This is a genomic window from Polaromonas sp. Polasp52 (assembly GCF_059491565.1).
In genome coordinates, this window is record NZ_CP168513.1 from 167492 (window position 1) to 390548 (window position 223057).

At 65.0% G+C, this 223057-nt stretch carries 212 protein-coding genes, 2 tRNA genes, 1 pseudogene and 1 riboswitch (2 of these 216 cut by a window edge); of the genes and pseudogenes, 92 read left to right on the top strand and 123 right to left on the bottom strand.

The window, feature by feature from the left end:
* Positions 1 to 61: the end of a DUF302 domain-containing protein gene (locus tag ACEN9P_RS00835; RefSeq protein WP_477662013.1), read on the top strand. 1340 nt of this gene lie to the left of the window's left edge; 61 of the gene's 1401 nt are visible here — the last part of the coding sequence; the start codon falls outside the window, past its left edge; its stop codon occupies positions 59 to 61.
* Positions 62 to 65: 4 nt separating this feature from the next.
* Here ACEN9P_RS00835 and ACEN9P_RS00840 read toward each other — a convergent pair whose 3' ends face one another.
* Complete coding sequence (locus ACEN9P_RS00840; protein WP_477662012.1) at positions 66 to 1076, bottom strand: Bug family tripartite tricarboxylate transporter substrate binding protein; 1011 nt, start codon at positions 1074 to 1076, stop codon at positions 66 to 68.
* A gap of 37 nt (positions 1077 to 1113) precedes the next feature.
* Complete coding sequence (locus ACEN9P_RS00845) at positions 1114 to 2523, bottom strand: M20 family metallopeptidase (RefSeq protein ID WP_477662011.1); 1410 nt, start codon at positions 2521 to 2523, stop codon at positions 1114 to 1116.
* 167 nt (positions 2524 to 2690) lie between these two features.
* On the opposite strand from ACEN9P_RS00845, the gene ACEN9P_RS00850 reads away from it, so the two are divergent.
* Positions 2691 to 3641 carry a LysR family transcriptional regulator gene (locus ACEN9P_RS00850; protein ID WP_495620833.1) on the top strand — a complete coding sequence of 317 codons (951 nt, stop codon included), beginning with the start codon at positions 2691 to 2693 and terminating at the stop codon, positions 3639 to 3641.
* 30 nt (positions 3642 to 3671) lie between these two features.
* Here the strand turns inward: ACEN9P_RS00850 and ACEN9P_RS00855 are convergent, their stop codons facing one another.
* Positions 3672 to 5327, bottom strand: coding sequence for an alkaline phosphatase family protein (locus ACEN9P_RS00855; RefSeq protein WP_495620834.1), 1656 nt, complete (start codon positions 5325 to 5327; stop codon positions 3672 to 3674).
* A gap of 235 nt (positions 5328 to 5562) precedes the next feature.
* On the opposite strand from ACEN9P_RS00855, the gene ACEN9P_RS00860 reads away from it, so the two are divergent.
* Positions 5563 to 6582 (top strand): BLUF domain-containing protein, encoded by a 1020-nt coding sequence (locus ACEN9P_RS00860; RefSeq protein ID WP_477662008.1) that lies wholly within the window; start codon positions 5563 to 5565, stop codon positions 6580 to 6582.
* A gap of 37 nt (positions 6583 to 6619) precedes the next feature.
* Complete coding sequence (gene nth / locus ACEN9P_RS00865; RefSeq protein ID WP_477662007.1) at positions 6620 to 7264, top strand: endonuclease III; 645 nt, start codon at positions 6620 to 6622, stop codon at positions 7262 to 7264.
* A gap of 4 nt (positions 7265 to 7268) precedes the next feature.
* Here the strand turns inward: nth and ACEN9P_RS00870 are convergent, their stop codons facing one another.
* From ACEN9P_RS00870 to ACEN9P_RS00880, 3 genes are all read right to left on the bottom strand, one after another.
* Complete coding sequence (locus ACEN9P_RS00870) at positions 7269 to 8390, bottom strand: ABC transporter substrate-binding protein (protein ID WP_495620835.1); 1122 nt, start codon at positions 8388 to 8390, stop codon at positions 7269 to 7271.
* Positions 8391 to 8481: 91 nt separating this feature from the next.
* Positions 8482 to 9459, bottom strand: a complete 978-nt coding sequence (locus ACEN9P_RS00875) for a Bug family tripartite tricarboxylate transporter substrate binding protein (RefSeq protein WP_495620836.1) — start codon at positions 9457 to 9459, stop codon at positions 8482 to 8484.
* 69 nt (positions 9460 to 9528) lie between these two features.
* Positions 9529 to 10749: a pyridoxal-phosphate-dependent aminotransferase family protein gene (locus ACEN9P_RS00880; protein ID WP_477662004.1), complete on the bottom strand. Its 1221-nt coding sequence runs from the start codon at positions 10747 to 10749 to the stop codon at positions 9529 to 9531.
* A 115-nt stretch (positions 10750 to 10864) separates the two neighbouring features.
* On the opposite strand from ACEN9P_RS00880, the gene ACEN9P_RS00885 reads away from it, so the two are divergent.
* The 4 genes from ACEN9P_RS00885 to ACEN9P_RS00900 all read left to right on the top strand — a co-directional run bounded on the left by ACEN9P_RS00885 (position 10865) and on the right by ACEN9P_RS00900 (position 16562).
* A complete protein-coding gene (locus tag ACEN9P_RS00885; protein ID WP_477662003.1) occupies positions 10865 to 11563 on the top strand; it encodes a GntR family transcriptional regulator in 699 nt (232 codons plus the stop codon).
* 52 nt (positions 11564 to 11615) lie between these two features.
* Complete coding sequence (locus ACEN9P_RS00890; protein ID WP_495620837.1) at positions 11616 to 14732, top strand: FAD-binding and (Fe-S)-binding domain-containing protein; 3117 nt, start codon at positions 11616 to 11618, stop codon at positions 14730 to 14732.
* Between the two features lie 104 nt (positions 14733 to 14836).
* A complete protein-coding gene (locus ACEN9P_RS00895) occupies positions 14837 to 15823 on the top strand; it encodes a DUF2167 domain-containing protein (RefSeq protein ID WP_495620838.1) in 987 nt (328 codons plus the stop codon).
* Positions 15824 to 15836: 13 nt separating this feature from the next.
* Positions 15837 to 16562, top strand: a complete 726-nt coding sequence (locus tag ACEN9P_RS00900; protein ID WP_477713342.1) for a site-2 protease family protein — start codon at positions 15837 to 15839, stop codon at positions 16560 to 16562.
* Positions 16563 to 16580: 18 nt separating this feature from the next.
* On the opposite strand, the gene ACEN9P_RS00905 is transcribed toward ACEN9P_RS00900, so the two are convergent.
* Positions 16581 to 16835 carry a hypothetical protein gene (locus ACEN9P_RS00905; RefSeq protein WP_477661999.1) on the bottom strand — a complete coding sequence of 85 codons (255 nt, stop codon included), beginning with the start codon at positions 16833 to 16835 and terminating at the stop codon, positions 16581 to 16583.
* 106 nt (positions 16836 to 16941) lie between these two features.
* Between ACEN9P_RS00905 and ACEN9P_RS00910 the strand changes: the two genes are divergently transcribed.
* Together ACEN9P_RS00910 and ACEN9P_RS00915 are read left to right on the top strand one after the other, a co-directional pair.
* The gene (locus tag ACEN9P_RS00910; RefSeq protein WP_074574896.1) at positions 16942 to 17538 is read left to right on the top strand and encodes a 3'-5' exonuclease; all 597 of its coding nucleotides are present in this window, start codon (positions 16942 to 16944) and stop codon (positions 17536 to 17538) included.
* A 36-nt stretch (positions 17539 to 17574) separates the two neighbouring features.
* Positions 17575 to 17808, top strand: coding sequence for a hypothetical protein (locus tag ACEN9P_RS00915; RefSeq protein ID WP_477661998.1), 234 nt, complete (start codon positions 17575 to 17577; stop codon positions 17806 to 17808).
* Positions 17809 to 17845: 37 nt separating this feature from the next.
* On the opposite strand, the gene ACEN9P_RS00920 is transcribed toward ACEN9P_RS00915, so the two are convergent.
* The 3 genes from ACEN9P_RS00920 to ACEN9P_RS00930 all read right to left on the bottom strand — a co-directional run bounded on the left by ACEN9P_RS00920 (position 17846) and on the right by ACEN9P_RS00930 (position 20540).
* Positions 17846 to 19117 carry an aKG-HExxH-type peptide beta-hydroxylase gene (locus ACEN9P_RS00920; RefSeq protein WP_495620839.1) on the bottom strand — a complete coding sequence of 424 codons (1272 nt, stop codon included), beginning with the start codon at positions 19115 to 19117 and terminating at the stop codon, positions 17846 to 17848.
* Positions 19071 to 20264, bottom strand: a complete 1194-nt coding sequence (locus ACEN9P_RS00925) for a radical SAM protein (RefSeq protein WP_495620840.1) — start codon at positions 20262 to 20264, stop codon at positions 19071 to 19073. Before ACEN9P_RS00925 ends, ACEN9P_RS00920 begins: the two co-directional genes overlap by 47 nt.
* Before the next feature lie 81 nt (positions 20265 to 20345).
* Complete coding sequence (locus tag ACEN9P_RS00930; RefSeq protein ID WP_007871063.1) at positions 20346 to 20540, bottom strand: hypothetical protein; 195 nt, start codon at positions 20538 to 20540, stop codon at positions 20346 to 20348.
* Positions 20541 to 20958: 418 nt separating this feature from the next.
* Between ACEN9P_RS00930 and ACEN9P_RS00935 the strand changes: the two genes are divergently transcribed.
* Positions 20959 to 21288 (top strand): hypothetical protein, encoded by a 330-nt coding sequence (locus ACEN9P_RS00935; RefSeq protein ID WP_477701200.1) that lies wholly within the window; start codon positions 20959 to 20961, stop codon positions 21286 to 21288.
* Between the two features lie 16 nt (positions 21289 to 21304).
* Here ACEN9P_RS00935 and dnaB read toward each other — a convergent pair whose 3' ends face one another.
* From dnaB to ppsA, 10 genes are all read right to left on the bottom strand, one after another.
* A complete protein-coding gene (gene dnaB / locus ACEN9P_RS00940; protein WP_074574908.1) occupies positions 21305 to 22717 on the bottom strand; it encodes a replicative DNA helicase in 1413 nt (470 codons plus the stop codon).
* 181 nt (positions 22718 to 22898) lie between these two features.
* A complete protein-coding gene (gene rplI, locus ACEN9P_RS00945; RefSeq protein ID WP_007871075.1) occupies positions 22899 to 23351 on the bottom strand; it encodes a 50S ribosomal protein L9 in 453 nt (150 codons plus the stop codon).
* Positions 23352 to 23362: 11 nt separating this feature from the next.
* A complete protein-coding gene (rpsR, locus tag ACEN9P_RS00950; protein ID WP_007871078.1) occupies positions 23363 to 23647 on the bottom strand; it encodes a 30S ribosomal protein S18 in 285 nt (94 codons plus the stop codon).
* A 10-nt stretch (positions 23648 to 23657) separates the two neighbouring features.
* On the bottom strand, positions 23658 to 23966 hold the full coding sequence (gene priB / locus ACEN9P_RS00955) for a primosomal replication protein N (RefSeq protein ID WP_477661994.1): 309 nt from the start codon (positions 23964 to 23966) through the stop codon (positions 23658 to 23660).
* A gap of 60 nt (positions 23967 to 24026) precedes the next feature.
* On the bottom strand, positions 24027 to 24392 hold the full coding sequence (gene rpsF, locus ACEN9P_RS00960; RefSeq protein ID WP_007871089.1) for a 30S ribosomal protein S6: 366 nt from the start codon (positions 24390 to 24392) through the stop codon (positions 24027 to 24029).
* Between the two features lie 262 nt (positions 24393 to 24654).
* Positions 24655 to 26763 (bottom strand): sodium:solute symporter family protein, encoded by a 2109-nt coding sequence (locus ACEN9P_RS00965; RefSeq protein ID WP_477661993.1) that lies wholly within the window; start codon positions 26761 to 26763, stop codon positions 24655 to 24657.
* Positions 26764 to 27021 (bottom strand): DUF4212 domain-containing protein, encoded by a 258-nt coding sequence (locus tag ACEN9P_RS00970; RefSeq protein ID WP_477661992.1) that lies wholly within the window; start codon positions 27019 to 27021, stop codon positions 26764 to 26766.
* Entirely contained in the window at positions 27008 to 27631 is a 624-nt protein-coding gene (locus ACEN9P_RS00975) for a tetratricopeptide repeat protein (RefSeq protein ID WP_477661991.1), read from the bottom strand. Before ACEN9P_RS00975 ends, ACEN9P_RS00970 begins: the two co-directional genes overlap by 14 nt.
* A complete protein-coding gene (locus tag ACEN9P_RS00980) occupies positions 27628 to 27924 on the bottom strand; it encodes a hypothetical protein (RefSeq protein ID WP_477661990.1) in 297 nt (98 codons plus the stop codon). The genes ACEN9P_RS00975 and ACEN9P_RS00980 overlap by 4 nt, the downstream gene beginning before the upstream one ends.
* A gap of 118 nt (positions 27925 to 28042) precedes the next feature.
* Positions 28043 to 30442: a phosphoenolpyruvate synthase gene (gene ppsA, locus ACEN9P_RS00985; RefSeq protein ID WP_477701199.1), complete on the bottom strand. Its 2400-nt coding sequence runs from the start codon at positions 30440 to 30442 to the stop codon at positions 28043 to 28045.
* A gap of 187 nt (positions 30443 to 30629) precedes the next feature.
* On the opposite strand from ppsA, the gene ppsR reads away from it, so the two are divergent.
* A complete protein-coding gene (gene ppsR / locus ACEN9P_RS00990; RefSeq protein WP_074574924.1) occupies positions 30630 to 31451 on the top strand; it encodes a posphoenolpyruvate synthetase regulatory kinase/phosphorylase PpsR in 822 nt (273 codons plus the stop codon).
* Here ppsR and ACEN9P_RS00995 read toward each other — a convergent pair.
* From ACEN9P_RS00995 to ACEN9P_RS01005, 3 genes are all read right to left on the bottom strand, one after another.
* Positions 31448 to 32542: a PepSY-associated TM helix domain-containing protein gene (locus ACEN9P_RS00995; RefSeq protein ID WP_495620841.1), complete on the bottom strand. Its 1095-nt coding sequence runs from the start codon at positions 32540 to 32542 to the stop codon at positions 31448 to 31450. The two genes, ppsR and ACEN9P_RS00995, sit on opposite strands and share 4 nt — an antisense overlap.
* Positions 32542 to 34668: a TonB-dependent siderophore receptor gene (locus ACEN9P_RS01000; RefSeq protein ID WP_477661987.1), complete on the bottom strand. Its 2127-nt coding sequence runs from the start codon at positions 34666 to 34668 to the stop codon at positions 32542 to 32544. The genes ACEN9P_RS00995 and ACEN9P_RS01000 overlap by 1 nt, the downstream gene beginning before the upstream one ends.
* Before the next feature lie 78 nt (positions 34669 to 34746).
* On the bottom strand, positions 34747 to 35748 hold the full coding sequence (locus ACEN9P_RS01005; protein WP_477661986.1) for a GlxA family transcriptional regulator: 1002 nt from the start codon (positions 35746 to 35748) through the stop codon (positions 34747 to 34749).
* A gap of 93 nt (positions 35749 to 35841) precedes the next feature.
* Here ACEN9P_RS01005 and ACEN9P_RS01010 point away from each other — a divergent pair, with 93 nt between their 5' ends.
* Positions 35842 to 36690: a dienelactone hydrolase family protein gene (locus ACEN9P_RS01010; RefSeq protein WP_477661985.1), complete on the top strand. Its 849-nt coding sequence runs from the start codon at positions 35842 to 35844 to the stop codon at positions 36688 to 36690.
* On the opposite strand, the gene modC is transcribed toward ACEN9P_RS01010, so the two are convergent.
* From modC to modA, 3 genes are read right to left on the bottom strand one after another with little or no spacing between them, the layout of a single operon-like run.
* Positions 36687 to 37784 (bottom strand): molybdenum ABC transporter ATP-binding protein, encoded by a 1098-nt coding sequence (modC, locus tag ACEN9P_RS01015; protein ID WP_477661984.1) that lies wholly within the window; start codon positions 37782 to 37784, stop codon positions 36687 to 36689. The two genes, ACEN9P_RS01010 and modC, sit on opposite strands and share 4 nt — an antisense overlap.
* Positions 37781 to 38473, bottom strand: a complete 693-nt coding sequence (modB, locus tag ACEN9P_RS01020; RefSeq protein WP_477661983.1) for a molybdate ABC transporter permease subunit — start codon at positions 38471 to 38473, stop codon at positions 37781 to 37783. The genes modC and modB overlap by 4 nt, the downstream gene beginning before the upstream one ends.
* Positions 38474 to 38486: 13 nt before the next feature.
* Positions 38487 to 39242, bottom strand: coding sequence for a molybdate ABC transporter substrate-binding protein (modA, locus tag ACEN9P_RS01025; protein WP_495620842.1), 756 nt, complete (start codon positions 39240 to 39242; stop codon positions 38487 to 38489).
* Between the two features lie 116 nt (positions 39243 to 39358).
* Here modA and ACEN9P_RS01030 point away from each other — a divergent pair, with 116 nt between their 5' ends.
* On the top strand, positions 39359 to 40144 hold the full coding sequence (locus tag ACEN9P_RS01030) for a TOBE domain-containing protein (protein ID WP_477661981.1): 786 nt from the start codon (positions 39359 to 39361) through the stop codon (positions 40142 to 40144).
* 3 nt (positions 40145 to 40147) lie between these two features.
* Here the strand turns inward: ACEN9P_RS01030 and ACEN9P_RS01035 are convergent, their stop codons facing one another.
* Genes ACEN9P_RS01035 through ACEN9P_RS01065 form a run of 7 tightly spaced genes read right to left on the bottom strand, consistent with a single transcriptional unit; the run spans position 40148 to position 47216 of the window.
* Entirely contained in the window at positions 40148 to 40987 is an 840-nt protein-coding gene (locus tag ACEN9P_RS01035; protein WP_495620843.1) for a heme ABC transporter ATP-binding protein, read from the bottom strand.
* Positions 40988 to 40990: 3 nt separating this feature from the next.
* Entirely contained in the window at positions 40991 to 42049 is a 1059-nt protein-coding gene (locus ACEN9P_RS01040) for a FecCD family ABC transporter permease (protein WP_495620844.1), read from the bottom strand.
* Positions 42046 to 42429, bottom strand: a complete 384-nt coding sequence (locus ACEN9P_RS01045) for a VOC family protein (RefSeq protein WP_495620845.1) — start codon at positions 42427 to 42429, stop codon at positions 42046 to 42048. Before ACEN9P_RS01045 ends, ACEN9P_RS01040 begins: the two co-directional genes overlap by 4 nt.
* 23 nt (positions 42430 to 42452) lie before the next feature.
* Positions 42453 to 43385 (bottom strand): heme/hemin ABC transporter substrate-binding protein, encoded by a 933-nt coding sequence (locus ACEN9P_RS01050; protein ID WP_477661977.1) that lies wholly within the window; start codon positions 43383 to 43385, stop codon positions 42453 to 42455.
* A 50-nt stretch (positions 43386 to 43435) separates the two neighbouring features.
* The gene (locus ACEN9P_RS01055; protein WP_495620846.1) at positions 43436 to 44575 is read right to left on the bottom strand and encodes a hemin-degrading factor; all 1140 of its coding nucleotides are present in this window, start codon (positions 44573 to 44575) and stop codon (positions 43436 to 43438) included.
* Positions 44572 to 44931, bottom strand: a complete 360-nt coding sequence (locus ACEN9P_RS01060) for a hypothetical protein (RefSeq protein WP_477661975.1) — start codon at positions 44929 to 44931, stop codon at positions 44572 to 44574. Before ACEN9P_RS01060 ends, ACEN9P_RS01055 begins: the two co-directional genes overlap by 4 nt.
* Positions 44932 to 44969: 38 nt before the next feature.
* The gene (locus ACEN9P_RS01065) at positions 44970 to 47216 is read right to left on the bottom strand and encodes a TonB-dependent hemoglobin/transferrin/lactoferrin family receptor (protein WP_495620847.1); all 2247 of its coding nucleotides are present in this window, start codon (positions 47214 to 47216) and stop codon (positions 44970 to 44972) included.
* Positions 47217 to 47566: 350 nt separating this feature from the next.
* On the opposite strand from ACEN9P_RS01065, the gene ahpC reads away from it, so the two are divergent.
* The 14 genes and pseudogenes from ahpC to ACEN9P_RS01135 all read left to right on the top strand — a co-directional run bounded on the left by ahpC (position 47567) and on the right by ACEN9P_RS01135 (position 61557).
* A complete protein-coding gene (gene ahpC / locus ACEN9P_RS01070; protein WP_495620848.1) occupies positions 47567 to 48130 on the top strand; it encodes an alkyl hydroperoxide reductase subunit C in 564 nt (187 codons plus the stop codon).
* A gap of 107 nt (positions 48131 to 48237) precedes the next feature.
* Positions 48238 to 49809: an alkyl hydroperoxide reductase subunit F gene (gene ahpF, locus ACEN9P_RS01075; RefSeq protein WP_477661973.1), complete on the top strand. Its 1572-nt coding sequence runs from the start codon at positions 48238 to 48240 to the stop codon at positions 49807 to 49809.
* 319 nt (positions 49810 to 50128) lie between these two features.
* Positions 50129 to 52225, top strand: coding sequence for a TonB-dependent siderophore receptor (locus ACEN9P_RS01080; RefSeq protein ID WP_495622115.1), 2097 nt, complete (start codon positions 50129 to 50131; stop codon positions 52223 to 52225).
* A gap of 18 nt (positions 52226 to 52243) precedes the next feature.
* Positions 52244 to 53410 (top strand): PepSY-associated TM helix domain-containing protein, encoded by a 1167-nt coding sequence (locus ACEN9P_RS01085; RefSeq protein WP_495622116.1) that lies wholly within the window; start codon positions 52244 to 52246, stop codon positions 53408 to 53410.
* A complete protein-coding gene (locus tag ACEN9P_RS01090; protein WP_477661970.1) occupies positions 53407 to 53601 on the top strand; it encodes a hypothetical protein in 195 nt (64 codons plus the stop codon). The genes ACEN9P_RS01085 and ACEN9P_RS01090 overlap by 4 nt, the downstream gene beginning before the upstream one ends.
* Before the next feature lie 185 nt (positions 53602 to 53786).
* Positions 53787 to 54560, top strand: coding sequence for a ferredoxin--NADP reductase (locus tag ACEN9P_RS01095; RefSeq protein WP_477661969.1), 774 nt, complete (start codon positions 53787 to 53789; stop codon positions 54558 to 54560).
* A 134-nt stretch (positions 54561 to 54694) separates the two neighbouring features.
* The gene (bfr, locus tag ACEN9P_RS01100) at positions 54695 to 55171 is read left to right on the top strand and encodes a bacterioferritin (protein WP_477661968.1); all 477 of its coding nucleotides are present in this window, start codon (positions 54695 to 54697) and stop codon (positions 55169 to 55171) included.
* Between the two features lie 350 nt (positions 55172 to 55521).
* Complete coding sequence (locus ACEN9P_RS01105) at positions 55522 to 57840, top strand: TonB-dependent receptor (RefSeq protein WP_495620849.1); 2319 nt, start codon at positions 55522 to 55524, stop codon at positions 57838 to 57840.
* A 93-nt stretch (positions 57841 to 57933) separates the two neighbouring features.
* Complete coding sequence (locus ACEN9P_RS01110; RefSeq protein WP_477661966.1) at positions 57934 to 58641, top strand: Fe2+-dependent dioxygenase; 708 nt, start codon at positions 57934 to 57936, stop codon at positions 58639 to 58641.
* Positions 58642 to 58906: 265 nt separating this feature from the next.
* Positions 58907 to 59152 (top strand): (2Fe-2S)-binding protein, encoded by a 246-nt coding sequence (locus tag ACEN9P_RS01115; RefSeq protein WP_495620850.1) that lies wholly within the window; start codon positions 58907 to 58909, stop codon positions 59150 to 59152.
* 134 nt (positions 59153 to 59286) lie between these two features.
* Positions 59287 to 59972: pseudogene (locus ACEN9P_RS01120) on the top strand (energy transducer TonB).
* A gap of 33 nt (positions 59973 to 60005) precedes the next feature.
* Positions 60006 to 60719, top strand: coding sequence for a MotA/TolQ/ExbB proton channel family protein (locus ACEN9P_RS01125; RefSeq protein ID WP_007874172.1), 714 nt, complete (start codon positions 60006 to 60008; stop codon positions 60717 to 60719).
* Between the two features lie 65 nt (positions 60720 to 60784).
* The gene (locus ACEN9P_RS01130) at positions 60785 to 61195 is read left to right on the top strand and encodes an ExbD/TolR family protein (RefSeq protein WP_007874171.1); all 411 of its coding nucleotides are present in this window, start codon (positions 60785 to 60787) and stop codon (positions 61193 to 61195) included.
* A 149-nt stretch (positions 61196 to 61344) separates the two neighbouring features.
* Positions 61345 to 61557: a hemin uptake protein HemP gene (locus tag ACEN9P_RS01135; RefSeq protein ID WP_413328263.1), complete on the top strand. Its 213-nt coding sequence runs from the start codon at positions 61345 to 61347 to the stop codon at positions 61555 to 61557.
* A gap of 212 nt (positions 61558 to 61769) precedes the next feature.
* Here ACEN9P_RS01135 and ACEN9P_RS01140 read toward each other — a convergent pair whose 3' ends face one another.
* Positions 61770 to 62177 carry a GlcG/HbpS family heme-binding protein gene (locus tag ACEN9P_RS01140; protein ID WP_477661963.1) on the bottom strand — a complete coding sequence of 136 codons (408 nt, stop codon included), beginning with the start codon at positions 62175 to 62177 and terminating at the stop codon, positions 61770 to 61772.
* A gap of 189 nt (positions 62178 to 62366) precedes the next feature.
* On the opposite strand from ACEN9P_RS01140, the gene ACEN9P_RS01145 reads away from it, so the two are divergent.
* Positions 62367 to 63056, top strand: a complete 690-nt coding sequence (locus tag ACEN9P_RS01145) for a Bax inhibitor-1/YccA family protein (RefSeq protein WP_413328260.1) — start codon at positions 62367 to 62369, stop codon at positions 63054 to 63056.
* 42 nt (positions 63057 to 63098) lie between these two features.
* Here the strand turns inward: ACEN9P_RS01145 and rlmD are convergent, their stop codons facing one another.
* On the bottom strand, positions 63099 to 64559 hold the full coding sequence (gene rlmD / locus ACEN9P_RS01150) for a 23S rRNA (uracil(1939)-C(5))-methyltransferase RlmD (protein WP_495620851.1): 1461 nt from the start codon (positions 64557 to 64559) through the stop codon (positions 63099 to 63101).
* Positions 64560 to 64615: 56 nt separating this feature from the next.
* Here rlmD and ACEN9P_RS01155 point away from each other — a divergent pair, with 56 nt between their 5' ends.
* Complete coding sequence (locus tag ACEN9P_RS01155) at positions 64616 to 65026, top strand: VOC family protein (protein WP_495620852.1); 411 nt, start codon at positions 64616 to 64618, stop codon at positions 65024 to 65026.
* Between the two features lie 72 nt (positions 65027 to 65098).
* Here the strand turns inward: ACEN9P_RS01155 and ACEN9P_RS01160 are convergent, their stop codons facing one another.
* From ACEN9P_RS01160 to surE, 3 genes are all read right to left on the bottom strand, one after another.
* The gene (locus tag ACEN9P_RS01160) at positions 65099 to 65953 is read right to left on the bottom strand and encodes a peptidoglycan DD-metalloendopeptidase family protein (RefSeq protein ID WP_495620853.1); all 855 of its coding nucleotides are present in this window, start codon (positions 65951 to 65953) and stop codon (positions 65099 to 65101) included.
* Between the two features lie 173 nt (positions 65954 to 66126).
* The gene (locus ACEN9P_RS01165; RefSeq protein WP_495620854.1) at positions 66127 to 67008 is read right to left on the bottom strand and encodes a protein-L-isoaspartate(D-aspartate) O-methyltransferase; all 882 of its coding nucleotides are present in this window, start codon (positions 67006 to 67008) and stop codon (positions 66127 to 66129) included.
* An 11-nt stretch (positions 67009 to 67019) separates the two neighbouring features.
* Positions 67020 to 67805, bottom strand: coding sequence for a 5'/3'-nucleotidase SurE (gene surE / locus ACEN9P_RS01170; RefSeq protein ID WP_495620855.1), 786 nt, complete (start codon positions 67803 to 67805; stop codon positions 67020 to 67022).
* A gap of 156 nt (positions 67806 to 67961) precedes the next feature.
* Here surE and ACEN9P_RS01175 point away from each other — a divergent pair, with 156 nt between their 5' ends.
* Entirely contained in the window at positions 67962 to 68936 is a 975-nt protein-coding gene (locus tag ACEN9P_RS01175; protein ID WP_074574981.1) for an NADPH:quinone oxidoreductase family protein, read from the top strand.
* Positions 68937 to 68978: 42 nt separating this feature from the next.
* Here the strand turns inward: ACEN9P_RS01175 and ACEN9P_RS01180 are convergent, their stop codons facing one another.
* From ACEN9P_RS01180 to ACEN9P_RS01215, 8 genes are all read right to left on the bottom strand, one after another.
* Entirely contained in the window at positions 68979 to 69416 is a 438-nt protein-coding gene (locus tag ACEN9P_RS01180; protein ID WP_495620856.1) for a surface-adhesin E family protein, read from the bottom strand.
* A gap of 255 nt (positions 69417 to 69671) precedes the next feature.
* Positions 69672 to 69747: transfer RNA gene (locus ACEN9P_RS01185), tRNA-His, on the bottom strand.
* Between the two features lie 37 nt (positions 69748 to 69784).
* A complete protein-coding gene (locus ACEN9P_RS01190; RefSeq protein ID WP_477701196.1) occupies positions 69785 to 71710 on the bottom strand; it encodes a SurA N-terminal domain-containing protein in 1926 nt (641 codons plus the stop codon).
* An 84-nt stretch (positions 71711 to 71794) separates the two neighbouring features.
* A tRNA-Val gene (locus tag ACEN9P_RS01195) sits at positions 71795 to 71870 on the bottom strand.
* 17 nt (positions 71871 to 71887) lie between these two features.
* Positions 71888 to 72160, bottom strand: coding sequence for an HU family DNA-binding protein (locus ACEN9P_RS01200; RefSeq protein ID WP_007874140.1), 273 nt, complete (start codon positions 72158 to 72160; stop codon positions 71888 to 71890).
* Between the two features lie 266 nt (positions 72161 to 72426).
* Positions 72427 to 73533 (bottom strand): tartrate dehydrogenase, encoded by a 1107-nt coding sequence (locus tag ACEN9P_RS01205; protein WP_495620857.1) that lies wholly within the window; start codon positions 73531 to 73533, stop codon positions 72427 to 72429.
* A gap of 17 nt (positions 73534 to 73550) precedes the next feature.
* Positions 73551 to 74429, bottom strand: coding sequence for an alpha/beta fold hydrolase (locus ACEN9P_RS01210; RefSeq protein WP_495620858.1), 879 nt, complete (start codon positions 74427 to 74429; stop codon positions 73551 to 73553).
* Positions 74429 to 75424 carry a Bug family tripartite tricarboxylate transporter substrate binding protein gene (locus tag ACEN9P_RS01215; protein ID WP_495620859.1) on the bottom strand — a complete coding sequence of 332 codons (996 nt, stop codon included), beginning with the start codon at positions 75422 to 75424 and terminating at the stop codon, positions 74429 to 74431. The genes ACEN9P_RS01210 and ACEN9P_RS01215 overlap by 1 nt, the downstream gene beginning before the upstream one ends.
* Before the next feature lie 95 nt (positions 75425 to 75519).
* On the opposite strand from ACEN9P_RS01215, the gene ACEN9P_RS01220 reads away from it, so the two are divergent.
* A complete protein-coding gene (locus ACEN9P_RS01220; protein WP_477701195.1) occupies positions 75520 to 76500 on the top strand; it encodes a LysR family transcriptional regulator in 981 nt (326 codons plus the stop codon).
* Here the strand turns inward: ACEN9P_RS01220 and ACEN9P_RS01225 are convergent.
* The 3 genes from ACEN9P_RS01225 to uvrC all read right to left on the bottom strand — a co-directional run bounded on the left by ACEN9P_RS01225 (position 76442) and on the right by uvrC (position 80036).
* Entirely contained in the window at positions 76442 to 77323 is an 882-nt protein-coding gene (locus ACEN9P_RS01225) for a DMT family transporter (RefSeq protein ID WP_495622117.1), read from the bottom strand. The two genes, ACEN9P_RS01220 and ACEN9P_RS01225, sit on opposite strands and share 59 nt — an antisense overlap.
* Before the next feature lie 70 nt (positions 77324 to 77393).
* Complete coding sequence (gene pgsA, locus ACEN9P_RS01230) at positions 77394 to 77960, bottom strand: CDP-diacylglycerol--glycerol-3-phosphate 3-phosphatidyltransferase (RefSeq protein WP_477701193.1); 567 nt, start codon at positions 77958 to 77960, stop codon at positions 77394 to 77396.
* Between the two features lie 105 nt (positions 77961 to 78065).
* Positions 78066 to 80036, bottom strand: coding sequence for an excinuclease ABC subunit UvrC (gene uvrC, locus ACEN9P_RS01235; protein WP_495620860.1), 1971 nt, complete (start codon positions 80034 to 80036; stop codon positions 78066 to 78068).
* A 64-nt stretch (positions 80037 to 80100) separates the two neighbouring features.
* Here uvrC and earP point away from each other — a divergent pair, with 64 nt between their 5' ends.
* The 3 genes from earP to ACEN9P_RS01250 all read left to right on the top strand — a co-directional run bounded on the left by earP (position 80101) and on the right by ACEN9P_RS01250 (position 82880).
* Positions 80101 to 81234, top strand: coding sequence for an elongation factor P maturation arginine rhamnosyltransferase EarP (gene earP, locus ACEN9P_RS01240; RefSeq protein WP_477661945.1), 1134 nt, complete (start codon positions 80101 to 80103; stop codon positions 81232 to 81234).
* A gap of 117 nt (positions 81235 to 81351) precedes the next feature.
* Positions 81352 to 81906: an elongation factor P gene (gene efp, locus ACEN9P_RS01245; RefSeq protein WP_007868500.1), complete on the top strand. Its 555-nt coding sequence runs from the start codon at positions 81352 to 81354 to the stop codon at positions 81904 to 81906.
* A gap of 110 nt (positions 81907 to 82016) precedes the next feature.
* Positions 82017 to 82880, top strand: a complete 864-nt coding sequence (locus tag ACEN9P_RS01250) for an LOG family protein (RefSeq protein ID WP_495620861.1) — start codon at positions 82017 to 82019, stop codon at positions 82878 to 82880.
* On the opposite strand, the gene ACEN9P_RS01255 is transcribed toward ACEN9P_RS01250, so the two are convergent.
* The 13 genes from ACEN9P_RS01255 to ACEN9P_RS01315 all read right to left on the bottom strand — a co-directional run bounded on the left by ACEN9P_RS01255 (position 82858) and on the right by ACEN9P_RS01315 (position 95965).
* The gene (locus ACEN9P_RS01255) at positions 82858 to 84069 is read right to left on the bottom strand and encodes an MFS transporter (RefSeq protein ID WP_477661943.1); all 1212 of its coding nucleotides are present in this window, start codon (positions 84067 to 84069) and stop codon (positions 82858 to 82860) included. The two genes, ACEN9P_RS01250 and ACEN9P_RS01255, sit on opposite strands and share 23 nt — an antisense overlap.
* A 24-nt stretch (positions 84070 to 84093) precedes the next feature.
* Positions 84094 to 85446: a DNA recombination protein RmuC gene (locus ACEN9P_RS01260; RefSeq protein ID WP_495622118.1), complete on the bottom strand. Its 1353-nt coding sequence runs from the start codon at positions 85444 to 85446 to the stop codon at positions 84094 to 84096.
* 7 nt (positions 85447 to 85453) lie between these two features.
* Entirely contained in the window at positions 85454 to 86446 is a 993-nt protein-coding gene (locus tag ACEN9P_RS01265; RefSeq protein ID WP_495620862.1) for a 2-hydroxyacid dehydrogenase, read from the bottom strand.
* Between the two features lie 6 nt (positions 86447 to 86452).
* Positions 86453 to 87745 carry a citrate transporter gene (locus ACEN9P_RS01270; protein ID WP_495620863.1) on the bottom strand — a complete coding sequence of 431 codons (1293 nt, stop codon included), beginning with the start codon at positions 87743 to 87745 and terminating at the stop codon, positions 86453 to 86455.
* A gap of 36 nt (positions 87746 to 87781) precedes the next feature.
* On the bottom strand, positions 87782 to 88978 hold the full coding sequence (pncB, locus tag ACEN9P_RS01275) for a nicotinate phosphoribosyltransferase (protein ID WP_477713393.1): 1197 nt from the start codon (positions 88976 to 88978) through the stop codon (positions 87782 to 87784).
* 99 nt (positions 88979 to 89077) lie between these two features.
* Positions 89078 to 89434: an FKBP-type peptidyl-prolyl cis-trans isomerase gene (locus ACEN9P_RS01280; protein ID WP_007868513.1), complete on the bottom strand. Its 357-nt coding sequence runs from the start codon at positions 89432 to 89434 to the stop codon at positions 89078 to 89080.
* Positions 89435 to 89509: 75 nt separating this feature from the next.
* Complete coding sequence (locus ACEN9P_RS01285) at positions 89510 to 90166, bottom strand: ABC transporter ATP-binding protein (protein ID WP_495620864.1); 657 nt, start codon at positions 90164 to 90166, stop codon at positions 89510 to 89512.
* Positions 90159 to 90917, bottom strand: coding sequence for an ABC transporter ATP-binding protein (locus ACEN9P_RS01290; RefSeq protein ID WP_477701191.1), 759 nt, complete (start codon positions 90915 to 90917; stop codon positions 90159 to 90161). The genes ACEN9P_RS01285 and ACEN9P_RS01290 overlap by 8 nt, the downstream gene beginning before the upstream one ends.
* Positions 90917 to 92800 (bottom strand): ABC transporter permease, encoded by a 1884-nt coding sequence (locus tag ACEN9P_RS01295; protein WP_495620865.1) that lies wholly within the window; start codon positions 92798 to 92800, stop codon positions 90917 to 90919. Before ACEN9P_RS01295 ends, ACEN9P_RS01290 begins: the two co-directional genes overlap by 1 nt.
* A gap of 4 nt (positions 92801 to 92804) precedes the next feature.
* Positions 92805 to 93551: a nitroreductase gene (locus ACEN9P_RS01300; RefSeq protein ID WP_495620866.1), complete on the bottom strand. Its 747-nt coding sequence runs from the start codon at positions 93549 to 93551 to the stop codon at positions 92805 to 92807.
* Positions 93548 to 93991, bottom strand: coding sequence for an acyl-CoA thioesterase (locus tag ACEN9P_RS01305; RefSeq protein ID WP_495620867.1), 444 nt, complete (start codon positions 93989 to 93991; stop codon positions 93548 to 93550). The genes ACEN9P_RS01300 and ACEN9P_RS01305 overlap by 4 nt, the downstream gene beginning before the upstream one ends.
* A 6-nt stretch (positions 93992 to 93997) precedes the next feature.
* Positions 93998 to 94957 carry an NAD(P)H-binding protein gene (locus tag ACEN9P_RS01310; RefSeq protein ID WP_495620868.1) on the bottom strand — a complete coding sequence of 320 codons (960 nt, stop codon included), beginning with the start codon at positions 94955 to 94957 and terminating at the stop codon, positions 93998 to 94000.
* A 60-nt stretch (positions 94958 to 95017) separates the two neighbouring features.
* A complete protein-coding gene (locus ACEN9P_RS01315; RefSeq protein WP_477661933.1) occupies positions 95018 to 95965 on the bottom strand; it encodes a histone deacetylase family protein in 948 nt (315 codons plus the stop codon).
* A 279-nt stretch (positions 95966 to 96244) separates the two neighbouring features.
* Here ACEN9P_RS01315 and ACEN9P_RS01320 point away from each other — a divergent pair, with 279 nt between their 5' ends.
* Complete coding sequence (locus ACEN9P_RS01320; protein WP_074575166.1) at positions 96245 to 96793, top strand: phasin family protein; 549 nt, start codon at positions 96245 to 96247, stop codon at positions 96791 to 96793.
* A 167-nt stretch (positions 96794 to 96960) separates the two neighbouring features.
* On the opposite strand, the gene ACEN9P_RS01325 is transcribed toward ACEN9P_RS01320, so the two are convergent.
* Positions 96961 to 97845: a patatin-like phospholipase family protein gene (locus tag ACEN9P_RS01325; RefSeq protein WP_477661932.1), complete on the bottom strand. Its 885-nt coding sequence runs from the start codon at positions 97843 to 97845 to the stop codon at positions 96961 to 96963.
* A gap of 126 nt (positions 97846 to 97971) precedes the next feature.
* Between ACEN9P_RS01325 and ACEN9P_RS01330 the strand changes: the two genes are divergently transcribed.
* On the top strand, positions 97972 to 99015 hold the full coding sequence (locus tag ACEN9P_RS01330; protein ID WP_477661931.1) for an extracellular solute-binding protein: 1044 nt from the start codon (positions 97972 to 97974) through the stop codon (positions 99013 to 99015).
* Positions 99016 to 99188: 173 nt separating this feature from the next.
* The gene (locus ACEN9P_RS01335) at positions 99189 to 99956 is read left to right on the top strand and encodes a 3-hydroxyacyl-CoA dehydrogenase (RefSeq protein WP_477661930.1); all 768 of its coding nucleotides are present in this window, start codon (positions 99189 to 99191) and stop codon (positions 99954 to 99956) included.
* Between the two features lie 6 nt (positions 99957 to 99962).
* On the opposite strand, the gene ACEN9P_RS01340 is transcribed toward ACEN9P_RS01335, so the two are convergent.
* A complete protein-coding gene (locus ACEN9P_RS01340) occupies positions 99963 to 100895 on the bottom strand; it encodes a LysR family transcriptional regulator (protein WP_477661929.1) in 933 nt (310 codons plus the stop codon).
* Positions 100896 to 101003: 108 nt separating this feature from the next.
* Here ACEN9P_RS01340 and ggt point away from each other — a divergent pair, with 108 nt between their 5' ends.
* Entirely contained in the window at positions 101004 to 102872 is a 1869-nt protein-coding gene (gene ggt / locus ACEN9P_RS01345; RefSeq protein ID WP_495620869.1) for a gamma-glutamyltransferase, read from the top strand.
* Positions 102873 to 102940: 68 nt separating this feature from the next.
* Positions 102941 to 104938, top strand: coding sequence for a DNA primase (gene dnaG / locus ACEN9P_RS01350; RefSeq protein WP_495620870.1), 1998 nt, complete (start codon positions 102941 to 102943; stop codon positions 104936 to 104938).
* A gap of 139 nt (positions 104939 to 105077) precedes the next feature.
* On the opposite strand, the gene ACEN9P_RS01355 is transcribed toward dnaG, so the two are convergent.
* A complete protein-coding gene (locus ACEN9P_RS01355; protein ID WP_495620871.1) occupies positions 105078 to 105650 on the bottom strand; it encodes a hypothetical protein in 573 nt (190 codons plus the stop codon).
* On the opposite strand from ACEN9P_RS01355, the gene rpoD reads away from it, so the two are divergent.
* The gene (gene rpoD, locus ACEN9P_RS01360) at positions 105622 to 107793 is read left to right on the top strand and encodes an RNA polymerase sigma factor RpoD (RefSeq protein ID WP_477663971.1); all 2172 of its coding nucleotides are present in this window, start codon (positions 105622 to 105624) and stop codon (positions 107791 to 107793) included. The two genes, ACEN9P_RS01355 and rpoD, sit on opposite strands and share 29 nt — an antisense overlap.
* Before the next feature lie 61 nt (positions 107794 to 107854).
* Here the strand turns inward: rpoD and ACEN9P_RS01365 are convergent, their stop codons facing one another.
* The 14 genes from ACEN9P_RS01365 to ACEN9P_RS01430 form a co-directional block, all read right to left on the bottom strand.
* On the bottom strand, positions 107855 to 108754 hold the full coding sequence (locus ACEN9P_RS01365) for a dienelactone hydrolase family protein (RefSeq protein ID WP_495620872.1): 900 nt from the start codon (positions 108752 to 108754) through the stop codon (positions 107855 to 107857).
* Between the two features lie 47 nt (positions 108755 to 108801).
* Positions 108802 to 109875: an aldose epimerase family protein gene (locus ACEN9P_RS01370; RefSeq protein ID WP_495620873.1), complete on the bottom strand. Its 1074-nt coding sequence runs from the start codon at positions 109873 to 109875 to the stop codon at positions 108802 to 108804.
* A 20-nt stretch (positions 109876 to 109895) separates the two neighbouring features.
* A complete protein-coding gene (locus ACEN9P_RS01375) occupies positions 109896 to 110864 on the bottom strand; it encodes a TRAP transporter substrate-binding protein (RefSeq protein WP_477663974.1) in 969 nt (322 codons plus the stop codon).
* 152 nt (positions 110865 to 111016) lie between these two features.
* On the bottom strand, positions 111017 to 111994 hold the full coding sequence (locus ACEN9P_RS01380) for a Bug family tripartite tricarboxylate transporter substrate binding protein (protein WP_477663975.1): 978 nt from the start codon (positions 111992 to 111994) through the stop codon (positions 111017 to 111019).
* Between the two features lie 88 nt (positions 111995 to 112082).
* Positions 112083 to 112973, bottom strand: a complete 891-nt coding sequence (glxR, locus tag ACEN9P_RS01385) for a 2-hydroxy-3-oxopropionate reductase (RefSeq protein WP_477663976.1) — start codon at positions 112971 to 112973, stop codon at positions 112083 to 112085.
* A gap of 45 nt (positions 112974 to 113018) precedes the next feature.
* Entirely contained in the window at positions 113019 to 113801 is a 783-nt protein-coding gene (gene garL, locus ACEN9P_RS01390; protein ID WP_495620874.1) for a 2-dehydro-3-deoxyglucarate aldolase, read from the bottom strand.
* Positions 113802 to 113852: 51 nt separating this feature from the next.
* On the bottom strand, positions 113853 to 114845 hold the full coding sequence (locus ACEN9P_RS01395; protein ID WP_495622119.1) for a Bug family tripartite tricarboxylate transporter substrate binding protein: 993 nt from the start codon (positions 114843 to 114845) through the stop codon (positions 113853 to 113855).
* Positions 114846 to 114897: 52 nt separating this feature from the next.
* Positions 114898 to 116001 (bottom strand): lactonase family protein, encoded by a 1104-nt coding sequence (locus tag ACEN9P_RS01400; RefSeq protein ID WP_477663978.1) that lies wholly within the window; start codon positions 115999 to 116001, stop codon positions 114898 to 114900.
* A 41-nt stretch (positions 116002 to 116042) separates the two neighbouring features.
* A complete protein-coding gene (gene garD, locus ACEN9P_RS01405) occupies positions 116043 to 117617 on the bottom strand; it encodes a galactarate dehydratase (protein WP_495620875.1) in 1575 nt (524 codons plus the stop codon).
* Between the two features lie 14 nt (positions 117618 to 117631).
* Positions 117632 to 118930, bottom strand: a complete 1299-nt coding sequence (locus tag ACEN9P_RS01410; protein ID WP_477663980.1) for a TRAP transporter large permease — start codon at positions 118928 to 118930, stop codon at positions 117632 to 117634.
* A gap of 7 nt (positions 118931 to 118937) precedes the next feature.
* Complete coding sequence (locus ACEN9P_RS01415) at positions 118938 to 119426, bottom strand: TRAP transporter small permease (RefSeq protein WP_477664013.1); 489 nt, start codon at positions 119424 to 119426, stop codon at positions 118938 to 118940.
* A gap of 102 nt (positions 119427 to 119528) precedes the next feature.
* Complete coding sequence (locus ACEN9P_RS01420) at positions 119529 to 120500, bottom strand: TRAP transporter substrate-binding protein (RefSeq protein WP_477663981.1); 972 nt, start codon at positions 120498 to 120500, stop codon at positions 119529 to 119531.
* A 54-nt stretch (positions 120501 to 120554) separates the two neighbouring features.
* Entirely contained in the window at positions 120555 to 121448 is an 894-nt protein-coding gene (locus ACEN9P_RS01425; protein ID WP_477663982.1) for an SMP-30/gluconolactonase/LRE family protein, read from the bottom strand.
* 14 nt (positions 121449 to 121462) lie between these two features.
* On the bottom strand, positions 121463 to 122272 hold the full coding sequence (locus tag ACEN9P_RS01430; protein ID WP_495620876.1) for an NAD-dependent epimerase/dehydratase family protein: 810 nt from the start codon (positions 122270 to 122272) through the stop codon (positions 121463 to 121465).
* A gap of 154 nt (positions 122273 to 122426) precedes the next feature.
* On the opposite strand from ACEN9P_RS01430, the gene ACEN9P_RS01435 reads away from it, so the two are divergent.
* The 6 genes from ACEN9P_RS01435 (at position 122427) to ACEN9P_RS01460 (ending at position 128398) form a co-directional block, all read left to right on the top strand.
* Complete coding sequence (locus tag ACEN9P_RS01435; RefSeq protein WP_477663984.1) at positions 122427 to 123272, top strand: FadR/GntR family transcriptional regulator; 846 nt, start codon at positions 122427 to 122429, stop codon at positions 123270 to 123272.
* A gap of 64 nt (positions 123273 to 123336) precedes the next feature.
* Positions 123337 to 124713 carry a glucarate dehydratase gene (gudD, locus tag ACEN9P_RS01440; protein ID WP_477663985.1) on the top strand — a complete coding sequence of 459 codons (1377 nt, stop codon included), beginning with the start codon at positions 123337 to 123339 and terminating at the stop codon, positions 124711 to 124713.
* Positions 124714 to 124874: 161 nt separating this feature from the next.
* Entirely contained in the window at positions 124875 to 125864 is a 990-nt protein-coding gene (locus tag ACEN9P_RS01445; protein ID WP_007868596.1) for a sialic acid TRAP transporter substrate-binding protein SiaP, read from the top strand.
* Positions 125865 to 125880: 16 nt separating this feature from the next.
* On the top strand, positions 125881 to 126849 hold the full coding sequence (locus ACEN9P_RS01450) for a Bug family tripartite tricarboxylate transporter substrate binding protein (protein ID WP_495620877.1): 969 nt from the start codon (positions 125881 to 125883) through the stop codon (positions 126847 to 126849).
* Between the two features lie 26 nt (positions 126850 to 126875).
* Entirely contained in the window at positions 126876 to 127937 is a 1062-nt protein-coding gene (locus tag ACEN9P_RS01455; protein ID WP_495620878.1) for a Gfo/Idh/MocA family protein, read from the top strand.
* Between the two features lie 146 nt (positions 127938 to 128083).
* Positions 128084 to 128398 (top strand): winged helix-turn-helix transcriptional regulator, encoded by a 315-nt coding sequence (locus ACEN9P_RS01460; protein WP_477663988.1) that lies wholly within the window; start codon positions 128084 to 128086, stop codon positions 128396 to 128398.
* 66 nt (positions 128399 to 128464) lie between these two features.
* On the opposite strand, the gene ACEN9P_RS01465 is transcribed toward ACEN9P_RS01460, so the two are convergent.
* The gene (locus ACEN9P_RS01465; protein ID WP_477663989.1) at positions 128465 to 129499 is read right to left on the bottom strand and encodes a Bug family tripartite tricarboxylate transporter substrate binding protein; all 1035 of its coding nucleotides are present in this window, start codon (positions 129497 to 129499) and stop codon (positions 128465 to 128467) included.
* Positions 129500 to 129655: 156 nt separating this feature from the next.
* Between ACEN9P_RS01465 and ACEN9P_RS01470 the strand changes: the two genes are divergently transcribed.
* Complete coding sequence (locus ACEN9P_RS01470) at positions 129656 to 130357, top strand: GntR family transcriptional regulator (protein ID WP_495620879.1); 702 nt, start codon at positions 129656 to 129658, stop codon at positions 130355 to 130357.
* Between the two features lies 1 nt (position 130358).
* Here the strand turns inward: ACEN9P_RS01470 and ACEN9P_RS01475 are convergent, their stop codons facing one another.
* Entirely contained in the window at positions 130359 to 130949 is a 591-nt protein-coding gene (locus tag ACEN9P_RS01475) for a carboxymuconolactone decarboxylase family protein (protein WP_477663991.1), read from the bottom strand.
* A 137-nt stretch (positions 130950 to 131086) separates the two neighbouring features.
* On the opposite strand from ACEN9P_RS01475, the gene ACEN9P_RS01480 reads away from it, so the two are divergent.
* The 10 genes from ACEN9P_RS01480 (at position 131087) to ACEN9P_RS01525 (ending at position 142586) form a co-directional block, all read left to right on the top strand.
* Positions 131087 to 131422, top strand: coding sequence for a winged helix-turn-helix transcriptional regulator (locus ACEN9P_RS01480; RefSeq protein ID WP_074575048.1), 336 nt, complete (start codon positions 131087 to 131089; stop codon positions 131420 to 131422).
* A 125-nt stretch (positions 131423 to 131547) separates the two neighbouring features.
* On the top strand, positions 131548 to 132108 hold the full coding sequence (grpE, locus tag ACEN9P_RS01485) for a nucleotide exchange factor GrpE (protein WP_477663992.1): 561 nt from the start codon (positions 131548 to 131550) through the stop codon (positions 132106 to 132108).
* A gap of 146 nt (positions 132109 to 132254) precedes the next feature.
* Entirely contained in the window at positions 132255 to 134198 is a 1944-nt protein-coding gene (gene dnaK / locus ACEN9P_RS01490; protein WP_477663993.1) for a molecular chaperone DnaK, read from the top strand.
* A 188-nt stretch (positions 134199 to 134386) separates the two neighbouring features.
* Positions 134387 to 135529, top strand: coding sequence for a molecular chaperone DnaJ (gene dnaJ, locus ACEN9P_RS01495; protein ID WP_477663994.1), 1143 nt, complete (start codon positions 134387 to 134389; stop codon positions 135527 to 135529).
* A 161-nt stretch (positions 135530 to 135690) separates the two neighbouring features.
* A complete protein-coding gene (locus ACEN9P_RS01500; RefSeq protein ID WP_495620880.1) occupies positions 135691 to 136914 on the top strand; it encodes a glycerophosphodiester phosphodiesterase in 1224 nt (407 codons plus the stop codon).
* Between the two features lie 188 nt (positions 136915 to 137102).
* Entirely contained in the window at positions 137103 to 138209 is a 1107-nt protein-coding gene (locus tag ACEN9P_RS01505) for an S-(hydroxymethyl)glutathione dehydrogenase/class III alcohol dehydrogenase (protein WP_495620881.1), read from the top strand.
* A gap of 110 nt (positions 138210 to 138319) precedes the next feature.
* Positions 138320 to 139192, top strand: a complete 873-nt coding sequence (gene fghA, locus ACEN9P_RS01510; RefSeq protein WP_495620882.1) for an S-formylglutathione hydrolase — start codon at positions 138320 to 138322, stop codon at positions 139190 to 139192.
* A 37-nt stretch (positions 139193 to 139229) separates the two neighbouring features.
* Positions 139230 to 140909 (top strand): phosphoethanolamine transferase, encoded by a 1680-nt coding sequence (locus ACEN9P_RS01515; protein ID WP_495620883.1) that lies wholly within the window; start codon positions 139230 to 139232, stop codon positions 140907 to 140909.
* Between the two features lie 133 nt (positions 140910 to 141042).
* Positions 141043 to 141825: a transporter substrate-binding domain-containing protein gene (locus ACEN9P_RS01520; protein ID WP_495620884.1), complete on the top strand. Its 783-nt coding sequence runs from the start codon at positions 141043 to 141045 to the stop codon at positions 141823 to 141825.
* A 92-nt stretch (positions 141826 to 141917) separates the two neighbouring features.
* Positions 141918 to 142586 carry an amino acid ABC transporter permease gene (locus ACEN9P_RS01525; RefSeq protein WP_495620885.1) on the top strand — a complete coding sequence of 223 codons (669 nt, stop codon included), beginning with the start codon at positions 141918 to 141920 and terminating at the stop codon, positions 142584 to 142586.
* 13 nt (positions 142587 to 142599) lie between these two features.
* Here ACEN9P_RS01525 and ACEN9P_RS01530 read toward each other — a convergent pair whose 3' ends face one another.
* Both ACEN9P_RS01530 and ACEN9P_RS01535 read right to left on the bottom strand, forming a co-directional pair.
* On the bottom strand, positions 142600 to 143031 hold the full coding sequence (locus tag ACEN9P_RS01530) for a GNAT family N-acetyltransferase (protein ID WP_495620886.1): 432 nt from the start codon (positions 143029 to 143031) through the stop codon (positions 142600 to 142602).
* A 61-nt stretch (positions 143032 to 143092) separates the two neighbouring features.
* Positions 143093 to 144181: a PA0069 family radical SAM protein gene (locus ACEN9P_RS01535; protein ID WP_495620887.1), complete on the bottom strand. Its 1089-nt coding sequence runs from the start codon at positions 144179 to 144181 to the stop codon at positions 143093 to 143095.
* A gap of 113 nt (positions 144182 to 144294) precedes the next feature.
* Between ACEN9P_RS01535 and ACEN9P_RS01540 the strand changes: the two genes are divergently transcribed.
* Positions 144295 to 144651, top strand: a complete 357-nt coding sequence (locus tag ACEN9P_RS01540) for a DOPA 4,5-dioxygenase family protein (protein ID WP_477664002.1) — start codon at positions 144295 to 144297, stop codon at positions 144649 to 144651.
* On the opposite strand, the gene ACEN9P_RS01545 is transcribed toward ACEN9P_RS01540, so the two are convergent.
* The 8 genes from ACEN9P_RS01545 to ACEN9P_RS01580 form a co-directional block, all read right to left on the bottom strand.
* Positions 144641 to 145711, bottom strand: a complete 1071-nt coding sequence (locus ACEN9P_RS01545; protein WP_495620888.1) for an acyltransferase family protein — start codon at positions 145709 to 145711, stop codon at positions 144641 to 144643. The two genes, ACEN9P_RS01540 and ACEN9P_RS01545, sit on opposite strands and share 11 nt — an antisense overlap.
* 18 nt (positions 145712 to 145729) lie before the next feature.
* Complete coding sequence (locus ACEN9P_RS01550) at positions 145730 to 146692, bottom strand: NAD(P)H-dependent flavin oxidoreductase (protein WP_477664004.1); 963 nt, start codon at positions 146690 to 146692, stop codon at positions 145730 to 145732.
* Positions 146693 to 146770: 78 nt separating this feature from the next.
* The gene (locus ACEN9P_RS01555; RefSeq protein ID WP_477664005.1) at positions 146771 to 148561 is read right to left on the bottom strand and encodes an acyl-CoA dehydrogenase; all 1791 of its coding nucleotides are present in this window, start codon (positions 148559 to 148561) and stop codon (positions 146771 to 146773) included.
* A 139-nt stretch (positions 148562 to 148700) separates the two neighbouring features.
* A complete protein-coding gene (locus tag ACEN9P_RS01560; protein WP_477713445.1) occupies positions 148701 to 149633 on the bottom strand; it encodes an electron transfer flavoprotein subunit alpha/FixB family protein in 933 nt (310 codons plus the stop codon).
* Between the two features lie 11 nt (positions 149634 to 149644).
* Positions 149645 to 150394, bottom strand: a complete 750-nt coding sequence (locus tag ACEN9P_RS01565; RefSeq protein ID WP_413331111.1) for an electron transfer flavoprotein subunit beta/FixA family protein — start codon at positions 150392 to 150394, stop codon at positions 149645 to 149647.
* Between the two features lie 274 nt (positions 150395 to 150668).
* Positions 150669 to 151985 (bottom strand): mechanosensitive ion channel family protein, encoded by a 1317-nt coding sequence (locus ACEN9P_RS01570; RefSeq protein WP_495620889.1) that lies wholly within the window; start codon positions 151983 to 151985, stop codon positions 150669 to 150671.
* The gene (locus ACEN9P_RS01575; RefSeq protein WP_477664653.1) at positions 151970 to 152773 is read right to left on the bottom strand and encodes an enoyl-CoA hydratase; all 804 of its coding nucleotides are present in this window, start codon (positions 152771 to 152773) and stop codon (positions 151970 to 151972) included. Before ACEN9P_RS01575 ends, ACEN9P_RS01570 begins: the two co-directional genes overlap by 16 nt.
* An 11-nt stretch (positions 152774 to 152784) precedes the next feature.
* On the bottom strand, positions 152785 to 153738 hold the full coding sequence (locus tag ACEN9P_RS01580; RefSeq protein ID WP_477664654.1) for a histone deacetylase family protein: 954 nt from the start codon (positions 153736 to 153738) through the stop codon (positions 152785 to 152787).
* 51 nt (positions 153739 to 153789) lie between these two features.
* On the opposite strand from ACEN9P_RS01580, the gene ACEN9P_RS01585 reads away from it, so the two are divergent.
* From ACEN9P_RS01585 to mltB, 4 genes are all read left to right on the top strand, one after another.
* A complete protein-coding gene (locus ACEN9P_RS01585; RefSeq protein ID WP_495620890.1) occupies positions 153790 to 154710 on the top strand; it encodes an AAA family ATPase in 921 nt (306 codons plus the stop codon).
* Positions 154711 to 154738: 28 nt separating this feature from the next.
* Positions 154739 to 155758 (top strand): DUF58 domain-containing protein, encoded by a 1020-nt coding sequence (locus tag ACEN9P_RS01590; RefSeq protein WP_495620891.1) that lies wholly within the window; start codon positions 154739 to 154741, stop codon positions 155756 to 155758.
* 667 nt (positions 155759 to 156425) lie between these two features.
* Positions 156426 to 158453, top strand: coding sequence for a transglutaminase TgpA family protein (locus ACEN9P_RS01595; RefSeq protein WP_495620892.1), 2028 nt, complete (start codon positions 156426 to 156428; stop codon positions 158451 to 158453).
* Positions 158454 to 158513: 60 nt separating this feature from the next.
* Complete coding sequence (gene mltB / locus ACEN9P_RS01600; protein WP_477664658.1) at positions 158514 to 159590, top strand: lytic murein transglycosylase B; 1077 nt, start codon at positions 158514 to 158516, stop codon at positions 159588 to 159590.
* 17 nt (positions 159591 to 159607) lie between these two features.
* On the opposite strand, the gene ACEN9P_RS01605 is transcribed toward mltB, so the two are convergent.
* Together ACEN9P_RS01605 and ACEN9P_RS01610 are read right to left on the bottom strand one after the other, a co-directional pair.
* Positions 159608 to 160699 (bottom strand): serine hydrolase domain-containing protein, encoded by a 1092-nt coding sequence (locus ACEN9P_RS01605; RefSeq protein WP_495620893.1) that lies wholly within the window; start codon positions 160697 to 160699, stop codon positions 159608 to 159610.
* 105 nt (positions 160700 to 160804) lie between these two features.
* Positions 160805 to 161203, bottom strand: a complete 399-nt coding sequence (locus ACEN9P_RS01610) for a hypothetical protein (RefSeq protein ID WP_477664660.1) — start codon at positions 161201 to 161203, stop codon at positions 160805 to 160807.
* Positions 161204 to 161548: 345 nt separating this feature from the next.
* Here ACEN9P_RS01610 and ACEN9P_RS01615 point away from each other — a divergent pair, with 345 nt between their 5' ends.
* A complete protein-coding gene (locus ACEN9P_RS01615) occupies positions 161549 to 162616 on the top strand; it encodes a hypothetical protein (protein ID WP_495620894.1) in 1068 nt (355 codons plus the stop codon).
* Between the two features lie 105 nt (positions 162617 to 162721).
* On the opposite strand, the gene ACEN9P_RS01620 is transcribed toward ACEN9P_RS01615, so the two are convergent.
* The 9 genes from ACEN9P_RS01620 to ACEN9P_RS01660 form a co-directional block, all read right to left on the bottom strand.
* Positions 162722 to 163693: a Bug family tripartite tricarboxylate transporter substrate binding protein gene (locus ACEN9P_RS01620; protein ID WP_495620895.1), complete on the bottom strand. Its 972-nt coding sequence runs from the start codon at positions 163691 to 163693 to the stop codon at positions 162722 to 162724.
* A gap of 160 nt (positions 163694 to 163853) precedes the next feature.
* Positions 163854 to 164291: a TIGR02594 family protein gene (locus ACEN9P_RS01625; protein WP_495620896.1), complete on the bottom strand. Its 438-nt coding sequence runs from the start codon at positions 164289 to 164291 to the stop codon at positions 163854 to 163856.
* Positions 164281 to 164772, bottom strand: coding sequence for a GNAT family N-acetyltransferase (locus tag ACEN9P_RS01630; RefSeq protein WP_495620897.1), 492 nt, complete (start codon positions 164770 to 164772; stop codon positions 164281 to 164283). Before ACEN9P_RS01630 ends, ACEN9P_RS01625 begins: the two co-directional genes overlap by 11 nt.
* A 169-nt stretch (positions 164773 to 164941) precedes the next feature.
* Positions 164942 to 165694, bottom strand: coding sequence for a class I SAM-dependent methyltransferase (locus ACEN9P_RS01635; RefSeq protein ID WP_495620898.1), 753 nt, complete (start codon positions 165692 to 165694; stop codon positions 164942 to 164944).
* Between the two features lie 71 nt (positions 165695 to 165765).
* Positions 165766 to 166593: a transglutaminase family protein gene (locus tag ACEN9P_RS01640; RefSeq protein ID WP_495620899.1), complete on the bottom strand. Its 828-nt coding sequence runs from the start codon at positions 166591 to 166593 to the stop codon at positions 165766 to 165768.
* A gap of 244 nt (positions 166594 to 166837) precedes the next feature.
* A complete protein-coding gene (locus tag ACEN9P_RS01645) occupies positions 166838 to 167800 on the bottom strand; it encodes an alpha-E domain-containing protein (RefSeq protein ID WP_477664668.1) in 963 nt (320 codons plus the stop codon).
* A 19-nt stretch (positions 167801 to 167819) separates the two neighbouring features.
* Entirely contained in the window at positions 167820 to 167981 is a 162-nt protein-coding gene (locus ACEN9P_RS01650) for an alpha-E domain-containing protein (protein ID WP_477664669.1), read from the bottom strand.
* A 2-nt stretch (positions 167982 to 167983) separates the two neighbouring features.
* Positions 167984 to 169501 (bottom strand): circularly permuted type 2 ATP-grasp protein, encoded by a 1518-nt coding sequence (locus tag ACEN9P_RS01655; protein WP_477664670.1) that lies wholly within the window; start codon positions 169499 to 169501, stop codon positions 167984 to 167986.
* Between the two features lie 90 nt (positions 169502 to 169591).
* Positions 169592 to 172087, bottom strand: a complete 2496-nt coding sequence (locus tag ACEN9P_RS01660; protein WP_495620900.1) for a DNA internalization-related competence protein ComEC/Rec2 — start codon at positions 172085 to 172087, stop codon at positions 169592 to 169594.
* A 237-nt stretch (positions 172088 to 172324) separates the two neighbouring features.
* Between ACEN9P_RS01660 and ACEN9P_RS01665 the strand changes: the two genes are divergently transcribed.
* From ACEN9P_RS01665 to ACEN9P_RS01675, 3 genes are all read left to right on the top strand, one after another.
* Positions 172325 to 175927, top strand: a complete 3603-nt coding sequence (locus tag ACEN9P_RS01665) for a transglutaminase family protein (RefSeq protein WP_495620901.1) — start codon at positions 172325 to 172327, stop codon at positions 175925 to 175927.
* A 151-nt stretch (positions 175928 to 176078) separates the two neighbouring features.
* The gene (locus ACEN9P_RS01670; RefSeq protein ID WP_495620902.1) at positions 176079 to 178841 is read left to right on the top strand and encodes a circularly permuted type 2 ATP-grasp protein; all 2763 of its coding nucleotides are present in this window, start codon (positions 176079 to 176081) and stop codon (positions 178839 to 178841) included.
* A gap of 18 nt (positions 178842 to 178859) precedes the next feature.
* On the top strand, positions 178860 to 179795 hold the full coding sequence (locus tag ACEN9P_RS01675) for a transglutaminase family protein (protein WP_495620903.1): 936 nt from the start codon (positions 178860 to 178862) through the stop codon (positions 179793 to 179795).
* On the opposite strand, the gene ACEN9P_RS01680 is transcribed toward ACEN9P_RS01675, so the two are convergent.
* A complete protein-coding gene (locus ACEN9P_RS01680; protein ID WP_495620904.1) occupies positions 179782 to 180717 on the bottom strand; it encodes a LysR family transcriptional regulator in 936 nt (311 codons plus the stop codon). The two genes, ACEN9P_RS01675 and ACEN9P_RS01680, sit on opposite strands and share 14 nt — an antisense overlap.
* 83 nt (positions 180718 to 180800) lie before the next feature.
* On the opposite strand from ACEN9P_RS01680, the gene ACEN9P_RS01685 reads away from it, so the two are divergent.
* From ACEN9P_RS01685 to ACEN9P_RS01700, 4 genes are all read left to right on the top strand, one after another.
* Entirely contained in the window at positions 180801 to 181976 is a 1176-nt protein-coding gene (locus tag ACEN9P_RS01685; protein ID WP_495620905.1) for a threonine synthase, read from the top strand.
* A gap of 33 nt (positions 181977 to 182009) precedes the next feature.
* Positions 182010 to 182978 carry a tripartite tricarboxylate transporter substrate binding protein gene (locus ACEN9P_RS01690; protein ID WP_477664375.1) on the top strand — a complete coding sequence of 323 codons (969 nt, stop codon included), beginning with the start codon at positions 182010 to 182012 and terminating at the stop codon, positions 182976 to 182978.
* Between the two features lie 125 nt (positions 182979 to 183103).
* Positions 183104 to 183556: a RidA family protein gene (locus ACEN9P_RS01695; RefSeq protein WP_413330199.1), complete on the top strand. Its 453-nt coding sequence runs from the start codon at positions 183104 to 183106 to the stop codon at positions 183554 to 183556.
* A 108-nt stretch (positions 183557 to 183664) separates the two neighbouring features.
* Positions 183665 to 183910, top strand: a riboswitch (FMN riboswitch).
* Between the two features lie 92 nt (positions 183911 to 184002).
* Complete coding sequence (locus tag ACEN9P_RS01700; RefSeq protein ID WP_495620906.1) at positions 184003 to 184512, top strand: 6,7-dimethyl-8-ribityllumazine synthase; 510 nt, start codon at positions 184003 to 184005, stop codon at positions 184510 to 184512.
* A gap of 46 nt (positions 184513 to 184558) precedes the next feature.
* On the opposite strand, the gene parC is transcribed toward ACEN9P_RS01700, so the two are convergent.
* From parC to ACEN9P_RS01715, 3 genes are all read right to left on the bottom strand, one after another.
* A complete protein-coding gene (gene parC / locus ACEN9P_RS01705) occupies positions 184559 to 186916 on the bottom strand; it encodes a DNA topoisomerase IV subunit A (protein ID WP_495620907.1) in 2358 nt (785 codons plus the stop codon).
* Between the two features lie 140 nt (positions 186917 to 187056).
* On the bottom strand, positions 187057 to 187929 hold the full coding sequence (locus tag ACEN9P_RS01710) for a lytic transglycosylase domain-containing protein (protein WP_495620908.1): 873 nt from the start codon (positions 187927 to 187929) through the stop codon (positions 187057 to 187059).
* Positions 187929 to 189899 carry a DNA topoisomerase IV subunit B gene (locus ACEN9P_RS01715; protein ID WP_495620909.1) on the bottom strand — a complete coding sequence of 657 codons (1971 nt, stop codon included), beginning with the start codon at positions 189897 to 189899 and terminating at the stop codon, positions 187929 to 187931. Before ACEN9P_RS01715 ends, ACEN9P_RS01710 begins: the two co-directional genes overlap by 1 nt.
* 189 nt (positions 189900 to 190088) lie before the next feature.
* Between ACEN9P_RS01715 and ACEN9P_RS01720 the strand changes: the two genes are divergently transcribed.
* From ACEN9P_RS01720 to ACEN9P_RS01745, 6 genes are all read left to right on the top strand, one after another.
* Positions 190089 to 191309, top strand: coding sequence for an MFS transporter (locus tag ACEN9P_RS01720; protein WP_413330204.1), 1221 nt, complete (start codon positions 190089 to 190091; stop codon positions 191307 to 191309).
* A gap of 186 nt (positions 191310 to 191495) precedes the next feature.
* Complete coding sequence (locus ACEN9P_RS01725) at positions 191496 to 192308, top strand: SDR family oxidoreductase (protein WP_074577733.1); 813 nt, start codon at positions 191496 to 191498, stop codon at positions 192306 to 192308.
* Positions 192305 to 192886 carry a class I SAM-dependent methyltransferase gene (locus ACEN9P_RS01730; RefSeq protein ID WP_495620910.1) on the top strand — a complete coding sequence of 194 codons (582 nt, stop codon included), beginning with the start codon at positions 192305 to 192307 and terminating at the stop codon, positions 192884 to 192886. Before ACEN9P_RS01725 ends, ACEN9P_RS01730 begins: the two co-directional genes overlap by 4 nt.
* A 92-nt stretch (positions 192887 to 192978) precedes the next feature.
* Positions 192979 to 193863, top strand: coding sequence for a 4-hydroxy-tetrahydrodipicolinate synthase (gene dapA / locus ACEN9P_RS01735; RefSeq protein ID WP_495620911.1), 885 nt, complete (start codon positions 192979 to 192981; stop codon positions 193861 to 193863).
* Between the two features lie 85 nt (positions 193864 to 193948).
* Positions 193949 to 195040, top strand: coding sequence for an NlpB/DapX family lipoprotein (bamC, locus tag ACEN9P_RS01740; RefSeq protein ID WP_495620912.1), 1092 nt, complete (start codon positions 193949 to 193951; stop codon positions 195038 to 195040).
* A gap of 45 nt (positions 195041 to 195085) precedes the next feature.
* Positions 195086 to 195859 carry an MBL fold metallo-hydrolase gene (locus ACEN9P_RS01745; protein WP_477664386.1) on the top strand — a complete coding sequence of 258 codons (774 nt, stop codon included), beginning with the start codon at positions 195086 to 195088 and terminating at the stop codon, positions 195857 to 195859.
* 74 nt (positions 195860 to 195933) lie between these two features.
* On the opposite strand, the gene ACEN9P_RS01750 is transcribed toward ACEN9P_RS01745, so the two are convergent.
* The 3 genes from ACEN9P_RS01750 to ACEN9P_RS01760 form a co-directional block, all read right to left on the bottom strand.
* Positions 195934 to 196155 (bottom strand): hypothetical protein, encoded by a 222-nt coding sequence (locus ACEN9P_RS01750; RefSeq protein WP_495620913.1) that lies wholly within the window; start codon positions 196153 to 196155, stop codon positions 195934 to 195936.
* Positions 196156 to 196410: 255 nt separating this feature from the next.
* Positions 196411 to 196923 carry a hypothetical protein gene (locus ACEN9P_RS01755; protein ID WP_477664388.1) on the bottom strand — a complete coding sequence of 171 codons (513 nt, stop codon included), beginning with the start codon at positions 196921 to 196923 and terminating at the stop codon, positions 196411 to 196413.
* 43 nt (positions 196924 to 196966) lie between these two features.
* Positions 196967 to 198184, bottom strand: a complete 1218-nt coding sequence (locus ACEN9P_RS01760) for a cupin domain-containing protein (protein ID WP_495620914.1) — start codon at positions 198182 to 198184, stop codon at positions 196967 to 196969.
* Between the two features lie 14 nt (positions 198185 to 198198).
* Here ACEN9P_RS01760 and ACEN9P_RS01765 point away from each other — a divergent pair, with 14 nt between their 5' ends.
* Entirely contained in the window at positions 198199 to 198723 is a 525-nt protein-coding gene (locus ACEN9P_RS01765; RefSeq protein WP_477664390.1) for an FKBP-type peptidyl-prolyl cis-trans isomerase, read from the top strand.
* A 45-nt stretch (positions 198724 to 198768) separates the two neighbouring features.
* On the opposite strand, the gene ACEN9P_RS01770 is transcribed toward ACEN9P_RS01765, so the two are convergent.
* The 4 genes from ACEN9P_RS01770 to coaBC all read right to left on the bottom strand — a co-directional run bounded on the left by ACEN9P_RS01770 (position 198769) and on the right by coaBC (position 201668).
* Complete coding sequence (locus tag ACEN9P_RS01770; RefSeq protein WP_477664391.1) at positions 198769 to 199320, bottom strand: outer membrane lipoprotein; 552 nt, start codon at positions 199318 to 199320, stop codon at positions 198769 to 198771.
* Positions 199321 to 199503: 183 nt separating this feature from the next.
* Positions 199504 to 199950, bottom strand: coding sequence for a dUTP diphosphatase (gene dut / locus ACEN9P_RS01775; protein ID WP_074576942.1), 447 nt, complete (start codon positions 199948 to 199950; stop codon positions 199504 to 199506).
* Between the two features lie 3 nt (positions 199951 to 199953).
* A complete protein-coding gene (locus ACEN9P_RS01780; protein WP_495620915.1) occupies positions 199954 to 200415 on the bottom strand; it encodes a hypothetical protein in 462 nt (153 codons plus the stop codon).
* The gene (coaBC, locus tag ACEN9P_RS01785; protein WP_495620916.1) at positions 200412 to 201668 is read right to left on the bottom strand and encodes a bifunctional phosphopantothenoylcysteine decarboxylase/phosphopantothenate--cysteine ligase CoaBC; all 1257 of its coding nucleotides are present in this window, start codon (positions 201666 to 201668) and stop codon (positions 200412 to 200414) included. The genes ACEN9P_RS01780 and coaBC overlap by 4 nt, the downstream gene beginning before the upstream one ends.
* 220 nt (positions 201669 to 201888) lie before the next feature.
* Between coaBC and pyrG the strand changes: the two genes are divergently transcribed.
* The 6 genes from pyrG (at position 201889) to ACEN9P_RS01815 (ending at position 206987) form a co-directional block, all read left to right on the top strand.
* Positions 201889 to 203580: a CTP synthase gene (gene pyrG, locus ACEN9P_RS01790; protein WP_477664394.1), complete on the top strand. Its 1692-nt coding sequence runs from the start codon at positions 201889 to 201891 to the stop codon at positions 203578 to 203580.
* Position 203581: 1 nt separating this feature from the next.
* Positions 203582 to 204439 (top strand): 3-deoxy-8-phosphooctulonate synthase, encoded by an 858-nt coding sequence (gene kdsA, locus ACEN9P_RS01795; protein WP_477664395.1) that lies wholly within the window; start codon positions 203582 to 203584, stop codon positions 204437 to 204439.
* A 121-nt stretch (positions 204440 to 204560) separates the two neighbouring features.
* Positions 204561 to 204851 carry a DUF1330 domain-containing protein gene (locus ACEN9P_RS01800; RefSeq protein WP_036840093.1) on the top strand — a complete coding sequence of 97 codons (291 nt, stop codon included), beginning with the start codon at positions 204561 to 204563 and terminating at the stop codon, positions 204849 to 204851.
* A gap of 49 nt (positions 204852 to 204900) precedes the next feature.
* On the top strand, positions 204901 to 206184 hold the full coding sequence (gene eno, locus ACEN9P_RS01805) for a phosphopyruvate hydratase (RefSeq protein WP_007873230.1): 1284 nt from the start codon (positions 204901 to 204903) through the stop codon (positions 206182 to 206184).
* A gap of 14 nt (positions 206185 to 206198) precedes the next feature.
* Entirely contained in the window at positions 206199 to 206474 is a 276-nt protein-coding gene (locus ACEN9P_RS01810; RefSeq protein ID WP_074576952.1) for a septum formation initiator family protein, read from the top strand.
* A 48-nt stretch (positions 206475 to 206522) separates the two neighbouring features.
* Positions 206523 to 206987, top strand: a complete 465-nt coding sequence (locus tag ACEN9P_RS01815) for a hypothetical protein (protein ID WP_495620917.1) — start codon at positions 206523 to 206525, stop codon at positions 206985 to 206987.
* Here the strand turns inward: ACEN9P_RS01815 and hslO are convergent.
* The gene (gene hslO, locus ACEN9P_RS01820; protein ID WP_007873224.1) at positions 206981 to 207949 is read right to left on the bottom strand and encodes an Hsp33 family molecular chaperone HslO; all 969 of its coding nucleotides are present in this window, start codon (positions 207947 to 207949) and stop codon (positions 206981 to 206983) included. The genes ACEN9P_RS01815 and hslO overlap by 7 nt on opposite strands.
* A gap of 150 nt (positions 207950 to 208099) precedes the next feature.
* A complete protein-coding gene (locus tag ACEN9P_RS01825; protein ID WP_477662481.1) occupies positions 208100 to 208624 on the bottom strand; it encodes a gamma carbonic anhydrase family protein in 525 nt (174 codons plus the stop codon).
* A 446-nt stretch (positions 208625 to 209070) separates the two neighbouring features.
* Between ACEN9P_RS01825 and ACEN9P_RS01830 the strand changes: the two genes are divergently transcribed.
* Together ACEN9P_RS01830 and ACEN9P_RS01835 are read left to right on the top strand one after the other, a co-directional pair.
* A complete protein-coding gene (locus tag ACEN9P_RS01830) occupies positions 209071 to 209883 on the top strand; it encodes a ferritin-like domain-containing protein (RefSeq protein ID WP_495620918.1) in 813 nt (270 codons plus the stop codon).
* Positions 209884 to 209981: 98 nt separating this feature from the next.
* On the top strand, positions 209982 to 211268 hold the full coding sequence (locus tag ACEN9P_RS01835; RefSeq protein WP_495620919.1) for a class I SAM-dependent methyltransferase: 1287 nt from the start codon (positions 209982 to 209984) through the stop codon (positions 211266 to 211268).
* Positions 211269 to 211343: 75 nt separating this feature from the next.
* On the opposite strand, the gene ACEN9P_RS01840 is transcribed toward ACEN9P_RS01835, so the two are convergent.
* The 3 genes from ACEN9P_RS01840 to ACEN9P_RS01850 form a co-directional block, all read right to left on the bottom strand.
* Positions 211344 to 212333 (bottom strand): Bug family tripartite tricarboxylate transporter substrate binding protein, encoded by a 990-nt coding sequence (locus tag ACEN9P_RS01840; protein WP_495620920.1) that lies wholly within the window; start codon positions 212331 to 212333, stop codon positions 211344 to 211346.
* 35 nt (positions 212334 to 212368) lie between these two features.
* Complete coding sequence (gene xerD / locus ACEN9P_RS01845) at positions 212369 to 213271, bottom strand: site-specific tyrosine recombinase XerD (protein ID WP_495620921.1); 903 nt, start codon at positions 213269 to 213271, stop codon at positions 212369 to 212371.
* Positions 213272 to 213346: 75 nt separating this feature from the next.
* Complete coding sequence (locus ACEN9P_RS01850; protein WP_477662486.1) at positions 213347 to 214327, bottom strand: tripartite tricarboxylate transporter substrate binding protein BugE; 981 nt, start codon at positions 214325 to 214327, stop codon at positions 213347 to 213349.
* Positions 214328 to 214444: 117 nt separating this feature from the next.
* Here ACEN9P_RS01850 and ACEN9P_RS01855 point away from each other — a divergent pair, with 117 nt between their 5' ends.
* The 3 genes from ACEN9P_RS01855 to ACEN9P_RS01865 all read left to right on the top strand — a co-directional run bounded on the left by ACEN9P_RS01855 (position 214445) and on the right by ACEN9P_RS01865 (position 216836).
* Positions 214445 to 215350, top strand: coding sequence for an AEC family transporter (locus ACEN9P_RS01855; protein WP_495620922.1), 906 nt, complete (start codon positions 214445 to 214447; stop codon positions 215348 to 215350).
* A 134-nt stretch (positions 215351 to 215484) separates the two neighbouring features.
* Positions 215485 to 216051, top strand: coding sequence for a hypothetical protein (locus ACEN9P_RS01860; protein WP_477701181.1), 567 nt, complete (start codon positions 215485 to 215487; stop codon positions 216049 to 216051).
* A gap of 53 nt (positions 216052 to 216104) precedes the next feature.
* Positions 216105 to 216836 (top strand): J domain-containing protein, encoded by a 732-nt coding sequence (locus tag ACEN9P_RS01865; protein ID WP_477662489.1) that lies wholly within the window; start codon positions 216105 to 216107, stop codon positions 216834 to 216836.
* A gap of 24 nt (positions 216837 to 216860) precedes the next feature.
* On the opposite strand, the gene ACEN9P_RS01870 is transcribed toward ACEN9P_RS01865, so the two are convergent.
* Positions 216861 to 217214, bottom strand: a complete 354-nt coding sequence (locus tag ACEN9P_RS01870; RefSeq protein WP_477662490.1) for a hypothetical protein — start codon at positions 217212 to 217214, stop codon at positions 216861 to 216863.
* 44 nt (positions 217215 to 217258) lie between these two features.
* Entirely contained in the window at positions 217259 to 218311 is a 1053-nt protein-coding gene (gene queG, locus ACEN9P_RS01875; protein WP_495622120.1) for a tRNA epoxyqueuosine(34) reductase QueG, read from the bottom strand.
* Between the two features lie 15 nt (positions 218312 to 218326).
* Between queG and tsaE the strand changes: the two genes are divergently transcribed.
* The 3 genes from tsaE (at position 218327) to ACEN9P_RS01890 (ending at position 220641) form a co-directional block, all read left to right on the top strand.
* Positions 218327 to 218845 carry a tRNA (adenosine(37)-N6)-threonylcarbamoyltransferase complex ATPase subunit type 1 TsaE gene (gene tsaE / locus ACEN9P_RS01880; RefSeq protein ID WP_495620923.1) on the top strand — a complete coding sequence of 173 codons (519 nt, stop codon included), beginning with the start codon at positions 218327 to 218329 and terminating at the stop codon, positions 218843 to 218845.
* Positions 218842 to 220230, top strand: coding sequence for an N-acetylmuramoyl-L-alanine amidase (locus tag ACEN9P_RS01885; protein ID WP_495620924.1), 1389 nt, complete (start codon positions 218842 to 218844; stop codon positions 220228 to 220230). The genes tsaE and ACEN9P_RS01885 overlap by 4 nt, the downstream gene beginning before the upstream one ends.
* A 198-nt stretch (positions 220231 to 220428) precedes the next feature.
* A complete protein-coding gene (locus ACEN9P_RS01890; RefSeq protein ID WP_477662493.1) occupies positions 220429 to 220641 on the top strand; it encodes a YMGG-like glycine zipper-containing protein in 213 nt (70 codons plus the stop codon).
* 47 nt (positions 220642 to 220688) lie between these two features.
* On the opposite strand, the gene ACEN9P_RS01895 is transcribed toward ACEN9P_RS01890, so the two are convergent.
* The 3 genes in view from ACEN9P_RS01895 to ACEN9P_RS01905 are tightly spaced (at most 57 nt apart) and all read right to left on the bottom strand, a layout consistent with a single transcriptional unit that may run on beyond the window.
* A complete protein-coding gene (locus tag ACEN9P_RS01895) occupies positions 220689 to 221162 on the bottom strand; it encodes an aromatic-ring-hydroxylating dioxygenase subunit beta (protein ID WP_495622121.1) in 474 nt (157 codons plus the stop codon).
* A 14-nt stretch (positions 221163 to 221176) separates the two neighbouring features.
* Complete coding sequence (locus ACEN9P_RS01900; RefSeq protein WP_495620925.1) at positions 221177 to 222496, bottom strand: aromatic ring-hydroxylating dioxygenase subunit alpha; 1320 nt, start codon at positions 222494 to 222496, stop codon at positions 221177 to 221179.
* A gap of 57 nt (positions 222497 to 222553) precedes the next feature.
* Positions 222554 to 223057 carry the 3' portion of a PfkB family carbohydrate kinase gene (locus tag ACEN9P_RS01905; RefSeq protein WP_495620926.1) on the bottom strand. Its footprint extends 510 nt past the window's final position, so only the last 504 of its 1014 coding nucleotides appear in the window; its start codon lies off the right edge, out of view; its stop codon occupies positions 222554 to 222556.

Below are 223057 nucleotides of genomic sequence, written 5' to 3' on the forward strand. Positions count from 1 at the left end.
GGTCTTCAAGAGGCGGGCCGACATCGACTCGGCGCTTCGCGAGGCCGTGGCCGCGCCCTGAACAATCAATCGACCCGGATATTGGCGCGCGCCACCAGCGCGCGATAACGCGCGATCTCCGAATCCATCACATCGCGCAGCGCCTGCGGGCCCAGGAAGGCCGGCTCCAGGGACTGCTGCTGCAGCTTCTTGCCTACAGCAGGATCGGCCATCACGGCCGACAAGGCCTGCAGCAGCTGGTCGCGCACGGCCGGTGAAATGCCCGCGGGCGCGGCCAGCGCGTACCAGCCGTCCAGCAAGGCCGGCGACAGCTGCAGTTCGCCGTACGCGGGCACGTTGGGCATCTGCGGGGAACGCTTTTCGCTGATAACGGCCAGGGCGCGCAGCTTGCCCGATTGCACCAGGGGATTGACGGCTGCCAGGGTGTCTATGCCCATGCTGACGTCCGCGCGCACCACGCCGATGTCGGCCTCGGCGCTGCCTTTGTAGGGAATGGCGGAGAACTTCACGCCGGTGGCGCTGGCCAGCAGCTCGCCGGCCAGGTGCGGCGCCGAGCCGGCCCCGAAGGTGGCATAGGTCAGGGTGCCCGGGGCGGCCTTGGCTTTGGCCAGCACATCCTTGAGGGTTTTGTAGGGCCCGGTGGACGCGGTCACCAGCACCAGCGGCGTGCGCGCGACCATGGCAATGGGCGAGAGCTGCTTGAAGGGGTCGTAGCCCAGCTTGCTGCGCACCGCGGGGTTGACGGTGTAGCTGCTGGAGCCGGAGAACAGCAGCGTGTAGCCGTCGGGCTCGGCCGCGCTGACCATGACCACGCCGATGGCGGTGGAAGCGCCCGGCTTGTTGTCGATGATCACGGGCTGGCCCAGGCGGGCGCTGAGCCGCTCGCCGATGATGCGGGCCGCCACGTCGGTGCCGCCGCCCGGCGGGAAAGGAACGACCAGCTTGATCGGCCTGGCGGGCCAGGCCTGTGCCTGCGCTTGCGACAGGCCGGGAAACGCGAGGGCGGAACAGGCGGCGGCCAGCAGGGCCGCCTGAAGCAGGGACCGGCGTGCAGCGGAAGGCATGGGGAACGGCATGGGCAACTCCAGTGGGGGCAATCAGAACAAAAACAACTCAGGCGGCGGCCGGCGCGGCGTGCCAGGGCAAGCCTGCGGGCTCGCCCAGGTCCCAATACAGGCCGGCCATGATGCGCAGGCCTTCGCGGGCGACGGGCGCCAGCAGGTGTTCGTCGGGCGCGTGCTGGGCGCAGGCCGGGTAGGAGTGCGGCACCCACAAGGTGGGCAGGCCCAGCAGGTCGGCGAAGACGTCGTTGGGCAGCGAGCCGGCCAGGTTGGGCAGGGTGACGACCGGCTTGCCGCTGCTCTGCCCTATGGAGCGCTGCGCCCAGCCCACCCAGGGGTGGTCCAGGTCCAGGCGCGTGGCCGCGCCCGTCAGCGTGATCTCCACCTCGACCCGGTTGAAGCCGTGGCGGTCCAGGTGCTTGCGCAGGATGGAGGCAAGGTCCTGGTAAGGCGTGCCGACCACAAAGCGCAGCTGACAATGGGCCACGGCTTCGCCGGGAATCGCATTGACGGGGCGCTGCGGCGAGCCGGCGCCCAGCGCCAGCACTTCGAGGGTGTTCCAGCCGATCAGGCGTTCGGCCGTGCTGAGGCCGGGCTCGCCCCAGTGGGCATCGGGCAGCGGGTCGTCCTCGCCGCCGCCTATGTGCACATCGGCCAGCGCGCGGCGCACCAACAGGGGCAGCGCGCGCGGCTTGAGGGCCGGCACCAGGATGCGGCCCCGCGCATCGACCAGCGAAGCCACGGCGCTGGCCAGCACGGTGGCCGGGTTCAGCAGGGCCCCGCCCCAGTTGCCCGAGTGGTAGGCCTTGTCGCGCGCGCGCAGGCGCAGGCTGAAATTGATTGCGCCGCGCGAGCCCAGGAACAGCGTGGGCTTGTCGGCATGCACGCGCGGGCCGTCGCAGGCGATCAGCAAATCGGCCTTGAGCTGGGCGCGATGGCTTTCGCAAAAAGCATGCAGGCCGGGCGAGGCGGCTTCTTCGCCCATCTCGAGCAGCAGCGTGACGTTGTAGCCCAGGCGCCCGCCGCGCGCCTGGATCACGCTGGCCAGCGCGGCCAGGTTGACGGTGTGCTGGCCCTTGTTGTCGGCGGTGCCGCGGCCGTACCAGCGTTCGCCTTCGCGCACCAGTTCCCAGGGCTGCAGCCCTTCGCGCCAGCGCCCTTCCTGGCCGCTGACCACGTCGCCGTGGCCGTAGGTCAGCACGGTGGGCAGCGCCGTGTCTTCCACGCGCCGCGCGACCAGGAAGGGGCCGGCGCCCTCGACGGGATTGGGCAGGACGCTGCAGGTAAAGCCGAGCGCGCGCAGGGAGTCCGTCATTTCGCCGCGCAGATAGTCGCCCAGCGCGGGGTTGGGTTTGCCGCTGTCGCTTTCGGTGCGCAGGGCGACGCGCCTTTGCAGGACGTCGAAGAAGTGGCCCTCGTCAAACCAGGCCGTGGCGCTATCAAGGCAGTCGGATCTCAGCATGTTTCATCGTTCTCAAAAAGGGGCGCGGTCATGGCGTGTCATGGGCGCGTCATGAAACCAAATGTAGGAAGAATCAGCCTTTACTACAATGAGAGATATCGCAATAGGGCTTTGCCTTTTTGGCAAAACATCCTTTCGAGCGCCCCGCCCCTCCCACCCGCCTTCGCATGAAAACCAATTTTTTCAGCACGCAGATCCGCTACTTCCTTGAAGTGGCGCGCACCGGCTCGGTCAGCCAGGCCGCGGCGCAGTTGCACGTGGCGGCCTCGGCAGTGAGCCGCCAGGTCGGCAAGCTGGAAGACCAGCTGGGCTGCGCGCTGTTCGAGCGCAGGGCGCGCGGCATGGTGCCCACGGACGCGGGCGAACGCCTGATGGCCTATGCGCGCGCGGGCAGCGACGACGCCGAACGCGTGATGGAGCAGGTGCGCGGCCTGGCCGGCTACAGCGCGCGCCGCGTGCGCGTGGCCTGCACCGAGGGTTTCGCCACGGGTTTCATGCCGGAGGTGATGACGGGCTTCAGGCGCAGCCGCCCGGAAGCGCTGATCGAGCTCAGCGTGGGCTCACCCGAAAGCGTCAGCCGCCTGCTGCTGCAGGGCGAAACCGACGTGGCACTCAAGTACACCATGGCGCCGGAAAAAGGCATGACGGTGCGGCATGCGGCCACCGCGCCCATGTATGCGCTGATGCTGCCCACGCACCCGCTGGCGCGGGCCCGCGCGGTGACGGTGGCGGATGTCGTGAAGTACCCACTGGGCATCAGCGCCAAGGGCATGACGGGACGCCAGCTCTTTGACATGGTGGCCAGCATCCAGGGCCTGCAGTACCAGGCCTCGGTGGTCAGCAATTTTTCGTCGGCGCTGCTGCCCAGCACGCGCGGCGACGACATCATGCTGTCGGGCTACCTGACGGCCGCGCACCTGATACGCCAGGGCCAGTTGGTGGCCGTGCCTTTTGCCGAGCCGGAACTGCGCCAGCGCGTGCTGCAGGTGCTGTCGCTGGAGGGGCAGACGCTGGCGCCGCTGGTGCTGGACTTCACCGCGCAGCTGATCGCCGCCGTGCGCGAATCGGGCGACGGCATGGCGCCGGCGCGCAGGCACGGCGCAAAAAAAAGCGGCTGAGCGCCCTTCTTCTTCTTCTGCTTCTTCTTTCTACAACCCCGGCAAGGGCAAGAGCTTGCCTTCGGCCGACGAAGGCGGCGCGATGCGCAGCACACGCGACAGCGTGGGCGCAATGTCCACGACTTCCACGCGCGCATCGATGCGGCCGGCTTTGACCCAGGCCGGGCCGTACATCAGGATGGGGACCTGCGTGTCATACGGGTGGGGCGAGCCGTGCGTGGCGACCGTGTTGCCGAACATCCAGCCGGGCTTGAGCGAGTACTGCACGTCGCCCGAAACCTCGGCATGCCAGGATTTACGGATCTGCTCAAAGAACGGCGCGCCGGCGCGGCTGCCGCTTTGCAGCTCACGCCGCGTGTAGGCCGCGACAAAACCGGGCTCGGCCATCAGGAGCGCGCGGGTTTCCTCGGCCAGGGCGTCGGCGCTGGCCTGCTTTTGCGCGATCAGCTGTTTGTCGAGCAGCACGCTGGAGCCTGAAAAACCCGCGGCCCATTTACCGGGGCCGAAACGTTTTTCGAGCCCGGCGTTGACGCGGCCCAGCACCTGGCTGCTGTTGACGCGGCCGGACTCGCGGCCCTGGCTGGCGTTGTATTCGGGCGCGGGCATGAAGCCGTGGTCGGCGGTGAGCACGGCGATGTAGTTGTCCTTGCCGATGCGCGCGTCCAGGTCCTGGAAGAAGGCCTGCAGCAAACGATCCAGCTGCAGCAGGTGGTCGTGCGAGAGGCGCGACTCGGCGCTGAAGGCATGGTTCACATAGTCGTGGCCCGAAAGGCTGACCGACAGGATGTCGGGAATGTCGTCCTGGCCCAGTTGCTCGCCGGCGATGGCGGCGCGCGCGAAGTCCAGCGACATCGCATCGACAAAGGGGCCGCGCAGCAGCGAGCCGTAAAAGCGCGGGCCGGGCGCGCTGTCGTCCTTCGCCCCGAACATTGCCGGCAGGCCGCCGCCCGCGGGGCCGTACCAGGGCTGCTGGTCGGGCAGCGAACGTGCGTACGCGGCCTCGGGCAGCAAGGCCTTCCACTCGGCCTTGAAGTAGCGGTCGGCCGGCTTGCCGGCGTTGTAGCGGTCCACCCAGGCCGGGTGCGCGGCCATGTAGTGGGTGCTGGAGGCGAACTGCCCGGTGGCGCCCATATACATATAGGCGATGCCGGTCTTGCCGGCCGGCAGGATGGCGCCGCGGTCCTTGCCCGAGATGCCTATGACCTTGGAGCGGCTGTCGACGCGCCGCAGCACGTCGCCGACGGTTTCGGCCTTGAGGTTTTTCGGGCTGGTGCCGTCGAGGGCATTGGTTGGGTGGCCGATGTAGGTGGCTGAGGTATCGCCGGTGCAGTAGACGGGTTCGGCGGTGACGGGGTCGCGCCAGTCGTTGCCTATGATGCCGGTGCGCTGCGGATAAGCGCCGGTCAGCATGGTGGCGTGGCCGGCCGCCGTGACGGTGAAGGCATGGCCGTAGTGCGCGTTGGCGAACCAGGCGCCGCGCTCCAGGAAGCGCGCGAAGCCGTCGGGCGCGAGCTGGTCGCGGTAGTCCAGCACCTGGCGTTGCGGCAGGCCGTCGACGACCAGGAAGACCACCAGCTTGGGGCGCGGCGCGGCATCGGCCATCGTGCCGGGCGCGGCGGTGCAGCTGGCAAGCAATGCGGCGGCCAAAGAGGCCGCCAGCAGTCGTAAAAGAGTGTGAGCTTTCATGGCTGCGATGCTAAAGCAGTTCGGGCCGGCACTGCCCCCGTAATGACCCGTGCCGCGCGAGCCGCCATTGGCCCGGCGCGCCACCACGGCGGCGCGCATCATGCCCCCACATCCCCAACGCCGAGTTGCAAGAAAATGTTGCTATCCTTTTCACGAGGCATTTTTGCCACTATTCACCCGCAGCGTTTGGGGGCAGGCATTGACGGGGTTTTTGCTTATCGGGCAGGATGGCCCCATGGTGAACAGCATCGCGCCCTATGCCGCGCCCCCAGGACATCCGGAAGTCGAGCGTGTGGTGACGGCCAGCATCTGCCACATCAAGGAAGGCATCTATGCGCAGATGGAGGACATACGCGCGCACTCCCTGCCCAACAACGCCGCGGACGGCATACGCGCCATCCTGCACTACCAGAGCGGCTGGTTCGTCCACTGGGCCGAGGGCCCGTCGCCCGAGCTGCGCGCCCTGCTGCTGCGACTGGCCGGCGACCCGCGCCACCACTCGCTGCATACCCTGCACAGCAGCCGGGGCCGGCGCATTTTGCCCACGCCCTGGTCCATGGTGATGTCGCAGGCCAGCGAGTCGGCCGTGCAGTTCGGCCGCCGCGTGATGGCGCTGCGCGAGCAGTTCGAAAAAGGCGTGCAGTACGCGCCCTCCTCCGTGCTGCGGCGCCTCTCGGCGCCCATGCAGCTGCCGCAGGCCCAGGGCCTGGCCGACCCCGAGGCCTTCCACCGTGTCGGCATCTGCGCGGCCGGCGGCAACGAGGCCTTCGCCATGGTCGGCTGGCTGGCGCAACGCACCGGCGGGACGGTGGCCAAACGGCGCTTCGCGGGCGAGCAGGACATGGACGGCAGCAGCGAATATGTGGAGTTCATGGAAGGCGGCCATCCGTGCCGCATGATCGCCGTGGCGCGCAACGGCCTGACCCACGGCCTGCGCCGTGCCTTCCTGCCCGACTGGCCGTATTTTGTGATGCTGTTTTCCGGCGCGCCCAAATTCGACGATGCGCTGATGGGCCGCATGATGGCCGCCTGCGAAAACCTGCCGGCCACGCCGGCCCTGCTGGGCGTGGCGCCCAATGCCGAGACACACCAGCGCATGCAGGCCATGGCCGCTGAAGCCCACCTGGCCTATGTCGCGGCCAGCATGGCCAGGCCGGACGATTGCAATGCGATCTGGCAGGCCGTGCAGCAGCAGCTCCAGCGCGCCGGCGAGCCGCCCAGCTCGGTGTGGGACGTGCCGCGCATGGTGGCCTGAACAGCAGCAGTCGGGACACCCCGATACACTGCGGGGCATGAAAAAAGAAGCCATCGCCCCTTTCTTCGCCACGCTCAAGGCCGCCAACCCCATGCCGGTGACCGAGCTCGAATACACCAGCGTGTTCGAATTGCTGGCCGCCGTGCTGCTGAGCGCGCAGGCGACCGATGTCAGCGTGAACAAGGCCACGCGCAAGCTTTACCCGGTGGCCAACACACCGCAGGCCATCCTCGATTTAGGGCTGGAGGGCCTGGAGTCGTATATACGCACCATAGGGCTGTACCGCACCAAGGCCAAAAACCTGCTGGCGACCTGCGAGATTCTGGTGAAGCAGCACGGCGGCGAGGTGCCGCGCACGCGCGAAGCGCTCGAAGCCCTGCCCGGCGTGGGCCGCAAGACGGCCAATGTGGTGCTGAACTCGGCCTTCGGCGAGGCGGTGATGGCGGTGGACACGCATATCTTCCGCGTGAGCAACCGTACCGGCCTGGCACCCGGCAAGAACCCGCTGGAAGTCGAAATGAATTTGCTCAAGCGCGTGCCCGCCGATTACCTGGTGGACGCGCACCACTGGCTGATCCTGCACGGGCGCTATGTGTGCCTGGCACGCAAGCCGCTGTGCTGGCAATGCGCGGTGGCGCCCTGGTGCGACTTCGAACCGAAGACGCCGCCGCCGGCGGCGTAAGTCTTTAACGCGCGAAGGTTCCGTCTGCCCGAATCATGGTCAGGTTGACGAAACGCGAGCCCAGGTTGCTCTGCTTGCTGTAGGTCAGCGCGAAGCCGCCCAGGTCTTCATTGGTGAAGGTCTCCAGCGTGCTGATGAGCTTGGCGCGCGTGATGGGCGCCGGGGTTTTCTGCAGCGCGCGCACCACCAGCTTGGCGTTGAGGAAACCTTCCATGCTGTTGTAGCTGAACTTCTTGTCGGCGGTTCCCAGGATCACGGTCTGGTATTCCTTCACGACGGCATTGCCGAGTTCGGTAAAGGGATAAGGCACGACCTGCGAGACGATGGTGCCGGCGGCCGGCTCTTTCAGCTCGGCGTGCAGGCCCGAGGAAACGCTGAGCACCATGAACTGCGCGCTCACGCCCTTGGCTTTGTAGGCCTTGATGAAGGCGGCATTGGGCTTGGCCTGGGCGATCAGCATCACGGCCTGCGGCTGGGCGGCGGCGATCACGTCCACCGCCTTGGCCACGTCCACCGTGCCGCGCGGCACCGGGGCCACGGCGGCAGGCGCCGCGCCGCGCTTTTGCATGGCGGCAATGAGCGCGTCCAGGCCTTCCTTGCCGAAGGCGTCGTCCTGGTAGGCGACGGCGATCTTGTTGATGCCTATGGTCCAGGCGTGGTTGACGGCCGCCTCGATCTCGTCGGTGGTGCTGGCGCGCACATGGAACACATTGGGCACATAGGGGTCGCGCAGCGACTTGGCGCCGCTGGTGTTGCCGATCTGGGCGATGCCCGCGCCCTGCACGATGGGCACGATCTTGAGCATATTGGCCGTGCCGCGAAAACCCACCAGGGCCACGGCGTTCTGCTCGATCAGCGCCTTGGTGTTCTCGGCGGTCTTGTCGGGGTTGAAGCCGTCGTCCAGGCTCACGAGCTTGATCTTCTCGCCGCGTATGCCGCCCTTTTTGTTGATGTCGTCAAAGTAGGCATTCATGCCGCGCACATAGTCGGTGGTGAGCGCCGCACTGGTGCCCGAAAGGTCGCCCGAATGGCCCAGGATGATGTCGGCCGAAGCGCCCACGCTGGCGGCGCACAGAAAAAAACCGGCCAGCACACGGCCGGCCCTTGAAAAATTCACAACTGTCATGAAACGATCCCTAGCCTCTGCTGATAAAAAACTTGTTTGTTGTTAATAAAAAAACCGGCCCGGGGGCCGGTTTCTACCCAGGCGTCCAGTATCAGGCGTCAACCTTAACCTTGGCTTGCTCGGCCACCTGCGCCCATTTTTTCTGCTCGGCCTTGATAAAGGTGGCGAACTTCTCGATGCTGCCGCCGCCGTCCTCGGCGCCGTACTGGTCCATCTTTTCCTGCACGTCAGGCATGGCCAGCACCTTGTTGACGTCCTCATTCATGCGCTGGACCATGGCGTGCGGCATTTTGGACGGGCCCATGAGGCCGTACCACACGGTGGCCTCGAAGCCGGGAAAGCCGGACTCGGCCATGGTGGGCACATTGGGATGGCCCTTGGCGCGCTTGAGCCGCGTCTGCGCCAGCGCGATGGCCTTGCCGCTTTTGACGTGCGGCGTGGCCGAGGTCATGGTCTCGAAGCAGTAGTTGACCTGCCCGCCTATCAGGTCGACCAGGGCCGGGCCGGAGCCGCGGTAGGGAATGTGCAGCGCGAAAATCTTCGCCTGCAGCTTGAACATCTCCAGCGCGAAGTGCTGGGCCGAACCGCCGCCGGCCGAGGCGAAGCTGATCTGGCCCGGCTTGGCCTTGCACAGCGCGACCAGGTCCTTGACGGTCTTGGCGGGCTCGTCGGCGTTGCAGATCAGCATATTGGGCGTGACGCCGACCATGCTGATGGGCACGTAGTCGCGCTCGGGGTTGTAGCCCAGCTTGAGGCCCAGCGCCGGTGCCAGCGCGTGGCTGTTGATGTGGGCCATGAGCAGGGTGTTGCCGTCGCCCGGCTGTTTGGCCACATAGTCGGCCGCGATAACGCCCGCGGCGCCGCCCTTGTTTTCAATCACCACCGAGGTGTTCCACATGGTGGAGAGCTTTTGCCCGACCACGCGCGCCAGTGCATCGGTGCCGCCGCCGGGCGGAAAGCCCACGATGATGCGCACCGGGCCGGACGGCAAGGTCTGCGCCCTGAGCATGGGCGACGCCACCAGGGCGGCCGTGGCCGCCGTCGCGCTGATAAAAGTTCTGCGTTGCATGGTTTCCCTCTGATTCAGTAGTAGAACGAAGCGAAGTGACAGTTTGAAGGCGGATGGCGGTGACGGCTCTCAGGCCGCCTTGCGCTGCGGCACCACGGCCGCATGGCTGGAGAAATGGTCCATGGCGGCCTGCACGCCCGAACCCGCGAGCTTGACACCAGCAAGTTTCAAGCCCATTTCACAGCCCGACAGGGCCGCCATGAGCGTGAGGTCGTTGCAGTCGCCCAGGTGGCCGATGCGGAACATGCGGCCCTTGACCTTGCCCAGGCCGGTGCCCAGCGAGCAGTCGAAGCGCTCGTAAATGATCTTGCGCACCGCATCGGCATCCACGCCTTCAGGCGTCATCACCCCGGTCAGCACCGGCGAATACACGGCCGGGTCGGCGCACTGGATCTGCAGGCCCCAGGCCTTGACCGCCGCGCGCACGCCGACGGCCCAGCGCTGGTGGCGCGCGAACACGGCTTCCAGGCCGTGCTCGAGCAGCATGTCGCAGGCTTCGCTGAGCGCGTACAGCAGGTTGGTGTTGGGGGTGGACGGCCAGTAGCCGGTCTTGTTCATCTCGATGATTTCGTCCCAGGCCCAGAAGGCCTTGGGCAGCGTAGCCTTTTTGCTGGCTTCGAGGGCCTTGGCGGAAACGGCGTTGAAGCTGATGCCGGGCGGCAGCATCAGGCCTTTTTGCGAGCCGCTGATGCTGACGTCCACGCCCCACTCGTCGTGGCGGTAGTCGGCCGAGGCCAGGCCCGAGATGGTGTCGACCAGCAGCAGCGCCGGGTGTTTGGCCGCGTCCATGGCCTTGCGCACGGCCGCGATGTTGCTGGTGACGCCGGTGGAGGTTTCGTTGTGCACCACGCAGACGGCCTTGATGCTGTGCTGGGTGTCGGCTTTGAGGCGCTCTTCAATCAGGGCGGCCTGCACGCCGTGGCGCCAGATATCGGCGCCCGGGTAAGAAATGACTTCGGTCTTCAGGCCCAGGCGCGCGGCCAGCTTTTGCCACAGCGCGGCGAAATGGCCGGTTTCATACATCAGCACGTGGTCGCCGGGGTTCAGGGTGTTGGAGAGCGCCGCTTCCCAGGCGCCGGTGCCGGAGGCCGGGTAGATGATGACGGGTTGTTTGGTCTGGAAGATCTTGCGGATGTCGGCCAGGACCTTCAGGCCCAGCGCGGCGAATTCGGGGCCCCGGTGGTCTATGGTGGGCAGGCTCATGGCCCGCAGGATGCGGTCCGGCACCGGCGAAGGGCCGGGAATCTGCAAAAAATGACGTCCCGTGGGATGAAAGTCAAGCGTCAACATGGCGGTCTGCTCCTGAAGTAAGCCCCTATTTTTTGCATACAAAATTCATTTGTCAAGTCATCAAAGGACTACACATTGATTTGACAGGGGTAAATTTTGCATACAAAATTTGTCCATGGCTGCTGAAATCATCCCCATCCCGCGCGCCGCCCTGCATGAACAGGTGGCGCACCGACTGCGCCAGATGCTGGTGGAAAACCGCATCCAGCCCGGCGCCAAGCTCAATGAGCGCGAACTCAGCGAGGTGCTCAACGTCTCGCGCACGCCGCTGCGCGAAGCCATCAAGATGCTGGCCGCCGAGGGCCTGGTGGAGCTGCTGCCGAACCGCGGCGCGATCGCGGTGGAACTGACCGAAACCGACGTGCTCAACACCTTCGAGGTGATGGCCGGACTGGAAGCGCAGTCGGGCGAACTGGCCGCCGAACGCATCACCGAGGCCGAGCTGGCGGAAATCAAGGCCATGCATTTCGAGATGCTGGCCGCCTACACGCGCCGCGACCTGCCCAATTACTACCGGCTCAATGCCGCCATCCACAGCGCCATCAACGCGGCGGCCAAGAACCCGGTGCTGGCCAGCACCTATGCGCAGGTCAATGCGCGGCTGCAGGCGCTGCGTTTTCGCTCCAACCAGGACGAGGAGAAATGGAAAGCGGCCGTGAAGGAACACGAACTGATGATCGAAGCCCTGCAAGCGCGCGACGGCGCGGCCATGCGCAACGTATTGCTGCGCCACCTGACCAGCAAGCGCGATGTGGTGGTGCAGCAGCTGCGCGCCATCAACGCCACGCACAGCAAGAGCGGCGCCAAGGCCTGAGCCCGGCCCGTCTCCTCCCTAACAGTCCCCCACCCAAAGGCGAAAAGCCGCGATGAACGCTCCCCTCCCCCTCAAGATCAGCCGCGAGGCCACGGCCCAGGCCTATGACGACGTGGCCCGCGTCAGCAACGAAGTTGCCGGCCGGCTGGCCGCGCGCCTGGCCGCCGAAACCCAGGGCGAGGTGCTGTTCTCGCCGGCGGACCGCGGGCGCTATGCCACCGATGCGTCCATCTACCAGGTCACGCCCGTGGGCGTGTTTGTGCCGCGCACCGATGCCGACGTCAAAACCGCGCTGGACATCTGCCGCGACCTGCAGGTGCCCATCGTCCCGCGCGGCGGCGGCACCAGCCAGTGCGGGCAGACGGTGGGCGCGGGCCTGGTGATAGACCATGCCAAGCACCTGCGCAACATCCTGGATGTGAACCCGGGCGAGCGCACGGCCGAAGTCCAGCCGGGCATCGTGCTGGACCACCTGAACGCCTCGCTCAAGCAGCACGGCCTCTGGTACCCGGTGGATGTGTCCACCAGTGCGCAGGCCACGCTCGGCGGTATGGCGGGCAACAACTCCTGCGGCAGCCGCAGCATCGCCTATGGCAACATGGTGCACAACGTGCTGGGCGCCAGCGCCTGGCGCTCCGACGGCAGCCTGCTGGAGCTGGGGCGCTACGACACGGCCGGCGGCGCCGCGCGCGAGTTAGGCGACTATGTGAAAGCACTGTCGGACCAGCTGCGGCCTGAGCTTGAGGCCCACTGGCCCAAGGTGCTGCGCCGCGTGGCCGGCTACAACCTGGACATCTTCAACAACCAGAACGAGAAGCCCTATACCCAGGACGGCTCGGTGAACCTGGCCCACCTGCTGGTGGGCAGCGAAGGCACGCTGGCACTGACAAAATCGCTCACGCTGCGCCTGGCCGAACTGCCGCGCACCAAGGTGCTGGGCGTGGTGAACTTCCCGACCTTCTACAAGGCCATGGACACGGCCCAGCACATCGTGAAGCTGGGCGGCGACGGCACGCTGAGCGCGGTCGAGCTGGTGGACCGCACCATGATCGAGCTCTCGCTGCAAAACCCGGCCTTCGCACCCACGGTGCGCACCGCGCTCATCGGCCAGCCCGACGCGATTTTGCTGGTGGAGTTCTCGGGCAACTCCAAGGCCGAGCTGGCGCCCAAGATGCGCCAGCTGGTCGAGCTCATGGGCGACCTGGGCCTGCCCGGCTCGGTCGTCGAGATGATGGACGACGCGCCGCAGAAAAACCTCTGGGAAGTGCGCAAGGCCGGCCTGAACATCATGATGAGCCTCAAGGGCGACGGCAAGCCGGTCAGCTTTATCGAGGACTGCGCCGTGCCGCTGGAGCACCTGGCCGAGTACACCGATGCGCTGACGCAGGTGTTCCGCAAGTACGGCAGCAAGGGTACCTGGTATGCCCACGCCTCTGTCGGCACGCTGCATGTACGGCCCATCCTGGACATGCGGCGCGAGGGCGGCGCCAAGATGCGCGCGATTGCCGAGGAGGCCTCTGCCCTGGTGCGCCACTACAAGGGCGCCTACAGCGGCGAGCACGGCGACGGCCTGTGCCGCGGCGAGTGGATTGAGTGGCAGTTCGGCCCCAAGATCAACGAGGCTTTTGCGCAAATTAAGAATTACCTGGACCCGCTGAACCTGCTGAGCCCGAACCGCATCATCAACCCGCCCAAGATGGGCGACACGCGGCTGATGCGCTTTCCGCCCAGCTACAAGGTGATACCGATCAAGACTGCGCTGGACTGGAGCGCCTGGAACGTGCAGAACGACCCGGTGACCGAGCAGACCAGCGAGCCGGGTACGGGCGGCGACCCGGCCCAGGGTTTTGCCAAGGCCGTGGAGATGTGCAACAACAACGGCCACTGCAGAAAGTTTGATGCCGGCACCATGTGCCCCAGCTACCGCGCGACACGCGACGAAAAACATTTGACACGCGGGCGCGCCAACACCTTGCGCCTGGCGCTGTCGGGCCAGCTGGACGGTTTAAAAGCAGAAGATGCCTTTACGAGCGAGGCCGTGCAGGAGGCCATGGACTTGTGCGTGGGCTGCAAGGGCTGCAAGCGCGATTGCCCCACCGGCGTGGACATGGCCAAGATGAAGGTGGAGTTTTTGCACCACTACAAGGCCAAACACGGCTATACGCTGAAAGACCGGCTGGTCGCCCACCTGCCCGATTACGCGCACTGGGCCAGCCGCTTTGCGCCGCTGCTCAACCTGCGCGACAAGGTGCCGGGCCTGGCGGGCTGGAGTGAAAAGCTGCTGGGCCTGTCGGCGCGCCGCACGCTGCCGCAGTGGCACAGCAACACCTTCTGGAAGCGGCTGGGCGCACAGGCTGAAGCCGGCGCCGCGCCGCAGGGCCGTCTCCACACCGCGAGCCGCGAAGAGGTGCTGGCCGCCGCCAGGCCCGTGGTGTTGTTCGTGGACACCTTCAACGGCTATTTCGAATCGGAAAACGCGCTGGCCGCGCTCACGGTGCTGCAGGCGGCCGGCTACACGGTGCATGTGGCGGCCAAAACCACGGCCGACGGCAAAAGCCTGTGCTGCGGCCGGACCTACCTGGCCGGCGGCATGGTCGACAAGGCCAAGGCCAAGGCGCGCGAGGTGGTGGGTGCCCTGCTGCCCTTTGCCGAACGCGGCATCGCCATCGTCGGCCTGGAGCCCTCCTGCCTGCTGACGCTGCGCGACGAGATGCTGGTGATGGGCCTGGGCGAGGCGGCGCAAACCATCAGCCGCCATGCGCTGCTGCTGGAAGAATTCCTGGCGCGCGAGGCGGCGGACGGCTTGCTCGAGACGCTCAAGGGCCGGCTCAAGCCCGCGGACCAGCCCATTCTGTTGCACGGCCATTGCCACCAGAAAGCCTTTGGCGCGGTCAGCCCCATCCTGGACGTGCTGAGGCTGATCCCGGGCGCGCAGCCCGAACTGATCGAGTCCAGCTGCTGCGGCATGGCCGGCAGCTTCGGCTACGAGGCCGGCCACTATGAGGTATCGATGCAGATGGCCGAGCTGAGCCTGTTGCCGGCGGTGCGCAAGCAGCCCGATGCCATCGTGGTGGCCGACGGCACCAGCTGCCGCCACCAGATCAAGGACGGGGCGCAGCGCGAGGCCATCCACGTGGCGGTGCTGCTGGCGCGGCAGTTGCAGGCTTAGGTCTCGTCCCCTAGCGCGTCCCGGGCACTTTCGGGCCGCTTCCCGGCCGCCGCGCAGGAGCATGTCAGAATAGCCCGCAAATTATTCCAACAAGGAGGGCTTTCATGAACCGTTTGTGGATGCGCATCTGCGCGCTGGCTGTCTGTCTGTCCTGCGCCGCCGCCATGGCGCAGACCCTGTCGAAAGAAGAAAGCGAAAAGATCTGGGCCGAGGGCCGCGCCGCCGCCAAGGAAGGGCCGCAGGACATCGCGCTGGCGAGCCAGGCCGTGCTCAAGCTGCCCGCCGGCCGCATCTTTGTGCCGCAGCCCCAGGCGGGCAAGCTGCTCAACGCCATGGGCAACCCGGGCACCGACTCGCGGCTGCAGGGCCTGGTGTTCCCGGCCACGGGCGACAGCTGGTTCATGACGGTGCGCTTCGAGGCGGCCGGCTATGTGAAGGACGACGACGCCAAGGACTGGAACGCGGACGAGCTGCTCAAAAGCTACCGCGAAGGCACCGAGGCCTCGAATGCCGATCGCAAAAAAATGGGTTTCCCTGAAATCGAGATCGTGGGCTGGGCTGAAAAACCGGCCTACAGCGCCGCCACCCACCGCCTGGTCTGGGCCATGTCCAGCAAGGACCGCGGCGCGCCCGCAGGTGCGGCGCAGGGCGTGAACTACAACACCTACGCGCTGGGCCGCGAAGGTTACTTCAGCATGAACCTGGTCACGGCGCTGGCCGACCTGCCCAAGGACAAGCCCGCGGCGGCGGAGCTGCTGGCGGCCCTGCAGTACGACCAGGGCAAGCGCTACGCCGACTTCAATTCCAAGACCGACAAGGTGGCCGAATACGGGCTGGCCGCGCTGGTGCTGGGTGTGGCCGCGAAAAAACTGGGCTTCTTCGCGGTGATTGCGCTGTTTTTCGCCAAGTTCGCGAAGGTGATCGTCCTGGCCCTGGCGGGTTTGGGCACGGTGTTCGTGAAGTACTTCAAGCGCAAACCGGCCCCTGTGCCTGCGCCTATGCCGGCGGTCAGCCGGGCCGAGCAGGACACCGTGCCCGCCGCGTTCGGCGGCGGCGCACCGGACGTGCCGCCCGCGCCACCCAAAGCCTGAGCAGCGAAGCGGCATGGCCAAGCTCCTGTTGCTGCTTTTCACGGGCGCCAAGTTCGGCAAGCTGCTGCTGACCGGCGGCAGCATGCTGGTGTCGGTGTTCGCCTATGCGCTGCTGTTCGGCTGGCGTTATGCGGTGGGCTTTGTGCTGCTGCTGTTCGTGCATGAGATGGGCCACTACATCGCCGCCCGCCAGCGTGGCCTCAATGTGGGCGCGCCCACCTTCATCCCCTTTGTGGGCGCCTGGGTGGAACTCAAGGACATGCCGCATGACGCGGAAACCGAGGCCTATGTGGGCCTGGGCGGCCCGCTGCTGGGCACGGTGGGCGCACTGGCCTGCTACTTCCTGGCGCGCGACCAGGACAGCAACCTGCTGCTCGCCATCGCCTATTCCGGCTTCTTCCTGAACCTCTTCAACCTGATCCCGCTGTCACCGTTTGACGGCGGGCGCATTACCGCGGTGCTGTCGCCGCGCATCTGGCTGCTGGGGGTGCCGGTGCTGGTGGCGCTGTTCTTCTGGCGGCCCAGCCCCATGCTGATCCTGATGGCGCTGCTGGCCGCGCCGCAGCTGCTCAAGGCCATACGCTACAAATCGGACAGCGAGGAGGCCCAGACCTATTACGCGGTCAGCGCGGCCACACGTTTCGAATATGGTTTTTATTACCTGGCGCTGGCGGGCTTCCTGGCCGTGATGACGCACGACGTGCATGAAATGCTGCGCGGCGTGGGCGCCGTTCGTTAGGCGCGTGTGGCGGGCGCTTCAGTCCGGCACGAACCTGGCGTTGAAGCTGGCTTCGTCTTCGGCCAGCTCCAGCGTGACCAGCTGGCCCATGCGCATGTCGGCCAGCCGGCAAGCGCCGAACAGGCTGTATTTGCCTTTGAGCTGGTAGCTTTCCATGTCGATCAGCATGTAGGAGTGCGGCACAAACACCTGGTGCAGGAAAATCGTGCGGTGCCGGTTACGCGGCGACGGAAAGAGCTTGTAATGCTCGGTAGTGATGCTTTGTGCGGCCATGGTGAAGTCAGGAAACGGGTTGCCCGAAATGGCGCCCTACCCCGACTGTAAGCTCTAGCCCTGCCGATTCCTGTTTTTTTTGAACGCCCTTTTCGCATGGATCCCTATGACCGAGCGCCATCCCACCCCCGGTAAAGAAGAAATCGCGCTGCTCGAGCCCTTCGAGCGGCTGGGCCTGGACCAGATCGAAGTCGTGTCCACAGCCGAGCGGGCAGCCCAGGCCCTCAAGGACCTGACCGGCGCCACCGTGCTGGGCTTTGATACCGAGTCCAAACCCACCTTCGCCAAAAATGAGGCCTCGGATGGGCCGCACATCGTGCAGCTCGCGACACTTCACAAGGCCTGGATCTTCCAGCTTGAAGACGCCGAATGCCGGCGCGCCGTAGGCCTGGTGCTGAGCTCACCCGCCGTGATCAAGGCCGGCTTCGGCCTGGGCGACGACCAGCGCCGCATCATCCGCAAGCTGGGCACGGACCTGCAGGGTGTGCTGGACCTCAACGTGGTGTTCCGCGAGCGCGGCTACCGCAAGGACATGGGCGTGCGCGGCGCCGTGGCCGTGATGTTCAACAAGCGCTTCCTCAAGTCCAAGAAAGCGGCCACCTCCAACTGGGCCAATGAAAGGCTCACGGAGGCGCAAATCATTTACGCGGCCAATGACGCCTATGGGGCGCTGCGGGTGTACCGGGCGCTGGGGCTGGATTGACGCAAGCTTTACATTAACCCCATCAAGGAAATTCTCATGAAAAACACCTACGTGCTGTCTTCGCTGCTGCTGGCCGGCGCCCTGCTCTCCGGCTGTGCCGCCGAACTGCTGAGCAACAGCGAAAAGCTGATCATCGTCAAAGGCCGCCCTTCACAGCTGCCCGATGCCACGGAGATCGCCGAAACCGAATGCCAGAAGCGCGGTGGCCGGCACGCCCGCTTGATCACCAAGCCGGCTGAGGGCCAGTACGGCTTTGAGTGCGTGCGCTGAGGCGCATCTTCTCCAACACCGCCCGGGGGGCGGCGGCTTAGCGGCCCTGCAAGGCAGCCCCGGCCCAGCGCAGAAAGCCTTGGCCCGCCGCGGTAAAACGCGCGTGCGCGCGCAGCAGTTCGAGCCCTTCGCGCGCCTGTGCCCGCAATTCATCCAGCCGGCTTGCAAGCTCGCGCCGCGCCGCGGCATCCAGGTAAGGGGCCTGCAGGTAGCGGACCAGCGCCATGACGCAGTGCAGGTGTACATACACCCCCTCGAAGATGCCGACCACCGGGCGCGGGTCGGTGCGCCAGCCGACCGGAAAGCGCGCGCCGGTCTGCACGGGCTGCAGCAGCGGAACGGCTTCCTCGACATAACGCAGCTTGACGTGGCTGTGCTCGTGGACCAGGCTTTCGAGGGTACGCAAGGTATCGGACGGGTGTATCCATGCCGCCCCCTGCATGGAGGAGATCGTGAACCCTTCCATCTGCCAGCCCGGCGGCGGCAGGCGCGGCACCACCACGCGCATCATGCAACGCCAGTCCTCGTACTCCTCGGGCCAGGCCGACAAAAGGGCCTGCGCCGCCTCCACGATGGGGCGATAGCGGCCCTGCGGATAGGAGCGTTCGCGCGCGTCGGTTTCCTGTTCGCGCACGGTGCTGCCGCGCTCGGGTGTGCGGGTCTCGTCAAGCGACACCCGCAGGCCCGGCAGATCGTTGCGGACCACGATGTGGGACCGCGGCAGCAGGGCCTGCGGCGCGGCAAGACAGGAACTCAGGGTCTGGCCGCCCGAGGACGGCCGGCTCAGGTGGACCCACGCGCCTTTACGCCGGCATAACCAGGCGCCGTCGGCATGGCCGGCCGGCAGTTCGACGCTGCCGGCGCAATCCCAGGTCTCGATGCGGCCGCCGCGTGACATCAGCACCCTGCTGCGCGGTGACATCTCGGTGAAACCCGGCACATAGTTGGCAACCGACGCGAGCAAGGGCTCGACCGCCGGCAGCGGTGCGCCGGCGATCAGCGCGCGCCCGATCGCATGCAGCCAGCGGCGGTACAAAGGCGAGGAGCCGATGGCGGTGCGCTCATGCGGCAGCAGGGCCTGCAGGTCGAGCACCGCTTGTTCCCAGCGCTCGCGATGCGCGGCCAGCGCCGGTGAAGCCCGAACGATCTCGGCCAGGGCCAGAAAGTCGTCCAGGCGGCCTGCGGCGGATTCATGGACCAGGTCGGCCGTGATCACGGCGTCCGGCATCAAGGCCAGCTCGACAAAGTCGGCGCACTGCAATTCAGGCTTGGCTGCCTGCGGCGGCATTTTTCGGGTCATTGTGGGCATGGCTACCTCGCGGTTGAAAGGAAGATTCGATAAGGCCGAGCGCGGCGTCAAAAAAATACATCTGGTCCGCGCACAGCACGGACTCGCGCGGCGTGATGCCGCCCTTCACATCGCTGCGGCCGGGAAGGAAGCCGCCGCCGCAGATCAGGCGGTGGCGGCAGCCGGAGCATTTCAGCGGAAGTTCGGCGCGCAGGTCGAGGAGCCGCGCGAACAGCGGGTCGCCGGCCAGCGCGGCGATGCCGTCCGTGGCTATGTGGAAAGATGTGCCAGCCGAGCCGTCTGCGGCCACACGCAGGTAGTCGGGGTATTCGTAGCTGCCGTCGGTATTGACGACGAACATGTTGTGGCTGTCGTTCACCAGGGCGTCGATATGGCCCTGCCCTCCCAGCGCGACGTGAAGCAGGTTGTTGAAGAGCCGGATGGTGATGCCCGGATCGTCCAGCGCCCACCAGGCGCGAAACAGGTCGGCATACCAGGCGCCGTAACGCGGCGCGGCGGCATAGGCCTTTGACGCCCCCAGCGGCCACGGAGGATGGCGCCAGTTGAATTCGATGGGCCACAACACGTCGACCTTGGAAACCGGCAGGCTGCGCACCCAGGCGAGGAACTCCGCCGGAGGCAGCGAAGGGTTGGCCACGGCCAGAAAGCCGCCTATCAAACCGCCGTCGCCGCCCGCCAGCATGCGCTCGACGTTGGCCATGACACGCGCATAGGTGCCGCGGCCGAGCTTGTCCACGCGCGCGGCATCGTTCACCTCGCGCGGGCCGTCCAGGCTGACGCCCAGCGACACGCCGTGTTCGCGAAAAAGGGCAAGCAGTTGCGGGGCGATCGGCTGCACCAGGTTGGTCTGTACCGCGACGTCGAGATTCCAGCCCTGTTCGCGGCGCCGCGCAATCTGCGAAAGCAGTTCGGCAAAACTGGCATCGGGCCAGAGCATGGGTTCGCCGCCATGCAGGACGATGGAGAAGGGCTCGGGTTCACCCCGAGGGTGGTAGTCGCAGATGCGGTCCAGCAGGCGCAAGGCCGTGGGCAATGCCATGCGTGCCGGCATGCGCTCGAACGTGCGGTCCGCCTGGTTGAACATGTAGCAGTAGCTGCAATCGATGTCGCACACCGCGGTCAGCTTGATGATGGCCGAACGAAACATGGGAACAGGCGAGTAAAGGACCGGAGCCGGAACGGGGCGCGCGAAAAAATATACGCGCGCCCCGCGGCGGCTAGCCGGCTGTTACCACTTCAGGCCGAACACGATGCTGATCGCCGCCGGATTGAAACCGGGCCGGCCCGCAAGCTGGGCGATGGCGGTTTCCAGGATGCGGCCTTCGACGACCTTCTGGTTGAGCGAATTCACGTCGCCCTTGAAATTGGACGTCAGGTTACGCGACAAGGTGTGGGCTTCCGCGTTATTCGAGGTGGTAGGCATAGGATTTTCCTTGTAGGTTGGTTAGTTGAAAACTTCCACTTCAAGTGACGGTTCGGGTGCCCGCGAGACAACCGGACGGAACAAGCCCTGCTTCCAGACGAACGCGGATCAACCTTGCCGTCCCGGCGGATGCTAGCCAGTCCGAGCGGCAAAGAACAGGCCAAAGCAGGCCGGATTCGGGAAATCCGACAAACATCTACCGCGCACAGACAATTCGCGCGGCCTCCCCTGGCGAACTCGAATACCTTTCAACGTCTTCACAAGAGTTCGGCAAGCCGCCAGCGAAGTTTTCGAGGAGGGGGAGAACGATGCCAGAAAGCGCCATCAACAAACACCATCGCATCCCGGCGCCGCACTCCGGCTTCGGCCGGCGGGTTCGATGCCATCCGAGACCAGAACAAACAAGGGAGAAAGCCGTATGGATGAACGCCTGACGGTCCGCCTGCACAAAATCCTGAGGGCTCCTTGGGCCATTCCGCCGGTGGACTGCTACCGCGTGATCGGAACCGTGCACCGCGGTATGGAGTTCGGTTTTCTGGCCATTGCGCGCGACGGTGCCTACTTGCAGGTCAATGGGTCCGTGGTTCAGCGGCTGAACCGCGGCGACGTCGATGCCGCCATCAGCAGCGCCGAGCACCTGTTCGCCGCCAGGCCGGTGCAAGCCCCGGCAGCGGCGAATGTCGCCGGAGCGGTGACGGTCATACGCAAAAAAAGGCGCACGCCTGCCGACGCGGGCGTTGCGCCCTGAGCCCTCGCTCCGATGGCTAGAAGTCCCCGGACGCGCCGTGAGCCAGGCTCTCGAACTTGGTGATGCGGTTGATGAAGGCCAGCTTCACCGTGCCGGTGGGGCCGTTACGCTGCTTGCTGATGATGACCTCGGCCACACCGGGCTCCTTGCAGGCCTCCTTGGTGTAGTACTCGTCGCGGTAGATGAACATGATGATGTCGGCGTCCTGCTCGATGGCACCGGACTCGCGCAGGTCGCTCATCATGGGGCGCTTGTCGGTGCGCGACTCGACGCCGCGGCTGAGCTGCGACAGCGCAATGACCGGGCACTGCAGTTCCTTGGCCAGCATCTTCAGGCCGCGCGAGATTTCACCGACGGCGGTGGCGCGGTTTTCTTCGGCCATGCCGCCGGAGACGCTCATGAGCTGCAGGTAGTCGACCACGATCAGGCCCAGCTTGCCGCACTGGCGGGCCAGGCGCCGGGCATTGGCGCGCAGCTCGCTCACGGTCAGTCCCGGCGTTTCATCGATGTGCAGCGAGACGGTGCGCAGCTTTTCAATCGCTTCGGTCAGGCGCGGCCACTCCTCGTCGGTCAGGGCGCCTGTGCGCAAATGGGTCTGGTCGATGCGGCCTATGGAGCCGACGATACGCACGGCGAGCTGGGATGCACCCATTTCCATGGAAAACACCGCCACCGGCAGGCCTTCATTGAGCGCGACGTGTTCGGCGATGTTGATGGCCAGCGCGGTCTTGCCCATGGAGGGGCGCGCCGCCAGGACGATCAGGTCGCCGGCCTGCAGGCCTGACGTCATATGGTCAAAATCCCTGAAGCCCGTGGGTACGCCGGTGACGTCCTGCGGGTTCTCAGCCATCTCGGTCACGCGGTCCAGCAGGCTCACGACCAGCGTGTCCATGCTCTGGAAGCCTTCCTTCATGCGCGAGCCCTGCTCGCCGATCTTGAAGATCTTCTGCTCGGCTTCGTCGAGGATGGTGGCGACGTCCTTGCCCTGCGGGTTGAAGGCGTTGGTGGCGATTTCGTCGGACGCCGACACCAGCTTGCGCAGGATGGAGCGCTCGCGCACGATCTCGGCGTAGCGGCGGATATTGGCTGCGCTGGGCACGTATTGCGCGAGCGAATTGAGGTAGCTCAGGCCCCCTACTTCGTCGGCCTTGCCCTGGTTCTGCAGGTATTCGTAGACCGTGATGATGTCAGCCGGCTTGTTCGCGTTGATGAGTGCGCCCACGGCGGCAAAGATCAGCTTGTGCTCGGAGCGGTAGAAATCCTCGTCGACCAGCAGGTCGCCCACCCGGTCCCAGGCGCCGTTGTCGAGCAGCAGGCCGCCCAGCACGCTGGATTCACCCTCGATGGAATGCGGCGGAATGCGCAGCTGGGCGATCTGGCGGTCGGGGCTGTAGCCGGGATCGTCATAGGTGGAAAGTACGGCGGACATGGGTTTCCTTGGGAGAGGGTGAATGGTACGCCGTGGGCGCAAAACACCGCGGGATAAGGCTGTGGATAACCGGGGGAAATCGGGTGGAAATGGACCGGGAAGGTGTGCACAGCCGGGGGATGCGGCCGGGCATGAAAAAAGCCGCTCGGCGAGCGGCTTTTTTCGTGAAGGGAAAAAGCGCTTAAGCGGTTTCGCCGTACACGGTCACGGTGATGTCCACAGCCACATCGGTGTGCAGGGCCACGGTCACGGCATGGTCGCCGACGATCTTCAGCGGGCCGTTGGGCATGCGGATTTGCGACTTCAGCACGGGGAAACCCTGCTTGGTCAGCTCGGCCGAGATATCGTGGTTGGTGACGGAGCCGAACAGGCGGCCGTCCACACCGGCTTTTTGCGTGAGCTTGACGGTGGTGCCGCTCAGCTTTTCGCCCTGGGCTTGCATTTCGGCCAGCTTGGCGGCCGCAGCCTTTTCGAGTTCGACGCGCTTGGCTTCGAATTCGGCCTTGTTGGCTTCCGTGGCGCGGCGTGCGCGGCCCGAAGGGATCAGGAAGTTGCGTGCGTAGCCGTCTTTGACCTTGACGATTTCGCCGAGGTTACCGAGGTTCACGACTTTGTCGAGCAGAATGATTTGCATGGTCGCGCTCCTTACAGGGTACGGTGCTGGTCGCTGTAAGGCAGCATCGCGAGGAAGCGAGCGCGCTTGACGGCGGTGTTGATCTGGCGCTGGAAAATCGCGCGCGTGCCGGTCAGGCGCGCGGGGATGATTTTTCCGTTTTCGGCAACGAAATCGCGCAGGGTGTCGATGTCCTTGTAGTCGATTTCTTCAACGCCAGCGGCTGTGAAGCGGCAAAAACGCTTGCGCTTGAACAGCAGGGATTGGGTATTGCGCTTGGGGCGCTTGTCTTTGTTGAAACGTTTTGGTCCGGCCATGATGGACTCCTTAAATGGGGTTCGGTACTTGCTCTACCTTGTGAAGAGCTTGAATATGGAAAACAACACCTTTGCTGGTGCGCGCATTGATGAGGAAACCGGTGAACCTGAAGGGCTGGCCTAAGGGTGACTTGGCTGATTGCTCAGCCAGCGCTCCGAAGGCAACCGCCCTGACCGTCAATTTGACCTGTCTGGTGATTCCGGCCTCGACAACTTCGGACTCGTGTTCGAGGACGAAATTGGCGGCGGGGATTCCAGCGGGCGTGTAGCGAAGAGGACTTGCCTCGGCGATACAGGCGGTCAGTTCAACGTGGTTCACTGCGGGCTTTTGCTCAGTGGCAGCTGCGCGGCAGCGAGGCGTTCAACAGCATGGTGGCAATTAAGCCGCATACTCCTGCTGTTGGGCTTTACGGGCTTCTTCCCTCTCGACGTTGCGCATCATGAGGGATGGGCCGGTTTCGGCCTTTTTCTTGACCACGGTCAGGTGGCGCAGCACGGCATCGTTGAACTTGAACGCGTGTTCGATTTCTTCCATCACGGCCTGGCTGGCTTCGATGTTGATGCAGAGGTAGTGGGCTTTCGCGAGCTTCTGGATCAGGTACACCAGCTGGCGGCGGCCCCAGTCTTCAACACGGTGCACTTTTCCGCCGCCGGCGGTGATCATGCCCTTGTAACGTTCCAGCATGGCTGGGACTTGCTCGCTTTGATCCGGGTGGATCAGCAAGACGATCTCATAGTGACGCATAAACTCTCCTTGTGGTTGATTAAAGCTGCCCCAGCGTCGTTAAGGGTGCAGCAAGGCGAAGCCCAAGAGTATAGCATGCCCCCACGGTCGCTCACTTTGTGTAGCTCCCTGCCCCCGAGGGGGCCGCCCGCCTGTGGCCCGGCAAAGCCGGTTCCACGGCTCATGCTGGTACGGATAGGGGGATCAGGCAGGCTCTGCCCATTTTTTGGGGGAAAGCCCTAAAACCGCCGAAAAACCCTCGAATAACCGCCCCGGCCGTGTTTTAGAGGCGTTTTAGGTCCGGGTAGCGGATGTATTCGACCAACTCCTGGATTTTTTGGCTGGGCGCCGGGGTGAGCAGGCTCACCAGCACCATCACGGCAAAACCCACAGGCACGCCGAACAGGCCGGCCGAAATCGGGTCTATGCCCCACCACAGCTGCACCGGCGAACTGATGCCGAAGGTGGCGCGCAGCCAGGGCTGGTTGGTGAACATGTAGTAAGACGTCACGCCCAGGCCCGACATCATGCCAAGGACGGCGCCTGCGCCGTTGGCGCGCTTCCAGAAGATGCCCAGGCTCAGCGCCGGGAAAAAGGAGGCGGCGGCGAAGGAAAACGCCGCCGACACCAGGAACAGGATGTCCGCCGGCTTTTGCGCCGCCACATAGGCCGCCAGCAGGGCCACGATGAGCAGCAGGATCTTGGACACCGTGACCCGGCTCACGGTGGAGGCGTTGGGGTCGATCATCTTGTAATAGAGGTCATGGCCCAGCGCGTTGGCGATCGTCAGCAGCAGGCCGTCGGCGGTCGACAGCGCGGCGGCCAGGCCGCCGGCCGCCACCAGGCCCGAAATGACATAGGGCAGGCCCGCCAGCTCGGGCGTGAGCAGCACGATGATGTCGCCGCCTATGGTCATTTCGTTGAGCTGCAGGATGTTGTCGCGGTTGATGTCGGCCACCGACAGCAGGCTGGCGTCCACCCGGCTCCAGGCGCCGACCCAGGACGGCAGCTGGTCAAAACGCGTGCCGACCAGCACGGTGAAGACTTCGTACTTCACCAGAACGGCCAGGGCCGGCGCCGTGAAATACAGCAAAAAGATGAAAAACAGCGACCAGGTGACCGACTGCCGCGCCTCCCGCACGCTGGGCACCGTGTAGTAGCGCATCAGGATATGCGGCAAGGCGGCCGTGCCCACCATGAGGCAGAACACCAGGGCCAGGAAATTGCGGCGCGAGGTGTCGTAGGCCTCCTGCTCCCGGGGCGTGCCCTCGGGGTCGCCCGAGAACTGCGCAGCATGGGCGGGCATGCCGTTGAGCGGCTGGGTCTTGACCTCGGCTGCGGCTTTGGCCGCCGTCCAGGCCTTGACGGCCGCCGCCTCGTCCCTGGGCATGGCAGCCAGGGTCTTGGCCGCCGAGGTGATTTCGGCCACCGAGGCATTGCCGCCCTTGAGCTGCTCCATGCGTTTGGCGGCGGCCAGCTTGTCGGCGGCCAGCGCCTCGGCCGGGTGGGCCAGCTTGCCGGACAGCGCCTCGGAGCGCTGCCGGAACAGCTCACGCACCTGCAACTCCTTGGGATCCGCAGCCAGCTCTTTTTCCTTGGCGCTGACTTTCTCGAGCTGCAAGCCGTAAACCAGCTGCGGCACCGGAACACCGGTCTGCTTGACCGACAGCCACACCACCGGGATCAGGTAGGCCACCACCAGGATGATGTACTGGGCCACCTGCGTCCAGGTCACGGCGCGCATGCCGCCCAGGAAGGAGCACACCAGGATGCCGCCCAGGCCCAGGAAAATGCCCAGTTCGAAGGCAATGCCGGTCAGGTAGGAGGTGATCAGGCCCACACCGTAAATCTGCGCGACCAGGTAGGTGAAGGAACACAGGATGGCCGCGCCCACACCGAGCAGGCGCGGCAGCTTGCCATAGCGCTCCCCCAGGAAGTCGGGAATGGTGAACTGGCCGAACTTGCGCAGGTAAGGCGCCAGCACCAGCGCCACCAGGCAATAGCCGCCGGTCCAGCCCATGATGAAGGCCAGGCCGCTGTAGCCCGTGAGGTAAAGCGTGCCGGCCAGGCCGATGAAGGAGGCGGCCGACATCCAGTCGGCGCCGGTGGCCATGCCGTTGTAGACCGCCGGCACGCGCCGGCCCGCCACATAGTATTCGCCGGCGTCGGTGGTGCGGCTCATGATGCCTATGCCCGCGTACAGCCCTATGGTGGCCAGCAAAAATGCCGTGCCTATCCACAGGCGCGGCAGGCCCATGCGCTCCAGGCCCGCGAGGATGAGCACAAATACCACCAGGCCCACGGTGTACCAGCGGTAGACGCGGTTGAGCTGCGCCTTGAACTGCTGGCTGGACAGCATGACCCCGTCGCGGGAACCGAAGAAGCCGGCCATCTAGTCCCCGTCCGCCACGTCGTGTTCGATGTCGAGCCGGTTCATGTACCAGGCATAAAAGCCGATGATCAGGCAGTACACCAGCAGGGCGCCCTGCGCGCCCACCCAGAAACTGAAAGGCCAGCCAAAGAACCGGAAATTCAGCGCGCGCGCGAAGTAGCTGACACCGAAGGTCACGCTGAACCAGAGCAGCAGCAGCAAGGCCGTCACCGCGAGGTTTTTGCGCCAGTAGCGGCGGTGGCTGTCACCGGGTTGCATGGCGCGCCTCACCGGTGGCTACCCTGCCCGCCTGCAACGCCGCGGCGTTTTCGCGTTCCAGCTGCGCGGCCACGCGCGGCTCGAAACGGCGCAGGTGGGCGATGACCTTGCATGCCTTGCCCGGCTCGCCCAGCGCCAGCCAGACCTGCGCGAGCCGGTACCAGCCATACGGCCCCAGCGGCTGCAGCGTGGTGTTGCGCTCCAGCGCCTGGGCGGCCTCCTGCCAGCGTTGCTGGTGGATACACACCAGCGCCAGGCCGTACCAGGCCCGGTCCAGACGCGGATCCAGCGCCAGCGCGCGCTCGAAGGCGGGGCCAGCCTCCTCATGGCGCCCGGCCTGCTGCAATACATAGCCCAGGTTGAACCATCCCGCGGCCTGCTGCGGCCAGGCGCCGGTCAGTTGCCGCAGGCTGTCAATCGCCTCCTGCGTAAGCTGCAGCTGCGCCTGCACATGGCCACGGCTGGCCAGAGCGTAAGGGTCGGCCGGCCGCAGGCGCAGCATCCGCGCGAACTTCGGCAAGGCGGCCGCGCGCTTGCCCGCCGCGAGCAGCAGCAAGGCCTGCGCTTTCAGCAAGTGGTACTGCAGGGCGGGTGCAAGCGGCAGGCTCATTTGCACAACGCCACCCCGATTTCCAGGCAGATGCGGACTTTTGTGACGGCCGCCGCAAGCCAGACCAGCGCCAGCACCAGGAAGGCCACCAAAGGCAGGTGGCGGTCCAGCACCACGGGTGGGGCGATCCAGCGCGCCGCCCTCACCCAGGGCCGGCCCAGCAGTTCCAGCAGGCGGTAAAACGGGTTACCGCTGCGCCCGGCACCGGCCAGCATCCCCAGCACCCATTGGCCGGCCAGCGCGAGCAGCGCAATTTCAGCTAGCAGTTTGGCGGTGGTGGCGACGGCAAGCATGGCTGGGGGCAGACAAGTAAGGCAGTGCCTCCGATTGTCATCGGAGGACTTGCCAATTGCTTACCACGGGGGCACCGCCCACCGGGGGTTTTCCCTCGGTGGGCGCGGTGGGCCTGGCTCAGCCGGCCAGCTGTTTCCAGGTGTCCATCACCGTATCGGGGTTCAGCGAGATGGAGCCTATGCCCTGCTCCTTGAGCCACAGGGCGAAGTCGGGATGGTCGCTGGGGCCCTGGCCACAGATGCCGACGTATTTGTTGGCACGCTTGCAGGCGGCGATGGCTTGGCCCAGCAGCGCCTTGACGGCCGGGTCGCGTTCGTCGAAGTCCTTGGCCAGGATGTCCAGGCCCGAGTCGCGGTCCAGGCCCAGCGTGAGCTGGGTCAGGTCGTTGGAGCCAATCGAGAAGCCGTCGAAGTACTCGAGGAACTGGTCAGCCAGCACCGCATTGCTGGGCACCTCGCACATCATGATGATCTTCAGGCCCTGCTCGCCGCGCTTGAGGCCGTGTTTGGCCAGCAGCTCGGTCACGGCCTTGGCCTGGCCCAGGGTGCGCACAAAGGGCACCATGACCTCGACGTTGCTCAGGCCCATGTCGTTGCGCACGCGCTTGAGCGCCTCGCACTCCATCGCGAAGGCCTCGGCGAAGTCGGGGCTCAGGTAGCGCGCCGCGCCGCGGAAGCCCAGCATGGGGTTTTCTTCCTCGGGCTCGTAGCGCGAGCCGCCTATCAGCTTGCGGTACTCATTGGACTTGAAGTCCGACAGGCGCACGATCACCGGCTTGGGCCAGAAGGCCGCGCCTATGGTGGCGATGCCTTCGGCCACCTTGTCGACGTAGAAGGCGCGCGGCGAGGCATGGCCGCGGGCCACGCTTTCCACGGCTTTTTTCAGGTCGGCGTCGATGTTGGGGTACTCGAGGATGGCCTTGGGGTGCACACCGATGTTGTTGTTGATGATGAACTCCAGCCGCGCCAGGCCCACGCCGTGGTTGGGCATCTGGCAGAAGTCGAAGGCCAGCTGCGGGTTGCCCACGTTCATCATGATCTTGAGGTTTATGGGCGGCATGGTGCCGCGCTGCACCTCGGTCACCTCGGTTTCGAGCAGGCCGTCATAGATGTTGCCGGTGTCGCCTTCGGCGCAGCTCACCGTCACCAGCATGCCGTCTTTCAGCGTCTCGGTAGCGTCGCCACAGCCGACCACGGCCGGAATGCCCAGCTCGCGCGCGATGATGGCCGCGTGGCAGGTGCGCCCGCCACGGTTGGTGACAATGGCGCTGGCGCGCTTCATCACCGGCTCCCAGTTCGGGTCGGTCATGTCGGTGACGAGGATGTCGCCGGCCTGCACCTGGTCCATGTCCTTGATGTCGTGCACGATGCGCACCGGGCCGGTGCCGATTTTCTGGCCGATGGCCCTGCCCTCGGCCAGCACCGTGCCGGTGCCCTTGAGCTTGTAGCGCTGCTCGGCCTTGCCCTTGGCCTGGCTCTTCACCGTCTCGGGGCGGGCCTGCAGGATGTAAAGCAGGCCGTCGGTGCCGTCCTTGCCCCATTCGATGTCCATGGGGCGGCCGTAATGCGCCTCGATGATGAGCGCATAGCGGGCCAGTTGCTCGACGTCGTCGTCGGTCAGCGAATAGCGGTTGCGCAGCTCCGTCGGCACGTCGGTGGTCTTGACCAGCTTGCCGCCGGCTTTTTTCTCTTCCGGCGTGGCGAACTCCATTTGCAGCAGCTTGGAGCCCAGGTTGCGGCGGATCACGGCGCGCTTGCCGGCTTTGAGCATGGGCTTGTGCACGTAGAACTCGTCGGGATTGACGGCGCCCTGCACCACGGTTTCACCCAGGCCGTAGCTGGAGGTGATGAAGACCACGTCCTCAAAGCCGCTTTCGGTGTCTATGGTGAACATCACGCCGGCCGCGCCCTTGTCGCTGCGCACCATGCGCTGGATGCCGGCGGACAGCGCCACGTCGGAATGGGCAAAACCCTGGTGCACGCGGTAGCTGATGGCGCGGTCGTTGTAGAGCGAGGCGAACACCTCTTTCATCTTGTGCAGCACGTCCTCGATGCCGACCACGTTCAAAAAGGTTTCCTGCTGGCCGGCAAACGACGCGTCGGGCAGATCCTCGGCGGTGGCCGAGGAGCGCACCGCGAAGCTGGCCTGGGCGTTGCCGGCGCTCAGAACGGCAAAGCTGTCGCGCACGGCTTTTTCGAGGTCGGCCGGAAAAGGCTGGGCTTCGACCAAGGCGCGGATTTTGGCGCCGGCGTCGGCCAGGGCGCGCACGTCGTCGGTGTTGAGCGCGTCCAGCACGCCGTTGATTTTTTTGTCCAGCCCGTCGTGGGCCAGGAACACGCGAAAAGCGTGGGCCGTGGTGGCGAATCCGGTGGGCACCCGCACGCCCTCGGGGCCGGTGGGCAGTTGCGAGATCATCTCGCCGAGGCTGGCGTTTTTGCCGCCAACGGCCTCGACGTCTGTCATCCTCAGGTTTTCAAACGGTACGACCAGGGCGGTCGCCTCAAACAGCTTGGACATGAAAATACTCCGGGAGGTTTAAAAACCGGGGAATTCGCCATGCGCGGCAGGCAACCTTGTTGTTGTTCTAGGGGGTTGTGGCGGGGCATAGCGTGGCAAACTGGATAATTGGCCCAATTGTAGGGGCCCGCCGCCGGATGTGCCGCGTCAGCCTTTCACCCAGCTTTCAATCAGCCAAACACCCACCATGTCCCAACGCACCGTGTTTTTCATCTCCGACGGCACCGGCATCACCGCGGAAACCTTTGGTAACGCCATCCTGGCCCAATTCGAGTTCAAGCCGCGCCACGTCCGCCTGCCCTTTATCGACAGCGTGGACAAGGCCCACCAGGCGATACGGCAGATCAACCACACGGCCGAAGTCGAGGGCAAGCGTCCCATCGTCTTTACCACGCTGGTCAACATGGAAATCCTGGCCGTCATCAAGACCCACTGCAACGGCATGCTGCTGGACATGTTCGGCATGTTCGTCGCGCCCCTGGAGGGCGAACTGGGCATCAAGTCCAACCACCGGGTGGGCCGGTTTTCGGATGCCTCCAAGAGCAAGGAATACGACGACCGCATCGAGGCCATCAATTTCTCGCTGGCGCACGACGACGGCCAGAGTAACCGCGACCTGGAGAACTCGGACGTGATCCTGGTGGGCGTGAGCCGCAGCGGCAAGACGCCGACCTCGCTCTACCTGGCCATGCAATACGGCCTCAAGGCCTCCAATTACCCGCTGATCCCGGAAGATTTCGAGCGCCGCCAGCTGCCGCCGGCGCTGGTGCCGCACCGCAAGAAGATCTTCGGCCTGACCATCGCGCCGGAACGCCTGAGCCAGATCCGCAACGAACGCCGGCCCAACTCGAAATACGCGAGCCTGGAGAACTGCCGCGACGAAATCCACGAGGCTGAGGCCATGATGCGGCGCGAAGGCATACGCTGGCTCTCGACCACCACCAAGTCGATCGAAGAGATTTCGACCACCATCCTGCAGGAAATCCGGCCGGAACGGCTGGAGTATTAGCCCTTTCCGGCCCGCATACGCCAGCGCAGCCACCACAGCCAGGTGCCGCTGACACCAAAACCGAACAGCAAAAAGCCGCCCGCCGCCGTGGCCAGCACCCCGATCACGCCGGCCAGCTTGCCGGCGTGCAGCGGGTAAATCCAGGCATAGGAACGCGCGCCGAGGTCCAGATCACTCCAGCGGTCCACGCGTATCACCTCGCCGCTCAGCGGGTGCAGCCAGACCGAGGACAGGCCGTTGGGATGCGGGTCGTCGTCCAGCTTCTTGCGTATGCGCACCGGCGCCGTGGGCTTGGCCGGCAGGCCGACATAACCCACAATGCCGCCGGGCAAGGCGGCGTTGGCGGCGGCCACCATCTCATCGGCCGTGGCGGCCCGCCCCGATGGGGCGCCGGGTTTGACGGCGGGCGGCAGCACCTGCTTTTGCCCCGCCAGCTGGGTCACCCACTGCGAGACCGGCCGCCAGGCCATCCAGGTGCCGGTCAGCACACATGCCAGCACCCAGGCGCCCAGCATCGCACCGCCCACCCGGTGCAAATCGAACAGCCCGCGCAGCAAACCGCCTTTGAGGCTGACGGAAAACGCGCCGCGCCAGCTCCGGGCCGGCCACCACAGCAGCACGCCGGTGACCAGCATCGCCAGCATGGTCACGGTGTTGAAGGCCAGCACGGTCTTGCCCGTGTCGCCGGCAAGCAGCGCCGAATGGAACTCAAACAGCGCGTTGGCAAAACCCTCGTGTTCTTCGCGCGCGCCCAGCTTGCGGCCGCTGTAGGAGTCGTAATAAGCCTGGCCCTGCCAGCCGTCGCCGGCCACATAGACCAGGATGGACTCTTCAGGCTCGCGCGGAGGTCGGATGGTGAAACGCGCCTTTCCACCGTAGTCGGCCACCAGCACCTGGCGAATTGCCTCCAGCGGCACCGGCTGGCCCGCAGGCTTCACCTCGAAGAGCTGTGCATTGAGCACGCGGTCCAGCGGCCGCGCGCCCAGCATCAGCGAGCCGGTAAAAGCGTTGAGCATCAACAGCAGGCCGGCCGTCAGCCCCAGCCAGCGATGCAGCTTGAGCAGCACCGGCCGCGATGTGCGCAGCCCCATCAGAAGTCAAACTTCGCGGCGACGCGCAGCGTGCGCGGCGCGCCCACGCCCAGCAGGCCGTTGCCGGCCGTGCTCCAGTAGACCTTGTCGGTGGCGTTGTCCAGGTTGGCCTGCAGGGTGGTGTTAGTGCCGAAGAGTTTGGTGCGGTAGCGCGCGCCCAGCGACAAGGTGCCGGCACCGTCGATATAGGCCTGGTTGGCGTTGTTGACCGGGCGCTTGCCGGTGAAATACCAGCCGGCGTTGAGCGCGAGGCCGGGCACCGAGGGCACGCGGTATTCACCGAATACGCTGTAAGTCAGCTTGGGCGCGTTTTCGGGCGTCTTGTCGAGTTCGGCCGCCACCGTGGTCTTGGTGATCTTGGGGTTCATCACCAGGGCCGAGGCCACGACCGACCATTGTTTGTTGATCTCGCCCGAGGCGGCGAATTCAAAGCCCTTGTACTCGGCCTCGCCGCCCAGCACAAAACGGTTGGCCGCGTCGACGGTGGTGGACGGGCGCTTCACGTCAAAGTAGGCCGCCTGCAGCAGCAGGCCCTGGGCCACTTCGGCCTTGATACCGAGCTCGACCTGCTTGTTCAGCGAGGGTGCGAGGACCTCGCCCGCGTTCGCGCGGTTGGCCGGCGCCGTGCCGCTTTCCTCCATGCCCTCGATGTAGCTCGCGTAGACGGACGTGCGCGCCGTCGGCTTGTACATCACCGAAACCGAGGGGCTGGTTTTCTGGGCTTCATAGCGTGTGGTGGTGGTCACGCTGGTGTAGTCGGAGCGCCGCGCACCGGCCATGAACTGCCATTGTTCGGACAGCACGATGCGGTCGAACACATAAAGGCCGTTATCGGTGATCTTGGACGGTGCGCTCGCATTGGCGGCGGTGCGCGGCGTGTACGGGATCAGCACCGGGTTGTAGAGGTTTTGCGCGAAAGTCAGCGTCGGCGAATTGCGGCTGTCCTGCTTGCGCTCATTGCCGGTGTAGCCTATGGACAGCTCGTGCGCGATGCTGCCGGTGGCGACGCGCCCGCTCAGTTCGGTGCGAAAGTTGTTGTTCTCATATTCCTGGCCGTCCTGCTGGCTCACGGTCAGGGTGCCCGCGCCGGTGACCGCATTGGTGAGGTTGAACTGTGAAAAGCGCCGGTCGCGGTTGTTGCGCGCCTGGCCCAGCTCAAAAATGGCCGACCAGTCGTCGCTCAGCGCCACGTCGGCGCGCGCCAGCAGATTGGTGGCGTCGGCCACATAGCGCTGCCATTCGCCGGCCAGGTTGACCTTGTTGCCCGTGAGGCGCGGCAAGGTGATCACGCCGTTCACCGCGGTGGGCAGGGTGATGCCGGCCTGCTCGGAGGAGTCTTTTTTGTAGTACTCGGCGTCGAACTTGAGGTTGACCGAAGGCGACACCTTGACGTCCAGCGCGGCCGACAGCATCTGCCGCTTGCCCGAAAAATTGTCGATGCCGATATCCTCATGCCCGGCCGCGGCGTTGATGCGCAGGCCCGTGTTGTTGTCCGGGCCGAAGCGCCGGCCTATGTCGGCGTGCAGGTCCACCGCGCCGTACTGGTTCAGCGAGGTCGACAGGCTGGTCACCGGCGTCGCGCCGGCTCGCTTGGTCACATAGTTGACGATGCCCGAAGGCGGTACAAAGCCGTAATACAGCGAGGACGCGCCCTTGAGCACCTCCACGCGTTCCTTGTTCTCCAGCGGCACATCGACCAGGTTGATGATGGGCAACGAGCCGTTGAGGCGGTAGTTGCCGCGGTTTTCCACCAGGATGCCGCGGATCGCGACGTTGTCGTAGGCCGAGCCGTTGAGCTGCGAGCGCGTGACGCCCGCGGTGTTGCGCAGCGCGCCGTACAGCGTGCGCTGGCCCTGGGCGTCTATCACCTCGCGAGTGATGACGTTGCTGGTGAGCGGCACGTCCAGCGGGCTCTGATCGCGGAAAGTGCCGACCTGCACAGTGTTGGAGGTGAAACTGCCCTGGCGTTCGCTGCTGACGGTGACCGTGCCGAGCGAGCCGGCGCTTGCCGCGTCCGGCGAGGCGTCTTGCGCATGAACGGGCGTGGCGCCCAGCAAGGCCATAGCGGCGGCCAGCGGTGCGAGGGAAAAACGGGAAGGAAAAGAAGAAGGAGAGTGGGATTGCATAAGCCAGCAGACAAGTTGAGGAACTCGATTGGCTGGCTGGGCGCGGCGGACGCGCCCCTTGGCTGGCTTCAATGCGGATTATAAAAGGCCGGGCCTGCTCGCGTGCGGGTTTGCCGCCGACCGGTAGCGACTGGGATTGGCGCCCGCTGATTTGCGCATCAGCCGCCGCAAGGCCGTCGCGTCCTCATAACCCACCTGTCCGGCCACCTGTTCTATGCTCATGCGGCTGGACTCGATCAACATGCGGGCGCGGTTGAGGCGCACGCTTTGCACCAGCGCCAGCGTGCTCCGGCCCGTGGCCTCGCGCACGCGCCGCGACAGGGTTCGCTGCGACATCGCGAACTCGCCGGCCAACGCCTGCACGCTGGGCGGATGCGGCAGGGCCGATTCGATGCGCGCCATCAGCCGGGCCACGAGCTCGTTGCCGTTGGAAAGCATGGCCGGCAGCACAAACGGCGCCTGCGCCTGCCGCCCGTCTATCAGCAGGATGCGCCCCACCGCGTCGGCCAGCCCCGGGCCGAACTGCGTGCGCAGCAGGTGAAGCATCAAGTCCGTCTGTGCGAAAGCGGCGCCCGCCGTGCTCACGGGGCCGTCGGCGCAGACCATGCGGTCGGCATCCACGGTGCAGCGCGGCTCCAGCCGCCGCAGCTCGGCCGCCATCCACCAGGAGGTCGTGGCGCGGCGACCGGCCAGCAGGCCTGCCGCCTGCAACAAAAACACCGCCGAGCAGGAGGCCGCGACACGGCCGCCCCGCGCCGCGTGAGCGGTAACGGCTTGGATGGCGCGCTGTGCATCCGCGCCCGCCAGCCCGGCCGCGACCGCCTGGGCGTTGTCCAGGCCCAGCCCCGGGATGATCCAGGTCGACGTGTCGGCACGCCGGCGTTTGGGCAGCGCCGTGGTATCCAAACGCATGCCGCTACTCAGGGGCACGGCGCCGCCGGATGGCGACAGCACGCGCCAGCCGGGGCGCACCAGCTTCAGGCGCGGCGCCAGTGTGGCCGCCGCCTGCAGCACGTCCAGCGTGACCGCGACACTGGCCGCAAAAGCCCCGGGCAGGACCAGAACGGTGAAATCACTCATTGACTGAAAAAGCCTTAAAGATGTCTAAATAGACACTCGCAGTTTAGCCGCCCGCCGCGTCCAATGCAGGTTTTCCACCCAAAAAGCACGACCATGGCCCACTCTGCCTCCCCCGCACAACGCAGCATGAATGAGGACGACCCCCTCGAAGATTTCACGGCCCGCACCATCACGCTGGACGGCGTGGCCAAAAAAGTCTACGTGGCCGGTTCGGGCCCGGCCGTGATCGTCATGACCGAAATGCCGGGCATCAGCCCGCAGGTCGCGCGTTTCAGCCGCTGGGTGCGCGATGCGGGTTTTACCGTTTACATGCCTTCGCTGTTCGGCCGCGACGGCGCGGTGCCCGGTGCCGACGAAGGCGCGGCCGTTTTCCAGCGTGCCTGCGTCAGCGCCGAATTCCGCGCGCTGCGCGCCAATGAGACCAGCCCGGTGACGCAATGGCTGACGGCACTGGCCAGGCTGGCGCACCGGGAATGCGGCGGGCCCGGCGTGGGCGCCATCGGCATGTGCTGGACCGGCAACTTCGCGCTCTCCATGATGCTGGAGCCCGCGGTGCTGGCGCCTGTGCTGTCGCAGCCCTCGCTGCCGCTCAACGACCCGGCCGGCCTGGAGATCTCGCCCGCCGACATCCAGGCTGTGCGCCGGCGGCTCGATAGAGAGAAGCTCACCGTGCTGGCCTACCGATTCGAAGGCGACAAATTTTGCCGGGCCCAGCGCTTTGCGGCCTATGCCGAGGCCCTGGGCGACCGTTTTGTGGGCAGGGTGCTGCCGGACAGCTCCGCCAATACCGAAGTGCCGCCCTTCTTCGCCCGGCATGTACCCACGCCACACAGCGTGGTGACCGCCCACCTGGTCGATGAGGCGGGCCAGCCCACACTGGCGGCGCGCGACGAGATCCTGGCCTTTTTTGCCCAGCGCCTCAGACCGTCAACAGGTTCTTAGCCCAACACCGCCACGCCCTTGACCTGGGCGAACACGCGGCTGCCCGGCTGCAATCGCAGTGCCTGGGCCGACTTCTGCGTGATGCGGGCCAGCAGCGCGCTGCCGCCGGCGTCCAGGCCCACCATGAGCTGGCCCGGGCTGTCGGCCGCCAGGCCGGTGACGGTGACCGGGAAGATGTTCTGCACGCTGGTGCCCTCCTGGCGCGCCAGCGTGAGGCTCACGTCGCGCGCCTGGATGCGCACGCGCACGCGCTGGCCGACCTGCAGCGTGGGGTTGAGCAGGCTCACGCGGCCGCCGGGGAACTCGGCATGGCTCATGTGCCAATCGGGCTCGACGGCGCTGACCACCGCGTCCAGCACAGCGGCCGCGGCATCGCCGTGCGCCAGCGGCAGGTCCAGCCGCGTCATCAGTTCGCGCGTGGGGCCCGAAGCCGTGACCCGGCCGGCATCCAGCAGCACCAGGTGGTCGGCCAGCCGCGCGACTTCATCAGGCGCATGGCTCACATAAAGCACGGGCATGTCGAGTTCGTCATGCAGGCGTTCCAGGTATGGCAGGATTTCAGCCTTGCGGGCGACATCCAGCGAGGCCAGGGGCTCGTCCATCAGCAGCAGGCGCGGGCTGGTGGCCAGCGCCCGGGCGATCGCCACACGCTGGCGCTCGCCGCCCGAGAGTGTGGCCGGCATGCGCTGCATCAGCGCCTGCAGGCCCAGCAGCGCGATGACTTGTTCGAGCGAGACACGGCGCTGGGCCGGCGGCACACGGCGCAGGCCGAAGTCGAGGTTGCGGCGCACGTCCAGGTGCTCAAACAGGCTGGCCTCCTGGAATACATAACCCAAGGGGCGCTGGTGCACGGGCATAAAGACACCCACGGCATCGTCTTGCCAGAGCTCGCCGTTGACGGCAAGGTAGCCACTGCCGGATCGCTCCAGCCCGGCGATGCTGCGCAGCAGGCTGGTCTTGCCGGAACCCGAAGGGCCGAAGATGGCTGTGACGCCGCGCCCCGGCACGGCCAGTGACACATCGAGCGAAAAGCCGGGGAATGCCCGGCGGAAAGATGCGGTGATACCGCCTTCGGATGGGACGGCGGGCTTCATGTGCCCTGCCCTTTGCGCCGGCCCGGCTGCAGGGTATTCAAGGTGTAGAGCGCCAGCAGCACCAGGAAGGAAAACACCAGCAGGCCGCCGGCCAGCCAGTGCGCCTGGCTGTATTCGAGCGCCTCCACATGGTCGTAGATCTGCACCGACATCACACGCGTCTTGCCGGGGATGTTGCCGCCCATCATGAGCACGATGCCGAACTCGCCCACCGTGTGCGCGAAGCCCATGACGGCGGCCGTCAGGTAGGCGGGCCGTGCCAGCGGCAGCACCACGCTGAAAAAAGTATCCAGCGGCGAGGCCCGCAAGGTGGCGGCGGCCTCCAGCGGCCGCTCGCCCAGGGCTTCAAAAGCGTTTTGCAACGGCTGCACCACAAAAGGCATGGAGTACAGCACCGAACCGACCACCAGGCCGGCAAAGCTGAAAGGCAGCAGGCCCCAGCCCAGCGACTGCGTGAGCCGGCCGACCGCGCCGTTCGGCCCCATCAGCACCAGCAGGTAAAAGCCCAGCACCACCGGCGGCAAGACCAGCGGCAAGGCCACCAGCGCGCCCACCGGCCCCTTGAGCCAGGAGCGCGTGCGCGCCAGCCACCAGGCCAGCGGCGTTCCGGCCAGCAGCAACACCAAGGTGGTGGTCGCCGCCAGCCGCAAGGTCAGCGCGAGTGCCTGCAGTCCTGCGGTATCCAGCATGGCCGGCCGTGCTTCAGGGCTCATAGCCGAAGGCGCGTATCACCGCCCTGGCCTTGTCGGTCTTGAGATAGGCCATCAGCTGCGCCGCGGCCTTGCTGTCCTTGGCCCTGGCCAGCAGCACCGCGTCCTGGCGGATGGGGCTATGCAGGCTCTCGGGAACTATCCAGGCCGAGCCGGATTTGATCTTGCCGCCTTCATAGACCTGCGACAACGCAATAAAACCGAGTTCGGCATTGCCGGTGGAGACAAAGCTGAAGGCCTGGCCTATGCTTTCGCCCTGCACCAGCTTGGGCTCCAGCGCGGCCTGCAGGCCCAGCTTGTTCATGGTTTCGACGGCCGCTGCGCCATAGGGCGCAAGCTTGGGCGCGGCGATGGCGATCTTTTTGAAGTTGCCCTTTTTCAGGACCTCGCCCTGCGCATCGACCAGGCCGGGCTGGGCCGACCAGAGCACCAGCTTGCCGGTGGCATAGGTGAAGCGGCTGCCGTTCACGGCCGCGCCCTCTTTCTCAAGCCTCGCGGGGGTTTCATCGTCGGCCGCGAGGAACAGTTCGAAGGGCGCGCCGTTACTGATCTGCGCGTAGAACTTGCCGGTGGCGCCAAAGGTCAGCACCGCCTTGTGGCCAGTCTCTTTTTCAAAGTCCGCGGCGATCTGCTTCATGGGCGCCGTGAAATTGGCCGCGACGGCGACCTGGACGTCGTCGGCCAGCGCGGCTGTCGAGACCAGTGCAAGACACAACGCAGGCAACCAGCGCAACAAGGTTTTGGACATCAGAAGGCTCCGGAACTGAAAGAGGGAAAGTGATGGGCGAAGCGGCCTTGGCAGCCAAGCCTTCCACCCAAGCGCTATTCTATTTTAGAATAGCGCTGCCTGCCCTTGGGCCTTCCATGAAAAAACCCGCAGCCACATCCACCGCCCCCTCCTTCGCCAGCGCCTTGGGCCACGAACCGGCCGACAAGCGCATCGACATCCTGCGCCTGGTCGGCGAAAGCGGCTCGATCTCGCAGGCAGCGCGCCAAGCCGAAGTCAGCTACAAGGCCGCCTGGCAGGCCATCGACACCCTGAGCAACCTGGCCGGCGTGGCGCTGGTGGAGCGCGCCGTGGGCGGCTCGGGCGGCGGCGGCGCGACGTTGACGCCGGCGGGCCAGAAATTGCTGGCGGTCGCCGGCCTCCTGAACGAAACCCGCAGCCAGGTACTGGCCGGTTTCAAGTCCAATGAACTGCTGCTGCCGCGCGCTCTGCCCACACTCTCCAACATGGGTGTGCGCACCAGCATGCGCAACCAGCTGCCTTGCGAAGTCGACAAGCTGGCGCTGCGGGGCCAGGTGGCGCATGTGCATCTGAGGCTGGCCGGCGGCGCCGCGCTGGTCTCGCGCATCACCAAGGCCAGCGCCGAGCTGCTCGGCCTGAAAAAAGGACAGGCCGTGCTGGCGCTGTGCAAGGCCACAGCGGTGGTGGTCAGCGCGCAAAACCCCACACCGCCAGGTGTGCAAAGCCTGAGGGGCCAGGCCGTGCGGATCAGTCGCGGGACCGGCGGCGACGAGGTGTCGCTGCAGCTTGACGGCGGCTTGCAGCTGGTGGGTTTTGCGGCGCCGGGCAGCGGGCTGAAAACCAAAAGCCCTGTGCAGGCGCAGATCGACGAGTCGGCCGTCGTGATTGCCTTGTCGGCCTAGCGTCTAGACAGGCGCCTCAAAAAGGTACTGGTGGGGCCCCGGTGCCCCGCCCTGCGGCGCCACCGGGTGTGCCACCATGCCCCAGACTTTTTCAATGCAGAGCGGCGTGAGCACCTCGGCGGTGGTACCGCTGCCCACCACCTGCCCGCCCTGCAGCACCACACAGCGGTCGCTGTAGCGCAGCGCCAGGTTCAAGTCATGCAGCACGGCCACCACACCCACACCCTGGGCGGTGGCCCAGGCGCGCATGAGTTGCAGCATGCGGTGCTGGTGCTGGAGGTCGAGCGCGGCGGTAGGTTCATCGAGCAGCAGCCAGCGCGCGGACTGGCCCGCCAGAGGCTCCCACACCTGTGCCAGCGCGCGCGCCAGGTGGACACGCGCTTTTTCACCGCCCGAGAGCGTGTTGAGCACGCGGTGCTGCAAATGCTCGACCGCGGTGGCCTGCATGGCCTGCAGCACCACATCGGCTTCGCTCCGGCCCAAATGGCGGCGGTGCGGATAGCGGCCCAGCTCCACCACTTCGCGCACGGTGAACTCGAACGCGACCTGGGTTTCCTGCGCCACGCAGGCGCGCATACGGGCCAGCTCGGCGGGGGCATGGGCAGGCAGCGCCTTGCCGGCCAGGCAGACATGGCCGCCCGAGGGCTGGCGCTGGCCGGTCAGCAGCGACATCAAGGTGGACTTGCCCGCGCCGTTGGGCCCAAGCACCGCCGTGACCTGGCCCGCGATGAACTGCGCCGAAACCGACTGCAGCAGCGAGCGGCCCGGCACCTCGACGCCCACGCCAGCCACTTCGAGCATGCCGGCCAGCGGCAGAAAATCAGTCTGGTTGCGCGCGTTCATGGCTCATATCCGGCTGCGAAAGTGCCGCAGCAGCAACAAAAAGAACGGCACGCCGACAAAAGCCGTCAGCACGCCCAGCGGCAGCTCGGCCGGCTTGACCATGGTGCGCGCCGCGCTGTCCGCCGCCAGCACCAGGGCCGCGCCCAGCAGGGCCGAGCCCGGCAGCACGACGCGGTGGTCAGGCCCGGCCACCAGGCGCACGCAGTGCGGCGCCACCAGGCCGATGAAACCGATGATGCCGGTGGTGGCCGTGACGGCGCCTACCGCCAGTGCCGTCAGCAGCACCGCAAGGCGCTTGACGCGTTCCACCGGCACGCCCAGCAGCGCCGCCTGCGCCTCGCCCAGTGCGATGGCATTCAGCGGCCTGGCCAGCGCGATACCCGAGCCCACGGCCGCCGTCACCACCGACAACACCAGGGCCACCGCGCTCCAGCGCGCGCCGCCCAGGCTGCCCAGCAGCCAGAACTGGATGTTGCGCAGTTGCTCGTCGGTGGCCAGGAAGGTGAGATAACCCAGGCCGGCACCGGCCAGTGCGTTGATGGCGACCCCCGCGAGCAGCATCAGGCCGACCCGCGTCGCGCCGTCCTGTTGGGACAGGGCATACACCAGCATGGTGACCAGCAGGCTGCCCGTGAAAGCCGCGGCCACCAGCGTCCAGCTGCCCAGCGTGCGCGGCATCTCGGGGAACCACAGGCTGCCCAGCACGATGGCCATGCCGGCGGCCAAAGCCGCGCCGCTGCTGACGCCTATGAGGCCGGGGTCGGCCAGCGGATTGCGAAACAGGCCCTGCATCAGCGCGCCGGACAGACCCAGCGCCGCGCCGGCCGCCACACCCAGCAGCAGCCGCGGCAGGCGTATGTTCATGAAGACCAGGTGCTCCGGTGTGGGCTGGGCACTGCCGCCCAGCATGTCGAGCAGCACATTCCACAGCTGCAGCGGGCTGATGGCATAAGCGCCGCGCGCGCTGCCGGCGATAAAACTCAGGGCCAGCAGCAGCACGCCCGCACCCAGCACCAGCGCCGCCGGCCAGCGCCTGTGGTCGCCGTGCAAGGCGGCCTTCATGCGCTGGCCTTGCGCCTGGCGGCGTGCGGGGCCGACTGCACCAGCAGCAGCCGGTTGCCTTCACAGTCACTGATACCCCATTCAGTGCCCCACTCCTGCTCCAGCAGCGCGGGCAGCGCCTGGCCGGGCGCCGATTGCAGGGCCATGTGCCATTGTTCGATGTTGTCTACCAGCAGGCGGCAGGCGAATTGCTGCGGCGCCATGTCGGCGCGGCGCTGCCAAAGTTGCACCGTGACCGACTCGCGCCTCAGAACCGCGATCACGCCGGGCACGCTGTGCCGCAGGGCAAAACCCCAGCAGTCGCGGTAAAACGCCAGCGCCTGGCGCAAATCGGTGCAGTGGAGCACGGCCGGCGTGCGCGCGCAAAGGACTTCGGTCATGGCGGTTCTCTTGGGCTGGTCGTTCATGCGGCGGCCTTCAGGCCGGCCTGGTGCAGCTCGGCCACGGCCTGCGGCAGGCGCGGGCCGAAACCGATCAGGTAGAGCGCGTCCAGCGCCACCAGCGCGCGGCGCTTGTAGGCGGGTGTGAGCTCCAGGCCGGGACGCTGCCAGAATTTTTCGAGCCCGCCAACGGCCTCGATGCCTTGCGTGGTGGTAATGATCACGTCGGGCGCGGCGGCGACCACCGCTTCGGGCGTCATGGCGCGGTAGCCGGCGAAATTGCTGGCGCTGCCGGCAGTGATCAGGGCGTTGTCCAGGCCCGCGTAGTTCAGCATCGCATGCGCGGCGGTTTTCTCGCCGGCCACCTGCGGCGAACCCGAATGCGAAAGAATAAAGATGGCGCGGGGTTTGCGGCCGCTTTTGCGGGCCACGGCGGCCAGCACCTCGGCCCATTGGGCATCGAGTTTGGCCTGCAGCGCGGCGGCCTGGGCCACGCGGGCCGTGGCCCGCCCCACCGCGGCGACCTTGCGCTGCACTTCAGCCCAGCTGTGGTCGGCCTCCACCAGTTCGACCTTGACGCCGGCGTTGCGGATCTGGTCCATCACCACATGCGGGCCGGCTTCGGTCGTGCCTATCACCGCGTCGGGTTTGAGCGAGAGCAGGCCTTCGGCCGACAGCTGGCGCATATAGCCGACCTTGGGCGTCTGCAGGGCCGCGGCCGGGTAAAGACTGGTGGTGTCGGTGCCGACCAGCTGCTTTTCAGCGCCCAGCGCGTAGACGATTTCCGTGGTCGCGCCGCTCACCGAGACGATGCGCGGCATCTTCGCCGGCACCGGCGCCTGGGCCCGCGCAGCAGTCGCAGACAGGCCGCAAACGCTGGAGACGGCGGAAACCACCGGCAGTGAAAAATACCGCAGGGCGTCGCGCCGGTGGAGTGGGGATGGAGGTGTTTTCATGGAAGCCCTTGCGTGGGGAAATGCTGCGAAAAAGCGCTGTCATGAGCCGCTCAGGCAGTTTCCTTGAGCCTGGGCAGGCGCGCCACGATGTCGCGCCAGGCCTGCAGCTCGGGAACACCGGGTTTGCGCGCGCCGAAGAACATCGCCATCAACTCGCCCGCGCCGTCGAAGACTTCCACCGAGGTGACCAGGCCTTCGGTCGTGGGCTTCTCGACAATCCAGGCGCTTTTGACCCTGTCTTCGCGCAGGTGCAGGTTAAAGCCCGCATCCAGCACGTTGATCCACTGCGCGGTGGGCGTGACCATGGGCTCGACGCGCTTGACAGGCCCGGTGTGGATCTGGATGCAGCCCGGGCTGCCGACGAACACCATGATGGGCGTGCCGTCCACGGAGGCTTCATCGAGCAGCTTGCGCACGATGCCCAGGTCGGCTTTCTGTGTGAAGCGGCCTTCGACCAGGCGGAAAGCCTGCTGGCGCTCGGCACCGGCCTTGCCGATCAGGCCGAAAAATTCGTGCGTGTCCTTCATCTGGCTCCAGCCCTGGGCCAGTGCGGCGGCATCGATGTCCGCGTCGGGCTTGGGCGCGGCCTTGGGCTCAGCGGGCGTGAAGGCATAAGCCTTGCCGGCGTCGCCGAACTGGTTGGCGACATCCCTGAAGGCTTCGCGGTCGGTCTCGGGCCGGGCGAACACCTTGTGTACGGCCACACCGTGCGCGTCAAAAAACTGCAGGCTTTCCGAGGCCGGGTTCTTGGGATCATTGGCCGGCTCGAAGACGTAAAAGCCGGCATGCCAGCGGCTGAAGAAAATGCGCAGGTCGATCTCTTCGCCCAACGCCAGGCCCATATGGCCCTGAGCGCTGATGTTGCGGTAGACACCGGTTTTTTCATGCACGGTGGCTTCATTGCGCGTAAGCGCCATAACCGGGCCGCACAGCTCCAGCGCCTGCAAGAGTTCGACCCAGGGGCCTTTGAGCGGCGTAGCCTTGAGCGCGAGGTCGTGCGTACCCGCGTGGGCGGCCACAGCCTGGCCTTCGGTAATGCCAAGGCTCTCGGCGGCATCCTTGGCACGCATGCCGCTGCTGCGCACGGCGGCAAAGCGCTCGCGCAGCGCGGCAGGGTTCAGGGGAGCAGTGCCGGCATCGGCCTGGCTTGCGGCGTCGGACCGCGTCGGGGTTTGAAGGACTGCGCTCATTGAAGGGTCTCCGGGGTTGTGTGCCAAAGCACGCGATGGGTATCAGAAGGGTCCGCAGGTGAAAGCCCCTGCTGTGGCTGGTCGGGGCCCTGCTGCAACAGGCGCACCCACAGGGGATGCAGGTTGGCGGCAATGGCCCTGAAATTCGGCGGCGCGCCGGCGTGGCGCGACAGCATGAGGAGGTTGTCGGTGATCTTTTGGGCCAGCAAGGCGCGCTGCCCTTCGCAGCAGGCCTGGGCATGGCCGGTCATCAACGCCAGCGTCCCGGCCAGCAGGGCTTGCGCCGGGGGCAAGCCCTGCACGTCGGCTGCAGCGGTGTCGCCGTCGTTGGCACCATGGTCGGGAGACTGGCTCATGCGCTTTCCTTCTGGCTTGAAAAAGGTGCAGGTCGGTATCAGAAATCGGCGACCAGCGAGACGGTGAAGTACCTGCCAGGCTGGCTGTAGGCGTCGCGGAAGGAGGAGTTGGCCGCCACACCGCGGACGTCCGACCAGTTCCAGTACTTCTTGTTCGTCAGGTTGATCAGGCCGGCGTTCAGGCGCAGGGTTTTGCTGAAACGCCACTGGCCGGTCAGGTCCAGCGTGGTCGCGGACGGCACGGCGAACTGGGTGGTCGCCACCGGCACCGCGGGCGGCGAGGCGGCAATGGTCTGCGCGCTGATGTCGTCGAACTTCTTGGCCGAATGGTGGTTCGCGTCCAGGCGCACATCCCATGTCGCGGTCTCGTACTTCAGGCCGACGCTGAGTTTGGCCGGATCTATGGTGTCCAGCGGTTTGCCGGTGTTCTTCACGGTGCCACGGGTGTAGCCGTAGGAGAATGGCGTGCTGAGCTTGCCCTCACCGAACTTGCCCCAGCTCATGTCGCCCTTGATCTCAAAACCGCTGATGGTCGCGTTGTCGATGTTGATCGACTGGATCACAGCGGGGTTGGCGGGGTTGCCGAAGGCGCCGCTCACGATGGCGCCGTCCTGGATCAGGTCTTTGAAGCGGCCGTAAAACACGGCAGTGTCGAAGCTAAGTTGCTCCAGCCGCGCGCGAACGCCGAATTCGATGTTGCGGCTCTTCTCAGGCTTGAGGTTGGGATTGGGCACGGTGCGGTAGCCGCCGGCCAGGTTCTGGAAGAAGCCGTTGACCTGCCCCGCATTGGGCGCGCGGAAACCGCTGGCGTAGTTGCCGAAGAAGCTCCACTGCGGCGTAGCGCGGTAAATGACGCCGACCTTGGGTGATACGGCCGAGCCCGACATCGACACCGCGGGCACCGGGAAGGCGGCCTGCGCCGCGTCTATCTTGAAGCTGTCGGCACGCAGGCCCGGCGTCACGCTCCAGTCGCCCAGGATGAATTCATCCTGCACGTAGACGGCGGTGGCGGTTTCCGTGGTGTCGGGGAAACGCTTGAGCGGGAAGCTTTCACCAGCGGGCGGCACCAGGCCAGTCTGCAGGTTTTCGATTTTTGCGCTGGTGTGGTCCAGGCCGTAGGTGATCTTCTGAGCTGAGTTGGCACCCATGCGCAGGGTCTTGTCAGCCTGGATGCTGGCCTGCAGCGTGCGTTCGCTGTAGGTCGTGTCGCGCACGCGCTCCTGCGGCAGTGCCGTGCGCCGCTCGTAGGTGTAGTCGCTGGACTTCGCATCCTGGTAGCTGAGCACGGTCTGGATGTTGTCGGCCAGCGTGCTACCCACCTTGTATCTGGCGTCCCAGGTCAGCCGGTCGCGGTCCATCTTGCCGGTCGAATAGGAATCCAGCACCGTGGTCGAGCGCGCAGTCAGCAGGTTGTAGTCGCTCTTTTTGTCGACGTGCTCGAAGGTGATCACGTGTTTTTGCGAAGCGGTCGGCGTCAGCACGACTTTGCCCAGCAGGGAGTTGGTCTTGTCGCTTTGCGGATTGGGTGCCGTGCGGGTGAAGCCGGTGCCGCTGTTGTCGCCGCGGTTTTCCAGTTCCTTGCCGCTGCTGGTGGCCACATTCAGCTGCCAGGCCAGCATCTCGTTGACACGGCCGGCAACCGTGCCGCTGACGGCGCTCTCGTTGTTGTCGCCGCTGTAGCTGATGGACGCGCGGCCGCCCAGCGACTTGCCGTCCTTCAGGTAGTCGTCCGGCTCGTAGGTAATGAAGTTGACCAGGCCGGCAATGCCGTCGGAGCCATACAGCGCGGAAGCCGGACCCTTGACGATTTCGATGCGCTTGATGAGGTCTATGGAGACGCTGTCGCGCCCGAAGGAGTTGGGGCTGAAGGCATAGCTGCGCGGAATGCGTATGCCGTCCACCATCATCAGCACGCGGTTACCGTCGAGGCCGCGGATATTGAAGCCGGCATTACCCTCGCGGCCGGTATCGCCTTGCGCCAGGCCGAAACGCGCCGGCGCGCGGCGCACGGAGACGTTGGGAATATTCTTGGCCGCATCGCGGATGTCCCTGATCTGCCCCTGCTCGATGTCGGCGGCATTGATCACGTCTATGGTTTGCGGGATGTCGTCAACCGACTGCTCGCCGCGCGAACCGCTGACGACGACTTCTTTCAGGGCGGCGACTTGCACCGCGGCTGGTGCAGCCGTTTGCGCCTGCGCGGCAAAGCCGGCGCCACAGGCCAAGGCGGTCAACAGGGAGATTTCGCGCAGCGCGAAGCGGGAGGATGGATGGATGGAAGTCATGCAAGCCCAAAGTAAGAGGTTTGGAGGGCTTGCTGCGGCAACGCGAATGAGCCTGTCGGCTCCCGGTCACTTGTGGCTGGCTCTGGAGAGACCGAAGTATATGCGAATTATTCTCATTCGCAACATTTGGATGCAAAAAAAACGGGGAAACATTTGTCCTGGTGCGTCTCCCACTCTGTGTGGGTCACCATGAAGTCACAAGGAGCGACAAGGATAGTGGCCGGACAGGCTGCATCGCGCCTATCCACTCAATAGTCAATGTCAATCGTTTGTTAGCAATTAAAAGCTATATACTATCGATTCGCCGGCAAGTTTTAGCCTTTTTTCATCACCTATAGGAATCCAACTAGATGTCCCTGATCAATACCCAAGTCCAGCCCTTCAAAACCCAAGCCTTCCTCAATGGCAAGTTCATCGACGTTTCCGACGAATCGCTGAAGGACAAATGGTCGGTCCTGATCTTCATGCCGGCTGCATTCACTTTCAACTGCCCCACGGAAGTCGAAGATGCCGCCGACAACTACGCCGAATTCCAGAAGGCCGGTGCAGAGGTCTACATCGTGACCACCGACACCCATTTCTCGCACAAGGTCTGGCACGAAACCTCCCCCGCCGTCGGCAAGGCCAAATTCCCGCTGGTGGGCGACCCGACCCACACGCTGACCAAGGCCTTTGACGTGTTCATTCCCGAAGAAGGCCTGGCACTGCGCGGCACCTTCGTGATCAACCCCGAAGGCGTCATCAAGACCGCCGAAGTGCACTCCAACGAGATCGCACGCGACGTCAAGGAAACCCTGCGCAAGCTGAAGGCAGCCCAATACACGGCAGCCCACCCCGGCCAGGTTTGCCCCGCGAAGTGGAACGAAGGCGCCAAGACCATCGCCCCGTCCATCGACCTGGTCGGCAAGATCTAAGCGCCCTGCTGCCCTCCTGACAAGGCCCGGGGGCCCGGCACATGTGTGCCGTCCCGGGCTTTTTTGTTCCCTTTTGATCCCGTTTTGCCATTGAAAGTGAGTCCCCCATGCTCGACGACGCCACCAAAGCCCAACTGAAAAGCTACCTCGAACGCGCCACGCAACCGATTGAAATCGTTGCCTCGCTCGACGACAGCGAGGCCTCCGGCGAAGTGCTGTCGCTGCTCAAGGACGTTGCCGAAGCCTCGCCGCTGGTCAAGCTGACGGAAAGCCGCGACGACAATCACCGCAAGCCCTCGTTTTCCATCAACCGCCCGAGCGAAAACCACGGCCCGCGTTTTGCCGGCCTGCCCATGGGCCATGAATTCACCTCGCTGATCCTGGCCTTGCTGCAGGTCGGCGGCTACCCGCCCAAGGTCGAGCAAGCCGTGCTGGAACAAATCCGCGCGCTCGATGGCGATTTCGACTTCGAGGTTTATGTCTCGCTGACCTGCCACAACTGCCCCGACGTGGTCCAGGCGCTGAACCTGATGGCGGTGCAGAACCCGCGCATCAAGACCACGATGATCGAGGGCGGCACCTTCCAGGACGAAGTGAAGGAGCGCGAGATCATGGGCGTGCCCACGGTCTTCCTCAACGGCACCATGTTCGGAAACGGCCGCATGAGCCTGGAAGAAATCCTCGCCAAGATTGACACCAGCGGCGTGGAACGTGAAGCCAAGATCATCGACAAAAAGGAAGCTTTTGATGTACTGATCGTCGGCGGCGGCCCGGCCGGTGCCGCGGCGGCCGTGTACGCCGCGCGTAAGGGGATTCGCACCGGCGTGGCCTCGGAGCGCTTCGGCGGCCAGGTGCTGGACACCATGGGCATCGAGAACTTCATTTCCATCAAGGAAACCGAAGGGCCCAAATTCGCCCATGCGCTGGAAGAGCACGTGCGCAATTACGACGTGGACATCATGAACCTGCAGCGCGCCAAGGCCTTGATCCCGAACAGCGGGCCGGACAAAAACCTGATCGAAGTCCAGCTTGAGAACGGCGCTTCGCTCAGGAGCAAGTCCATCGTGATTTCAACCGGCGCGCGCTGGCGCAACATCAACGTGCCCGGCGAGCACGAGTTCAAGAACAAGGGCGTGGCCTACTGCCCGCACTGCGACGGCCCGCTGTTCAAGGGCAAACGCGTGGCGGTCATAGGCGGCGGCAACTCGGGCGTCGAGGCGGCCATCGACCTGGCCGGCATCGTCGGCCACGTCACGCTGATCGAATACGACACCGCGCTGCGCGCCGATGCCGTGCTGCAACGCAAGTTGAACAGCCTGGCGAACGTCACGGTGATCACCAACGCGCAGACCACCGAAATCACCGGCGACCAGAAGGTCAACGGCCTGGTCTACAAGGATCGCGCCGGCGGCGAGCTGAAAACCGTGGCGCTCGAAGGCGTGTTCATCCAGATCGGCCTCGTGCCCAACACCGACTGGCTCAAGGGAACGGTCGAGCTGTCGAAACACGGCGAAATCATCGTCGACGCCAAGGGCCAGACCTCGGTGCCCGGCGTGTTCGCGGCCGGCGACGTGACGACGGTGCCCTTCAAGCAGATCATCATCGCGGCCGGTGAAGGCGCGAAGGCCGCCCTCAGCGCCTTCGACTACCTGATCCGCAGCCCCATCGCCGCGCAATAAGCTCGCGATCCAGTGAACGTTGAACGCAAAAAGCCGCCCCGACCGGGGCGGCTTTTTTTCTGCGGCTAGCGAGGAAAATTCGGCAAAGACCGCACGGGCTCTAGCGTCTTTCAAATGAGAATTACTCTCATCGATGATATAGTTCGCTGCCTCATCTTCCGCTAGCCAGACATCCCAGCAGCCTCTCGCGCTGCCAGGCGCAGCAAGCCAACAACCTGCCCACGCGGCCCCTGAATTTCCGCCACCCACCGTGGCGCATCGGGCCGCCGTGCGCACGCCAGTTTCCTGGCGTTCCTCCCGGAGTTCTGACTTGCCCAGCTTGCACCTGCCGCGCGCCACACGCCGCCTGGCTCCGTTCACCGTTCTTTCGCTGGCCGCCGCGCTCCAGGGCGCTTATGCCCAGGCCCCTGCCGAAACCACCCTGCGCGAAGTGCAGGTGAGCGCCGAGCCCGAAAAAGAAACCGCCACCGGCCCGGTGACAGGCTATCGCGCCAAAAGAGCCTCCACCGCCACCAAAACCGACACGCTGCTGTCCGAAACGCCGCAAGCCGTCACCGTGGTGACCAGCCAGCAGATCAGCGACCAGGGCGCCAACAACCTGCAGGATGCGCTGGGCTACGCCGCCGGCGTGCGCTCCGATGCTTACGGGCTGGACTCGCGTACCGACTCGGTGCGGGTGCGCGGCAGCAACCCCGACAACTACCTCAACGGCCTGCGCGAGGCCTACGGTTACTACACCAGCCGCACCCGGGCCGATCCCTACACGCTGGAGCGGCTGGAAGTGCTGCGTGGCCCCTCGGGCATGCTGTTCGGCGCGGGCACCGCCGCCGGCGTGATCAATATGGTCAGCAAAAGGCCGCTAGCCGAAGCCCAGCACGAAGTGGCTGTGCAATACGGCAGCTATGGCCGCAAACAACTCCAGCTAGACCTGACCGGCCCGCTCACGCAGGACGGTGAGTGGCTGTACCGGCTGGTCGCGCTCAAGCGCTCATCGGGCACACAGGTGGACTACGTGCCGGACGACCGCAGCCTGCTCTCACCCTCGCTGACCTGGCGACCCAGCGCCGCCACCTCATTAACCCTGCAGGCGCTGTGGCAGAAAGACAAGAGCGGCTCGACTTCGCAATTCTTCCCGTGGGAGGGCACGCTGCTGCCCAACCCCAACGGCCGCCTGCCGACCAGCCGTTTCATCGGGGAGCCCGGCGACTACTACAACTCCGAGCGCAAGACTTTCGGCTGGCTGTTCGAGCACAAGTTCAACGACAACTGGACAGTGCGCCAGAACTTCCGCGTCTCGCGCAACGAGAACGACAACCGCTACCACTATGGCGACTTCTTCACGGCCCCGGGCAGTTGGGGATCGGACCCGGTGGCCAAGCGGCGGCTGGGACGCATCAACGACAGTTCGCTGACACGCAACCGCATCACTGCGCTCGACAACCACGTCGAAGGCCATTTCAACACCGGTGCCCTGCAGCACACGCTGTTGTTCGGTGCGGATTTCGCGCGCCACCGCGAGAACGTCTGGTCGGGCGCGACGGTCAGCGACATAGATGCCTATGCGCCGGTCTACGGCAACCTGCTGGTTCCGGACCGTACGGCGTTGCCGCGCACCACCCAGCGCCAGACTGGTTTGTATATGCAGGACCAGATGAAGTGGGACCACTGGATCGTCACCGCGGGCCTGCGCCATGACAAGGCCGTCGCGGGCGCCGACGGCAGCCCCGAGGAAGAAAGCAAGGCCACGACCAAGCGCCTGGGCCTGATGTACGCCTTCCCCTCGGGCTGGTCGCCTTATGTAAGTTACAGCGAATCGTTCACACCACAAGCAGCCATCAAAGGCCAGGTATTCAAGCCGCTACGCGGCGAGCAATGGGAGCTGGGCCTGAAATACGAGCCGGCGGGCCGGGCGCTGGCTTTCAGCGCGGCGCTCTACGACCTGCGCGAGAAAAACCAGATCGCCTCGCCGCTGCCCGACACCTATACCCAGGTCGGCGCCACCCGCACCCAAGGACTGGAGCTGGAGCTCAAGGGCCCCGTCACCCCGAACCTGGAACTGGTCGCGCACTACAACTACACCGAACTGGACAAGCAGCTCGAGGGCCTGCCCAAGCACCAGGCAAGCGCCTGGGCCAAATACCGGTTCTCCATCGCCGGCGTGAACGGCTTCTCGGCCGGCGCCGGCGTCCGCTGGATGGGCTCCTTCAACGACCAACAGGGCGGCGGCAACGGCCCGCACATCCCCAGCGTCGCCTTGCTGGACCTGATGTTCGCCTACGACACCGGGCAGTGGCGCTACGCCGTCAACATCAACAACGCGACCGACAAGACCTATTTCAGCACCTGCCTGGCGCGCGGTGACTGCTGGTATGGCGCACGGCGCAACCTGGTGGCCAGCGCCACCTACCGTTTCTAGGCACGAAGGAGCACCATGATGAACAGCCGCAAGGTCAAAACCTGGACCTGGATCCACAAGTGGAGCAGCCTGGTCTGCACGGTCTTTATGCTGCTGCTGTGCCTGACTGGGCTACCCCTGATCTTTCACCATGAGATCGGCCACCTGCTGGGCACCGAAGTGGAAGCGCCCGACCTGCCCAAGGACACGCCGCGTGCCAGCCTGGACAAGGTGATGCAGGTGGCGCAGGCCTTGCATCCAGGCAAAGTGCCCATGTTCGCCTCGCATGAGATCGACGACGACCGCTTCTGGTACGTCACGCTGGGTGACACGCCGACCTCCGAGGTCGGCAACAAAACCGTCGCCGTCGATGCGCGCAGCGCCGCGGTGCTGGCGCAGCCGAAGTTTGACGAAGGTTTTATGTACGTCATGTTCAAGCTGCACGTGGACCTGTTCGCCGGGCTGCCCGGCAAGCTGTTCCTGGGCTTGATGGGCCTCTTGCTGCTGCTGGCGATTGTGTCAGGCGTGGTGCTGTATGCGCCCTTTATGCGCAAGCTGGACTTCGGCGCCGTGCGGCAAAGCCGGCCGCGCGCCAGGTGGCTGGACCTGCACAACCTGCTGGGCATCGTGACCTTGGTGTGGGCCTTCACCGTGGGCGCCACCGGGATGATCAACACCTGGGCCGACCTGGTGATCAAATACTGGCAGTACGACCAGCTCAGCGCACTGCTGGCGCCTTACCAGGGGCAAAAGCCGCCGGCTCGCCTGGCCTCGGTGCAGCAGGCGGCATCGTCGGCCACCGCGCTCGCGCCCGACATGAAGATGGCATTCATTGCCTTTCCGGGCACGACGTTTTCCAACCCACACCATTACACAGTGTTCCTGCGCGGCAACGAGCCTTTCAATTCACGCCTGCTCAAGCCGGTGCTGGTGGATGCGGGTACCAACGCGCTCACCGCCAGCCCGCCGCTGCCCTGGTACCTCACGGCGCTGCTGGTATCGCAGCCGCTGCACTTCGGTGACTACGGCGGCATGCCCATGCAAATCCTCTGGGCGCTGCTGGACATCGCCACCATCGTCGTGCTGGGCAGCGGCCTCTACCTGTGGGTCAAGCGCCGCAACCCGGCGCTGGCGAAGCCGGCCACAACCACACATGCGCCGGATCCGCGCACCCTCGCCCGCAAGGCACCGGGCGGTGCAGCATGAGCACGGCGGCAAACTCCTTCTGGCGCCTTTGGCGCTGGCCGCTGGTGCTGGGCCTGCTCAGCACCAGCGGCTTGCTGAGCGCGCTGGTCTCCGACGGCTGGGGCGACTGGTGGGCCTGGTTAAGCCTGGGCCTGCCGGTGGCCGTGATGGCCTGGTGCGCATGGATGCCCCGCAAGCCGGCAGGGCCCTGAGCAACAGTGAGACCTTGGCGCCGGCATGGCGTCGCACCGGTCGCGAACGACAGCTTCGCGCAAGCGATAAAATACGGCGCTGCTCACGCACGATCTGAAGGCTGAACTGAAGGAGTGCGCGGCGGGCCTCCTGCCCTCTTGCATTGCCCAAACTACTTTTCGTTCTTTCCTTCTTTCTTTTTCTCATGAGCGCCTTTAACACCGAACGCATTATTTCCGTCCACCACTGGACCGATACGCTCTTCAGCTTCACCGCCACGCGCGACCCCGGCTTTCGTTTCGTCAACGGCCAGTTCACCATGATCGGCCTGCCTGTCGACGGCAAGCCATTGATGCGCGCCTACAGCGTGGCCAGCGCCAACCATGAAGATCAGCTGGAGTTTTTCAGCATCAAGGTAGCCAACGGCCCGCTGACCTCGCGGCTGCAGCACTTGAAGCCCGGCGACGACATCCTGGTGGGCCGCAAGCCTACCGGTACGCTGCTGCTGCAAAACCTGTTGCCCGGCAAGACGCTGTGGCTGCTGGCGACCGGCACCGGCCTGGCGCCCTTCCTCTCACTGATCAAGGACCCCGACACCTATGAGCGCTTTGAGCGCGTGGTGCTGGTGCACGGCTGCCGCACCAGCGCCGAGCTGGCCTACCGCGGGCTGATCGAGCATGAGTTGCACGAGCATGAGTTCCTGGGTGAACTTGTGCGCGGCCGGCTGATGTATTACCCGACTGTGACGCGCGAGCGCTTTCGCAACGAGGGCCGCATCACCGAGCTCATGCAGTCGGGCAAGATCTACAGCGACCTCGGCTTGCCGGCGATCTCGGCGGAAAACGACCGCCTGATGCTGTGCGGCAGCCCCGACATGCTGCGCGACATCAAGGCCATGCTGGAAGCCCAGGGCCTGGAAGAAGGCAATATGCAGCACGCCGGCCACTTCGTGGTGGAGCGCGCCTTCGCCGAGCGCTGAGCATCGCCCACGACACAATACGAACAGTTCTCACAATCAAACGCAAGCAGACCGCGCCAGCAGGGGGAATGCTTGAGTTGCGAGCTGCGGCCAGTGACAATGGGCGATCCGAACTACAACGATAAGGAATTCCCATGAAAGGCGACGCAAAAGTCATCGCTCATCTGCAGGCGCAGCTCAAAAATGAACTGACGGCCATCAACCAGTACTTTCTGCATTACCGCATGTACAAGCACTGGGGCCTGGACAAGCTGGCCAAGAAGGAATACGAGGAGTCCATCGGCGAAATGAAACACGCCGACAAGCTGATGGACCGTATCTTCATGCTCGACGGTCTGCCCAACCTGCAGGACCTGGGCAAGCTGCTGATCGGCGAGGACGTGCTGGAGGCGCTGAACTGCGACCTGAAAGCCGAAACCGGCGCGCAGGCAACCATCAAGGACGGCATCGCTCACTGCGAAAGCGTGCGCGACTATGTCTCGCGCGATTTGCTGCAGGAAATCCTGGACGACACCGAAGAGCACATCGATTTCCTGGAAACCCAGATCGAGCTGGTCGCCAAGGTCGGCGTACAGAACTATCTGCAAAGCCAGATGGGCGAAATCAGCTAAGCCCTTGCGGCAGTCTCGCACCTTCGGTGCAGCTCAAAAAATACGGGGCCTGTGGGCCCCGTTGTTGTTTCGACAGCTTTTGCCGCCCCTCTCATTTCGTGCGTGTTCCCCGCCTTGAAATGGACTTTGGTTCCCTCGGTTTCGCATTTTTGCGACAAAAACAAGCCTTGCGGGACCCGGTTCTTCAGCATTTAGAAACAAGATATTACGAATCATTATCATTTGGGATAAACTTCAAGCGATCTTTTCGAGCCAGCCAACTCGCGTCCCTTTTCGGTGATTTCGAGCCAGCCAAGCTTTTTCCTGAACCCGGTCCGCCTGCACAGGCCGGACCCTGCTTGGAGGCCATCTTGGCACACCCGTCCGCTCGCGCCGCAAAAACTGCGCGCAATAAAAAAATCCGCAACGCCGGTACCAACAGCTTCGCCCCTCTCGCCGCACCTGCGGTTTCTGGCCCCTCTTCCGACAAAGCCCTGCTGCCGCTGGGCGCGCTGATGCTGGCTGTCTCGGTGTCCGGATGGGCGCAAAGCGCCGCCCCGGCACCCGCCGCCGCAAGCACCACGACTTCCACGCAGGCCGAGGGCAAAACCCTGGCGCCCGTCACGGTCACAGGCACGCGCGACCGCGAGAACCAAACCTACCAGAGCGGCATCACCAGCGTCGGCAAGATGCCCGTGGCGGCCAAGGACATTCCCCAGTCGCTGACGGTTGTCAATGAAAAGCTGATGCACGACCAGGGCAAGGACAGCTTCAAGAGCGCCCTGGAAAACGTCATCGGCATCACGTTTGAAGCCGGCGAAGGCGGCCGCGTCGGCGACAACATCCGCCTGCGCGGCTTCAGCGCAGCGGGCGACATTTACCTGGACGGCATGCGCGACATCGCGCAGTACAACCGCGACAACTTCAACACCGAGCGCGTGGAAGTCCTGCGCGGCGCGGCCTCCATGCTGTTCGGCCGCGGTTCCACCGGCGGCGTGATCAACCAAGTCAGCAAGCAGGCGCGCCTGATCACCGAACACGAGGTGAACGCCACCGTCGGCACCAAGGGCTACCAACGCTACCAGGGCGACTTCAATTTCAAGCTGGACGACGATGCGGCCTTTCGCATCAACGCCATGGCCACCGACGGCGACGGCCGCGGTGAAAACGCCAGCGCTTCCACCCACCGCCGCGGCCTGGCGCTGGACTACCGCTTCGGCATCGGCACGGCCAACGAATTTGAAATCAGTTACTACCACCTGCACTACAACGACAAGCCCGACTGGGGTTTTGCGTGGTTCAACGACCGTCCGGCGCCCGGCCCCACCAACAAATACTGGTACGGCCTGAACACCGACTTCCAGAACGACAAGGCCGACGCCGTCACCTTGAGCCACACCCACCGCTGGGCCGACGGCAGCAGCCTGAAAACCACCGTGCGCGACGGCTACTATTCGCGCACGCTGCGCGCCACGCAGGCCAGCTTTGCCGCGGGCACCACGCTGGCCAACCTGAACGCCAACACGGTGGTGAGCCGTGGCGCCAGCGGTGCCGGCAATGCCAAGGCGGGCAATGAGCACCACACCTTCCTGCAAACCGACTACCTCACCACCACCCAGTGGTTCGGCCGCAAGAACAGCTTGCTGATAGGCGCCGAATACGCGGTGGAAAACTCCGACCGCTCCAGCTACCCCTTCCTCGCGGTGGCGGCAGGCGGCCCCGCCAAGCCCTCCACCGTCGTCGGCAACCCCATCAGCAACGGCATAGGCGGCAATCTCACGCAGAGACTGGAAACGCAATTCAAGGCCACGACGTTGGGCCTGTACATGCAGGACACGATCGACCTCGCGCCTTACTGGAAACTGGTCGCAGGCCTTCGCATTGACAACTTCAAGGCCGACTACCAGCGTCCCGGCGGCACCGCGCCCAACAACACACCACTTGGCCGGTCTGACAGCCTGCTCAGCAAGCGCCTGGGCGTGATGTACCAACCGACTGACGAGGTCAGCTATTACGCAGCTTACGGTACGTCCTTCAACACCCAGGGCGACCTGTACCAGTTCGATCCGCAATCGGCCAACACCGCCCCCGAAAGCAGCCGCAACATGGAAATCGGCGCCAAATGGGAGCTCTACGGCGGCGACCTGTCGCTGCGCGCCGCGCTGGCACGCACCGAGAAGTACAACGAGCGCAACACCGACCTGGACACCAACACCAACTCCTACCTGCTGTCCGGCAAGCGCCACACCGACGCACTCGAATTCGAGATCGCCGGCCGCATCACGCCGCAGTGGGACGTCTTTGCGGGTATTGGTTTCCTGAAGGCGAAGATCGACCAGTCCGGCTCTAACGCGGCAGGCCAGGCCGAAGTCGGCCAAAACCCCGGCCTGAGCCCAAGCCGCCAGGCCAATCTGTTCACCACCTACCGCATAGGCGACAAGTGGCGCATCGGCGGCGGCTTCACAGCCGTCAGCACCAACAAGCCGGCCAACAGCGTCACCACCTTCAACCGCGCTCCAGGCTACGTCAAGGCCGACGCGCTGGTGGAATACCGCATCAGCGAAGGCAACACCGTCAAGCTGAACATCGACAACATCTTCGACAAGGTCTACTACAACACGCTGTACCGCGGTTTCGCCGCGCCCGGCGACGCGCGCAGCGTGCGCGTGACGCTGACCAGCAAGTTCTGATTCGACGAAGAGAATTTTTTCAAAGGTCTTGGGCACCTGGGGGATACTCCGGGTGCCTTTTTTCATTTCAGCGATCTTTCCGGAGATGCCTCCATGCTGCTTCGCATTCACCAAGCCCTCCAGCCCGGCGAACTCGCGCAGGTCCGCGAGCTGATCCTGGGTGCCGACTGGGCCGACGGCCGTATCACCGCCGGCAGCCAGAGCGGCACCGTCAAGAACAACCTGCAACTGCCCGAAGAATTGCCGGCCGCCCAGCAGGCGCGCCATATCGTGTCGGTGGCCTTGGCCCGCAACCCCATGTTCGTGACCGGGGCGCTGCCCAAATCGGTCTACCCGCCGCTGTTCAACCGCTATGGCGGGGACGCCAACAACTTCGGCAACCACATCGACAATGCCGTGCGCACGCATGCGGCCACGGCGCGCCATGTGCGCACCGACATCTCCTGCACGCTGTTCCTCAGCGACCCGGCCGGCTACGACGGCGGCGAGCTGGTGGTGCAGGACACTTACGGCGAGCAGCGCATCAAATTCGATGCCGGCGACCTGGTCATGTACCCGGGCACCTCCGTGCACCGTGTGGAGCCGGTCACGCGCGGCGAACGGCTGGCCTGCTTTTTCTGGATCGAAAGCATGGTCCGCTCCGACGCCCAGCGCCGGCTTCTGTACGAGATGGACATGGCCATCACCTCGCTGCGCCAGAAAGACCTGGAACGCGCGGCCCAAGGTGCCGCCGAAAGCCCGGAGGTGGTGCGCCTGACCGGCTGCTATCACAACCTGCTCCGCATGTGGGCCGAGGTCTGAGGTCCGTCCAGGCATCGCCCCTCCCGCTAGAGGTCTTTTGGGGCCGGAGAACGCAGTCGCGCGCGCCAACCGGAAAACTACAAAATTCATAGCATCCAAGGCTTACCAGGTATCGCTTAGCGGGATTTCCGGGCTGTGCACCTGACGGTGGATGGCTTACCGGCGGCAGCCCGATACCGAAATAACACCTTCAAGATTGCAAATGCGACAGATTCGCATTTATAATCTGCACACCGATTGAATCAATCCCCAGCCAAGCTACTCCATGATTGTTTGCGTCTGCCGCCGTATCTCCGACCGCGAAATTGTCCGCCATGCCCGCGCGGGCTTGGGCTTTGACGAGATCCAGTTCGAACTCGGCGTGGCCACCCAGTGCGGCCAATGCGAAGGCTGCGCCCGTGACGTGGTGGCGCAGTGCAGCAACAGCAGCCCGACCGCCAACATCAAGCTCGCCACCCACACACAGGAAGGCAGCCCATGGAACATCTTGCAACACTCACCCCAAGCCTGATCGCGGCACTTCCCGCCAGCCTGGTCCTGGTGATAGCTTCCACGTGGTGGATCTTCCGCCGCTGATTCTGCTCAAACACCGATAGAACCGGGCCACGACACACTCGCGGTCCTTCGCCTACCCACCATTTCCCGATGACCGCCACTTTCTCCACCGCCCCGCGCCCGCCCGCGCCGCGCCAGCCCCTGAGCCGGAATGCCGTGATCGCCCTGGTCGTGGTCGGCCTGCACATAGGCTTTATCTGGGCACTGCAAAGCGGCTTGCTGATGCGCGCAGCGGAAATCGTGGTGCCCGCTGAAATCCTGACGCAATTCATAAGCCCACCAGCTCCCAAGGTGGAGCCGGTGCCGCCCACGCCGCCAACTCCATCTGTGCAAAAAAAGCCGGTGGCCAAGGCTCCCGTACAGCCAGCACCCCAACCCCTGGCCATTCCCGACCCGGCGCCCTCCCGAATGCCCCGACGGGCGTGGTCACGCCGCCGCTGCCGCCCGCGCCCGTGGCCGTCGCACCCGCAGCGCCGCCGGGGCCCCCAGTTGTGCAATTGCCTTCCAGCGACGCCGACTATCTGCAGAACCCGACGCCGATCTATCCCCCCCTGAGCAAACGCTTCGGTGAGCATGGCAAGGTGACTTACAAGGTATGGATCGGTGCCGACGGAAAGCCCCAGCGCGCCGAACTCGTTACCTCGAGCGGTTTTTCCCGCCTCGACAAGGCCGCCTACGACGCCGTCATGAGCTGGCGCTATGTGCCCGGCAAGCGAAACGGCGTTCCCGAAGCCATGCCCTTCAATGTCCCCATCAACTGGACATTAAAGGACTGAGCGAAATCTTTTTGAACCTTGGAGTATTGATTCATGAATTCCCAATTCGGCCTTGCCAACGTCTGGAGCCAGGGCGACATCGTCACCAAATCAGTGGCGGTGCTGCTGCTGGTGATGTCGCTGGCCTCGTGGATGGTCATCATCATCAAGTCGCTGGACCTCATCAAGTACAAAAAGATCGCCCGCGCGGCCGAAGACTTCTGGCATAGCGAGGACTTTGCGGCCGGCCTCACCAAGCTCGGCGGCGACCCGACCAATCCCTTCCGCCAGCTGGCCCTCGAAGGCCGCGAAGCCACCCTGCACCACCGCAATACCAAGGCGCACCTGCATGACGCCCTGGACGTGAGCGACTGGGTCACGCGCACGCTGCGCAATACCATCGACGAATTCACCGGCAAGCTGCAGTCCGGCCTGGCCATCCTGGCCTCCGTCGGCTCGACCGCGCCCTTCGTCGGCCTGTTCGGCACCGTGTGGGGCATCTACCATGCGCTGCTGTCCATAGGCGCGGCCGGCCAGGCGACCATCGACAAGGTGGCCGGCCCCATCGGCGAATCGCTGATCATGACGGCCCTGGGCCTGGCCGTGGCCATTCCCGCCGTGCTGGGCTACAACGCGCTGGTGCGCGGCAACAAGGGCGTGCTGCAAAAGCTCAACCGCTTCGCGCACGACCTGCATGCCTACTTCGTGACCGGCGCCCGCGTGAGCGCCGGGGGCCAGGCCAACGTCGTGGCCATGAAAAAGGCCTGAGCTCCATTCAAACAGCCCCCGCGACCCGCAACGCGGGGCTCCCTATTCAGCGACCGAGAAGCACCATGGCCTTTGGAACCCAAGACGACAGCGATGACGTGATGAACGAGATCAACATGACGCCCATGGTGGACATCATGCTGGTGCTGCTCATCATCTTCATCATCACGGTCCCCGTGATGAAACATTCCGTCAACATCGACCTGCCGCGCGCCTCCAACGAAGCGCAGAACATCAAGCCGGAAACGGTTCGCCTGAGCGTGGATGCCGAAGGCAGCTATTTCCTCAACGAAACCAAGATCACCGATGAACAGCTGGGCACCCAGCTCAAGGCCGCGGCGGCCCAGAACCCGCAACCCGAGCTGCACATCCGCGGCGACAAGTCGGTTCGCTACGAGCGCGTGGCCCAGGCCATGGCAGCCGCGCAGCAGGCAGGCCTGCGCAAGATCGGCTTTATCACCGAACCCAAGAACTGATCAGAGCCGATCAAGGCCCGTCCCCGCTAAACCGCACGGTGGGCCTTTTCCTTTGACACAAAAAGAAAACACTTCGCAGCCCAAACTCGCTTGACTTTTAAATGAGAATGGTTATCATTAACTCAACGAAACCCAAACAGGTTTAAACCATGTCCATCGCATTGCCCCCCTCCAACACCTTGAGCCTTCCTGCCCGCGCGCCCGTGCACACAGAGACCGCTTCGGGCGGCCAGGGCAGTCCCGCGGCTACGGTCAGCAGCACGGAAATCCTGCGCGGACAAAAAGCCGTGGAAATCAACCACAACGGCGCCACCTACCGGCTGCAAGCCACGCGCCTGGGCAAACTGATCTTGACCAAATAAAGTCGCACGCAGGTTTCAGCACAGTTTTTCATCAAAAGTTTCATCGTGGGGCGATCCGGGGCTACCAAGCTCCCAAGGTCGTTTTTAGCCAGCCATAGACTCCCCGGAGTTGTTTAGCCAGGCTTTTTTTCATGAGACTCCTGTTCAGTTCACGCCAACAAAAAAGCCGACCTGGTGGTCGGCTTTTTTTATGCCCTCGCGAACACGGTGCTTTAAAGGCCGATAGCGGCGATACCCGCGCGCGCTATCTGCGCGTCTTCACTGGACTTCACGCCACTCACGCCCACGGCGCCAATGCACTGCCCGTCTTTCACGATGGGCACGCCCCCTTCCAGCATGCCGTGGATATAAGGAGCCGACAGGAAGGACGTGCGGCCGCCGTTGATGACGTCTTCGTACACCTTGCTTTCACGGCGGCCCATGGCGGCGGTATTGGCCTTGGAGGGCGCGATGTGCGAGGAAATCGGCGGAGCACCGTCCAGGCGCTGCAGGTGCAGCAGGTGGCCGCCGTCGTCAACGATGGCGATGGTCACGGCCCAGCTGTTTTTGAGGGCTTCCGCCTCGGCGGCCGCGGCGATGGTTTTGACGTCTGCGAGTTCAAGCACTGCTTTTGATTTCATGGTCTTCAGGATTTCCGTTGATTGGCAAAGATACCGAGCATACGCAAATTCGAGGCCGTCCTTCAGACCCATTGCCGTCAAATTAGCTTATAGAACCCTTACAAAAAGTAGGGAGTGCGGACTGGAAAAACGGCAATGCACCCTAAAATAATCTTGCCCGCATTTGCTGGCGCCCTGGAGACGACTCTCATGACTGACAATGTTCAAACCCTCGACTATGGCGTTGCCACAAGCGTCGAGCAACGCAACAAGGTCCTGCGCAACACCTATTGGTTGCTGGCCCTGAGCCTGTTGCCCACCGTGCTGGGCGCCTGGCTGGGCGTGGCGACCGGCATCACCCGTTCGCTGACAGGTGGACTGGGCCTGATCGTGTTCCTGGGCGGTGCATTCGGTTTTATTTTTGCCATCGAGAAGACCAAGAACTCTGCCGCCGGTGTGCCCGTGCTGCTGGGCTTTACCTTCTTCATGGGCCTGATGCTCTCTCGCCTGATTGCCATGGTGCTGGGCTTCAGCAATGGTTCCTCGCTGGTGATGACGGCTTTTGCCGGCACGGCCGGCGTGATGTTCGTGATGGCCAGCCTGGCCACCGTCATCAAGCGCGACCTGAGCGGCATGAGCAAGTGGCTTTTTGCCGGCGCCCTGGTCATCCTGGTGGCGGCTGTCATCAACGTGTTTGTCGGCTCCACGATGCTGATGGCGGTGATCAGCACCCTGGCCATCGCGGTGTTCAGCGCCTATTTGCTGTATGACCTGAAACAGGTGATCGACGGCGGCGAAACCAACTACATCAGCGCCACCCTGGCCATTTACCTGGACCTGTTCAATATCTTCCAGAGCCTGCTGGCCCTGCTGGGGATTTTCGGCGGCGACAGCGACTAAAAATTCCCGCCTCGAAAAAAGGAGCCTCCTGGGCTCCTTTTTTTATGCCCGCTCGAATACCGCAATGGACTCCACATGCGCCGTATGCGGGAACATGTTGACCACACCGGCCGCCGTGCAGCGCCAGGCGCCGCCAGCCACCAGCACCCCCGCATCGCGCGCCAGGGTGGCCGGGTTGCAGCTCACATAGACGATACGCCTGGGCGGTGTCCAGCCGTCCAGGGCCAGGCTTTGCTGGTGCTCGCCGTCGTCGCAGGGAACGCCGCTCGCGATCTGCTGCTGCAGGGCCGACAGGGACTTGAACAACTCGAACGCCCCTTCGCGCGGCGGGTCCACCAGCCATTTGTCGGCCGCGCCGTCCTTGACCAGCATGGCCGGGGTCATTTCAAACAGGTTGCGCGCCACAAACCGGGTCGGGGCCAATGCGCGTCGGACGGAAGAACCCGCCCGGTTTCTTTCAAAGTTTTCACGGGACCGGGCTACCAGCACTTCGCTGCCCTCGATGCCCAACACCTCCCGGGCGCGTGTGGCCAGCGGCAGCGTGAAGTTACCCAGGCCGCAAAACCAGTCAATCACCCGTTCATCCGGTTGCACGGCCAGCAGGCGCAGGGCGCGCGACACCAGCGCCTGGTTGATCTGAGGATTGACCTGGGTGAAGTCGGTCGGCTTGAAAGGCATGGTGATGCCGAACTCGGGCAGGCCGTAACTCAGTTCCCGCGCGGCGTCGTCAAGCAGCTTCACTGTCTCCAGCCCGCCGGGCTGCAGCCACCACTGCAGGCCCGGGTGGGCCGCGGCAAAGGCACGCAAGCGCGCCAGGTCGCCCGCGCTGAGCGGTTCCATATGGCGCAGCACCATGGCCGTCACGTCGTCACCGCACGCCAGCTCGATCTGCGGCAGGGTTTCTTTCGCGTCCATGCCGCCGATCAGCTCACGCAGCGGCACCAGCATGTCGCTGACATGGCGGGGCAGCACATGGCACTCGACCATATCGGCCACATAGCTGCTTTTACGCTCATGAAAACCCACCAGCACCGTGCCCTTTTTGCGCACATAGCGCACCGACAGCCGCGCGCGGTAGCGGTAGCCCCAGGTCGGCCCCTCTATCGGGCGCAGCAGGTTGTCCGCGCCGAGCTTGCCGATGTGCCGAAGGTTGTCTTCCAGCACGCGCTGCTTCACAGCCACCTGCGCGCCCGCGTGCAGGTGCTGCATCTTGCAGCCGCCGCAGGCGCCGGTGTGCATGCCGAAATGCGGGCAAGCCGGGCGCACGCGCTGGGACGATTCGCGGTGGATGGCCATCACCACGGCTTTTTCAAAGCTGCTCTTCTTGCGGTAGACGTTGGCCGTCACCTGCTCGAAAGGCAATGCCCCCTCGATGAACACCACCTTGCCGTCGGCCCTGTGGGCAATGCCCTGGGCCTCAATGTCGAGCGACTCGACCTCCAGCAGGTCAGGCGGATAGTCTGCGGCAGCGGCGGGCTTGGTGATGGGGCTTTCTTCTGTCATGCACCGATTGTCTCAGGCTGCGCTACCATTTTCCGGACCACCGAAAGGAATGCCGCATGGAACTTCGCATCTGCATAGACGTTGACGACATGGAGCGCGCCATCGCGTTCTACACCCAGGGACTGGGGCTGCGGGTCGGCCGCCGTTTCAAGAGCGATTTTGTGGAAATCCTGGGGGCCGGCAGCCCCATAGACCTGCTCTTCAACGCGCCAGGCACCAAGCCTGTCAGCGGCAGCGAAGGCGTGCGCAATTACAGCCGGCACTGGACGCCGGTTCACCTGGATTTTGTGGTGGAAGACATCGATGCCGCCGTGGCACGGCTGCAGCGCTGCGGCGCAGTACTGGAGATGCCGGTAGCCGATCGCGCCTGGGGGCGCATCGCCGGGCTGGCCGACCCTTTCGGCCACGGGCTGGACCTGCTGGAGTTCAGGGGGCGCGGCTACGACGAAATCGTGGATCCTCGCTAAAGGGCCCAAACGGCGGGCAAAGAAAAAGGAGCCGGGCGGCCGCCGGGCTCCTTTTGCCTGGATGCAGCGCGTTTATTTGGCGGGCAGGTATTTGGCCGGGTCCACCGGTTTACCCTGGCGGCGGATTTCAAAATGCAGTTTCACGCGATCCGCGTCGCTGTTGCCCATCTCGGCAATCTTCTGGCCCTTCTTGACGTTCTGGTCCTCCTTCACCAACAGCGTCTGGTTGTGCGCATAGGCCGTGAGGAAGGTGTTGTTGTGCTTGAGGATGACCAGGTTGCCGTAGCCGCGCAAGCCGGCACCCGCGTACACCACACGCCCGTCGGCGGAGGCCACGACCGCGTCGCCGGCCTTGCCGGAGATATCGAGGCCCTTGTTTTTGGCTTCGTCAAAGCCCGCCACCATGGGGCCTTGCGCCGGCCAGATCCAGGCGATGTCTTCATCACCCCCCGTCGCGGCTGTTGCCGGGCTGGCACTGCTACCAGCGGGCGCCGATGCGGGTTTGGCAGCGCTGGCGGCCTGCGCCGGTGCCGTGCTGGACGCAGGGGCCGAACCCGGCGACACCGGACGGGTCACGACCAAGGGGTTCTCATTGGTCGGCGGCACGACGCGCAGCACCTGCCCCACTTCGATGATGTTGGGATTTTCAAGGTTGTTCCAGCGCACGATGTCGCGCCAGTTCTGGCCGTTCTCCAGGCCGATGCGGATCATGGTGTCGCCGGGCTTGACCGTGTAGTAGCCGGGTTTGCCGGCGTTCTCAAAGCCGGGCAGTTGTTTGACGCTGCCAGGATCCACCGCGCCCGCGGTTGGGCGCGCCCCGAAGGTTCCACGGTCTTCCACGGGTGCGTTGGTAGGGGAACGCGAAGCGCAACCCGCCACAAGCAGCACGGCTGCAAGCATGCAGGACAAGCCCAGCCTGCCGGGCATGGAGCGGGTGGCAGGCAGAGTGGCTATCCTGTTCGGCCTTACGGTTTGGTTCATTGTTTCTTTCGTCTTCAATCTTGGCTGACTTGCCTGAGCCGCAAGGCCCGAAGGGCGCGTCTGGTTTATCGGACTTATTTCTTCATGATGCCGGTCTGCGCCTCTATATGCGCCCGGCCTTAGCTTGTCCCCGATTTTAAAGGCACAAAGTGAACGGCTTCCAGCAAGGTCTGCCGCACGCCCTGGGGGGTTTTGTCCAGCACCACCAGCGCTTGCGCGCCGCCGGCGGTTTGCATGGGCGCCACCAGGCGGCCACCCACGGCCAGCTGGTCTATCCAGGCTGCGGGGATGGCCTCGCCGCCCGCCGCCGCGATGATGGCCGCATAAGGTGCGCCTTTGGCATAGCCCATCATGCCATCCCCAAAGAGCAGGTGCAGATTGGGCAGGCGTAAAGTCCGCAGGTTCTCCCTGGCTTTGTCATGCAGGCCGCGCAGTCGCTCTATGCTGTAGACCTCAGTGGCCAGGTGGCTGAGCACCGCAGCCTGGTAGCCGCAGCCGGTGCCGATCTCCAGCACCCGGCCCAGTTTTCCCGCACCACCCGCCGCCCCGTGGCGCAGCAGTTCTAGCATGCGGGCCACCACATTGGGCTTGGAGATGGTCTGGCCCAGGCCTATCGGCAGGCTGGTGTCTTCGTAAGCCTGGTTGACAAGCGCGGAGTCGACAAAGCGGTGGCGCTCAACCAGGCCCATGGCGGCCAGTACCTGCGCATCGCTAACGCCCTGCGCCGCGAGCTTGGCCACCATGCGCGCGCGCACGGCCTGCGAGTCCAAGCCGACACCACCCGGCCGCGCAGGAGAGACGCTGGTTGCGGCCTTCTTCGCCATGCTCCCGCCCGCAGGCACCGCGGGGCGGGCATTGGCCGCACCCAATCGGGTTGCCGATGGGACGCCGGCATCGGGCTTGAGGCGCACCGGAAAGGACGGGCGCGTCGCGCCTTCCGACACCTTGGAGGCGGGCTTGGCTGCCGCGGGATTGAAAGGCGGCTTGAGGCTGGGTTTCATGCGTCAGGCCTTCAGCGCGTCTCGGTCAGCCTGGCGGCGGTCTGGGCCCAATAAGGCAGGCGCTCATGGTCGGTCAGGTCCACCTGCAGCGGCGTGATGGAGACAAACTTCTGGCTGGTCGCGTGGAAGTCGGTGCCCTCGCCGGCTTCCTTCGCGGGCCCCGCGCCGCCTATCCAGTACATGGTCTCCCCGCGCGGGCTGGTCTGCATGATGACGCGCTCGGCCGCATGGCGGCGCCCCAGGCGGCACACCTTCACGCCGCGGATCTCGTCGTCGGGCAAATTGGGAATATTCACGTTGAGCAGCCACGGCGGCACCGTGGGCTCCGCGCCCTCGGCCACATTTTCCAGCGAAGGGATCAGCTGCCGCACCAGCCCGGCCGCGCGCTTGGCCGCGACGTCGATGTGGGCCCAGCCTTTTTCAGTCTGCGAAAAAGCGATGGACGGGATGCCGAATAAATAGCCCTCCATGGCCGCGCCCACCGTGCCGGAGTAAATCGTGTCGTCGCCCATGTTGGCGCCATTGTTGATGCCGGACACCACCAGGTCGGGCCGGTAGCCCAGCAGGCCGGTCAGCGCGATGTGGACGCAGTCGGCGGGGGTGCCGTTGATGTAGCGAAAACCGTTGGCCGCCGTGTGCACGTACATCGGCGAGTGCAGGGTCAGCGCGTTGGATTTGGCGCTGTTGTTCTGCTCGGGCGCCACGACTTCGACATCCGCAACGGTTCTAAGCGCTTCGTAAAGGGCGATGATGCCGGAAGCCTGGTAACCGTCGTCGTTGCAGATGAGAATTTTCATGGGGTGATTTTACGGTCACGGCCGTGACAGCCCGGACCTCTTTGGGACTGGCGAGCGCCCCTGCTTTGCCTATGATGCAGTCAAGGCGCCGCCCCCCGCGTTTTCCGCTCCTTCAAGCGTGCCGCCTTCAGCCCCTCACCTCATCGGAGACATCTCATGCAAGCCTGGCTTTGTGAAAATCCCACCGGCGTAGACGCCCTGACCTGGAAAGAGCTGCCCACGCCGCAACCCAAGGCCGGCGAAGTCCTGATTGAAATCAAGGCGGCCAGCCTGAACTTCCCCGACCTGCTGATCGTGCAGAACAAATACCAGATCAAGCCGCCCCTGCCCTTTGTGCCGGGCTCCGAGTACGCCGGCGTCGTCCAGGCCGTGGGGGAAGGCGTCAAGCACCTCCAGGTGGGGCAGAACGTCGCCTGCCTCTCGGGCACCGGCGGCTTTGGCACGCACACCATCGCGCCGGCAGCCCTGTGCATGCCCCTGCCCCCGGGCTTTTCTTATGTGGATGCCGCCGCCTTCATCATGATTTACGCCACCTCCTGGCATGCCCTGATGGACCGCGCGCAGCTCAAGGCAGGTGAAACCGTGCTGGTGCTGGGCGCTGCGGGCGGCGTGGGCACCGCCGCCATCCAGATTGCCAAGGCCGCCGGGGCCCGTGTGATCGCGGCCGCCTCCACCGATGAGAAATGCGCGCTCTGCACCTCCATAGGCGCGGATGCCACCATCAACTACAGCAGCAAGAACCTGCGCGATGAAATCAAGGCCCTGACCGACGGCAAGGGGCCGGATGTGATCTACGACCCCGTGGGCGGCGACTTTGCCGAACCGGCCTTCCGCTCCATCGCCTGGCGCGGCCGCTACCTGGTTGTCGGCTTCGCCTCGGGCCCCATCCCCGCCCTGCCGCTGAACCTGACGCTGCTCAAGGGCGCCTCCATCGTGGGGGTGTTCTGGGGCGACTTTGCCAAACGCGAGCCCAAGGCCAATGCCGCCATGATGGCCGAATTGGCGGGATGGTACGCACAGGGCAAGATCAAGCCGGTGATAGACCGCACCATGCCCATGGCCGAGCTCAAAGCCGCCTATGCCCACATGGGCTCGCGCGGCGTCAAGGGCAAGCTGGTCATGGTCAACTGACTTTTAGAACGCTGCGGCGTCCCGGAAAGCGCCGCTTGCACGCTAGTTGTTTGTCACATTCCCGACGCTGCAGGCAGCCTTGACGATGCGCGCATTGGGGTCGTCGTCACTCTCCTTGAAGATCATCGGCCGTATATCGTCCCCGGCATAAGTGGTGATCCTGAAAGGCTCCCCACGAAAATCCGGCTGGGCATAAAAGGCCGCCTTCACATAACGGGCGATTTGCTGCGTGCAGTCGATCTGCACCTCGGTCACTACCGAGCGGAATTGAAGGGCCTCGCCGGCGGGGGCCCACTGCGTCGCGCGGTTGATGCGCACCGGGATGAGGCGCAAGTCCTCCTTGACCTCGATGGCGGCCACGTTGACCTGCACGTAATGACTCGCGGAATTGGCGGGATCGCCGGTGATGGTCAGCCAGGTATCGGCCGCAGCATGCACGCCGGCCGCCGCCAACACCGCAGCCAGAAAAACGGCCGGCAAACGGATCAAGCACTGTCTGGCCGAGGCGAAATGACCCAATGTCTGAAACAAGGCGTTCCTGTCGTGAAAGACGGCTCTCCCGAAATTTGCGAGAAAACCTGGTGGGAGGAGCTGAAGTGGCGGACACACAGCTTGAAACAGCTGCCAGCGTCTGTATCTTGCCGCACACAGTCGGGGGGCGCGTTTCGAATTGTGACTGCGGCAAGCCCAAGGAAAAAATCCCGCGTACCAAACGGCACGCGGGATTTCAGATACTGGGGTGGCTGATGGGGCTCGAACCCACGACAACAGGAATCACAATCCTGGACTCTACCAACTGAGCTACAGCCACCGGAGCCCTGCATTATAGCGGCAAAGATGCCGCTTCTTTATTGGGTCACGACTTCTTCTGCATTTGCCTTGGCCGGGACAGGCTTGGGAACGAGGATTTCCGCCTTGAAACGGTCTTTCAGGCTGTTGTAATACGCCAGGCTTTCCGCCGACGTCCACCACTGCGCATACTGGTCGCGTTGCTGTTTGGCGGCGGCTTCAACCGGCGCGTCGCGGGGAACCACCTTCTCGACCTTGACGATGGCGTAGCCCTGGCTCCCCAGGTCGACGCCCGCAAAAGCCGGCAGGGTGGCGACATCGGCGCGCAGTGCGGCATCAATCACCGGGATGGGCAGCTTCTGTGTCTGTTCGCGGGACACCACGACCGGCGCGGCCAGGCCCGTCGCCGACGCGGGAGCGGCCTTCCAGGCGGCCAATTTGGCCACGCCTTCCTTGCGAGCTTCTTCCGCGGCGCGCTGGGCCAACCAGCGCTGGCGCACGGTGTCTTTGACTTCGGCCAGGGGGCGGGTATGCGCGGGCGTGTATTGCACGATGCGGCCAGAGGCCAGCTGGCTGGGCCCCACCTCAATGGCTTCGGTGTTGCGTTTTTTCTCGATCGCGTCCGGGGCAAACAAGGCGTTGAGGAATTTGGCGTTTGCCAACACGCCGGTTGCGCCGATCTGGGGCTGGCGCGTCACATTCGACGCCGACTTGATCTCCAGCTTCAGCTTGTCTGCCGCCGGCTTGAGGCTCTCGGCCTGCTCGTATACCGCGTTGGTAAAGATATCAGCGGATTCAGCGAACTTCTTCTGGGCTTCCTGCTTTTTCATGGCGGCCTCGAGCTCCGGGCGCAGCTCTTCAAAGCTGCGTTGCTTGACGTCCGTCAGCTTGATGATGTGGTAGCCAAACTCGGACTCGACGACGTCGCTGATCTCGCCTTTTTTCATGGAAAAAACGGCATCTTCAAAAGGCTTGACCATGGAATTGCGCCCAAAGAAATCCAGGTCGCCCCCCTTGGCTGCGGAGCCGGGGTCTTGCGAATTCTTGCGGGCCACGTCGGCGAAGCTGTCGGGGGATTTTTTGACCAGGGCCAGCAGCTCCTGCGCTTTCGCCTTGGCTTTTTCACGGTCGGCCGCGGGGGCGGACTTCGGGGATGCGATCAGGATGTGGCTGGCCCGCCGCTCGCCCTCAAAGCGCGGAAGATTCTGCTCGTAATAGGTTTTCAGGTCGGCCGGATTGACGGCAATGCCCTTGCCCACACCATCCATGTCCAGCAGCACATATTCAATGCTGGCCTGCTCAGGCGCCTGGAAGAGCTTTTCGTTGGCCTTGTAATACTGCTCGAGCTCGGCGTCCGTCGGGTTCAGCTTGGCGACAAAGTCGGCGGCATTGAAGCGGGCCAACTGGATTTCACGCTTTTCGAAGTAGGCGTTCAGCGAAATGTCGGCGGCCGAATTGGAAGCAAAACCACTGGCACCCACACCCGCCAGCACCTGGCGGTTCGACAGGTCGGCGCGCACATTGGCTTCGAACATCTCCGGGCTCAGACCCTGGGCCCCCAGCAGCTGGCGATAACGCTCCATGTCGAGGCTGCCGTCCGGGCGGCGCAAGGAGGCGATCTCGGGGCTTTGCTGCAACTCGCGCGCCAGGCGCTCGTTGCTCGTCGTGAGCTTGAACTTCTCGGCCGCCGCGGCGACAACACGTTCGCGCACCAGCCGCTCCAGGGAAGCGTAGCGCGCCTCGGGTGAGTCGAGCAGCTTGGGATCCAGGTTGGGCATGGAGTTGCGGAGCTGGTCCATTTCACGCTGGTGCGCGCGGTCCCACTCCGGCTGGGTGATGTTCTTGCCGTCCACCTTGGCCACTGTCGCGCTCTGGTCCTTGGAGCGGTTGTAGCCGTCGAGGCCGAACAACACAAAGGACGGAAGAATCAGCAAAAACAGCAGCACCATGACGATTTTGGTGTGCTTGCGAACGAAATCAAACATCTCGAATTTCCTGTACGACTGCTAACGGACAACCTGGGCCCACCAACAAAAAAGGCGAACCTCGTTCGCCTTTTTCCTCGTGGGTGGTGGGTGCTGACGGGCTCGAACCGCCGACCTACGCCGTGTAAGGGCGCTGCTCTACCAACTGAGCTAAGCACCCCACGTCAAACGTTCTTGTCAGTTCAAAGCATCCTTGAGCGCTTTGCCCGGACGGAACTTTGGAACCTTGGCTGCCTTGATTTTAATCGCATCGCCGGTCCGTGGATTACGGCCGGTGCGCGCAGCGCGTTTGCCCACCGCGAAAGTGCCAAAACCCACCAGAGACACGGAGCCTCCTTTTTTCAGGGTTGTTTTCACAGCGCCAATCGTGGATTCCAGCGCGCGCGTGGCGGCAGCTTTGGAAATGTCAGCATGTTTGGCAATGTGCTCGATCAGTTCGGTCTTGTTCACAAGGAGCCCCTCGTTGATAAAAAGTTAATCTGGTTGTCTCTAAAAAATATCTCCCGGGACACTGTGGTGTAGCGTCAGCGGGAGCGGCTTGTGCAGGTTTTCTGCTGCTTCCAATTAGAGCCATGGACTTCTAACCTGTCAATACAGCAGCAAGTTTTTACAACGTGCGGAGGCGGATTCTAGACGTTTTTTCGGCGCTTTCACGACTTAATCGTAAGCATGGTGTGTAATTTTCATGCTTGACAAAACAGGGCTTTCCAACGAATTTACGACCCGACCAGCGCCTGTGCAACGGCTTTGCCGACATCGGCCGTTCCGGCCTTTCCGCCCAGATCGGGCGTGCGCGGCGCACCACTTTCGGGACTCAATACTTTTTCGATCGCGGCGAGTATGCCGTCGTGCGCCTCCTTGTGCCCGAGGAACTCCAGCATCATTGCACCGCACCAAATTTGTCCTATGGGATTGGCGATGTTGCGCCCCGCGATGTCGGGCGCCGAGCCGTGCACCGGCTCGAATAGCGAGGGGAATTTTCGTTCGGGGTTGAGATTGGCGCTGGGCGCGATGCCAATGGTGCCGGTGCATGCCGGCCCGAGGTCGCTCAGGATGTCGCCGAACAGGTTGCTGGCCACCACCACATCGAAAAAGTCCGGGCGCTGCACAAAATGCGCGGTCAGTATGTCGATATGGAATTTATCCAGTTGGATGGCCGGATAGCTTTTCGCCATCTCGGCCACGCGCTCATCCCAGTACGGCATGGAAATCGAGATGCCGTTGGATTTTGTTGCACTCGTCAGGTGCTTCTTGGGCCGCGACTGCGCCAGCTCGAACGCGAATTTCAGCACGCGGTCGACGCCGATGCGGGTGAACACCGATTCCTGCAGCACGAACTCGCGGTCGGTTCCGGGAAAGGCTTTTCCGCCTATGCTCGAATATTCACCCTCGGTGTTTTCACGAACGATGTAAAAGTCGATCTCGCCGGGCTGGCGCGGGCTGCCGTCGCGACGCACCACGGGCGCGATGATGCCGGGCATCAGGCGCGCCGGCCGCAGGTTGATGTACTGGTCGAACTCGCGCCGGAACAGCAGCAGCGAGCCCCACAGCGAGACATGGTCGGCGATCTTCTCGGGCCAGCCCACCGCGCCGAAGTAGATCGCGTCATGGCCGCCGATCTGGTCCTTCCAGTTGTCGGGAAGCATCTTGCCGTGCTTCTCGAAATAGTCCCAGCTTGAAAAATCGAAATGGTCGAACTGCAGGTCAATGCCGTACTTGACGGCCGCGGCCTCCAGCACGCGTACGCCCTCGGGCATGACCTCCTTGCCGATGCCGTCGCCCGCGATGACAGCGATTCTCTTTTTGCCGGTGTTCTTGCTCATGGTGTTCCTTTGGGTTTTCAGGGTTTAAAAAATTTCAGCGCTTCGGCCAGCAGCAGCGCCGGCGCTTCTTCCGCGATGTAGTGGCCGCAAGGCAGGGCCAGGCCCGACACATCCTGCGCACGCTCACGCCAGAGATCGAGCACCTTGAAGCATTGGCCCACCGCGCCATGCTCGCCCCACAGCACGCGCAAGGGCTGCGCCAGCCGCAGGCCGGCCGCGACGTCGGCGCGGTCGTGCACCAGGTCGATGCCGGCGGAGGCCCGGTAGTCTTCGCAAATGCTTTGGGCGGTGCCGGGGATTTGCGCGCAGCGCTCGTACTCGGCCAACGCGGCCGGCGCGAATGCGGCCAGGCCCGCATGGCGCTTGCCCATCACGCTGCGCACGTAACGCGACGGGTCGGAAGCTATCAGCGCTTCCGGCAAGGGCGGCGGCTGGATCAGGAAGAACCAGTGCCAGTAGGCGCGTGCAAAGGCATCCGAGGTGTTGTCGTACATGGCGAGCGTGGGCGCGATGTCCAGCAGCATCAGGCGCTCCACCGCATCCGGGTGGTCGGCCGCGAGGCGATGCGCCACGCGCCCGCCGCGGTCGTGGGCCAGTACCTGAAAGCGCGAAAAGCCGCAGGCCTTCATGACGGACACGGCGTCCTGCGCCATTGCACGTTTCGAATAGGCCTGGTGATCCGCGTCGCTCGCGACCCGTGCCGAATCCCCGTAGCCGCGCAAGTCCATCATGACCACGCTAAATGACTTGGCCAGCTCACCGGCCACCGCGTGCCACATCACATGGGTTTGCGGGTGGCCGTGCAGCAGCAGCAGGGGCGCGCCGCTGCCGCCCTGCAAGGTGCGCAGCCTGCCGGCGGGCCCTTCTATGTCGCGTTGGGAAAATCCTTCGAACATCAATCGGCCTTGATTCCTTTTTGTGCCACCAGCTTGTTCCAGCGTTGGTATTCTGACCGGATCAAGGCGTCGGACTGCGCTGGCGTTTGAGGCCATGCGTCAAAACCCTCGCGCGCCAGGCGCGCCCGGACTTCGGGTGCATTCAGCGTCTCGTTCAGGGACTGGTTGAGCTTGCCAAGCACGTCTTGCGAAACGGCGGCAGGCGCGCTCACCACAAACCATGTTTCAAACACATAGTTCGCCAGCCCGGCTTCCACCATGGTCGGCACCTCCGGCAGCATGGGCGAGCGCCTGGGGCCCGTCACCGCGAGCGCCCTCAGCTTGCCGCCCGCCACATGCTGCTGCGCGGCGGACAGCACGGGAAAGCTCATGTCCACCTGCCCCGAGATGGTATCGACCAGGGCCGGCCCACCGCCCCGGTAGGGAACGTGAAGAATAAAGGTATTCGATTCGGCCTTGAACAATTCGGCCGCCATATGAAAGGTGCTCCCGGTGCCCGCCGAGCCGAATGACAGCTTTCCCGGCCGGGCTTTGGCAAGCGCCACCAGCTCGCGAACAGTCTTGGCGGGCACCTGGTTGTTGACCACCAGCACATGCTGCGACGTGGCCACCGTGCCAACCGCCTTCAGGTCTTTCAGCGTGTCAAAGGGCAGCCGCGCAAACAGCGACGGATTGATGGCCTGCGACACCGTATTGAGCGACAGCGTGTAGCCGTCCGCGCGCGACTTGGCGACGGCATCCATGCCCAGGTTGCCGGAGGCTCCGGCCCGGTTGTCCACCACCACCGGCTGCCCCAGGCGCTTGCCCCATTCGTCCGAAATCAGCCGGGCCGCGATGTCCGCACTGCCGCCCGGCGCATAGGGCACCACCAGGCGAATGGGTTTGTCGGGAAAGCCCTGGCTCCAGGCTGGGGCGGCGATGCACGCCAAGGCAAGCCAGGCGGCGCGGCGCAACCACGATCGGCGCAGCTCGTGATGAAGGTCCATGAATGGCATGCGAGTCTCCTGTTCGTTGTGGGACTCATTCTGGCTAGCGTATCGCCTTGATTCAAGCAATAATCCGGCAATCAATTGTTTCTTTTAAGGCATGAATGGATCGCAGCGACCTTGAACTTGTGCTGGCGGTTCGCGATGGCGGCAGCCTGAGCGCCGCCGCGCTGGCCCTCGATGTCGCGCCACCGGTCGTGACCAAACGTCTTGCCGCCCTGGAAGCCCAACTGGGGCAGCGCCTGTTCCAGCGCACGACACGCCGGGTCAGCCCCACGGCCGAGGGAGAGACCGTGTGCGAGCGCGCACGGGTGCTGCTGCAGGGATTCACGTCGCTCGAATCAGAGTTGCAGGAGCGCAAGGCGGAGCCAACAGGACTGATACGCCTCGTCGCGACTTTCGGGTTTGGGCGCTTGTGGCTGGGGCCCGCGCTTTCCGGTTTTCAGGAGCGTTACCCGCGCGTCGAAATCCAGCTGCAACTCACCGAGCAATTGCCCGACCTGGCGCTTGAAGGGTTTGACGGTGCAATCTGGCTCTGGTCGGTGGAGGGCCGGCAGGCGGCGCAGTGGGTGTCCCGGCGGCTCGCGCGCAACCAGCGCGTGCTGGTGGCCTCGCCGCGTTACATCAAGCAGCACGGCGCACCGGCCAGCCTGGAAGCCCTGCAGGACCACGCGTGCCTGATCGTGCGTGAAAACGGCAACACCGCGGGGCGGCGCTTTGATGTCTGGTCGCTGCACCGGGAGCGCGACAAGGTGCCTGCGCGCGTGCGCGTCCACGGCCCCCTGGCCAGCAATTCAGGCGAACTGGTGCGCGACTGGTGCCTCGAAGGCCGCGGCATCATGCTGCGCAGCCTGTGGGACATCGCGCCGCAACTGGCTTCGGGCCAGTTGGTGCGCGTGCTGCCGGCCTATTCGATGCCCGATGCCGACATCCACTGGCTAGCCCCCTACCGCACCGACCAGCCGCGGCGCATACGCCTGCTGATAGACCACCTGGCCGCGCAATTCCAGGACACGCCCTGGAAAACTACAGGGCCGGCGGCGGCTTCACGGGCCGCACCACGAGGCTCACGCCCAGCGCCGTGAGCGCCGTGCCCAGGATGGTGGCCGTGGTGATGGATTCACCAAACAGCGCCCAGGCCATCAGGGCCGTGGTGGGCGGCACCAGGTAAAGCAGGCTGGTCACCGCAGTCGCCGCACCGCGCTGGATCAGCAGGTAAAGCAGAGAACTGCCGCCCAGCGTCAGCGCCAGCACCGACCAGGCCATGGCGCCCAGCAAATGCACGTTCCAGTTGATCGCCTCGGTTTCAAACAAGGCCAGCGGCAGCGTCACCACAAAGGCCGCCGCCAGCTGGATGGCATTGGCCGTGCGCACATCGGTCGGCTGGACAAAACGCTTTTGATAGAGTGTGCCGGCCGTGATGCAGAGCAGGGCGAAGACGGTGCAGGCCAGCGTCAGCGTACTGACCTCCTGGCCGGTGCCGAACTTGCGCGACACCACCAGCAGCAAGCCGCCCAGCCCGAATGCCAGGCCGGCCCACTGGCGCGGGCTGACCCGGGCCTGCGCGTTGCCGGCATCGCCCGAGGACATCCACGATACCCACAGCGCCGTCAGCACGGGCTGAAGCCCGACGATGAGCGCCGTCAGGCCCGAACCCATGCCGGCCTTCATCGCGCTCCAGATGCCGCCCAGGTAGCCCGCATGCATCAGCAAGCCGGTGACCGCGAGGTGGCCCCACTGCGCGCGCGTCCTGGGCCAGGCGGCTCGGGTCAGGACTATCCAGGCCAGGAAACAAAGAATAGACAGGAAGTAGCGTATGGCCAGGAAGGTCAGCGGCGGGGCGTAAGGCAGGCCGTATTTGGCGACGATGAAGCCGGTGCTCCAGATCAGGACAAACACGGCGGGCATGGCCCGGATCAAGGCACCCGGGGAAGAAGAGGCAGAACTCAAGGAGGGCAGCTTTAGGGGGACAGCGGGGCTATTTGGCGCGCGCGCGGATTTCCGGGATGGCTTTTTGCAGGTAATAAATCATGGACCAGACCGTGAGGATGGCGGAGATCCAGATCAGCCAGGTGCCCCAGACGTGCGTGTTGACCACGCCGAAGAGCACACCGTCGAACAGCAAAAAGGGGATGGCAATCATCTGCACCGTGGTCTTGACCTTGCCCAGCATGTGCACGGCCACGCTTTTGGTCGCCCCTATCAGGGCCATCCACTCGCGCAGCGCCGAAATGGCGATTTCGCGGCCAATGATGATAAGGGCCACGAACACGTCGGCACGCTGCAGGTGCACCAGCACCAGCAAGGAGGCGCAGACCAGGAACTTGTCGGCCACCGGATCCAGGAAGGCGCCGAAGGAGGAAGTCTGGTTCAGCTTGCGTGCCAGAAAGCCGTCCAGCCAGTCGGTCGCGGCGAAGACCACAAACATCACGGTGGCGATCAGGTTGCGCTCGACAGGCGCCAGGTTCAGGTAGAACACCCCCACGATCAGCGGAATCGCAACAATGCGGGTCCAGGTCATCAGCGTTGGGATGGTCAGAAACATGACCCGATTTTGGCATGAGCCGCACCAAGCCCGCCGGGCACCGGGTCAAAGCGCACCAAAACGGTGGTTTCCGTTGCTCAAATACGTCTGGCGCCCATTGGCGCATCAATGCAGCGCGCGGTAGATTTCCTCGGCCAGGTCCCTGGAAATGCCGTCCACCGTGGCGATGTCTTCCGCGCTGGCCGAGGCAATGCCGCGGATGCCGCCAAAGCGCTGCAGCAGGCTGGCACGCCGTTTCGGGCCTATGCCTGCGATATCTTCCAGCTTGCTGCCGCCCACCCTGACCTTGGCGCGCTTGGCCCGCATGCCGGTGATGGCAAAGCGGTGGGCCTCGTCGCGGATCTGCGCGATCAGCATCAGCGCGGCCGAATCCCGCCCTAAATAGACTTTGTCGCGCCCGTCGGCAAACACCAGCTCTTCCAGGCCGACCTTGCGGCCCTCGCCTTTTTCCACGCCAGCGATCAGCCCCAGGTCCAGCCCCAGCTCCTCGAACACCTCACGCGCCATCGACACCTGCCCCTTGCCGCCGTCGACCAGCACCAGGTCGGGCAGCTTGGCCTCGCCGTTGCGCGCGGCTTCGGCCAGGCGGGTATAGCGGCGCGTCAGCACCTGGCGCATGGCGGCGTAGTCGTCGCCGGGCGTGATGCCCTCGATGTTGTAACGGCGGTATTCGCTGTTGACCATCTTGTGCTCCTGGAACACCACACAGGAGGCCTGCGTCGATTCCCCGGCCGTGTGCGAGATGTCGAAGCACTCGATGCGCAGCGTGTCCAGGTTGTCCAGCGGCAAATCAAGCGCCTCGGCCAACGCGCGCGTGCGCGCCTGTTGCGAGCCCTGCTCGGCCAGCAGCCGGGCCAGCTGCAGGCCGGCATTTTTCTGCGCCATCTCCAGCCAGATGCGGCGCTGCTCGCGCGGCTGGTGGATGGCCGTGACCTTGGTGCCGATCTGGGCGCTGAGCGCCTCCATCAATTCCTTATCCACAGCTTCGCTGCAGACCAGGGTGGGCGGAACCGGCACATCGATGTAGTGCTGCGCGATAAAGGCTTCCAGCACCAGGGCCTCCAGCGGTTTGGCTGGCGGCGCCGAGGCCGGCACAGCCTCCGTGCCGGTCTCGGCATCGAGCGCAGCGACGTCGGCCGCGTTCTCGACATGGCTCGGAAAGTAAGCCCTGTCGCCCAGGTGGCGGCCGCCGCGCACCATGGCGAGGTTGACGCAGGCCTTGCCGCCCTGCACTTTCACCGCCAGGATGTCGACGTCCTTGTCGCCGCCGATTTCCATGGACTGCTGGTGCAGCACCTTGGACAGCGCCGATATCTGGTTGCGCAACTCGGCGGCCTGCTCGAACTCCAGCTTCTCGGCATGAGCCAGCATTTTTTTCTCGAGTTCGGTCAGGATGTCCTGGGCCTGGCCCTGCAGGAAGCGTTCGGCGTTGGCGGTGTCCAGCGCGTACTGCTCGGGCGACACATGGCCCACGCAGGGCGCCGAGCAGCGCTTGATCTGGTACAGCAGGCAGGGCCGCGTACGGTTGTTGAACACCGTGTCTTCGCAGGTGCGCAGCCGGAACACCTTTTGCAGCAGCAAGATGGTGTCCTTGACGGCCCAGGCGCTCGGGTAAGGCCCGAAGTAGCGGTGCTTTTTCTCCACCGCGCCGCGGTAGTAGGCAATGCGAGGAAACACCGCGGCCGCCGGCGCCTCGCCCTCCACGGGCGGACGCGCGCCGGTGAGCTTGAGGTAGGGGTAGCTCTTGTCGTCCCGAAACAGGATGTTGTACTTCGGGTTCAGCGTCTTGATCAGGTTGTTTTCCAGCAGCAGCGCCTCAGCCTCGGAGCGCACCACTGTGGTCTCCATGCGGGCGATCTTGGTCACCATGTGGCCTATGCGCGTGCCGCCATGATTCTTCTGGAAGTAATTGGAAACCCGCTTCTTGAGGTTGCGCGCCTTGCCGACATAAAGCACGCCGCCCTCGGCATCGAAGTAGCGGTAGACGCCGGGCAAGGCGGGCAGCGCGGCGACTTCGGCCAGCAGCTCGGGCGCATGTCCGGAGTTCGGCTTTTCAACGGAGGGATGTTCAGGCATTCCCCTATTTTGCCGTGTAGCGGCGCTTCGAGACGGCGGCAGCCGCTGCATCACAATACCCGCCATGGCTACCGCGCGCGTTTGGGATATTTTTTGCAAAGTCATCGACAACTTCGGGGACATTGGCGTCTGCTGGCGCCTGGCCGCCGACCTGGCCTCGCGGGGCCACACGGTGCGGCTGTGGGTGGACGATGCCTCGGCCCTGCGCTGGATGGCGCCGGCCGGATGCGCGGGGGTTCATGTGTTGCCCTGGCCGCAAGAGGGCAAGCCGCTGGACCCGCAGGCCGCCGGGCTTGCGCAACAGCCGACCGAGGTGCTGGTCGAGGCCTTCGGCTGTGAAATAGCGCCCGAGTTTTTGGCCGCCTGCGCCCGTGCCGCGCAGGCAAGCGGCCGCAAGCCCGTCTGGATCAACCTCGAATACCTGTCCGCCGAGGACTATGTCGAACGTAGCCACGCCCTGCCCTCGCCCGTGCAAACCGGCCCGGCAGCCGGCTGGACCAAGTGGTTTTTCTACCCCGGCTTCACCGACAACACCGGCGGGCTGCTGCGAGAGCCCGGCTTGCTGGAGCGGCAAGCGCAGTTTGACCGCGCCAAGTGGCTTCAAGCCCATGGAATCCCCGGCGAGGGACAAACCCTGGTAGCCCTGTTCTGCTATGAACCCCCAGCGCTGCAAAGCCTGCTCGCGCAATTCGCGCGGCAGGGCCTGCAAGGCCGGCCGGTGCGCCTGCTGGTAGCCGCCGGCCGCGCGGCCGCCGCGGTACGGGCCCTTGCCGGCGAAAACCCCGGCCGAACCGGGGGCTCGCAGCTTTCAATTTCCTACCTGCCCTTGCTGGCGCAGTCGGAGTTTGACCACCTGCTCTGGGCCTGCGACCTGAATTTTGTGCGCGGCGAGGACTCGGTGGTGCGCGCGCTCTGGGCCGGAAGGCCTTTTGTCTGGCAGATTTACCCCCAGCACGACGACATCCACCTGGCCAAGCTCCAGGCCTTTCTGGACTGGCTGCAGGCGCCGCCCTCCCTGCGCGCATTTCATGCCGCCTGGAACAGCCGGGAAACGCCTCAAAGCTCCGCGACTGGCCCGGCCCCCCTGCCCGCCGACCTGCCCATCTGGCAGGCCGCCACCCAGGCGAGCCGCGCCCGCCTGGCGGCCCAGGACGACCTGGCGACCCGGCTGCTCGGCTTTGTGGCAAAAAAACGTTAAAATCATGGGCTTTGCAGACCAGCCCGAAGACCAGCCAGGTCTTGGCGTCCTGCACAACCCGCCGCGGAACCTGCACACCGGTGCAAGCGTTTAGCGGCCTACCTCAGTGAAACTGCTATGAAAATCGCTCAAGAAATCCGCGCCGGCAACGTCATCATGCACGGCAAGGACCCGATGGTGGTACTCAAGACCGAATACAGCCGCGGTGGGCGCAATTCCGCCACCGTGCGCATGAAGCTCAAAAGCCTGGTCGCCAACTTCAACACCGAAGTCGTGTTCAAGGCCGACGACAAGATGGACCAGATCGTCCTCGACAAGAAGGACTGCACCTACTCCTACTTCGCCGACCCGCTGTACGTCTGCATGGACTCCGAGTACAACCAGTACGAAGTCGAAGCCGAAAACATGGGCGACTCGCTCAACTACCTGCAGGACGGCATGGAGCTGGAAGTCGTGTTCTACGACGGCAAGGCCATCTCGGTGGAGCTGCCCACCAGCGTGCAGCGCGAAATCACCTGGACCGAACCCGCCGTCAAGGGCGACACCTCCGGCAAGGTCCTGAAGCCCGCCAAGATCGCCACCGGTTTTGAAATCGGCGTGCCCATCTTCGTGGCCCAGGGCGACGTGGTCGAAATCGACACCCGCACCGGCGAATACCGCAAACGCGTGTAAACCCGCTTCGGCACCCCGCAAAAGGCTCCTCACGGAGCCTTTTTGCTTTCCGCGTCCCGCGCCAGTGCCGGGAAAAGCAACCGCCCTCCCCGATCGTTGACAATAAGCCCATGGAACAAAAACAGGATTTATCCGTCAGCCGCCTGGCCAACGCCTGGGCGGCACTGCAGGCCCACGCCAATGAGGGTAACCCGCTCGAAGCCGACGCTTCCCGCCTGGCGTTTGCCGACCCGGAATTCCTGCTGCGGCGCGAAACCCGCGGCATACGCTTTCAGCTGGAGCTGCTCAAGCCGGACCTGGAACAGCAGGCCCACGGCATTGAAAACACCGTGGTGGTGTTCGGCAGCGCCCGCTTTCGCAGCGAAGAGGATTCCGCCCTCATGGTGGCCGAGGCCGAGGCCGGCGGCGACCCCGAGGTGATAGACCGCGCGAAAAAGCTGGCGCGCAATGCCCATTACTACGAAAGCGCCCGCGCCTTCGGCAAGCTGGTGGCCCAGTACAGCAGCGACAAGCCGCCGGAAACCAAGCTCTTCATCTGCACCGGCGGCGGCCCGGGCATCATGCAGGCGGCCAACCGCGGCGCGCACGAGGCCGGCGGCCTCAGCGTGGGCCTGGCCATCGTGCTGCCCATGGAAGAAGCGGCCAACCCCTACGTGCCGCCCGAGCTCTCCTTCAAGTTCCACTACTTCGCGCTGCGCAAGATGCATTTCATGATGCGCGCCAAGGCCCTGGTGGTGTTTCCGGGCGGCTTCGGCACGCTGGACGAGCTGTTCGAGGTCATCACCCTGGTGCAGACCCGCAAGGCCAAGCCGGTGCCCATCATCCTGTTCGGCAGCAGCTACTGGAAGCGCCTGCTCAATACCGAGATGCTGGTGGAAGAGGGCGTGATCTCGGCGAACGACCTCAAGCTGTTCCAGTACGTGGACGACCCGCAGGTCGCCTGGGACCTGATCAAGGACTTTTACCGTCTTTGATGTCGCCGTGCCCGCCGTGGGCCGGCATGCTGTCCTTCAGCAGCCAGGCCGCGCGCGAGCCCGCGCCCACCATCGCGCCGGTGGTCCAGAACACGCCGGCAATCCCGATCAGCGCGCCGGCTGAGCCGAACAGCATGGGCATGACCACGCTGGACGCATTGATGGCCATCAGCCGAAGGCCCAGCGCCTCGCCGTGGCGCGCCTCCGGCGTGATCTGGTGCAGCATGCTCATGACCATGGGCTGCACCATGCCCAGGGCCAGGCCCAGCAGGATGGAGCACAGGCCCATGCCGATGGCAGAGTGCATCAGCGGGTAGATGCCGAACAGCAGCGCCGTCACCAGCATGGACACCGCCAGCACCTTCCACTCGCGCAGATGGGCGGCCACCAGCGGCATCACCATGCGGATCAGCGCCGCGGCCACCGCGAACGAACCCAGGATGGTGCCTATCACGGAGGCGCTGATGCCGCGCTCAAAGCCGAGCACGGGCACCACAAAGGTATGGACGTCCCAGCAGGACGACAAAAACCAGTTCACCAGCATCAGGCGGCGGAAGGTGGCCTGGCGCAGCAAGTCCCAGGCCCTGGGCTGCGGGCCGCCACTGGCGGCGATCACCGGCGGCAGCTCGCGCGTCTTGCGCACCAGGAACCAGCAGGCCAGCGGCAGTATCGCCATCAGCAAAAACGCCGCGCGGTAGCCCGAGGTGCTGCCGGGCACGGCGCCCACATGGTCGATCAGCAGGCCGGCCGAAAACGGCCCGATGAAATTGGACACGGCCGGGCCTATGGCCAGCCAGCTGAACACCTGGCGCAGCTCCAGCGCGCCGACCGCCGCGCGGCCCACATGGCGCTGCAGCGAAATCACCGCCGCGCCGGTGGCGCCGCCGGTAAGCAGCGCCGCCAGGCACAGCACCGGGAACACCGGAAAAGCCACCGCTGCCCCGGCCCCCAGCACCGCGGCGAACACGCTGTAGCGTATAGGGCGCCGCAAGCCGTGGCGGTCGGCAAAACGGCCGGCCGGCAGCGCCAGGAAAACCTGCGTCAGGGCAAACAGCGCGAGCAGCACACCGACCGCCGCGGGGCTGTAGCCTTCGCGCAGCGCCAGCAGGGGCGCCGCCATGCGGGTGCCGGCCATGCAGGCATGCAGGCAGATCTGCGCCAGGATCAGGCGTGCGAGTTCAGGCGTCATGCGGCGCAGCTCATGCGCGGTGCATCAGGGGTTGTCCAGGTCTTTGTCAAGGGGGTCCAATGGAAGCAGGCGGGCGGATTCGATTTCGGGCAGCGCTTCGACGTTGCGCAGGGCCTTGCCCATGACGCGGCTGCGCTGCTCGGCGCTGCTCAGCGTGTTGAGCACGGTTTCGGTCTGGGATTTGACCTTGGCCAGCACGTCGCCGAACTTGCCGAATTCGGTCTTGACCGCGCCCAGCACCTGCCAGACTTCGCTGGAGCGTTTTTCCAGCGCCAGCGTGCGAAAGCCCATTTGCAGGGAGTTGAGCATCGCCAGCAGCGTGGTCGGGCCGGCCAACGTGACACGGTGGTCGCGCTGCAGGAATTCCATCAGTCCCGGTCGGCGCAGCACCTCGGCATACAGGCCCTCGGTCGGCAGGAACAGGATGGCGAAATCGGTGGTGTAAGGCGGGTCTATGTACTTGTCGGAAATCGACTTGGCCTCCAGGCGTATGCGCGCCTCCAGCGCCTTGCCGGCGATTTCCGCGCCCAGCACGTCGGCGCGCTGCTGCGCGTCCAGCAGGCGCTCGTAATCTTCGTTCGGGAATTTCGCGTCTATCGGCAGCCACAGCGGCTCGCCCGAATCGGAACGGCCCGGCAGCTTGATGGCGAAGTCGACCGGGTTCTTGCCGCCGCGGCGCGTGATGACCTGGGCCGCGTACTGGTCAACGGTGAACACCTGCTCCAGCAGGGCCGAGAGCTGCGCCTCGCCGAAAATGCCGCGCGTTTTCACATTGGTCAGCAAATGCTTGAGGTCGCCCACGCCCTGGGCCAGCGTCTGCATCTCGCCCAGGCCCTTGTGCACCTGCTCCAGCCGGTCGGCCACCTGCTTGAAGCTTTCGCCCAGGCGGGTTTCCAGCGTGGTCTGCAGCTTTTCGTCGACCGTCTTGCGCATCTCGTCGAGCTTGGCGGAATTGGTCTGTTGCAGCTGCGCGAGCTGCTTTTCCAGCGTCTCGCGCACTTCACCCATCCGCCTGGCATTCGACTCGCTGACCGATTGCAGCTGCGTGCTCAGGGTGTCGGACAGCGTCTTTTGCAGCAAGGTGAGCTGCTGCGCGAACGCGTCGATCTGGGTGTTCTGCGTGCGGGTGGCTTCGGCGCTTTGCTGCACCAGGGTTTGCTGAAAGGTGGCGAAAGTTTTCGCGAGTTCCTCGCGGCCGCTGCGCGCGTTGTCGCCGATCTCCCGGCGCAGCTCGCGCTCCAGCTTGTCGTGGCCCGCCACGATAGCCGCAAGCAATTCGGTGCCGGCACCGGAAGGCTGGCCGGGCTTGCGCAGCAGCAGCCACACCAGCAACAGCAGGTTGGCCGCCAGCAAGGCGATGATCAGCCAGTTTTCCATCATGTGTCTATTTTCCGCTTGCCGCCAGCACCGCAGGATTGAGCGGGGTCAGCGGCTTCTTGCCGCTGAAAAACGCGATCAGGTTGTCGGCGGCCAGGCTCGCCATGGCCATGCGCGTGGGAATGGTGGCGCTGGCGATGTGCGGGGTCAGCACCACATTGGGAACGGTCAGCAGGTCCGGGTGCACCTTGGGCTCGCCCTCGAACACGTCCAGCCCGGCGGCCGCGATGCGTTTGTCGCGCAGGGCCGCGGCCAGCGCGGCATCGTCCACAATGCCGCCGCGCGCGATGTTGATCAGGTTAGCGGTTGGCTTCATCAAGGCCAGCTCCGCGGCGCCTATGGTGTGATGAGAGGCTGGCGAGTAAGGCAGGACCAACACCAGGTGGTCGGCTGTCCTGAGCAGCTCTTCCTTGCCGACGTAGCTGGCCTTGCATTCGGCTTCCAGCGCCGCGTCCAGGCGCGAACGGTTGTGGTAAATCACCTTCATGCCGAAACCGTGGGCGCCGCGTTTGGCAATGCCTTGCCCTATGCGGCCCATGCCCAGGATGCCCAGCGTAGCGCCATGGATGTCGGAGCCGGCGAACATGTCGTAGCTCCATTTGGTCCATTTGCCGGCACGCAGGTAGTGTTCGCTCTCGGTCACGCGGCGGGCAGTGGCCATCAGCAACGCGAAGCCGAAATCGGCCGTGGTTTCGGTCAGCACGTCGGGCGCGTTGGTGGCCAGCACACCGGCCGCCGTCATCGCGTCGATGTCGAAGTTGTTGTAGCCCACGGCCATGTTGGCGCAGATTTTCAGGCCCGGGCAGGCGGCCAGCACCTCGGCGTCAATTTTGTCGCCGCCAGTGGTGAAGGCGCCGTCCTTGCCCTTGAGGCGCTCGGTCAGTTGCGCCTTGGACCAAGTCTCGTCGCCCTGATTGGATTCGACCTCGAAATGCTGCTCCAGGCGGGCGATGACTTCGGGGAACACGGCGCGCGCGACGAGGATTTTGGGTTTGCTCATGGTGGTTCAGGATGAGGTGAAAGACGATGCTACCGGTTCAGCGGACAAACCAGCAGCCGAGGTAAAAGGTGAAGTGCCCGCAGCTTGCCGGACCCGGGGCGCATCGGGGTGCCAGCCCAGCACGGCCAGCAGCACGAAGAAGCCGACCACATAGCCCAGCGCCACATGCCAGCCGCCCTTGAGCCAGGCGACTACAGACCTGGCCTCGGGGTACATATTGGCCAGCGCCACGCCGGCCGAGGAGCCGAACCACAGCATGCTGCCGCCGAAGCCGACGGCATAGGCCAGAAAACCCCAGTCGTAGCCGCCCTGGTGCAGGGCCAGCGCCGTGAGCGGGATGTTGTCGAACACCGCGCTCACGAAGCCCAGGCCGAAAGCGCTTTGCCAGCTGGCGGCCGGCAGGTGCTGCACCGGCATCATGGAAGCGCACAGCACCAGCGACAGCAGGAAGACGCTGCCGCGCGCGGCCTCCGGCAGCAGGCCCCAGTTGGAGCGGCGCCAGGGCGTGGTCAGCGCGATCGCCACCCACACGGCGATGCCAATCACCGGAAGCCGCTCCAGCACCGCGGGGTCGCGCAGGTTGAAGTACACATTGGCGGCCACCGCCGACAGCAGGATGGTGGCGACAATGCCCAGGCGTGCCCAGTGCAGCTGCGCACCCGGCACAGCGTCCTTCATGATGGGCTGGAACGCGTGCTGCTGGCGCGCCGCGACCACGCCGAAGATGGCCAGCGCCACCACAGCGCCCGCATAGGACTCAAACACCTGGCCCGGCGAGACGCCGGCAATCCACATCATGGTGGTGGTGGTGTCGCCCACCACACTGCCCGAGCCGCCCGCGTTGCTGGCGGCCACGATGGCCGCCAGGAAGCCGATGTGCACGCGCTTGCGGTAGAGCACGGACGCCATGGTGCCGCCTATCATGGCCGCCGCGATGTTGTCGAGAAAGCTGGAGAGCACAAAGACCAGCAGCAGCATCACGAAGCCGCCCTTCCAGTCGTCGGGCAGGTAGCGCGGCAGCAGCGCCGGAATGCCGCTTTTTTCGAAATGGTCGGACAGCAGCGCGAAACCCAGCAACAGGCCCAGCAGGTTGGCCAGCGTCACCCACTCATGCGCCAGCAATTGCAGCAGGCCGCCCAGGCCGGGCGTGCCGGAAAAATCGCCCAGCGCGAGTTTGTAGAGCGTGATCACCGCCAGGCCCGCCAGCGCCACCTTGAGCGTGTGCCGGTGCAGCAGCGCCACACCGAGCAGCGTCAGGCCGAACAACACAAAATCAAGGGGGATACCTGCAATAGCCACGCGCTGGTTTTGGATAAAAGATAAGTAAGCGGTCGATTATGCCGGTGAGGCGATTTCAAACACCTGGCGCAGGTAGGCCAGGTATTTTTCGTCGTCGCACATGTTCTTGGACGGGGTATCGGAAAGCTTGGCCACCGGCTGGCCGTTGCAGCGAATCATCTTGATGACGATCTGCAGCGGCTCGTAACCGAGGTCGTTGGTCAGGTTGGTGCCTATGCCGAAGGCCAGCTGGCAGCGGCCCTTGAACTGGTGGTACAGCTCTATGGTGCGCGGCACCGTGAGGCCGTCGCTGAAGATCAGCGTCTTGGTTTTGGGGTCGACCCGGTTTTTGCTGTAGTGCGCAAGCATGCGCTCGCCCCACTGGAAAGGGTCCCCGCTGTCATGGCGCGCGCCGTCGAACAGCTTGCAGAAATACATGTCGAAATCGCGCAGGAAGGCGCTCATGCCGTAGACATCGGACAGCGCGATACCGAGGTCACCGCGGTATTCCTTGGCCCACGACTCAAAAGCGAAGACCTGGCTGTCGCGCAGCCGCGGCCCCAGCGCCTGGCAGGCCTGCAGGTATTCGTGCGCCATGGTGCCCAGCGGCGTCAGGCCCAGCTTCATCGCAAACAGCACGTTGCTGGTGCCGGCGAACTGCCCCTGCATCCCCGTGCCGAGACGCCCGGCCAGCGTGCGCAGCACTTCCTCGTGCCAGGCCTTGCCGAAGCGGCGGCGTGTGCCGTAGTCGGCGATCTTGAGCGCGCCCAGGCCCTCGGCCTGCAGTTCGCCGATCTTGGTGTCCAGCCGCCTGCGGCCTTCGGCAAAGTCGGCCTTTTTCTGCGTGTTGCGGAAGTAGACCTCGTTGATGATGGCCAGCACCGGGATCTCGAACAGGATGGTGTGCAGCCAGGGGCCCTTGATGGACACCTCGATCTCGCCCGAGGGCAGCGCCGTGACGCTCACGTATTTTTCGTTGAGCCGGAAGATGCCGAGGAAGTCGACGAAGTCGCTCTTGATGAAGCGCATGGCCTTGAGGTAGGCGAGCTCGGCATCCTGGAAGCGCAGGTTGCACAAGCCGCGGATTTCCTCGCGTATCTCGGTCACATAAGGCGCCAGGTCGCCTATGCCAGTCGCGCCGGCGTTGCGGCACTTGAAGCGGTACTCCACCTCGGCGCCCGGAAACTGGTGCAAGACCACCTGCATCATGGTGAACTTGTACAAGTCAGTGTCGAGCAAACTGGTGATGATCATGGAGAACGCTTGAGGGCCGCGGCGCAGGGGGAGCCTTGGCGGTTAATCAGGTGAACAAGCCCGCTGCAAACCATGCAGGCGGGCATCCAACGCGCCGGCTCAGGTACCGAGGAAATCCACTTCAAACAGCAAGGTGGCATTCGGCGGAATCACGCCGCCGGCGCCGCGCGCGCCATAGCCCAGCGCGGCCGGAATGATCAGGCGGCGCGTGCCGCCCACCGACATGCCCTGCACACCTTCGTCCCAGCCGCGAATGACCTGGCCCGCGCCCAGCGAAAACTCGAAAGGCTGGCCGCGGTCCTTGCTGGAGTCGAACTTGGCGCCCTGCACGCCGTCGTTGTAAAGCCAGCCGGTGTAGTGGACCTTGACGTTCTGGCCGGCCTTGGCGATGGCGCCTGTGCCCAGCACGGTATCTTCGTACTGCAGGCCGGAGGCGGTGGTGGTGATGTTGCTCATGAGGGTCCTTTGAGGGAAGGGAAGATTAAGAAGAGGAGGAAAAAGAGAAGAAACGGGAAAGAGGCGGGTCTTTCTTCACGAACCCCTGACTTTACCCGCAACCAGCAAAACCAGCCTGTCAGCGCGGGCAGCCAGCAGCTGGTTCTGTTCGGCCACCAGCAGGCCCAGGCCCTGCCGGCGCAGTGCCAGCAGCGCATCGCGAATCGATTCGACGAGGACGGGGGCAATGCCCTCGCAGGGCTCATCGAGCAGCAGGATGCGCGGGCCGGTCGTCAGCGTGCGGGCAATCGCCAGCATCTGCTGCTCGCCGCCGCTCATCTGGTCGGCGCGGCGTCCCAGCATGGCTTTGAGCGCGGGGAACAGGTCCAGTGCCCTGGCCTCCTGGGCCTGCAGGTCGCGGCCCGCCGCGATGCGCAGGTTCTCGCGCACCGTGAGTTCGGTGAACAGGCGGCGGTCTTCGGCGACATAACCCAGTCCGGCCTGGGCGCGGCGGTGGGTGTCCCAGCGTTCAATCGCCGCCAGGCCCGCGCCCTGGGGACCCATCGGGTCGCGGTAGCGGATGTGGCCTTCGGTACGCACTTCCAGGCCCATCAGGGACTTGAGCAACGTGGACTTGCCGGCGCCGTTCAGGCCCTGCAGCACCACCAGTTCACCAGGTGCTACTTGCAGCGACACCTCGAACAAGGCCTGGGCCGGGCCGTAGAAGGCATTGAGCTGGTCGACCTCAAGCATGGCCCTCTCCTTCGCCGCCAGCCTGGCCCAGGTAGCGGCTGCGCACCACGGCATCGCGCGAGATCTCGTCGAACGAGCCCTGCGCCGCCAGCCGGCCTTCTATCAGCACCAGCACGCGGTCGGCCACACCGGCCACGGCGTCCATATTGTGTTCGGTGTAAAGCACGGCCATGCCCTGCCCCGCCAGGTGCTTGACGAGCTGCATCAGCTCGGCGCGCTCAGGCCCGGCCAGGCCGGCGGCGGGTTCGTCCAGCAGCAGGAGCTGCGGCCGGGCCGCCAGCGCCACAGCCAGTTCCAGCCGCTTCTTCGCGCCATAGGGCAGGCTCAGCGCATCCTGCGCCGCCAGCGCTTCCAGGCCGGTTTGCGCCAGCAGCGCCAGGGCCTGTTCGCGCGCCTGGCCATCCAGGCTCCTGAAGGCGGAGATCGCCCGCAGGCCCAGGCGCGCCTGAATCGCCAGTTGCACGTTCTGCAGCACCGTGAGCGCTTCAAACACCTGGGCCACCTGGAAGCTGCGCGCCACGCCCAATTGCAGACGTGCCTGCGGGCTGAGCCCCCGCAGCGCCTGGCCGTTCCAGGCGATGCTGCCGCCCGTGAGCGGGTACTGGCCGGCAATGCAGGCAAAGGTGGTGGACTTGCCGGCGCCGTTGGGGCCTATCAAGGCCACGCACTGGCCCGGCCCTACCTCAAAACTCACGCCGTCCACGGCGCGCAGGCCGCCGAAATGTTTGACCAGTTGTTGGACCTGCAGCATCAGGCGCCCCTTCCAGGCCCGCGCCGCTGCCAGGCGCCAACAAGGCGCGGCAGCAAGCCCAGCAGCCCCGAGGGCGAAGCCACCATGATCAGCATGATGAAGACACCCAGCAGGCCCCGCCAGTAAGTGACCTCACGGCCCAGCTCGGCGCCCGCATAACTCAGCACCAAGCTGCCCACCACCGCGCCCCAAAGCTGGTGCACACCGCCCAGCAAGACCACCAGCAAGGCATCGACGGAGGTGGAGACCGACGCGAGCGAGGGAAACACCGCGCCCTTGTGCGCGGCAAACAGGCCGCCGGCCAGGCCCGCGAGCACGGCACTCTCCACAAAAATCCGGTATTTGAGCCAGTTCACCGCCAGCCCCGAGGCCGAGGCGCGCAAAGGCGCGTCGCGCAGGGCCTGCAGCGCGGCTCCCATGACCGAACGCGCCAGAAAGCGCAGCGCCGCCACGGCCACCAGTGCCAGCCCCACCAGCAGCGCGTAAAACACCGGCCTGCCTTCGTCGCCGACCAGCGTGAGGCCTATCAGGCCGTTGTCGCCGCCGGTAAGCCCAACCCACTGCGTGGCACCGGCCCAGATGACCTGCGCGAGCGCCAGCGACAGCATGGCCAGGTACACACCGCTGCTGCGCACCACCGCCGCGCCGAACACCGCGGCCACCACCAGGGCCGCGCCGCAACCGGCCGCCAGCGCCAGCGGAAGCGAGGCGCCCCAGAGGCTGTGCGAGAGCGCCGCGCCGTAGGCGCCCAGCGCAAAAAAGGCGGCGTGGCCAAAGCTGACCAGGCCGCCCAGCGCCATCATGGACTGCAGGCTGATGCCGAAAATCATGAGGATCAGCGCATCGGCCGCCAGCGCCTGCCAGTAAGGCCCGCCCGCCCAGGCCAGGCCGGCCAGCAGCACAAATGATGCGGCGATGGCCGAAGACCCGGCCGCACCCACGCCCAGGCCGCGGAATTTCTGGGCCGCCTCGCGCACGCCGCTACCGGCCTCCTGCGCTGAGGCCGCCCTGCCGTTGAGCCCCTGGGGGCGGAACACCAGCACCACGGCCATGGTCAGGAACACGATGACCAGCGTCGCCTGCGGGAACACGTTGATGCCGAAGGCGTGGACCAGCCCTATCAGCAGCGCCGCCACAAAAGCGCCGCCTATGCTGCCCAGCCCGCCGGTGACCACCACCACAAAGGTTTCCACGATCACGTTCATGTCCATCTGCAGGTGGGCGGGCTCACGCGGCAGCTGCAGCGCGCCGGCCAGGCCCGCCAGCGCGCAGCCCAGCACCACGGCGCCCAGCATCAGCGGGCGCGGGTTGACGCCCAGCGCCGCGAGCATGGAGCGGTCCTGCGTGGCCGCGCGCAGGCGCTGGCCGAAACGCGAACGCCGCAGCAACAGGTGCAGGCCCAGCCAGACCAGCGGGCCCAGCGCGATCATCGCAAGCTGGTAAACCGGGAAAAACTCGTCGCCGATCTGCACCGAGCCCTTGAGGCCCGGAAAGCGCGGCGCGAACACCTCGTCGGGGCCGAAGCCCCACTGCATCGCGTCGTGCATTGCCAGCGTCAGGCCGAAGGTGGCGACCAGCTGGTACAGCTCGGGGGCTCCGCTCATGCGCCTGAGCAGCAAAAACTCCGCCGCGGCGCCCGCCAGGCCCGCGCAGGCCGCGCCCATCAAAATCGCCAGCAAGTACAGCGGCGCGCTTTCGCCCCAGGCCGGAAACCAATGGGTGACCCAGTGCGCGGTGAACAGCGCGCCCAGCATGAAAAAACTGCCATGCGCGAAATTCACGATGCGGGTTACGCCGAAGATCAGCGTGAGGCCCGCCGCCATCAGGAACAGCGTGGTGGCGTAAGACAGTCCACCTAGGAGCTGGACCAGGGAAAACGTCATCCCCTCAATCCAGCCAGGTCGTGAACTCGGAAGCGGGGACTCTTGGCGTTCTGAAAGTGTTGACCAGCGCGGTTTCATCGGCATAGCCCAGCGACATGCCGCACACCAGCATCTCGTCAGGACCCGCGCCTATGTGCGGCAAGATGATTTTTCCGAAACCGTTCCAGGCGGCCTGCGGGCAGGTGTGCAGGCCCAGGCCGCGCGCGGCCACCATGAGGTTCTGCATGAACATGCCGTAATCCACCAGCGAGCCGCGGCCCATCACGCGGTCCAGCGTGAACATCAGGCCCACGGGCGCGTCGAAGAATTTGAAATTGCGGTGGTGCTGCGCATGCATCCTGTCCTTGTCGCCCTTGGTGATGTCCAGCAGGCCGTAAAGTCCCCAGCCGTTGGCGCGGCGCCTGTCTATATAGGGCGAGACCCACTTCTCGGGGTAATAGTCGTACTCCTCCTGGTACTCGGCCGCCAGCGCGGGGTTGGCGTACAGCGCGTCATGCGCCTGGCAGACTTTTTCGACCAGGGTGTCGCGGCTCGCGCCCTGCAGCACATAGGCTTTCCAGGGCTGGGTGTTGGTGCCCGAGGGCGCGCGGCTGGCGACCTCCAGCAGGTGGGCGATGGTTTCGCGCGGCACCGGCTTGGGTAAAAACTGGCGTATGGACTGGCGGCTCACGATGGCTTCATCGACCGCATTGCGCGCATCGCCGGCCTGGCGCGGGGTGATATAGGGAAGCACGGGCGGTGCCTGGGTCATCTGAGGGTCTCCAGTACGGAAAGCAGTTCGGGCGGAAGCGGCGCCGGCCGGCGCGTGGCGCGGTCGACGTAAACATGGATGAAATGGCCCCTGGCCGCGCACAGCAGGGTTTCATCGCCGGGGAACAAGGCCACCTCGTAGCGCACGCTGGACGAACCCACATGCGCCACGCGGATCCCGGCCACCACGGGCTCGGGAAAGGCCAGCGGCGCGAAGTAGTTGCACTGGGTTTCTATGACCAGGCCTATCACGCCGCCGGTGTGGATGTCGATGGCGCCGCGCTCGATCAGCAGGCCGTTGACGGCGGTATCGAACCAGCTGTAGTAAACGACGTTGTTGACGTGGCCGTAGATGTCGTTGTCGGACCAGCGGGTGCCGATGTCGCGGAAAGCTTTGTAGGCGCTACGGGCTTCGGCTTGCGGCCGTGTCGGGGAACTCATGAGGCCTTATTTTGCCAGTGCGGGCCGCGCCGGGCTCACGGGCATTTTTGACCCGATGGCCTGGGGCTCGCGCCCCAGCAGTTCCGGCAATCGGTTGGGTGAGGGAACGTTGTCCCGCTGCAGCAAGATCCAGTGCCCGTAAGAAAACGGCGAGAAATGCAGCACGTCGCAGACATGCGCGCCCAGCCGTGCCGCCCAATTGGGCAGCGGCAGTTGCAGCGCGCGGGTGGCGGTGTAGTCGGCGCGCAGTTCGCGCAGGTATTCCGCATAGCCATAACGGCGGCTGCCGCCCAGTTCGACCTCGCGGTGGGCGGCCAGGGTCGGCATGGCCGCCAGGGCGGCGAAGGCCAGGCCGAGGTCGGTGGCCGTCATGGCCGCGATGCCGCCGCGCGCGCCACGCGGAATGCCATGCACGGGCGAGCGCGACAGGCCGCGCAGCCAGCGCGCGCCAAAACCGCCCTCGCCGTCAAGCAGCGAGGGGCGCACGATGGCATAGTCGCTGCCCGAGGCCGCGATGGCGCGCTCACCCAGCAGCTTGCTCGAGAGGAAACGGCTTTTGGCGCCTTCGTGCAAACCCAGGGCCGAGGTGTGTATGAAGCGTATGCCCGCCTCGGCGCAGGCGACGGCCAGCGCCGCGGGCGCACGGTGGTGCACATGGTCGTAGGACTCGTTGGGCCGCTGGCGCAGAATGCCCACGCAATTGACAACCACATCGACATCCTTGAGCAGCGCGGCCCAGGCGCCGGGCTGCAGCAACTGCTCGAAGCGCGCAAGCCGCATGTCGGCAAAAGAATAAGCCGCCTGGTGGCGCGCGGGGTGGCGGCTGCCTATCGCGAGCCGCGCACCCGAAGCGTGCAGTGCCGCCACGGCATGGCGGCCGATGAAGCCGGTGCCGCCGAGGACGAGGACACGCACAAGGGAAGGTTTTTCAGGAGGGTCGGGAATATCGGTGGTGTTCGGCGCCATGTTTTGCTTTTGTCTGTCCAGGGGTCGCCGAAGCGAATCTGAGGCAATGTAGCAGCAATGCTAGGGATTCCAGCGCGCCCAGTATTCGAGTGCCAGCGTGTAAGTGTTCATCTGCACCTGCACGGTCTCGTCGATGTTGATACCGTAACCGCCCGCCATGGCAAATGCCAGCGGGATGCGGCGCTGCCAGGCCCAGTCGAAGACGCGCCGGTCGCGCGCCTCCAGGCCGTCGAAACTGAGCGCCAGGCGGCCCAGGCGGTCGCCCTCGTAAGGGTCGGCGCCGGCCAGGTACAAAACCAGGCCGGGCTCGAAGCGCCGCTCGAGTTCGTCGAGCGCATGCTCCAGCGCCTGCAGGTAAGCTGCGTCGCCGCAGCCGTCGGGCAGGTCCACGTCCAGGTCGCTGGCCTCCTTGCGAAACGGGAAATTCTTCTGCCCATGCAGCGACAGCGTGAAGACGCTGGGGTCATTGGCAAAGATGCTGGCCGTGCCGTTGCCCTGGTGCACGTCCAGGTCGATGATGGCGACCTGCAGCGGCTTGCGCCCGTGCCTGTGTTGCCGTGCCCATTCCGCCTGCATCAGCCTGGCGGCAAGGGCCGCATCGTTGAACACGCAAAAGCCGCCGCCCTTGTGCGCATAGGAATGGTGCGTTCCCCCGGCGAGGTTGGCCGCAATGCCCTCCCCCAGCCGGCCCGGCGAACCCATGGCCACGCGGGCCGCCGCGACGGTGGCGCCGGCCGAGCGGCGCGCGCGTTCGGCCATGCCCGGGCTCCAGGGAAAACCAATCTCACGCTGGGCCGCGGCCGGCAGGGTTCCGTGGCTGATGGCGTCTATGTAGTCCGGCGTGTGTACCAGCGCGAGCTCGCCGTCCGTTGCGGCCGGCGCCTGCGCCATGCGCACCCGCGGGCGTTCATTCACCAGGCGGTCGCGCAGCAAACGGTATTTCGCCATGGGAAAGCGATGGCCGGGCGGCAGCGGCAAAACAAAGTTGTCGGCGTAGAAGGCTTGCAAGATGGTGAAGGTGTTGCGATTTCGGGGCTGAGGCCATTGTGGCCTCGGGCCACACATATAGAAAAATGGGTGCATGCAGGGCGAGTCGAGTAGTCCTTTTTGGGTACTTTTCAGCGCTGTTTCAGAGCGTTACCTAGGGCTTGGCCTCTAAATTGGTGCACTGCAACATAAAATACTTGCAATGGTGCACACAGTCCCTATACTTGGACTTATGTTGCAGTGCAGCAATTCAGCGCAAAGCAACACCATTGCCCTCACCTAAACCTATTTTGGAGATTCATTATGCTGACCGCTGAACAAGTCCTCGCTTCCCACAAAGCCAACATCGAAACCATGTTTGGCCTGACCCACAAAGCCTTCGAAGGCGTTGAAAAACTGGTCGAACTGAACGTGCAAGCCACCAAGGCCGCCCTGGCTGAAAGCGCCAACCACACGCAAGCCGTGCTGGGCGTGAAAGACGCACAAGAACTGCTGGCCCTGCAAGCCGGCCTGGTCCAGCCCCTGGCTGAAAAGACCGCCGCCTACAGCCGCCACCTCTATGACATCGCTTCGGCCGCCGGCGCTGAACTGGGCAAGACCTTTGAAACCCAGGCTGCCGATGCACAGAAGAAATTCGTCGGCCTGGTCGACAACGCCGCCAAGAACGCACCGGCCGGTTCCGAAACCGCCGTGGCTGTCCTGAAGAGCGCCGTCGCCGCCGCCAACAACGCTTTCGAGTCGGTCCAGAAGGCCGTCAAGCAAGCCACCGACATCGCTGAAGCCAACTTCAACACGGTGGCTGCTTCCGCCGTGAACGCCACCAAGACGACCACCGCCAAAAAGCGCTGATCGCAGCGCCTCGCGCGCTACCGTTCATGGAGCCTGTTTCGCGAATCCTGTTTGATTGAACGGGTTTCAAGCCAGTTGTCTCCTCGGGTCCCTTCCGAAATTCATTTTCACGGACCCCTTAAAGCCCGATCGCAAGATTGGGCTTTTTTTTGGCCTGCGCTATTTCTCTATTTCTGCGCCGTGACCGCCGCGGCCTCGAGTTTGGCCTTGAGCTGCGGCAACGCCGCCAGCATGGCCGCCCGGCCCGCGTCGATGGCGCGCTGGCGCGCCGAGAAGTCGGCGCTCTTGAGGCCCGCGAGTGAGGGTCGCACGACGACGTCGGCATCCTTGAGCTCGTACTGGTTGATGCTTTTGCCCATGATGGCAAAGGTTTGCAGCAGGATTTGCAGGGTGTCGCCCGCGGGATTGGCTTCAGGCGCGCTCGATATATCGACGGCCACCACGATGTCGGCGCCCATTTGCCGCGCAAAACGCACCGGCACCGGCGATACCAGGCCGCCGTCCACGTACTCGCGGCCGTTGATCTTGACCGGCAGGAACACCGCCGGCACCGCGCTCGATGCGCGCACCGCCGTGCCGGTGTCGCCGCGCTGGAACAGCACGGCCTGGCCGCTGTTGAGGTCGGTGGCGACGATACCCAGCGGAATCGCCATGTTCTCCATGGTGCGGTTGGCGACCAGGTCGTTGACATAGCGGGCCAGCGCGTCGCCGCGGAACATGCCGCGGCCGAAGATGGGCAGCATCCAGTCGGTGATGGCCACCTCCTCCATACTCAGCGCGGTCTGCTGCAGCTGCGCGCTGGTCTTGCCGCTGGCATAGAGCGCCGCCACCAGGCTGCCGGCCGAGGTGCCGACCACGAGCTGCGGCTTGAGCCCGGCTTCCTCGAGCACGGCGATCACGCCCACATGGGCAAAACCGCGCGCCGCACCGCCGCCCAGCGCCAGCCCCACACGCACCGGCTTTCTGGCGGCCTCCGCCGGCGGCGGCACGGTCGCAACCGGCCCGGACGGCATGACGGCGCAACCGGCCAGCAACAGCATGGCCACAGCCATGCAGGCGCCCGCATACCTGCCTGGCTCGCATGAAAACGTGCCCAGCGTAGGGACTCTGCCAAGAATGATTCTTATTTGCTTTATCATGGCCGGGCTTTAAAAATACCTGTAAGGAAGTGGAAAGTTATGTTCAAAAAAGTGCTTCTCTCGTCGCTGCTCTTGCTGGCAGGCCTGGCATCGGCCCAGGAGCAGGTGGTCAACCTGTATTCTGCCCGCCATTACCAGACCGACGAAAAGCTCTACAGCGACTTCACCAAGGCCACCGGCATCAGGGTCAACCGCGTGGACGCCGACGACGCCGGCATCCTGGCCCGCCTGAAGGCTGAAGGCGCGGCCTCCCCCGCCGACGTGATTTTGCTGGTCGACGCGGCTCGCCTCTGGAAGGGCGACGCGGACGGCCTGTTCCGGCCCATCAAGTCGCCGGCCCTCGAGGCCGCCATTCCCGCCAAGCTGCGCGCCAAGGAAACCGCCGAAGGCACGACCTGGTTCGGCTTCTCGACTCGCGCCCGCGTGGTGGTGTTCGACAAGCTCAAGGTCAAGAAGGCCGATGTCGACAGCTACGAAAAACTAGCCGACCCGAAGAACAAGGGCCTGCTGTGCACCCGCTCGGGCGCCCATCCCTACAACCTCTCGCTGTTCGGCGCCGTGACCGAGCACCTGGGCGAAGCCAAGGCCGAGCAGTGGCTCAAGGGCCTGGTGGCCAATATGGCGCGCGACCCCAAGGGCGGCGACAGCGACCAGATCAAGGCCGTGGCCAGCGGCGAATGCGGCATTGCATTGACCAACACCTACTACCTGGCGCGCATCATGCGTTCCAACGCGCCCGACGACAAAGTCGTGGCCGACCGGGTCGGTGTGGTCTTCCCCAACCAGGACAGCTGGGGCACGCATGTAAACATCGCCGGCGCAGCCGTCGCCAAGAACGCCAAGAACACGGCCAACGCCGTCAAGTTCATGGAATACCTGGCCAGCCCGAGCGCGCAGGAATACTTCGCCAACGGCAACAATGAATGGCCCGCCGTGCCGGGCCTGGGCGTCAGCAACCCGGCGCTCAAGGCCATGAGCCCCTCGGGCAACGGCAGCTTCAAGTCCGAAACCATCCCGATCAGCGCCGTGGGCAACAACCAGCTCAAGGTGCAGCAGATGCTGGACCGCGTCGGCTACAAATAAAACCCAGCCAGCGCCCTTGTTTTGCAAAAGCCCGGCCGCCAACAGGCGCCGGGCTTTTTTCATGCGCCATAATTGACGTTTACGTTAACGTCATGTCGCCCGGACTTGTTAGCGGGCCCCGGCGTTCGCACCAACCCCTTTTAAACCTCCCACTCTTCATTCAAGGAATCACCATGGAAATCGCAGGCAAAGTATTTATCGTCACCGGCGGCGCATCGGGCCTGGGTGAAGGCACGGCGCGCATGCTGGTGGCCAATGGCGCGAAAGTCGTCATTGCCGACATGCAGGCCGACAAGGGCGAAGCCATCGCCAAGGAACTGGGCGCGGACAAGGCCGCCTTCGTCAAGTGCGACGTGAGCCAGGAGGCCGACGGCCAGGCCGTGGTGGCCAAGGCGGTCGCCATGGGCAAGCTGATGGGCCTGGTGAACTGCGCCGGCATCGCCCCCGCCGAAAAAACCGTGGGCAAGAACGGCGCGCACGGCCTGGCCTTGTTCAGCAAGACCATCACCGTCAACCTCATCGGCAGCTTCAACATGATCCGCCTGGCGGCCGACGCCATGTGCAAGAACGAGCCCGAAGCCACCGGTGAGCGCGGCGTGCTGATTTCCACCGCCTCGGTGGCGGCCTACGACGGCCAGATCGGCCAGGCCGCCTACAGCGCCTCCAAAGGAGGCATCGTCGGCATGACCCTGCCGATTGCGCGCGACCTGGCGCGCAACGGCATCCGCAACATGACGATTGCCCCCGGCATCTTCGGCACACCCATGCTCTTCGGCATGCCGCAGGAAGTGCAGGACTCGCTGGCCGCCGGCGTCCCCTTCCCCTCGCGCCTGGGCACACCGCAAGACTATGCGCGCCTGGCCAAACACATCATCGAAAACGACATGCTCAACGGCGAAGTGATTCGCCTGGACGGCGCGATCCGCCTCGCACCGCGCTGAGCGGGTTCAGGCCGCGGGCGGGTGCAGCGCAGCCAGCCTGTCGGTCAGCAGCGCCGACAGCCTGTCTATCACCTCGTTGACGCGGGCCGGCACGTAGCGCCGGCTCGGCACCACCGCGTAAAGCGGCGCCGGCTCGCCCAGATGACCTTCGAACAAGCGCACCAGCTTGCCGCCGGCCAGCGAGGCCATCAGGTCGATCTCGGACTGGTAGACAATGCCTCGCCCTTCCAGCGCCCACTGCAGAGCGATGGAGGCGTCGTTGCAGGCCAGCGGCCCGGCCACGCGCACCTGGAAAGGCGCACTGGCCTCCCCCTGCAATTCGAACTGCCACTGGTCCTGGCGGCGCTCGCGCACATGGCAGACCAGACAGTCGTGCTGCGCGAGTTCGCAGGGCTGCACGGGCGTTCCGCGGCGCGCCAGGTAGTCGGGGCTGGCACAGGCGATGCGGCGGGCCGGCGCCAGCAGGCGCGCCGAATGGGTGGAGTCCATCAGCGGCCCGTTGCGCAGCGCCACGTCTATGCCTTCGCGCACCAGGTCCACGCGCGCGTCGCTAATTTGCAGGTCGATCTCGATGCCGGGATGCAGCGCGGCGAACTCCGCCAGCCAGTAGGCAAGCATCTCGCGCGCCAGCATGGCCGTGGCGGTGATGCGTATGCTCCCCGTGAGGCCGAAGGTGCCGGCGCGCACCTTGGCCTGGCCTTCGGCCACCAACTCGAGCGCGCGGCGCGCGTGCTCGACCATGACCGCGCCTTCGGCCGTGGGCCGCACGGCGCGCGTGGTGCGCTCGAACAGGCGCACGCCCAGCGAGGTTTCCAGCCGCTTGATCGCCGCGCTGACGGCGGCCGTGGAAAGCCGGCAGCGCTTGCCCGCGCCCGTGAGGCTGCCGGTCTCCGCGGTGGCCAGCAGCACACGCAAGGCATCAAGATTGTCAAATTCCATGGAAGAGTGATTTCTCCGAAACGCCATTGTGGGGCGCGGGGCCGCTGGCTATATTTGCCGGCGGGCCTACAGCCCCCCCCAAGCAAGAACTACATTCAAGGATATCCCATGAGACACGCCTTCCCGGCACTGGCAGCCACCGCGCTGCTGGCCGCCTGCGCCAGCAGCCCCTCCTCCTTCACCTACCAGGTCCCGGCCGACGAAGTCGCGCGCGGCGCCAAGTACATGCAGCCCGAAGGTTCTTCGGGCTTCACGCCCAAGCCGGGCTGGGCCACGAAGAAGTTCGCGGTGGCCGCCGCCAACCCGCTGGCCACCGACGCCGGCTACCAGGTGCTCAAGGCCGGCGGCTCGGCCGTAGACGCGGCGATTGCCGTGCAGATGGTGCTCACGCTGGTGGAACCGCAATCCAGCGGCATAGGCGGCGGCGCCTTCCTGCTGCATGCCAGCGGCGGCAAGGTCGAAGCCTTTGACGGCCGCGAAACCGCGCCCGCGGCGGCCGATGAAAAGCTCTTTATCGGCGCCGACGGCAAGCCCATGGCTTTTTACGACGGCGTGGTCGGCGGCCGCTCGGTCGGCACGCCCGGCACCGTGCGCATGCTGGAGATGGCCCACAAGCAGTACGGCCGGCTTCCCTGGGCCCAGCTGTTCGCGCCGGCCATCCAGCTGGCCGAAGGCGGCTTCAAGGTCAGCCCGCGCCTGAACACCCTGCTTAAAGGCGAGCAGCACCTGAAGAAGGACGCCACGGCCGCCGCCTACTTCTACAAGCCCGACGGCAGCCCGGTGGACGTGGGCCAGACCCTGCGCAATCCGGCCCTGGCCGAGGTGCTGCGCCAGATCGCGGCCAAAGGATCGAGCGCGCTGCTCGAGGGCCAGGTCGCCCAGGCCATCGTCGCCAAGGTGCAGGGCCACGCCACCAACCCCGGCAAGCTGGCCCTCGCCGACCTGGCCGGCTACCAGCCCAAAAAACGCGACCCCATCTGCACCGACTACAACGCCGCCGGCAAGGCCTACCGCCTGTGCGGCATGCCGCCGCCCAGCTCGGGCGCGATCGCCGTCGGGCAGATCCTCGGCATCCTGAACAACACGCCGGCAAGCACCCTGGGCCTGGTCACCGGCAGCGGCGGCGTTCCCGGCACGGTTGCGCCCACGCCTTCGGCCGACTGGCTGCACCTCTATACCGAGGCTTCGCGCCTGGCCTTTGCCGACCGCGGCCAGTACCTGGGCGACCCCGACTTCGTGCAGCCGCCGGGCGGCAGCTGGATGAGCTTGCTGGCCCCCGCCTACCTGAGCGAACGCGCCAAACTGATACAGCCCACGGGCCCCAGCATGAAGACCGCCAAGCCTGGCGTGCCCGGTGCGGTGAAGACGGCTTACGCGCCCATGCCCGAGCAGCCCGAGTACGGCACCTCGCACATCAGCATCATCGACGGCTATGGCAATGCGATCGCCATGACCACGACGATTGAAGACCAGTTCGGCTCGCGCCTGATGACCGACGGCGGCACCGGCAAGGCCGGCGGCTTTTTGCTCAACAACGAGCTCACCGACTTCAGCTTCGCCCCGGCGGACGCCGAAGGCAAGCCCGTGGCCAACCGCGTGCAGCCCGGCAAGCGCCCGCGCTCGTCCATGGCGCCCACGCTGGTGTTCGACAAAAACTCGGGCCAGCTCGTCATGAGCGGCGGCAGCCCGGGCGGTGCGCTCATCATCCACTTCACGGCCAAGACCCTGTACGGCACGCTGAACTGGGGCCTCAATGCCCAGCAGGCCATAGACCTGCCCAACTTCGGCTCGCTCAACGGTCCCAGCATCCTGGAAGAAAAACGTTTCTCGCCGGCCACCGTCGAGGCGCTGCGCAGCCGCGGCGCCGAGGTGCGCGAGCAAACCATGACCAGCGGCCTGCAGGCCATCCAGAAAACGCCTGACGGCTTCTTCGGCGGCGCCGACCCGCGGCGCGAGGGGCTGGTCCTGGGTGACTAAACCGCCCTATACCCCGTGAATTACAAGGCCCTGCCGTCGCAGGGCCTTGTTGTTTCTACAATCCCCAGATGGCTATTCCGCAATCATTCATCCAGGAGCTGCTCACGCGCGCGGATATTGTGGACATCGTGGGCCGCCATGTGCAGCTCAAAAAGGGCGGCGCCAACTTCATGGGCCTGTGCCCTTTCCACGGCGAGAAGTCGCCCTCCTTCAGCGTCAGCCCGACCAAACAGTTCTACCATTGCTTCGGCTGCGGCGTGAGCGGCGACGCGATCAAGTTCATGACCGAATATGGCGGCATGACCTTCATCGAGGCCGTCAAGGACCTGGCCCAGCAATACGGCCTGCAGGTGCCCGAGGACGACGTCTCGCCGCAGGACCGCGCCCGCGCCGCGCAGATGCGCGAGCAGCAGGCCACGCTCACCAGCGTGCTCGAAAAAGCCGGCATCGCCTACATCAAGGCCTTGCGCAACTCCGAGCGCGCCATCGACTACTTCAAGGGCCGCGGCGTCTCGGGCGAAGTCGCCAAGACCTTCGGCCTGGGCTATGCGCCCGAAGGCTGGCGCAGCCTGGCCAGCGTCTTCCCCGACTACAACGACCCGCTGCTGGTCGAAAGCGGCCTGGTCATCACCGGCGAGCCCGGCGAGGAAAACGCCGCCGGCGAGGCCAAGCGCTATGACCGCTTTCGCGACCGGGTCATGTTCCCCATCCGCAACGTCAAGGGCGAATGCATAGGCTTTGGCGGCCGCGTGCTGGGCGACGACAAGCCCAAATACCTCAATTCACCCGAAACCCCGGTCTTCAGCAAGGGGCGCGAGCTCTACGGCCTGTTTGAGGCGCGAACAGCCCTGCGCGAACACGGCTACGCCCTGGTCACCGAAGGTTATATGGACGTGGTGGCGCTGGCCCAGCTGGGCTTTGCCAATGCGGTGGCCACCCTGGGAACCGCCTGCACTGCCGACCATGTGCAAAAGCTGTTCCGCTTCACCGATTCGGTGGTTTTCAGCTTTGACGGCGACAGCGCCGGCCGCCGCGCCGCGCGCAAGGCGCTGGATGCCGCCCTGCCTTTTGCCACCGACGTGCGCACCGTCAAGTTCCTCTTCCTGCCGGCCGAGCACGACCCCGACAGCTACATCCGCGAGCACGGCAAGGAAGGCTTTGCCGCCTACGTCAGCAAGGCCGTGCCGCTGAGCCGCTTCCTGCTCGAAGCGGCCGCCGAGGGCTGCGACCTGGACACCGCCGAGGGCCGCGCCCACATGGCCAGCAATGCCCGTCCGCTGTGGAGCCTGATGCCCGACGGCGCCTTGAAGCGCCAGCTGCTGGCCGAGATCGCCGACAAGGTGCTGATCGACAGCCGCGAACTGCTGCAGCTGTGGCAGCCGGCCTCCAGCGGCTACAAGTCCGGCAACAAGAACAGCGGCGGCCCGCGCGGCCAAGGCAAGGGCCACAGGCAGGACGCCGCACCGGCCCCGGTTCACCATGCGGACATGCCCGACCCCGGTGGCTACCCGCCGGACTACCCCGAAGAGCGCGACTACAGCGCGTCCGAGCCTTCCACTTATTACCCGCCCTCGTCAGCACCAGGACGCAGCTTTGGCGAGCGCAGCAGCGGTGCCCGGGCGCCGCGCCGCGTGGCCGGGCGCATACTGCCGGCCAGCCGCGAAGACCGGGTGCTCAGGCTGCTGCTGACCGAGGCCCAGACCTGGGACAGGCTCAGCACCGAAGAACACCATTTGCTGGTCGAGCTGCCCGAACCCCATGGCCCCCTGTTTGTCTGGCTGGAGAGCCAGTTGCATGAACACGGCCCCCAGCCCTGGGCGGCCCTGCGCGAGGGGCTGCGCGGCCATGCCTATGAAAGGCATGCCACCGCCCAGATCGCGCAGATTCCCGAAGGCATAGAAAGCGACTGGACCGAGGTTCGCAGCATCCTGGACCAGCTGCTGCGCCTGCGCCGCCAGCAGGAGATGAGCGAGCTGGCCGCCCGCGCCGCCACCGACCCGGACGCCCGCCAGCGTTACCTGGAACTGCTTGCCAGCCTCAAAACCCCGGCCGATACGGCCCGCTAGGCCGGCCCGGGACCTGAAAAATAGCTGTTTTGGCGGGTAAAAAACCGCCCAAAAAACAGGCAACAGGGTATAATCCGATTTTCGACGGCAAGCGCGACAGCAGCACCTCCGGCCCGGCCACCCCGCAACTTCGGGGAACTCACAGATGAGACGGCCACTTCCCCCAGGGAATACCGCAAGGACTGCACACCAAATGTTCGCCCAAACAGCTTGCCCGGAAAAATAAACCGAAACGCGCCCTGGCGCTGCCGGCCTGTTTTTCCGTCCTCTTGTTCCTGACTCTGAATCCTTGCCACCGTGCCTGTGCTTTGCGCAGGCGCCAAGGCGCATTTTTGTTTACTGGTAGCCGATAGATATTTAGAACAATTTTTCCGACAACTGGAGGTCCCATGCCTACTGCCAAGCCGAAGAAGCCGAGCACGTCCAAGAAGCCGCAAAGCGCGCAGCCTAAAGCCACCGCCAAGCCCAAAGCCAAGACAGCGCCCAAAGCCGCTGCCCGGCCCGCAGGCAAGCCTCCAGTCAAAGCAGCCGCAAAGCCTGCCGCCAAGAGCGGCAAGGTTGAAAAGCCCGGAAAAACCACCATATCTGTCAAACCCAGCAAACCCAATGCCCCGGTGAGCAAAGCCCCCCTGAAAACCGCGAAATCCGCGATTTCCGATTTGCCCCTGAAGAAAGCTCCTGCCGTGCCGACCAAGTCCAGCCCTGAATCCAAGCCTCTCGCCGCACCCGCCGATGTGCCCGTGAAAAAGAAACCCGGCCGCCCGCCCAAGAACCCGGCGGCCGACGGCAGCGCGCCTGCCGCCACCACCGGTGCCAAGCGCGGCCGCAAGCCCAAGAGCGCCACCGCCGCGCCCAAGGACGGCGAAGACCTGGACCTCTCCGACATTGAGGACGACCTGGTCGGTGAACCCGTGGCGGAAACGACCGAGAAGGTCAAACCGCTGCGCATGAAGATCAGCAAGGCGAAGGAACGCGCCCTGATGAAGGAATTCGGCCTGGACGAAACCGTCCTCTCCGAAGAAGACATGCTCAAGCGGCGCCTGCGCCTGAAGACCCTGATCAAGCTCGGCAAGACGCGCGGCTACCTCACGCACGGCGAAATCTCCGACCACCTTCCCGACAAGCTGGTCGACGCTGAAACGCTGGAAGTCGTGGTCAACATGCTCAACGACATGGGCGTGGCCGTGTACGAGCAGGCCCCCGACGCCGAAACCCTGCTGCTGAACAACACCGGCCCCACGGTCGCAACCGAAGAGGAAGCCGAGGAAGAAGCCGAAGCGGCGCTGTCCACCGTCGACAGCGAATTCGGCCGCACCACCGACCCGGTCCGCATGTACATGCGTGAAATGGGCACGGTCGAGCTGCTCACGCGCGAAGGCGAAATCGAGATCGCCAAGCGCATCGAAGGCGGCCTCATGAAGATGATGGAAGCCATCTCGGAAAGCCCGGCCACCATCGCTGAAATCATGCGCCTGGGCGAGGAAATCCGCGAAGGCAAGATCGTCATCTCCACCGTGGTCGACGGCTTCTCCAACCCCAACGAGGCCGACGACTATGTGGCCGAGGAAGACTTCGACGAATTCGACGAGGAAGACGACGACGACGGCAAGGGCGGCTCCAAAGCCCTGACCAAAAAACTCGAGGAACTCAAGAAAGAAGCGCTCAGCCGCTTCGACAAAATCGCCGCCCTGTTCGAGAAGGTCCACAAGACCTACGACAAGGAAGGCTACGGCACGCCCACCTATGTGAAGGCGCAAAAAGCCCTGAGCGACGAGCTGATGACCGTGCGCTTCACCGCCAAGACCATCGAAAAGCTCTGCGACATGCTGCGCGGCCAGGTGCTGGACGTGCGCAAGAAGGAGCGCGAGCTGCGCCGCATCATCGTCGAGAAGTGCGGCATGCCCCAGGAAGTCTTCATCAAGGACTTCCCGCCCAATCTGCTGAACCTCAAATGGGTTGAAAAACAGGTCGCCGCCGGCAAGCCCTGGTCGGTGGTGATGGCCCGCAACGTGCCACCCATCCAGGAACTGCAAACCAAGCTGGCCGAACTGCAGGCCCGCGTGGTGGTGCCGCTGGCCCAGCTCAAGGACATCAACAAGCGCATGAACGAAGGCGAGTCCAACTCGCGCGACGCCAAGAAAGAGATGATCGAGGCCAACCTGCGACTGGTGATCTCGATCGCGAAGAAGTACACCAACCGCGGCCTGCAGTTCCTCGATTTGATCCAGGAAGGCAATATCGGCCTGATGAAGGCCGTCGACAAGTTCGAATACCGCCGCGGCTACAAGTTCTCGACCTACGCCACCTGGTGGATTCGCCAGGCGATCACTCGCTCCATCGCCGACCAGGCGCGGACCATCCGCATCCCGGTGCACATGATCGAGACCATCAACAAGATGAACCGCCTGTCGCGCCAGCACTTGCAGGAATTCGGCTTCGAGCCGGACGCCAGCATCCTGGCCGCCAAGATGGAGATCCCGGAAGACAAGATCCGCAAGATCATGAAGATCGCCAAGGAGCCCATCTCCATGGAAACGCCGATCGGCGACGACGACGATTCGCACCTGGGCGACTTCATCGAGGACAGCGCCAACACGGCGCCGCTGGAAGCCGCGATGCAGGCCGGCCTGCGCGATGTGGTGAAAGACATCCTCGACAGCCTGACGCCGCGCGAAGCCAAGGTGCTGCGCATGCGCTTCGGTATCGAAATGTCCACCGACCACACGCTCGAAGAAGTCGGCAAGCAGTTCGACGTGACGCGCGAGCGCATCCGCCAGATCGAAGCCAAGGCGCTGCGCAAGCTCAAGCACCCTTCGCGTTCGGACAAGCTGCGCAGCTTTATCGACACGCTGTAAGCGGCATCCGCCCCCCCCCGAAAGCCCGGCCCCGCCGGGCTTTTTTACGCCTGGGCGAAACTCAAGGCGCCGTCAGCCCCACTTTGCGCACAAAGGCGTCCAGCGGCACCAACCACATCTTGCCGCCGTAGGTCAGCAGCGAATGCCCGTCGTGCCCGGCCAGCGGCCCGGTCTGGATGAACTGCGTGTCGCTGCCGCCCGCCTTGAAGGCCTCATGCCACTCGCGGGGTGCTTCGGCCCCCCAGTACTGGTCGTTCTCGGCATACAGCCACAGGCTGGGCACCTTGACCAGCTTGCCGAATTCACCATAAGTCTTGCGCAGGTTTTCGGGTGCGCAGCTTTTGGTGGGCGAGTCCGCAGGGTTACCGCCCGATCCGCCCGCGAAATTGACGGCGCCTATCACGCCCGGCAGGTTGAGCGCGGCGACCGACACCGTGGTCATGCCCCCCACCGACTGGCCTTCCAGCAACAGCCTGTCCTTGCGCACCCAGGGTTGCTGCAGCGCCCACTGGTGCATCGCCACCACCGTCTTGCCGGCCTGGCTGGCCAGGCGCGCAAAGTCGGGATCACCGCTGCAGACCTTGCCGCTCCAGCGGGCCCCGGAGTCTTCGCGGTCCAGCCCGCCGGTGTCGCCGTAACCAGGCCTCACCGGGGCCACCACGGCCACGCCCTTGAGCAGCCAGTAATTCGCATGCCCCACCAGCACCGGGTATTCCAGCCTGGCTCTGTCGACACGCGAAGGGGCCCGCCCATGGGAAAAAATCACCAGCGGAAACGGGCCTTCGCCCTCGGGCTTGTAGACGTGGGTGACAACTTCCACTTGCTTGTTGTCGATGAGCAGCGGCAGCTTGACGATCTTCGGCGGCACACGCTCGGGCGGCTGTTGCGCCCAGGCAGGCCCGGCGGCGAGCTGCGCCGCCCACACCAAGCCAATCACCCATCCCTGTTTCAACCAGTGCATGCCCGGCTCCTTGTTGTTGCCGGAACATTCTGACACGCGGGACGTGTTTATGCCGTACTGAAGCGGTACAGGGTGCGGCCGTGGCGCGCCTGCCCCGGCAGGTGCAGGGCCGAAGGAAAGGCCGCGATATTGGGCGCATTCGGGTAGCCCTGCGGTTCAAAGCACAGGCTTTGCTGCTGCACGTAGCGCCTGCCGCCCTTGCCCGGGCCGCCGGCCAGGGGCTCGCCGGCCAGCATGCCGGTGTAGAACTGCATGGTGGGCTCGCTCGACCAGACTTCCATCACGCGGCCGCTGGCAGGCGCGCTCACGCGCGCGCAGAGCGCCAGTTCACCAGCCGTGGCCGCATCGCGGTCTATCGCAAAGCAGTCGTCGTAGCCGGCGACCCCGCCCTCGGCTGGCGATTTGCCCACGCGTGTATCGAGCGCCGCGGGCTGGCGCAGGTCAAACGGCGTGCCTTCCACCGGCAGCAACTTGCCCGTGGCGATCAGTTCGGGCGTCATCTCGAAATAGCGGCTCGCGCAAATCGTGACTTCATGCCCCAGCGGGCTGGCGCTGCGCGTGCTGTTCACGCCCTCGAGGTTAAAAAAAGCATGGGTGGTGAAGTTGGCCACGGTGGACACATCCAGCGCCACGGCCTCGTAATCGAGCGCCAGCTCGTTGGCCTCGGTTACGCGGTACAGCAGGCACAAGGCCAGCGCCCCGGGAAAGCCCTCCTCGCCGTCGGCAAACACATAACGCATTTCCACGCTGGAGGCATCATGTTGCACCGCATCGAAAACCTGGAAGCGCGAACCCCGCAGCCCGCCATGCAGGCAGTGCGGGCCGTTGTTGGCCGCCAGCTGGTGCTCTATGCCACCCAGCATGAAGCGCGCGTTTTCTATGCGCCCCGCATAGCGCCCGACAAAGGCGCCCACGGAGGGCGCGCCGCCCACCACACCTTCAATGCTGTCGTAACCCAGCACCACGTCGTCCCACTGGCCTTCGCGGTCCGGCACCAGCAGCTGCTCTATCTTGGCGCCGTAGTTGGTCACGCAGACCGCCATGCCGCGCTGGTTGCGCAGGGTGAACAGCCTGACGGGCTTGCCGTCGATCTCGCGCGCGAAACGCGCGGGATCGAGCAAAAGGCTAGGGTCCGGGCCGCTCACTTGGCAATAATCGTCAGCAGTTCTTCGCGTGTGGTCGGGTCGGCCATGTACTTGCCGTACAACGGCCCCATGCGCCTGACCATGGGCGAGACGTCCTTGACCTTGACGAACTGCGAGCCCTGCTTGGTCGTGGCCTCCAGGGCAGCGGCGACGCGCTTGTTCCACAGCTCGCGCATCAGGATCGCGGATTTGGCGCCGGCCTCGGCGAAGGCGGCCTTGTCTTCCTTGCTGAGCTTATCCCAGAGTTTGGTGGACACCACCAGCGCCTCGGGCGAGATCACGTGGTTGGTCACATAGACGTTTTTGGCCACCTTGTAATGCCCCGTGGACTCATAGGAAGGCAGGTTGTTCTCGGCGCAATCGACCTTGCCCTGCTCCAGCGCGCCTAGCACGTCCTTGAAGGGCAAGGCCACCGGCTTGGCTTCCATGAGCTTGACCATCTCGATGTAGACCTCGGACTGCTGCACGCGGATGTTCATGCCGGCCAGGTCGCGCAGGTTGTTGACGGGCTTGACGCAGTAAAACGAACGGCCGCCGCCGTCGTACCAGCCCAGCACCACAAAACCGGCGGCTTTCAGGTTGGCGGAAAACCGCTCGCCCAGCTTGCCGTCCAGGTGGCGGAACATATGGGCCGAATCGGTGAACAGGAAAGGCAGGTTCAGCACCTTGATGCCCGGCACCGCGTCCGACAAGGGACCCGAGCTGAACTCGGCCACGTCGATCTCGCCGCTCTTGAGCATCTGCACCGCCTTGGGCTGGTCGCCGAGCGTGCCGCCGTTAAAAAGCTCAATGTTGTAGCGTCCACCGGTGCTTTTGGCGACCTGCTCCACGAAACTCTTCATGGCTTCGGAAACCGGGTAGCCCTCGGGGTGGATGTTCCAGGCCCTCAGCTTGGCCTGGGCCATCGCGGCGCTCGCGCACAGCGCGAAAGAGAGGCATAAAAGCCCCTTGAAAGATCTACGCATTTTTTGTCTCCTGGATGTAAGGCTCTACGGCTACCTCTGGCGGGCAGTCTCGTGTTTTTTGGTGGTCAATCCCTGAGGGGATGTTCGCACGGATGACTCGCCCTCATCAGAAGATATAGAGCGATATCACCACTAATTCACGCAAGCCGTTTTCAATCGAGCTTGATGTTGCCTTCCGTCACGACCTTGGCCCAGCGGCTGCGCTCCTGGTTGAAGAAGCCGTCCTGCTGCGCCGGCGTCATGGTCACGACTTCCGCGCCCTGCCCCGCGAGCTTGGCGCGTATGTCGGGGCTGCGGATGATCTTGATGAGTTCGGTGTTCAGGCGGTTGATGATGGCCGGCGGCGTGCCGTTGGCCACCAGCAGGCCTTGCCAGGTGCCGGATTCGAAGTTGGCCAGGCCTTGCTCCGCAAGCGTCGGCACATTGCCGATCAGCGGCATGCGCGTGCTCTTGGAAACGCCCAGAACCTTGAGCTTGCCGCTTTGCACATGCGGCAAGGTGGCCAGCATGCCGTTCATCAGAATCTGCGTTTGCCCCGCGATGGTGTCGCTGACGGCCTGGGAGCCGCCCTTGTAGGGGATGTACTGCCACTTGGCCTTGCTGGCCCGCTCGACCGCCACGCCGGCCAGGTGCGGCGCGCTGCCCATGGCTGTCACCGCGAAGTTCAGCTCGGTCTTGTGCGACAAGGCCACGAGTTCCTTGAGGTTGCTCGCGGGCACCGAGGGATGGACCACCAGCAAGTGCGGCGAATAAGCGAGCATGGTGACGCCGCGCAAGTCCTTGGACGGGTCGAACCCCAGCTTGGGATAGACCGAGGGGCTGATGGCCAGCGCGCCGGTGTCGCACAGCAGCAGCGTGTAGCCGTCGGGCGCGGACTTGGCCACGATGTCTGCGCCCAGGTTGCCGTTGGCGCCGGCCTTGTTGTCCACGATGACCGACTGCTTGAGCGCCTCGGCGAGCGGCTGCGATATGGCGCGCGCGATGATGTCCGAAGAGCCGCCCGGCGGATAAGGCACCACCAGGCGTATCGGTTTGGACGGCCATCCGGCCTGGGCATTTGCGGCGCCGCTTGCGGCACCCACGCCCATAGCCAATGAAGCCGCGATAAGTTCTCGTCGATTGATCGTCATGTCTGTCTCCTGAATGTTCTCAAAAACGGGGTTAGCCCTCCGCCGCGCCGGGAGCCTCTTTCGGGCTCCTCGAACGCGCCTGTTTGCTTTATGCCGATTTCGCGACTTCGTGATTGCCCAGCAATTCCAGCGCACGCACCAGGGCGGAATGGTCCAGGTCCTGCATGCCGTTGGCGGCGCAGGCCTGCATCAGCTGGGCGGCGCCCGCCGTTTGCGGCAAGGCCAAACCCAGGGTGCGCGCGCCGCTGAGCGCGAGGTTCAGGTCCTTCTGGTGCAGGCCGATGCGAAAACCCGGCGCGAAAGTGCGCTTGATCATGCGCTCGCCATGCACTTCCAGGATGCGCGAGGAGGCAAAGCCGCCCATCAGCGCCTGGCGCACCTTGGCCGGGTCGGCGCCGGCCTTGCTGGCGAACAGCAGGGCTTCGCCCACGGCCGCGATGTTCAGCGCCACGATGATCTGGTTGGCCACCTTGCAGGTCTGGCCGTCGCCGTTGCCGCCCACCAGCGTGATGTTCTTGCCCATCAGCTCAAACAGCGGCTTGACGAGATCGAAGGCCGCCTGCGGGCCGCCCACCATGATGGTGAGGCTGGCCGCCTTGGCGCCGACTTCACCGCCCGACACCGGGGCGTCCAGGTAGTCGCAGCCCAGGGCGTTGATCTTTTTGGCGAACTCCTTGGTGTCCATGGGCGAGATGGAGCTCATGTCCACCACCGTCTTGCCCTTGGTCAGCGCGCCGGCCACGCCGCCTTCGCCGAACAGCACCTTGGCCACGTCGGGCGTGTCGGGCAGCATCAGGAAGATGATGTCCGCCTGCTTGACGACGTCGGTGATGGAATCGCAGGCCTTGCCCTTGCCGGTCAACAGTTCCGCGGGCACCTTGCCCAGCGTGTTCATGAAAACCTCATGCCCTGCCGCGATCAAGTGCGCCGCCATGGGGCTGCCCATGATGCCCAGGCCGATAAATCCAAGCTTGCTCATTCAAATACTCCAGTCAAAAATTCAGTCAGAAAAATACTTCGCCCATCAGGCGCGGTAACGGTCGTGCAGGGCTTGCGTGGCGGAGCGGAACACGCCCAGGTCGCTGCCCACGGCCACAAAGGTGGCACCCATCTCCATGTAGCGCCGCGCATCGGCTTCCACCGGCGCGAGGATGCCTGTGGGCTTGCCGCAGGCTTTGGCATCGGCGAACACGCCGGCGATGGCTTTCTGCACATCGGCATGGCCCGCGTTGCCCAGGTGGCCCAGGCCGGCGGCCAGGTCCGAGGGGCCGACAAAAATGCAGTCCACACCCTCTGTTTCGGCAATCGCGCGCGCGGCCGCGACACCGGCGCTGCTTTCAATCTGAACCGCCACGCAGATCTGGTCGTTGATGCCTTTGAAATAGTCAGGCACGGTCCCGTAGCGGTTGCTGCGCTGCGAGACCGACACGCCGCGCACGCCCTGCGGCGGGTAGCGCGTGGCAGCCACCGCGCGCCGCGCTTCGTCGGCGCTTTCGACAAAGGGCACCAGGAAGTTGTAGAAGCCGGCATCGAGCAGGCGCTTGATCTCGACCTCGTTGTTGCTGGTGGGGCGCACAAAGGGCGCGCTCGGGCTGTCCTTGAGCGCCATCAGCTGGGGAATGAAGGTGCCCACGTCGTTGGGCGAATGTTCTCCGTCCAGCAAAATCCAGTCGAAGCCGGCCACGCCCAGCACCTCGGTGGTGATGGCGTTGGCCAGCGAGGACCAGCAGCCTATCAGTTTTTTGCCGGCCAGCAGGTCTCGCTTGAAGCTGTTGGGAAAGGATTGGTAGGGAGTTGCTTGTGTCATGGTGGTTTGCTTCTACGATGTCTGTTGCTTCGGTTTGCGGTCAGCCGGGCTTTATTCGGCCTTGATGTTCGCGGCCTTGATGACCTGCGCCCACTTGGCCACTTCCGCGCGCTGGAACGCGGCGATCTGGGCCGTCGTCATGTTGGCCGGCTCCATGCCGAAGCCCTTGAGTTTTCCCTGCATCTCGGGTTCCGCCAGGATGCGGCCGATTTCCTTGTGCAGGCGATCAACCATGAGAGCGGGCGTTCCCGCCGGCGCAAAAATCGCCTGCCAGGACAGCACCTCGAAATTGGCCAGGCCCGGCAGGCCGGATTCGGCCACCGTCGGCACGTCCGGCATGGATGGCAACCGGTTGGCGGACGTCACCGCGATCGCACGCAGCTTGCCGCTTTGCACATGCGGCGCCGCCACGACGCTGGTGTCGAACATCATGTCGACCTGCCCGCCTATCACGTCCTGGATGGCCGGGCCGCTGCCCTTGTAAGGCACGTGCGTGAACTTCACGCCGGAACGGAAGGCCAGCAGCTCCAGCGAAAGGTGCTGCGAAGTGCCGGTGCCGGCCGAGGCCGACGACAGGCCGCCGCTTTTGCCCTTGCTGGCCTCAATCACGTCCTTCAGGGTTTTGTAGGGGCTGGCCTGGTTGACCACCAGCACCAGCGGGTTGGTGCCTATGAGCGTGACGGGCACAAAGGACTTGATCGGGTCGTAGCCGATCTTGGGATACAGGCTCACGTTGATCGCATGCGAGCTGACCGTGCCGCCCACCAGGGTGTAGCCGTCCGGCGCGGCGCGCGAGCCGACTTCCGAACCGACGCTGCCGCCGGCCCCGGGCTTGTTGTCGACGATGATGGTGGTGCCAAGCGCGGTGCCCAGCTTCTGCCCGATCAGCCGGCCCAGCACGTCGGTGGTGCCGCCCGCGGCAAATGGCACCAGGTAAGTGATGGGCTTGCCGGTCGGCCAGTTGCCCTGCGCGAATGCGGGAAGCGTTGAAAAACCGCCGGCCATGGCGGCCAGCGCGGTATTGAGCAGGGTACGGCGTTGCATCATGATGAGTCCTTAATATGTGTCAGAAAAAATTGCCCGGCGCTTCGCGCGCTCAGGGCATCTCGACAATTTCAATCCAGTTCGGGTTCTTGCCGACGGGCAGGCGCTTGGGCGCGCCCAGCGCGCCGGTGGCGGCATCAATGGCGTACACGGACACACTGTGCGAATCCTGGCCCGCCGCGATCAGGTAGCGTCCCTGCGCATCGATGGCGAAACCGCGCGGGGTCTTTTCAGTGGGCGTCTGTCCTAGAGGCTCCAGCAGGCCGGTGGCGGCGTCGACGCGAAAGGCCGACAACGTGCTGGAGGTCCGCTCCGATGCATACAGGTAGCGGCCGTCTGGCGTGAGGTGCAGGTCGGCGGCCCAGGGTTTTTCGGTAAAGCCGGCCGGCAGCGTGGTCCGGGTCTGCAGCAGCTTGAGCGTGCCGCGCGCGCCGTCCCAGGCGAAGACCTGAAGTTGCGCGTCCAGCTCATTGAGCAGGTAGGCAAAACGCTGCGCCTTGTCCCAGACAAAATGGCGCGGGCCGGATTTCGCCGCGCTGGCAGTCAGCGCGGGGTCGTTGGGCGAGAGCACGCCGGTAGCGGCATCAAAGCGCCAGCTCGAGACGTTGTCGTTGCCCAGGCTCGTGGCCAGCACAAAGCGGTTGGCCGAGTCCGCATGAATGGCGTGCGCATTCGCGATCCCGGGAATCAGTTGCTGGATGGCGCCGACCTTGCCTTCCTTGTCGATGCCATTGACGGTGATCTTGTGGCCGGGATAGGACGCCGCGAAGAGCCAGCGGCCCGTCAGGTCGGTGTCGATGTTGGCCATGCTGTCGGCCAGGGGCGCCTCGCCCAGCTTGCGCAACTTGCCGCTGGCGCCGTCGATGGCGAAGCTCACGGCGCGAAAAGGCTGCGAGCGCAGCGCCGCATAGAGAAAACGCTTGTCCGGGCTCACGGCCATGGGCATCACGGTGCCGCCCACGTTCACGGTCTCCACCGGCCTGAGCGTGCCCTGGGCGCGGTCCAGCTCGAGCACCGAAATCTCCTGGCTGTCGGCATTCGACACATAGACCCAGGTAGCGGCCGAAGCCGCGCCGGCAGCTAGCGTAAAACCGGCCGCCGCCGTCAATTGCAAGGCCAGGCGCAGCGCGCGCAGGCCGGATGGAACGATGGTCATGCTCTGTCTCCTTCTGTTTGTGTTGTGGATGCGGTTCAGGCTCAGGTGACGGGCGCCGGGTTGAACAGCACCAGCGCGTTGTGCAGCTTCCAGTGCTCGGCCCAGGTTTTTTTGCGTCCGCTGGCCACGTCCAGCATGAAGCGGAACAGCTCCCAGCCGACCTCTTCAATCGTGGCGTCGCCGTCGGCGATGCGCCCGGCGTTGATGTCCATCAGGTCGTGCCAGCGCCGCGCCAGGTCGCTGCGCGTGGCCACCTTGATGACCGGCACTTCGGCCAGGCCGTAAGGCGTGCCGCGGCCGGTGGTGAACACATGGATGTTGATGCCCGCGGCCAGCTGCAGCGTGCCGCAAATAAAGTCGCTGGCGGGCGTCGCGGCGTAGATCAGGCCTTTCTGTTTGACCTTCTCGCCGGGCGAGAGCACACCGCTGATGGGCGCGCTGCCCGATTTCACGATGGAGCCCATGGCCTTTTCCACAATGTTGGAAAGGCCGCCTTTTTTGTTGCCCGGCGTGGTGTTGGCGCTGCGGTCCACCTGCCCTTTTTTGAGGTAGGCGTCATACCAGGCCATCTCGCGAATCATGGCGTCAGCCACTTCGGGTGTGCTGGCGCGCGAGGTCAGCTGGTCTATACCGTCGCGCACTTCGGTGGTTTCGGAGAACATCACCGTCGCGCCGGCGCGCACCAGCAGGTCGGTGGCAAAGCCCACCGCCGGGTTCGCCGTCACGCCGGAAAACGCGTCGCTGCCGCCGCACTGCACGCCCACCACCAGCTCGCTGGCAGGGACCGTCTCGCGCTTGCGCGCATTGAGCCGCTCCAGGTGCAGCAAGGCGGTCTGCATGATGGAGTCGATCATGGACATGAAACCGACGTGGTTCTCGGACTGCAGGCAGACCACGTCCAGCACGGCTTCGGCGCTGGTGCCCACGTCGGCCACATTGCGTTCGTCGATGATCTGTATGCTGCCAGGCGGCAGCAGGCGCTCGGGTTGCAGCTTCTCGCAGCCCAGGCTCACCACCATGACCTCGCCGCCGAAGTTGGGGTTCAGGCTGATGTTGCGCAGGGTGCGGATGGGGATGATGGCGTCGGGCGCGTCAATCGCCACGCCGCAGCCGTAGGTGTGCTCCAGCCCCACCACGTCGTCGACATTGGGAAAACGCGGCAGCAGCTCGGCCTTGATGCGCTGGACGGCGAAGTCCACCACGCCGGCCACGCATTGCACCGTGGTGGTGACGGCCAGGATGTTGCGGCTGCCGACCGAGCCGTCCGGGTTGCGAAAGCCTTCGAAGGTATAGCCTTCCAGCGCCGGCAGCGGCTCGGGCCGCACCGTGGCCTTGGGCAGGTTGTCCAGCGTGCGCGCGTCGGGCATCTCCAGCAGCCGCTCATGCACCCAGCTGCCTGCCGGGATGTCTTTCAGCGCGTAGCCAATAGGCACGTTATAGCGCAGCACCGCCGTGCCCTTGGGCAGGTCCACCAGCGCCACCTTGTGGCCCTGGGGCACACGCTCCACCAGCCGCAAGCCGCCCTCAAAAACGCTGCCCTCGGGCAGTCCTCCGTCGTTGGCGACGATCGCGACGTTGTCGCGAGGATGCATGCGGATGTGAAGGGGTGCGGCCATGGCGTGCGATTTCCTTATTGACCGACCGTCATGTAGAGGCTGGGCAGCCACATGGAGAAAGCCGGAATGAACGTGACCAGTGCCAGCGCGAAAATCAGCGCGCCGTAGAAAGGCCAGATGGTGCGCATCACGGTGCCCACGGACACCCCGCCTATAGCGCAGCCCACGAACTGGGTGGTGCCCACGGGCGGCGTGTTCAGGCCCAGCGCGCAGTTGATCAGCAGCACGATGCCGAACTGCACCGAGCTCATGCCGTAATGCTGGGCAATCGGCAGGAAGATAGGGGTGCACAGCAGGATGGTGGCCGCCATGTCCAGGAAGGTGCCCAGCACGAACAGGATGATGTTGATCAGCAGGAAGATCACCCACGGCGTGGTGGTGACCTGCGACAGCATTTGCCCCGTCAGTTCCGCGACACCGTACAGGCTGATGAGGTAGCCGAAGGTGCTGGAAATGCCGATCAGCAGCAGGATGACGCCGGTCGTCTTGACGGCCTTGGAGGCAGCCTTGATGAAGTGCTCCCACTTGAGCGTGCGGTAGACGAAGATGGTCAGCGCCAGCGCATACAGAACCGCCACGGCGGCCGATTCGGTGGCAGTGAAGATGCCCGACAGAATGCCGCCGAGAATCAGCACCACAATCATCAGGCCCGGCAGCGCCGCGGCGAGCGAACGCGCCACGATCGCCCACCCCGGGAAGCTGCCGGCCGGATAGCCGCGTTTCACGGCGACCAGGTAGGCAGCCGCCAGGTTGCAGACGGTCAGGATGGCGGCAGGCAGCAGCGCCGCCAGGATCAGCGCGGCAATGGAAACCTTGCCGCCGGCAGCCAGCGAATAAATGATCAGGTTGTGGCTGGTCGGCATCAGGGCGCCCACCAGTGCGGCATGCGTCGTCACGTTGACGGCGTAGTCGGCGTGGTAGCCCTCTTTCTTCATCATCGGGATCATCACGGCGCCCATGGCCGACACATCCGCCACGGGAGAGCCGGAAACGCCGCCGAACAAGGTGCAGGCCACCACGTTGGACATGCCCAGGCCGCCGCGCACATGGCCGACCAGGTTGCGGGCCAGGTTCACGATGCGGTCGGCGATACCGCCGTACAACATCAGCTCACCGGCGAAGATGAAAAACGGGATCGCGAGAAAGGAAAAAATCCCCATGCCCGAGGTCATCTGCTGGAAACCGACCGCCAGCGGCAAACCTTCATAGAGCAGTGTGGCGAGCGCCGACAGGCCGATGGAAAACGCCACCGGCACGCCCAGCAAAAGAAAGAGCGTGAAGGAAATACAAAGTATCAACAATGGGATAGTCATGATTTTTTTAGCCCCAGGCGGGTTCGACTTCTTGGCCCTTGGCGAGCGCGATGATGTGTTCGATGGAGAACATCACAATGAGAACGCCCGCAATGGTTGCGGGAACATAGCGCCATCCCTCGGAAATCCACAGGGTGGGCAAACGATAGCTCCACACGGACTGGGCCAGTGAGGCGCAGTTGTAGGCCATGGCAGCGCCGAACAGCAACACCAGCGCGTGGATCAGGTATTCCATCTTCAGGCGAATGCTTTCCGGCGCGAGAACCAGAAAGGATTCCAGCCCGATGTGGCCGGCGTCGCGAACGCCCACGGCCGTGCCGAACATCGTGACATACAGCACCAGCAGCAAGGCCAGGCTCTCCGCCCAGGTGGGGGTGTTATTCAGGACATAACGGCCGAAGACCTGCCAGCTGACGGCGCAAATCACCGCCACAAGGCCGAAAATGCCCAGCCACATGCAAGTCCGGGCGAGCCCACGACAAATTTTTGTGTACATAAATAAAGTGCGGAGGTGAAGGCCGCCCCAGAGAAGTTTTTCCAAGCGGCAGGAATGCCGTAAAACGCGCCGGCCGCAAACAGGCCGGCGCGGGATCAGGACTTACTTGGTGTCCTGGATGCGTTTGACGAGGCTCTTGAGCGCCGCGTCGGTGATGAACTTGTCATAAACGGGCTTCATGGCGTTCTGGAAAGACACCTTGTCAACCTGGATAATTTCTGCGCCGCCAGCTTTGACGGTAGCCAGCGATTTTTCCTCGCGCTCATCCCACAGCTTGCGCATGTAAGGCACCGACTCCTTGGCCGCCTGGCGAATCGCCTTCTGGTCGTCAGCGCTCAGGCCGTCCCAGGTGCGCTTGGAGAACAGCAGCATCTCGGGCGCCATCGAATGCTCGGTGATCGAGTAGAACTTGGCCACTTCAAAGTGGCGCGAGCTTTCATACGATGGGTAGTTGTTTTCGGCGGCGTCGACCAGGCCGGTCTTCAGCGCGGTGTAGACCTCGCCGAAGGGCATGGGCGTCGCGTTGGCGCCCATGGCTTCGAGCAGCGAGACCCAGAGGTCCGACTGCTGGACGCGCACTTTCAGGCCTTTCGCATCGGCAAGCGAGCGAACCGGCTTTTTGACCGTGTACAGGTTGCGCGCGCCGCTGTCGTAGTACGCCAGGCCGATAAAGCCCTGGGGCGCGCACGAAGCCAGGATCTGCTCGCCGATCGGGCCGTCAAGCACGTGGCGCATGTGATCCTTGGAGCGGAACAGGAAAGGCATGGTCGGGACCTGCGTTTCGGGGCAGATGTTGTTCATCGGCGCGATGTTCACGCGCGTCATCGCCAGGGCGCCGATCTTGGTCTGCTCGATCGTGTCTTTCTCGCTGCCGAGCGCGCTGTTGTTGAACACCTTGATGCTGTGCTTGCCGTTGGTCAGCACCTTCAGGCGCTCACCCATGAACTTGACGGCCTCAACCGTGGGGTAGCCGTCGGGGTGAATATCCGACGAACGGAATTCCGTGGCAAAACCGGCCAGCGGCATTACCGCCAGGGCGGCAGCGACGGCGAACAGTGTTTTTTTAATCTTCATGTCTCATCCTCTAGGTTGGTGGTGGAAACGGGAACGGAAACTTTTTTGGTGCTTTTAATACAGGCACGCCGGCTCGGGCAGCCCACGCACGCCGGGGCGCAACGCGAACACACCACCGGCCAGCGGCTGGTCAGATAAATCGACACCTTCGGGGCGTATCGACGTCACGAACAGGGTATCCAGCCCGGCGCCGCCGAAGGCGCACATGGCGGGCTTCTTCACAGGAACGGCCAGGGAGCGGTCCAGCTTGCCGGCGGGCGTGAAGCGGTGAATGAGGCCGGCGTCATTGCCGCAGATCCAGTAGCAGCCGTCGGCGTCGACGGCCGCGCCGTCGGGCCGCCCGGGCAGCGGGTTCATGTCGATGAAAAGGCGGCGGTTCGACGGCGTGCCGGTTGTGGTGTCGTAGTCGAAGGCCCAGACCGACTGCACCGAAGGATGCGAGTCGGACAGGTACATGGTGCGGCCGTCGGGGCTGAAGGCCATGCCGTTGGGCGTGATGAAACCCTCCAGCAGCACCTTGAGGCTGTCGCCCTGGTAGCTGTAGATGCTGCCGACGCGCGCGCCGGCCGCCATGTTCATCTGCATGGTGCCGGCCAGGAAGCGCCCCTGCCGGTCGCAGCGGCCGTCGTTAAAACGCATGCCGGCCTGCGCATGGCTCACGCCGGCAAGCCGCTGAAAACCCAGCTGGCCGCCTGCCCCGGGGCTCAGGCGAAAGACACCGCTCTCGGCGCCGGCGATCCAGTCCCGCGTATTACCCAGGCGGGCGATGCAGGCGGGCATTTCAGGGGCCAGCCACTCGGTCAGTGCGGCGTTCGCCACGTTCCAGCGGCACAAACGGCGCGCCGGGATATCGACCCAATACAGCGCCTGCTCGGCAGCGTCCCAGACCGGGCTTTCGCCCACGCCGTTGCGCGCATCCAGAACCAGTTCGGCCTGCAATTCGTTCATGCCGTGCCTGCCGCTTAGTCGCCGAAAGGGCCGGCCACGACAAAGCCGCCGCCCTGGTACTGGGCCACCGGGTCCTTCAGGTCGGGCGCGGGTGTGCGGGCGTAGATGGCCTCGCGAAAGATGTCGGAGCTGTCCTTGGGCACATAGCCGATGTGGCGGGCGCGGCTGTTGTCCCACCAGGTCACGGCGTTGTCGGACATGCCGAACACAATGCTGTGGCCCAGCACCGGCGTGGTGAGGCAGGCGGTGATCAGGCGGTGCAGGTCCTCAAAGCTCAGCCAGGTGGCCAGCATGCGGCGGTCCTTGGGCTCGGCGAAGGAGGAGCCAATGCGCACGCAGGCGGTTTCAATGCCGTAGCGGTCGAAATACAGGCGCGAGAGGTCTTCGCCGAAGGCCTTGCTCAGGCCGTACAGGCCGTCGGGGCGCGGCGGGTGGTCGGCGTTGATGGTCTGGTCCTGGCGGTAAAAGCCGGTGACGTGGTTGGAGCTGGCAAAAACAATGCGCTTGACGCCGTGCTTGCGCGCCGCCTCATATAAGTTATAGGCACCCAGGATGTTGGCCTGCAGGATGGGGCCGAAAGGCCCCTCCACCGAGACGCCGCCCAGGTGGACGATGGCGTCCACGCCCTGGACCATGGTGTGCACCGCGGCGGAGTCCGCCAGGTCGGCCAGAACGACCTCTTCGCCGGCCGCGGCGGCGCCGAAGGGCTGGACGTCCGACAGGCGCAGCACCGAGCAATTGGCCTTCAGGCGCTCGCGCAGGGCCTTGCCCAAACCGCCGGCCGCGCCGGTCAGCAACAGCTTTTCATGAACTTTGATGGTCATTTTTTACGTCCGGGTCCGGTGCCGCGATAAACGCCGACAAACACTGGACTTTTTTTCGGAGTTTGTTAAAGTCAAGCTACAAATGCATCAGTCATAGGTTGTCTGATGACTCGGAATTCTCGGTTTCGCCCCCTAGCTTGTCAATGGTTTTTTAATGGACTCAAGGAAAACCCCTAGTCGCCCGGAAGCAGGCCTTACGCCTGCCTTTCACGAGGAGCTGCCGCGCGTGCGCCGGCCCCGCGGGCTGGTGGGCGAGATCGTTGAAAGCCTGGCCAGCAGCATCCGCGAGGGCCGCCTGCAGCCCGGCGAGAAACTCCCCACCGAAGCCGAAATCATGGCCCGCTTCGACGTCAGCCGCACCGTGGTGCGCGAGTCGCTGTCCAAGCTGCAGGCCTCGGGCCTGGTGGAAACCCGCCACGGCATCGGCACTTTTGTGCTGCAGCCGCAGAACGCCGGCAACTTCAAGATCACCGCCGAGGACTTCGCCACCGTGGCCGACGTGATCTCGGTGCTGGAGCTGCGCATCAGCCTGGAAACCGAGGCCGCGGGCCTGGCCGCCCAGAGGCGGACGCCGGAAAATCTCAAGGCCATGGAGGCCGCCCTGCGCGCCTTCCACGACTCCATCAGCCTGGACTCCGACGCGGTGCCGCCCGACTTCCAGTTCCACATGGAAGTGGCCCGCTCGACCGGCAACCGGCACTTCGCCGACCTGATGACCTACCTGGGCACCATGATCATCCCGCGCACCCGCGTGAACACGGCGCACAGCGCGCCCGAGGGCCGCTTCAACTACCTGCAGCGCGTCAACAGCGAGCACGAAAGCATTTACAACGCCATCCGCAACCAGGACGCCGAGGCGGCGCGCGCCGCCATGCGCACCCACCTGTCCAACAGCCGCGAGCGGCTGCGCCGGGGCAATAACGCGCACACCATGCAGCCGCCCGGGGAGCCCGCGGACACACCGGCCGCCCAGACCCTGGGTACAAACCTGGTTGCATAAAAAATCAGCGAGTTGTACGATAACTGATAAATCAGCTTTATCAACCCACTACAACACGCCCGGTATGCCCGCTTCCCAAGCCACCCAAGCCTCTCCCGTTTCCCCACCCGCCGCTTCACAAACGCCCCGCATCACCCGCGTCCAGGTGATTCCCGTGGCCGGCCAGGACAGCATGCTGCTGAACCTGAGCGGTGCGCACGGCCCCTTCTTCACCCGCAACATCCTGATCCTGACCGACAGCTCCGGCCGCACCGGCGTGGGCGAGGTTCCGGGCGGCGAGAAGATACGCAAGACCCTCAACGATGCCGCCCCCCTCATCGAAGGCCAGTCCATAGGCGACTGGAACCGCATCCTCAACACGCTGCGCACCGCCTTCGCCGACCGCGACAGCGGCGGCCGCGGCAACCAGACCTTTGACCTGCGCGTGGCCATCCACGCCGTGACCGCCGTGGAAAGCGCCCTGCTCGACCTGCTGGGCCAGTTCCTGGGTGTGCCGGTCGCGGCCCTGCTGGGCGAAGGCCAGCAGCGCGACTCGGTGGCCATGCTGGGCTACCTGTTTTATGTCGCCGACCGCAAGAAGACCGACCTGGCCTACGCGTCGGCGCCCGACGCCCAGGACGACTGGCTGCGCTTGCGCCATGAGGCCGCCATGGACGCCAAGGGCATCGTCGCGCTGGCCGAAGCCGCCTACCAACGCTACGGTTTCAAGGACTTCAAGCTCAAGGGCGGCGTGCTGCGCGGCGAGGAAGAAATGGAAGCCATCGTCGCGCTGTCCGAGCGTTTTCCCGAGGCGCGCATCACGCTGGACCCGAACGGCGGCTGGCTGCTCAAGGACGCCATCCGCATCTGCAAGGACCGCCACAAGGAACTGGCTTACGCCGAAGACCCCTGCGGCGCCGAAGGCGTGTTCTCGGGCCGTGAAGTGATGGCGGAATTCCGCCGCGCCACCGGCCTTCCCACCGCCACCAACATGATCGCCACCGACTGGCGTGAGCTCTCGCACACCATCCACCTGCAGTCGGTGGACATCCCCCTGGCCGACCCGCACTTCTGGACCATGCAGGGTTCGGTGCGCGTGGCGCAGGTCTGCCAGACCTGGGGGCTGACCTGGGGCTCGCACTCCAACAACCACTTCGACATTTCGCTGGCCATGTTCACCCACGTGGCCGCCGCCGCGCCGGGCAAGGTCACTGCGATCGACACGCACTGGATCTGGCAGGACGGCCAGCGCCTGACCAAGGCGCCGCTGCAAATCGTCAATGGCGAGGTCGCCGTGCCCAAGCAGCCCGGCCTGGGCGTGGAGCTGGACATGGCCGAGGTCGAAAAAGCCCACCAGCTCTACCTCAAGCACGGCCTGGGCGCGCGCGACGATGCCGTGGCCATGCAATACCTGATCCCGGGCTGGGCCTTCAACAACAAGATGCCCTGCATGGTGCGCTAAACACAGCGGGCTTGCGGGAAGTTAGAGGCTCCCGCAGGTCTTTTTTTGTTTTTGCCATTGGGCGTGGACGTAGCCCAGTCGGGCGCCGGGGGCGGTATACCCCGGCGCCTTTTCCACCAGCGATACCCACCCACAACCATAGCAATATCAGGAGACAAGACATGAAACGCAGAACCCTCTGCAGCCTTGCGGGCGCGACCTTGCTGGCCCTGGCCGGCACGCTGGGCGCGGGCAGCGCGGCGGCACAGACCAAACTCAAATGGGCGCACGTCTACGAGACGTCCGAGTCCTTTCACAAGCAGGCCGTCTGGGCCGCCGATGAAATCAAGAAGAAAACCAATGGCCGCTATGTGGTCGAGGTCTTCCCGGCCTCATCGCTGGGCAAGGAAACCGAGATCAACCAGGGCCTGACACTGGGCACGGTGGACATCATCTACACCGGCGCCGCCTTTGCCGGCCGCGCCTACCCGCCGCTGTCGATTGCCGCCGCGCCTTTTGTGTTTCGCGACTACAACCACTTCCAGGCTTTCCGCAACGGCCCCATCTTCCAGGAACTGGCCCAGGGTTATGCAAGCAAGACCGGCGGCCAGCACATCGCGGGCTACACCTATTACGGCCTGCGCCACATGACCTCTAACAAGGTCATCTTCAAGCCCGAGGACATGAAGGGCCTCAAGCTGCGTGTGCCCGATGCGCCGCTGTTCGTGATGTTCCCCAAGGCGGTCGGCGCCAACCCCACGCCCATCGCCTTTGCCGAGGTCTACCTGGCACTGCAGAACGGCACCGTCGATGCGCAGGAAAACCCGTTGCCGACCATCGAGGCCAAGAAGTTTTATGAAGTGCAGAAGTACATCACGCTGACGGGCCACATCACCGAATCGCTGGTGACCGCCGTCTCGGGCTCGGTCTGGTCCAAGCTCAGCGACGCCGACAAGAAGATATTCGACCAAGTGCTGTGGGAAGCGTCCAGCCGCGCCAGCCAGGACATCGTCGACGCGGAAAACCGCTTGGTTGCCGAGTTCGAGAAAAAGGGCAAGACCGTCAACAAGGTGGACCGCGCGCCTTTCGCGGCCGCCGTGCTGCCTTCGCTGACCGCCGCCGACGCACCTTGGCCCAAGAGCCTGTACGAGCGCATCCAGGCCATCAAGTAGGCGGGAAGGAAGCCCCATGAAACGCCGTTCCCTTATCCAGTCCATGCTGGCCGGTGCCGCCCTGCCCGCCTGGGCCCAAGGCGCATGGCCTTCGGCCAAGCCCGTGGTCATCGTCGTGCCCTTTCCCGCGGGCGGCTCCACCGACATGGTGGCGCGTGCACTCGCGCTGCAGCTGCAGGCCAGGCTGGGCGGTAGCTTCGTCGTCGACAACCGGCCGGGCGCTACCGGCACCATAGGCGCCGGCCAGGTCAAGCGCGCGCCCGCCGACGGCTACACGCTGCTGGTGTCCTCGCTGGGCGCTTTTGTCGTCGCGCCGCACCTGCTCAAGGGCGTGCCCTATGACGCCACCAAGGACTTCGACTACATCAGCGTGCCGGTGCAGGCGCCCAATGTGCTGGTCGCCAATGCCGCGCGGCCCGAACGCAGCCTGGACGATGTGCTGGCGCTGCTGCGCAAAACGCCGGGCAAGGTCTCGTTCGCGAGTTCGGGCAACGGTTCGTCCGACCACCTGTCGGCCGAGCTCTTCTGGCAGCAGTCCAAAACCGAAGGCGTGCACGTGCCCTACAAGGGCGGCGCCCCGGCGGTCAACGACCTGCTGGGCAACCAGGTCGACTTCTCGTTCCAGAACGTCAATGCCGTGCTGCCGCACATACGCGCGGGCAAGCTGCGCGCCATCGCCGTCACCGGCGACAAACGCTCGCCCGTGCTGCCCGACGTGCCGACCCTGGCCGAGGCCGGCGTGAAGGGTGCCGAGGTGTATTCGTGGCAAGGCATGGCCGCGCCCAAAGGCTTGCCTGCCGCTACCAAGAAGGCAATTAGCGACGCGGTGGTTGCCGCCATGCAGGACCCTGAACTCAAAAAACGCATGCTGGACCAGGGACTGGAAGTCGTCGCCAGCACGCCCGAAGAATTCACCGCCTTCCAGCTGCGTGAATGGGCGCGCTGGAAGACCTTGATAGAGACCCGCCGCATCACCGCCGATTGAGGCGCCGGGCCCTGCCCCCAAAAACCATGTCCTCACCTTCTCCCCGGCGGCTGCGCATCGCCGCCATAGGCGCGGGCCTCGGGTCCGCGCCGCATTTCCACAGCCTGCGGGACCTGGCCGGCGAAGCCGAGCTGGTTTATGTTTATGGCCGCAGCGCCGAACGGCTGGTGGGTGTGCAAGTGCCCACCGGCACGCGCAAGACCACGCGGCTGGAAGACATCCTCGAAGATTCCGACCTTGAAGCCGTGCTGGTGCTGACGCCGCCCAACACGCATCTTGAGATCGTGCGGCGCGCCGCGCGCGCGGGCAAACATGTGCTGGTCGAAAAGCCGCTGGAGATAGACCTGAACCGCGCCAACGCACTGGTCGAGTGCTGCGAGCAGGCCGGCGTCACGCTGGCCGTGATGCTGCAGCACCGCCTGCGCGAAGCGGCGGTAGCGCTGCGCGCCTTGATGGCTTCGGGCGAGCTGGGACAGCTCGTGAGCGCCAGCGCAACTGTGCGCTGGTGGCGGCCGCAAAGTTACTACGACGAACCCGGGCGCGGCACGCTGGCGCGTGACGGCGGCGGCGTGCTGATCACGCAGGCCATACACACGCTGGATCTGCTGCTGGATTTGATCGGCATGCCGGCACGCGTGACCGGCGCAGCGAGCACCAGTGCCGTGCACCGCATGGAAGGCGAGGACACGGCCGCCGCGCTGCTGCATTACCAAAGCGGCGCGGTGGCGGTGCTGCAAGCCACGACGGCGGCCTACCCGGGCTTTCCCGAGCGCATCGAACTCAACTTCACGCGCGGCACGGCGACGCTCGAAGGTGGCGAAATGCGGGCCGCTTTCCAGGACGGCAGGAGCGTGAGCGCCGGCGGTCGCCAGGCTTCGGGCGGCGGCGCGGACCCCATGGCCTTCGACCACGCCGCGCACAAAACCGTGCTGCAGGATTTCATACGCGCGGTGAAAACCGGCACGACGCCCGCCGTCAGCGGACGCTCCGCACTGGGTGTGCAACAAGTGATAGAAGCCGTCATGGCATCGTCACGATCCGGCGCCGCGGAGGCCTTGCATTCGCAAGCAATTCTTCCCATGATGTAGCTGCGGGGCCGTCGTCCAGACGTGGCGGGCATGTGCAGCTATAAAACTCGTAGCAGTCAGGAAATTGCGTTATATTTGGTCCCGACGATAGAAGCTTTTTGCTTAACGACTACCTGTGACCGGATTGTGACCGAGGAGATGAGCTGATGAGCGCCAAAGAAAATGCAGCGGTAGGCCAGCTACTTGAATTGCTGGAAGCACGCTACGCATTGCGCGTGTTGTGGGCGCTCAAAGACGGCCATCCCCAGACCTTTCGCCTGCTGCAGGACAGCGTCGGCAACATCACGCCCAACACCCTCAACACCCGCATCAAGGAATTGCGCGCGGCCGGCCTGATCGGCCACGGCAATGAAGGCTACATCGTCACCACGCTGGGCGCCGACCTGCTCAAGCGCCTGAATGACCTGCAGGCCTTCGCCGGCAAATGGGTGCTCAGCCAGGCCAAAAAACCCAAGCCCTGAACTTCGCCGGTTCCACAAAAAAGCGGCCACCTGGTCGCTTTTTTCATGGCGGGCTGCGCCCTCCCCCTAGTCCACCGCGGCGCCCGACCGCCTCACCGCATCGCCCCACAGCGTCATATTGCTCGCGATGTGTTTGGCCAATTCTTCCGGCGTGCCGGGCGCGACCTCGGCGCCGCGCGACTGCAATTGCGCGCGCAACTCGGGATCGGCCAGTGCCTTGTGGATCGCGTCATTCAGCCGGTTGACGATGGGGCGCGGCGTTCCGGCCGGCACAAAAATCGCGTCCCATGCGCTGACGTCGAAGCCTGGCAGGCCCGACTCCGCGATGGTGGGCAGCTCGGGCCAGCCCGCGACGCGCGTGGCCGTGGTCACCGCCAGCGGCTTGACGCGCCCGCCCTTGGCCTGGGGCGCGGCATTGGGCATCACCTCGATCATCATGTCGACCTGCCCGCCCATCAGGTCGGTCATGGCCTGCGCGCCGCCGCGGTAGGGAATGTGCACCACCGCTAGGCCCGCGCGCGACTTGTAGATCTCGCCGGCCAGGTGCGAAGTCGTGCCGTTGCCGGCCGAGCCGAAGGTGTATTTGCCCGGATTGGCCTTGAGCAGTTTGGTGAGCTCGGCCATGGAGTTGACCTGCAGCGTGGGCCGCACCACCACCATGGCCGCGATGCGCGTGAGCTGGCTCACCGGTTCGAAGTCGCGCACGCTGAAACCCGGCGACTTGTAGATCGCATGGTTGATGGCATGCGTGCCGTTGGTGCCGTAGAGCAAGGTGTAGCCGTCGGCCGGCGCCTTGGCCGCGGCCGCGCTGCCCACGTTGCCGCCGGCACCGCCCAGGTTTTCCACCACGATGGGCTGGCCCAGTTCCTTGGCCGCGCGCAGCATCACCAGGCGCGCCAGTGTGTCGCCACCGCCGCCGGCCGGAAAGGGCACGACCAGCTTGATGGGTTTGTTGGGATAAGTCACTGCCGGCTGGGCCTGGGCGGCAGGTGCCATCAGGGCTAGCGCGGCCACTACGGCGGCATGAGCCAGCAGCAGGCGGCGAAGCCAAAAAGCCGACGGCGGCGAGCAATGGGGCATATGGCAGAGCAGCAAATTCATCGTGTCTCCTGGGAAATATGTACGCCGGGACAAGGCATAAAATTCTTAGTCATCTTATTTTATTGCACGCAATAACATCAACAAATAGCTAGTTAACCCTAGGTCACGCTATTTTTGCATGCAATAATTTGAAAACCATTCCACCAGAATCCCCGCATGTCCTCGCAGATCGACTACACCACCCACGAATTGAGGCGAAGAATCCTCAGCGGCCAGGCCGCGCCCGGCGAACGCATGGTGGAACTCGAGCTTTCCGCCCAGCTGGCCGTCTCGCGCACACCCATACGCATTGCGCTCGGCGAGCTTGAAAAGGAAGGCCTGCTGGAGCGCCTGCCGACGCGCGGCTTTCGCGTGCGGCAGTTCAGTGTGGACGAAATCGCCAACGCTGTCGATGTGCGCGGCGTGCTCGAAGGCATGGCGGCGCGGCAGGCGGCCGAGCGCGGCATCAGCCCCGAGACCCAGGCAGAGCTGCGGGCCTGCATCGCTGAGGGCCGGCTGCTGCTGGAGAAAGCCGCCGCCGCCGGCCATGTAATCGACGCGGCCCGCTGGGTACCCATGAATGCGCGCTTTCACGCCGCGCTGGTGGACGCCGCCGGCAACAGCACGCTGGTTTCGGCCCTTGCGCATGTGAGCAAAACTCCCATGGCCGGCGCCGGCGCGCTGAGCCTGAACGGCTCGCTGCCGCTGCTGGAGTTCGGCTTCATCCAGCGCGCCCAGAGCGACCACGAGGACGTGCTGGCCGCCCTGCTGGCCGGCGAAGGCGCGCGCGCCGAGGCGCTGATGCGCGAACACGCCCACCGCAGCCGGGACAACAAGCGCGAACTCATGGCGCGCCTGCAAAAACGCGCGGCAGCGTAAGTCATCCCCTCGCCGGCCAGCGTGCCGCCCAGGGCTCCAGCGGCACGCGTGCCGCATTGCACACATAGCTGATCGCGTGGTACCAGCCGGCCAGCATCAGCAGTTCTATGAGCTGGGGCGGCGACCACAGGCCTGCCAGTTCCTGCCATAGCGCATCGCTCACCGTGCTGCTGTCGTGCAACTCATCGACCAGTTGCAGCAAGAGCCTGTCGCGCTGCGCCAGGCCCCGGCCACCGGAGGCCGGATCGGCAATCGCGGCCGTGTCCGCGTCGCTGAAGCCCGCCGTCCGGCCGAAGGCGCTGACATGCACACCCCATTCATACTCGGCCCCGCAGCGCGCGCAGACGCGGTTGATCACCAGCTCGCGGTCGCGCAGGGACAGGCTGGCGCTGGTGCCGAGCAGATACCCGCCCCATGAAGGCATGCGCTCCAGCAGTTTGGGGTTGACGGCCAGCACACGAAACAACGCCAGCACGTTGGGCGCGGCGGGCGGCGTGATTTTCTTGAGCAGCGCGTCCTGCTCCGGGGTGTAAGGCGGCTCCAGCGGCGCGATGCGCGGCGGGGCTGCGGTGGCGTTTGTCATTTGGGCCATGGTGATAGGTTTCCTGTTGTGTAGAGGGATCAGGGCTTCAATTCGCTACGGATTCCGTAGCGTGCGACAACTATATCGCTACGCATTCCGTAGCAACCGTCGCGGACACGACAGGTGCAGCCCCTACAATCCGGGGCATGACTTCCACGCTACCCCTTCCCGGCAAACCGGTCCGCGGCTCCGCCACGGGCCGGCCCGTGATGGCGCTGCTGGACCTGCTGGGCCGCCGCGGCACGCTGCGGCTGCTGTGGGAGCTGCGCGACGGGCAGGCGCAAAATTTCCGGCAATTGGCAGCAAGCGCCGGAAACATGTCGCCTTCGGTCATGAACGACCGGCTCAAGGAGTTGCGCGAAGCGCGGCTGGTCGAACTCGGGAGCGGCGGCTACGGCCTCACCGCCACGGGCAGCGGCCTGCTGCACAAGCTCAAACCGCTCCACCAGTGGGCAGAAGAATGGGCCGCCCAGGACGCATAAGCCAAGCCGGCCGCCCTGCCCCCCGGCGGCCAAAACTTTCGTAGCCAAAACTGAAGCCCTTGTCTTGAAAAGGGCTTTGCCATCCCCAGTTGGGAACCTTACCAACACCAACCCTGTTGCCTCGCATGTCTGAAAACACACAACCCGAACAAAATCAAAACCTTAGCGGTGAACCCAGCCCTGAAGAACTGGAAGCGGCGCAGGCCGCCAACGAGTTTGACGCGCTGACCGTGGCCCAGGCCGAAGTCGCCACGCTGCAGGCCAAAAACACCGAGCTGGCCGACAGCTACCTGCGCGCCAAGGCCGAGACCGAAAACGCCCGCCGCCGTGCCGACGAGGACGTGGCCAAGGCCCGCAAGTTCGCGCTGGAGAGTTTTGCCGAAAGCCTGCTGCCGGTGGCCGACAGCCTGGAAGCCGGCCTGGCCATCAAGGAAGCCACGCCCGAGCAGATCCGCGAAGGCGCCGAAGCCACGCTCAAGCAGCTCAAGAGCGCGCTCGAGCGCAACAAGGTGGTGGCCATAGATCCCCCCGCCGGCACCAAGTTCGACCCCGCCCAGCACCAGGCCATCAGCATGGTGCCGGCCGACCAGGAAGCCAACACCGTGGTCAGCGTGCTGCAAAAAGGCTATCTGATCGCCGAGCGCGTGCTGCGCCCCGCGCTGGTCACGGTGGCAGCCCCCAAATAAACAAACGAATGCAAAAACATGTTGAGGCCCTTGAAGCCCATCAACTTACCCACAAGTTATCAACATAGTCATTCACAGCGGCCAGGAAGAAACCCCGGCCACACCACTTTTCATCTTCACGAATCAAAAAAGCAGGAGTAAATATCATGGGAAGAATCATCGGCATTGACCTGGGCACCACCAACAGCTGCGTGTCCATCATGGAGGGCAACACGCCCCGCGTGATCGAGAACTCGGAAGGCGTGCGCACCACCCCTTCCATCGTGGCTTACCAGGAAGACGGCGAAGTGCTGGTCGGTGCGTCCGCCAAGCGCCAGGCCGTGACCAACCCCAAGAACACGCTGTACGCCGTCAAGCGCCTGATCGGCCGCAAGTTCAGCGAAAAAGAAGTCCAGAAGGACATCTCCTTGATGCCTTATTCCATCGTGGCCGCCGACAACGGTGACGCCTGGGTGGAAGTGCGCGGCAAGAAGATCTCGGCCCAGCAAGTCAGCGCCGATATCCTGCGCAAGATGAAGAAGACCGCCGAAGACTACCTCGGCGAACCGGTCACCGACGCCGTGATCACCGTCCCCGCCTACTTCAACGACGCGCAGCGCCAGGCCACCAAGGACGCCGGCCGCATCGCCGGCCTGGACGTCAAGCGCATCATTAACGAGCCCACCGCCGCTGCATTGGCCTTCGGCCTGGACAAGCAGGAAAAGGGCGACCGCAAGATCGCCGTGTATGACCTGGGCGGCGGTACCTTCGACATCTCCATCATCGAGATCGCAGACGTCGATGGTGAAAAGCAGTTCGAAGTGCTGTCCACCAACGGCGACACCTTCCTGGGCGGCGAGGACTTCGACCAGCGCGTCATCGACTACATCGTGGCCGAGTTCAAGAAAGACAGCGGCATCGACCTGTCCAAGGACGTGGTCGCCCTGCAGCGCCTGAAGGACTCCGCCGAAAAAGCCAAGATCGAGCTGTCCAACAGCCCGCAGACCGAAGTCAACATTCCCTACATCGCGCACGACCCCGCGACCGGCCCCAAGCACCTGCTGGTCAAGCTGACCCGCGCCAAGCTCGAAAGCCTGGTCGACGAGCTGATCGAGCGCACCATTGCCCCTTGCCGCGTGGCCATGAAGGATGCAGGCGTCAGCGCCTCCGACATCCATGACGTAATCCTGGTCGGCGGCCAGACCCGCATGCCCAAGGTGCAGGAAAAGGTCAAGGAGCTGTTCGGCAAGGAGCCGCGCAAGGACGTGAACCCCGACGAAGCCGTGGCCGTGGGCGCCGCCATCCAGGGCCAGGTGCTGTCCGGCGACCGCACCGACGTGCTGCTGCTCGACGTCACCCCGCTGTCCCTGGGCATTGAAACCATGGGCGGCGTGATGACCAAGATGATCAAGAAGAACACGACCATCCCGACCAAGTTCGCGCAGACCTTCTCGACCGCCGAGGACAACCAGCCAGCCGTGACCATCAAGGTGTTCCAGGGCGAACGCGAAATCGCCTCGGGCAACAAGGCGCTGGGCGAGTTCAACCTCGAGGGCATCCCGCCGGCCGCGCGCGGCACGCCGCAGATCGAAGTGTCTTTCGACATCGACGCCAACGGCATCCTGCACGTGGGCGCCAAGGATAAGGGCACCGGCAAGGAAAACAAGATCACCATCAAGGCCAACTCCGGTTTGTCCGAAGCTGAAATCCAGCAGATGGTGAAGGATGCCGAGCTCAACGCCGAAGAAGACAAGAAGAAGGTCGAGTTCGTGACCGCCAAGAACAACGCCGAAGCCATGGTGCACAGCGTGAAAAAATCGCTGGGCGAATACGGCGACAAGCTCGAAGCCGGCGAGAAGGAAAAGATCGAGACCGCCATCAAGGACATGGAAGAGGCGCTCAAGGGCGACGACAAGGCCGCCATCGACGCCAAGAACACGGCCCTGATGGAAGCCAGCCAGAAGCTCGGCGAAAAAATGTATGCCGACATGCAGGCTTCGCAAGCGGCCGCTGGTGGCGACGCGGGCGCGGCAGGCGCGGCGCAGGCGGAAGCCAAGCCGGCCGACGACAATGTCGTGGACGCTGAAGTCAAGGAAGTCAAAAAAGGCTGAGCGCCCTAAGGCAACAAGCCCCGCATTGGCGCGATAACTGCATGCAAAGGCAGGCGGCACAGGCGGATGCAAAAGGCGGAAACCAGGAGCAATCCCGGCTTTCCGCTTTTGCGCATCTGCCGCCACCCGCGAATGCCCGGATGGACCGCCTGCCTGACGAGACCGATCAACGAAGACCCTGAGCTGCCATGGCCACCAAAAAAGACTATTACGACGTACTGGGCGTTCCCAAGAACGCCAGTGACGAGGACATCAAGAAAGCGTATCGCAAGCTCGCGATGAAGCACCACCCCGACCGCAACCAGGGGGACGCATCCAAGGTCGCCGAGGAAAAATTCAAGGAGGCCAAAGAGGCCTACGAGATGCTCTCCGACGAGAACAAACGCGCGGCCTACGACCAGTACGGCCACGCGGGCGTGGACCCGAATATGCGCGGCGGCCCCGGCGCCGAGGGCTTCGGCGGCTTTGCCGAGGCCTTTGGCGACATCTTCGGCGACGTGTTCGGCGGCCAGCGCGGCGGCCAGCAACGCGGCGGGCGCCAGGTCTACCGCGGCGGCGACCTCAGCTACGCCATGGAAATCACGCTCGAGGAAGCGGCCCATGGCAAGGAAGCGCAGATCCGCATCCCGAGCTGGGACGACTGCAACACCTGCCACGGCAGCGGCGCCAAGCCCGGCACCAAGGTGGTGACCTGCACCACCTGCCACGGCCACGGCGTGGTGCAGATGCGCCAGGGCTTTTTCAGCGTGCAGCAGACCTGCCCGCAGTGCAAGGGCACGGGCAAGCTGATCCCCGAACCCTGCGTGAGCTGTCACGGCGTGGGCAAGACCAAGAACAACAAGACGCTGGAAGTGAAAATTCCCGCGGGCATAGACGACGGCATGCGCATACGCTCGACCGGCAACGGCGAGCCCGGCACCAATGGCGGCCCGCCCGGCGACCTCTACATCGAGATCCGCCTGAAGAAGCACGACATCTTCGAGCGCGACGGCGACGACCTGCATTGTGCCGTGCCCATCAGCTTCACCACGGCCGCGCTGGGCGGCGAGATCGAAGTGCCGACCCTGGCCGGCAAGGCCGCCATCGACATCCCCGAAGGCACCCAGGCCGCCAAGCAGTTCCGCCTGCGCGGCAAGGGCATCAAGGGCGTGCGCTCCAGCTATCCCGGCGACCTGTACTGCCACATCACCGTGGAAACGCCGGTCAAGCTGACCGAGCACCAGCGCAAGCTGCTCAAGGAGCTCGACGAGTCGCTGAAAAAAGGCGGCGCCAAACATTCGCCCAGCGAAGAAGGCTGGGCCGACAAACTGAAGAGCTTCTTCAGCGCCTGAACTTTTTTTGCTCAACCCCCAAAATGCCGGACCTGTTCCGGCATTTTTTATGCCCGGCCGAAAAGACGCGGGTGTTGTTTTTGCCAACAAGACGCACACCCTGTCACAGGCCTGTCGTCATCACGCGCCTACGATCAGCCTTTTTAACTCAGGAAAATAAAATGACCGTCTCGACCCGCAAGGCCTTCAGCTTCAAGCAAGGTAGCTTGCTCGCCCTCGTCTGCAGCAGCGTGCTGCTGGCCGCCTGCTCCTCTTCGGGCACGCCTTCGCAAGCCGGCCTCTCCACCCTGGACGGCAAGGCACCGCTGGTCATCGCCCACCGCGGCGCTTCAGGCTACATCCCTGAAGAAACGCTGGAAGCCTATGTGCGCGCCATCGAACTCGGCGCCGACGTGATCGAGATGGACCTGATCGTGACCAAGGACGGCGTGCTGATGATGCGCCACGACCCCAACCTGGCCTTCAGCACCGACGTAGCCAAGCACCCCGAATTCGCCTCGCGCAAGAAGACCATCAAGGTCGACGGCGAGACGCAGACCGGCTGGTTCAGCGACGACTTCACGCTGGCTGAAATCCGCACCCTGGGCGCGATCTCGACCGATGCCGAGCGCCCGCAGCAGTTCAACGGCCAGTACAAGGTGCCGACCTTCCAGGAAGTCGTGGACCTGGCCAAGGCCCAGTCCATCAAGACCGGCCGCACCATTGCCATCTACCCTGAAACCAAGAACCCGAGCTACTTCCGCGAGCGCGGCCTGCCGATGGAAGACAAGCTGATCGCCATCATCAATGCCGCCGGCTGGAACAGCAAGACCGCACCCATCTACGTGCAGTCCTTTGAACCGGGCAGCCTCAAGTACATGAAAAGCAAGGGCCTGAACACGCGCCTGATCCAGCTCATAGACGGCGACGGCATAGACCCCAAGACCGGCAATGTGACCTTTGCCCTGCCCAGCGACCGTCCCTATGACTGGACCCTGGCCGGCGACAAGCGCTTCTTCGACGCCATGGTCACACCCGCGGGCCTGGCCGAAATCAAGACTTATGCCGACGGCATTGGCCCCTGGAAGCGCTACATCATCAGCACCAAGGGCACGATAGGCGCCGACGGCAAGCAGGTCGACATCAACGGCGACGGCAAGCTCAACGACGCCGACTCGACCTCGCTGCCCGCGACCAGCCTGGTGGCTGACGCGCACAAGGCGGGCCTGTTTGTCCACCCCTTCACCTTCCGCAATGAGCGCCGCCGCCTGGCCGCCGACTACCAGGGTGACCCCAAGGCCGAGTACCTGGCCTTCTACCGCGCCGGCGTGGACGGCGTGTTCACCGACTTCACCGACACCGCCATCGCTGCGCGCACGCAGTACCTGAAGGAAGCCGGCCGCTAAGCCCCCCTTATACGACGCGAGCCGCCTGCGCTCCCTTTGGGGGCCGGGCGGCTTTTTCTTTGGGGTTGCGAGTGCCCGGGTTTTCTCAAAATGAAACATCTTGCGGGCCGTGCTCCTGGGTGACTGGCTTATAGTGCCTTACGCAGCGCAACGCGCCTTCGCCCACCTCCAACACAAGCCCTCTCACCATGAAAACCAAAGCCGCCGTCGCCTGGAAATCAGGCCAACCCCTGACCATTGAAACCGTGGACCTGCAAGGCCCCAAGTTCGGCGAAGTGCTCGTCGAGATCAAGGCCACCGGCATCTGCCACACCGACTACTACACGCTCTCGGGCGCCGACCCCGAAGGCATCTTCCCGGCCATCCTGGGCCATGAAGGCGCGGGCATCGTGGTCGACGTCGGCCCCGGCGTGACCACGCTCAAAAAAGGCGACCACGTCATCCCGCTCTACACGCCCGAATGCCGGCAGTGCAAGTTCTGCCTCTCGCGCAAAACCAATCTGTGCCAGCTGATTCGCGGCACGCAAGGCAAGGGCCTGATGCCCGACGCCACCAGCCGCTTCAGCCTGGACGGCAAGCCCATCTTCCACTACATGGGCACCAGCACCTTCAGCAACTACACCGTCGCGCCCGAAATCTCGCTGGCCAAAATCCGTGAAGACGCGCCCTTCGACAAGGTCTGCTACATAGGCTGCGGCGTGACCACCGGCATAGGCGCGGTGCTCTTTACCGCCAAGGTCGAAGCCGGCGCCAACGTCGTGGTGTTCGGCCTGGGCGGCATAGGCCTCAATGTGATCCAGGGCGCGAAGATGGTGGGCGTCGACAAGATCATAGGCGTGGACATCAACCCCACGCGCCAGGAAATGGCGCGCAAATTCGGCATGACCCACTTCATCAACCCGAAAGACACCGAGAACGTGGTCGACGCCATCGTGCAGCTGACCGACGGCGGCGCCGACTACAGCTTTGAATGCATAGGCAACACCAAGGTCATGCGCCAGGCGCTGGAATGCACCCACAAGGGCTGGGGCCGCAGCATCATCATCGGCGTGGCCGAAGCCGGCGCCGAGATCAGCACCCGGCCCTTCCAGCTGGTCACCGGCCGCAAATGGGAAGGCTCGGCCTTCGGCGGCGCGCGCGGCCGCACCGATGTGCCCAAGATCGTCGACTGGTACATGGAAGGCAAGATCAACATCGACGACCTGATCACCCACACCATGCCGCTGGAGGACATCAACAAGGGCTTTGATTTGATGAAAAGCGGCGAGTCCATCCGCGGCGTGGTCCTGTATTAAGGTAAGCCCCCACGGTCGCTCACTTCGTGTAGCTCCCTGCCCCCCGAGGGGGCCGCTGCGCCTGCGGTCTGGCAAAGCCAGTCCCGCGGCCCCTGCTTGAAAAGAAGAAGATGACCACACAACCTGAACTCCTCAGCGAACACGGCTGCTTCGGCGGCCTGCAGCGCTTTTACCAGCACGGCTCGCGCGAGATCGGCCTGCCCATGCGCTTTTCGGTCTTCCTGCCGCCGCAGGCCCTGGCCGGCAACAAGGTGCCCTTCCTGGTCTACCTCGCCGGCCTGACCTGCACCGAAGAGACCTTCATGATCAAAGCGGGTGCCCAGCGCCTGGCGGCCGAACTGGGCCTGGCCCTGGTCGCGCCCGACACCAGCCCGCGCGGGGCAGGCATTGCCGGCGAGGCCGAGAGCTGGGACTTTGGCGTGGGCGCAGGCTTTTACCTCGATGCCACGCAAGCACCGTGGTCACGGCACTACCGCATGGAGAGCTATATCACGGCAGAGCTGCTGCCGCTGCTGGCCGACGCCCTGCCGCTGGATGCGGGCCGCGTCGGCCTCTTTGGCCATTCCATGGGCGGCCACGGCGCGCTGACACTCGCGCTCAGGCATCCGGACCTGTTCAAATCGGTCTCGGCCTTTGCGCCCATCTGCGCACCCAGCCAGTGCCCCTGGGGGCGCAAGGCCTTCACTGGCTATCTCGGCAGCGACGAATCAAACTGGATCGCGCATGACGCCACCGCCTTGATGAAGCTCATGCCCGCGACACCCTACCCTGGGGGCATACGCATAGACCAGGGCCTGGCCGACAAATTCCTCGCCGAACAGCTGTACCCCGAACTGTTTGAAGCCGCCTGCGCCAAGGCCGGCCAGCCGCTGGAACTGCACCGCCATGCGGGCTACGACCACGGCTATTACTTCATCGCGAGCTTCATGGCCGAACACCTGAACCACCATGCACGGCAGCTGGGTTTGGCTGCCCAGGCTTAAGGACCGCATAAGCCCACGACCCATACAATGCAGCGCTATGCCGCTGCAACCCGCGCCCACCTCCCAGCCTCTCGCATCTCCCAACCAACACAGCCGCGGCATGCGACCGCTGTGGCTGGTGGTGCTGGCCAGCATCTGGATCGCCACCGTGTGTAACGTGGCGCTGTGGCGCGAGCTGTCCCGCCTGCCGGGCCTCAGCGGCGGCCAGGCCGCCGTCATCAGCATCGCGCTGGTGCTGGTGATCACGCTGGCCACCACCGCCCTGCTCAGCCTGCTGGCCTGGCGCTGGACGCTCAAGCCGGCCATCACCCTGTTCCTGCTCTCGGCGGCCTTCGGCGCCTACTTCATGATGGCCTACGGCGTGGTCATCGACAAGACCATGATGGTCAACACCCTGCAGACCGACCTGCGCGAAACCCGCGACCTGCTGAACTGGCGGCTGCTGGCCACGGTGCTGGTGCTGGCGGTGCTGCCGCTGGTGCTGCTGTGGCGGCAAAAAGTCAGACGGGCCAGCGCCGCGCGGCAGCTGCTGGGCAACTTCGCCACGCTGGCCGGCGCCTCTGTGCTGTTGGTGCTGGTGGTGTTCCTGTTTTTCCAGAGCATTGCCTCGGTCATGCGCAACTACACCCATGTGCGCTACCTGATCAATCCGCTCAATTCCTTTTACGCGCTGGGCTCCATCGCGGCCAAGCCTTTCCAGCGCGATGAATCCGTGGTGTTGCCGCTGGGCGAAGACGCCAAACTGGGCGCCAACTACAGCGCGCAAACCAGGCCGCCGCTGTTGCTGCTGGTGCTGGGCGAGACGGCGCGCAGTGGCAATTTTTCGCTCAACGGCTACAGCCGCCCCACCAACCCGCTGCTGGCCAAAGAGAACGTGGTGAGCCAGCGCAACGCCTGGTCCTGCGGCACCAGCACGGCCGCCTCCGTGCCCTGCATGTTTTCCCATTTCGGGCGCGAGGCCTATGACTCGCGGCCGGCCAACTACGAAGGCCTGCTCGACGTGCTGCAGCGCGCGGGCCTGGCCGTGCTCTGGATAGACAACCAGTCGGGTTGCAAGGGCGTGTGCGACCGGGTGCCCAACGTCAACACGGTGCAGCTCCAGATACCCGGCCTGTGCGACAGCGGCGAATGTTTTGACGAGGTGATGCTGCGCGGCATTGACGAGCGCATCGCCGCGCTGCCGGCCGAACGCCGCGCCAGGGGCGTGGTGGTGGTGATGCACCAGATGGGTGGCCACGGCCCGGCCTATTACAAACGCTCGCCGCAGGCCGTCAAAAAATTCCTGCCCGAGTGTGCCGACAACGCGCTGCAAAGCTGCAGCAAGGAAGGCCTCGTCAATGCCTACGACAACAGCATCGTCTACACCGACCAGCTGCTGGCCTCGTCCATCCAGTGGCTCAAGGCGCAGGAAGCGCGCAGCGCGCCCGCCCTGCTCTACCTGGCTGACCACGGCGAATCGCTGGGCGAAAACAACCTCTACCTGCACGGCATGCCCTACGGCATCGCGCCCGACGTGCAAAAGCGCGTGCCCTGGATCACCTGGCTGTCGCCCGGCTTCGAGCAGCGCAGCAAGCTGAGCACGGCCTGCCTCAAGCAGCAACTCGATGCGCCTGTCAGCCACGACAACTACTTTCATTCGGTGCTGGGCCTGATGAACGTGCAAACCAGCGTCTACAAGCCCGCGCTCGACATCTACGCACACTGCACCAAACCCTGAGCACTTTCTCAGCACCGTTCAACCATCACCGGATGCCATGTAGGGCTTTAAAGGCCCGCCATGCAAGCGCTTGGTGATGGATCTAATATTCACATTTCATCTCAATAACAATTCTCTTATGCAAGGGTTGAATATGAATATTCGCAAGGCCGTCGCCTCCGCACTCCTTCTCACACTCGCTTTCGGCGCCAGCGCCGCCGACCTGCTGGACACCGTCAAGCAGCGCGGCACGCTCAAGGTGGCCCTCGAAGGCACTTATCCTCCGTTCAACTTCAAGGAAGGCGGCCAGCTTGCCGGCTTTGAAGTCGAGCTGGCCAATGCCCTGGCGCAAAAGCTGGGCGTGAAGGCTGAGTTCTCGACCAGCGAATGGAGCGCCATCCTGGCCGGCCTGCAGGCCGGCAAGTACGACGTGGTGATCAACCAGGTCGGTATCACCGACAAACGCAAGGAGACTTTTGATTTCTCCGAGCCTTACACCATCTCCGCGCCGCAGCTGATCATCCGCAAGGATGAAAAGCGCGAGTTCAAGTCGCTGGCCGACCTCAAGGGCAAAAAGCTGGGCCTGGGCCAGGGCACCAACTACGCCGACATCGCCAAGAAGGTGGGCGGCATAGACGTCAAGACCTATCCCGGCGCGCAAGAGTATTTGCAGGACCTGGCACTGGGCCGCATCGACGCGGCGCTCAACGACAGCCTCTTGATCCCCTACATCGTCAAGCAGACCAAGTTGCCGCTCAAACCCGGTGCCCCTGTCGGCGATCTCGAAAAATCCGGCATCCCCTTCGTCAAGAACAACCCCAAGTTCAAGGCCGCCCTCGACAAGGCGCTGGCCGACCTGCAAGCCGACGGCAGCTTCGCCAAAATTTCGACGAAGTGGTTTGACCGCGACGTGAGCAAGCCGCCTGTCGCAAAGTAATCGAAGTAACATCGATCCAGCCGCGCGCCGCTATCGGCAGGCGCCTGACACCCCGGCTCGCGAGCCGGGGTTTTTATTTGTGGAGACTTCCCATGGATTTATCTGGCTTGACCGCCCTGCTGCGCGACGCCTTGCCGCTGATGCTCAAGGGCGCGGGATGGACGTTGCTGCTGGCTGTGGCTTCGATTTTTTTCGGCGCCATCGTCGGTACCTTTGTGGCCATCACGCGGCTGGCCAAGGTGCCGGGGCTGTCGCAGTTCGCGGCGCTGTACGTCAGCTGCATGCGCGGCACGCCGCTGCTGGTGCAGCTCTTTGTCATCTACTTCGGCCTGCCCAGCATAGGCATACAGTTCGACCCCATCACGGCCGGCATCCTGGGCCTGAGCCTGAACGTAGGCGCCTACCTGTCGGAAACAATTCGCGGCGCGATCAACGGCGTGGAGCACGGCCAGTGGAACGCGGCCCGCAGCCTGGGCCTCACGCAGGTGCAAACCCTGCGTTACGTGATTGGCCCGCAGGCCTTGAGGCTGGCCGTGCCCAGCCTGTCCAACAGCTTGATCAGCCTGATCAAGGACACCTCCCTGGTCTCGGTGATCGCCGTCGGCGAACTGATGCTCGCGACCAAGGAAGTGATCGCCACCACCTTCCAGCCCTTTCCGCTCTACCTGGCGGCCGCGGGCATTTACTGGGCCATGAGTGCCACTTTCGAGAAACTGCAGAGCAAGCTCGAGGTGCGATTAAACCGCAGCTATTTGCGCTAGAAATTGGATCCGTTCAGCTGTCGCTGATCAGCCCGCTCTGCAGCGCCTGCTCCTGGTTCTTGAAGATCGCCATCGCCGTCAGCATGCGTCTGAAACCCAGCTTGCGGTAAAACGGCTCCTTGCCGGCCACCGCATAGAGGATGATCTTCTTGTGCCCCTTTGAGAGGCCGACCAGCGAGGCAACAATCTCCTTGCCCAGGCCAACCCCCTGGTGCTTCGGGTGCACCGCGATGTCGCAGATATACGAGCAGTCCATGCCGTCGGCCAGCGCGCGGCCGGCGCCAACCAGCTGGGCGCCCTCGTACACAAAACTTTTGAACAGGCTGTTGGAGAACACGATTTTCAGGTCCGCCGGTTTCTTCTCGCCCAAAGGCGCGATCCGGTAAAGGTGGGACAGCGCGTCCCAGTCCACGTCCTCCGATGAATGCTTCCACTCAAATGCCAAGATGAACTCCTTCAATGTTGGGCTTGCACTATAGCCCTCGCGGCCCCAAGCTGCCGGGCCGTCAGAACAGGCTGCCCTGCCCCGCCGCGCCCGGCGGCCTGAAGCGGCTCAGGTCCAGTTCCACACGCTGGCGGTTAAAACCCAGGCGATTGCAGCATTTCTCAAAGCGCTGCTTGATCAGGTCGGCCCACAGGCCGTAGCCCTTCATGCGCGAGGCGAAATCGCTGTCGTAGTCCTTGCCCCCGCGCATCTCCTGGATGCGCGCCATGATGCGCGCGGCGCGCTGCGGATAGTGCAGCTCCAGCCATTCCTTGAAAAGAGGCGCCACTTCCCAGGGCAGGCGGATCACCGTGTAAAACGCCGAACGCGCGCCGGCCTCCCAGGCCGCCTCCAGCACCTGCTCCATGTCCTCGTTCACAAAGGGAATCTGCGGCGCCACGCTCACGCCCACAGGAACGCCGTGCTCGGCCAGGGTGCGCAGGGTACGCAGGCGGCGGTGCGGCGCCGCGGCGCGCGGCTCCAGCTTGCGCGCGAGCTCGCCGTCCAACGTGGTGATGGTGATGTACACGGCGGCCAGCTTGTCGGCCGCCAGCGGGGCGATCAGGTCCAGGTCGCGCTCCACGCCGCTGGATTTGGTGATCAAGGAAAACGGGTGGCAGGTATCACGCATCACCTCGATCAGCCCGCGCGTGAGCCGCAGCTCGCGCTCGGCCGGCTGGTAACAGTCGGTGCCCGAGCCTATGTTGAGCAGTCGCGGCACATAGCTGCGCTTGCCCAGGTCGGCGCGCAAGGCCTCGGCGATATTGCGCTTGGCGATGATCTTGGTTTCAAAGTCCAGGCCCGGCGAAAGATTCAGGTAACTGTGCGTGGGCCGCGCATAACAGTACACACAGCCATGCTCGCAGCCCCGGTAGGGATTGATGCTGTAGTCAAAAAAGATGTCGGGCGAATCGTTGCGCACAATGGCGCTGCGAGCCTCTTCCAGGGTGACCGTGGTTTCCAGCCGCGGCGCCCCGCCCGCCAGCCCCTCTTCCAGCGTGCCCCAGCCATCGTCCCAGGCCGTGCGCACGTCCTTCTCAAACCGGTGCGCGATGCGCGTGGCGGTGCCGCGGCCTTTGATGGCATGCAGGGGGATGATGGCGTCGGACACGGGATTCAACCTGGCCTTGAAAGGGGTGAATAAATACTGTACATAAATACAGTATATTGAGGCAAAACCCCTTTGGCAAACGCTTTCAGGACCAGCCGCAATAATGAGCACCCATGCCCGATACCATTCAGCGCCCCCGGAACATCCACAGCCACTACCACGCCCACATCTACTTCGGACCGGACACCGTGGAGCAGGCACGCGCCCTGGCAAGCCGGGCCGGTGAGTTGTTCCATGTGGGTGTGGGCCGCGTGCATGAGCGCGAAGTGGGGCCGCACCCGCGCTGGAGCTGCCAGCTCTCGTTCGACAGTGCGGAGTTCGACCGCATCATCCCCTGGCTGGAGAGCGAGCGCCAAGGCCTAGATGTGTTTGTGCACGGGGTTACGGGCGACGACCTCGCGGACCACACCACGCATGCCTCATGGCTGGGCGAGCCGGCCGAGCTGAAGCTGGAGATGTTCAGGCGCTGAGCTTGCGCGCCGGGGTAAACGGCAGGGGCACTGACTCCACCCAGCGATACAGCACCTGCCCCGCGAGCAAGGACAGCGCGAACGCCAGCAGCATGCCCAGCGCATTCGCGGCCAGTTGCGTGGGCCAGAAGTGGCTGACCACGGCATTGACCAGCAGGCACACCGGGAAGTGGATCAGGAACACCGAGTACGAGATACGGCCCAAGTGCACGAGTGAGCGCTTCTGCAGCCAGCGCAACGGCCAGTCATCTTGCGGCACGCGGCTGAGCCACACCAGGACCAGTGCAGTCACCACCGCCACCACCAGCCGCCCCCGGAAGTCCAGCGCCAGGGCCAGCGCGCCCAGGACGGCGATGGCAGCCAGCCAGAATCCGCGGCGCGCACCCGCCTCGCGCGAGGCCCAGAAAGCCAGCATGCCCAGCGCATAGGCGCCGAAGAAATACAGCGCGGTGATGTCAAAAGACGGTTGCCGGTTGAACACCAGCAAGGACAGCAGCGCGATCAGCAAGACGGCCATGGCGCCCGCCGACACCGCCATGCTGGCGCGCAAGCGCCGCGAGGCGGCAAACACCAGCACGGCCATCGCATACAGCTGCAGGTCCATCGCCACATACCAGACACCGGCCGACAGCGACTCCTGGCCCAGCAGGTCCTGCAGCAGCAGGCCATGGGCCAGCAACTGGAGCAGCGTGGGCGCCGCGGGCACCGAAGAATGGTCAAACCAGGGCCTGAGCAGTGCGGCCACCAGCACGCTGGCGGCCAGCGCCACCAGATAGGGCTTCACCAGGCGGCCATAACGGCGCAGGATCAACGGCCCGGCGGACTCAAAGACGGCCGTGCCCTTTGGCGCCAGCGATGCGGCGGCCAGGAAGCCGCCCACCACCAGGAAGAGCTGCACCGCCATGCGGCCGTAGTCATAAAGCCAGTCCATGAGGCCGGGCGCATAGCCATACACCACGTCCGACATGGGTCCGTAAAAAGCCAGGTGGTGCCAGACGATGAGCATGCAGGCCAGGCCTTTGAGGGCGTCAAGGCCCTGGAGGCGCTGGGGTGCCGTCATACAGTCGCCACCGAGGTGTCAGGCGCAGACGCGCTCACGCGCGGCAAAGTATTCGCGCTTGAGCTGCTCCACAAAGGCCGCGGCGCTTTGCACCTTGCTGACGGCGCCTATGCCCTGGCCGCAGCCCCAGATGTCTTTCCAGGCCTTGGACTTGCTGCCTTCGCCGCCGCTGAAGTTCATGGTCTTGACGTCGCCCTCGGGCAGGTTTTCGGGGTCCATGCCGGCCGCGCGTATCGAGGGCGCGAGGTAGTTGCCGTGCACGCCGGTGAACAGGCTGCTGTAGACGATGTCGTCGGAGCTGCCGTCGACGATGGCCTGCTTGTAAGCGTCGGCGGCGCGCGCTTCGTCGGTGGCGATAAAAGCCGAGCCTATGTAGGCAAAGTCGGCGCCCATGGCCTGCGCGGCCAGCACCGCGCCGCCGGTGGAGATCGCGCCCGACAGCGCCAGCGGGCCGTCGAACCACTGGCGGATTTCCTGGATCAGCGCGAAGGGGCTTTTGACACCCGCATGGCCGCCCGCGCCGGCGGCCACGGCCACCAGGCCGTCCGCGCCTTTTTCAATCGCCTTGCGCGCGAACTTGTTGTTGATGATGTCGTGCAGCACCACGCCGCCGTAGCTGTGCGCGGCCGCGTTGATGTCCTCGCGCGCGCCCAGGCTGGTGATGTAGATGGGCACCTTGTACTTCACGCACAGTTCCATGTCGTGCTCCAGCCTGTCGTTGGACTTGTGCACGATCTGGTTGATGGCAAAGGGCGCGGCCGGCTTGTCGGGGTTGGCCTTGTTGTGGGCGGCCAGCCCTTCGGTGATTTCAGCGAGCCACTCATCGAGCTGCGATGCCGGGCGCGCATTGAGCGCGGGCATGGCGCCCACCACGCCGGCCTTGCATTGCGCGATGACCAGCTTGGGGTTGCTGATGATGAAGAGCGGCGAGCCGATGATGGGCAAGGGCAGCTGGTTCAATGCGCCGGGCAGTCTGGACATGGTGGCTCCGTGGGTATCAAAGCAAAGACAGGGGGATTCAGGAAAACAGGCGGCCGCCGATGAGTGGCGGCCGCCCCGTCAGAACGCGTCCAGCGCCAGCGCGGTCACGCTGTCCGCACCTTCGACAATGCTGTCGCGCAGGCCGGGGGCCTTGGTCAGCAGGTGGTCGGCGTAAAAACGCGCGGTGGTGACCTTGGCCTGCATGAAGGCCACGTCGGTTCCCTGCGCGATCTGCTCCTGCGCGACCAGCAGCGAACGCGCCATCTGCCAGCCGGCGACCACATTGCCCGCCAGCATCAGGTAGGGCACGCTGCCCGCGAACACGGCATTGGGGCTGGCCTTGGTGTTGCCGGCCACAAAGTCGACCACATCGACAAAGGCTTCACGCGCGGCCTTCAGGCGCTTGGCCACGGCCACGGCATCCGCATTGCCCTGCTTCACAAGTTGTTTTTCGGTGGCCTCGATCTGGCCGGCGATGGCCTTGGCCACCTGGCCACCGTCGCGCGAGGTCTTGCGGCCTATCAGGTCGTTGGCCTGGATGGCGGTCGTGCCCTCGTAAATCGTCAGGATCTTGGCGTCGCGGTAATACTGGGCCGCGCCGGTTTCCTCGATAAAGCCCATGCCGCCGTGCACCTGCACGCCCAGCGAAGTGACTTCCAGGCTCATCTCGGTGCTGTAGCCCTTGACCAGCGGCACCATGAATTCATAAAAGGCCTGGTTCTGTTTGCGCACCTCGGCATCGGGATGGTGGTGGGCCGCGTCGTAAGCGGCGGCGGCCACGGAAGCCATGGCGCGGCAGCCTTCGGTGTAGGCACGCATGGTCATCAGCATGCGCTTGACGTCGGGGTGGTGAATGATGGGCGCGCTGGCCTTGATGGAGCCGTCGACGGGCCGGCTCTGCACGCGGTCTTTCGAAAAAGCCACGGCCTTCTGGTAAGCGCGCTCGGCAATCGCGATGCCCTGCATGCCGACGGCATAACGCGCCGAGTTCATCATGATGAACATGTATTCGAGGCCGCGATTTTCCTCGCCGACGATGTAGCCCACAGCGCCGCCATGGTCGCCGTACTGCAGCACGGCGGTGGGCGAGGCCTTGATGCCCATCTTGTGTTCGATGCTCACGCAGTGCACGTCGTTGCGCGCGCCCAGGGCGCCGTCCTTGCCGACCATGAACTTGGGCACCACAAACAGGCTGATGCCCTTGACGCCTTCGGGCGCACCCGTCACGCGGGCCAGCACCAGGTGCACGATGTTCTCGGCCATGTCGTGTTCACCATAGGTGATGAAGATCTTGGTGCCGAAAATCTTGTAGGTGCCGTCGGGCTGCGGCTCGGCACGGCTGCGCACCATGGCCAGGTCCGACCCGGCCTGCGGCTCGGTCAGGTTCATGGTGCCGGTCCACTGGCCGCTCACGAGTTTTTCGAGGTAGACCGCCTTGAGCTCGTCGGAGCCGGCCGTCAGCAACGCCTCGATGGCGCCGTCGCTGAGCAGCGGGCACAGCGCAAAACTCATGTTGGCCGAATTGAGCATTTCACCGCAGGCCGCGCCTATGGTCTTGGGCAGGCCCTGGCCGCCGAAATCGGCCGGGTGCTGCAGGCCCTGCCAGCCGCCTTGGACGTATTGCCTGAACGCTTCCTTGAAGCCCGGCGTGGTGGTGACTTCACCGTTCTTCCAGCTCGAGGGGTTGATGTCGCCGTCGCGGTTCAGCGGCGCGAGCACGCCTTCGTTGAATTTGGCGCATTCCTCGAGCACCGCCTGCGCGGTGTCCAGGCCGGCTTCCTCAAAGCCCGGGATTTTTGCGATCTGTTCGATATTGGCCAGGTGCTGGATATCAAACAGCATGTCCTTGACGGGGGCGGTGTAGCTCATTTTTGTCTCCAAATTTCTCGCTCCTTCCCCCGCTGGGGGAAGGTTGGGATGGGGGCCTGCGGCTGTGGCAAAAGCGCTTGCTCTTAGTCAACCGCCGCAGGCCCCCACCCCTGCCCTCCCCCAGCGGGGGAGGGAGTTTTTACAGTGCAGCAACCAGCTCAGGCACAGCCGTGAACAGGTCGGCCTCCAGGCCGTAGTCGGCCACGCTGAAGATGGGCGCTTCGGGGTCCTTGTTGATCGCCACAATGACCTTGCTGTCCTTCATGCCGGCCAGGTGCTGGATCGCACCGCTGATGCCGGCGGCGATGTACAGCTGCGGCGCGACAATCTTGCCGGTCTGGCCCACCTGCCAGTCGTTGGGGGCGTAACCCGCATCGACGGCGGCACGAGAGGCGCCGAGTGCCGCGCCCAGCTTGTCGGCCAGCGGCGTGAGCACTTCGCTGAACTTCTCGCTGGAGCCCAGCGCGCGTCCGCCCGAGACAATGATCTTGGCGGCGGTCAGCTCGGGGCGGTCGCTCTTGGCGATCTCGGAGCCCAGGAAGCTCGACTTGCCGCTGTCGGCCACGCCGGCCGGCGTTTCAATCGCGGCCGAGCCACCGCTGGCGGCTGCCGCGTCAAAGCCCGTGGTGCGCACGGTGATGACCTTGGTCGCGTCCAGGCTTTGCACGATGGCAATCGCGTTGCCGGCGTAAATCGGGCGCTCGAAGGTGTCGGCGGCATCAACCTTGGTGATGTCGGAGATCTGGCCCACGTCCAGCGTCGCGGCCACGCGCGGGGCGATGTTCTTGCCCGAGGCGGTGGCCGGAAACAGGATGTGCGAGTAGTTGCCGGCAATGGCCACCACCTGGGCGGCCATGTTCTCGGCCAGGCCGTGGGCGAAGTGCTCGCCTTCGACGTGGATCACCTTGGCCACGCCGGCAATCGCGGCGGCGGCCTTGGCGGCGGCTTCGGCGCCCTTGCCGGCCACCAGCACGTGGACGTCACCGCCGCACTGGGCGGCAGCCGTCACGGTGTTCAGGGTGGCGGGCTTGATGCTGGCGTTGTCGTGTTCAGCAATAACGAGTGCGGTCATGTCATCGGTCCTTAAATTACTTTGGCTTCGTTCTTGAGCTTGTCCACCAGGGCGGCCACGTCGGCCACCTTGACGCCGGCGCTGCGCTTGGGCGGCTCGCTGACCTTCAGGGTCTTGATGCGCGGCTTGACGTCGACACCGAGGTCTTCGGGCTTGAGGCTGTCGAGCTGCTTTTTCTTGGCCTTCATGATGTTGGGCAGGGTGACGTAGCGCGGCTCGTTCAGGCGCAGGTCGGTGGTGATGATGGCCGGCAGCGTGAGCGACAGGGTTTCCAGGCCGCCGTCGACTTCGCGCGTGACCTTGGCGGTGCCGCCTTCGACCTCGACCTTGGAGGCAAAGGTGGCCTGGGGCCAGCCCAGCAGCGCGGCCAGCATCTGGCCGGTCTGGTTGCAGTCGTCGTCAATGGCCTGCTTGCCCAGGATGACGAGCTGGGGTTGTTCTTTCTCGACCAGGGCCTTGAGCAGCTTGGCCACGGCCAGGGGCTGCAGTTCCTCGGCGGTTTCGACCAGGATGGCGCGGTCGGCGCCGATCGCCATGGCGGTGCGCAGGGTTTCCTGGCACTGGGCGACGCCGCAGCTGACGGCGATGACTTCGGTGACCACGCCTTTTTCTTTCAGGCGCGTAGCCTCTTCGACGGCGATCTCGTCAAACGGGTTCATGCTCATCTTGACGTTGGCGATATCGACACCGCTGCCATCGGATTTGACGCGGACTTTCACGTTGTAGTCGACTACACGTTTGACGGGGACCAAGACCTTCATGACAGGGCTCCAGAGTTGTTGATTGGCGGATATGACGTATCGATTGACGTTGACGTAAACGTAAGCTTTGCATTCTATGCTGCGGCATGCCGGGTGCGGGCTGCGTGGACGGCGGCCTGAGGGTATCCAGGGGTGCCGGGCAGAAAAAGAACGGTCGTTCTATTTTTCATTATAGAGGGAGGGACAGGGGGAATTAGAGCATCCTGCCCAACCGTTGTCCTAAAGGTGTCTTTCAGGCGTCAATTGGGTACCGGCCGGGGGACGGCGCGCCGGCTCAGGAGGGCTTGGCGGGGTTCTTTTCGTCCGCCACGACGCGGGTGTGCACCACGCGCTGCGGATAGGGAATGTCGATGTTGTGCGCGCGCAGGGATTCCAGGATGGACAGGTTGATACGGGAGCGCAGGTTTTGCTGGCCGTTTTCCGGGTCCGCCATCCAGTAGTTGAGCGTGAACTCCAGCCCGTCAGGGCCGAAGTTCGTCAGGTTCGTGCCGGGCCCCGGGTCGCGCAGCACGCGGTCCTGCTTGAGTGCCGCCTCGTTCAACAAGCGCATCACCAGTTCCATGTCGCTGTCGTAGCCCACCGAGATCACGGTGGACTGGAGCACCTGCGGGTCGCTCAGCGACAGGTTTTCGATGCGGGTGCTGATGAACATCTCGTTGGGCACGATGGACTCGCGCCCCGAGGGCGCGCGCACCACGGTGTAGCGCGCGTTGATGTCGGTGATACGGCCCTCGAAGGTGTCCACCCGCACGTTGTCACCTATGCGCACGCTGCGCTCGGCCAGCATGACAAAGCCGCTCACGTAGTTGGCGGCCAGTTTCTGCAAGCCGAAACCCACGCCCACGCCGACCGCACCGCCCAGCACCGACAGCGCCGTGAGGTCTATGCCCACCGAGGACAGCGCCAGCAGCAGGCCGACAAACATCAGTACGGCGCGCACCGCATTGGCCACCGCCTTGCGCAGGGACAACTCGTTGCCGGTGGCCGATCGCAGCAGGCGCGCCTCTATGGCCGAGGAGATCCACAGCGTGATCAGCAGCACCACGCCGGCCGTCACCGCGCCTTCGAGCATGGTGCGCACCGACAGGTTGCTGTTGCCTATCTTCCACTTGATGCCGTCGAGCTCATCGAGCACCACGGGCAGCAGGCCGCTGACCCACAGCACCATGGCGATCCAGGCCAGCCAGGAAATCGTGCGCTCCAGCGCGCGCACCAGCGGCGCGTCCTTGAAGGCCACCTGCAGCACCTTGACGCCAAGGCGTATTGCGGCCAGTGACACCAGCACGGGAATCGCCACCTTGAAGAGCGCCAGCGGGAACAGGCGCTCCAGCAAGGCCTGGGCCGCGTAAGCCAGGAACAGCAGCAGCAGCGGAAACAGCACGCCGTCGATCACGCGGCGCCCGAACAGGATGGAAGTGTTGTCGACCGCCATGCGCGCGCGGCCCGCCACGCGCACCACCAGCCAGGCCAGCATCGCGCAGGCCACCAGCGCGGCGAGCTCCGTCAGGGCCGTGGGCTGGGTCAGCGCGGCAAACCAGGCGTCCAGGCTGTCGATACGGGCGGGGGGACGGGTCGTTACGGCGCCGGCCATTGGGGTTTCCTTTTCTCGATGAAGGCTTGCACGCCCTCCTGTGCAACGGCATGGGCCATGTTGCGGGCCATGGACTGGCCCGCGAGCTGGTAGGCGGCCTCTATGCCGGTTTCACGTTGTTGATAGAACAGCGCCTTGCCCATGGCCAGCGCCTCGCGCGGCTTGGACAGCAGCGACTGCAGCAATTTCTCGATCTCGGCGTCCAGCGCCTCAAGCGGCACGACGCGGTTGACCAGCCCGCGGGCACGCGCTTCATCAGCCGTGATGAACTCGCCGGTCAGCAGCATTTCCATGGCCTGCTTGGCCGGCATGTTGCGCACCAGCGGCACACTGGGCGTGGCGCAAAAGAGGCCTACATCAATGCCATTGACGCCGAAGCTCGCGCCCTCGGCCGCCACGGCCAGGTCGCACTGCGCCACCAGCTGGCAGCCGGCCGCGGTGGCCAGGCCCTGTACCCGCGCGATCACCGGCACCGGCAGCTTCTGGATGCCCAGCATCATGCGCGTGCACTGGGCAAACAGCTTCTGGTAATAGGCCAGATCAGGCTGCGCGCGCATTTCCTTGAGGTTGTGGCCGGCGCAAAAGGCCTTGCCCTCGGCCGCAATGACCAGCGCGCGTGCCGAGCCGTCAGCGGCGATGGCATCAAGCGCGGCCTGCAGCGCGGCCAGCACGTCCTCGCCCAGGGTGTTGAAAGTGTTCGGGCGGTTCAGCACCAGGCGGTGCACGCCGCGCACGTCCTGGCTGTGCAGCACGGGGGCCGAAAGGCCGGCGGCGGATGCGGCGCTCATCAACAAAACTCCTACAGGTCGGCCAGCACGCGGATGTGGGCCTCCACGCTGCGCGCCAGTGCGTTCAGGTTGTAGCCGCCTTCGAGCGAGGAGACGATGCGGCCCAGCGCATGGCGCCTGGCGACATCCTTGATGCGCTGGGTGATCCAGGCGTAGTCCTGCTCGACCAGGCCCATCTGGCCCAGGTCATCGTCGCGGTGGGCGTCGAAGCCGGCGCTGATAAAAATCATCTCGGGCCTGAATTCCTCCAGGCGCGGTATCCACATCATCTCGATCAGCTCGCGCACGTCCATACCCTTGGTATAGGCCGGCACCGGCAGATTGAGCATATTGCCGGCGTGGCCCTCGGTGCCGCTGTAGGGATAGAGCGGATGCTGGAAGAAGCTCACCATCAGTACGCGCTCGTCGCCGCTCAGGATGTCCTCGGTGCCGTTGCCGTGGTGCACGTCGAAGTCGACGATCGCCACGCGCTTCAAGCCGTGGCGCTCCAGCGCATAGCGGGCGGCGATGGCGATGTTGTTGAAAAAGCAAAAACCCATGGCCTTGTCGTGGCAGGCATGGTGGCCGGGCGGGCGCACGGCGCAAAACGCGTTTTCGAGTTCGCCCGACAGCACCGCATCGGTGGCGGCCAGCGCGGCGCCGGCGGCGCGCAAGGCGGCGTTCCAGGTGTGCACATTGAGGGCGGTGTCGGGGTCTATCTGGGCATAGGCCGGCCCGCCCGCCTTGATGTCGTCGGCCAGGCGGTCGCTCAGGCCGCGCAGCGCCGCCACCATCATGCGGTCGTGCGCGAGCTCGATGTCGCCCAGGGCCGCCCGCGGCGCCTCGCGGGTGTCCAGCGCGTCCTTGACGCCGGTCGCCAGCAGCCAGTCGTCGATGGCATCGAGCCGCTCGGGGCATTCCGGGTGCCCGGCGCCCATTTCGTGCCTGCGGCAGTCGGGATGGCTGAAATAACCAGTCGCGTTCATCGGGAAATCATCGGCAAATGTTTTACGAAAAATTACGGTATGGTTGGCGGCATGAATGCCACAGAAAAACTCCAAGCGCTCCTGAATCAGCTTAACACGGTCATTGTCGGCAAACCGGCCCAGGTGCAGGACTGCGTGGCCTGCCTGCTGGCCGGCGGCCACCTGCTGATCGAGGACGTTCCCGGCGTCGGCAAGACCACGCTGGCCCACGCGCTGTCGCGCTCCTTCGGCCTGCAATTCTCGCGGGTGCAGTTCACCGCCGACCTGATGCCCAGCGACCTGTCGGGCGTGTCGATTTACGAGCGGCAAAAGGAAAGTTTTGTGTTCCACCCCGGGCCGGTGTTCGCCCAGGTGCTGCTGGCTGACGAGATCAACCGCGCCAGTCCCAAGACCCAGAGCGCCCTGCTGGAAGCCATGGAAGAAAAACAGGTCACGGTCGAAGGCGAGACCCGCCCCCTGCCCCTGCCCTTTTTTGTGATCGCCACGCAAAACCCGCACGACCAGCTCGGCACCTACGCACTGCCCGAATCGCAGCTGGACCGCTTTCACATGCGGATTTCCCTGGGCTACCCCGACCGCGCCGCCGAGCGCGAGCTGCTGCGCGGCGCCGACCGGCGCGAGATGGTCGAGCAGCTGCCGGCCCTGCTGGCGCCGCACGACCTGCTGGAGCTGCAGCAGCTGGTGGCCAATGTCCACGCCTCGGAAGCCCTGCTCAACTACCTGCAGGACCTGGTCGCCGCCACACGCTCCGGCCGCTGGTTTCTGCAGGGCCTGAGCCCGCGCGCCGGCATCGCCATCATGCGGGCCGCCAAGGCCCAGGCCTTTTTGAGCAAACGCGACTACGTGGCGCCCGACGACATCGCCGCCGTGCTGCCGCAGACCGCGGCGCACCGGCTGATTCCCGTCAGCGACGCGGGCCGCGGCGCGGTGGAGCAGGTGCGCGCCATGCTGGACGCCGTGCCCCTGCCCTGAACACGAGCCGAGCGAAACCGCTTTTCCCATGGCCGCGCTGATCGCCCTCCCCAACCCCGCGGCCCTTGTCCGCACCCGCTTCCAGGCCTGGTGGCTCAGCAGGCTGTCCTTCACCGACAGCGTGACCCTGACCCAGGGCAACGTGTACATCCTTCCCACCCGCCCGGGCTGGATGATGGGCGTCACCTTGCTGGTGCTGCTGGTGGCCTCCATCAATTACCAGTTGAGCCTGGGCTACCTGCTGACCTTTTTGCTCGCCGGTAGCGCGCTGGTCGGCATGCATGTCTGCCACGGCACGCTGCGCGGCCTGTCCATGAACCTCGCCGCGCCGCATGCCCAGTACGTGGGGACCACCGCCGCCTTTGAGGTCAAGCTGACCAACACCCGGCGCTCCACGCGCCATGGCATAGGCCTGAGCGTGCTCAACCCGCAGGACGTGGACACCGAAAAAGGCCGCGAACGGCACTGGGCCTGGACCGACGTGCCCGCGCAGGGCAGCAGCACGGTGCAGGTAGCGTTCACCCCGCGGCGGCGCGGGTTGCACAGGCTGCCCACGCTGACCGCCGAAACCCGCTTTCCGCTGGGCACTTTTCGCGTCTGGACCATCTGGCGGCCCGCCGCACAGGTCCTGGTCTATCCCGCCCCCGAAGCCCACCCGCCGCCCCTGCCGCCCGGCGAACCGCGCTCCGGCGGCGCCGCCGCCGCCCTGCGCGCGCAAAGCAGCGGCGAATTCGACGGCGTGGGCGGCTACCGCCGCGGCGACCCGATGAAACTGGTGGTCTGGAAAAAAGCCGCCAAAGACGACGGCCAGGGCAACAGCCTGGTGGTGCGCGACACCCAGCAGGCCCAGCGGCACGAGCTCTGGCTGGATTTCGCCCAGGCCGGCTCGGCCGGCGCCGAACAGAAACTCTCCAGGCTGTGTGCGTGGGTTCTATTGGCTGACAAGCTGTCGCTGGACTATGGGTTGCGTTTGCCCTCTCTGGAGGTCAAGCCTGGCAGTGGGGAGGCACACAAGCGGCTGTGCCTGGAGGCGCTGGCGGTATGTTGATGTTTTTTTTGTCTGCCCGACGGGGGTGGTCTCTTTTGAATCCTGCTGGCCGGGGGTTGCCCGGCGGCAACTCACTTTTCTTTTGCTTCGCCAAAAGAAAAGTAAGCAAAAGAAAAGGCGACCCTGGTGTCTGCGTCCCTCCGCTTCGCTACGGGCAACCTGCGGTGCTCGGTCCAGGCGGGGTCTGGCTAAACTCGCCTTCGGCTCAGACAACGCCAGCCCTTATCCGCCTGAACCTCCGCTCCTCGGCGCATACACAAGGGGACCCGAACACCAAACAGCCAAGCAGCCAAAGACAAACCTCCGAATACCGAAAACCACAAGGACACGCCTTGGCGTGTCCTTGTTTGTCTTTGTCCCCGATCCCGCTTTCCCCATCCTGGCTGGGCCGAGGAGCGCAGAGACAAGCGGATAAGGGCTGGCGTTGTCTGAGCGAAGCGCAGCGTAGCGAGTTTAGCCAGACCCCGCTTGGCTCGAGCACCGCAGGTTGCCCGAAGCGAAGCGTAGGGACCCAGACTGCGGGTCGCCTTTTCTTTGCCTACTTTCTTTTGGCGAAGCAAAAGAAAGTAGGTCGCCCGCCGGGGCGAGACCCGGCCAGCAAGCCTATGCAATGGGCAAGAGCGCGCAAGCCGGAGCAAGACCCAGCAGGCGGCCAGCAGGTGCAACCATGCTGAGCCGCCTCCAATCCCTCCCTCGCGACGCCCGCGACACCCTCTTCCTGCTGGCGGTCATCGCCTGGGTATTGCTGCCGCAAGTGAATGAACTACCCCTCTGGTGCAGCGCCCTAGCCGGCGCGGTGCTCCTCTGGCGCGGCTGGCTGGCCGTGAAGGCGCGGCCGCTGCCGGGCAAGCGCTGGTTGCTGCTGTTGATGGCGCTCACGCTGGCCGCGACCTGGCTCACGCACCGAACGCTGCTGGGACGCGACGCGGGGGTGACGCTGCTGGTGGTGCTGCTGACGCTCAAGACGCTGGAGCTGCGCGCCAAGCGCGATGCCTTTGTGATTTTTTTCCTCGGCTTCTTTTGCATGCTGAGCAATTTCTTCTACTCGCAGTCGCTGTTGACGGCGCTCAGCATGCTGCTGGGCCTGCTGGGCCTGCTGACCATGCTGGTCAATGCGCACATGCCGGTCGGCAGGCCACCGCTGTCGCATGCCGCCAAAACCGCCGGCTGGATGGCCCTGCTGGGCACACCCATCATGCTGGTGCTGTTCCTGCTGTTCCCGCGGCTGGCGCCCCTGTGGGGTGTGCCCAGCGACGCCATGACCGGGCGAAGCGGCCTGAGTTCCAGCATGCAGGTCGGCACCATCGCCAAACTGGCGCTGGATGAAAGCGTGGCCCTGCGCATCAAGTTTGATGGCGCGCCGCCGCGCAAGCAGGACATGTACTTTCGCGGCCCGGTGCTATCCAGCTTCGACGGGCGCGAATGGCGGCCCTCGCGCCTGAACACCGCCGCGCGCTACGGCGTGACCGCCGACCTCGCCGTCTCCGGTACGCCGGTCAGCTACGAGGTCACCATGGAGCCCACCAACCGGCCCTGGCTGTTCGTGATGGAAGCGGCGGCCCAGGGTCCAGCCCTGCCGTCCGGCTACCAAAGCGCGATGCAGCCCGACCTCCAGTGGCTGGCAAGCCGTCCCTTCAACGACCTCGTGCGCTACAAGGCCCAGAGCTACCCCGCTTTCCAGCACGGCCCGCTGCAGTCGGTGCCGGGCCTGCAGGAGTTCAGGGACCTGCCGCCAGGCTTCAATCCCCGCACCATGGCGCTTGCCCAGGAATTGCGCGGCGACCCGCGCCTAAGGGGCGCGGACACCGCCCGGCTGGTGGAGGTGGTCCTGGACCGCCTGCGCACTGGCGGTTACACCTATACGCTGGAGCCCGGCCTTTATGGCCAGCACAGCGCCGACGAATTCTGGTTTGACCGCAAGCAGGGCTTTTGTGAACACATCGCCTCGGCCTTTGTCATCCTGATGCGCGCCATGGACGTCCCCGCGCGCATCGTCACCGGCTACCAGGGCGGCGAAGTCAATACCGTGGACGGCTTCTGGGTGGTGCGCCAGAGCAGCGCCCATGCCTGGGCCGAAGTCTGGGAAGCCGGCCGCGGCTGGGTGCGCGTGGACCCGACTTCGGTGGTCGCCCCGGCGCGCATCGGCGAATTTGAACGGCTGGTGGTGCCGCAAGGCGCGGTGGCGCGGGCACTCGGTGCGTTCAGCCCGACGCTCATGACCCAGTTGCGCCTGTTTTGGGAAGCGGCCAATAACAACTGGAACCAGTGGGTGCTCAACTACACCCAGGGCAGCCAGCTCAACCTGCTGAAAAACCTCGGCTTTGAATCGCCGAGCTGGGAAGACCTCAGCTACATCCTGATCGCCATCCTGGTGGCGGCCGCGCTGCTGGGCGCGGGCTGGAGCTGGTGGGACCGCAGCCAGCACGACCCCTGGGTGCGCTTGCTCATGCGTGCGCGCCACCGCCTGGACAAGGCCGGCATTCCCAGCACACCGGCCACCTCGCCGCGCCAACTCGCCCAGGAGGTGTTGGCCCGCTACGGCCGACAGCCGGGCAGCGCCGCGCAGGCCCTGGCCGACTGGCTGCTGCGCCTGGAGCAGCAGCGCTACGCTGCCGCGCCGGCCGGCGCGGGCAAAGCGGCCCCGCAACTGCATGCGCTCAAGCAAGAGTTCAGCCGCCTGAGCTGGCCTGCTTAAAATCGGGATTGGCTCCGCTGCCCCTTCTCGTCTCTCTCACCTCACCAACCACCCCCGCTCATGCCCTTTCACCGTTCCGGATTTGCCGTTTGCCTGATTGCCGCGCTGGCCTGTTCCGCCTGGGCTGGTGACGCCAAACCCTTACGGAAAAAGGTGGCCGCGCCGGCGCAAACCCAGGGGCCGCTGTATTCGACACGTCCCGAGGCCATGCAGTTTGCCGACGACCTGGCCGCGCGCCGCGATCTGGACCCGGACTGGGTGCGCGACGCCATAGGCCAGTCGCGCTACAACGCCACCGTCGTGCGCCTCATGCAGCCGCCCACCAAAACCTTTGTCAAGAACTGGCGCGTCTACCGCAGCCGCTTCATAGACCCGGTGCGCATAGAGGCCGGCCGGCGTTTCTGGCTGGAGAACCAGGCGGCGCTGGAGCGCGCCGAAAAGGAATATGGCGTGCCCGCCGAAATCATCGTCGGCATCATAGGCGTGGAAACCATTTACGGCCGCGACACCGGCAACTTTCGCGTGATGGACGCGCTGACCACACTGGCCTTCGACTTCCCCGCCAGCCACCCGCGCGCGAAGGAACGCAGCGAATTCTTCAAGGGCGAGATCGAGCAATTCCTGACCCTGCAGAACCGGCTGGCAGCCAACCCCTTCGACGCGCGCGGCAGTTTTGCGGGCGCCATGGGCATGCCGCAGTTCATGCCCTCGAGCTGGATCAAGTACGCCGTCGACTTCGACGGCGACGGAACGGTGGACCTCTGGAACAGCAAGGCCGACGTGATCGGCTCCGTCGCAAGTTATTTCAAGGCCTTCAACTGGCAGCCCGGCATGCCTACGCATTACCCCGTGAGCTTCGACAAAAGCCGGCTCGACATGGACGCGCTGATGGCGCCCGATATCCTGCCGACCTTCAGCGTGGCCAGCTTCACCGAAAAAGGCGCAGTGCTCGAAGGCCCGGCCCTTCAGCACCAGGGGCCGCTCGCCCTGGTCGAACTGTTGAACGGGCAGGACGCCCCGCAATACGTGGCCGGCACCGAGAACTTTTACGCCATCACGCGCTACAACTGGAGCAGCTACTACGCCATGGCCGTGATTGAGCTGGGCCGGGAAGTGGCGGCGCGGGTAAGGCCGTAGGCGGAAGAACCGGCCGCCTAGCGGCAGGGCGCCCCCGCCAGCGCTCTGGCCGCCGTTAAAAAATCACCGGGCGCAACCCAGCTGACGTTCCAATTCCCCGCAACGGGGACCTGGCGCTTGTGGGCAATCACCATCTGGCGCTTGGGCACGACAAGAATGTACTGGCCATGCACGCCCCAGGCCATGTAGGCACCCTGGAGCGGGGAATCCGATGGCTCCTCGAGTACCCACCACAGGTAGCCATAGCCAAAGTGGCGCCTGGCCGTTCGGGGCGGATGCATCTCCACGGCAGGGGTCACGGCAGCAGTGGTCTCGGCAACCCAGCGCTGCGGAATGAGCGTCTGCCCGCGCCAGTTGCCTTGCTGAAGCATCAGATAGCCCAGGCGCGCCATGTCCCGGGTGGATAGAAAGAAGTGGTAGGCGGCGTGCTCCGACTTCGTGAGGTCGCCGGTGCGGCGATGGCGCTCCAGATGAAAGTCCTCAAGTTGCAAAGGGGCGGCGAGGTCATCGGCAAATGCACGGTAGATGCTCTTCCCCGTCAGCGATTCAAATGCCGTGCCGGCGGCATTGAAATCCCAGTTGTTGTAAAGAAAGTAAGCGCCGGGCACTTGCGAGCCCCGCGCCGGGGCGGACGCGAGGTCGTCGCCGCCGTTGGCGGCCGGATGGTACACACCGGAACGCGCCGTCAGCAAATGCCTGAGTCTGGCCTGCCGCTCAATGGGCAGGAGCCCACCTACATCGTCGATACCAAGATCGGCCAGGGTTTTCTCGAGATCAATCGTTCCGTCCGCCACATACTTGCCGTAAAGCATGGACAGAATGCTTTTGCGGGCCGAGAACAAAATGCTGACGAGCTCGGTCGGGCCATAGCTAAACAATACCTTCCCCTGCTGCACCGCCATCAGCGACGTTGTGTCCAGGGTCCGCAGGTAGCCGCGTGCCAGGTCGAGCTGCGTACGGCATTCGGAACTCAGGGACGAGGGGGCTATCGTCTCCCATGATTTTCCGGGGTAAACCGGAGCATCATCGGCTGGCGTTTGGGCCGCTCCCGCTGCCGACGGCAGCAGCAGTGAGGCGCAGAGGAAAAGTGGGGCAAGGTGACTCAGCATTTTTTTAGGGGGGGCAGACGATGACGGCGATTGAGTTGGAGAGGGAAATAGCAGCGCGAGTAAAACAATGATGCCAACAACAATCGTCGGCTTCCAAAACTCTAATCACGCGCCATCCACGGGTACACGCAACCAGTAGCACTCGCCGACACCCGCGACTTCACGAACGGCAAAACCCTTTCTTTCAAGAACACGGCGCAGCTTGAGATTCGGCACAGCGCAATGAACCGCGTGGACACGCCACTCCACGAATAAAAGGCCCTCGCGCCTCGCAAAACGGCTCGCCAGTGCCGCCAGGCTCGGCAAAGCGCCTTCGCCGCCTCCATCAACGTGCGCCAGTTCCATCAACAGCGAATCGCCCTGAACCTTGAATTTTCCGAGCATGTTGGCGCTGCCGGCCTTGAACACTATCGGTTCATCGCGAAGCACGATGGCCTGGAGCTCCTCGGTCGGCAGGTTCAGCACCTCATCGACCGTGTACCCCTCGAGCAGGACTTGTGGCATCGCAGTTCCTTGAATAATCCAGGTCGAAGTTATCCGCCGGCGTGGCAGCCTGGCTTGAGTGGCCCGTCAATTGTCATCGCAAACCCTGGATCTGAATACCGGCAACGCAAGCGGAACACCATCACCGGACTGGAGAATTCCAGCGGAAGTCTTCTTCGAGGACTGCCTCAAGCACAACGTCCAGATTCCACCCGGTCTTGCACCTGGAATTTGAGGCTGTCCAATTTTTTTGTTCTCTCTCTTCGATTTCGCGGTAATTTTTACTTGTTATGTGCGGGTCGCCTGGCTACCGTAGCTATTCAGGTGCCAAGGGCTGATAACAACACAAGATGGGGAGGGACCGCCATGCGTGTCAGGAATTTTCTATCAGGGGCAAGTTTTGCCGTCATTTTTGCAAGTCTTGCAGGCTGCACCACCACGGGAGGTCTCATCACCTCGCTTGAGGACTTGACCACCGAGTCGACCGCTGAAGGGTTTTTCAAAATCCCTCAGGAAAGGGTGGCTTCGATCCCCGGGTGGCTCCCATTCGCCGACGTTGGCGGCTTGTATTTCTACAAAGCAAAAAGAAAACCTGCGGCTGCGATAGGGCTAAGCCCGGGCGACAGTTTCGAATTGGTCAGCGAAATTCCCGGCCAATGCAACGACGACTGCCTTCTAAAAATACGTGACAACATCACCGAGTTGGATATTGACGCTCAGACGCTAGTTCAAGCGCGGGTCGATCTATCCGCAAGGCAATCCAATGCTCACGCAGATGCCAAGACGGTAGAAGAAGCAAAAACCAACTACAAAAAAGCGCAAGACAACTTCAATGATTCCTATAAGAAAGTGGTTCTGGCGATCAGAAAAAATGGTGTACTTATTTATCGATGGGCCACAAATTCCAGTCAATCAGAAGAATTGAACGCGGGCAGTTTTTTGAACACTTCTTCCAAACAAGAGCAAAAGCGCAACGGCTTCGCCCTTGTTAACGGCATAAGAACCAAAACCCTTTTTATTGGCGAAGACATGAAGAAGGAGGGGTGGAAAAAACTTGACGCCAGTACACGTTTTGCCAACCGATTTTTAATCACGACTTACGTCATGCAGACAAAAAACATTCTGTATGGTTCAGTCGCGGATCTGAGTACCTTTGCCCATGCAAAAGTACAGGCTTCTTACCAGGACCTCAAGAATGCTCCCGAGCTTTTTAAGCTCACCCAAATTGAAATCGAAATGACACTGGCAAAGATATCCAATCTTTCCAATATCGGAATGATGGGAAACATGTCACGTAAAACCAACCCCGTGAAGTGGGATGAAGGGGCTGACCTGAGAAAAAGATTCGAGGAAGATACGTGGCTTACTTTTTACAGCGTTGAATCAGACTACACCGACCTGCTGGATCTTTTGAAACAAAAGCAGGCCCAGTAAAGCATTTACCCATTCAGATACGCGCTTGAGAACGCGCCCCTTCAGCAAGCTCGGGATGAACGGTAGTCGCTTGCTTGGGAAGCGACTCCACAAATCTGAACGGCCCTACTCAGGCTTGATATTCGCACTCTTGACCAGCTTGCCCCAGCGATCGGCCTCCGACTTGATCAAGGCGGCGAACTGCTCGGGTGTGCCGCCACCGAGTTCGTTGCCCTGGCCCAGCATCTGCTCCTTGATGGTCGGGTCGGCGAGTGCCTTGTTGACGGTTTCATTGAGCAGCTTGATGAGGGCCGCGGGTGTGCCGGCCGGTGCCACCAGGCCTTGCCAGTTCTGGACCTCGAAGCCCGGCACACCCGCCTCGGCCATGGTGGGCAGATCGGGAAACAGCGGGGAACGCGTCTTGCTGGTGATGGCCAGCGCGCGCAGCTTTCCGGCGCGGATCGAGGGCGCGGCCGAATACATCTGCTCAAACATCATGTCCACCTGTCCGCCCATCAGGTCGGTCGTGGCGGGCGCGCCGCCCTTGTAGGGGATGTGGGTGATGGTCAGGCCGGCCAGCGACTTGAACATCTCGCCCGACAAATGGTGCGAGCCGCCCAAACCACCCGAAGCGAAGGACAGCTTGCCGGGACTGGCCTTGGCGGCGGCGATGATGTCCTTGACGCTCTTGAACGGCGAGCTCGCGGGCACCATCAGCACCAGCGGCCCTTTCTCGATCAGGCAGACCGGCGCAAGATCCTTGGCCGGGTCGAAGTTCAGCTTCTTGAACATGGTGGGATTGACCGCCAGCGGCGCGAAATTTCCCATGCCGATGACATAACCGTCCGGCTTGGCGTGGGCCACGGCGTCGGTGCCGATGTTGCCGCCCGCGCCCGGCTTGTTGTCCACGAGCACCGGCTGACCCAGCGCCGTGGAGAGGAAGCGGCCGATCTGGCGCGAGCGCTGGTCGGCATTGCCGCCCGCCGAATAAGGACAGATGAAAGTGATGGGCTTGCTCGGGTATTTGTCCTGGGCCCAGGCCAGCGAGGGCAAAGCGATGGCAACCGAAGTGGCTTGCAGGAGGTGGCGGCGTTTCATGTCGGGTCCTTGTTGTGATGGGTGTCCCGCAACATTAATGCGCGTAGCTGTCAATCCGCTGGCACAGCGACCCGTGCTTTCCCCTACGCGGGTGGCCATCTGCGCCAGACATCGAAAGCAGAATGAAAGATATGGCCCAACACGGCCCCGAGGCGAAGAGTCAGGCTGTCTTTTGCGAAGGCCAGCGATAGCCCAGCACCGCAGTCAGCGGATAAAAATGCTCGCGCACCTGATCCAGCTGGTTGCCGCCCCACAAATACACATACTCCGCATCCGCACGAAGAAAAAACCCGACGTGGCCCTTCCAGCCCGTGGGGTCTTCGCGCGACAGGACGGCGATGCAACCGGGCACAGCCACATCGAGCGGTTCACCCCACTCCAGCCACGAACGCGCCAGCGCGGAGCCGGTGCCGGGGATGCCAACCTGAGCCAGGGACCAGTTCACAAACGAAGAACACCACGAAGCCTTGTCGTCATAACCGGCAATGTTGGTGAGTGCGTGGTATTCGGTGACCCGAGGATTGCTCTGACCCACGGGGAACGTGCGAACGCCGGCTTCCGCGCGGGCGACGGCCATCCAGGAAGGTTCAAGCAGCATCCGCAAGCCGTGACGGGGAAAGTTCGAGGGCCAGGTACTTGGTGCCAGGAACGGGATTGAAGGTGACGGGCGCTGAAGGTTGAAAACCCAGGGATTCGTAAATTCGCTGCGCGGCAGAGAACTCGGGCAGTACGTCCAGGCAGATGCGCGAGTAGCCGGCAGCCCTCGCTTCATCGAGAATGCGCTCGATGAGCCGGCGGCCAAGGCTTTCGCCTCTCGCATCAGGCCGCACGTAGACGCGCTTCATTTCACAGGTGGTTTCATCCACGCGGCGAAGCGCGGCGCATCCGACGACGGTTTGCCCTTTCCATGCGAGCAACAGGCGGCCGTCAGGTGCGGCGTACTTGCCCGGCAAGGCGACGAATTCCGCCTCGTAGTTCTGGAAGGCCAGGCTCACGCTGGGGCTGGCGACGTATTCCCGAAGGATGGCAATGACATGCTCAAGGTCGTCGGGAAAGTTTGCGGGCTTGATGTCGGACATGGCGAAAGCGTACTGCATGTTGCAAGACAAGTGCAGCGGATGGGAAATGACGAAGTACATCCTGCATGGCCGGCTCCACGGGTACGGGCTAAGCTTGACCCGGACGCCAGCTGAGTGGCGACGGGACGCACCAGCTATCCAACGAGGAGCGTGGTTACATCAAGCCGCATCATAGAAGTTCGCGGAGAGGCTCGACGGCCCAGGACGGCATATCTTGATAGAAGGCATGGAAACCTTCCGAAAAACTGCCGAAGTGAAGCCCGTGGCTCTGCGCAAGAAGCGTCAAGCTACGCGTTGAGAAAAGGCTGATGTGCCCATTGCGTGGCGAGGCGTACCACCAATTGACCGGCTGGCCGGCCTGTATATGGCCGTCCGACGTCAAGGTCGAGAACAGGAGCACACTGTCCGGTGACATCAGCTTCTTGAGGTTGGCCATCAACGCCCAGACATCGGGAACATGTTCAAACACCTCAAAGGCGGTAATAAGGTCGAACTTGCCCAGCGTCTCAATCCTGAGGTCTCTGTCCACAAAGGGGTCATATGAGGTGGATGGCCAATCTATTTCGCGCAACAGCCTGGACAGGGTGCCATTGCCACCACCATAGTCGAGATGCCTGAGCGCGGGATGCAGATTGCCGAATCCGGCACGAAGCATGGTTGCGTTGGCTTTCGGTCGGCCTTCTACGTAACCGGGGTCGACAGCAACGTAATCATCGTTGTAGATTTTTTCCTCGAACTCCTGCAAGCTCCACGCGCAGATCTCCGGCGCGAAACAAAAAGCACAGTTTTGGCAAATTGCGTAGGTCACAGGCACGCCGGAAAGCCCCAGTGGATGGGAGTTGCACGACTTGTTGAAATCAACGGGATCAAGCAGCGTGCAATTGGCACTGCAGACCGGGCAAACTGTGTTGTCTGTTTTCATGGAGTTTTACGCGCATCGCGAGGCAGGAAGGTAACCTCGGCCCTTAGGCGGTTGATGGAATCGGAAAGCTGTCAGTTTCCCACAACCGGTTCGATGGTGATCTCAACCGTCATGCTTTCTTCCCCGCCGCCCTGCCGCACACCCTTGATGGGCGGGCAGGCGTTGTAGTCGGTGCCCATGGCCAGGCGCACGTGGCGCTGGTCGATCAGGCAGCTGTGGGTCACGTCGATGCTGGCCCAGCGGCGCGTGGCGACGTCCAGGCAGACGTCGCACCAGGCGTGGCTGGCGAGGTCGGGCTCGTTGGCGGCGTAGAAGTAGCCGCTGACATAACGCGCCGGGTAGCCCAGGCTGCGGCAGATGGCGACCATCACATGGGCCTGGTCCTGGCAGACGCCCGCGCCGGACTTGAAGGCCTCCAGCGCGGTCGTGGTCACGCTGGTGCTGTTCTTGCGGTAGCTCACCGCATCGGCGACGCCCCGGCTCAGGGCCAGCAAGGACTGCAGGCTGGCCGTGCCGTCCAGGCTTTGCGGGATAAAGCGGCGGCCGAACTCGGCGAGTTCCCAGTGCGGCTCGGCCAGGTGGGTGGCGCGCAGAAAAAAGTAGGGATGCGGCAGGGTTTCGTCATCGTTGAACTCGGCCACGCCCAAGGTTTCGACCTCGCCGGCCGCGTTGACCAAGCTCCAGCGCACGTTGTCGGCCTCCTTGCCGACAAAGGTGTAGGCGCTCACGGTGTTGCCGAAGGCGTCGCGCTGGGTGAATAGCTTTTCGGGCGCGCCCAGGCTCCAGTAGTTCACGGTCTGCGCCGGGCCGGACTGCGGCGTGAGCCACAGCGTCTGCAGCGCATAGCGCAGCGGCTCGGTATACCGGTAGTCGGTGATGTGCCGGACGTGCAGTTTCATGCTCGAGCAAATACTGAATCGGACGCACCACGGCCGCGCTGCAACGTCGCCGAGAGGGAGGTTTTCGCCAGCAGGGGCCGCGGAACCGGCTTTGCCGGGCCGCAGGCGCAGCGCCCCCTAGGGGCTGGAGCCCGCGGCTCCAAGCCTGCCTGCGCAGGCTTGGACGGGCGACAGAGGCGAAGCGTCCCGCGAGCCGCGGCCTGCAAGGCCTCGAGAGCTACGCGCAGCAAGCGAACGTGGGGGCTCAATGTGTAGCCGGCACAAGAAACTCGCGGCTGATGTGCGCGCCTATCTCGTTGACCCGGTCCAGAAACTGGGTCAGGAAGGCGTGCAGGCCGGTGGCGAGGATCTCGTCGATACGGGCGTACTGCAGGTCGGCGCGCAGCTTGCCGGCGCGGCGTTGCGTTTCGCTGGCCGCGTCGCTGGTCACCATGGCGAGGTTGCCCATGAGCTCGTTGAGGCAGGCGAGCAGAGAACGCGGCATGTCGGGCCGCAGGATCAGCAGCTCGGCCACGCGCTCGGGCTTGATCACGTCGCGATACACCTTGCGGTAGACCTCGAAGCCGGAGACGCTGCGCAGGATCGCGCTCCAGTGGTAGAAGTCGTACTCCTGGTCCTTCTCGCCGTCGCTGCCCAGGAAGTCGTTTTGCACCGCGTGGAATTTCACGTCCACCAGGCGGGCGGTGTTGTCGGCGCGCTCCAGGAAGGTGCCCAGGCGCAGAAAGTGGAAGGCCTCGTCCTGCAGCATGGTGCCGGCCGTGACGCCGCGCGAGAGGTGCGAGCGGAACTTGACCCATTCAAAAAACTGGCCGGGGTCGCGCTCGAAGTCGCCGTTGCGCAGCATGCGGACCACTTCGAGGTAGGTCTGGTTCTGGGTTTCCCAGACTTCGGTGGTCAGGGTGCCGCGCACGGCGCGCGCGTTCTCGCGGGCATTCTTCAGGCACGAGACGATGCTCGAGGAGTTCTGCTCGTCGCGCACCATGAAGTCCATGACTTCGCGCGGGTTGATGCTGTCGCCGTACTTGGCGGCATAGGAAGGCTTGAGTTCGCTGATGCTCAGCAGGCTTTGCCAGCCGCCCTGCACCACGGCGGCCGATTGCGGCAGCAGCGAGGTCTGGTAGTTGACGTCCAGCATGCGCGCGGTGTTTTCGGCGCGTTCGGTGTAGCGCGACATCCAGAAAAGGTGATCAGCGGTGCGAGATAACATTTTTTCTCCTTCCTAAGCCTCAAACACCGAAAGCGCTGACGCGCTTTGCGTGTTTTGGTGATGACATCACAAGCGCTTCGCGCAATTGATGAGTCATCCCCGCGAATGCCTGCGGCATGTCGCCCGCACGCTCGGTATAGCGCGACATCCAGAAAAGGTGATGGGCAGTACGAGACAACATGATTATTTCCCTCCCACTTGGACTTGGGTCTGCGACTGCAATTGAGACTGCGATTGAGACTGGAACCCCACGGGCGACGACGGCCCCTCCAGAATCCAGGTGTCCTTGGTGCCGCCGCCCTGCGAAGAGTTGACCACCAGCGAGCCGTCTTTCAGCGCCACGCGCGTGAGGCCGCCGGGCACCATCTGCACTTCCTTGCCGCTGAGCACAAAAGGCCGCAAATCGATGTGGCGCGGCGCGATGCCGCTTTCGACATAGGTCGGGCAGGTGGAAAGGCTCAGCGTGGGCTGGGCGATATAACCCGAGGGGTTGGCCAGCAAGGCGGCGCGGAACTCCTCGATCTCGGCCTTGGTGGCGGCCGGGCCGACCAGCATGCCGTAGCCGCCGGCGCCGTGCACTTCCTTAACGACCAGGTCCTTGAGGTTGGCCAGGGTGTATTGCAAATCCTCGTTGTTGCGGCACATATAGGTGGGCACGTTCTTGAGGATGGGTTTTTCGCCAAGGTAGAACTCGATCATCTTGGGCACATAGGGGTAGATGGACTTGTCGTCGGCCACGCCCGTGCCTATGGCATTGCACAGCGAGACATTGCCGCTGCGGTAGACGTTGAGCAGGCCCGCGCAGCCCAGCGTGGAATTGGGGCGGAAGGCCAGCGGGTCCAGGAAGTCGTCATCGACGCGGCGGTAAATCACGTCGACGCGGCGCGGGCCGCGCGTGGTGCGCATGTAGACGAAGTTGTCCTTGACGAAGAGATCCTGCCCTTCGACCAGCTCCACGCCCATCTGCTGCGCGAGGAAGGCGTGCTCAAAGTAGGCCGAGTTGTACATGCCGGGGGTGAGCACCACCACCGTGGGCTCGGCCGTGGCCGGCGGCGCCATGGCGCGCAGGGTTTCCAGCAGCAAATCGGGGTAGTGCGCGACCGGCGCGACGCGGTTTTCGCTGAAGAGCTCGGGGAACAGCCGCATCATCATCTTGCGGTCTTCCAGCATATAACTCACGCCGCTGGGCACGCGCAGGTTGTCTTCGAGCACGTAGTACTCACCCTCGCCCTGGGCATTGGGCGCGCGCACGATGTCGATGCCGCTGATGTGCGAATAGATGTTGCCGGGAACGTCCACGCCCATCATCTCGGGACGGAACTGCGCGTTCTGGAAAATCTGCTCCGACGGGATGACACCGGCCTTGATGATCTCCTGGCCGTGGTAAACGTCGTGGATAAAGCGGTTCAGCGCCGTGACACGCTGGACCAGGCCTTTTTCCATGCTGGCCCACTCGTGGGCGGGAATGATGCGGGGGATCAGGTCGAAGGGGATCAGGCGTTCGGTCCCGGCGCCGTCCTCGTCCTTGGCACCGTAGACGGCAAAGGTGATGCCGACGCGGCGGAAAATCATCTCGGCTTCGGCGCGGCGCGCCTCCATCACGTCGGCCGGCTGTTTCGCCAGCCAGCGCTGGTAGCCCTGGTAGTGTTCACGGACGCTGGATCCCGTGGCATTCATTTCATCAAACATCGGTCGGCTCATTGGCTTGATCTCCAGCAAGTTATGCGCAGGGCACTGTTTTGACATAGCTTAGCAAGTTATGCGCCAAGGCGGCGCACACCCGCCTTATTTTTAACGTGCAGGCACATGATGCCAGTAGCGTTTGCCCTCCTCCCGCTGGCAGCGCACAGCCTCGGCATGCTGGCTGTCCCATGTCGCCGCCCCGCATGTCGCGGATTTGACAAGGCTGATGCCGCGCGCCTCGTAGCGCGCCACCACCGGCTCAGCCGGGTGGCCGAAGCGGTTGCGGTAGCCGGCCTGCGCCATGGCCAGTTGCGGCTGGACGGCGTCCAGGAATGCCGCGCTTGAGGATGTCTTGCTGCCGTGGTGCGGCACCAGCAGAAAGTCGGCTTGGAGGCGTGCCGGATCGCCGGCGGCCAGGGCCGCTTCCTGCGGCGCTTCGATGTCGCCCACCAGCAGGGCCGCGCGGCTGCCGTTGGAGACGCGCAGCACGCAGCTCATGGCATTGGGCTTGGCCACCGTGCCGTAGGCCGCGGCAGGCGGGTGCAGCAGCTCGAACTGCACGCCGTCCCATTCCCAATGCTGGCCGGCCGTGCAGCGTTCGGCCTTGCGCAAGGCCTGCAGCGGATGCGTGTCCTCAATCGAGCTGAGCAGCCGCGCCCCAGGCTGCATGGCCAGCACCGCGGCCGCCCCGCCTATGTGGTCTATGTCGCGGTGGCTGACCATCAGGACGTCCAGCCGCTCGCCCAGCGCGCGCAGCAGCGGCACCAGCACACGGTGGCCGGCATCGCTTTCGCGCGAAAAACGCGGCCCCGCGTCGTAGAGCAGGCTGTGGCCCGCGGTGCGCACCAGTACTGCATTGCCCTGGCCGATGTCGGCCGCCAGCAGCTCAAACTGCCCGGGCGCGACCCGCGGGGGCTGCCACAGCAACACAGGCAGCACCAGCGGAACGCCCAGCAAGCGCCAATGCCAGGGCAGTCGCGTGGCCAGCAAGCCGCCGCCCGCCACACCGGCGACGGCGCACCACAGCGGCGCCGCGGCCACGCTGATGGATGCCAGCGGCCAGCTCGCCAGCCATTGCAGGAACAGCGCCAGCACGCTCACGCAGGCGGCGGTCGCGCCCCAGGCCGGGGCCCACAGCACGCCCAGCAGGGCCAGCGGCGTGATCAGCAAGGTCACAGCGGGGATGGCCACGGCATTGGCCAGCAGGCCGACCAGCGAGACTTGGTTGAACAGCAGCAGCGACAGCGGCGTGAGCGCCAGCGTCACCACCCATTGCTCGCGCACGGCGCGGGCCAGGCCGGCCAGCCAGCGCGGCCCATGCCGCCGCCATCCGCCTGGCGAAACCGGCTCTTGAATGCCATGGTCAGGACGCACACCGGAATCCGTCGCGAACAACACACCGACCGCCACAAAAGACAGCCAGAAACCGGCCTGCATCAGGGCCCAGGGATCCACGGCCACCACCACGGCCATGGCCAGCAGCCAGGTCTGTGCCCAGGGCCATTGCCGGCCGCCCTGGCGCAGCAGGATCACGGTGGCCAGCATCAAGAGGGTGCGCTGCGCGGGCACACCCCAGCCTGAAAACAGCGCATACAGGGCGGCCAGCAGCAGGCCGCCCAGCGCGCCGGCACCGGCGGCCGGCAGCGCCAGGCACAGCCTGGGCGTGAGAAGCGCGGAGCGGCGCCAGAGGCCACCGACCAGCAGCGAGGCGGCCCAGGCAAACATGGTGATGTGCAGGCCGGAAATGCTCATCAGGTGGGCCACGCCCGTGGCGCGGAACACATCCCAGTCGGCGCGTTCTATGGCGTTCTGGTCACCCACCACCAGCGCGGCCATGATGCCGGCCCACTGGCGGTTCTCCACACGCGCGAAAATTTTCTCGCGCACCGCCTGCCGGGCTTGCTCGATGGGGTGTTGCCAGCTGCCGGAGAGCTTTGCTGGCGGTGCGTCATGCGCGCCGGCACGCACATAACCGGTGGCCTGTATGCCCTGCTCCCACAGCCACAGCTCGTAATCAAAGCCATGCGGGTTGCTGTTGCCGTGCGGCGCCTTGAGCCGCACCGTCATGCGCCAGCGCTCGCCGGCGCGCAAGGGCTGCGGCTGGCGCTGCAGGGCCAGTGCCGCTTCAAAGGGGTCCGCATCCTGCGCCAGGAGGCGAGGCTCACGCCCGGCAAAGCCCGAATACCAGCCCAGCAGGATTTGTGGCGGCAGGCTGACCTTGCGGCCGTCCAGGCGCGCGGATTCCACATCGAGGCGAAACCGCAAGCCGTCCTCACCGGGCTGCGGCATGGCCGGCACGCTGCCTGTGACCTCGATGTCGCGGCCTTCCAGGGCCGGGTCCAGCGCGGTGGACTGGAAAATACCGGCCCGCCAACCGGTGGAGCCAAAACCCAGCAACGCCGCCAGGCCCAATACCCGCAGGGCCCTGCGCCAGGATGGTTTGGCGTGATAGCGCGCCAGCCGCCATAACAAGGCCACCAGACAGGCCAGCCCGGCACACAGGGCATAAGCTTGCCATGGCCACAGCGCGGGCTGCTGCAATTGCAGCGCCACGCCGGCGACAAAGCCGGCCAGGGCGAGCCCCGGCCTCATGGTGCGTGCCATGACACGATGATGAATACAGCTGGCCCCAAAGCCGCCTCCCCTGCTTTTTTGCTTTTTTAGAACTTGTTTAACGGGAGGGCGAAGCAGCAAGCCGACAACGCACCATGCAAACTCCGCATGGCGCAGCTCTTGCTTACGGAAATACCGTCAAATCCGGGTAAGCTGTTCACACGTCATTGAGAAGACCGCATGATGTGGCGGTCCCTGCGCCCAGTTATTTTTTTAAGCGAGGTTGCCTTGTCCATCCACGTTGCCCTGAGCCACATCACCCATTACAAATACGACCGCCTGGTGCGGCTGGGCCCCCAGGTGGTCCGCCTGCGGCCCGCGCCGCACAGCCGCACCCAGGTGCTGTCCTATTCCCTCAAGGTCGAGCCCGCCGGGCATTTCATCAACTGGCAGCAGGACCCTTTCGCCAACTACCAGGCCCGGCTGGTGTTTCCCGAGCCGACGCGCGAGTTCAAGGTCACGGTGGACCTGGTCGTGGAAATGGCGGTGTTCAACCCCTTTGACTTCTTCCTGGAGCCGGCCGCCGAGGAATTCCCCTTCAGCTACAACGCGCTGCAGGCCCGGGAACTGGCCCCTTACCTGGCCACCCAGCCGGCCACACCGCTGTTCAAGCGCTACCTCGAGAAAATCGACCGCACGCCCAAACGCACCATCGATTTCCTGGTGGGCCTGAACCAGAGCCTGCAGTCGGACATCCAGTACTCCATCCGCATGGAGCCCGGCGTGCAGACACCCGAGGAGACCCTGCGCCTGGCCTGCGGCTCCTGCCGCGACACCGGCTGGCTGCTGGTGCAGTTGCTGCGCCACATGGGCCTGGCCGCGCGTTTTGTCTCGGGCTACCTGATACAGCTCAAGGCCGACGTCAAGTCCATAGACGGCCCCAGCGGCGCCGAAGCCGATTTCACCGACCTGCACGCCTGGTGCGAGGTGTTTTTGCCGGGCGCCGGCTGGGTGGGCCTGGACCCGACATCGGGCCTGATGGCCGGCGAAGGCCATATCCCGCTGGCCTGCACGCCCGAGCCCTCGAGCGCCGCGCCTGTCGAGGGCGGCGTCGACAAATCCGAAGTCGAGTTCGAGCACCACATGGCGGTGCAGCGCATCTACGAATCGCCGCGCGTGACCAAGCCCTATACCGAAGAGCAATGGCAGGAGGTGCTGGCGCTGGGCGAGAAAGTCGACCAGGACCTGGCGGCCGGAGACGTGCGCCTGACCATGGGCGGCGAGCCCACCTTTGTGGCCACCACCGACCGCGACGCGGCCGAATGGAATATCGCCGCACTGGGCCCGACCAAACGCGGCTATGCGACCGAGCTCGTGCAAAAACTGCGCGCCGAATACGGCGAAGGCGGTTTCCTGCACTTCGGCCAGGGCAAGTGGTACCCGGGCGAGCAGCTGCCGCGCTGGGCGCTGAGCATTTTCTGGCGCAAGGACGGCCAGCCGATCTGGCAGAACCCGGCCCTGTTCGCCGACGAGCGCCAGCCCTGCAGCTATACCAGCGCCGACGCGCAGCGTTTTGTGCAGACCCTGGCGGGCAAGCTGGGCCTGGCCACGACCTACATCACGCCGGGCTATGAAGACACCTGGTACTACCTCTGGCGCGAACGTCGGCTGCCGGTCAATGTCGACCCCTTTGATTCGCGGCTGGACGACGCCATGGAACGCGAGCGCCTGCGCCGCGTCTTTATGCAGGGCCTGGATTCAGTGGTGGGCTATGTGCTGCCGTTGCAGACCAAGGAGCAGCTCACACAAAGAAACGCCGGCGCCTCGCCCACGCTGGCCGGCCCGAAATGGACCACGGGACCCTGGTTTTTCCGCGACGAACGCATGTATTTGATGCCGGGCGATTCACCCATGGGCTACCGCCTGCCGCTGGATTCCGTGCCCTGGGTGTCCAAGACCGACTACCCCTACATGATCGAGTCCGACCCTTTCGCGCCGCGGCAGGACCTGCCGGATGCCTCGGCGCTGGCCGCGCGCTACAACGGCAGCTTCAGCGATGCCCGCGGCGCCACGGCGGCAAGCCCTTCCGCGGGCGGCAGCGCCAGTTCGCTGGCGCAGTACATGGCGCGCTACCTGAGCGGCAACACCGCGCTGTCGCAAGCCAGCCGCATCCTGCAGTTCCGTCCGACGGGCAACCACGGCACTGGCGGTGCGGGCGGCCAGCCGGCCGGCGCATCGCCCGAGGCGGCCGCGCCCGCCGACGACCGCGCGCCCAAGCCTTTTGAGTCGGCCGCCTGGCTCACACGCACCGCGCTGTGCGTGGAAGTGCGCGACCCGCAGCGCGCCAACGGCCCCAGGGACAAACCCAAGGCCGACCCGGACAGCCAGGCCAACAAATCGGGCCGGGGCGAAGTGGGTGCGATCTATGTCTTCATGCCGCCCATGGAGCGGCTCGAAGACTACCTGGACCTGCTGGCCGCGGTGGAAGCCACGGCCCAGGCGCTGGGCGTGAGCATCGTGCTCGAAGGTTACCCGCCGCCGCGCGACCCGCGCCTGAAAATGCTGCAGGTCACGCCCGACCCGGGCGTCATCGAGGTCAACATCCACCCGGCCTACAACTGGGGCGAGCTGGTGGAACACACCGAATTCCTCTACAAGATTGCGCACGAGACGCGCCTGTCGGCCGAGAAGTTCATGACCGACGGCCGCCACACCGGCACCGGTGGCGGCAACCACTTTGTGCTGGGCGGCGCCACGCCGGCCGACAGCCCCTTTCTGCGCAAGCCCGAGGTGCTGGGCAGCCTGATCGCCTATTGGCACAACCATCCCTCGCTGAGCTATTTGTTCTCGGGCATGTTCATAGGCCCGACCAGCCAGGCGCCGCGCGTGGACGAGGCCCGCAACGACCAGCTCTACGAACTCGAAATCGCCCTGCGCGAGATCGAGAACAACCGCAAAAAATACGGTGCCGACATGCCGCCCTGGCTGGTGGACCGCACCTTGCGCAACATCCTGGTCGACGTCACCGGCAACACCCACCGCAGCGAGTTCTGCATCGACAAGATGTACTCGCCCGACTCCACCACCGGCCGCCTGGGCCTGCTGGAGCTGCGCGCCTTTGAAATGCCGCCGCATGCGCGCATGAGCATCGCCCAGCAGCTGCTGCTGCGCGCGCTGGTGGCGCGCTTCTGGAACAAGCCCTACCACGGCCGCGTCACGCGCTGGGGCACCGAGCTGCACGACCGCTTCCTGCTGCCCGGCTTTGTGCGCATGGACTTCGAGGACGTGCTGACCGAGCTGCGCGAAGCCGGCTACGCCTTCGACATGGCCTGGTTCGAGCCGCATTTCGAGTTCCGCTTCCCCCTCATCGGCCAGGTCAAATCCAACAGCATCGAGCTGACGCTGCGCAGCGCGCTCGAGCCCTGGCATGTGATGGGCGAGGAAGGCTCGGCCGGCGGCACGGTGCGTTATGTCGACTCCTCGCTGGAGCGCATCGAAGTGCACGTCACGGGCCTGAACGACAACCGCTACGTCATCACCGTCAACGGCCGGGCCCTGCCGCTGCAAAGCACGGGCCGCGTCGGCGAATATGTGGCCGGCGTGCGCTACAAGGCCTGGAACCCGCCTTCGGCCCTGCATCCCTCGATCGGCGTGCATGCGCCGCTGACCTTCGACATCGTCGACACCTGGATGGAGCGCTCGCTGGGCGGCTGCCAATACCATGTGGCGCACCCGGGCGGGCGCAATTACGACACGCTGCCGGTCAATTCGTACGAGGCCGAAAGCCGCCGCCTCACGCGCTTTTTCCGCATGGGCCACACGCCCGGCAAGATGCGCGTGGCGCCGGCGCAGCCCAGCCGGGAGTTTCCGTTCACGCTGGACCTGCGCTGAGGGCGGCTGATGGGCGCCTTCCCCGGCGCCCATCAGCCTGTCTTATGGCTGCAACAATTGCATGCGCAAGCGGCATAAATCGTCCATTTGGCGGGAAAGCCGCCCCTGATTGAGGCTTTGCGCCTGCGGGCCGCAGGCATACTTGCAGCACGTGGAAAATAACACCCAGTCCCTTTTTGCCGCCCAGGCGCTTGAATCTCCCTGCGCCCTGGCCGCCGCGCTGGCGCCGCATGCGGCAGCCGGCCATTTCGACGAGTTGCGGGGCCGTGTCTCCGAAGGCCCCGCGCCCGCGGAAACGGCCGCGCCCGCCCAGCCCGCGCTGCGCGCGGCCGGTGCCCCCGAAACCGCCGCGCCCCCGCCCGAAGCCGCCGCCACCGACGACAGCCTGTCGCCCGACTGGACGCGCTTTTTCAACTTCCTGGGCGCCGACGGGTTTTACGACCTGAACCACCGCACCGCCAACCTGCGCCGCCAGATCCGCGACAACGGCGTGACCTACAACGTCTACGCCGACGCCAACGGCCCGCAGCGTCCCTGGGCGCTGGACCTCTTCCCCATGATGGTGTCGGCCGGCGACTGGGCACAGATCGAGGCCGGCATCCAGCAGCGCGCCCGCCTGCTGGACCGGGTCATGGCCGACATCTACGGCCCGCAGGAGCTGCTCTCCAAAGGCCTCTTGCCCAGCGCGCTGGTGCATGCCCACCCGGGCTACCTGCGCGGCATGCAGGGCGTGCAGCCGGCCGGAGGCACCTATCTGCACATCGCCGCCTTCGACATCGCCCACGGCCCCGACGGCCGCTGGTCGGTGGTGTCGCAGCGCACGCAGGCACCCTCGGGCCTGGGCTACCTGCTGGAAAACCGCCTGACCATCTCGCTGCTGTTTCCCGAAGCCTTCCGCGAAATGAAGGTCGAACGCCTGGCCGCCTCCTACAAGGCGCTGGTGGACGGCCTCAAGGCCATGAGCCCGGCCGACGGCAACGAGGAAAGCCGCGTGGTGCTGCTGACCCCGGGGCCTTACAACGAAACCTATTTTGAACACGCCTACCTCGCGCGCTTCCTGGGCCTGACCCTGGTCGAGGGCAGCGACTTGCTGGTACGCGACGACAAGCTCTACCTCAAGACCCTGCGCGGACTGGAGCCGGTGCATGGCCTGCTCAAGCGCCTGGACGACGAATTCCTGGACCCGCTGGAGCTGCGCTCGGACTCCACGCTGGGCGTGCCCGGCTTGCTGCAGGTTATCCGTGCCGGCAATGTGCTGGTGGTCAACACGCCGGGCTCGGCCTTCCTTGAATCGAGCGCGCTGCTGGGCTTTTTGCCCGCGCTGTCGGAACACCTGCTGGGCGAAACCCTGGCCCTGCCCTCGCTGGCGACCTGGTGGTGTGGCGAGCAGGCGGTGCTGCAGGATGTGCTGGGCCAGCTCAAGAACTGCGTGATCAAGCCGACCTACCCGGGCTCGGGCATGGAGTCGGTGATAGGCCACACGCTGTCGCGCCGCGCGCTCGACGAATGGGCCGGCCGCATCGTGCGCCGCGGCGAGGACTACACGGTGCAGGCCTATTTGCCGCTGCCGCAGACGCCGACCTGGCAGGGCGAGCGGATTTCCCCGCGCTCGGCCATGCTGCGCGTGTTTGCCGTGGCCGACGGCAAGGGCTCCTGGCAGGTGCTGCCCGGCGGACTGGCGCGGCTGGCCGGCAAGAACGAGAACATGTCCTCCATGCAGCACGGCGGCAGCAGCGCCGACGTCTGGGTGCTGGGCGATGCGTCGGCGGCCAAGGCGGCAGCCCCGCGTGCCGAACAGCCCTCGCCCGCCTGGGCCACCGCCCCGCTGCGGCATCGCCCGCCGGTCACCAGCCGCGCGGCCGAAAACCTTTTCTGGCTGGGCCGCTACACTGAGCGCGCCGAAAACTCGACGCGCCTGGCGCAGATCACCTTGCAATGCCTGGGCGGCGAAGACCAGAGCTCGCAGCCCTTGCTGGCCTGGCTGAGCAGCATGGCGGTTGGCAATGCGCTGGTGCTGGACACCGTGCCGCCGGCCACGCACGCGCGCCGCGTGTTTGAACGCGCGCTGATCGCCAACCTGGCCGACACCGAGCAGGCCGCCAGCGTGGGCTTTAACCTGCGCGCGCTCAAGAGCGCGGCCTCGGCCGTGCGCGAACGCCTGTCGCAGGAACAGTGGCACATGATCGTGCGCACCGAAGCCGATTTTTTCCAGCGCTGCGCGGTGTTCAGCGGCGTGGGCCAAAGCCAGTCGCAAAGCCAGGGCGGGCAAGGCCAGAGCCAGTACCTGCTTGAATACTCCTCCGTCGAGGCGCTGCGCGCGCTCGAATCGGCCAGCGGCTTCCTCTCGGCCATGACGGGCGCGCAAACCGACCGCATGACCCGCGACGACGGCTGGCGCCTGCTCAGCGTGGGCCGTCTCATCGAGCGGCTCAACACCCTGGCCGGCGCGCTGGCGCGCGGTTTTGAAACCGGCTCGGTCTTCGAGGAAGGCGGCTTCAACGCCATGGTGGCACTGTTCGACAGCACCATCACCTTTCACGCGCAATACCAGCAGCGCCGCGACATCCCGGCCCTGCTCGATCTGCTGGTGCTGGACCGCGACAACCCGCGCTCCCTGGGCTGGGTGGTGCAGACCTTGCGCGGGCGCCTGGCCAAGCTGGCCGGCAGCGCGCCGGGCGATATGCCCGAACTCGCGATGGAGCTGCCCGACCCCGGCAGCTGGGCGCTGGCCGATTTGTGCGCGGGCATGCAAGCCGATGACGGTGATGAAGGCGATGAAGATTGCCGGCAGCACGACGGCCGCCTGGTGCAGATGCTGGAGCAATGCTGCGACGCCGCGCTGGACCTGTCGGACACCCTGAGCCGCCGCTACTTCAGCCACGCGGCCTCCGGCAGCCAGAGCCTGGGCGCTTGAACACCGGACGCGGAACCCATGCTGCTGCACGTCGTCCATGAAACCCGCTACCGCTATGCGCCGGCGGTGGAAAACGCCCACCATGTGGTGCACCTCAAACCAGCCAGCCGCAACGGCCAGAGCCTGCTGAGCTACGCGCTGCGCGTCGACCCCGCGCCCGTGCAATTGCGCGAGACCGTGGATGTCTACGGCAACACACGCAGCTATTTTTCGCTGCAGGCCGCGCATGAAAGCCTGACCGTGGTGGCCGACAGCGTGGTCGCCACCACGGCCCTCAACCCGCTGCAGTCCGAAAGCGCCCTGTCCGCCGGCGCCGCGGTGTCGCAGCCCTGGGAGCAGGTGCGCGAGCAGTTCCGCTACCGCGCCGGCGCGGCCTATGACAGCGCCTCCGAATTCCTGTTCGCCTCGCCCTATGTGCCGCGCGACGAGGCCTTCGCCGAGTTCGCGCGACCCAGCTTCCTGCCCGGCCGGCCGCTGCCCGAGGCGGCGCGCGACCTGATGGAACGCATCCACGACACCATGACCTACGAGAGCGAAAGCACGGAGGTCAACACGCCGGCGCTCGAGGCGCTCAGGCAGGGCAAGGGCGTGTGCCAGGACTTCGCCCACATCATGGTGGCCTGCTGCCGCGCCATGGGCCTGCCGGCGCGTTATGTGAGCGGCTACCTGCTGACCAGCCCGCCGCCAGGCCAGCCGCGCCTGGTAGGCAGCGACGCCTCGCATGCCTGGGCCTCGGTCTACTGCCCGGGCCTGGGCACCTGGCTGGACTTCGATCCCACCAACAACCGCGCGCCGGGCGAAGACTATGTCACGCTGGCCACGGGGCGCGACTTCCTCGATGTCTCGCCCATGCGCGGCGTGATACGCGGCGGGGCGCAGCACATCCTCGACGTGGCGGTGACGGTGGAGCCCCTGGCCGAGACCGAGGCCCGGTCCCTGGCTACCGCGAACTGAGCGACTCTCCCAGCAGCGAACCGTCGGGCAGGCTGCCCACCAGGCAGCGCCTACACAGGCCCACAAATTCCTGCGCTGCGCCCGACTGCGCCTGCTTGGGCTTGAAGGCCAGCAAGGCGCGGAACCATACCTCGGCCGCCAGCGGCACGCTGCGCAGGCCCAGCGCCAGGTATTCGCGCGCCACCAGCGGATTCGTCACGGCCAGCCCAGCGCCGGCCAGCACCAGCGCGCATTGCGTCGCGCTGTAAGGGGTTTCAATCACAAAACGCGGCTGCACACCGGCCTGCGCGAGTGCCGCTTCCAGGCGCCGCTGCGCCGGATCGGACGCCGACAGGCCCACCAGCGGCACCTCCTGCAAGTCCTGCGGTTGCAGCACCTGCCTGCGTGCCAGCGGATGGGCGGCCGGCATGATGCAGACCGCGGGCGCCTGGTAGAACAGCGAGGACACCAGGCCGCTGGTGTCGGCCTCGTCGCCCAGGAAAGCCAGGTCCACCGCCCCCTGAAACAGCGCCTCGCGCAGCACCTTGGAGCTGTCGACCAAAAGCAGGCAGCGCGTGCGCGGGTAGCTGCGCTGGAACTCGGCCAGGGCCCAGGGCATGACGCTGGCGGCCATGGCATGCAGCGAGCCGATGCGCAGCACCGTGTCTTCGTGCGACTGCAGGGCCACGATTTTTCGCTGCACGGCCTCCAGGCCTTCGTAGACCCGCTCGACCTCTTCCATCAGCGCATGGGCTTCGGGCGTGGGCGTGAGCTTGCCCTTGGGCCGGTCAAACAGCTTGAGGCCGGCGCGCGCTTCGAGCTGCTGCAACAGCTGCGTGACCGCCGGCTGGCTCACATGCAGGGCCGCGGCCGCGCGGTTGGCCGTGCCCAGCCGCATGACCATGCGGAACACCTCGATCTGGCGCGCGCTTGCTTCGGCCATGGCCATCTCCTTATAAGTTTCACTTATTCTAAATCGCCAACAATGCCTGCACGGCAAGCCCCGGCCTTCCTACCATTGGCCGCATGAATTCCCTTGTTTCCGAATCCCCCGTCGTGGCCCGCAACCCGCAGCTGTCCGGGCTACGCTGCATCCACTGCGCCCGCGAATACCCCCTCCAGGACCTGCCGGCCGGCTGCCCGCACTGCGCGACGGCCGGCGCACCCGCGAGCCTGGAGGCGGTGTATGCCGAACTGCCCAAAACCCTCAAAGCCGCCAGCACAGGTTATAAGTGGGGCGCCTGGCTGCCCTACACCCAGGGCATATCCCTGGGCGAAGGCGGCACGCCCTGCCTGGACTTGCCGCGCCTTGCGCGCGCCTTGGGCTTGCGCCAGCTCTCGGCCAAGCACGAGGGCATGAACCCCACAGGCTCGCACAAGGACCGCATGTCGGCCCAGGCCGTGAGTCGGGCGCTGGACGTGGGCGCACAAACCGTGGTGCTGGCCTCCAGCGGCAACGCGGCGGTGTCGGCCGCGGCCTATTGCGCGGCCGCGGGCCTGGCCTGCGAAGTCGCCACCTACCACGACATGCCGGAGCCCTTCGCGCGCGCGCTGCACCGCCTGGGCGCCAGACGCCTCACCTTTGACCGCGGCTTCGGCCGCTGGGAACACCTGCGCCGGCGCGTCGAGCAGGACGGCGCGTTTGCGCTGACCAACTACAGCGTGCCCGCTGTCGGCAGCCCGGCTTTTGGCGTCGAAGGCTACCGCGCGGTGGCGCTCGAATGTGTGGCCGACGGTTGCATCCCCGACCATGTGCTGGTGCCCACCGCGCGCGGCGATTTGCTCTGGGGTGTTTACAGCGGCCTGCGCGACCTGCTGCAAGCCGGGCTGATCGTGCGCATGCCGCGCCTCTGGGCGGTCGAGCCCTTTCCCCGCCTGGCCCGCGCACTGGGAGGCGAACCGCTGCAATCCGACTTCGCCGGCCGGACCGCGCAGTTTTCCACCGGCGGCAGCACCGTCACGCTGCAGCAGGCGCTGGCCGTGCAGCGCTCGGGCGGCGGCGCGGTGGTGGTGGACGATGCCGGCGCCGCCGAAGGCAGCGCCCGGCTGGCCGCGCAAGGCCTGTGGGTGGAGCTGTGCGCGGGCGCCTGCCTCAGCGCGCTCGCGCAGCTGCGCGCCCGCGGCGAGGTCGCGCCTTCGGAGCATGCCCTGCTGCTGCTGACCGCCAAGGGCGACCGCGACACCTTTGACACTTTTTCCTGACTCCCTGAACCGATACCTGTAAAGGATTTCCCCATGAAGACCCGATTGCTTATCGCCCTGCTCCTGGCCGGCGCCACCTTGATCAGCACCGCCGCCCAGGCGGCCTACCCCGACAAACCGCTGCGCCTCATCGTGCCCTGGGCACCCGGCGGCAGCACCGATGCGATTGCGCGCGCCGTCGCGCAGCGCATGGGCGAGACCATGGGCCAGAGCGTGGTGGTGGACAACCGCTCCGGCGCCTCGGGCCGCATAGGCACCGAGGCCGCGGCCAAGGCCGCGCCCGACGGCTATACCTTCGCCATCGTCGAGTTGCCGCATGCGATCGCGCCGGCCGTGTTCAACAAAATGCCTTATGACCTGCTGCGCGACTTCACGCCGATCTCCATGGTCGGCACCTCGCCGCTGATGCTGTTTGCCAGCGGCGGGCCCTACAAGAACGGCGACATCAAGGGTTTCCTCAAGCACTACCGCGCCAGCAAGGTGCCGCTGGCCCTGGCCAACAGCGGCAACGGCTCCATCAGCCATCTTTCGAGCGAGCTGTTCGCCACGGCTGCCGGCATCAAGGTCAACGCGATCCCCTACCGCGGCTCGGCGCCGGCGCTCACCGACGTCGCGGCCGGCCAGGTGGACGCCCATTTCGCGACGCTGGCCAGCGCCAGCGCGCTGCTGGGCGCGGGAAAAATCTCGGCCCTGATGGTGACCGGCAACACGCGCGTGGCCTCGCTGCCCGAGGTGCCCACCGCGCGCGAAGCCGGCATGGACGGCATGCAGTTCAACCAGTGGTGGGCCCTGGTGGCGCCGGCCACCACGCCCATCGACATCGTCGAGCGGCTGCGCAGCGAAGCCGTCGCGGCGCTGGCCCACCCGTCGACGCGCGAGCGGCTCACCACGCTGGGCATAGACCTCAAGGGCTCTAGCCGCGACGAGCTGCGCGCCTTTATGCGCAGCGAGGTGGACCGCTGGGGCAGCGTGGTGCGCAAGGCCGGCATCAAACCCGAATAAGCGGGTGCGCCGGCCGGGGCTGCATCACTTCCTTTCATGGCGCCACAGGCCGGTGCATGGACGGGCCCGCCCTACAATTCCCCGAAACACCCGCCCCGGGAACTGTCATCAACCAAGGGAACACCATGAGCGCCTACGACAAGCTGAAAGCACTGAACATCACCCTGCCCCCCGTGGCAATCCCCGTCGCCGCCTACCTGCCTTTTGTGCGCACCGGCAACCTGGTCTTCCTGAGCGGCCATATCGCCAAGAAGGACGGCAAGCCCCTGGTCGGCCAGCTGGGCAAGAACATGACAACCGAAGAAGGCAAGGCGGCGGCGCGCTCGGTCGCTATCGACCTGATGGGCACACTCGAAGCCGCCGTCGGCCTGGGCAAGGTCAAGCGCATCGTCAAGCTCGTGAGCCTGGTCAACTCGACCGGCGACTACACCGAGCATCACTTGGTGACCAACGGCGCCAGTGAACTTTTCGCTGAAATTTTCGGTGATGCCGGCACGCATGCGCGCGCCGCCTTCGGTGTGGCGCAGATTCCCATGGGTGCCTGCGTCGAGATCGACCTGGTCGCGGAAGTCGAGTAAACACTGCCGCCGCAAGCACCCGCAGTCACTGTGGGGCCGGCAAAGTGGCGGCGAGCGCCCGTTCGCGCGAGCCTTTAAACTCAACACGCCCCGGCCATTTCGCCGGGGCAGCGTTCTCAGGGCGGGGTGAAATTCCCCACCGGCGGTGTTTGCAGGTAACTGCATCAGCCCGCGAGCGCCCGTTCTATGCCATTTCCAATTCAGCGCGAGATTAGGCGCGTCGCCGCAGGCAGTGCTACAGCACGACAAGGCGGCGCAACGACATATCGCGTTGAATTGGAATGGCATCCGGGGTCAGCAGATTTGGTTCAACTCCAAAGCCGACGGTCACAGTCCGGATGAAAGAGAGCGCGATGCCATCGGCTGTGCCGTGGGCGCCAGCCCGCCCCTGGCCGGCCGCAGGCTCGTGCGCCCTGATTCTGGTAACACCTAGTTAGAGGCCATCCATGAGTCAGACCCTTGTTTCTTCCCCTTCCACCGCCCAGTCCGGCGGTACACCCAAGGCGCGTTTCGCCTTTATCCAGTCGTCCTGGCACGAAGACATCGTGGACCAGGGGCGCGGCGCCTTTATGGCCGAAATGACCAGGCAGGGTGTGAGCCCCGAATCCATTGACACCTTTGAAGTGCCGGGCGCTTTCGAGATTCCGCTGCACGCGAAAAAACTCGCGCAGTCGGGCCGTTATACGGGCGTAGTCTGCTGCGGGCTGGTGGTGGACGGCGGCATTTACCGCCACGAGTTCGTCGCCGACGCGGTGATCAGCGCGCTGATGGGCATACAGCTGGAAACCGGCGTGCCAGTGTTTTCCGCCGTGCTGACGCCCCAGCATTTCCATGAGCATGAGGAACACCGCCAGTTCTTCAGCGCCCACTTCCTGACCAAGGGCAAGGAAGTGGCGCAGGCCTGCCTGGAAACCGTGGCGGGCCTCAGGAAGCTCGAAACACTGCTCGCGGCCTGAGGCCGGATGCCCGCCCCTTTTCACAAGGCGGCGGGCGCCGAACTTCTTACTCGACGCGGGTGACGCCGGTGGGCTTGAAGCCCAGGTCGGCCGCCTTGCCCTTGCGCGCGCGTGCCGCGCGGGCATTGTTCAGCGTGCGGATTTCCAGGGTTTCCTCGCGCGCCTTGCCGCCGCGGCCTATGCCTTCAATCTTCACGCTGCGGGTGTAAGCCGCCGCGCCGGCCAGGGTGTCCTTGGCTTCGAGGTCTATCAGCATCAGGCCGCGCCCACCGGCGGCCTGCATTTTCAGTTCACCGATTTCAAAGGTCAGGATGCGGCCGCCCGTGGAGGCGCAAGCCACGTGGGTGGCAGGCAGCATGGGCGTGGCGCCGCTGTTGAAGGCGGCATGCGAGGGCCTGCAGATGGTTTCACCCTCGGCACAGCTGATAAAGGCCTTGCCCGCCTTGAGGCGCGATGTCATGTTCTCGACCGTGGCGAGGAAACCGTAGCCGCCGCTGGCACTGAGCAGCAGCGCGGCATTGGACGGGCCCGCGAAGTAGTGCACCAGCTGCGTGCCCGATTCGAGGTCGATCATCGTGGTCAGCGGCTGGCCGTCGCCGCGCGCGCCGGGCAGCGAGGACACCGGCACCGAATAAATCCGGCCGCGCGAGCCGAAGGCCAGCAGCGTGTCGACGGTACGGCATTCAAAAGTGCCGTACAGCCCGTCGCCGGCCTTGAAGGCAAAACCTGCCGGGTCATGCCCGTGGCCGCTGCGCGCACGCACCCAGCCCCTGTCGCTGATGACCACGGTCACAGGTTCGTCGAGCACCTTGACTTCAAGCACGGCTTTTTTCTCGGCCTGGATCAGCGTGCGGCGCGCATCGGCGAACTGCTTGGCATCGGCTTCGATTTCTTTCACCAGCAGGCGTTTGAGCGCCGCCGGGCTGCCCAGGATTTCCTCGAGCCGGCCCTGCTCTTCGCGCAGGTTCTTGAGCTCCTGCTCGATCTTGATGGCTTCGAGCCGCGCCAGTTGGCGCAGGCGGATTTCCAGGATGTCCTCGGCCTGGCGGTCGCTGAGCCTGAAGCGCGCTATCAGCGCGGCCTTGGGCTCGTCCGACTGGCGGATGATGGCGATCACCTCGTCGATATTGAGCAGCACCAGCTGCCGGCCTTCGAGGATGTGGATACGGTCCAGCACCTTGTCCAGGCGGTGCTGCGAACGTTTTTGCACCGTGGTCTGGCGGAATTCAATCCACTCGCCCAGCATTTGGCGCAGGGTTTTCTGCGTCGGCTTGCCGTCCAGCCCGACCATGGTCAGGTTGATCGGCGAGGAGCTTTCAAGGCTGGTGTTGGCCAGCAGGGTGTTGATCAGTTCGGACTGGCCGATCTTGCTGGTCTTGGGCTCGAACACCAGGCGCACCGGGGCGTCCTTGCTGGACTCGTCGCGCACCACATCGAGCACGGCCAGCACGGTCTGCTTGAGCTGCACCTGGTCCTGGCTCAGGGCTTTTTTGCCGGCCTTGATTTTCGGATTGGTGAGCTCCTCGATCTCCTCGAGCACACGCTGGGTGCTGACGCCGGGCGGCAGTTCCTGCACCACCAGCTGCCACTGGCCGCGCGCGAGCTCCTCGATTTTCCAGCGCGCGCGCACCTTGAGCGAGCCGCGGCCCGTGCTGTAGGCGGCCGCGATTTCCGCGCTGCTGGAGATGATCTGCCCGCCGCCCGGGTAGTCGGGCCCGGTGATCAGCGAAAACAGCTCGTCGTCGGACAGCTTGGGCGTCTTGATGAGTGCCACGCAGGCGTCGGCGACTTCGCGCAGGTTGTGGCTGGGGATTTCGGTGGCCAGGCCGACGGCGATGCCGCTGGCGCCGTTGAGCAGCGCAAAAGGCAGGCGCGCGGGCAGCTGGCGCGGCTCCTCGAAGGAGCCGTCGTAGTTGGGCACGAAGTCCACCGTGCCTTCGTCAAGCTCATCGAGCAGCAAGGTCGTGATGCGCGCCAGCCGCGCCTCGGTGTAGCGCATGGCCGCCGCGCCGTCGCCGTCGCGCGAGCCGAAGTTGCCCTGGCCGTCGATCAGCGGGTAGCGCTGGCTGAAATCCTGGGCCATACGCACCATGGCGTCGTAAGCCGCCTGGTCGCCGTGCGGGTGGTATTTGCCGAGCACGTCGCCGACCACACGGGCGCTTTTGACGGGCTTGGCCCCGCTGGCGCCGTTGGCGCCGCCAAAACCCAGGCCCATGCGCGACATGCTGAAAAGAATGCGGCGCTGCACCGGCTTCTGGCCGTCGCAGACGTCGGGCAAGGCCCGGCCTTTGACAACGCTGAGCGCGTATTCAAGATAGGCCCGCTGCGCGTACGCGGCCAGCGAGTCCTGGTCGGCGGGTTCGGGAATGGGGGCGACTGCGTCCGGTGTAAAGAGATCGTCCATCGTGAATTTGGCTTGGGGCTAAGTCGGTTGATGCCGGGCCGGCATGCTTAAGCGCGCCGGTACGGAATGATGAAAAGAAAAAGGAGGCGCCGCTTTGCAGCGCTGCCGGATGGTCCGGCGAAACGCCAGCTGCATGGGTCTCAGTTCCGCTCGGGTGGGGCCTCTGGCGTGGTGGTGGCCGCGACCGTGGTCGGCACCATGTTGCCGCGGCCCGTGTTGCCGCCCATCATCTCCATGCGCACGCGGCCGCCGGGGGCCATCATGCTGGGAGGCTTGAGGTGGTTATAGAGCTGCATCACGGTCTTGACGTAGTTTTTGGTCTCTGGGTAATTGGGGATTTTGTTGCCCGCGCGCTGCACCGCGCCCTCGCCGGCGTTGTAGGCGGCAATCGCCAGCTCGAGCTGGCCGGGAAACATGGCGATCAGGTCGCTGAGGTAGCTGGAGCCGGCCCGGATGTTGGTCTTGGGGTCGGTCAGTTTTTTATGGACCGTGGAATCCTTGCTGGCCCGCACGCCGTAGCGCTCCGCCGTTGGCGGGATCAGCTGCATCAGCCCGACCGCCCCCTTGGGCGAGACGGCCTGGGTGTTAAAGCCCGACTCGGTGGCGATCAGGGCCTGCAGCAACTCGTAGTCAATACCGTGCGTGGCCGAAGCCTCGCGCAGCAGGTGCTTGACGGCCTTGTAGTTGGGCGACACATCGAAGTAGGCCAGCAGCTTGGGCGGCGCGGCGGCCACGCCCGTGGCACGGTTGGCGCCGCTGCCCACGGCCTTGCCGCTGCGGCCGGTGTTGCTGCCGTCGGCGCTGAAGCTTTCGCTGCCGCGGAAAAAGAGTTCATAACGGTCGTCCAGCCGCACGGCCGAAAAGTGCGCGATGCCGTCCTTGTCGACGTAACCCCAGATGTCGGCATGGGCGGGAGACGCGAACAGCGCGGCCAGGCCCATGAACGCCAGCGGCAGGCCCAGCGCGCGCAGGGGCCGCCGCAGAAAGGAAAGAAGAGTCTCAGTCAGGTTCATCAAATATCAATTTCCACGGCGTCACCGTGCAACTCCATCAGTTCGCGGCGCGCCGCAGCTTCGCCCTTGCCCATCAACTTGGTGATCAGGGTCTCGGTTTGCAGGAAATCCTGGTTGCCCAGTTGCACGGGCAACAAACGGCGGGTATCCGGATTGAGTGTGGTCTCCCAGAGTTGTTCCGCGCTCATTTCACCCAGGCCCTTGAAGCGGCTGATGCTCCAGGCGCCTTCTTTCACGCCGTCCTTGCGCAATTTATCCAGAATGGCGGTCAGCTCGCCTTCATCAAGGGCATAAAACTTGGATGCCGGCTTTTTGCCCCGGGCCGGCGCGTCCACCCGGAACAGCGGCGGCCGCGCAACATACACATTACCCGATTCGATCAATTTGGGGAAATGGCGGAAAAACAGCGTGAGCAGCAGCACCTGGATGTGCGAGCCGTCGACGTCGGCGTCGCTCAGGATGCAGACCTTGCCGTAGCGCAGGCCGCTGAGGTCGGGCGTGTCGTTGGGGCCGTGCGGGTCCACGCCGATGGCGACCGCGATGTCGTGGATTTCGGTGTTGGCGAACAGGCGGTCGCGCTCGACCTCCCAGGTGTTGAGCACCTTGCCGCGCAGCGGCAGGATGGCCTGGCTTTCCTTGTCACGGCCCATTTTGGCGCTGCCGCCGGCCGAGTCGCCCTCGACCAGGAAGACTTCGTTGTGCGCCAGGTCGCGGCTTTCGCAGTCGGTCAGCTTGCCGGGCAGCACGGCCACGCCCGAGCCCTTGCGTTTTTCGACCTTCTGGCCGGCCTTCTGGCGGGTTTGCGCGGCCTTGATGGCGAGTTCGGCCAGCTTGCGGCCGTAATCGACGTGCTGGTTGAGCCACAGCTCCAGCGCCGGGCGCACAAAGCTGGAAACCAGGCGCACCGCGTCGCGCGAATTGAGGCGCTCCTTGATCTGGCCCTGGAACTGCGGGTCCAGCACCTTGGCGCTCAGCACATAGCTGGCGCGGGCAAAAACGTCTTCGGGCAGCAGCTTGACGCCCTTGGGCAGCAGCGAATGCAGGTCGATAAAGCTTTTGACGGCATTGAAGAGGCCGTCGCGCAGGCCGCTTTCATGGGTGCCGCCGGCGCTGGTCGGGATCAGGTTGACGTAGCTCTCGCGCATGGGCTGGCCGTCTTCGGTGAAGGCCACGCACCACTGGGCGCCCTCGCCTTCGGCGAAGCTGTCGTGCTGGGTGTCGGCAAAACCCTCGCCTTCAAACATCGGGATCACCGGGTCGCCGGTCAGGGTCTGCATCAGGTAGTCGCGCAGGCCGCCCTTGTAGAGCCAAGTCTGGGTGTCCTTGGTTTTCTCGTTGGTCAGCGTGACGGTGACGCCGGGCATGAGCACGGCCTTGCTGCGCAGCAGGTGGGTGAGCTCGGCCATGGGCAAGGCCGCCGACTCGAAGTACTTGGCGTCGGGCCAGGCCCGGACCGTGGTGCCGGTCTTGCGGTCGCCGTCGCCGTTTTTGCGCAGGTGCAGCTTTTCGGTGACGTCGCCGCCCGAAAACACCAGGTGGGCGACCATGCCTTCACGGTAGGAGGTGACCTCCAGGCGCTTGGACAGCGCGTTCGTTACGCTGACACCCACGCCGTGCAGGCCGCCCGAGAAGCTGTAGGCGCCACCCTTGCCCTTGTCGAACTTGCCGCCGGCATGCAGCCGGGTGTATACGAGCTCGATCACGGGCGCTTTTTCTTCCGGGTGCATGCCGAAGGGGACGCCCCGGCCGTCGTCGTCCACGCTGACCGAGCCGTCGCTGTGCAGCGTGACCTTGATCTTCTTGCCGTAGCCGGCTAGGGCCTCGTCGGCGGAGTTGTCCAGCACTTCCTGGATGATGTGCAGGGGGTTGTCGGTGCGGGTGTACATGCCCGGGCGCTGCTTGACGGGCTCCAGGCCCTTGAGCACGCGGATCGAACCTTCGGAATATTCGGTGGGTAGTTTGTCGGCCATGGCAGTTGAAAGAATTGCCGCAATTGTAGTCCGGGCCGCAAAAGTCACTGTATGGACATACAGCCGACCCGATTCGGGCGTGGAAACCTGGCGCGGCGCGGCAGCGTTTTGCCATTTTCGTTACAGTCGGCGAATCGTCTCCTGGCCACCCGGGCCTTTTCCTTTTTTCGCCGCTTGCGGCGGCCACCCATGACCACCGACACCAAAAAACTCTCCATGCTGCAGGTGCTGATCTGCGGCGCCACCATCGTCACGCTGTCCATGGGCATACGCCACGGCTTCGGGCTGTGGCTGCAGCCCATCACCCAGGCCCAGGGCTGGACGCGCGAAACCTTTGCCTTCGCGCTGGCGGTGCAAAACCTGTCCTGGGGCGTATTCGGCATCTTCGCCGGCATGGCGGCCGACCGCTTCGGCGCCTTCCGCGTGATCGTGGGCGGCGCCCTGCTGTACGGGCTGGGCCTGGTGGGCATGGCGCTGTCGCCCACGGGCTTTTTGTTCACCATGACGGCCGGGGTGCTGATAGGCGCCGCGCAGGCCGGCACCACCTATGCCGTGATCTACGGCGTGATAGGCCGCAACATCCCGGCGGAAAAGCGCTCCTGGGCCATGGGCGTGGCCGCGGCGGCCGGCTCTTTTGGCCAGTTCCTGATGGTGCCGGTCGAAGGCCTGCTGATCAGTGGCCTGGGCTGGAAGGAAGCGCTGCTGGTGCTCAGCGGCGCCGTGCTGCTGATCGCGCCGCTGGCGCTGGGCCTGCGCGAAGGCGGCTTTGCCGGCGGCCAGCCGGCCAAACGCGAGCAGACCATAGGCCAGGCGCTGCGCGAGGCCTTCAAGTACCCGAGCTTCCAGTTGCTGATGGCCGGCTATTTCGTCTGCGGCTTCCAGGTGGTGTTCATCGGCGTGCACATGCCCAGCTACCTCAAGGACAAGGGCCTGTCGCCCCAGGTGGCCAGCTACGCGCTGGCGCTGATAGGCCTGTTCAATGTTTTCGGCACCTATATCGCCGGCTCGCTGGGCCAGAAGATCGCCAAGCGGAAAATCCTGGCGACGATTTATTTCTCGCGTGCGGTGGTGATCGCCGTGTTCCTGGCGGCGCCGCTGAGCCCGCTGAGCGTGTATATCTTCGCCAGCCTGATGGGCCTGTTGTGGCTGTCGACCATCCCGCCGACCAACGCGGTGGTGGCGCAGATCTTCGGCATCCAGCATTTGTCCATGCTGGGCGGCTTTATTTTCTTCAGCCACCAGATCGGCTCCTTCCTGGGCGTGTGGCTGGGCGGCTATTTATATGACCGCACCGGCAGCTACGACATCGTCTGGTACATCGCCATCGCGCTGGGCGTGTTTGCCGCCCTGGTGAACCTGCCGGTACGCGAGGCGCCGATTGCACGCGCCGGCGTGCCGCAAGGGGCCTGAGATGGCCAAAAAAGCCGGCCTGTGGGCGCTCGCGGTCATCGCGTCGCTGGGGGTGTTTGCCCTCTACACACGGCCGGAATTCCTGGTCACACTCGCCAACCAGATCTGGGCTTGCTTTTAGGGCCTGCCCGGCGGTTTTGCGAGTGATGGGGGCCGCGCCCCCAAAAAAAGCGGGAAGAGGACATCATGAAAACCATCATCATCACCGGCGCCTCGGACGGCATAGGCGCGGAAATGGCGCGGCAGCTGGCCAAAACCCATGGCGCCGGCGTGGCGCTGGTGCTGGCCGCGCGCAATGAAACGCTGCTGGACGAGGTCGCGCACCAGTGCGCCGCGCACGGCGCGCAAACCCTGGCCGTCAAGACCGATGTGTCCATCGAGGCCCAATGCCGGCACCTGGTGGATGCCGCCGTCGGCCGCTTCGGCCATATCGACGCCCTGATCAACAACGCCGGCATGTCGGCGCAGGCGCTGCTGGAGGACGTCAAGGCCCAGGACCTGGGCTGGTACGAGCAGCTGATGCGCATCAACTTCTGGGGCAGCGTCTGGTGCACCCATGCCGCCCTGCCCTACCTGAGGCTGCGCCACGGCAGCATCGTCGCCGTTTCCAGCCTGGCCGGGCTGATAGGCGTGCCGGGCCGCACGGCCTACAGCGCCACCAAATTCGCCATGGTGGGATTTTTCGAGGCGCTGCGCGCCGAAATGAAGGGCGCTGGGGTCGGCGTGACCACCGCCTACCCGGGCGTGGTCGCCACCCACATCCGCCACCGCGGCTTCAACGCGGCGGGCGTGGCCGCGGGCTCCAGCGGGCTCAAGGAAGACAAGGCCATGAGCGTGGAGGAATGCGCCCGGCTGATCCTGCAGGGCATGGAGCGCCGGGACCGCGAGGTGGTCATGACGGCCAAGGGCAAGCTGGGCCGCTGGCTCAAGCTGATCGCGCCCGGCCGGGTCGAGGCGATGGCGCTGGCGGCGCTCAAGGATGAGGTGAAACCACTTTGACGGACCCCAGGCCGCACGGAACGGAGCCGCCCTCCGCCTGGGTGCGGCGCTGGTCGCACCTGGTGCGCGAAGGCGGCGTGGTGCTGGACGTCGCCTGCGGTTATGGCCGCCATACCCGCTGGTTTCACGGGCGAAGCCACCCCCTGGTGCTGGTGGACCGGTCGCGGGAAGCCCTGGAGGCCGCTACAAGCACCCTCCCGGCAGCGGCTTACGAGGCCGTGGTGGCCGATATTGAAGCCGGCCCCTGGCCTTTTGCGGGCCGCCAGTTTGACGCGGTCGTCGTCACCAACTACCTCTGGCGCCCGCTGTTGCCGACCCTGCTGGCCGGCCTGGCACCGGGTGGCGTGCTGATTTACGAAACTTTTACGCAGGGCAACGAGACCGTGGGCAAGCCCTCGCGGCCCGATTTTTTGCTGCGCAGCGGCGAATTGCTGGAAATCTGCGCGGGCCTGCGGGTAGTAGCCTTCGAGGAAGGCTTCCATGAAAACCCGCAGCGCTTCATCCAGCGCATCGCCGCCGTCCGCGAAACCGCCGCGACTGCGGGTTTGCCCGCACCGCCGCGCTATTTCCTGCCCTAGGCTCTGGGTAGAATGCAGGATTGGCTTTTCGGGGCCGGCCCGGCGGTATTTCGGCCAGGCCCTATCCGGCCGCGAACGTTTTTAAGTAAAGCATGAAACCCATTACTGGCAGCATCGTTGCATTGGCAACGCCCTTGCATGATGACGGCAGCGTAGATTACCCCACCCTGCGCAAACTGGTGGACTGGCACATCGCCGAAGGCACCGACTGCATAGGCGTGGTCGGCACCACCGGCGAATCCCCGACCGTCAACGTCGAGGAGCACTGCGAAATCATCCGCGTCTCGGTGGAGCAGGCCAAAAAGCGCGTGCCCATCATGGCCGGCTGCGGCGCCAACTCCACCGCCGAGGCGATCGAACTCGCCAAATTCGCCAAGCAGGTGGGCGCCGACTGCCAGCTGCAGGTCGTCCCCTATTACAACAAGCCCACGCAGGAAGGCCAGTACCGGCATTTCAAGGCGATTGCCGAAGCCGTCGGCGACCTGCCCACCGTGCTCTACAACGTGCCCGGCCGCACCGTGGCCGATATGGCGCACGCCACCGTGCTGCGCCTGGCCCAGGTGCCCGGCATTGTCGGCATCAAGGAAGCCACCGGCAACATCGAGCGCGCGCAGTGGCTGATCAAGGAAGTGCCCAAGGGCTTTGCCGTGTATTCGGGCGACGACCCGACGGCCGTGGCGCTCATGCTTTGCGGCGGCCAGGGCAACGTCAGCGTGACGGCCAACGTGGCACCCCGGCTCATGCACGAGCTGTGCGTGGCCGCCGTGGCGGGCGACACGCCCCGCGCCATGGAGCTGCAGCTCAAGCTCCTGCCGCTGCACAGAAACCTGTTTATTGAAGCCAACCCGATTCCCGTCAAATGGGCCATGGCCCGGATGGGTCTTTGCGGCGGCACCTTGCGCCTGCCCATGACGCCGCTGGAAACATCGAACGAAGCGGCCGTGGAAAACGCCTTGCGCGCCTGCGGCCTGATTTGATTTGCCTGATCTGATTTTTAAGGGAACCCAAGTGAAGATATCGCCAACACGTCCTGCATTTTCAAAAGCCCGGAGCGCCGCAGCCGTGTCCGCGCTGGTTGCCCTCGGCCTGCTCGCCGGCTGCTCCTCCATCCGCGAAGTGATGGACGGTGAACGCGTCGATTACAAGAGCAGCGGCGCCAAGGGCCCTTCGCTGGACATTCCCCCCGATCTGACCCAGCTCAGCCGCGACACCCGTTACGTGGTGCCCGGCACGGCGGTGTCCGCCAGCAGCTACCAGGTGGGCCAGCCCACGCAGGCCGTGCAGACGGCCGTCACCGCCGTCGGCGACGTGCGCATCGAACGCGCGGGCAGCCAGCGCTGGCTGGTCGTGAACCGGCCCGCCGACAAGCTCTGGGGCCCTGTGCGCGACTTCTGGCTGGAAAGCGGCTTCCTGCTCGCGCAGGACCAGGAAAACCTGGGCATCATGGAAACCGACTTCGCCGAAAACCGGGCCAAGCTGCCGCAGGACTTCATCCGCAGCGCGCTGGGCAAGGTGTTCGACGGCCTCTATTCGACCGGCGAGCGCGACAAGTTCCGCACGCGCCTGGAGCGCCGCCCCGATGGCGGCACTGAAATTTACGTCAGCCACCGCGGCATGATTGAAGTGATTACCGGCGCAAAATCCGGCAGTTCCTCCGGCGACAGCACGGTCTGGCAGCCCCGTCCCGCCGATCCGGAACTCGAAGCCGAATTCCTGCGCCGCCTGATGGTCAAGCTGGGCGTGTCGCAAGAGCAGTCCAAGGCCCTGGTGGCCGCGGGCGCCACCAAGCAGACTTCGCGCATCGCCACGGTCAACAACCTGCCTGTCGTGCAGATCGACGAAGGTTTTGACCGCGCCTGGCGCCGGGTCGGCCTCGCGCTGGACCGCACCGGCTTTACCGTTGAAGACCGCGACCGCAGCCAGGGCACCTACTTCGTGCGCTACGTCGAGCCCGTCGTGAACAAGACCGAGCCCGGCTTCTTCAGCAAGCTGTTCAGCGGGTCGCCGGCCGCCACGCCGCCCCTGAAGTACCGTATCGCCGTCAAGAGCCAGGGCGAGAGCACCACGGTTTCCGTCCTCAATGCACAAGGCGCCGCCGAATCGTCGGCCAATGCCCAGCGCATCGTGCAGGTGATCGCCGACGACCTCAAATAATCCGGGCTTGCCGCCCGACCGCCCCGGCCACGGATTGCGACGCCCATGTTGAGGTTTAAAAGCCTGGGCAGCGGCAGTTCGGGCAATGCCACCGTGGTCGAAGCGGCGGGAATCGCACCATCGCGGGTTCTTGTCGACTGCGGGCTGGGCCTCAAACACCTGCTTTACCGGCTTGGTGAAGCCGGCTTGCAGCCCGAGGACATCCATGCCGTGTTCATCACGCATGAACACGGCGACCATATCGGCTGCGCGCGCTCACTCGCCCTGCGCTATCGCATCCCGGTCTGGATGAGCCACGGCACGCATGCCGCCATAGGGGCTCCGGATTTCGACGGACTGCTGCACACCGCGCGTGACGGCAAAGCCATAGAACTGGGAGGCCTGCAGCTCACGCCCTTTACCGTGCCGCACGACGCCAGGGAGCCCTTGCAGCTCAGTTGCACCGACGGCTCGGCCAAGCTCGGCATCCTGACCGACCTGGGCCACGCCACCACCCATGTCATGTCGCATCTCATGGCTTGCGACGCCCTGATGCTGGAGTGCAACCACGACACCGACATGCTGGCGCGGTCGTCGTATCCGCCCTTTTTAAAGCGGCGCGTGGGCGGCCAGTACGGCCATCTCTCCAATGCCGCGGCGGTGGAGATTGCCCGCACCCTGGTTCATGGGCGTTTCAGGCACCTGGTGGCCGCGCACCTGAGCGTGCAGAACAACCGGCCCGCGCTGGTGCAGGCGCTGATGGCCGAAACCCTGGGTTGCGGGGCGGACGACATCGTCGTGGCCGCGCCCGACACCGGAACGCCCTGGCTTTCGGTTTGAGGCCGGGGCGCCCGCCGAGAACACGATGGGGCGAAAAAATAAGGGCAAAAAAAAGCCGCCTTGCGGCGGCTTTTTCAATTCACTGAAGAATTACTTGGCGGCGCTTGCAGGAGCTGCGGTAGCGGTAGCAGCAGCGGCAGCGGCGGCAGCATCAGCAGCCGGAGCAGCGGACGTGGCAGCGGCGGGTGCGGATGCAGCGGCGGCAGGTGCGGAAGCTTCAGCAGCAGGTGCAGGAGCTGCAGCGGCTGGTGCAGGTGCTGCGGCTTCTTCTTTCTTGCCGCAAGCAGCCAGTGCAACAGCGGCAACGATAGCTGCCAAAACGAGGGACTTGTTCATTTTTTCGATCCTTGATGATATTTAAGAAAACAATTTCCGGAAATTGTCAAAAGAAACCCAAACCGGAATTCAAGTTATTTTTGACCGGGGAAAGGACTCGAGCTCTTTCTACCCAGCTTTAAATTATATGCTGGATATTACAAGTCCGGAAACCCTTAGTCGACGAATCGTGACCGTATGACGGGCCCCATGCGATGCTTGCGCAATCCTTGCGTTTAAAGGCCCAGGGTGGTGGCCGGGAAGGCCGGCGAACTTTTCAGCAGCCTTTCATTGAGCCGCTCCCTGAGCGCAACCCGGCGCGCCGGCTCGGACCCGGCCATGCCCGTGCAGCGCTGCAGGTCCAGGCGCTCAAAGACCCAGCCCGGCCCCAGCAAGGCGCTGGGTAGGTCATCGGCCGGGGCCGACGCGTTGGCCCGGCATTCCACGATATGGGCCCAGGTTCGCCGCCAGGTGACGAAGCGCGCATGCCGGCGCAGCACCTCGTCGTAGTTCCTGGCCAGCATGGTGAAGGTCCGGCCGGTTTTGGACCAGTCGTTCAAGGCCTGCACCACCGCGCGCTCCCCCAGGGGCCAGTCTTCAAAATCCGGGTCGCAGACGATGATTTCACGCCAGCCCTGCTGGGCCGCCGCGGAAAAAGCCTGGCGGATCATCTCGGTGAAGTCGGTGCGCCCGCTGAAACGGCCTTCCGGCAAGGCCTGCGGCGGGGTGGGTGTCGTGTCGGTTTCCATGGAGCATCTCCTTGGCAAAGGTGGCAAACAGTTGCTGGGCCGATCAGGAATCCGCGCACGGCTCCTGCCGCAGCCAGCCGGCATCGTGCCAGTCGCCCAGCAAGGCCATCGCGGAGGCGCCGGCCTTGCGCAGTTCATGCGGCGCCAGGCCTCGGCCGTCAGCCAGCCGGCGCATCAGCGTCGCATCGGCGCCTTTGGCGCGGTAGCTCTCCCCGTTGATGAACACATGGTCGGCGTCATACATCATCCGGGTGCGGGCATCCAGCCTGACTCCCGCGCGGCCGGCCCGCGCGGCCTCGGCATCCCATTCATAGTCGGCTTCGTCAAACCACACGGAAGGCTTGGGTTCGGTCATGTACTCGCCCAGGGCGCAGGTCAGCGCGAGGGGGTCTTTCAGCGCCTCCTGCACGGCCTGGCTGGCAAAGGTGGCCAGCTCTGCCGGCAAGGCCGCCGGGGTGGCCGTGGCGTCCTGCCCGGGATCACGGTAGATCTCGGAGGCTTTGGCTGCGCGGCGTCCCACAGGGGCATCCGCCTGCCTGTCGTCCTCGCTGAATTCCGCCAGGCGCTGCAGCAGCTCTGCCGCCAGTTCGCCGCGCCCCGGCGACCTGAAGCCGATTGAATAGGTCATGCAGTCGGCCGCCTTGCCGTCACCCGACACCGCTGCTTCGGCAATGCCGTCATGGGCATAACGCGGGGGCAGGTAAAGCATGTCGCCGGCTTCCAGCACAAACTCCTGCTCGGGCTCGAAGTTCCGCAGAATCTTCAGCGGCACGCCCTCCTGCAGGCTCAGGTCTTTTTGCCGCCCTATCTTCCAGCGCCGCCGCCCGCTGGCCTGCAGCAGGAACACGTCATAGCTGTCAAAGTGCGGCCCCACGCCGCCACCCGCTGTGGCGAACGAGATCATCAAGTCGTCAAGCCGCGCATCGGGAACAAAACGAAACTGCTGCAGCAGCTCGTGCGCCCCGGCGTCATGCAGGTCCACGCCCTGCACCAACAGGGTCCAGGCCTTCTGGCTCAGCGGCGGCAGGCCGCGCGGCGCAAAAGGCCCCTGCTTCATGCGCCAGCCCTTGGCTTGCTGGACGATCAGGCGCGACTCCACCTGTTCGCTCGCGGCCAGTTTGAACAAGTCCGCGCGGCTCAGCAAAGGCTGGAATCCGGGCAGGGCCTGGCGCACGAGCAGCGGCTTTTTTTGCCAGTGGCGGCGCATGAATTGCGCCGGGCTCAGGCCGGCAAGGAGCGCTAGAGATTGGTTTACATCCATGGGACAATTGTCGGATGAAAATCACCCCGCAATGCGTCGTAGCCCTGACATGGACGCTGAAAGACACCCTGGGCGATGTGCTGGACGAACTGGATGAGCCCATCGAGTTCCTGATGGGCGGTGACGACCTGCTGGCCAAGATCGAGCAGGCCCTGCAAGGCCGTGAAGCCGGCGACAAGCTTGAGCTGCACCTGGAGCCCGAAGACGCCTTTGGTGACTATGACGAGAACCTGGTGTTTCTCGAGCCCCGCAAGGTTTTCCCTGCCGAACTCGAAGAAGGCATGACCTTCGACGGCGCGGCCCTGCCCAAAGGTGTCAGCGGAGCGGCACCGCACGACCATATCTACACGGTCACCGAAATCTATCCCGAGCACGTGGTGCTGGACGGCAACCATCCACTGGCGGGCATCGCCATCCGGCTGGCGGTCAAGGTCGAGTCGGTGCGTGAAGCAAGCGAAGAGGAAATCGGCCAGGGCTCGCTGGGCACCGGCTTCTTCAAGCTCGAGCCCCTCACGCCCGGAAGCGGCACCCTGCACTAAGGTCAAGGCGGCGGCATGCCGCCGCCTTTTGGCAACCCCGGCCGCTTACATCCGGTACAGCAGGCCGTTCTCAATCCTCACGCGATCGCCTATGCGCAGGTCGCCCGTGGAAGGCACGTCATAGGCACGGCCGGTGCCATTGTCGAGCTGGACAGATACGCGGTAGGTTTCGCGAACCGCACCGGGATTGCGGTTCTTCTCAATCGCATTACCAGCCACGGCGCCGCCCACTGCGCCGACAACCGTCGCCACATCCTTGCCGGTGCCGCCGCCGATCTGGTGGCCCACCACCGCGCCGGCCACACCGCCGAGGATGGCACCTACGCCCGAGCTCCTGGCCTGTTCCTGGGTGCGAAACACTTCGACATTGCTGACGCGTCCGTATTCGACATAGCGGTTCTGCTGGTTGGCGGGATAGGTCCCTGCCGGGTAGGTTCCAGCCGGATAGGTCTGGTTGGGGTAGCTGGCGGTATTGGGATAGGCGGGTGGGTAATTCGCGTCGGAGGTCGGCGGCGGGTTCATGGGTGCGCAGGCCGCAAGGGCGGCCAGCGCCAGCACCACGGACGCAGATGAAATAAAGCGGGATGTGTTTCGCATGAGTCTCTCCTGTTGGTAAGTCATGAGATCCCGGCACCACAGGCGCATGGACTCTCATGGCTTATTAAGGATGCGGCCCGCGTCTTCCCAGGTGGGGATTGGGCCTGTGGTGGCGTGGGAGCCTTGTTGCAGGGGTTGTAGGAAAACCCCCACCCCTGCGCACGGCGGCCCGGAGTGCCGGGCTCAGGCCTTGCCGGTGGAGCCGTAGCCGCCTTCCCCGCGCTCACTGGCGGGAAATTCGGACACCACATTGAACTGCGCCTGCACCACGGGCACGATCATCAGCTGCGCGATCCGCTCCATGGGTTCAATCGTGAAGGGCACGTCGCTGCGGTTCCAGGCGCTGACCATCAGCTGCCCCTGGTAGTCGCTGTCGATCAGGCCCACCAGGTTGCCCAGCACGATGCCGTGTTTGTGGCCCAGGCCCGAGCGCGGCAGGATCAGAGCGGCATAGCCCGGGTTGTGCAGGTAGATGGCGATGCCGGTGGGCACCAGTTGCCAGGCGTTGGCAGCCAGCGTGAGCGGCGCATCCAGGCAGGCGCGCAGGTCCAGGCCGGCGCTGCCGGGCGTGGCGTAGGTGGGAAGGTTGTTCTGAAGGCGCGGGTCGAGAATCTTGACGTCGATGTGCATGAACTATTTTTTCTTCGGAGGTTGATTTTTTTGGGCCTTTTGGGCCTTTTGGGCCTTTTGGGCCTCTTCGGCCGCTTGCCGCGCCATCTCACGCAGGCGCTGGAGCAGCGCCCCGGATGACCGGCGGTTGGCCTGGAACACCGCCCACGCGCCGTACACCAGCAGCGCGGGCAGGAACAGGAAACCGGTTCCGGGCACCACCTCGGACAAAACCTGGGTGGCGATCCACAGGATAACAACCCATTTGACGTGGGTGGCAAAGGCGGCGACGGTGGCGGCGACTGGCGCGGGCTTGTCGGATGGCGTAGCGATGTTTGCCGGAGATGGTGTGCGCGGCGCGGTTTTGTCCTGGGGCTTGAGCCGGTCTTCACGGGCTTCGGCCGGCGCAGGCGCATTCGCATGGGTCAGGCGCTCCACGTAGGCCACAAAATCGCCGTCCGGCGGTGTGTTGGAGGGAAGGTTCACGGCGCGGCCGCTTTCCCTTTGGGGGCATCCGCCATCCTGGCCGCGATCTCCCCCACCAGCCGCCGCGCCAATGAGAGCTTGGAGGCCCGGGGCAAGGCTTTGCTGCCCTGCGCATCCACCAGCAGCAGCGCGTTATGGTCCTGGCCGAAGGTGTCGGGGCCGATGTTGCCGACCAGCAGCGGCACTTTTTTGCGCAGGCGCTTGGCCTCGGCGTTTTCCGCCAAGTCCTGGCTTTCCGCCGCGAAACCCACGCAGAAAAGCCGGCCGGCCTGCGCTTGGGCGGACTGGGCCACGGTGGCCAGGATGTCCGGGTTCTCGGTGAACGCGAGTTGCGGCGCCTGGCCGGAGCCGTCTTTCTTGATTTTCTGGGCCGAAGGCGCGGCGGGCCGCCAGTCGGCCACCGCCGCCGTGGCAATAAAAACGCTGGCGGCCTGGGCACGCGCCGCCACGGCGTCCAGCATCTGCTGCGCGGACCTCACGTCGATGCGGGTCACGCCGCGCGGCGTGGGCTGGCTCACCGGGCCGGCGACCAGCGTCACCTCGGCGCCCGCCTCGCGCGCCGCGCGCGCGATGGCAAAACCCATCTTGCCGCTGGACAGGTTGGTGATGCCGCGCACCGGGTCTATGGCTTCATAGGTGGGGCCTGCGGTGACCAGCACGCGCTGGCCGGCCAGCACTTTGGGCGCAAAAAAAGCCACCAGGTCCTCGAGGATCTGCTCGGGCTCCAGCATGCGCCCGTCGCCGGTCTCGCCGCAGGCCTGGAAGCCGCTGCCTACGCCCAGCACCGTGGCGCCGTCGGCATCCAGCTGCACAAAATTGCGCTGCGTGGCCGGGTGGGCGTACATCTCGCGGTTCATGGCCGGCGCCACCAGCAGCGGCACCTTGTCGATGGGGCGGGCCAGGCACATCAGGCTGAGCAGGTCGTCGGCGCGCCCGTGCAGCAGCTTGGCCATGAAGTCGGCGCTCATGGGCGCGACCAGGATGGCGTCGGACTCGCGCGACAGGTTGATGTGCGCCATGTTGTTGTCTTCGCGGCTGTCCCACTGGCTGGTGTAGACCGGCCGGCCGCTCAGGGCCTGCAGCGTGACGGGCGTGATGAACTGCTCGGCCGCCTCGGTCATGACCACCTGCACCGTGGCCCCGGCCTTGATCAGGGCCCGGCACAGCTCGGCCGCCTTGTAACAGGCGATCCCGCCCGACAGGCCCAGCACGATGTGTTTGCCGGCCAGGTCCAGGGCCTCTTCTGGCTGCATACCGTTCTCCGCAGCTTGCGCTTGATGTGTCATGTTCCGCAATGTATCTCAGTTACACCCTCCCCCTCGCGTTTCGCTGTATCCAGCGGTGTTGCCCCTAGGGGCATGCGAGGCTTGGCGGCACCGCCTCGAAATTCAATGCCCTTGCTGCCGGTAACCCGGCGGGCAACCCGTATAATCTCCGTTTACCACCTCTACGAACTTGCGGTTCGTACCTGACATGACCAAATTTGTCTTCGTCACCGGCGGTGTGGTGTCTTCCCTGGGCAAGGGAATCGCCTCAGCCTCCTTAGCTGCGATCCTGGAATCGCGAGGCCTCAAAGTCACTTTAATCAAGCTCGATCCCTACCTCAATGTGGATCCGGGCACGATGTCGCCCTTCCAGCACGGCGAGGTTTTTGTGACCGACGACGGCGCCGAAACCGACCTGGACCTGGGCCACTACGAGCGTTTCATCGAAACGCGCATGCGCAAGGCCAACAACTTCACCACCGGCCAGATCTACAAAAGCGTGCTCGAAAAAGAGCGCCGCGGCGACTACCTCGGCAAGACCGTGCAGGTCATCCCGCACGTCACCAATGAAATCCAGGAGTTCGTCAAGCGCGGCGCCGGCTATGAAACACCTGATGCCGTCGACGTGGCCATTGTCGAAATCGGCGGCACCGTCGGCGACATCGAGTCCCTGCCCTTCCTGGAAGCCGTGCGCCAGATGAGCCTGCGCCTGGGCGCCAACAACACCGCTTTTGTGCACCTGAGCTACCTGCCCTGGATCGCCGCCGCCGGCGAACTCAAGACCAAGCCGACCCAGCACACCGCCAAGCAGCTGCGCGAAATCGGTATCCAGGCCGACGTGCTGCTGTGCCGCGCGGACCGCCCCATCCCCAGCGAAGAGCGCGAGAAGATCTCGCTGTTCTCCAACGTTCCTGAATGGGGCGTGATCTCCATGTGGGACGTGGACACGATTTACAAGGTGCCGCGCATGCTGCACGAGCAGGGCCTGGACGGCCTGATCTGCGACAAGCTGCGCCTGAACACGCCGCCGGCCAACCTCCGGCGCTGGGACGACCTGGTCTACGAAACCGAGCACCCCCAGACCGAAGTGCACATCGCCATGGTCGGCAAGTACGTCGACCTCTCCGACAGCTACAAGTCGCTCAATGAAGCACTGCGCCACGCCGGCATGAAAAACCATGCCAAGGTGGTCATCGAGTACGTCGACTCCGAAACCATCACGCCGGACAACGTTTCGCGCCTGGCACGCTTTGACGGCGTGCTGGTGCCGGGCGGCTTCGGCGTGCGCGGCGTCGAAGGCAAGATTTGCGCGGCCCGCTTCGCGCGCGAGAACAAGATGCCTTACCTCGGCATCTGCCTGGGCATGCAGGTCGCCACCATCGAGTTCGCGCGCCATGTCGCCGGCCTGAAGGACGCCAACAGCACCGAGTTCGACCCCGCGACGCCGCACCCCGTCATCGCGCTGATCACCGAATGGAAAGACGCCGACGGCACCATCAAGACGCGCGATGCCAAGTCCGACCTGGGCGGCACCATGCGCCTGGGCGCACAGAGTTCCGACGTCGCCCCCGGCACGCTGGCGCACAAGATCTACGGCGATGTGGTCACCGAACGCCACCGCCACCGCTACGAAGCCAACGTCAACTACCTCGACGCCCTGCGCGCCTCGGGCCTGGTCATCTCCGCGCTGACCCAGCGCGAGCAGCTCACCGAAATCGTCGAGCTGCCGCAGGACGTCCACCCCTGGTTTGTCGGCGTGCAATTCCACCCCGAATTCAAATCCACGCCCTGGGCCGGCCACCCGCTGTTCAATGCCTACATCGCGGCCGTGCTCCAGCTGCGGGCCAGCGCGGGCCAGGGCGGCAAACCCGCGGCCAAGCCGTTGAAGGCGGTGGCTTGACATGAAACTCTGTGGATTCGACATCGGCCTTGACCAACCGTTTTTCCTGATCGCCGGCCCCTGCGTGGTGGAATCAGAGCAATTGCAGATGGACGCCGCCGGCACGCTCAAGGAAATCACCGCCTCACTGGGCATCCCCTTCATCTTCAAAAGCAGTTTCGACAAGGCCAACCGCACCAGCGAGACGGCCTTTCGCGGACTGGGCACTGAGAAAGGACTGGAGATTCTGGCCAAGGTCAAAAAGGACATTGGCGTGCCGGTGCTGACCGACATCCACTCCGAAGACCAGATCGCCCAGGTTGCCAAAGTCGTCGATGTGCTGCAAACACCGGCCCTGCTGTGCCGCCAGACCGACTTCATCCACGCCGTCGCGCTGTCCGGCCTGCCGGTCAATATCAAGAAAGGCCAGTTCATGGCCCCGGGCGACATGAAGAACGTCATCACCAAGGCGCGCGCGGCCGTCAAGGCGGCCGGCCTGCCGGAAGACAACTTCATGGCCTGCGAACGCGGCGCCAGCTTTGGCTACAACAACCTGGTCAGCGACATGCGTAGCCTGGCCATCATGCGCGAGACCAACGCACCGGTCGTGTTTGACGCGACCCACTCGGTGCAGCTGCCCGGCGGCCAAGGCACCAGCAGCGGCGGCGTGCGCGAGATGGTGCCGGTGCTCGCGCGTGCCGCGGTGGCCGTCGGCGTCTCTGGCCTGTTCATGGAAACCCACCCGGACCCGGCCAAGGCCTTGTGCGACGGCCCCAATGCCGTGCCGCTCAAACACATGAAGGCCTTGCTGGAAACGCTGCTTGAGCTGGACCGGGTCACCAAACGCAACGGCTTCCTTGAAAACAATTTTGCTGCCTGAACAGGCGCAAGCCCCATACCGGCGCAGGTGCACGTCATCCCGCGCCCTGCCCCGCTGACCCCGCAGCGGCAACAGCACTGTTCAAGATAGCAAGCGTCCCCAACCTGTTTCCGGAGCCCACATGCCCAGCGCCTACATCATCGCCAACGTGACGGTTACGAACCCCGAACAATACGAACAGTACAAAAAGCTGTCTAGCATTGCCATGCAGGCGCACGGCGCCGAAGTTTGCGTGCGCGGCGGCAAGATCGAGGTACTGGAAGGCGACTGGACGCCCAGCCGCATCGTGGTGCTGAAGTTCCCCAGCGTGGAGCAGGCCCGCGCCTTCAATGAATCCGCCGAATACGAAGCGGCGCGCCAGTCGCGCCAGGGCATTGCCGTCATGCGCATGGTGCTGGTCGAAGGTGTGTAACCGTTTTTGTTTTTTTATCTTTGTTTTTCCGATTTTTGAAAGAGCCTAAATGAGCGCAATTGTTGATATCGTCGGCCGCGAAATTCTCGACAGCCGTGGCAACCCTACCGTTGAATGCGACGTGCTGCTGGAGTCCGGCGTCATGGGCCGCGCGGCCGTTCCGTCCGGCGCCTCCACCGGTTCGCGCGAAGCGATCGAACTGCGCGACGGCGACAAGTCGCGCTACCTGGGCAAGGGCGTGCTCAAGGCGGTCGAGCACATCAACACCGAAATCTCCGAAGCCGTGCTGGGCCTGGACGCGAGCGAACAGGCCTTCCTGGACCGCACGCTGATCGACCTGGACGGCACCGACAACAAATCGCGCCTGGGCGCCAACGCCACGCTGGCCGTCAGCATGGCCGTGGCCCGCGCCGCCGCCGAAGAAGCCGGCCTGCCCCTGTACCGCTATTTCGGCGGCAGCGGCGCCATGCAGATGCCCGTGCCCATGATGAACGTGGTCAACGGCGGCGCGCACGCCAACAACAACCTGGACCTGCAGGAACTGATGATCATCCCCGTGGGCGCACCGAGCTTTCGCGAAGCCGTGCGTTACGGCGCCGAAGTCTTCCACGCGCTCAAGAAAATCCTGCACGACAAGGGCATGAGCGTGGCCGTCGGCGACGAGGGCGGCTTCGCCCCCAACGTGCCCAGCCACGAGGCGGCCATCCAGATGATCCTGGAAGCCATTTCCGCGGCCGGTTATGTGGCCGGCGAGCAGATCGCCCTGGGCCTGGACTGCGCGGCTTCCGAGTTCTACAAGGACGGCAAGTACGTGCTGTCCGGCGAAGGCCTGAGCCTCTCGGCCGAAGAGTGGACCAACATCCTGGCCACCTGGGTCGACAAATACCCCATCATCAGCATCGAGGACGGCATGGCCGAGGGCGACTGGGACGGCTGGAAGATCCTCACCGAGAAGCTCGGCAAAAAAGTGCAGCTGGTCGGCGACGACCTGTTCGTCACCAACACCAAGATCCTCAAGGAAGGCATCGACAAGCACATCGCCAACTCCATCCTGATCAAGATCAACCAGATCGGTACCCTGACCGAGACCTTCGCCGCCATCGAGATGGCCAAACGCGCCGGCTACACCGCCGTGATCTCGCACCGCTCCGGCGAAACCGAGGACTCGACCATCGCCGATATCGCCGTGGGCACCAACGCCGGCCAGATCAAGACCGGCTCGCTCTCGCGCTCGGACCGTATGGCCAAGTACAACCAGCTGCTGCGCATCGAGGAAGACCTCGGTGACGTTGCGTCCTACCCAGGGCGCGCCGCCTTTTACAACCTGCGCTAAGCACTGAACCGCACGTGGGAAACCGACTCGTCCCTGCCGTCCTGATTGCGCTGCTGGTCATCTTCCATGCGCAACTCTGGGTGGGCCGGGGCAGCGTTCCCAGCGTGCGCGAAATGCAGCACCGGCTGACCGAGCAGCAAGCCAAGAACGCCCAGGCCCAGGCCGCCAACGACCAGCTCACGGCGGAAGTCAGGGACTTGAAGGAAGGCCTGGAAATGGTCGAGGAAAAAGCCCGCAGCGAGCTGGGCATGGTCAAGCCCAATGAAATCTTCGTGCAGGTCACCAAGTAGGCTTGGGGCAGTCCTGCCAGGCCTGCCGGTGCGCTTGACGGATTGACTGTGCTGAAAATCGCCGTCACCGGCGCCCCTTCGACCGGAAAACATCAGCTGGCCTCCGACTTGGAGCGCACCCTCCAGGACGCGGGCCGGGATGCGCAGGTGGCCGTGACGGACCCGTCCGCGTCTTCAGGCGGCGCAGCCGGCCATACCGACCATGCCGGCTATGGCCTGACGCTGCTGTGCGGGCTGGAGTCGGCCGAAGCGGCCCGGCAGGCGGCCGACCAGTCCATACGGTCTGCCCTGGCCGCCGCCGGCACGGCTTACTGCGTCCTCTATGGAAGCGCACCGCAGCGCCTGGCGCAGGCGCTGGGCGCCGTTGAACGCCTGCTGCCGGGGTCGCCGCCGCGGAAACAGGCGCAGGCCGGCCGGAGCAAGGCCTGGGTGTGGGTCTGCGACAAATGCAGCGACCCGGCCTGCGAACACCGCCTGCTGAGCGACCTGCTGGCGCAGCGCGCCGCTTATTGAACCGTCGAGGTCGGCGGCTGCTGGTTGGTCTGGCTGGTGAAGAGCTGCGCCGCATCCACCGGGTCGAATTCATACTGCGCGCCGCAAAACTCGCAGTCGACCGCCACCTTGCCGCGCTCGGAAATAATGCTCTCGATTTCGTCGGCGCCCAGGCTGCGCAGCATGCCGCCTACGCGCTCGCGCGAGCAGCTGCAGGCAAAGCTGGGCGTCACCGGCTCAAAACGCGTGACCTGCTCTTCCCAGAACAGGCGGCGCAAAATGGTGTCGGCATCCAGGCCCAGCAGCTCTTCGCGCTTGAGCGTGCCGGCCAGCATCGCGATGCGCTTGTAGTCTTCGTTGACGCCTATCTGGTCTTCGTTGGCGTCGCGGTCTATCTGGCCTTCAAGGTTGCCCTGGCCCTTGACCGGCAGGCGCTGGATCAGCAGGCCCGCGGCCACATTGCCGTCGGCCGCCAGGATCAGCTTGGTGTCCAGTTGCTCGCTCTGCAGCATGTAGTGCTCCAGCACCTCGGCGAGGTTTTCGATCTTCTCGCGCTGGTCGCCGTACAGCGGCACCACGCCCTGGTAGGCCTGTTGGCCCGGCAGCTTGCCTTTCGGGTCCAGGGTGATCGCGCAGCGCCCCTGGTTGTTCACGTTGACCAGCTGGCTCAGCGAACTGCCCGGGTCCACCGTGCCCGTCACCGTGGCGGTGGCGCGCAGGCTCAGGTCTGGCTGCACCTCGGCCACGGCCAGCTTGACCGGCCCATCGCCGAATATCTGCAGGATCAGCGAGCCGTTGAACTTGATGTTGCTCTGCATCAGGGCGCCGGCCGCCGTCATTTCCCCCAGCAGGTTGGTGACCTCGGCCGGATAGCCGCCTGCCGCTTCCCGGCGCTTGAGGATTTCCTGCCAGGAGCCGGTCAAGCGCACCAGCATGCCGCGCACGGGCAGACCGTCAAAGATGAATTTATGGAGTTCGGACACTAATTAAGCCCCCACGCTTTTCGCTTCGCGTAATACGCTGCCCCCCGAGGGGGCGCTGCGCCTGCCGCCCGGCAAAGCCGGTTCCGCGGCCCCTGCTGGAATAAGAGTGCAGGCGTTAGCGCTCAGCGTGTATTTGATGGTTTTGGTCATTCAGGCAATTTTCTTGAGCCCGGTCTTATAGCGCCGGGCATTGTCTACATAGTGCTTCGCGCTCATTTTTAAACCCTCTATCTGCTCCGGGGACAGCTGCCTGACAGCTTTGGCCGGGCTGCCGAGGATCATGGAGCCGTCGGGGAACTCCTTGCCTTCGGTGACCAGGGAGCCGGCGCCGACCAGGCAGTTCTTGCCGATTTTCGCGCCGTTGAGCACCACCGCCTGGATGCCTATCAGCGAGCCGTCGCCGATGGTGCAGCCGTGCAGCATGACCTGGTGGCCGACGGTGACGTTTTCGCCTATGTTGAGCGGCAGCCCCATGTCGGCATGCAGCACGCTGTTGTCCTGGATGTTGGAGCCCCGGCCCACGGAAATGGTCTCGGTATCGCCCCGTATCACCACCCCAAACCAGACGCTGCTGTCCTCAGCCAGTTTCACATTGCCCATCACCTGGGCGTTGTCGGCCACCCAGGCGGATTCGTGAACGTCAGGGGCCAGGTTGTCCAGTTGGTAGAGGGCCATGGGTTTTGCACTTGGTGAGGGGATGGGGTCAAAAAAGCAGGGCCAGCACCCAGCCGGCTCCGATACCCCCGATTGTAAGAGCCTGTTCAATGCCTAAACGGGGCCGCGCAAGCGCCTTCTCGGGATGGGATGCAAGGCGCGGTGCGACGCCCATAGCATGGCTATGGGCTAGCGCCGCAAAGCCGCAGACCGCCCGAGAAGGGGCTTGCCCTCCGGGTTGGGGTGACGCAAACGCGGTCGCGTTTGCATCCCCGTTGGGGCAGCCGCACGACGCCCAGCCGACCGGCTGGGCGGTCGGGCGATTGAGCCACCCAGGCCCTTGCATGGGCATTAGCCCATGCGGCGTGCCCGGTCGGCCCACTCATCCCGATTGCACCCCAACGCGGCCCCGTTTAGACATTGAACAGGCTCTTAGGAGCCACTGCCGTATCGCCGACAATCCCCCCATGACAAGCGAGTCTCCTCCCGCGGAACTGCGCCAGCTGGCGCTGCGGGCGCTGCTGGAAGCCGATCCCGCGCAAAAAGTGCTGATGGCACAGCAGGCCATGGCGCAGGCGGGCACGCTGGCGGTCGAGGCCGGGCTGGAACTCGAGGCCCCGGCCGGCCTGCCCGGCTGCCCGGAGCGTCCCGAGCTGCGCTCCCACCTGGATGTGCCCAAGCGCTCGCCCTTCACGCGCGAAGGCCTGGCCGCCCTGCTCCACGCCGTGACGCACATCGAATTCAACGCGATCAACCTGGCCCTGGACGCAGTCTGGCGCTTTTCCGGCATGCCCCGCGCCTACTACCTGGACTGGCTCAAGGTCGCCGCCGAGGAAGCCCGGCACTTCAGCCTGCTGCGCGCCCACCTGCAAGCCATGGGCTATGACTATGGCGACTTTCCGGCCCACACCGGCCTCTGGGACATGACACGCAAGACCGAGGGCGACCTGCTGGCGCGCATGGCCCTGGTGCCGCGCACCCTGGAAGCCCGGGGCCTGGATGCCACCCCGCCCATGCAGGCCAAGCTGCGCAAGGTCGGCACGCCGGACGCGCTGCGGGCCGTGGACATCCTGGACGTGATCCTGCGCGACGAGATCGGCCATGTCGCCATCGGCAACCACTGGTATCGCCAGCTGTGCGCCCAGCGCGGGCTGGAGCCGGTCGCAACCTATGCCCTGCTAGCCCGCCAGTACGAGGCGCCCCGGCTCAAGGGCCCGCTGAACCTGGACGCCCGCCGCCGGGCGGGATTTGACGAGGCGGAACTGGCGCTCCTGGGCTAGGGACAGCGTCCAAAACGCGGCAAATTCCTACATGCGCGACTGCGGCAGGGATTTTCGAACGGCGCTAGACTGGAAATCTCTTGAAAAGGAGTTTGCGCATGATCCGGCACCTGGTTCCAGACATCCCATCGCAAATGCCGCGCCTGCCGGCGGACATCGCTCTTCAGCTGCCCCAGGGCCAGCGCCTGGGCTCGGCCAACGCACCCGTCAAGCTCGCGTTTTCCCATTGGTCCAGCATTGCCCGCCTCAAGGCCGGCCAGATAGGTGCCCTGGCCGAAGACTATGTCGAAGGCAAGCTCCAGCTCGAGGGCGCCATGCGCGACGTGATGCGCGCGGTGACCAAGCTGCTGCCCGGCAACCCGGTGCAAAGCGACACAAGCTGGTGGTCCAGCCTGCTGCACCACGCCAAGTCCCTGGCAGCCCACACCCATGCCCGCGATGCGGCGCAGATCCAGTTCCACTACGACGTGTCGGACGCCTTCTACGCGCTTTGGCTGGACCCGCGGCGCGTCTACTCCTGCGCCTATTACCGCGATGCCTCCATGAGCCTGGCCCAGGCCCAGGAAGCCAAGCTGGACCACATCTGCCGCAAGCTCATGCTCAAGCCCGGCGAGCGCTTCCTCGACATAGGCGCCGGCTGGGGCGGCTTGCTGTTATGGGCAGCCGAGCACTACGGCGTCGACGCCACCGGCATCACCCTGTCGAAAAACCAGCACGCGCACGTGCAGCGGCTGATTGAAGAAAAAGGCCTGGGCGGGCGCGTGCGCATGGAGCTGCGCGACTACCGCGACCTGCCGGAGGAGCAGGCCTTTGACAAAATTTCCTCAGTCGGCATGTTCGAGCATGTGGGCAAGGCCAAGATGACGGGTTACTTCCAGAAAATCATGCGCCTGCTGGTACCCGGCGGCCTGGTCATGAACCACGGCATCACGGCCGGCGGCCTGGAAAACCGCCAGCTCGGCGCCGGCATGGGCGACTTCATCGAAAAATACATCTTCCCGGGTGGCGAGCTGATGCACGTCAGCGCCGTGCTGGAGCACATGTCGCGCGCCGGCCTGGAAATGGTGGACACCGAGAACCTGCGCCCGCACTACGCGCGCACGCTGTGGAACTGGTCCGACGGGCTGGAAGCCAGGCTGGACGAAGCACGCCAGGTGCTGGCCCAGGACGGCGGCACCGAGCGCGCCGAAAAAACCTTGAGGGCCTACCGGCTCTACCTGGCCGGCAGCGCCATGAGCTTCGAGCAGGGCTGGATCTCGCTGCACCAGATGCTGGCGACGCGGCCTTCAGGCGATGTGCACAACACGGTCGTCACCGGGGCCCAGTCCGGCTACCCCTTCAACCGAGACTACATGTACCCCCCCGTCCAGGCTCGCTCTGTGTAGCCTGTTCCCCCTCAAGGGGCGGCGCCTGGGGCCGGCAAAGCCGGACCCTCGGCCCCCACTGGTGAAATACCTCCATCACTGCTCGGCCTTGATGTTCGCGGCTTTGATGATGCGGGCATTGCCGGCCGACTCGGCGGCGATCTGGCGCGCAAACTCCGCCGCGCTGCCGCCGGTCGGGACATTGTCGGCATCAAGCAGCTTCTTGCGCAGCTCGGGCGTGCGCAAAGCCAGGTTGACCTCGGTGTTGAGCCGCTGCAGCAGCTCCGCCGGTACCTTCGCCGGGGCGAACACCCCAAACAGCGAGCTCAGGTTGGCGGGCGCCAGGCCCAGTTCAGCAAAGGTTGGCACCTGCGGCAAGGCCTCCACGCGCGCCGGCGCGCCCACCGCGAGCGGGCGCAGTTTGCCCGACTGGATGTGCTGCATCACGGTACCGCTGAGGTTGGTGGAGACCAGTTCCACCTGCCCGCCCAATGCGTCGGTGAGCTGCTGGCCGCCGCCCTTGTAGGGCACATGGGTGAATTCCACCTTGGCCCCATGGCTGACCTGCTCGAGCACCAGATGGCCCACCGTGGCCAGCCCCGAGGTCGACCAGCGCAGGCTGCCCGGTTTTGTCCTGGCCGTCGCCAGCATGTCCTTGAAATCCTTGCCCGCAAAGGCCGGCGTGGCCAGCAGCACCACGGGCGAATACATCACGCTGGCGACCGGGGCGATGTCACGGGCCGGGTCATAGGCCTGCTTGCCCAGGTGCGGGTTCAGGGCCAGCGGGCTGATGGACGAAAACCCGAGGGTGTAGCCGTCGGGCGCGGCCTTGGCCACCGCATCCATGCCTATGCTGCCGCCCGCGCCGGCGCGGTTTTCCACCACCACCGGCGTGCCGAGCTGGGCGGACAGCTTGTCGGCCAGGGCGCGCGCCACCGCATCGCTGATGCCGCCCGGCGGATAGGCCACCACAATGCGCAGCGGGCGCGCCGGCCATGCCGGGGCCGGCTGGGCCAAGGCGGCTCCAAGCGGCGATAAAAGCATGAGCAGGGCCACCGCGCGGCGCCGTCGAATCAGTCCTGGCATAAAGCGTTCCAAAGATAAGGTGTGGGAAAAATTTTCTAGCCACGAGGGTGGTGCTGCGCATGCAGCGCCTTGAGCCGCTCACGCGCCACATGGGTGTAAATCGTGGTGGTGGAAATATCGGCGTGGCCCAGCAGCATCTGCACCGCGCGCAGGTCGGCGCCGTGGTTCAGCAAATGGGTGGCGAAGGCGTGGCGCAGGGTGTGGGGCGACAGCGGCGAATGGATGCCGGCCAGCCCAGCGTACTTCTTGACCAACATCCAGAACATCACGCGGCTCATGCCCTTGCCGTGGCCGGTGACGAACAGGTCGTCGGTCTGCTGCCCACCAAGGATGGCCGGCCGCGACTCGGCCAGGTAGTTCACGACCCATTCCCGCGCCACCTGGCCGAATGGCACCAGGCGCTCCTTGCTGCCCTTGCCCATGACGCGCAGCACGCCTTCGTTGAGGCTCAGGTGAAAAGTCTTCAGGCCCACCAGCTCGCTCACACGCAGGCCGCTGGCATACAGCAGCTCCAGCATGGCGCGGTCGCGCAGCCCCAGCGGCGTAGCTTCATCGGGCGCGGCCAGCAGCGCTTCGACCTGGGCTTCGCTCAGCGTCTTGGGAACCCGCAGCGCCTGTTTGGCCGACTGCAGCTTGAGCGTCGGGTCCGCGTCTATCAGGCGCTCGCGCAGCGCCCAGCGGAAGTAGCGCTTGAACACCGTGAGGCGCCGGTTGGCCGAGGTCGCCTTGGTCGCGGCGTGCCGGGCGGAAAAATAGCGGTTGAGATCGCTCTCGGCCGTAGCGTCCAGCGCGCGCGCGCCCTGCTCCTTCGCGCCCAGCCAGCCGGCGAACAAGGACAGGTCCCGGCGGTAGGCCGCCAGCGTGTTTTTCGAGAGGCCGTCCTCCAGCCACAGCGCATCGATGAACGCGTCTATGCTGGACTGGCTTTGTGCTTGCATGGAGGCAACCATAACAAAAAAAGCCGCCGCGCAATCTCTTGCGCGGCGGCTTATGGTGCTAAGACCCGATCGGGCTCAGTCAAGCTTGAGCTTGGCTCCGTCCACCACTTTTTTGTAGACCTCGTATTCGGCCTTGATCTGGGCCGTGAACTGCTCGGGCGTGTTGGCGATGATCAGCGAACCCGTGTCCTCGATGCGTTTGCGCACCGCCGGGTCTTCCAGCGACTTCTTCACGCCGGCACTGACCTTGTCGACCACTTCCTTGGGCAGTCCCTTGGGGCCCAGGATGCCGTAGTAGGCCATGCGGTTCACCGGCTCCAGGCCGACTTCCTTGAAGGTCGGAACGTCAGGCAACACGGCCAGACGCTGCGGCGCGGCCACCACGATGGGGATCAGGCGCTTTTGCTGGATGAAGGGCAGCGCGGAAGGAATGTTGTCAAAGATCATGGGGACCTGGCCGGCCACCGTGTCGTTGAGGGCCGGTCCCGCGCCGCGGTAGGGGATGTGGGTCACAAAAGTGCCCGACATGCTTTTGAACAGCTCCATCTGCAGGTGGCCTATGCCGCCCGTGCCCGAAGATGAATAGGAGTACTTGCCGGGGTTCTTCTTGAGCTCGGCCAGGAACTCCTTGTAGTTGCGGGCCGGAAAGCTCGGGTGCACGGCGATGATGTTGGGCGTGGCCGCGATGTTGATGATGGGCGTGAAGTCCGTCAGCGTGTTGTACGGGATCTTGGGGTTGATGGCCGGGTTGGCCGCGGTGGTGGACACCGTGGCCACGCCCAGCGTATAGCCGTCGGGAACGGAACGGGCGATTTCCAGCGCGCCGACCACACCGCCGCCGCCGGCCTTGTTCTCGACGATGACGCTTTGGCCCAGGGCCTTGCCCAGCGGCTCGGCGATCACGCGGGCGACGATGTCGGTGGTGCCGCCGGGCGCGAAGGGCACCTGCAGCTTGACCACCTTGTTGGGATAACCCTGCGCCAGTGCGGGGCCCGCGGCGGCGCCCAGCACAAGCGCGGACAGCACGGAGTAGGCAAAGAGATAACGACGTTGCATGTTCAGGTCCTTACGGTAAAAACTAACTGCTGAAATGGTAATCGCAAGAACCAATACCGCCAGTTGTGGATTACGCATAAGGGCAAACCCGAAGGGATTGCGGTTATTCTTGGGCCGGTGAACTACGCCCAGCTTCTTTTCCCCGACTTTTCCCTCATCGTCTGCGGCTACCTGGTGTGCCGCTACACCGCTCTCAACCGCACGGTCTGGGAGAAGGTGGAAAGCCTGGTCTATTACTTTCTGTTTCCGGTCCTGCTGTTTCACTCCATCGTGAAAAGCCCGCTGGACCTGGGTGCCGCCTCCAGCCTGATAGGTGCCGGCCTGCTGATGGGCGTGGCCGGCATCGCCATGGCCTACAGCCTGCCGCACCTGCCCTGGCTGCGCCGCCACATCGACACGCGCGAGCACGCGGCCAGCGCGCAGGTGGCCTTTCGCTTCAACTCCTTCATCGCCCTGGCATTGGCCGACCGCCTCGCAGGCGCCCAGGGCCTGCAGCTGATCGCGGTGCTGATCGGCGTCTGCGTGCCGCTCTTCAACGTCGCCGCGGTATGGCCCATGGCAAGGCATGCGCAACGCGGCTTCATGGGCGAGCTGGTGCGCAACCCGCTGATCGTGGCAACGGCCACGGGCCTTGTCGCCAACCTGCTGGGCTTCAACATCCCCTTCTGGCTGGAACCCACCGTCAACCGCATAGGCGCCGCCTCCCTGGCCCTGGGCTTGATGTCGGCCGGGGCCGGCATGCAGTTCGTCCACCTGGCGCAATCCAGGACCCTGACGGTGGCCGTGCTGTCCATACGCCACCTGCTGCTGCCCATCGTGGCCCTGGGCCTGGCCAAGGCCTTCGGCCTGTCGCCGGTGCAGACCACCATACTGCTGGCCTTCTCGGCGCTGCCGACGGCCTCCAGCGCTTATGTGCTGGCCGCGCGCATGGGCTACAACGGCGGCTATGTGGCGGGCCTGGTGACCTTGTCGACCATGCTGGGGGTGGTGAGCTTGCCCTTTGCCCTGGCGGTGTTGCGCTAAGGTACTCGTTCCCGCTCTCGTTTTTTTCGTTTCCCTGGGGCTGTGCCAGCCAGGTCCCGTCTTTCACCGCTGCTGGGTATACTAATGTAATAATTTGTAGCCAACAGGGCCAGGCAATAACAAGGGGATCGGGGATGGAAATTCGAAGCTCAATTGCGGCCTTGATTGTCATGGGCGCGGCGTGTTCGGGCGCCAGCGGCGGCCAGAACCTGTACAAATGCGGCGCGACTTTCCAGGACAAACCCTGCGACACGGAAGTCCAGAAAAAGTACTCCTCGCTGACCGGTTCTTTCAGCAAGGAGCAGGTCAATGCGACGGCCGACGCGCAGTGCGCCGACAGGGGCGTGCGTGCCCTGCCCTTCATCCAGGCGCGAACCCGCCAGGAAACCCTGGAAAGCCTGCACGCAGGCATTGACGCCAAACCCATCGCAAGGCTGGAAAAAATCAAGGAAAAGGATTTGGCGTCCGCGGTTTTCGCCAAAAAAGGCAACCCCGTGGAAATCCGGGCCGCCATTGAGACGGAGTGCATGGACAACAAACAGGCCTCCACCAGGACCCGCGCTCCGTCCGCATACGCGGCATACCCCGCCTATCCCGTTTACCCCGAAAGCAACGCACGGCAGGCCGCAGCCGAAAGGCGTGCCGAGGCAGCCGCGGCAAGAGCGGCAGCCGCGGCCGATCGCGCGTCGCGCCGCTATTGAACCCAGCTCCCCTGCCGCAGGGGCAACAACAACGCCAAATCAACAGGAAGCCCATGAAGTCCGCCTATCTAGTTCTGGGAGTGCCGGGAAACGCCAGCCGGGAAGACATCGAAGCGGCTTTTGAAAAAGCCAAGAGTTTTTACTCTCCCGCCAGGCTTGCGGAAGACCCGAAAGCCGTCGACAAATTCCTTGAGGTCAAAACCGCGCACCAGATCCTGCGCGACCCGGAGTCCAGGGCCGCGCACGACCGCAAATTGAGCAGTGCGCAAGCCAGCACGCCAGCCGCGCGCGTGGACAGGTCGCTCAGCGTGAAGCCGGAGGCTTCGTGGCCTGTGCGGGCGCTGCCAGTCCTGCTGGCGCTGGTCCTCTTGATCTTTGCAACGGGCTACTACGTCAGCTACAAGCGGGAAGCCGCGCGAAAAGCGCAAGCCGAGCTGGAACTTCAACTGAAAGCCCAGGCGGCCGAAGAAGAAAAGAAAGAAGCGGATCGGCTGGCCGCCGAGGAAGCCAGCCGGCAGCAGCTCGCCAGGCGCGCGGAGCAGCAGGAGCGCCAGTTCCGCCAGGAAAGCGAGCGGGCGATCAACAATGCACGTTACACGGAAGCACAGCGCAGCTACCGGGAGATACAGCGGGACAGCATCGAGCAGCGGGAAGCCCAGCGCAAGGACTATGAGGCCCGAGCACGCGAGCAAAGCGAGGCCAGGGCGGCGGAACAGCGCCTTGCCAGGGACAAAGCCCGTATCCGCGAGCTGTGCTACCAGAACTACCGGCGCCCCGACTGCTGAGGCGTTCTTACGGGGCCGAAGGCCTCAGGAAGCGTTCTTCTTCTCGATGAACTCGCCCATCCGGCTCATCAAGCGCCACCACTCCGACCCATCCTCGCGATAAACCCGTATCGCCCCCGCCCGCACCAGGATCTTGCGCAGTTCGTCCTCGTCAAACCCGCCCAGGTGCATCTGCAGGGTTTCAAAGGAGCGGTCGGTATAGCCTTTGTGGCTCAGGAAGTGGCGGGCCGTCTCCTCGGCCATGAACTCGGTCTTGTGCTGCTCGTGCGCCAGTGCCAGCTGGTGTTTGTGCAGCTGGCGGTTCAGGAAAAAAGTGATGCTGCCGCCGACGACTGCGCCAAACAGCGAAGCCAGGGCGCCTGAAATCGTGGGGTCCATGCGGGTGTCCTTTCGTGCACAGGGATATTACAAGCAGACGGAGCCTACTGGCTGAGCGCCCATTCAATGTGTTCGCGAACCAGCTCGCCGCAATCGGCGGCGCGCGCCTGCAGCGCCTCGCGCAGAGGCAGTCCAGCCGCCGCGTCGAGCACACGCAGCGCATTGCCCATGGCCACCGCGATGTTGCGCAGCCAGCGCTCGTGGCCTATGCGCCGTATCGGGCTGCCTTCGGTGAAACGCAAAAATGCCTCTTCGCTCCAGCCGAACAACGTCACCAGCTGCTGGCCCGTCAGGCCGTGCCGCTCGTCGAAATCAGGCAAGGCGCTGCGCTGGGCGAATTTATTCCAGGGGCAGACCAGTTGGCAGTCGTCGCAGCCGTAGATGCGGTTGCCCATGAGCGCACGCAGCTCCAGCGGTATGGGGCCCGCGTGCTCTATGGTCAGGTAGGAAATGCAGCGCCTGGCGTCCAGCTTGTGCGGCGCGACGATGGCCCCCGTGGGGCAGACATCGATGCAGGCCTGGCAGCTGCCGCAATGCGGCGCCACTGGCTCGCTGGGTGGCAGCGCGATGTCCACATAGATTTCACCGAGAAAGAACATGGAGCCGGCCTCGCGGTTGAGCAGCAGCGTGTGCTTGCCGCGCCAGCCCTGGCCGCTGCGGGCCGCGAGCTCGGCCTCCATCACCGGCGCGGAATCGGTGAAAGCACGATGGCCCAGCTGTTCCACATGCTCCGAGATGCGTTCGCTGAGTTTTTGCAGGCGGCCGCGCATGATCTTGTGGTAGTCACGGCCGCGCGCATAGACCGACACAATGCCCTCGGCGGGCCGCTCCAAGCGGCTGAACTCCAGGGCCTGCCACTCGCCGGGCACGGCGGGGGTTGCCGCCGGCAGGTAGTTCATGCGCGCCGTGATGACGCTGACCGTGCCGGGGACCAGTTCGGCCGGCCGGGCGCGTTTGAGCCCGTGCGCGGCCATGTAATGCATGTCGCCGTGAAAGCCCGCCGCCAGCCAGGCCGATAATCCGGGTTCAGCCGAGGAGAGGTCGACGCCGGCGATGCCGATTTGCGAAAATCCAAGCTCGCGCGCCCAAGCCTGAATTTGAGAAACGAACTGATGACTGTTCAAAGCGTTGCTGGCGGACACCCGCCGATTGTAAAAAACATTACCTGGCTGGACGAGGAGGCCACGGCCGATTTCGCGCGGGCCCTGGCAAAGCACCCCGCCATAGGCCGCGCGCTGATCGAACTGCAGGGCGACCTGGGGGCCGGCAAAACCACCTTTGTGCGCCACCTGCTCAAGAGCCTGGGTGTGCAGGACCGCATCAAGAGTCCCACCTATGCGGTGGTCGAGCCTTACACATTGGCCACGGCCGGAGCGGATGCAGGCCAAAATGGCGGCATGAACATCTGGCATTTCGATTTCTACCGCTTCAACGACCCGCGCGAGTGGGAAGAAGCCGGCTTTCGCGACATCTTCGCGGCTACCGGCCTCAAGCTCGTCGAATGGCCCGAGAAAGCCGGGCCGCACCTGCCGCAACCCGACCTGCTGCTGCGCCTGGAAGTGCTGCCGGACGACAGCCGCGCCGTCACCCTGACGGCCCACACGCCCACCGGCGCGGAACTGCTCGCATGAAGCGCCCCACCCTGAGCCGCCGCGGCGCCCTGCAACTGGGCAGCGTGGTGCTGTTGCTGGGCGTGCAGCACATCGCGCGCGGCGCCACCATCGTGGCCGTGCGCGTCTGGCCGTCCAAGGACTACACGCGGCTCACCATCGAGTCGGACGGTGAAATCAAGGCCCGGCAGTTTTTTGTCGCCGAGCCGCCCCGGCTGGCAGTGGACATCGAGGGCATAGACCTGATTCCGGCGCTGCGCGAGCTGGTGGCCAAGGTCAAATCAGACGACCCGAACATCTCGGGCATACGCGTGGGGCAAAACGCCCCTGGCGTGGTGCGGCTGGTGATAGACCTCAAGCAGCCCATACAGCCGCAGGTGTTCACCCTGCCGCCCGTGGCCGCCTACCAGTACCGGCTGGTGTTCGACCTGTATCCGACACAGGTCGCCGACCCGCTCGAGGCCCTGATCGCCGAGAAGCTTGCCGACCGGCAATCCGCCGCCGCGCCGCCACCGGCCAGCGACCCTATTGCCGACCTGATCGCGCGGCAATCGGGCAAGCAGGCCGACAGCAAGCCGCCACCGCCGGCATCCGTCGCGGAAAAGGACAAGGACAAATCCCCAGGGCCGGCGGCAAGCCCGGGTGTCGCCAAATCCGCACCGGAGGCGGCTGCCACCGCGAAGAGCGGCAAGACCGACCGCCTCGTCATCGTGGCGCTGGATCCGGGCCACGGCGGCGAAGACCCCGGTGCCGTCGGTCCCGGCGGCACGCGCGAAAAAGACGTGGTGCTGCAAATCGCGCACCGCCTGCGCGACCGCATCAACCAGCAGCCCAATATGCGCGCCTACCTCACGCGCGACGCCGACTTCTTCGTGCCGCTGCATGTGCGCGTGCAAAAAGCGCGGCGTGTGCAAGCCGACCTTTTCATCAGCATCCATGCCGACGCCTTTTTCACGGCGCGGCCGCAGGGCGCCAGTGTCTTCGCGCTCAGCGAAAAAGGCGCCTCCAGCAGCGCGGCGCGCTGGATCGCCGACAAGGAAAATTCGGCCGACCTGGTGGGCGGCATCAACGTCAAGGCCAAGGATGCCCAGGTGCAAAAAGCCCTGCTGGACATGAGCACCACCGCGCAGATCAACGACAGCCTCAAGCTCGGCAGCGCCATGCTGGGCGAGATCGGCAACGTCGGCAAGCTGCACAAGCCCAAGGTCGAGCAGGCCGGCTTCGCCGTCCTGAAGGCGCCCGATATTCCCAGCGTGCTGGTGGAAACCGCCTTCATCAGCAACCCCGACGAGGAAGCCAGGCTGCGCAGCGAGGACTACCAGGTCCAGCTGGCCGATGCCCTGATGCGCGGCATCACGCGCTACTTCGCGCGCAACCCGCCGCTGGCGCGCAACCGCGCCGTCTAGGCGCTCCTTGGCGCACGCTGATGCGCCAAAACTGAACACAAAAGACCGCAGCGAGCCGACAGCCCGCGGTGGCCTTTTCCTACAGCCCCGGGGCAGCGGCCCGCCTACATTGAAGCCACAGGCAAAGCCGGGGCCTTCACACGCTGAAGGCCCGCAGCAAGAAGCGAGCGCCTGGAACTCTTAGCAAAGGCAAACAACATGAATACGAAACTGATGATCTCGGTCGCGGCGGCGGCACTGATAGGCCTGGGCGGCTGCAGCACCAGCCCGACGAATGCGCAGATAGGCACCGGCGTTGGCGCCGTGGCCGGCGGCCTGGTGGGCAATGCCGTCTTCGGCAGCACCCTGGGCACCGTGGGCGGCGCGGCCGCAGGTGCGCTGATCGGTAACGAGGTCGGCAAAAAGCGCTGACCCCACGCTCGCCTGGTTCAAGCGCCTGGTTTAAGCCCCAGGCCTTGTCATACCGGGTAGATCAGCGAGTTGAGGATCATCTCGCTGTCGTACACACAAAGACGGCTCCTGAATTTCAGCGAGCCGTCTTTTTGCGTGAGCTCATCGATATAGCGGCCCACGTTGTAGACCTCGCTCACGCCGCCCGGCCTGGTGCGGAACACCGCATAGTTGGCCTCGGCCCGGATGGTGTCGCCCTCCTGCGAGAGGATGCGCGCGGGGCTCACGACATGGCGCGTGTAATACGGCCCGTGGTAAATCGTCTGCGTGACGCCGTACACCCGGTCCTTCATCATGCCGCGGCTTTCCAGCGCCATCAGCGCCAGCGGCAGGCCGCGGTCGAAGTTCTCGCGGGCCTGCACCTTGTAGTGGCCGTCTTCCACAAAAAATTCCGGCCATTCCTCAAAGCGCTTTTCATCGAGTGCCGCCGCGTAGTCCGCGTTGAGCCGGTCCACCCGCATTTGCAGCAGCAGGCGCTCCATTTGTTCGATCGCCGTCATAGTTCCATGACTTTCTTCCAGTAGGCATACATGCTGCGGATCAGGGTTTCGGTGACCATGTGTTCGGTCATCTCGGTGCCCGTGCCGCCCAGCTCGCACAGCGTGGCGCCCTCGCCGGCCTGGGTAAAGCCCGCCTGGCTGAACTCGATCACCTCGCCGTCGTCGGCGCTGACAAAACCCGCCGGGCCGAACAGGTTGGCCTGGCGCAGGCGGCGCTGCGTCATTTCGGGCGTGTCGTCGGCAAAGCCGAAATGCGTCCAGATGAAATCAAATTCGCCCTGGCCGCGCGGCACGATGTGGCGGGTGCTCAGCGAATTGACCTGCTGCTGGATGATGAGGCTGGGAAACAGCGTGATCATGGTGACGGTGGGCGTGATGTCGCTGCCCGGGTTGGACGGGTCGGCCACTTTCCACCAGGGCTCGGGCACCACGTCCAGCAGGCGGTCGTCGTGCAGCGCCATATTGGCCTTGAAAGAGGTCACGCCCTCGGTCACGGCCGTGTTCTGCCCGCCTTCGTTGCGGCGCGAAATCATCACAGCGTGGCGGCCATGAGCGTCCATCACCATGCGGCTTTTCTGGTCGGCGCGCCACAGGCCGAAGGTCACGAACCAGGTGTGCAGCAGGCCGGGGTGGTAGGGGTCCTTGATGTTCTCCATCATCAGCTTCCAGTTGCCCGGGATACGCTGGCGGTTGTAGCCCAGCAGGGTCAGCTTGCGCGCGCCCTCGGGGCCCTTGAAGATGCGGTCCAGCCAGGGCATGAGCTGCGGGCCCAGATAGTCTTCGAGCGGCTCGGTGTCCTCGCTGAAAGTGGCGAACACCAGCCCGTGCAGCAGCGCCACGCGCAGCTTGGTCAGGCCGTGGTCCTTCAGGTCAAAATCTTCGGGCATGCCGCCGTTGACGCAGTCGCCCTCCTTCACGCCGTCCTTGAAAGGCAGGCCCGCGAGGTCGCCGTTGAGCTTGTAGGTCCACTGGTGGTAGGGGCAGACAAAGCTGCGCGCATTGCCCTGGAGGTTCTGGCAAAAGCGCACGCCCCGGTGGGCGCAGCGGTTTTCCACCACGCGTATGCCGTGGTCGGTGGCGCGGTCCTTGGGCGCGATGCGGTCGCGCACCATCAGCACCTGCCGCTCGCCCACGTGGCTGAGCTTGTAGTCGCCGACGTTGGGAATCTCGGCCTCAAGCCCCACGTAGCACCAGTGCGCGCCGTAAAAAACTTTCTCCAGCTCGCGCTGGTAGAGCTGGGCGTCGGTATAGGCCCAGAAAGGGATGCGGCTGGAACCGGGCTCGCCCCAGCGTGACAGGGTTTGAGGTGCGTTCATCTGTGTGTCTCCGGGTCGTCTTTCCCTGATTTTTTAGTGCGGCATCGGCCCAAGCTGTCAGTCAAACAGGCAACTGGCCTGCCCAACCCTGGCCCGCACCTGCGCCTCGGTCGGAGGCACGCAGCCGCGCCGCAAGACACACAAGCTGGCGCTGGCCACGGCATGGGCCAGCAAGCCATGCCCCGCATCGTCGGGTAGCGCCAGCAGGGCGCGGGCGCCGCCCGTATCGGCTTTTCGCGCGAGCAAGGCGGCCATGAAGCCGGCGAGAAAACAGTCGCCCGCGCCCACGGTATCCACCACCGCCAATGGCCGGGATTCGCGGGCGCGCCACTGCCGGCCGTCGCGCGCCAGCAGGCAAGCCCCCTGCGGCCCCAGGGTCAGAACCAGCAAGGCCGCGCCGCTCACGTCCAGCAGATGCCGCGCCCGGGCCACGGCATCCGCGCCGGGCACCTGCAGGTTGTCCAGGTCTTCATCGCTGGCCTTGACCACATCGGCGTGCTGCAGCGCGGCGTGCACGTTGCGCCTGTAGGCCTGCAGGTCCGGCATGGCCGACGGCCGCAG

What these genes read in the sequence shown, in the direction of transcription:
- ACEN9P_RS00840 (WP_477662012.1), bottom strand. Translation starts at nt 1,076, where the DNA reads ATGCCGTTCCCCATGCCTTCCGCTGCACGCCGGTCCCTGCTTCAGGCG.
- ACEN9P_RS00845 (WP_477662011.1), bottom strand. Translation starts at nt 2,523, where the DNA reads ATGCTGAGATCCGACTGCCTTGATAGCGCCACGGCCTGGTTTGACGAG.
- ACEN9P_RS00850 (WP_495620833.1), top strand. Translation starts at nt 2,691, where the DNA reads ATGAAAACCAATTTTTTCAGCACGCAGATCCGCTACTTCCTTGAAGTG.
- ACEN9P_RS00855 (WP_495620834.1), bottom strand. Translation starts at nt 5,327, where the DNA reads ATGAAAGCTCACACTCTTTTACGACTGCTGGCGGCCTCTTTGGCCGCC.
- ACEN9P_RS00860 (WP_477662008.1), top strand. Translation starts at nt 5,563, where the DNA reads ATGGTGAACAGCATCGCGCCCTATGCCGCGCCCCCAGGACATCCGGAA.
- nth (WP_477662007.1), top strand. Translation starts at nt 6,620, where the DNA reads ATGAAAAAAGAAGCCATCGCCCCTTTCTTCGCCACGCTCAAGGCCGCC.
- ACEN9P_RS00870 (WP_495620835.1), bottom strand. Translation starts at nt 8,390, where the DNA reads ATGACAGTTGTGAATTTTTCAAGGGCCGGCCGTGTGCTGGCCGGTTTT.
- ACEN9P_RS00875 (WP_495620836.1), bottom strand. Translation starts at nt 9,459, where the DNA reads ATGCAACGCAGAACTTTTATCAGCGCGACGGCGGCCACGGCCGCCCTG.
- ACEN9P_RS00880 (WP_477662004.1), bottom strand. Translation starts at nt 10,749, where the DNA reads ATGTTGACGCTTGACTTTCATCCCACGGGACGTCATTTTTTGCAGATT.
- ACEN9P_RS00885 (WP_477662003.1), top strand. Translation starts at nt 10,865, where the DNA reads ATGGCTGCTGAAATCATCCCCATCCCGCGCGCCGCCCTGCATGAACAG.
- ACEN9P_RS00890 (WP_495620837.1), top strand. Translation starts at nt 11,616, where the DNA reads ATGAACGCTCCCCTCCCCCTCAAGATCAGCCGCGAGGCCACGGCCCAG.
- ACEN9P_RS00895 (WP_495620838.1), top strand. Translation starts at nt 14,837, where the DNA reads ATGAACCGTTTGTGGATGCGCATCTGCGCGCTGGCTGTCTGTCTGTCC.
- ACEN9P_RS00900 (WP_477713342.1), top strand. Translation starts at nt 15,837, where the DNA reads ATGGCCAAGCTCCTGTTGCTGCTTTTCACGGGCGCCAAGTTCGGCAAG.
- ACEN9P_RS00905 (WP_477661999.1), bottom strand. Translation starts at nt 16,835, where the DNA reads ATGGCCGCACAAAGCATCACTACCGAGCATTACAAGCTCTTTCCGTCG.
- ACEN9P_RS00910 (WP_074574896.1), top strand. Translation starts at nt 16,942, where the DNA reads ATGACCGAGCGCCATCCCACCCCCGGTAAAGAAGAAATCGCGCTGCTC.
- ACEN9P_RS00915 (WP_477661998.1), top strand. Translation starts at nt 17,575, where the DNA reads ATGAAAAACACCTACGTGCTGTCTTCGCTGCTGCTGGCCGGCGCCCTG.
- ACEN9P_RS00920 (WP_495620839.1), bottom strand. Translation starts at nt 19,117, where the DNA reads ATGCCCACAATGACCCGAAAAATGCCGCCGCAGGCAGCCAAGCCTGAA.
- ACEN9P_RS00925 (WP_495620840.1), bottom strand. Translation starts at nt 20,264, where the DNA reads ATGTTTCGTTCGGCCATCATCAAGCTGACCGCGGTGTGCGACATCGAT.
- ACEN9P_RS00930 (WP_007871063.1), bottom strand. Translation starts at nt 20,540, where the DNA reads ATGCCTACCACCTCGAATAACGCGGAAGCCCACACCTTGTCGCGTAAC.
- ACEN9P_RS00935 (WP_477701200.1), top strand. Translation starts at nt 20,959, where the DNA reads ATGGATGAACGCCTGACGGTCCGCCTGCACAAAATCCTGAGGGCTCCT.
- dnaB (WP_074574908.1), bottom strand. Translation starts at nt 22,717, where the DNA reads ATGTCCGCCGTACTTTCCACCTATGACGATCCCGGCTACAGCCCCGAC.
- rplI (WP_007871075.1), bottom strand. Translation starts at nt 23,351, where the DNA reads ATGCAAATCATTCTGCTCGACAAAGTCGTGAACCTCGGTAACCTCGGC.
- rpsR (WP_007871078.1), bottom strand. Translation starts at nt 23,647, where the DNA reads ATGGCCGGACCAAAACGTTTCAACAAAGACAAGCGCCCCAAGCGCAAT.
- rpsF (WP_007871089.1), bottom strand. Translation starts at nt 24,392, where the DNA reads ATGCGTCACTATGAGATCGTCTTGCTGATCCACCCGGATCAAAGCGAG.
- ACEN9P_RS00965 (WP_477661993.1), bottom strand. Translation starts at nt 26,763, where the DNA reads ATGGCCGGCTTCTTCGGTTCCCGCGACGGGGTCATGCTGTCCAGCCAG.
- ACEN9P_RS00970 (WP_477661992.1), bottom strand. Translation starts at nt 27,021, where the DNA reads ATGCAACCCGGTGACAGCCACCGCCGCTACTGGCGCAAAAACCTCGCG.
- ACEN9P_RS00975 (WP_477661991.1), bottom strand. Translation starts at nt 27,631, where the DNA reads ATGAGCCTGCCGCTTGCACCCGCCCTGCAGTACCACTTGCTGAAAGCG.
- ACEN9P_RS00980 (WP_477661990.1), bottom strand. Translation starts at nt 27,924, where the DNA reads ATGCTTGCCGTCGCCACCACCGCCAAACTGCTAGCTGAAATTGCGCTG.
- ppsA (WP_477701199.1), bottom strand. Translation starts at nt 30,442, where the DNA reads ATGTCCAAGCTGTTTGAGGCGACCGCCCTGGTCGTACCGTTTGAAAAC.
- ppsR (WP_074574924.1), top strand. Translation starts at nt 30,630, where the DNA reads ATGTCCCAACGCACCGTGTTTTTCATCTCCGACGGCACCGGCATCACC.
- ACEN9P_RS00995 (WP_495620841.1), bottom strand. Translation starts at nt 32,542, where the DNA reads ATGGGGCTGCGCACATCGCGGCCGGTGCTGCTCAAGCTGCATCGCTGG.
- ACEN9P_RS01000 (WP_477661987.1), bottom strand. Translation starts at nt 34,668, where the DNA reads ATGCAATCCCACTCTCCTTCTTCTTTTCCTTCCCGTTTTTCCCTCGCA.
- ACEN9P_RS01005 (WP_477661986.1), bottom strand. Translation starts at nt 35,748, where the DNA reads ATGAGTGATTTCACCGTTCTGGTCCTGCCCGGGGCTTTTGCGGCCAGT.
- ACEN9P_RS01010 (WP_477661985.1), top strand. Translation starts at nt 35,842, where the DNA reads ATGGCCCACTCTGCCTCCCCCGCACAACGCAGCATGAATGAGGACGAC.
- modC (WP_477661984.1), bottom strand. Translation starts at nt 37,784, where the DNA reads ATGAAGCCCGCCGTCCCATCCGAAGGCGGTATCACCGCATCTTTCCGC.
- modB (WP_477661983.1), bottom strand. Translation starts at nt 38,473, where the DNA reads ATGCTGGATACCGCAGGACTGCAGGCACTCGCGCTGACCTTGCGGCTG.
- modA (WP_495620842.1), bottom strand. Translation starts at nt 39,242, where the DNA reads ATGTCCAAAACCTTGTTGCGCTGGTTGCCTGCGTTGTGTCTTGCACTG.
- ACEN9P_RS01030 (WP_477661981.1), top strand. Translation starts at nt 39,359, where the DNA reads ATGAAAAAACCCGCAGCCACATCCACCGCCCCCTCCTTCGCCAGCGCC.
- ACEN9P_RS01035 (WP_495620843.1), bottom strand. Translation starts at nt 40,987, where the DNA reads ATGAACGCGCGCAACCAGACTGATTTTCTGCCGCTGGCCGGCATGCTC.
- ACEN9P_RS01040 (WP_495620844.1), bottom strand. Translation starts at nt 42,049, where the DNA reads ATGAAGGCCGCCTTGCACGGCGACCACAGGCGCTGGCCGGCGGCGCTG.
- ACEN9P_RS01045 (WP_495620845.1), bottom strand. Translation starts at nt 42,429, where the DNA reads ATGACCGAAGTCCTTTGCGCGCGCACGCCGGCCGTGCTCCACTGCACC.
- ACEN9P_RS01050 (WP_477661977.1), bottom strand. Translation starts at nt 43,385, where the DNA reads ATGAAAACACCTCCATCCCCACTCCACCGGCGCGACGCCCTGCGGTAT.
- ACEN9P_RS01055 (WP_495620846.1), bottom strand. Translation starts at nt 44,575, where the DNA reads ATGAGCGCAGTCCTTCAAACCCCGACGCGGTCCGACGCCGCAAGCCAG.
- ACEN9P_RS01060 (WP_477661975.1), bottom strand. Translation starts at nt 44,931, where the DNA reads ATGAGCCAGTCTCCCGACCATGGTGCCAACGACGGCGACACCGCTGCA.
- ACEN9P_RS01065 (WP_495620847.1), bottom strand. Translation starts at nt 47,216, where the DNA reads ATGACTTCCATCCATCCATCCTCCCGCTTCGCGCTGCGCGAAATCTCC.
- ahpC (WP_495620848.1), top strand. Translation starts at nt 47,567, where the DNA reads ATGTCCCTGATCAATACCCAAGTCCAGCCCTTCAAAACCCAAGCCTTC.
- ahpF (WP_477661973.1), top strand. Translation starts at nt 48,238, where the DNA reads ATGCTCGACGACGCCACCAAAGCCCAACTGAAAAGCTACCTCGAACGC.
- ACEN9P_RS01085 (WP_495622116.1), top strand. Translation starts at nt 52,244, where the DNA reads ATGAACAGCCGCAAGGTCAAAACCTGGACCTGGATCCACAAGTGGAGC.
- ACEN9P_RS01090 (WP_477661970.1), top strand. Translation starts at nt 53,407, where the DNA reads ATGAGCACGGCGGCAAACTCCTTCTGGCGCCTTTGGCGCTGGCCGCTG.
- ACEN9P_RS01095 (WP_477661969.1), top strand. Translation starts at nt 53,787, where the DNA reads ATGAGCGCCTTTAACACCGAACGCATTATTTCCGTCCACCACTGGACC.
- bfr (WP_477661968.1), top strand. Translation starts at nt 54,695, where the DNA reads ATGAAAGGCGACGCAAAAGTCATCGCTCATCTGCAGGCGCAGCTCAAA.
- ACEN9P_RS01110 (WP_477661966.1), top strand. Translation starts at nt 57,934, where the DNA reads ATGCTGCTTCGCATTCACCAAGCCCTCCAGCCCGGCGAACTCGCGCAG.
- ACEN9P_RS01115 (WP_495620850.1), top strand. Translation starts at nt 58,907, where the DNA reads ATGATTGTTTGCGTCTGCCGCCGTATCTCCGACCGCGAAATTGTCCGC.
- ACEN9P_RS01125 (WP_007874172.1), top strand. Translation starts at nt 60,006, where the DNA reads ATGAATTCCCAATTCGGCCTTGCCAACGTCTGGAGCCAGGGCGACATC.
- ACEN9P_RS01130 (WP_007874171.1), top strand. Translation starts at nt 60,785, where the DNA reads ATGGCCTTTGGAACCCAAGACGACAGCGATGACGTGATGAACGAGATC.
- ACEN9P_RS01135 (WP_413328263.1), top strand. Translation starts at nt 61,345, where the DNA reads ATGTCCATCGCATTGCCCCCCTCCAACACCTTGAGCCTTCCTGCCCGC.
- ACEN9P_RS01140 (WP_477661963.1), bottom strand. Translation starts at nt 62,177, where the DNA reads ATGAAATCAAAAGCAGTGCTTGAACTCGCAGACGTCAAAACCATCGCC.
- ACEN9P_RS01145 (WP_413328260.1), top strand. Translation starts at nt 62,367, where the DNA reads ATGACTGACAATGTTCAAACCCTCGACTATGGCGTTGCCACAAGCGTC.
- rlmD (WP_495620851.1), bottom strand. Translation starts at nt 64,559, where the DNA reads ATGACAGAAGAAAGCCCCATCACCAAGCCCGCCGCTGCCGCAGACTAT.
- ACEN9P_RS01155 (WP_495620852.1), top strand. Translation starts at nt 64,616, where the DNA reads ATGGAACTTCGCATCTGCATAGACGTTGACGACATGGAGCGCGCCATC.
- ACEN9P_RS01160 (WP_495620853.1), bottom strand. Translation starts at nt 65,953, where the DNA reads ATGCCCGGCAGGCTGGGCTTGTCCTGCATGCTTGCAGCCGTGCTGCTT.
- ACEN9P_RS01165 (WP_495620854.1), bottom strand. Translation starts at nt 67,008, where the DNA reads ATGAAACCCAGCCTCAAGCCGCCTTTCAATCCCGCGGCAGCCAAGCCC.
- surE (WP_495620855.1), bottom strand. Translation starts at nt 67,805, where the DNA reads ATGAAAATTCTCATCTGCAACGACGACGGTTACCAGGCTTCCGGCATC.
- ACEN9P_RS01175 (WP_074574981.1), top strand. Translation starts at nt 67,962, where the DNA reads ATGCAAGCCTGGCTTTGTGAAAATCCCACCGGCGTAGACGCCCTGACC.
- ACEN9P_RS01190 (WP_477701196.1), bottom strand. Translation starts at nt 71,710, where the DNA reads ATGTTTGATTTCGTTCGCAAGCACACCAAAATCGTCATGGTGCTGCTG.
- ACEN9P_RS01205 (WP_495620857.1), bottom strand. Translation starts at nt 73,533, where the DNA reads ATGAGCAAGAACACCGGCAAAAAGAGAATCGCTGTCATCGCGGGCGAC.
- ACEN9P_RS01210 (WP_495620858.1), bottom strand. Translation starts at nt 74,429, where the DNA reads ATGTTCGAAGGATTTTCCCAACGCGACATAGAAGGGCCCGCCGGCAGG.
- ACEN9P_RS01215 (WP_495620859.1), bottom strand. Translation starts at nt 75,424, where the DNA reads ATGCCATTCATGGACCTTCATCACGAGCTGCGCCGATCGTGGTTGCGC.
- ACEN9P_RS01220 (WP_477701195.1), top strand. Translation starts at nt 75,520, where the DNA reads ATGGATCGCAGCGACCTTGAACTTGTGCTGGCGGTTCGCGATGGCGGC.
- ACEN9P_RS01225 (WP_495622117.1), bottom strand. Translation starts at nt 77,323, where the DNA reads ATGCCCGCCGTGTTTGTCCTGATCTGGAGCACCGGCTTCATCGTCGCC.
- pgsA (WP_477701193.1), bottom strand. Translation starts at nt 77,960, where the DNA reads ATGTTTCTGACCATCCCAACGCTGATGACCTGGACCCGCATTGTTGCG.
- uvrC (WP_495620860.1), bottom strand. Translation starts at nt 80,036, where the DNA reads ATGCCTGAACATCCCTCCGTTGAAAAGCCGAACTCCGGACATGCGCCC.
- earP (WP_477661945.1), top strand. Translation starts at nt 80,101, where the DNA reads ATGGCTACCGCGCGCGTTTGGGATATTTTTTGCAAAGTCATCGACAAC.
- efp (WP_007868500.1), top strand. Translation starts at nt 81,352, where the DNA reads ATGAAAATCGCTCAAGAAATCCGCGCCGGCAACGTCATCATGCACGGC.
- ACEN9P_RS01250 (WP_495620861.1), top strand. Translation starts at nt 82,017, where the DNA reads ATGGAACAAAAACAGGATTTATCCGTCAGCCGCCTGGCCAACGCCTGG.
- ACEN9P_RS01255 (WP_477661943.1), bottom strand. Translation starts at nt 84,069, where the DNA reads ATGACGCCTGAACTCGCACGCCTGATCCTGGCGCAGATCTGCCTGCAT.
- ACEN9P_RS01260 (WP_495622118.1), bottom strand. Translation starts at nt 85,446, where the DNA reads ATGGAAAACTGGCTGATCATCGCCTTGCTGGCGGCCAACCTGCTGTTG.
- ACEN9P_RS01265 (WP_495620862.1), bottom strand. Translation starts at nt 86,446, where the DNA reads ATGAGCAAACCCAAAATCCTCGTCGCGCGCGCCGTGTTCCCCGAAGTC.
- pncB (WP_477713393.1), bottom strand. Translation starts at nt 88,978, where the DNA reads ATGATCATCACCAGTTTGCTCGACACTGACTTGTACAAGTTCACCATG.
- ACEN9P_RS01280 (WP_007868513.1), bottom strand. Translation starts at nt 89,434, where the DNA reads ATGAGCAACATCACCACCACCGCCTCCGGCCTGCAGTACGAAGATACC.
- ACEN9P_RS01285 (WP_495620864.1), bottom strand. Translation starts at nt 90,166, where the DNA reads ATGCTTGAGGTCGACCAGCTCAATGCCTTCTACGGCCCGGCCCAGGCC.
- ACEN9P_RS01290 (WP_477701191.1), bottom strand. Translation starts at nt 90,917, where the DNA reads ATGCTGCAGGTCCAACAACTGGTCAAACATTTCGGCGGCCTGCGCGCC.
- ACEN9P_RS01295 (WP_495620865.1), bottom strand. Translation starts at nt 92,800, where the DNA reads ATGACGTTTTCCCTGGTCCAGCTCCTAGGTGGACTGTCTTACGCCACC.
- ACEN9P_RS01300 (WP_495620866.1), bottom strand. Translation starts at nt 93,551, where the DNA reads ATGACCCAGGCACCGCCCGTGCTTCCCTATATCACCCCGCGCCAGGCC.
- ACEN9P_RS01305 (WP_495620867.1), bottom strand. Translation starts at nt 93,991, where the DNA reads ATGAGTTCCCCGACACGGCCGCAAGCCGAAGCCCGTAGCGCCTACAAA.
- ACEN9P_RS01310 (WP_495620868.1), bottom strand. Translation starts at nt 94,957, where the DNA reads ATGGCGCCGAACACCACCGATATTCCCGACCCTCCTGAAAAACCTTCC.
- ACEN9P_RS01325 (WP_477661932.1), bottom strand. Translation starts at nt 97,845, where the DNA reads ATGGCTGTGGCCATGCTGTTGCTGGCCGGTTGCGCCGTCATGCCGTCC.
- ACEN9P_RS01330 (WP_477661931.1), top strand. Translation starts at nt 97,972, where the DNA reads ATGTTCAAAAAAGTGCTTCTCTCGTCGCTGCTCTTGCTGGCAGGCCTG.
- ACEN9P_RS01335 (WP_477661930.1), top strand. Translation starts at nt 99,189, where the DNA reads ATGGAAATCGCAGGCAAAGTATTTATCGTCACCGGCGGCGCATCGGGC.
- ACEN9P_RS01340 (WP_477661929.1), bottom strand. Translation starts at nt 100,895, where the DNA reads ATGGAATTTGACAATCTTGATGCCTTGCGTGTGCTGCTGGCCACCGCG.
- ggt (WP_495620869.1), top strand. Translation starts at nt 101,004, where the DNA reads ATGAGACACGCCTTCCCGGCACTGGCAGCCACCGCGCTGCTGGCCGCC.
- dnaG (WP_495620870.1), top strand. Translation starts at nt 102,941, where the DNA reads ATGGCTATTCCGCAATCATTCATCCAGGAGCTGCTCACGCGCGCGGAT.
- ACEN9P_RS01365 (WP_495620872.1), bottom strand. Translation starts at nt 108,754, where the DNA reads ATGCACTGGTTGAAACAGGGATGGGTGATTGGCTTGGTGTGGGCGGCG.
- ACEN9P_RS01375 (WP_477663974.1), bottom strand. Translation starts at nt 110,864, where the DNA reads ATGCGTAGATCTTTCAAGGGGCTTTTATGCCTCTCTTTCGCGCTGTGC.
- ACEN9P_RS01380 (WP_477663975.1), bottom strand. Translation starts at nt 111,994, where the DNA reads ATGACGATCAATCGACGAGAACTTATCGCGGCTTCATTGGCTATGGGC.
- glxR (WP_477663976.1), bottom strand. Translation starts at nt 112,973, where the DNA reads ATGAGCAAGCTTGGATTTATCGGCCTGGGCATCATGGGCAGCCCCATG.
- garL (WP_495620874.1), bottom strand. Translation starts at nt 113,801, where the DNA reads ATGACACAAGCAACTCCCTACCAATCCTTTCCCAACAGCTTCAAGCGA.
- ACEN9P_RS01395 (WP_495622119.1), bottom strand. Translation starts at nt 114,845, where the DNA reads ATGCAACGCCGTACCCTGCTCAATACCGCGCTGGCCGCCATGGCCGGC.
- ACEN9P_RS01400 (WP_477663978.1), bottom strand. Translation starts at nt 116,001, where the DNA reads ATGACCATCGTTCCATCCGGCCTGCGCGCGCTGCGCCTGGCCTTGCAA.
- garD (WP_495620875.1), bottom strand. Translation starts at nt 117,617, where the DNA reads ATGGCCGCACCCCTTCACATCCGCATGCATCCTCGCGACAACGTCGCG.
- ACEN9P_RS01410 (WP_477663980.1), bottom strand. Translation starts at nt 118,930, where the DNA reads ATGACTATCCCATTGTTGATACTTTGTATTTCCTTCACGCTCTTTCTT.
- ACEN9P_RS01415 (WP_477664013.1), bottom strand. Translation starts at nt 119,426, where the DNA reads ATGTACACAAAAATTTGTCGTGGGCTCGCCCGGACTTGCATGTGGCTG.
- ACEN9P_RS01420 (WP_477663981.1), bottom strand. Translation starts at nt 120,500, where the DNA reads ATGAAGATTAAAAAAACACTGTTCGCCGTCGCTGCCGCCCTGGCGGTA.
- ACEN9P_RS01425 (WP_477663982.1), bottom strand. Translation starts at nt 121,448, where the DNA reads ATGAACGAATTGCAGGCCGAACTGGTTCTGGATGCGCGCAACGGCGTG.
- ACEN9P_RS01430 (WP_495620876.1), bottom strand. Translation starts at nt 122,272, where the DNA reads ATGACCATCAAAGTTCATGAAAAGCTGTTGCTGACCGGCGCGGCCGGC.
- ACEN9P_RS01435 (WP_477663984.1), top strand. Translation starts at nt 122,427, where the DNA reads ATGGACTCAAGGAAAACCCCTAGTCGCCCGGAAGCAGGCCTTACGCCT.
- gudD (WP_477663985.1), top strand. Translation starts at nt 123,337, where the DNA reads ATGCCCGCTTCCCAAGCCACCCAAGCCTCTCCCGTTTCCCCACCCGCC.
- ACEN9P_RS01445 (WP_007868596.1), top strand. Translation starts at nt 124,875, where the DNA reads ATGAAACGCAGAACCCTCTGCAGCCTTGCGGGCGCGACCTTGCTGGCC.
- ACEN9P_RS01450 (WP_495620877.1), top strand. Translation starts at nt 125,881, where the DNA reads ATGAAACGCCGTTCCCTTATCCAGTCCATGCTGGCCGGTGCCGCCCTG.
- ACEN9P_RS01455 (WP_495620878.1), top strand. Translation starts at nt 126,876, where the DNA reads ATGTCCTCACCTTCTCCCCGGCGGCTGCGCATCGCCGCCATAGGCGCG.
- ACEN9P_RS01460 (WP_477663988.1), top strand. Translation starts at nt 128,084, where the DNA reads ATGAGCGCCAAAGAAAATGCAGCGGTAGGCCAGCTACTTGAATTGCTG.
- ACEN9P_RS01465 (WP_477663989.1), bottom strand. Translation starts at nt 129,499, where the DNA reads ATGAATTTGCTGCTCTGCCATATGCCCCATTGCTCGCCGCCGTCGGCT.
- ACEN9P_RS01470 (WP_495620879.1), top strand. Translation starts at nt 129,656, where the DNA reads ATGTCCTCGCAGATCGACTACACCACCCACGAATTGAGGCGAAGAATC.
- ACEN9P_RS01475 (WP_477663991.1), bottom strand. Translation starts at nt 130,949, where the DNA reads ATGGCCCAAATGACAAACGCCACCGCAGCCCCGCCGCGCATCGCGCCG.
- ACEN9P_RS01480 (WP_074575048.1), top strand. Translation starts at nt 131,087, where the DNA reads ATGACTTCCACGCTACCCCTTCCCGGCAAACCGGTCCGCGGCTCCGCC.
- grpE (WP_477663992.1), top strand. Translation starts at nt 131,548, where the DNA reads ATGTCTGAAAACACACAACCCGAACAAAATCAAAACCTTAGCGGTGAA.
- dnaK (WP_477663993.1), top strand. Translation starts at nt 132,255, where the DNA reads ATGGGAAGAATCATCGGCATTGACCTGGGCACCACCAACAGCTGCGTG.
- dnaJ (WP_477663994.1), top strand. Translation starts at nt 134,387, where the DNA reads ATGGCCACCAAAAAAGACTATTACGACGTACTGGGCGTTCCCAAGAAC.
- ACEN9P_RS01500 (WP_495620880.1), top strand. Translation starts at nt 135,691, where the DNA reads ATGACCGTCTCGACCCGCAAGGCCTTCAGCTTCAAGCAAGGTAGCTTG.
- ACEN9P_RS01505 (WP_495620881.1), top strand. Translation starts at nt 137,103, where the DNA reads ATGAAAACCAAAGCCGCCGTCGCCTGGAAATCAGGCCAACCCCTGACC.
- fghA (WP_495620882.1), top strand. Translation starts at nt 138,320, where the DNA reads ATGACCACACAACCTGAACTCCTCAGCGAACACGGCTGCTTCGGCGGC.
- ACEN9P_RS01515 (WP_495620883.1), top strand. Translation starts at nt 139,230, where the DNA reads ATGCCGCTGCAACCCGCGCCCACCTCCCAGCCTCTCGCATCTCCCAAC.
- ACEN9P_RS01520 (WP_495620884.1), top strand. Translation starts at nt 141,043, where the DNA reads ATGAATATTCGCAAGGCCGTCGCCTCCGCACTCCTTCTCACACTCGCT.
- ACEN9P_RS01525 (WP_495620885.1), top strand. Translation starts at nt 141,918, where the DNA reads ATGGATTTATCTGGCTTGACCGCCCTGCTGCGCGACGCCTTGCCGCTG.
- ACEN9P_RS01540 (WP_477664002.1), top strand. Translation starts at nt 144,295, where the DNA reads ATGCCCGATACCATTCAGCGCCCCCGGAACATCCACAGCCACTACCAC.
- ACEN9P_RS01545 (WP_495620888.1), bottom strand. Translation starts at nt 145,711, where the DNA reads ATGACGGCACCCCAGCGCCTCCAGGGCCTTGACGCCCTCAAAGGCCTG.
- ACEN9P_RS01550 (WP_477664004.1), bottom strand. Translation starts at nt 146,692, where the DNA reads ATGTCCAGACTGCCCGGCGCATTGAACCAGCTGCCCTTGCCCATCATC.
- ACEN9P_RS01555 (WP_477664005.1), bottom strand. Translation starts at nt 148,561, where the DNA reads ATGAGCTACACCGCCCCCGTCAAGGACATGCTGTTTGATATCCAGCAC.
- ACEN9P_RS01560 (WP_477713445.1), bottom strand. Translation starts at nt 149,633, where the DNA reads ATGACCGCACTCGTTATTGCTGAACACGACAACGCCAGCATCAAGCCC.
- ACEN9P_RS01565 (WP_413331111.1), bottom strand. Translation starts at nt 150,394, where the DNA reads ATGAAGGTCTTGGTCCCCGTCAAACGTGTAGTCGACTACAACGTGAAA.
- ACEN9P_RS01570 (WP_495620889.1), bottom strand. Translation starts at nt 151,985, where the DNA reads ATGGCCGGCGCCGTAACGACCCGTCCCCCCGCCCGTATCGACAGCCTG.
- ACEN9P_RS01575 (WP_477664653.1), bottom strand. Translation starts at nt 152,773, where the DNA reads ATGAGCGCCGCATCCGCCGCCGGCCTTTCGGCCCCCGTGCTGCACAGC.
- ACEN9P_RS01580 (WP_477664654.1), bottom strand. Translation starts at nt 153,738, where the DNA reads ATGAACGCGACTGGTTATTTCAGCCATCCCGACTGCCGCAGGCACGAA.
- ACEN9P_RS01585 (WP_495620890.1), top strand. Translation starts at nt 153,790, where the DNA reads ATGAATGCCACAGAAAAACTCCAAGCGCTCCTGAATCAGCTTAACACG.
- ACEN9P_RS01590 (WP_495620891.1), top strand. Translation starts at nt 154,739, where the DNA reads ATGGCCGCGCTGATCGCCCTCCCCAACCCCGCGGCCCTTGTCCGCACC.
- ACEN9P_RS01595 (WP_495620892.1), top strand. Translation starts at nt 156,426, where the DNA reads ATGCTGAGCCGCCTCCAATCCCTCCCTCGCGACGCCCGCGACACCCTC.
- mltB (WP_477664658.1), top strand. Translation starts at nt 158,514, where the DNA reads ATGCCCTTTCACCGTTCCGGATTTGCCGTTTGCCTGATTGCCGCGCTG.
- ACEN9P_RS01605 (WP_495620893.1), bottom strand. Translation starts at nt 160,699, where the DNA reads ATGCTGAGTCACCTTGCCCCACTTTTCCTCTGCGCCTCACTGCTGCTG.
- ACEN9P_RS01610 (WP_477664660.1), bottom strand. Translation starts at nt 161,203, where the DNA reads ATGCCACAAGTCCTGCTCGAGGGGTACACGGTCGATGAGGTGCTGAAC.
- ACEN9P_RS01615 (WP_495620894.1), top strand. Translation starts at nt 161,549, where the DNA reads ATGCGTGTCAGGAATTTTCTATCAGGGGCAAGTTTTGCCGTCATTTTT.
- ACEN9P_RS01620 (WP_495620895.1), bottom strand. Translation starts at nt 163,693, where the DNA reads ATGAAACGCCGCCACCTCCTGCAAGCCACTTCGGTTGCCATCGCTTTG.
- ACEN9P_RS01625 (WP_495620896.1), bottom strand. Translation starts at nt 164,291, where the DNA reads ATGCTGCTTGAACCTTCCTGGATGGCCGTCGCCCGCGCGGAAGCCGGC.
- ACEN9P_RS01630 (WP_495620897.1), bottom strand. Translation starts at nt 164,772, where the DNA reads ATGTCCGACATCAAGCCCGCAAACTTTCCCGACGACCTTGAGCATGTC.
- ACEN9P_RS01635 (WP_495620898.1), bottom strand. Translation starts at nt 165,694, where the DNA reads ATGAAAACAGACAACACAGTTTGCCCGGTCTGCAGTGCCAATTGCACG.
- ACEN9P_RS01640 (WP_495620899.1), bottom strand. Translation starts at nt 166,593, where the DNA reads ATGAAACTGCACGTCCGGCACATCACCGACTACCGGTATACCGAGCCG.
- ACEN9P_RS01645 (WP_477664668.1), bottom strand. Translation starts at nt 167,800, where the DNA reads ATGTTATCTCGCACCGCTGATCACCTTTTCTGGATGTCGCGCTACACC.
- ACEN9P_RS01650 (WP_477664669.1), bottom strand. Translation starts at nt 167,981, where the DNA reads ATGTTGTCTCGTACTGCCCATCACCTTTTCTGGATGTCGCGCTATACC.
- ACEN9P_RS01655 (WP_477664670.1), bottom strand. Translation starts at nt 169,501, where the DNA reads ATGAGCCGACCGATGTTTGATGAAATGAATGCCACGGGATCCAGCGTC.
- ACEN9P_RS01660 (WP_495620900.1), bottom strand. Translation starts at nt 172,087, where the DNA reads ATGGCACGCACCATGAGGCCGGGGCTCGCCCTGGCCGGCTTTGTCGCC.
- ACEN9P_RS01675 (WP_495620903.1), top strand. Translation starts at nt 178,860, where the DNA reads ATGCTGCTGCACGTCGTCCATGAAACCCGCTACCGCTATGCGCCGGCG.
- ACEN9P_RS01680 (WP_495620904.1), bottom strand. Translation starts at nt 180,717, where the DNA reads ATGGCCGAAGCAAGCGCGCGCCAGATCGAGGTGTTCCGCATGGTCATG.
- ACEN9P_RS01685 (WP_495620905.1), top strand. Translation starts at nt 180,801, where the DNA reads ATGAATTCCCTTGTTTCCGAATCCCCCGTCGTGGCCCGCAACCCGCAG.
- ACEN9P_RS01690 (WP_477664375.1), top strand. Translation starts at nt 182,010, where the DNA reads ATGAAGACCCGATTGCTTATCGCCCTGCTCCTGGCCGGCGCCACCTTG.
- ACEN9P_RS01695 (WP_413330199.1), top strand. Translation starts at nt 183,104, where the DNA reads ATGAGCGCCTACGACAAGCTGAAAGCACTGAACATCACCCTGCCCCCC.
- ACEN9P_RS01700 (WP_495620906.1), top strand. Translation starts at nt 184,003, where the DNA reads ATGAGTCAGACCCTTGTTTCTTCCCCTTCCACCGCCCAGTCCGGCGGT.
- parC (WP_495620907.1), bottom strand. Translation starts at nt 186,916, where the DNA reads ATGGACGATCTCTTTACACCGGACGCAGTCGCCCCCATTCCCGAACCC.
- ACEN9P_RS01710 (WP_495620908.1), bottom strand. Translation starts at nt 187,929, where the DNA reads ATGAACCTGACTGAGACTCTTCTTTCCTTTCTGCGGCGGCCCCTGCGC.
- ACEN9P_RS01715 (WP_495620909.1), bottom strand. Translation starts at nt 189,899, where the DNA reads ATGGCCGACAAACTACCCACCGAATATTCCGAAGGTTCGATCCGCGTG.
- ACEN9P_RS01720 (WP_413330204.1), top strand. Translation starts at nt 190,089, where the DNA reads ATGACCACCGACACCAAAAAACTCTCCATGCTGCAGGTGCTGATCTGC.
- ACEN9P_RS01725 (WP_074577733.1), top strand. Translation starts at nt 191,496, where the DNA reads ATGAAAACCATCATCATCACCGGCGCCTCGGACGGCATAGGCGCGGAA.
- dapA (WP_495620911.1), top strand. Translation starts at nt 192,979, where the DNA reads ATGAAACCCATTACTGGCAGCATCGTTGCATTGGCAACGCCCTTGCAT.
- ACEN9P_RS01745 (WP_477664386.1), top strand. Translation starts at nt 195,086, where the DNA reads ATGTTGAGGTTTAAAAGCCTGGGCAGCGGCAGTTCGGGCAATGCCACC.
- ACEN9P_RS01755 (WP_477664388.1), bottom strand. Translation starts at nt 196,923, where the DNA reads ATGGAAACCGACACGACACCCACCCCGCCGCAGGCCTTGCCGGAAGGC.
- ACEN9P_RS01760 (WP_495620914.1), bottom strand. Translation starts at nt 198,184, where the DNA reads ATGGATGTAAACCAATCTCTAGCGCTCCTTGCCGGCCTGAGCCCGGCG.
- ACEN9P_RS01765 (WP_477664390.1), top strand. Translation starts at nt 198,199, where the DNA reads ATGAAAATCACCCCGCAATGCGTCGTAGCCCTGACATGGACGCTGAAA.
- ACEN9P_RS01770 (WP_477664391.1), bottom strand. Translation starts at nt 199,320, where the DNA reads ATGCGAAACACATCCCGCTTTATTTCATCTGCGTCCGTGGTGCTGGCG.
- dut (WP_074576942.1), bottom strand. Translation starts at nt 199,950, where the DNA reads ATGCACATCGACGTCAAGATTCTCGACCCGCGCCTTCAGAACAACCTT.
- coaBC (WP_495620916.1), bottom strand. Translation starts at nt 201,668, where the DNA reads ATGCAGCCAGAAGAGGCCCTGGACCTGGCCGGCAAACACATCGTGCTG.
- pyrG (WP_477664394.1), top strand. Translation starts at nt 201,889, where the DNA reads ATGACCAAATTTGTCTTCGTCACCGGCGGTGTGGTGTCTTCCCTGGGC.
- kdsA (WP_477664395.1), top strand. Translation starts at nt 203,582, where the DNA reads ATGAAACTCTGTGGATTCGACATCGGCCTTGACCAACCGTTTTTCCTG.
- ACEN9P_RS01800 (WP_036840093.1), top strand. Translation starts at nt 204,561, where the DNA reads ATGCCCAGCGCCTACATCATCGCCAACGTGACGGTTACGAACCCCGAA.
- eno (WP_007873230.1), top strand. Translation starts at nt 204,901, where the DNA reads ATGAGCGCAATTGTTGATATCGTCGGCCGCGAAATTCTCGACAGCCGT.
- ACEN9P_RS01825 (WP_477662481.1), bottom strand. Translation starts at nt 208,624, where the DNA reads ATGGCCCTCTACCAACTGGACAACCTGGCCCCTGACGTTCACGAATCC.
- ACEN9P_RS01830 (WP_495620918.1), top strand. Translation starts at nt 209,071, where the DNA reads ATGACAAGCGAGTCTCCTCCCGCGGAACTGCGCCAGCTGGCGCTGCGG.
- ACEN9P_RS01835 (WP_495620919.1), top strand. Translation starts at nt 209,982, where the DNA reads ATGATCCGGCACCTGGTTCCAGACATCCCATCGCAAATGCCGCGCCTG.
- ACEN9P_RS01840 (WP_495620920.1), bottom strand. Translation starts at nt 212,333, where the DNA reads ATGCCAGGACTGATTCGACGGCGCCGCGCGGTGGCCCTGCTCATGCTT.
- xerD (WP_495620921.1), bottom strand. Translation starts at nt 213,271, where the DNA reads ATGCAAGCACAAAGCCAGTCCAGCATAGACGCGTTCATCGATGCGCTG.
- ACEN9P_RS01850 (WP_477662486.1), bottom strand. Translation starts at nt 214,327, where the DNA reads ATGCAACGTCGTTATCTCTTTGCCTACTCCGTGCTGTCCGCGCTTGTG.
- ACEN9P_RS01860 (WP_477701181.1), top strand. Translation starts at nt 215,485, where the DNA reads ATGGAAATTCGAAGCTCAATTGCGGCCTTGATTGTCATGGGCGCGGCG.
- ACEN9P_RS01865 (WP_477662489.1), top strand. Translation starts at nt 216,105, where the DNA reads ATGAAGTCCGCCTATCTAGTTCTGGGAGTGCCGGGAAACGCCAGCCGG.
- ACEN9P_RS01870 (WP_477662490.1), bottom strand. Translation starts at nt 217,214, where the DNA reads ATGGACCCCACGATTTCAGGCGCCCTGGCTTCGCTGTTTGGCGCAGTC.
- tsaE (WP_495620923.1), top strand. Translation starts at nt 218,327, where the DNA reads ATGACTGTTCAAAGCGTTGCTGGCGGACACCCGCCGATTGTAAAAAAC.
- ACEN9P_RS01885 (WP_495620924.1), top strand. Translation starts at nt 218,842, where the DNA reads ATGAAGCGCCCCACCCTGAGCCGCCGCGGCGCCCTGCAACTGGGCAGC.
- ACEN9P_RS01890 (WP_477662493.1), top strand. Translation starts at nt 220,429, where the DNA reads ATGAATACGAAACTGATGATCTCGGTCGCGGCGGCGGCACTGATAGGC.
- ACEN9P_RS01895 (WP_495622121.1), bottom strand. Translation starts at nt 221,162, where the DNA reads ATGGAGCGCCTGCTGCTGCAAATGCGGGTGGACCGGCTCAACGCGGAC.
- ACEN9P_RS01900 (WP_495620925.1), bottom strand. Translation starts at nt 222,496, where the DNA reads ATGAACGCACCTCAAACCCTGTCACGCTGGGGCGAGCCCGGTTCCAGC.